We start from the raw sequence: 226892 nt of genomic DNA, 5'->3' as shown, positions 1-226892 counted from the left end.
GGCCATGGCCTCGCGGTAGAAACGGTTCATGTTCGGAAGGGAGTTGTTGAGCGGCCCCCACTCCCCCACCACCACGGGGACCTTGTACTCCTTGGGGTACTGGGTGACCGCCGCCTCGTAGTTCTCGATCCAGCCGGCCGACGGGTCGTAGTCGCCGCCCGCCTCCATCGCGCCGTTGTAGAAGTGCGGGGCATAGACCACCTTCGGGTCGTCGATCCTTCCCAGGCCGGTGGGCACGCCCTCGCCCACGATGGGGGTCGGCTCGACGAAGAGCCACCCGCGCTTGTCGACCGAACGGATCGCGTCCGCGATCCGGTTGTACATCGGGGTGATCTGGTCCCGTTCGATGCGCCGGGCGGCGGTCGCCAGGTCCTCGCCCTCGCGCAGCTCGCCCATCGGCTCGTTGATCGGGTCGTAGCCGAGCACGGCCGGGTGGTCCCCGAAGCGGTCGGCGAGCACCCGCCACATGCGGGCCTGGGCGCGCTGCAGGTCCTCGTCCTCGTACAGGTGGGTGAAGGCGCGCTGGACGGCGGGCTCGAAGTACTCGGAGAACCAGTCGTCGGGGTGCGGGGTGAAGGGCAGCCCGTCGGTCCTGGTGGCCCAGGCGGGCACGCCCCGCGAGCCGAACGCGGGCCCGAAGACGTCCTGGTGGGCGTCGAGGACAACCTTGACGTCGTACTTCGCCGCCCAGTCCAGGACCCGTTCGATCTTGCGGAGGTACGACTGGCTGTACTGGCCGGGGCGGGGCTCCAGGTCGTCCCAGAAGACGAGGAGCCGGGCCGTGTTGTAGCCCTTGGCCCGCATGTCCCGGAAGTGCCTCTCGGTGATCCCGGAGAGGGCGGCGTCGCCGCTGTGCGACTTGTCCGCGAGGTTCCAGCCGCGCAGGGTGAGGACCCGGCCGCGGGAGTCGGTGAGGGCGGGTATCGCGTCACCGCCGGTCTCCGCCCGGGCAGCGGCCTCCGCCCCGGCGGCGGCATCCGCCCCGGCGGCGGGCTCCGCGCTCGCGGCGGTCGGGGCGAGCAGCGAGGCGACGACGACGGTCGCCGCGAGGGTGGTTCGCAACAAGGAGGCCTCCGGCACGGCAAGGTGACACGACAAGGTGAGTGATGTTCACGTTTCGCGTGCCGGAGATCCCATCAGGACAACCGTCCCGTATCAAGAGGTCAGTCAGGAGGTCTTCAGGACGATCTTCCCGAAGAGCTCGCCGGAGGCCATCTTCTCGAAGCCCTCGCGCGCCCGGTCCAGCGGCAGGACCTCGTCGATCACCGGCCGCAGGCCCGTCGCCGCGCAGAACGACAGCAGGTCCTCCAGTTCGTCCTTGGAGCCCATCGTCGAGCCGACGACCTTCAGTTCCAGGAAGAAGATCCGGGTCAGCTCGGCGTGCGAGGGCCGGTCGCCGCTCGTGGCGCCCGAGATGACGAGCGTGCCGCCGGGCCGCAGCGACTTGACCGAGTGCGACCAGGTGGCCGCGCCGACGGTCTCGATGACGGCGTCCACCCGCTGCGGGAGCCGCGCCCCCGGCTCGTACGCCTCGACGGCGCCGAGCTCGACGGCCCGCTTGCGCTTGGCCTCGTCGCGGCTGGTGGCGAAGACCCGCAGGCCGGCCGCCTTGCCGAGGGCGATCGCGGCGGTGGCGACGCCGCCGCCCGCGCCCTGCACGAGCACGGAGTCCCCGGGCCGCACGCCGGCGTTGGTGAAGAGCATGCGGTACGCGGTCAGCCAGGCGGTGGGGAGGCAGGCGGCCTCCTCGAAGGAAAGCTCCTTCGGCTTGGGCAGCACGTTCCAGGAGGGGACGGTGACGCGCTCGGCGAAGGTGCCCTGGTAGCGCTCGGTGAGGATGGAGCGGGGCTCGTTCGGCCCCACGCCGTGACCCGTCTGGCCGATGACGGAGTGCAGGACGACCTCGTTGCCGTCCTCGTCGATGCCGGCGGCGTCGCAGCCGAGGATCATCGGCAGCTTCTCCTCGGGCAGTCCGACCCCGCGCAGCGACCACAGGTCGTGGTGGTTGAGCGAGGCGGCCTTGACGGTGACGGTGGTCCAGCCGGGACGCGCCTCGGGCTCGGGGCGTTCGCCCAATTCGAGGCCGTTCAGGGGCTGGTCGCGGTCGATTCGGGCAGCGTAGGCAGCGAACATGGCCACGACCCTAGGGGCCCGCGGGTGCGTGACGGAACCGCCCCTCACTGTGACGCGCGCCCCACCCCCGTACCACCGCTCCGGTACGCCGAAGGGCCCCGTCCGGTCCTTTCGGACAGGAGCAGGGCCCTTCGGCGTACCGGAAGCGCGTCAGCGGCGCGCGACGCCCTCGGCGCGGGCGGCGGCGGCGACCGCGGCCGCGACGGCCGGGGCGACCCGCTCGTCGAACGGCGACGGGATCACGCAGTCGGCGGCGAGCTGGTCACCGACCACGTCCGCGATGGCGTTGGCCGCGGCGATCTTCATGCCCTCGGTGATCCGGGAGGCCCGGACCTGGAGCGCGCCGGCGAAGATGCCGGGGAACGCGAGGACGTTGTTGATCTGGTTCGGGTAGTCCGAACGGCCGGTCGCCACGACGGCCGCGTACTTGTGCGCGACGTCGGGGTGGACCTCGGGGTTCGGGTTGGCCATGGCGAACACGAAGGCGTTCGGGGCCATCGCGGCGACGGCCGCCTCGGGGACCGTACCGCCGGAGACGCCGATGAAGACGTCCGCGCCGGCCAGGGCGCTCTCCAGGGAGCCGCTGAGGCCCGCCTTGTTGGTGAGCTCGGCGATCTCGCGCTTGACGTCCGTGAGGTCCTCGCGGTCGCGGCTGACGATGCCCTTGCGGTCGGCGACGGCGACGTCGCCGAGGCCGGCCTCCAGGAGGAACTTGGCGATGGCCACACCGGCCGCGCCGGCGCCGGAGATGACACCGCGCAGGTCGCCGAGGGTCCGGCCGGTCAGCTTGGCCGCGTTGCGCAGGGCCGCCAGGGTGACGATGGCGGTGCCGTGCTGGTCGTCGTGGAAGACGGGGATGTCGAGGCGCTCCTGGAGCTTGCGCTCGATCTCGAAGCACCGCGGGGCCGAGATGTCCTCCAGGTTCACTCCGCCGAAGGACGGGGCGAGGCGGACGACGGTCTCGACGATCTCGTCGGTGTCCGTGGTGGCGAGGGCGATCGGGACCGCGTCCACGCCGCCGAACTGCTTGAAGAGGATCGCCTTCCCCTCCATGACCGGGAGGGAGGCCTCCGGGCCGATGTCGCCGAGGCCGAGCACCGCCGTGCCGTCGGTCACGACGGCGACGACCTGGGACTTCCAGGTGTAGTCGTTGACCAGCTCGGGCTGCTCCGCGATCGCGGTGCACACCTTGGCGACGCCGGGCGTGTACGCGAGGGACAGGTCGTCCTTGTTCCGGACGGGAACGGTGGCCTGCACGGCCATCTTGCCGCCCCGGTGAAGGGCGAAGACGGGATCGAAGGGCTCCTCGGGAGCTTCCGTACCGCTGTCGTTGTGAGGATTGACGATTTCCGCTGCCATTGGGTGACCCCTTGAGTCTGCTGCATTTGAGGGTTGGCCGCTCCTGGTGTGGAGCGGTGGGCGGGTCCCGCGGCCGCCGTGTCTGGCAGCCGCGCGGGCGCGCCGCACAACGCGCCCTGAGCCCCGGATGAGGGGTGTAAGGATCCTTCTTACCGGACGGACGGCACCGCAGACGAGTCCATATCCGCTCGGTGACGCGACTCATACCGAGTGCGTCCGGACGCGGACGGAGAACGACACGTCACCCGATGTCCCGATAGATGCTTCGAGCACCCGATTGGCGGCCTTCCACTCGTCCGAATGGCGAGATGAACCGCAGATTTTTCGGCGAGGGGGAAGAGATTCCGCAGAAGATCCGGCCTTGATGTACCGGCCTGTCGCGATTTCGGGGTCACCCGTTATCCGATTTTGACATCGGAGGCCGTCGGTTTGTGGCAGTCCGAATGGCAAGATGCCGTAATCACACGAGGTCGCGACACTCGAAGAGACGTACGCGACACCTGGCAGCTCCCTCACACGCCGGAGGAACCCGACCATGACCGCACGCTCCACGCGCTGTACGACCGCCAAGACCCGCACCTCCCGTCTTGCCGCGGTCGCCGCCATCGCGGTCGCCGGCTCGATGCTGCTGACCGCCTGTGGCGACCAGACCGAGAGCGCGGGCGGCACCAAGGAGACCGGCTCCGCCGCCGCGAGCAAGGCCCCGCTCTTCTCGAAGCTCCCCGCCGACATCCAGAAGTCGGGCGTCATCAAGGTCGGCACGGACGCCTCGTACGCCCCGATGGAGTTCACCGACGGCGGCAAGATCGTCGGCGTCGACCCGGACCTCGGGCAGGCCCTCAGCAAGCAGCTCGGCGTCAAGCTCGAGTTCGTCTCGGGCACCTTCGACGGCCTGATCACCTCGATCTACACCGGCCGCCAGCAGCTGATCATGTCCTCGATGACGGACAACAAGAAGCGCCAGGAGGGCCTGGACGACAACGGGAAGAAGATCGGCAAGGGCATCGACTTCGTCGACTACTTCAGCTCCGGCGTCTCCCTGCTCGTCAAGAAGGGCAACCCGCAGGGCGTCAACTCCCTCGACGACCTCTGCGGCAAGACCGTGGCCGTCCAGCGCGGCACGATCTACGAGGACACCTTCAAGGCGCAGGCCACCAAGTGCGGCGACAAGAAGCTGACCATCCAGGCCTTCGACACCGACGCCGAGGCCCAGACCCGCGTGAAGGCGGGCGGCGCGGTCGCCGACCTGAACGACTACCCGGTCGCCTCGTACATCGCGAAGACCTCGGGCGGCGGCAACGACTTCGAGGTCGTCGGCAACCAGAGCGACGTCGGCCTCTTCGGCATCGGCGTCTCGAAGGACAACACCCAGCTGCGCGACGCCGTCAAGGAGGCGCTCGACGCGATCATCAAGGACGGCTCCTACGCGGAGGTCCTGAAGAAGTGGGACGTCGAGGGCAGCGCGGTCAAGTCGGCCACGATCAACGCCGGCAAGTGACCTCTCCCCGTACCACTGAAGGGCAGTCGTCATGACTGACAAGATCAGCAAGGACCCGGCCGCCGCTCCGGCCGGGCCCACCCCCTCGGGCGTCCCCTACGAGGCGATCAAGGCCATCCCCGTGCGGCACTACGGCCGCTGGGTCAGCGCCGTCGTGGTCGTCGTCCTCCTCGGGTGGCTCGTCTACGCCTTCTCCCAGGGCGATGTCGTCTGGGCGACGGTGTGGGACAAGGTGTTCGACCCGTCCGTGATCAGCGGCATGTGGAACACCATCATCATCAGCATCTCGTCGATGGCCCTCGGCCTCGTCCTCGGCATCGTCTTCGCCGTGATGCGGCTCTCCAAGAACCCGGTGACCGGCGCGGTCGCCTGGCTCTACATCTGGTTCTTCCGCGGCACCCCGGTCTACGTCCAGCTGCTCGTCTGGTTCAACCTGTCGCTGATCTTCCACTACATCAACCTCGGGCCGATCTACAAGAACGAGACCGTGGACGTCATGACGCCGTTCATGGTGGCCCTGCTCGGCCTCGGCCTGAACGAGGGCGCCTACATGGCGGAGATCGTCCGCGCCGGCATCCAGTCGGTCGACGAGGGCCAGACCGAGGCGGCGCACGCGCTGGGCATGTCCTCGACGAAGACCATGGGCCGCATCGTGCTCCCGCAGGCCATGCGGGTCATCGTGCCGCCGACGGGCAACGAGTTCATCAACATGCTGAAGACCTCGTCCCTGGTCTCGGCCGTGCAGTACACCGAACTCCTGCGCGCCTCGTCGAACATCGGCAACACGGCGGGCGCCGTCATGGAGATGCTCTTCGTCGCCTCCATCTGGTACCTGGCGCTGACCAGCGTGTTCAGCATCGGCCAGTACTACCTGGAGCGCCGTTTCGCCCGGGGTGCGACGCGCAACCTGCCGCCCACCCCGTTCCAGCGCGTCAAGAAGAACATCACCACCTTCAAGCGTTCCCCGGAGGGGATGGCATGACCGGTCAGCCCATGGTCAAGGCCGAAGGCGTCCACAAGTCCTACGGCGCGGCCCACATCCTCCGCGGCATCGACCTGGAGGTGCAGAACGGCGAGGTCTTCTGCCTCGTCGGCCCCTCCGGCTCCGGAAAGTCGACCTTCCTGCGCTGCATCAACCACCTGGAGCGCATCGACGGCGGCCGGCTCTCCGTCGACGGCGAGCTGGTGGGCTACAAGCAGAAGGGCGACAAGCTCTACGAGCTGAAGGACAGCGAGGTCGCGGTCCAGCGCCGTGACATCGGCATGGTCTTCCAGCGCTTCAACCTCTTCCCCCACATGACGGCCCTGGCCAACGTCATGGAGGCGCCCATCCAGGTGAAGGGCGAGTCCAAGGCGGTGGCGCGCGAGCGGGCCGAGCGCCTGCTCGACCGGGTCGGCCTCGGCGACAAGATGGGCAACTACCCGTCGCAGCTCTCCGGCGGCCAGCAGCAGCGCGTGGCCATCGCCCGCGCGCTGGCGATGGAGCCGAAGCTGATGCTCTTCGACGAGCCGACCTCGGCGCTCGACCCGGAGCTCGTGGGTGACGTCCTCGACGTCATGCGCGACCTGGCCGAGTCGGGCATGACGATGATCGTCGTCACGCACGAGATGGGCTTCGCCCGGGAGGTCGGCGACTCGCTGGTCTTCATGGACGGCGGCGTGGTGGTCGAGTCGGGCAACCCGCGGGACGTCCTGACGAACCCGCAGCAGGACCGGACGAAGGCGTTCCTTTCGAAGGTGCTGTAAGACGCGAGAAAGGGGCGGTACGGGTCTCCCGTACCGCCCCTTTCCGCTCCCCCGGCTACTTCACCGCGAGGAGGAGCGTGTCGGAGGGGGACGCCCACACGGGCCGGGCCTCGGCGAAGCCGGCGGCGCGGAGGGTGTCGGCGTGCCAGCGGGCGGAGGGCGTGTCGCCGTCGGCGTGCTCGCCGTAGATCTCGAAGCGGCGGGCGGTGGGCCCGGCGAGGACCGGGTCCTTGGCGGCGAGCGCCCACCAGTCGGCCCAGTCGAGGACTCCGGCGGCCTTCTCGCGGTCCATGCGGGCGTGCCGCTGGGCCCGCTCGGCGGCGTTGATGCGGGGCGTGGCCTCGTCGATCATGTGGTCGGCGTTCATGAGGACGCCGCCGTCCCGGACGAGGCCGGCGAGCTGCCCGTAGAGGGCCGTCAGGGGCCCGCTGTGGAGCCAGTGAAGGGCGGTGGCGGTGAGAACGGCGTCGTACGAGCCGTACGGCAGGCTCGCGGCCCACGAGGGGTCCTTGAGGTCGGCGGTCACGAAGGTGACGCGCTCGTCGCCCGCGAAGGAGCCCTCGGCGATGGCGAGGAGGGCCGGATCGAGGTCGACACCGACACTGGTGGCGTCGGGGAACCTCCGAAGCAGCCGGCTCGTGATACTTCCCGTACCGCACGCGAGGTCGAGGACGCGGGGCTTCGGCCCCACCAGCGCCTCGACCATGTCGAGCATCACGCGGAACCGCTCCTCACGGTCCGGCATGTACCACTCCTGCTGACGGTCCCAGCTCTGCTGCCAGCCCGCCCAGTCGGTTCCGGTCATGGTCGTTCCTCCCCGCGTCGGCCCTACCATTCGTAATACCCTCGAAGGGGAAACAGCCGTTACCCCCTCCGACCGAGACACTAGCCCGCCGAAGTAAGGACTACAAGTGGAACTGGCCCATTACTCGGACTTTGCCGTACGTCTGGTCAACACCGAGGAGCCGGCCCGCGGCAAGGACACCCTGACCTCCGTCGAGGTGCTCCGGGACCTCTTCGGCCCCGCCACCCAGATGGCCCGCCGCGTCACGGAGGCGGACCTGCCGCGCTTCCGCACGGTGCGCGCCCGGCTGCGGGCGGTCTTCGCCGCGGCCGACGAGGGCGACCACACGGGCGCGGTCGACCTCCTCAACTCCCTCCTCCTGGAGTTCCCGGTCAGCCCGCAGATCTCCGGCCACGACACCCTCGACGAGGAGGGCCGGCCCCGCTGGCACATGCACCTCGCGGACCACTCCTCGAACGCGACCACGGGCTACGCCGCCATCTCGGCGATGGGCCTCGCCTTCCACCTGACGGAGTTCGGCGCGGACCGGCTCGGCCTCTGCCAGGCGCCGCCCTGCCGCAACGCCTACCTGGACACCTCCACCAACCGCTCCCGCCGCTACTGCTCGGACCGCTGCGCGACCCGCGCCAACGTGGCCGCCTACCGGGCCCGCAAGCGCCTGGAGGCCGAGCGGTCGGACCACACCGGCCTCACGGCGGACACCAGCCAGGAGAGCACCACCCCGGCCGAACGCTGACGCCCCGGCGTCACCGGCCGGTACCGCGCCCGCACCCGCCCGAGAACCAGCTCGGGCGGCACGGCCCCGAAGACCCGGCTGTCCCCCTCGGCGTCCGGATTGTCACCCAGCACCCACCAGCCGCCGTCGCGTCGCTCGATCAGCCGCTTCACGATGAGCAGATCCTGCTGGAGCGGATGCCGCAGCACGGCCACACACCCGGCCCGCAACCGCGCCCCGTACTGCACGAGCAACTGATCGCCGTGCAACAGCGTGGGCACCATCGAGATCCCCGTCACCTCGGCGATCCCGAACGGAGCACCGGCCTCAGCCACCCGCTCCCGCCCCTCTCCCGCCATCCGGCACCTCCCGATCCACTGCCGTGTCGACTCGTCCACTCGTACACGAGTCCCATGGTGACCCTGGACTTTTGACCTAAGCCCCAGGGGGCGCCCGCGAAAACGCCCTTCTCACCGAGTAATGTCCCACCTGAGAAGACGATCACGAGGAAGGACGGCTCAATGCTCTCCCGCCTGTTTGCCCCCAAGGTGAAGGTCAGCGCCCACTGCGACCTCCCGTGCGGCGTGTACGACCCCGCCCAGGCCCGCATCGAGGCCGAGTCCGTCAAGGCTGTCCAGGAGAAGTACCTGGCCAACGAGGACCCGCACTTCCGTGCGCGCGCCACGGTCATCAAGGAGCAGCGCGCGGAGCTCGCCAAGCACCACGTCTCGGTGCTCTGGAGCGACTACTTCAAGGCCCCGCACTTCGAGAAGTACCCCGAGCTCAACCAGCTGGTCAACGACACCCTGAAGGCCCTCTCGGCCGCCAAGGCGTCGACCGACCCGAAGACGGGCGAGAAGGCGCTGGAGCTCATCGCCGAGATCGACCGCATCTTCTGGGAGACCAAGAAGGCCTGACCTTCCCCCGCTCCCTGACCGCACCCGGTCCGCAGGCCGCCGAGCACGGCGTCCATGGCGGGCCGGGTGCGGTCTTTTCCCCGGCCACAGGTGCGCGTAGATCCGCAGCGTGATGACGGCGGACGCGTGCCCGAGGACCGACTGCACCTGCTTGACACTCGCGCCGCCGGCGATGAACGCAGCTCTACTCGTAGACGGTGGCCGCACGGAGGGCTTGGGCCATGAAGGTCCAGTCCCCGTCGGGCGGGATGTGTTCTCCTGCGTGGCGGTACGCGCCTGGAGAGTCGTGCACCCATGCGACGAGCGCCTCAAGGAAGCCGTCCAGCGTGTTGTTCTCCCACTCGTCGCCGCGAGCACGGAACTCCTGGTGCAGGTCCTGGAGGAAGGAGACCAGCTCTTCACGGCTGCGCGGTTCAAGAGACATCACGTCAACGTACCCGGAGTGATTTCATGGGATCCAGGACGGTCACGAGATCAGCGCTGGAGCCTGAGGTTGCCGCCGACTGCCGTCAGCATCTGTCCGAGCAAGTGGAGTGCTCGTGCGCGTGCGGGTGCTCTGCGTGCGGTGCCTGTCCAATAGGCGTCTGTGAGCGTCTCGACTGCGGTGAGGGTGTGCTGGTCGTCGCCGGCGGCCAGGATCAGAACGAATCGCACGTAGTCACCGATGTCGGTGCCTTGAGGGTGCTGCTCGGCAAAGCCTTGAAGCCGTGAGGTCAGCGCGGGCAGTGTGCGGACCGTTGGGAAGACAACGGCGATGCCGGCCAGCGCCAGACGGACTGCGGGGCATTCGATCGCCCATCGGGCAAGCAGGTCCGGGATGCAGAACCGGACGGCGTCACGGGCCCTGCCCTCGCTTTCGGGATCGGCATGTGGCGGGATGTCCGGCCAGCACTGGGCGAGGTGGCGGTCCGCAGCAGTGGCGATCTCGAACAGCAGAACCACAGTCTGGAAGCGGATCTGGGGAGGTACTCGGCCGTCGACGGACAGGGCTGCGAGCAAGGCGACACCCTCTGCGGTGTACGGATGGCAGGTGTCCTGATGAAGGATCTCGTTGTAGAAGTCGCCGAGGAAGAACCCGTCGCTGTCCCAGTGCGGATCCGCCAGGGGCTCGAACAACATCGCTGCCTGCGGTGGCAGCGGATCTGAGAGACGGTCGGCGATGACGTCGCGAAAGGTCCGCCGGATCGGCGGGCCGAAGACTCGACCGGTCCGCCAAGCCTCGCGAAGATCGGTCCCGGATACCCCATCCGGCAAACCCTCGGGGGTGGCTTGCATGCTCATGATCGACGGAGCCTACTGCTCCTGGTCAGGGCCCGGTCCACGCACTGGCAAGGACTCGAACCGAGGCGGCGGGTGTCCGTTAACCTCAGGCCGACGGGCCGGGGCAGGATCGGCCAGAGTGCTGAGGGGGATCGCGTGCGGTTTTGGAAGAAGGCCAAGCAGGGCGGGAGCCGGCCTGAGTCCAAGAATGCGATTGCCGCCGTGCCTACTACTCCCCCGCACGGGGCAGCAGGCACCTCCTCCGAGGCACTGGTTCGCGCTCTGGTGACATCGCTCGCCGACGGCACGACGGCCACGGAAGACGGGCTGCGCGGGCTGTCAGCCAACGAGCTCGACGAAATCGAACGGGACCAGCCCGCTCCGCTGGCTGCGGCCTATGCCTGCTTCCTCCGCCTCGTCGGTGGCGGTGCCGGCCACTTCTTTCAAGGCAGCGACGTCTTCCACCCCCACGTCATCGGCCTCCGGGAAGCAGCGGACGAACTGCTGAGAGAGAACCAAGAGCCCTTTCACCTGCGCAGCTCCGATCGCGTGATCTTCATGCACCAGGGCTACCAATTCGAGTTCCTGCGCGGCGAAGGGCCGGATCCAGAGGTGTGGTCCTACTCCGAGGGTGACACCGAACCCTCTCGGATCTACATCCGCTTCACGGACTGGTTGGAAGCGAACGTCCGTCAGCAAAGGGAAGCGTGGGCCCACCTGGTTCCCTGGTACGAAGCCGAACAGCAAAAGCCCTCGGACGAGCGCCGCGTGTACTTCTACCGCCACCACCCCGACGGCAGTGTGACCGACGAGCTGTAGCGACTCGCCCCGTCACCGGCTGCAGACGAGGATGCCTCCCAGGCATGTGATCTCGTACGCGCCATGGCGGACGATGTGGTCGGCGACGAGGGTGCGGGCCCGGTCGACGGTCGCGTCGAAGGGCACGTCGTGCTGGTCCGACCAGGCGCGATAAGAGGCCATGTGAGCGATGACCGGCTCGGGGTCGCGGACCGTGATGGTCCCCGGCAATTCGGTGATCTCCACCTGTCCGAACTCCTCGCCGAGGAAGGCCGGGGCCTTCTCCAGGGAGAAGCGGGCACTGAGTGAGATGCGGGCAGGGCCTCGTTCGATTCCGAGGACGTCACCGGCGGCCCGCTGCCAGAGGTCGTCGAGTTCGGCCTTGTCCCGGTCGCTGTTGGTGGACACGACTACCAGCCCGTCACGGGCGACGACCCGGGCCAGCTCCCTGACCGCCTGGGGAATGTCGGGCACGTGGTACAGCATGTGGAGCGCAAGAGCGGCGTCGATGCTTCCCGCCGCCAGCGGAAGCCGCGTGGCGTCCGCCACGGCGACCGGGCCGGGGACGCCGGCGAGGATGCCGGGCGCGATGTCGAGGCCGAGCAGGGACAGGTCCGGGCGGTCCTGGCGGAGCCGCTGGATGAACTTGCCGTTGCCGCAGCCGATGTCGACGACGCGCCCCCGTACGCCGCCCAGCCGCTCGGCGACGAGGCCGGGCAAGTCGTACCGAGGTGTCTGCCACTGGTAGAGCGACTGCCGGGCAGCCAGGTCCCGGTCTCCGTTGTAGGCGCTGCCCGCCAGGCGGGCCCGGTCGGTGACGGCGGCGTCGTGGGCGGCGGACAGGTCGGTCACGTCGGCAACTCCGGAGGGTGGGCGGCGGGCAGGGACGCACGGACGGCCGTGTGCTGGAGTCGTTCGCGCAGGTGCACCGCCTGCGCGGCACCACCGTACTGCGGCCCTTCCAACTCCCGTCCGAGAACAGTGAGCCGGCGCACGATACTGGCCGACATGCGCTCCGGCGAGGACTGGAGAACGAAGCCGAGCATCTCCTCAGTGCCGTCCAGATCGCCCAGGAGCAGGTGCCCGCTGGCGAGGTCGAGGTGCGCGGCGAAGAGGTCACCGACCGACTGGTCATCTCCGTCCGCGCTGCGATAGAGGCGGATCGCCGTCTTCGCGCTGACGATGGCCTGGTGGACGTGCTCCTGCCCGCCCACGGCCAAGAGAGTCGTTCCGGCGTAAGCAAACTGCTTGGCCGCAGGGAAGTCGAAGACTCCCAGCGCCTCGTCCCCACCCGAGATCGCCTCGCGCGATCGTTCGGCATCCGACAGGGCAGCGAGCGCACCTGCCGAATCGCCCACTATCGCCAACGCCCGCGCCTCCAGACTCGCCAGCCGTGCGCCGATGCTGCCGCTCGCCCTGTGCCGCCGACCGGCCTGCGCCAACCGGGCCGCCTGCTCGTACCGCCCGGTCCAGTACGCGATCAACGACTCCACGGCCCGTACCCAGGCCAGCATCCCCTCGTGCCCGGCCGCCTCGGCACAGGCGCGTGCGGTACGGGCATGGGTGGCAGCCGACTCGTAGGCGCCAAGGTCAAGGCAGACGTGCGCGGATAGACCGCAGAGGCGAGAGGCAGAGAGGTAGAGGCCGGTGGTCTGCCGGGGGTGCTGGCGCCCGCGCAGCAGCTCGAACACCCCGTCCCGTAACCGCTTGATCTCGACGTACTGTTCCATCAGCGGGTGGCTGACGTACGTACGGGCCAGTCGGCCAACGTCGGCCTCCAGCTGCTCCACGACGAACTCGTCGGCGTTGCGCTGCGCGATGAAGCGGGCGAAGTCCGCCGAACGCGCCGCGTCCTCCGAGAGCGGGTCTCCACGGACGCGAGTGTCTTCGGGCGGCAGCACCGACGGCACGGTCTCGACCTCGGCGGCGTCAGCCCCGTCCCGCTGCCCCTTGCTGATGGCAACGGCTTGGTCGAGCACGGCGACATCGACACCGAAGACCTGCGCCAGGTACTTCCGGGCGTAGGGAACGGGGACTCGCGCTTCGCGCTCGTACCTCCCGATCTCCTTGCCGGTCTTCGCGGAACGCCCCTCCAGGTCGTTGTACTCGTCGGCAACCCTCTGCTGGCTCCAGCCGCGCGCTGTACGCAGCCGAACGAGCAAGGCACCGATCCCGGTGTCGCCCATTCCGTCCCCCAGGAACACGTGACCTCTGGCCCCCATAGTGGCCCCCGTCTTGGCCCCCATGCTGGCTCCCGCCCCAAATGAGTTAAGTCGCTTTGCTGTTGACCATGGCAAGCAGACTCACCAACGAGGCGACCGATACCGCCCCGCATCTCCTTCCGAGCACGGGTCGGCACCGCACCACACTGTTCCCCCGCCGCCGGACCACGCCGCGTACCGCTCGCGACTTCGTCGCCGCCACGCTGACCGAATGGGGTGAGACGAGCCGCCTCGACGACATGCGGCTGTGCACCTCGGAACTCGTCACCAACGCCGTGCTTCACGGAACGCCCGTGGGCCGACTGATCCTGGTACGGGTCGAGTCCCTCGACGAGGAGCTGCGGATCGAGGTCCACGACAGCGGCGAGAACAGGCCGACGCAGCGCGTTCCCGAGGAATCCGCCGTCGACGGCCGCGGTCTGCTGATCGTCGCCGCGACCGCCGACAAGTGGGGCGTGAAGGAGCGGACGGGCCCCGGAAAGCGCGTCTGGGCCGCCTTCAACCGCATCACCGAACCCCAGGGGGCCACCTCGTGACCACGCACCCCGTCTCGCCGAACACCGTTCTCGCCAACGCCCTGCACCACGCCGAGGACGTCCTGACCCCGCGCATCCTGGCTGCCCCGCCCGAGCGGATCGTGTTGGTCGTCGGCACCCAGATCAACGGCGCCCCGCACATCGGCACCTCGCTCGTGCAGTCCCTGGCCTTCGCCATAGCCGCCCGACTACGCGACCGCTTCGGCCTCCCCACCGAGGTGCTCTTCAGCGCCCTCGACAACGCCCCGTACGAGCTCGCCACCGACCCCGCCAGCGGCAACCGCTACCAGCGCGCCTACGCCCAGGCCCTCGGCGAACAGGCCCTGATCGACCTCGTCACCGCCCTTTACCAGCCCCTCTTCACCGCCCTGTCCAGGCGCCTGGGCATCCCGCACCGCATCGAGACGTACACCCAGCAGCAGGCCGGCGAGCACTACCGCCACACCTGGCTCCGGCTCCTCCCCCGCATCGACGCCGCCCGCTGGTGGCTAGCCCCCTCCACCGGCACCCCTCACCTCCGCGTCCCCTGCCCGCACCCCGATTGCGGCTGGGCCGAGAAACACGCCGAACGCACCCGCGCCCACCTCGCCAGCCCCGAATCCGCGCGAGTCTCCGCCGTCTGCCTCCACCACGGCCCGTACGAGACCCCCATCACGTCCACCGCCGGCGGCTACCTCGACCTGGCCACCCTCTACCGCAACCTGGTCAAGGAACTCGCCCTGACCAGCCCCCAGGGCACCCTGCACGTCATGGTCAAGGGCGGCGACTGGGTCTTCGGCTCCCATCTCGTCGACGAGGCCCTCCAGGCCGTGGGCCTCACCCGCGCCCAGCTCCCGGCCCGTCTGTTCTGCCCCCAGGTCGTCACCGACACCGGCGCCAAGCTGTCGAAATCCCTCATCCGAGAAGGCCGTGCCCCCTTGCCCGAGGGAGCCGCCCCCTGGATGCTCGACACCCGGCAGTGGCCCGGCACCGTCATCGAGTACGCCGACCAGCTGCTCGCCATGACCGAGACCCTGCTCTCCGACCCCCGCCACTTCTTCCGCTCGTACTCGGCCGCCGAGATCGACCGCCTGATCACCGCACCGTCCCCCAGGAGCGTTCCCTCCCGATGACCGACCGCACCGCCCGCGTCCGCGAGCTCAACCTCTACCGCCAGTACTTCGAACTCGTCGCCGCGGGCACCAAGACCATCGAGGTGCGGGTCAAATACCCGCACCTCGCGGACCTCGCCGCCGGCGACACCATCCGCTTCCGCATCAAGGACACCGACGAGACCTGCGACGTCGAAGTCCTCCGCGTCACCGAGTACCCCGACTTCGAAGCCCTCCTCGACGGCGAAGGCCCGTCCAACGTCAACCCGACCGCCACCCGCGACCAGCAACTCGCCAACATCCGCACGATCTACGGCCCCGAGAAGGAAGCCCTCGGAGCCCTCGCCATCGCAATCAGGAAGCAAGGCACCTGACGTATGCCCCGGTGCGGTTCCACAAGCTGGGCAGCCCAGACGATGGCAGAGAGCAATCGTCAATACCTGTGGATCGGTGGCTTCTCAGTTTCGGGATGACCGGAGCCGGGTGAGTCCGTCGACGGCTGCAAGTTCCGTGCTCAGGGGCTGAGCCTCGGCCGGTGCGGTGACGATGAGGAGGACGGACACGTCGGGGTGGTCGTCCTCAAGAAGGTCGTCTTCGCCGTCGTCTCCGGGAACGGTGTTGGGCTGGACCTTGATGCGGGTCGTGTCGGCGAGTGTGGCGAGGAAATAGAGGCCGAAGTAGTCGCTGTCGCGCTCGGCGAAGGTCGCTGGCAGTCGTTCGGTGAGGAGGTCGGCCAGCTGCTGGGCCGTGTGGGTGTTCGTGCCGTAGGTGTCGGTGACGGTCATCGTGAGATTCTCCTCAGGCTGCGTGGTTCTCGGTGCGTTCGACCAGGTGGCCGTTTTCGAAGCGGGCGCCGGCGCGGACGAGCGGGACCAGGTGGGCGCCGGTGATCGCCCGCCAGCGGGACTGGGCGGACTCGACGAGCTTGAACACCATCGCGAGGGCCGCGGCCGGGCTGCCCGCGCCTCGGGTGACCTTCGTGCGGAGCTTGACCGTGGAGAACGTCGACTCGATCGGATTCGTGGTCCGCAGGTGGATCCAGTGCTCGGCCGGGAAGTCGTAGAACGCCAGCAGCTCGTCCCGGTCGTCGGTGATCTTTGCGGCCGCCTTCGGCCACTTCGTGCCGTAGGCGCGGGCGAATGCCTCGATCGCCTTCTCGGCGTGGGTCCGGTCCTCGGCGTTGTAGATCTCCTGCATGGCCTTCGTGGCCCCGGGCTGTGCGGACTTGGGCAGGCAGTTCGCTACGTTGCGGGCCTTGTGGACCCAGCAGCGCTGGTGGCGGGCGGCAGGGAAGACCTCGGCGAGGGCCTTCCAGAGGCCCATTGCGCCGTCACCTACGACCAGCTCGGGGTCGCGCATGCCGCGTCGGCGGCAATCACGCAGCAGCTCGGCCCACGACTCGGTCGACTCGCGCAGCCCCTCGGCCAGGGCGATGAGCTCTTTGGTGCCGTCCAGGCGCACGCCGAGCAGGACCAGGACGCACGAGTGCGCCTGCCCGAGCCGCACCTTCGGGTGCACGCCATCTGCCCAGACGTAGACGAAGTCGCGGTCGGACAGGTCCCGGGACTGGAAGGCGGCGTGGTCGTCGGCCCACTGCTTGGTCAGCCGGGTGACCGTGGCCGGCGACAGGCCGGCCGCGCCGCCGAGGAAATGCTCCAGCGCGGGCACGAAGTCCCCGGAGGACAGGCCGTGCAGGTAGAGCAGCGGCAGGACCTCGGAGACCTTCGGTGACTTGCGGCACCACGGGGGAAGGATCTTGGAGGAGAACCGCTTCCGCTCGCCGGTCTCATCGTCGATGCGGCGGTCGTTCACCCGTGGCGCGGTGACCTCGACCGGCCCGGCCGCGGTGACGACGGTGCGGGGTCGGTGGTGGCCGTTGCGGACCACCAGGCGCCGTCCCTGCTCGTCGGTCTCGGCTGCCAACTCGGCTATGTACTGGTTGACTTCCGCTTCCAAAGCGGCGGCGAGCATTCGGCGGGCGCCTTCCCGGACGATCTCGTCGATCAGGGAGCCGGACTGTGTGGAGCCGTCGTCGGTGACTACGCTGAGCACGGGCGTGCCTTCCCGACCCGCGCTGCAACGCGGGCCTACTCGGAGACCTTGCGGATCATTCGGGAAGGTACGCCCTCCGCGTCCCCGCCCGAGGCCGATCCACAAGTCCTGAGCATTGCTCGATGGCAGAGCACGAATTCGCCAACGTGCCTCGCTCAGCGCCGTGTAGCGTGACGCGATCGTGTCACGACGATGGGATAGCTTCCACATGACCAACCGCCAAGGCTTCCGCTCGCGCAGCGCGTCCGGTGCCTTAGCCCTTCTGGCAACCGCTTTCCTTCTCTCCGGTTGCAGCTCGGATGTGTCGAGCACAAATCCTGACGCCGCTCCGCCACAAGCATCTGCGCCAAGCGTCCCCCAGGGCACGACGATGGACGCAGCGTTGCTGAAGTCGGCACTGCCCAGGCAGCGGAATGTTCCAAGCACGTTTTCCAGCGAACGCAACATCAAAGCTTGGGACGGTTCCAAGAGCGAATTCTGCTTGAGTGAACGCTGGCCGGAATCCTGGTGCGCCAAGGCCATCTCACTCGGCGTGGCCGCATTCACCGACATGGAAGACGAAGAGCTTGAGATCTACATGATCTCGCTACCGGGAGCCACTGCAGAAGAGCTCTTCACAGGCAAGGGAACCGAAGATGAGGTCGGAAGCAATCCGCCCGGCGATCAGATCGACCGGTTCGAGATCAGCTCCTCTCCCAGTACTGGTATGGATGGTGAAGGAGTAATCGTCCGCCAAGACGGCGTCATCGCGCGCATCGAGTACACGCGGCCCCCGGGCACCCAGACCTCTGATCAGCAGCTGATGGCGATCACGAAGATGGTGGTGACGCGGATCCAGCAGGCCCAGCGCGGTGAGAATCCCACTGCATCAGTCGAGTAGCGGTGGCACCCAGGACGCTTCTGCCAGTCCGCACACAGTCCGCAGGACACCCGGTCAGGACCGTCGCCCCCCATCGCCAGCCATCAGCAAAAGGCCAGGTCAGCGCCCCGCAGGGAAGATCCCCGCAGGTCACCGACCTGGCCGATTACTAGGAGACCAAGAAGGCCTGACCTTCCCCCGCTCCCCGACCGCACCCGGTCCGCAGGCCGCCGAGCACGGCGTCCATGGCGGGCCGGGTGCGGTCTTTCTCCTGCTCTTTTCCGGCTTTTCCGGCTGCAAGGCGGTCAGCGTGCCGGTGGGAGGGTTTCCGGGAGGGCGAAGGCGGTGAGGACGGTGGGGTCCTGGAAGACCGTGTTCCGGGTGATGCGGCCGTCGGCGACGTCGAACACCTGCAGGGTGTGCAGCCGGTACGCGTCCTCGTCCCTGTCGGCGCGGCGCACGTAGGCCGCCAGCGCGGGCCCGCCGTTCGCCGCGGTGGGCAGGACGCGCCAGTCGGTGCCGTTCGCCGCGAACACCCAGGCCATGAAACCGGCGTACCGGTCGCGGCCGGTGAACCAGGTGCGGACCGGCGGCATCTCCAGGATGGCGTCGTGGGCGAGCAGCGCGGTCAGCCCTTCGATGTCCGCCTTCTCGAACGCGGCCGCGTACCGGTCCACCACCAGCCGGTCGGCGGCCTCCTCCGTCACCCGTGTCTCGGCGATGCCGGCGTCGGCGAGCCGCGCCCGGGCGCGCTGGAGCGCGCTGTTGACCGCCGCCGGGGTGGTGTCGAGGAGCGCGGCGGTCTCGGCCGCGGAGCAGTCGAGGACGTCGCGCAGGATCAGCACGGCCCGCTGCCGCGCGGGCAGGTACTGCACGGCGGCCACCCAGGCCAGCCGCAGGGTGTCGCGGGCGGCGACCACCTGGCCCGGGTCCGCGAGCCACGCGTCCGGGACCGGCTGGAGCCACGGCACCTCCGGCGCGTACTCCAGCGGCGTCAGCGGGTCCTCGTCGGGCGCGCCGAGGCCGCTGGGCAGGGGACGGCGCGTGCGGGTGTCCAGTGCCGTGAGGCACGCGTTGGTGGCGATCCGGTACAGCCACGTGCGTACGCTCGCACGCCGGGCGTCGTACCGGTCGAACGCGCGCCAGGCGCGCAGCAGGGTGTCCTGCACGAGGTCTTCGGCGTCGTGCAGGGAGCCGAGCATCCGGTAGCAGTGGGCCAGGAGCTCCCGGCGGTGCGGGGCGGTGCATCGGGCGAACTCGGCGGCCTGGTCGGCAGCCGGGTCGTCGGGGTGTGGGCTCGTGGTGGCCATGCCTGCCTCTCTCGGTGCGGCGACGTACGTACCGGCGCCCGTCCCGAAAGTCATCGGTGATCCGAGCGGCGATGAATTCCGGGCGCGTCGGCGGTAGGTACCGGCGACATCCCGTCGACCTTCCAGGAGGACACCATGGCCACGACGACCGCGCAGGACACCGCAGAGCAGCAGGTGCGGTCCGTGATCGACGCCGTGTACGCCGCATGGGCGGCCAACGACGCCGACGCCTTCGTCGCCGTCTACACCCCGGACGCGACCTCCGCGCTGCCCGGCTCCTTCCGCGACGGCCGCGAGCGGATCCGCGCCGCGATGGCCGCCGGGTTCGAGGGCCCGCTGAAGGGCTCGACCGTCCGCGACGAGATCCACAGCGTGCGGTTCCTCGGCGAGTGCCGCGACTCGGCCGTCGTCGTCGCCCGCAGCGCCGTCGTCCTCGCCGGTGAGACCGACGAGACCGTCGTGCCGGACGGCCGCTGGGTCCGCGCGACCTGGGTGCTGGAGCGCACGGGAGACGACGGTTGGCAGGTGGCCGCCTATCACAACTGCGCCGACTGACCGTCGCCCCGGGCGTTCCTACGCCTCCGTCGGGAGCGTGTAGCGGCGTTTCTCCTTGGAGGTGGCGCCCAGGCGGTCGTAGAAGCGGATCGCGCCCTCGTTCCAGACGGGGGTCTGCCACTGGAGTTCCGGAAGGCCGAGGGTGCGGGCCTCGGCGCGGAGGGCCGCCATCAGAAGGGGGCCGAGGCCGTGGCCGCGGGAGGCCTCCGTGAGGTAGAGGCAGTCCATGTGGAGGTACTCGGTGCCGTCCCAGGTGGAGAGTTCCGGGGCGCAGGTCGCGTAGCCCGCGAGGGTGCCGTCGGGGAGGGCGGCGACGAAGCAGCGGAGGCGGGGCGGTTCGGGGCCGAAGAGGAGGCCGGCGAGACGGTCCGCGAGGCCGGGGGCCGGGGGTGCGGACTTCTCGTACGCGGCGTGCTCGACGATGAGTTCCACGACCCGGGGCAGGTCCTCGGGTCGCGCGTGGCGTACCTCTGCCCGGCCGGGATCTTCCTCGCGTTCGCTCATACGGTCATCATGCACGCTCCCACCGACAGCGTGGCCGGTACGGGGCCGCCCGCGGGGCCCACCTCCCGGCAGGCCGCCGTGAGTTCGGCCTACAGTGCGACCGTCGGCGTCGTCGTCCGCAGTGCCGGCGGCGCCCCGGGTCTCCGTATCCGGATCGACCGGGGCGTCGCGCCGTACCCGGCCTCAGGCCGACTGGAGGAGCCTGCGGCCGAAGTCCGCGCCGGCCGGCAGCTGTTGCCGCACCCGCTCCAGGGCCCCCTCGAAGTCGCCCCCGGCGACGCACGCCTCGAAGGCGGCGCCGCCGTAGTGCAGCGTCAGGCTGAGGTCTGCGCGCTCACCGAGCGTCAGCAGGCAGGCCAGCGTGGCCTGTTGGGCGGCGCCGTCCACGACGACGGGGAGCGGCAGGTCCCACTCCAGGACGCAGCCCGTGAGGGCCCGTCCGTCCTCTTCGGCGGCGGCGAGCGCGGCGAAGCTCTCGCCCGTGTACTCGACCCCCCTGATCCGGGTGGCGACGCGCCGCCCGTCGGCCGTGATGACGATCGCTTCCGCGCCGCTGCGGTCCCGGTACCAGCCGGTCCAGACTTCTGTCGACTCCGATGACATGCGCGGACTGTAGCGGTATGACCGGCTCCGCCGCGCGTCCGGTCACCCCGGGGCCGGACTTCTCCCGATCTCGCCGTTCTTGCCGGTCACGTGCGGGGGAGCGGTTTCCGCCCCCTCCTCGTGGAGCGGGCAATCCGGGTTGCGGCAGGGTTGCACCTCCCACTCCGGCACCCAGGCCCCCAGGACCTTGTGCCGGGTGGCCAGTACGGCGAGCGGTTCGCCGCAGGCCGGGCAGTGGCGCTCGGCCAGGGGGTCCCGCGTCGTGCGAGGCGCCTCGTCACCCATGCGTCCAGGGTAGGCCGCCCCGCGCGAGGCTGCCTGCCGCTGCTATCGCTTCCTGGTGTACGTACGGACCAGTACGCCGTTGTCGAAGGCGCGGACGTCCCCCAGTTCGAAGTCCCGGGGCTCGAAGCCGGCGCCGAACATCGGCATGCCGGTGCCGTAGACCTGCGGGTAGGTCTTGATGATCAGTTCGTCGATCTCCTCGATGAGCTCGCCGGCGATGGTGGAGCCGCCGCAGAGGTAGATGCCCAGCGGGCTGTCCTCGGCCTTGAGCTCGCGGACCCGGCCGACGAGGCCGTCGGCGATCAGCTCGACGTTGGGGTGGGGCGACTCGGTGAGCGAGCGGGTGGCGACGAACTCGCGCAGGTGGTTGTACGGGCTGGTGACGCCGATGTCGAGGGCGAGCTGGTACGACTGCCTGCCCTGGACGAGGGTGTCGAAGTGCCTGTTCTCGGCGTCGACCCCGAACATCTCCCGCGCGTGCGTCGGGACGGTCTCGGGGTACTCGGCGTTCATGGCCGCCATGTACTCGCCGTTCGTGAACTTGAACATCGAGGTGGCGTCGCCCTCGGGGTCGCCGATGAAGCCGTCGATGGTGCAGGCGATGTAGTACGTGAGCTTGCGCAAACCGGTCCTCTTCGTCCTGGGGATGCGGCCGCAATCGCAACCACGACAGTTATAGTGCTTCACCTGTAGTGGTTACGCAAGACCTTTCTTCGAGGGAGTCCGACGTGGTGAGAAACCCGGAACGCCGTACGAGCCTGCTCGACGCCGCGATCGAGGTCCTGGCGGACGAAGGTGCCCGCGGGCTGACCTTCCGAGCGGTCGACGCCCGGGCGGGGGTCCCCACGGGCACCTCGTCCAACTACTTCAGCGACCGGGACCAGTTGCTCTCCCAGGTCGGCGACCGGATCTTCGTCCGGCTGACCCCGGACCCGGACGACGTGGCGGCCGCCCTGCGGCCCGCTCCCAGCCGGGAGCTGGTGCTCGACCTGATGCGCTGGATCGCCCGGCGGCTCGCCGCCGAGCGCACCTGCTACCTCGGGCTCTTCGAACTCCGCCTCGAAGCCGTCCGCCGGCCCGAGCTGAGGACCCAGCTCACCAAGGTGCTCCGCTCCGACCTGGACGCGAACGTCCGGGGGCACCTCGACGCCGGGATGCCCGGGGACGCGGACACTGTCCGGGTGCTCTACTTCGCCCTCACCGGACTGCTCCTCGACCACTTCACCGTCCCCGGGCTCCTCGGCGACCGGGATCTGGACGACATGATCGAGACCGTGGTCACCCGGATCGTCCCGGAGTCGTGATCAGCGCGTACGCCGCGTGACGAACTCCGCGAGGGCCAGCAGGTCCTCCGCGGCCGCCAGGTCCGGCACCGCCTGGGCCAGGTGCTCGACGGCACGGCCCATGCGCTCGGCCGCCTGGGCCTGCGCCCAGTCGCGGCCGCCGGCCCGTTCGACGGCGTCCGCCGCCGCCCGTACCGCCTCCGCGTCGAGGGTCGGACGGGAGTACAGCTCGGCCAGCTCCTCCCCCGCGGGGGTGCCGGAGGTGAGTGCCGCCACCACGGGAAGCGACTTCTTGTGGGCGACGAGGTCGGCTCCGGCCGGCTTGCCGGTGCGCTCCGGGTCGCCCCAGATGCCGATGAGGTCGTCGATCAGCTGGAAGGCGAGGCCCGCCTCCCGGCCGAAGGCGTCCATCGCCGCGACCTCCTCCTCGCCCGCGCCCGCGTAGAGCGCGCCGACGGCGCAGGAGCAGCCGAGCAGGGCGCCGGTCTTGGCGGTGGCCATGGCCAGGCACTCGTCGAGGGAGACCTCGCGCGGGTCGCGCTGCTCGAAGGCGCAGTCGGCCTGCTGGCCGGCGCAGAGCTCGATGATGCAGGCGGCGAGGCGCGCGGCGGCCGCCGCGGAGGCGGGGTGGGGGTCCTCGGCGAGCAGTCGCAGGGCCAGCGCGCTCATCGCGTCACCGGCCATGAGGGCGTCCGGGATGCCGAAGACGGTCCAGGCGGTGGGCCGGTGCCGCCGGGTCGGGTCCTCGTCGACGATGTCGTCGTGGAGCAGGGTGAAGTTGTGCGCGAGCTCCACCGCCGCCGCGGCCTTCACGGCCCGGGTCTCGTCGGCGCCGAGGGCGCGGGCCGCCGCGAGGACCAGGGCGGGCCGGATCGCCTTGCCCGGCTGCCCCGCGTCCGGGGTGCCGTCGGCGCGCTCCCAGCCGAAGTGGTACATCGCCACCCGCCGTATGGAGTCCGGCAGGGACTCGACGGTCGAGCGCAGTTGGGGATTGACGGCGGTACGCGTCCGGTCCAGGAGCGTCACGGCCCCCTGGCCGTCGACGACGGCATCCGTGCTGGTCATGGTCACGGTCGTTTCCTTCGCATCTTTCGCGGTGGTCCGTCGCGGCGGTCCGTCACCGGGGTCCGTCGCGGCGGGCTTGCGCCGGGACGGGCCGGGGAGCGCCCGGGGGCGGGCGGGTTCGGTCCCCGCCCCCGGGTGCCGACGGCTCAGCGCCAGCGACTGACCTCGACGTTCTCCAGGACGCCGAGGGCGTCCGGGACGAGGATCGCCGCCGAGTAGTAGGCCGTGACCAGGTAGGAGATGATCGCCTGCTCGTCGATGCCCATGAAGCGGACGGAGAGGCTGGGCTCGATCTCGTCGGGGAGGCCGGTCTGGTGCAGACCGATCACGCCCTGGTCGGCCTCGCCCGTACGCATGCAGATGATCGAGGTGGTCCGGGCGTCCGAGACCGGGATCTTGTTGCACGGGTAGATCGGGACGCCGCGCCAGGTCGGGATGCGGTTGCCGGCGATCTCGATGGTCTCGGGCACCAGGCCGCGCTTGTTGAGCTCGCGGCCGAAGGCGGCGATGGCGCGCGGGTGGGCCAAGAACATCTTGGAGCCCCGGCGGCGGGAGAGCAGTTCGTCCATGTCGTCCGGGCTGGGGACGCCGTCGTGCGGCTGGAGCCGCTGCCCGTAGTCGCAGTTGGAGAGGAGGCCGAACTCCTTGTTGTTGATGAGCTCGTGCTCCTGGCGCTCGCGGAGCGCCTCGACCGTGAGCCGCAACTGCTGCTCGGTCTGGTTCATCGGCTGGTTGTAGAGGTCGGCGACGCGGCTGTGGACCTTCAGCACGGTCTGGGCGACGCTCAGCTCGTACTCGCGGGGCTTGGCGTCGTAGTCGACGTAGGTGTGCGGGACGACCGCTTCGCCGACGTGGCCGGCGGAGAGGTCGATGGCGGCCTCGCCGTAGGTGTTGGTGCTCCGGTCGGGGGCCGACGCCACGCCCGCGAGGTGGGCGGCGAGCGAGCCGGCCCGGTCCGCGAGGTTCCGTACGTCGTCCCGGGTGAGCTCCAGGACCGTGCAGGCGGTGGCGGCCCGGGCGGTCCAGTCCCAGGTGGCGTCAGCGCTGACCAGGGCGGCCTCGCCGAGATAGGCGCCGTCGGCGAGGACGCCGAGCACGGCCTCGTCGCCGTAGGGGCCCTCGCCGATCTGCTCGATGCGGCCGTGCGCGAGGAGGTACACCCGGTCGGCGGGAGCGCCGGACACGGCGATGATCTCGCCCGCCGCGAACTCCCGCTGGGTGCAGCGGGCCGCGAGCTCGGTCAGTGCGCTCTCGTCCTCGTAACCGCGGAGTGCCGGGAGTTCGCCGAGTTCGGCGGGGATCACCGCGACGCGCTCTCCGGTCTGCACGAAGGTGACGCGGCCGTCACCCACGGAGTAGCTGAGCCTCCGGTTCACCCGGTACGTGCCACCCTGCACCTGGACCCACGGCAGTGTCCGCAGCAGCCACCGAGAGGTGATCTCCTGCATCTGCGGGGCCGACTTGGTGGTCGTGGCGAGGTTCCGCGCGGCGGCGGTCCCGAGACTCTGCTGCGGGGCCTGCTGCTCCGCGCGGACCTCGCCGTCAACCGAACCAACGGACATGGAACTCCCTCTCGTATGACTGAGTTGCGAGAGAAAGCCTTTCAGCACGGAACGTGTCGGCGCCATTACACATTCGGGTGGGACTGTTCGACGATCTTCGGGGCATGTCACGCGATTTCCATCCGAACAGCGCAGCCCCACCCGTCTCCTGACGATCTGTCCGGATCGCATCGCACACCGCCCGAACGGATGGCAGCGGAGCGGCGGACTCCGGTACTCCGGAAGCTCACCCCGTCCTCCGGAAGGAGTCGGTCATGGCCACACCCATGTCCGCGAACAGGTTCCTCGGCGCGCTGCGCGGCGAGGGCCTCGCGGTCGTCGAGGTCGGCGACTGGTCCACCCACAACCGCAACCACAAGGGCCCCTGGGGCCCGGTGAACGGCGTGATGATCCACCACACCGTGACCCGCGGCACCGCCAACACCGTCCGGATCTGCAGGGACGGTTACGAGTCCCTGCCGGGGCCGCTCTGCCACGGCGTGATCGCCAAGGACGGCACGGTCCACCTCGTCGGCTACGGACGCGCCAACCACGCGGGGCTCGGCGACGACGAGGTCCTCCGGGCGGTCATCGCCGAGCGGCGGCTGCCGCCGGACGACGAGGCCACCACGGACGGCAACCGGCACTTCTACGGCTTCGAGTGCGAGAACCTCGGCAACGGCGAGGACCCGTGGCCGAAGGTCCAGCTGGAGGCCATCGCGAAGGCGGCGGCCGCCGTCTGCCGGGCGCACGGCTGGACCCACCGCTCGGTCATCGGGCACCTGGAGTGGCAGCCGGGCAAGGTGGACCCGCGCGGGTTCACGATGGCATCGATGCGGGAGCGGATCGCCGAGCTCCTGCGGTAGCGGGGCGGGGGCCCAAAACGCGGGGGCCAAGGCACGGCAGGCCCCAGGCACGGCAGGCCGCCCGCCCCTCGGGCCCAAGGGCAGCGGGCCCGCGTTCGGCCCGCCGTGGCCGGCGGCCGCGGGCGCCGGTGCGGGCCGTCGCGGGGCCGTGGATCCGGTGGGGCTCACAATGGCCGGGTGAACGCGTTCGACCTCTCCCGCCTGCAGCCCCGGCTCCCCTCCCCCCTGGAGCCGGTGGAGGACGAGCGCTTCGCCCGGCGCGGTCTCACGCTGCTGCTGAAGCGCGAGGACCTCATCCACCCCGACCTGCCGGGCAACAAGTGGCGCAAGCTCTCGCTGAACCTGCGCGAGGCGGCCGGCCGGCCCGTGCTCACCTTCGGCGGCGCGTACTCCAACCACCTGCGGGCGACGGCCGCCGCCGGCCGGCTGCTCGGCTTCCCGACGGTCGGGGTGGTCCGGGGCGACGAGCTGGCCGGGCGCCCGCTGAACCCCTCGCTCGCGCGGTGCACGGCGGACGGGATGCGTCTCGAGTTCGTGGACCGGGCCACGTACCGCGCGAAGAACGACCCGGCCACGCGCGCGTGGCTCCTGGAACGAGCCCCCGCGGGCGCGTACGTGGTCCCGGAGGGCGGCAGCAACGCGCTCGCCGTCCACGGCTGCGTGGAGCTGGGCCGCGAGCTCGCCGGCCTCGCCGACGTCGCCGCGGTCGCCTGCGGCACGGGCGGCACCCTGGCGGGGCTCGCGGCCGGATTCGAAGGCCGGACCCTCGGCGTCCCGGTCCTCAAGGGCGGCTTCCTCGGCGGGGAGGTCCGCGCCCTCCAGGAGGCGGCCTTCGGCGGCCCTCGCGGCGACTGGGCCCTGGACGAGCGCTTCCACGGCGGCGGCTACGCGCGCGTGTCCCCCGCCCTCGATGCGTTCGCACAGGACTTCGAGGCGCGGCACGGACTCGCCATCGAGCGGCTGTATGTCGCCAAAATGCTGTACGGCCTGACGACCCTCGCGGAGGAGGGCGCCTTCCCGGCGGGCACCCGGCTCGCGGCGGTGGTCACGGGCGCGCCGGAGACCGTCTAGCACGAGAAGACGAACCGGGTCCTAGTCGTCGGTCTCGCGGTACGCCGCGGCCTCCTCCAGATCGAGGCGGCGGAGCAGGGTGCGCATCATCTCGTCGTCGATCCGGCGGGCGTCGCGCAGCTGGACGAAGACCGCGCGCTCGGCGTCGATCATCTCGCGCGAGAGGCGGCGGTAGGTGTCGTCGACGGTCTCCCCGGTGATCTCGTTGACCGCGCCGAGGCGTTCCCACACGGAGTTGCGGCGCCGCTCCATGACCGTGCGCAGCCGGTCGGCGAGGGGTTTCGGCAGGGCGTTGCGCTCGTCGGCGAGGAGCACGTCGAGGCGTTCCTCGGCGGCCCGCGAGGCCTCGCTCTGGGCCTGGGCCTCGGCGAGGGTCTCGGCGTACCGGTCGCGTCCGGGGAGCTTCAGGAGCCGGATGAGGGGCGGCAGGGTGAGGCCCTGCACCACGAGGGTGCCGATCACGGTGGTGAAGGTGAGGAAGAGGACGAGGTTGCGGGCCGGGAACTCGACCCCGTCGGTGACGACGGGGATGGAGAAGGCGATGGCCAGGGAGACCACGCCGCGCATGCCGGCCCAGCCGACGACGAGCGGCGCCCGCCAGTCCACCTCGGGTTCCCGCTCGCGGATGCCCGAGGACATCCAGCGGGGCAGGAAGGTCGCCGGGTAGACCCAGACGAACCGGACGACGACCACGGCGACGAAGACCCCGGCCGCGTACCAGGCCGCCTCCCCCATGCCGTACCGGCCGAGTCCCTTGACGACGTACGGCAGCTGGAGGCCGATCAGGGCGAAGACGGAGGACTCCAGGACGAAGGCGACCATCTTCCAGACGGCCTCCTCCTGGAGCCGCGTCGCGAAGTCGACCTTCCAGGCCTTGTGGCCGAGGAAGAGGCCGACCACGACGACCGCGAGGACTCCGGAGGCGCCGACCTCCTCGGCGGCGGCGTACGCGATGAACGGGATGAGCAGGGAGAGGGTGTTCTGGAGCAGGGCCTCGCGCAGATGGGTGCGGAGCCAGTGGATCGGGACCATCAGGACCAGGCCGACGCCGATGCCGCCGACCGCGGCGAGGGCGAACTCCCACAGGCCGCCGGCCCAGCTGACGCCCTCGCCGACGGCGGCCGCGAGGGCGACCTTGTACGCGGTGATCGCGGTGGCGTCGTTCACGAGGGACTCGCCCTGGAGGATCGTGGTGATCCGGTGCGGCAGGCCGAGCCTGCGGGCGATGGCGGTGGCGGCGACCGCGTCCGGCGGGGCGACCACGGCGCCGAGCACGAGCGCGGCGGTGAGCGGCAGGTCAGGCACGAGGACGTACGCGAGCCAGCCCACGGCCACGGTGGCGAAGAGGACGTACCCGACGGAGAGCAGCGCGACGGGCCTGATGTTGGCCCGCAGGTCGAGGTACGAGGAGTCGACGGCGGCCGTGTAGAGGAGCGGGGGCAGGATCAGCGGCAGCACGATGTGCGGATCGAGGGTGTAGTCGGGGACCCCCGGGAGGTACGCGGCGGTGAGGCCGACGGCGACGAGGAGCAGCGGCGCCGGCACCGGGGTCCTGCGGGCGAACCCCGCCACGGCGGCGCTCGCCGCCACCAGTGCCACCAGTTGCAGTGCGTCCATGCTCCCGACCCCGTCCCGTGCCGCAACGTAACCTGGCCATCATGAGTGAGTGCCCGCACGTAGCCGAAATGCCGCGCCCCGAACCGGCGCCGCTCGCCGACACCTGCCCCGAGTGCCTGGCGGACGGCACGCACCCCGTCCAGCTGCGGCTCTGTCTGAGCTGCGGGCACGTGGGCTGCTGCGACTCCTCGGCGGGGCGGCACGCGACGGGGCACTTCTCCTCGACCGGGCATCCGGTCATGCGGACCTTCGAGCCGGGCGAGTCCTGGCGCTGGTGCTTCGTCGACGGTTCGATCGTCTGATGGCTGATATGCCGCTCCGCGGTCGGCTCGGTCACGGACGGTTCGACGGCCCGGACGCTGGGTACGTCACCCCTCCGCGGGTTCTCCGCGGCTGCCGAGGACGGGAGCGAGGGATCACCTGGTCTCCAGGGCTCCCGGCGACACGGCAGGATGGATCGCGATAGCGTCACGGCGGACCGCGCAGGCTCCCTGCGTACCCGCCCGGTTCGGGGGCTCTCCCCCCGAGCCCCGAATGAGCTTGTGCCACCTTGGAGGTGAGGGTGTCCCAGATCGCAGGCGAGCCCGGGACCCAGGACTTCGTGGAAGTCCGGCTGCCCGCTGCGGGTGCCTATCTGTCCGTGCTGCGTACGGCCACGGCCGGCCTCGCGGCGCGCTTGGACTTCACCCTCGACGAGATCGAGGACTTGCGGATCGCGGTCGACGAGGCCTGCGCCATCCTGCTCCAGCAGGCCGTGCCGGGATCCGTCCTCAGCTGTGTCTTCCGGCTGATCGACGACTCCCTCGACGTGACGGTCTCCGCCCCGACGACCGACGGGAGGGCGCCCGAGCGGGACACCTTCGCGTGGACCGTGCTGTCGGCGCTGGCCGGGAAGGTGGAGTCGTCGGTGGCCGATGACCGTACGGTCTCCATCAGCCTGTACAAACAGCGCGGCGCGGGGCCAGGCCCGGCGTGAGGAGCGGGGACGCGACGGCCGGCATCCCTGAGCAGCAGGCGCGGCCGAACAGGGTCGCTACGGAGCAGGCGGACCAGATGAGCGAGCACGAGCAGCACCACGAGGTTCCCGAGACAGCAGGGGTCTCCGAGGCCCCCGCGAGTTCCGAGGGCTCCCCCGAGGCTCCCGAGGCGCGGACCTCCGACGAGGCCGGGACGGCCGACGTGGCCGAGGCAGCCGACGTGGCCGAGGCCGTGGAGAAGGCCGACGACGGTGACGAGGACGACGAGGGCCCGGACGCCCCCGCCGTCCCGGACCCGCACGACCGGAGCGGCGCCCGCGCCCTCTTCGTCCAGCTGCGCGAGCTGCCCGAGGGCTCCCCGGAGAAGGCCGAGCTGCGCAACCGTCTGGTGCGCATGCACCTGCCGCTGGTGGAGCACCTGGCCCGGCGCTTCCGCAACCGCGGCGAGCCGCTGGACGACCTGACGCAGGTGGCGACGATCGGCCTGATCAAGTCGGTCGACCGGTTCGACCCGGAGCGCGGGGTGGAGTTCTCCACGTACGCGACGCCGACGGTCGTCGGCGAGATCAAGCGTCACTTCCGTGACAAGGGGTGGGCGGTCCGGGTGCCGCGCCGGCTCCAGGAGCTGCGGCTCTCGCTGACCACGGCGACGGCGGAGCTCTCGCAGCAGCACGGCCGCTCGCCGACGGTGCACGAGCTGGCGGAGCGGCTCGGGATCTCCGAGGAGGAGGTCCTGGAGGGTCTGGAATCGGCCAACGCCTACTCGACTCTCTCCCTGGACGTCCCGGACACCGACGACGAGTCGCCGGCGGTGGCGGACACGCTGGGCGCGGAGGACGAGGCCCTGGAGGGGGTCGAGTACCGGGAGTCGCTCAAGCCGCTCCTGGAGGACCTGCCGCCCCGGGAGAAGCGGATCCTGCTGCTTCGCTTCTTCGGGAACATGACCCAGTCGCAGATCGCGCAGGAGGTGGGCATCTCTCAGATGCACGTCTCCCGGCTGCTGGCCCGCACCCTGGCGCAGCTGAGGGAGAAGCTCCTCGTGGAGGAGTGATCCGTCAGGCTTCCTGACCGGGGCGCCGGATGCCGAGCGCCTCGGTCGTGGCCGGGTTCACGAGGAGGACGAGGCCGGTCACGGCGAGGGCGGCCAGGACGATGCCGGCCGGGATCACACCGTTCGACTGGAGCATCTGCCAGGCGATGGGCAGGGCCAGGATCTGGGTGATGACGGCCGGGCCCCGGCTCCAGGAGCGGCGCAGCCACAGCCCGCGGGCGGCCGCGAGCGGGATGAGACCGAGGGCGACGAGCGTCACGGCGAGGGTCAGACCGCTCGTGAGGTCACCGCCGTCGGCGAGGCTGCGCACCAGCATGTACACACCGCCGGCGACGAGCCCGAGGCCCTCGATGCCGGCGACGGCCGCCGCCCCGGTGAGGCGCGTGGGCCGGGGCCCCTGCTCCGTACCGCCGCCCTGTTCCGTACTCGTCTGCTCCGTACCGCTCATAGGGGCAGGGTAACGGGGGCGTCCGCCGGTCCACCCGGCAGACCGGACTGCGCCCGGTACCGCCGGGTAGGTACGCTGGCGCTCATGCGCGCACTTCTCGTGGTCAACCCGGCAGCCACCACCACGAGTGCCCGCACCCGGGACGTGCTCATCCACGCGCTGGCCAGCGAGATGAAGCTGGAGGCGGTCACCACCGAGTACCGGGGGCACGCGCGCGACCTGGGCCGGCGGGCCGCCGAGTCGGGCAATGTCGATCTGGTCGTCGCTCTCGGTGGCGACGGCACGGTGAACGAGGTCGTCAACGGGCTGCTGCACGACGGGCCCGATCCGGAGCGGCTGCCGGGCCTCGCGGTCGTCCCCGGCGGCTCGACCAACGTCTTCGCCCGCGCCCTCGGGCTGCCGAACGACGCGGTGGAGGCGACCGGCGCCCTGCTCGACGCGCTGCGTGAGCGGCGGACACGGACGGTGAGCCTCGGGCTCGCGTCCGGGACGCCGGGCACGGAGGACGAGTCGGTGCCCGAACGCTGGTTCACCTTCTGTGCCGGGCTCGGTTTCGACGCGAGCGTCATCGGCCGGGTCGAACAGCAGCGCGAGCGCGGCAAGAGATCGACGCACGCCCTCTATCTGCGCCAGGTGGTGCGCCAGTTCCTGGAGGAGCCGAACCGCCGGCACGGCACGATCACCCTGGAGCGTCCCGGCGCGGAGCCGGTCGAGGACCTGGTCCTCTCCATAATCTGCAACACCTCCCCCTGGACCTACCTGGGCAATCGTCCGGTGTACGCGTCCCCGGAGGCGTCCTTCGAGACCGCGCTCGACGTCCTCGGACTGCGCCGGCTCTCCACCCCGGCGGTGGCCCGTTACGCCACCCAGCTGCTCACCTCGACCCCGGAGCGGGGCCCGCGGGGCAAGCATGCGGTGTCTCTGCACGATCTGACCGACTTCACCTTGCATTCGAAGGTTCCCCTCCCCCTGCAGATGGACGGAGACCACCTCGGACTACGTACGAGCGTGACGTTCACAGGCGTACGCCGTGCACTGCGTGTGATTGTGTGAGTGGAAGGGCCCAAAGTCCTTTCACTCGAACGTTTAGGCGCGCATCCACCCCTAAGAAGTACGGCTGTGACCTAGCCGACACCGAGGAATCAAAAAAAACTTTCCGGAAGGGGTTGTATCCGCCCCTGGGGTTTGGGAGTCTCTTCTTGGCGATCGGGACGGCCCGCAAGACCGGCCTCCACTGAGAGCCAGAACCCCACCCCAAGCAACAGGACCACACCAGTTCAACTGGCAGTCGGCCCTTCCCTTGCGGAGGGATTCGTGAAAGCGTTCACATTCACAAGCAACTCGCACGAAACACTGAGAGAGGTAGCAGCCATGGACTGGCGTCACAACGCCGTTTGTCGTGAGGAAGACCCCGAGCTGTTCTTCCCCATCGGCAACACCGGTCCTGCGCTGCTGCAGATCGAGGAAGCCAAGGCCGTCTGCCGCCGCTGCCCCGTCATGGAGCAGTGCCTGCAGTGGGCGCTCGAGTCCGGCCAGGACTCCGGCGTCTGGGGTGGCCTCAGCGAGGACGAGCGCCGCGCGATGAAGCGCCGTGCCGCTCGCAACCGGGCGCGTAACGCCAGCGCCTGAGCCACCTGCACAGCCTGAGGCAAGCGGCGCGTACACCGCGTACGCAATCACCGCCCCGAGCCGCAGCGCGCAGCAGTAACCCACAGCATTCGAGCCCCGGACCGATTCCCTTCGGTCCGGGGCTCGCTGCTGTGAACTCGCTTCGCTCCGCTGAGAGCTCACTTCCGGGGCGAGCTCACTTCTGCCGTGAGCTCGCTTCCGCCGTGAACTCGCTTCTGTTGCGAACGCTCTTCTGTTGCGAACTCGCTTTATTTCTGCGGCCGTACGGGAATGTCGAGGACCACCTTCGTGCCGCGCTCGGCGCCCGGCAGCATGTCGAAGGAACCGCCCAACTCCCCTTCCACCAGGGTCCGTACGATCTGCAGGCCGAGGTTGCCGGCCCGCTGCGGGTCGAAGCCCTCGGGCAGACCGCGGCCGTCGTCCTGGACCGTGATCAGGAGCCGGGCGTCCGCCCGGGTCTCGCCGCGGACGGCGCTGACCTCGACCGTGCCCTGCTCCCCCTGTGTGAAGGCGTGCTCGAGAGCGTTCTGCAGGATCTCGGTGAGGACCATGGAGAGCGGGGTGGCGACCTCGGCGTCCAGGATGCCGAAGCGGCCGTTGCGCCGGCAGGTGACCTTGCCCGGGGAGATCTCGGCGACCATCGCGATGACCCGGTCGGCGATCTCGTCGAACTGCACCCGCTCGTCCAGGTTCTGGGACAGCGTCTCATGGACGATGGCGATCGAACCGACGCGCCGCACGGCCTCGTTGAGGGCCTCGCGGCCGCGGTCGGAGTCCATCCGGCGGGCCTGGAGGCGGAGCAGGGCGGCCACCGTCTGGAGGTTGTTCTTCACCCGGTGATGGATCTCCCGGATGGTGGCGTCCTTGGTGATCAACTCGCGCTCGCGGCGACGCAGTTCGGTGACGTCCCGGAGCAGGACGAGCGAACCGATCCGGGTGCCCTTGGGCTTGAGCGGGATCGCCCGCAGCTGGATCACCCCGCCGTTGCCCTCGACCTCGAACTCGCGGGGCGCGTAGCCGGAGGCCAGCTTGACCAGGGCCTCGTCCACCGGGCCCCGGGAGGGGGCGAGTTCGGCGGTGATCTGGCCGAGGTCCTGACCGACCAGGTCGGCGGCGAGACCGAGCCGGTGGTACGCGGAGAGGGCGTTCGGCGAGGCGTACTGGACGACGCCCTCGGCGTCGAGCCGGACGAGGCCGTCGCCGGCGCGCGGCGAGGAGTCCATGTCGACCTGCTCGCCGGGGAAGGGGAACGTTCCGGCGGCGATCATCTGGGCGAGGTCGGAGGCCGACTGGAGGTAGGTGAGCTCCAGGCGGGAGGGGGTGCGGACGGTCAGCAGGTTGGTGTTGCGGGCGATGACGCCGAGGACCCGGCCCTCGCGGCGCACGGGGATGGACTCGACCCGCACCGGGACCTCCTCGCGCCACTCCGGGTCGCCCTCGCGGACGATCCGGCCCTCGTCGAGGGCGGCGTCGAGCAGCGGGCGGCGACCGCGCGGCACCAGATGGCCGACCATGTCGTCCTGGTAGGAGGTGGGTCCGGTGTTGGGCCGCATCTGGGCGACGGAGACGTACCGCGTGCCGTCGAGGGTCGGGACCCAGAGCACGAGGTCGGCGAAGGAGAGGTCGGAGAGCAGCTGCCACTCCGACACCAGCAGGTGGAGCCACTCGAGGTCGGAGTCGCTCAGGGCGGTGTGCTGGCGGACGAGGTCGTTCATGGAGGGCACGGTGCGAGCGTACCCGCGGAATTACAGGGGCGGTGAACCTGGATCTCCCGGGCTCCGTGTTGGAGGATGGGCCGGGAAAGACCGCGTTCCTGTGGATGGACAGACAAGAATGGTCTAGTCCACAATGAACGCAACAGAGCCTCCATCCTCCCCGCACAGGAGGATGGAACGAGGAACCGGCGCTCTCTGCCCTGACTGCGCCGAGACCTCCCACACGGCCGAGGGACCGCACACCCCCGGCCGGGCAACTCCGGGCTGCGGTGCCAGGCGGGCTGAGGGTCCCGCCGGGCGCCGTAGCCCGCGGGTGTTTCCGGGGGGCTTTTCCGCCACACGGCGAGGGCCTTCCGCGACCGAGCAAGAGCTTTCCACGACCGGGCGAGGGCTTTCCACGGCCCGGTGGGGGCTTTCCACGACCCGGCGGGTGCGTCACTCCCCCGCCGGCCAGGCCCGCATCGCCGCCTCGGCCACCGCCGTCAGCTCCTCCGCCGTCGCCCCGTCGCGGGCCTGCTGGGACATGCCCTGGAGGACGGCGCCGCTGAAGCGGGCGAGCGCGCGGGGGTCGGTGCCGGCCGGCAGCCCGCCCGACTCCACGTCGCGGCGGATGCGGTCCTCGACGGTCGCCAGGTTCGCGTTCCTGTGGTCCCGCAGGGCCCCCTCGACCTCGGGGGTCGAGCAGTTGATCGCGGCGGAGATCATCAGGCAGCCGCGCGGATGCCCCGGTTCGGTGAAGACGTGGGCGGCCTCGCGCAGCATGCGCCCGACGGCGTCGCGGGCCGTCGCCTCCTCGGCGAGGGCCTGGTCCCCATAGGCGCCGTACGACCGCGCGTACGCCTCGACGACCTCCTCGAACAGCGTCTTCTTGTCGCCGAAGGCCGCGTAGAGACTGGGGGCGCTGATGCCCATGACCCGGGTGAGGTCGGAGACGGAGGTCGTCTCGTAGCCGTGCTCCCAGAAGGCCATCGTCGCCTGCTCCAGGGCCGTGAGTCGGTCGAAGGAGCGGGGGCGGCCGCGCGGTCTCGTCACCATGGAGTGAATTCTATAGCGCTCGCTACGAATCGTGGGGTACGGTCTTTACGTAACGACCGCTACAGAAACGAGGGGGGCGTCTCCATGGGCGTGCTCGAAGGAAAGCTGGCCGGGAAGACGGCGCTGGTCACGGGTGGTAGCCGGGGCATCGGGCGGGGGATCGCCGAGCGGCTCGGCCGCGAGGGCGCGCGGGTCGCGGTGCACTACGGGACGAACGAGGAGGCGGCGAAGGACACGGTCGCCGCGATCGAGGCGGCCGGCGGGTCCGCCTTCGCACTGGGCCAGGAGCTGGGGGTGCCGGGGGACGCGGCGGCGCTGTGGCGGGCCTTCGACGCCCATGCGGACGGCCTGGACATCCTGGTGAACAACGCGGGGATCGGGGCGTCGCGGCCGTTCGCGGCGATCGACGACGAGGAGTACGACCGGATCTTCGCGGTCAACACGAAGGCGCCCTTCTTCCTGGCACAGCTGGGCGCGGAGCGACTGCGGGACGGCGGCCGGATCATCAACGTCTCCAGCGGTCTGAGCAGGGCGGCGGCCATGCCGGACCTGATGGCGTACGCGATGACGAAGGGCGCGCTCGACGTCTTCACCCGCTATCTGTCGAAGGTGCTCGGCCCGCGCCGGATCACGGTCAACTCGGTGGCGCCGGGGATCGTGGACACCGACGTCAACGCCGAGTGGCTGCGGGGGGACGAGGAGGCCTGGGCGGGGGCCGCGGCGCTGTCGGCGTTGGGCGCGGTCGGGACACCGCCGGAGATAGCGGACGTGGTGGCCTTCCTGGCCTCCGACGACGCGCGCTGGGTGACGGGCGACTGGATCGACGCGACGGGAGGCTCACTGGCCTGACGCGGGGTGCCGGGACGGGGACCGGGGCGTTCGGGAGCGGGGATCGGAGGCGTCCGGGGACGGGGTCCGGGGCGCCCGGGAGCGGGGATCGGGGGGCGTTCGGGGACGGGGTCCGGGGCGCCCGGGAGCGGGGATCGGGTGGCGCCCGGGGGCGGGTTCAAGTGGCTGGTGCGACAGGGGCGGCCGACGATGGAGGAGGTGCCGTCCGCGGGGCGGAACGGCATGAGGAGAAGGCCTTCCCTCTGCTAGATTTGGGCCTAGATTGGTCTATACCACACGGTCCTTCACCAGCCCCTCCCCAGATCGGCAGGCACAGCGTGGAAGTTGTCATCGTCAAGGACGCCAAGGCCGGCGGCGAGCTCATCGCGGACGGCATCGCCGACCTCCTGCGCCGCAAGCCCGACGCGCTGCTCGGCGTGGCCACGGGCTCGACTCCGATCCCGATCTACGACGCCCTCGTCGCCCAGGTATCCGCCGGCGCCGTGGACGCCTCCCGGGCGCGGATCGCCCAGCTGGACGAGTACGTCGGCCTGCCCGCGGGGCACCCGGAGTCGTACCGCTCCACCGTCCTGCGCCAGGTCGTCGAGCCGCTCGGGCTCTCCCCGGAGGCCTTCATGGGCCCCGACGGCTCCGCCGAGGACGTCCAGGCGGCCTGCGAGGCGTACGACAGGGCGCTGGCCGAGGCCGGCGGCGTCGACCTGCAGATCCTCGGCATCGGCACCGACGGGCACATCGGCTTCAACGAGCCGTGCTCCTCGCTCGCCTCCCGCACCCGGATCAAGACGCTCACCGAGCAGACCCGCGTGGACAACGCCCGGTTCTTTGACAACGACATAGAGCAGGTGCCGCACCACGTCATCACCCAGGGCATCGGCACCATCCTGGAGGCCCGTCACCTGGTGCTCCTCGCCACCGGCGAGGGCAAGGCCGAGGCCGTGGCACAGACCGTCGAGGGCCCGGTGGCGGCGCTCGTGCCGGCCTCCGCGCTCCAGCTGCACCCGCACGCCACGGTCGTCGTGGACGAGGCGGCCGCCTCCAAGCTGAAGCTCGCGGACTACTTCCGCCACACCTACGCGAACAAGCCCTCCTGGCAGGGCATCTAAGACGTACGGGAAAGGGCCCCGCACCTGGTCGGGTGCGGGGCCCTTGCTCGTAGCTCGGGGTCCGGAGCCCGGCGCTCGTAACTCGTGGCTCGGGCTCGTGGCTCGGGGGCCCGGGGCCGGGAGCCGGGGGCCTGGGGCCCGGGGCCGGGAGCCGGGAACCCGTGGCCCGGGAGCCCGGGGCCCGGGGGCCCGGGGCCCGTGTGGAAGGCCCTCAGGTGCCGGTGCCGACCACGGCCTCCGCCGCCGCGCGGCCGCAGACCCGGGCCGCGCCGTGCGTGGCGATGTGCAGGGCCCCGCGGGGCTCCGCCTCGTCGAGGCCCATCTCGACCACGACGGTGTCGGGGCGGGCGGCGAGGAGGCCGTCCAGGGCCTCGGTCATCCACGGGTGCCGGTGGGCGTCCCGTACGACCGCGACGATCCGCCGCTCCCCCGCGGCGGCCAGGACGGCGTCCACGGACGGCTCGTCGTAGGAGCCGGTCTCCGTGCCGGGCAGCAGGCGCTCCAGCTCGGCCGCGATGCCCCAGGGCGTCTCGTCGCCGACCGCGAAGTTCACGACCGGGGTGAAGGAGGCCACGTAGGGAGCGCTGGTCATCGGCGTGTGAGGCCGCTCCCCCCGGGTCACCTTCAGGGCCCTGCGGGCCGCCACGAGTCCGATGTCGGCGCCGGGCGCGGTCCCCTCCTGCACTGCCGCGCCCGGCACCGATCCAGCCCCCCTGGCCCGGTGCGCCTGGGTCCAGGCCGCCAGGGCGCGCACGCGCGCCGCGGCGTCGGCCAGCCGCTCCTCGGGCAGTTCACCGGTCCGTACCGCGTGGACGAGCGCGTCGCGCAACCGCAGCACGGTGTCCTCGTCGCACAGCCCGCCGCCGACACAGATGGCGTCGGCGCCCGCCGCGATCGCGAGGACGGATCCGCGCTCGATGCCGTACGTCGCCGCGACGGCCTGCATCTCCATGCCGTCGGTGACGATCAGCCCCTCGAAGCCCAGCTCCTGGCGCAGCAGACCGGTGAGGATCTGCGGGCTCAGGGTGGCCGGACGGTGAGGGTCGAGCGCGGAGAGCAGAATATGCGCGCTCATGACCGCTTTGGTACCCGCGGCGACGGCCGCGCGGAAAGGTACCAGCTCACGGGCGTGCAGTGTGGCGAGGTCCACATCGATCCGGGGCAGCGCGTCGTGGGAATCCACGTTGGTGTCGCCGTGTCCGGGGAAGTGCTTCGTGCAGGCCGCGACCCCGACGCCCTGGAGGCCGTCGACGTACGCCACGGTGTGCCGGGCGACCAGGTCGGGGTCCGGTCCGAAGGAGCGGACCCCGATGACCGGGTTCTCGGCGTTGGAGTTGACGTCCGCCGAGGGCGCCCAGTTCAGGTCGACGCCGCACTGCACGAGCCGGCGGCCGAGCTCGCGGGCGACGGCCCGGGTGAGCTCGACGTCGTCGACGTGGCCGAGGGCGTAGTTGCCGGGGAAGGACGAGCCCTGGTTGACCTCCAGGCGGGTGACGTCCCCGCCCTCCTCGTCGATGGCGACGAGGACGTCGTCCCGCTCGGCGCGCAGCTGCGCGGTGAGCGCGGCGAGCTGCTCGGGGCCGGCGATGTTCCGGCCGAAGAGGCCGACCGAGGACAGTCCCTCTCCGATGCGGCGGAGCAGCCAGTCGGGGGCGGTGGTGCCTTCGAAGCCGGGCTGGAGGACCGTGAGCGCGTCACGGGTCAGGGTGTCCGAGCCGTGGAGCAGTGTGGTCATGGGAGCCGTTATCCCTTCACCGCGCCGGCGGTCATGCCGCCGACGGCCTTGCGCTGGAGGAAGAGGAAGACGATGAGCACGGGGAGGGCGAAGAGCGTGGAGGCGGCCATGGTGGCGCCCCAGTCGCTGCCGAACGCGGTCTGGAACTGGGTCAGCCAGAGCGTCAGGGTCTGCGACTCCTTTTCCTTGTTCAGCATGAGGATCATGGCGAACTCGTTCCAGGCGGTGATGAAGCCGAAGAGCGAGGTCGACATCAGGCCGGGGGCGAGCAGCGGGAAGATCACCTTGCGGAAGGCCTGGCCGCGGGTGCAGCCGTCGATCTGCGCGGCCTCCTCCAGCTCGACCGGGACGGCGGCGATGAAGCCGCGGAGGGTCCAGATCGTGAAGGGGAGGACCATCACGAAGTAGATCAGCGTGAGCATCGGGATGCTGTTCAGCAGGTCGTTCTCGCGGGAGATCATGTACATCGCGATGACCATGACCTCCCAGGGGGCCATCTGCGCCATCATCACGATGAGGACGATCCCCTTGCGGCCCTTGAACTTGAGGCGGGCGATCGCGAAGCTCGCGGCCAGGGCGACGACGAGGGCGAGCGCCACGGCGCCGATGGTGACCGTGAGGCTGTTGGTGACGTACGTCCAGAACAGGTCGACGCCGGTGGCGGTCCCGTAGTTCTCGAACGTCGGCTTGAAGACGAAGACCGGGTCCTTCGTCATGATCTCGTGCTGCGGCTTCAGCGAGGACGAGAACATCCAGTAGACCGGGAAGATGAACACGACCGCGAGGACGAGGGCGCCGAGGTTCTTGGCGACCGCCGCGACCGTGAGCGGCTTCCGGGTGCGCAGCTTCTGCGGAGTCTGGGTGGTGGCGGCGCTCACAGCTCCTCCTCCTCCTTCAGGATCAGGCGGAAGTAGAAGGACATGACCGCGATGAGCATCACGATCGTCAGGATGGAGATGGCGGCGGCGACGCCGTAGTGGAACTGGCCGACGCCCTCGATGTAGGCGAAGACCGGGAGCGTCTCGGAGCCTCGGTCGGGGCCGCCGAGGTTCATGGCGTAGACCTGGGCGAACGCCTTGAAGATCCAGATGATCTCCAGGAACGTCGTGATCATGAAGAAGGACCGGAGGTTCGGGAAGACCACGGCCCAGAAGGTGCGCCAGCCGCTGGCGCCGTCCATCTTGGCGGCCTCGTACAGCTCGGTGCCGATGGTGGTCAGGCCGGCGTACATGTTGAGGGCGACGAAGGGGACGGAGCCCCAGACGAGCAGGATCAGGACGATGACCAGGGTGGAGAAGCCGGTCTCGAACCAGTTGTGCTGGTCGTAGCCGGAGAAGCCCAGCGTGCGCATCAGCCAGTTGGCGACGCCGAACTGCTCGTCGAAGAGCCAGCGGAAGACCGTGACGGAGGCGACGATCGGCATGGCCCAGGCGAACATCAGGGCCAGCGAGAGGACCAGTCGCATCTTCTTGCCGAGGCGGTTGAGCAGCAGGCCGATGCCCGTGCCGATCGCCATGATCAGCGCGACGTTGACGGCGGTGAAGACGACGCTTCGGACGGCGACGGTCCAGAAGTCCCCGTCACCGAGGAGGTCCGTGTAGTTGTCGAAGCCGGTCCAGACCGTCTCGCGGGTGATGAACTCCTTCCGGTTGAGCTGCTGGAAGGAGAGGATCACATTGCGGATCAGCGGATAGAGCAGCAGCACCGCCATCGACAGCAGGGCCGGCGCGACGAGCAGGTAGGGCAGCACCCCGCTGGGCAGGGAGCGCCTGCCGCGTGGAGGCTGAAGGACTTCCTTCGGGCCCGAAGAGGGTGGCGGAGTCTGAGACTTCCCTGCCGCCCTCCCGGGCGCGTCCTGGGGACCGGCGGTCGCCGTCCCCTGGGAGTCCACGGTCATGGTCTTATTCCTCGCGGTTCTGGGGCTCCCGCGCCCACCGGGGCGCGGCCCGGGAGAGCGGGCCGCTGACTCACTGCATCGCTGCGACGCGCCGGTGGTGCGGCCGGTGCGACACCGGCCGCACCACCGGGGCTACGGATTACTGCTGGTTGATGCGCTCGTTGATGACCTTGTCGGCCGCCTCGCCGGCCTTCTTGACGTCCTCGCCCTTCAGGACCTTGGTCATGTAGTCCTTGATCGGGTTCGGGGCGGTCTCGACGTTCGCCCAGCCCGGGGTGACCGGGGTGACCTTGCCGGAGGCGGAGGAGGCCGCCATGGCCTCGGCGAAGGAGCCGGCGGCCGGCTTGAACTGCGCGGAGTCGGTGTTCGGAAGCAGCGCGCCCTCGGTGGCGGCGGCGTACTTCGTCATGAACTCCTTGCCGGCGGCGAGGGCCAGCCACTCCTTCGCGAGGTCCTTGTTCTGGGAGCGCTCGGCGATGGCGAGGTTGGAGCCGCCGAGGAAGACGGAGCCCGGCTTGTCGGCGGTCTTGCCCGGGATCGGGAAGTAACCGAAGTCCGCCGTCTTGCCGGCCTTCTTCATGGCGTCGATGGCGCCGCCGGCCTCCCAGCCGAGACCGATCCAGGACGCCACGCCGCCCTTGGGGATGATGTCGGTGGACTGCTGCGGGGTCGCCTCGTCCTTGTCCTTCGGAGCGGTGGAGTAGGACGCCAGCTCCTTGTAGAAGTTCATGGCGCTGGCGGCCTCGGGGGAGGACAGGTTGCCCTTCCACTTGTCGCCGTCCTTGACCGCGAGGTCGCTGCCCTCGTCCCAGATGAGACCGGCGAGGACGTACCAGGACTGGCCCGGCAGGTAGATCGCCTGCGACTTCGGGTCGGAGGCCTTGAGCTTCTTCAGGCCCTCGATCCACTCGGCGCGGGTCTTCGGCGGGGTGACGCCGGCCTTCTTGAAGGCGGCCTTGTCGTAGACGACGACGCGGTTGGCGGCGTACCACGGGGCGGAGTAGAGCTTGCCGTCCAGCTCGTTGGAGGCGACCATGCCCTTGTTCCAGGCGTCGTAGCCGAGCTTGGCCTTGTCGCCCGACAGGTCGGCGAGACCGCCGGTGACCGCGTAGCCGGCGGTCTGCGTGTTGCCGAGCTCCAGGACGTCCGGCGGGGTGTCCTCGGAGAGGGCGGTGGTGACCTTCTCCTGGATGCCGTTCCAGATCTGCTTCTCGACCTTGACCTTGACGCCCGGGTGCTTGGCCTCGAAGGTCTTGTTCACCTCGGCCATCCACGCGTCCGGCGCGGAGCCGTCCATGACCCAGACGGTCAGGGTCTTGTCGCCCCCGGCGGCCTTGCCGCCGTCCTTGCCCTTGTCACTGCCGCTGTCGGAACCACACGCAGCGATGGAGACCATCATGCCCGCGACACCGATCGCCGCGATGAGCTTGCGCTTCACGCCACCCTCCTCAGGGATGCCTGCAACCCCCTGCCCACCGCGCGAAGACATACGTCGGGTAATGCTCGTGGGGCTGGGACCTGGTCTTTAATGGTTTAGACCAGTAACCGGGAGCTTGGCCTAGACCTTTTGGGGTGTCAAGGGTGCGCAAGAGGGGTGACGGCGTCCGTTATCGGACCGACACCTCGCCCCGCCGGCCCCCGCGGACGGCCCCCACGGACGGGCGGCCGCACCCCGAGCGATCCACACCTCCCCATCGGAATGGCCTAGACCAACGAGGGATCTCTCGGTGTATAAGAAGGCAGCAGGACGACTCCTCCTCGCCGAACCGGCACATATCGGCAGGAGAAGACGTGATGGCACACGAAGCGTGCCACCATGTGAGCCGCGACATTCGGAGGAGCCGGTGACGGCAGCAGCACAGGAGTCGGGAAGGCAGGCCATGGCCACGGACGCGGGCAGCACGGACACGGAGGGCGGGGTCGCCACCCGCACCGCGCGCGTGCCCAAGTACTACCGACTGAAGCGACACCTGCTCGACATGACGGAGACCCTGCCGCCCGGCACGCCGGTCCCGCCGGAGCGGACGCTCGCCGCCGAGTTCGACACCTCACGCACCACCGTGCGCCAGGCGCTCCAGGAACTGGTCGTCGAGGGCCGCCTCGAACGCATCCAGGGCAAGGGCACCTTCGTGGCCAAGCCCAAGGTCTCGCAGGCCCTGCAGCTCACCTCGTACACCGAGGACATGCGGGCCCAGGGCCTGGAGCCCACCTCGCAGCTCCTCGACATCGGGTACGTCACGGCCGACGACACCCTCGCCGGACTGCTCGACATCTCGACCGGCGGCCGGGTGCTCCGCATCGAGCGCCTGCGCCTCGCGAGCGGCGAGCCGATGGCGATCGAGACCACCCACCTGTCGGCGAAGCGCTTCCCCGCCCTACGCCGCTCGCTCGTGAAGTACACCTCGCTGTACACGGCCCTCGCCGAGGTCTACGACGTGCACCTCGCCGAGGCCGAGGAGACCATCGAGACCTCCCTCGCCACCCCGCGCGAGGCCGGGCTGCTCGGCACGGACGTCGGCCTGCCGATGCTGATGCTCTCCCGCCACTCCCTCGACGCCCAGGGCGAGCCGGTCGAGTGGGTCCGGTCCGTCTACCGCGGCGACCGGTACAAGTTCGTGGCGCGCCTCCAGCGCCCCAACGACTGAGCTTCCCGTACGGAACTTCCGTACGGAACGAACGGCCGCACCCCACCGGTGCGGCCGTTCGGCGTTTCCCTTACGGGACGCCAACTCCGAAGAATCGCTTCCGTTATGCGGACAGGGGTTCCCAGCGACGGAGCAGTCCCCTAGATTTCCCCAGCATTACCGAGGTGATCAGCGAGGGGACGGAATCGCCATGCCAGAAGCGTCAGATGTGACACAAGGGAAACAACCGACCATCACCCCCCTGCGGGTGGTGATCGCGCTCTGCCTGTTCGCTCCGTTCGTGGCGATGCTCTGGGTGAGCTCGTACGCGAAGGTCGAACCGCTCTTCGCCGGCATCCCGTTCTTCTACTGGTACCAGATGCTCTGGGTGCTGATCTCCACGGCCCTCACCATGATCGCGTACAAGCTGTGGCAGCGGGACCAGCGCGCCCGCAAGGGAGGTGACGCGCGATGAAGGACGGCGTGAACGGCGTGAACGGCGTGGCGCTCGGCGTCTTCGTCTTCTTCTTCCTGGCCGTCACGGTCATGGGCTTCCTCGCCGCGCGCTGGCGCAAGGCCGAGAACGAACACAGCCTCGACGAATGGGGCCTGGGCGGCAGATCGTTCGGCACCTGGGTGACCTGGTTCCTGCTCGGCGGCGACCTCTACACGGCGTACACCTTCGTCGCCGTCCCCGCGGCCATCTACGCGGCGGGCGCGGCCGGCTTCTTCGCCGTCCCGTACACGATCCTCGTGTACCCGCTGATCTTCACCTTCCTGCCGCGCCTCTGGTCGGTCTCGCACAAGCACGGGTACGTCACCACCTCGGACTTCGTGCGCGGCCGCTTCGGTTCCAAGGGCCTGTCGCTCGCGGTGGCCGTCACCGGCATCCTCGCCACCATGCCGTACATCGCGCTCCAGCTCGTCGGCATCCAGGCCGTCCTGGACGTGATGGGCGTCGGCGGCGGCGAGAACACCAACTGGTTCGTGAAGGACCTGCCGCTGCTCATCGCCTTCGGCGTCCTGGCCGCGTACACCTACTCGTCCGGCCTGCGCGCCCCCGCGCTCATCGCCTTCGTCAAGGACACCCTGATCTACATCGTCATCGCGGTGGCGATCATCTACATCCCGATCAAGCTGGGCGGCTTCGACGAGATCTTCGGCAAGGCGGCCGAGGCGTACAAGACGATCAACCCGGCCACCGGCAAGCCGAAGGGCGCGCTCGTGCCCGGCGAGGCCGGCCAGTGGACGTACGCGACGCTCGCGCTCGGCTCGGCGCTCGCGCTCTTCATGTACCCGCACTCCATCACGGCGACGCTCTCCTCCAGGAGCCGCAACGTGATCCGCCGCAACACCACGATCCTGCCGCTGTACTCGCTGATGCTGGGCCTGCTCGCGCTGCTCGGCTTCATGGCGATCGCCGCCGGCGTGAAGGTGACCAACGGCCAGCTCGCCATCCCGCAGCTCTTCGAGAACATGTTCCCGGACTGGTTCGCGGGCGTCGCGTTCGCCGCGATCGGCATCGGCGCGCTCGTCCCCGCCGCGATCATGTCGATCGCCGCGGCCAACCTCTTCACCCGCAACATCTACAAGGACTTCATCAAGAAGGACGCCACCCCGGCCCAGGAGACCAAGGTCTCCAAGCTGGTCTCCCTCCTGGTGAAGGTCGGCGCCCTCGTCTTCGTCCTCACCATGGACAAGACGGTCGCGATCAACTTCCAGCTGCTCGGCGGCATCTGGATCCTGCAGACCTTCCCGGCGCTCGTCGGCGGCCTCTTCACCCGCTGGTTCCACCGCTGGGCGCTGCTCGCCGGCTGGGCCGTCGGCATGGTCTACGGCACGGCCGCCGCGTACGGCGTCGCCAGCCCGACCCAGAAGCACTTCGGCGGCTCGGCCGCCGAGATCCCGGGCATCGGCGAGATCGGCTACATCGGTCTCACCTCCTTCGTGCTCAACGTCCTCGTCACGGTCGTCCTGACCTTCGTCCTCAAGGCCGTCAAGGCCCCCGAGGGCGTCGACGAGACCTCCCCCGAGGACTACACGGCGGACGCGGGCGACGCCGGTGTCCGCGACCTCCCGACGGTCGGCGCCGGAGCGCACTGACCCACGGACGCTCGAAAGAGGGGCCCGGGAAATCCCGGGCCCCTTCGCGTGCGCCGGAGGCAGACTGGGGCCCATGGATTTCACGATCAGGGCGGTACGGCCCGAGGAGTACGAGGAGCTCGGCGACCTCACCGGTTTCACCTATCTGAACGACGGGCTGCTGCTGCACGGCGAGGACGACTTCTACCTGGCCGTGCTCCGCGACACGGCCCGGCGGGCGCGCGAGAGCGAGGTGCTCGTCGCCGTCGACGCCGACGGCGGGATCATCGGCGGGGTGACCTTCGCGGAGGGCGGCACCACCTGGGCGGACATCGCCGTCCCCGGCGAGGCCGAGTTCCGGATGCTCGTCGTCGCGCCGAAGGCTCGCGGCAGGGGCGTCGGAGAGGCCCTCGTACGCGCCTGCGTGGACCGGGCGCGAGCCCTCCCCGGCTGTGCGCGCCTGGTGCTCTCCACGGCCGATCTGATGGTCTCCGCGCACCGGATCTACGAGCGGCTCGGCTTCGTCCGCACCCCCGAGCGGGACTGGGAGCCGATCCCCGATCACTCGCTGCGCACGTACGCCCTGGAGTTGTAACTCCCGGGACCGACACAACATGTGGGGGGTGCCATGAGCGGCGCCCCCCACATGTATGCTCGTCCTCGCTGTCGACGCAGGGGAATCCGGCGCGAATCCGGAACTGTCCCGCAACGGTGTGCTTCGTGCGGTTTCGTGCTTCACACGGAGTGAGTCCGAGGACCTGCCGGCAGCGCGCCCGGTCCGTCCGTTCCGGGTGCCACAGACGTCCGGGCCTCGCGGAGTTGGGTCGGTGGATGCGGCGCGCCCGCGCGTACGGGGTGCCCGCCTGCCCGCCTTCCCGCCCGAGGCCCCGAGCCGAGCGAGGGAGAGCCCCCACGTGACCATCGCGCCCGCCGATCCGGCCGCAGCGATCGAGACCGACGGCCCCGGGACCGTACTCCTGCGGACCCTGACCGATCTCACCGCCGACCTCCCGGACACCGACCCCGGCAAGGTCGCCGCCGCCGCCCTCCGCGGCCGCAGCGCCACGTCGGACGAGGCGGAGCTGCGCGAGCTGGCCACCGAGGCGGCCGCCGGCCTGATCGCCGAGGACCCCGCGTACTCCCGGCTCGCCGCCCGGCTCCTCACCATCACCATCGCCGACGAGGCCGCGGGACAGGGCGCCGTCTCCTTCTCGGCCTCCGTCGCCGTCGGTCACCGCGAGGAGCTCATCGCCGACCGCACCGCCGAGTTCGTCGCCCAGCACGCCGAGCGGCTCGACGCGACGATCGACCCGGCCGGCGACGACCGCTTCGGCTACTTCGGTCTGCGCACCCTCTACTCGCGCTACCTGCTTCGCCACCCGATCACCCGCAAGGTGATCGAGACCCCGCAGCACTTCATGCTGCGCGTCGCCTGCGGCCTCGCCGAGGACGACTCGGTCCGCGCGCTCGACGAAGTGGCGGCCCTGTACGGCCTGATGAGCCGCCTGGACTATCTCCCGTCCTCCCCCACGCTCTTCAACTCCGGCACCCGCCACCCGCAGATGTCCTCCTGCTACCTCCTGGACTCCCCGCAGGACGAGCTGGACTCCATCTACGACCGCTACCACCAGGTCGCGCGCCTCTCGAAGCACGCGGGCGGCATCGGCCTCTCGTACTCCCGCATCCGCGCCCGCGGTTCGCTGATCCGCGGCACCAACGGCCACTCCAACGGCATCGTGCCGTTCCTGAAGACCCTCGACGCCTCCGTCGCCGCCGTGAACCAGGGCGGCCGCCGCAAGGGCGCCGCCGCGGTCTACCTGGAGACCTGGCACGCGGACATCGAGGAGTTCCTGGAGCTCCGCGACAACACCGGCGAGGACGCCCGCCGTACGCACAACCTGAACCTGGCGCACTGGATCCCGGACGAGTTCATGCGCCGCGTCAACGCCGACGCCGAATGGTCGCTCTTCTCCCCGTCGGACGTGCCCGAGCTCGTCGACCTGTACGGCGAGGAGTTCGACGCCGCCTACCGCAAGGCCGAGGCGGCGGGCCTGGCCCGCAAGACCATGCCGGCCCGCGACCTGTACGGCCGGATGATGCGGACCCTCGCGCAGACCGGCAACGGCTGGATGACCTTCAAGGACGCCTCCAACCGGACCGCCAACCAGACGGCCGAGCCGGGCACGGTCGTCCACTCCTCCAACCTCTGCACCGAGATCATCGAGGTCACCAACGACGGCGAGACGGCCGTCTGCAACCTCGGCTCGGTCAACCTCGGCGCGTTCGTCGTCGGTTCGGACATCGACTGGGAGCGCCTGGACGAGACCGTCCGCACGGCCGTCACCTTCCTCGACCGGGTCGTCGACATCAACTTCTACCCGACCGAGCAGGCGGGCCGCTCCAACGCCAAGTGGCGCCCGGTCGGCCTGGGCGCCATGGGCCTCCAGGACGTCTTCTTCCAGCTGAAGCTGCCGTTCGACTCGGCCGAGGCGCGCGCCCTGTCGACGAGGATCGCCGAGCGGATCATGCTGGCGGCGTACGAGGCCTCCGCCGACCTCGCCGAGCGCAGCGGCCCGCTCCCCGCCTGGGACAAGACCCGCACCGCGCAGGGCGTCCTGCACCCCGACCACTACGACGTCGAACTGAACTGGCCGGAGCGCTGGGCCGCGCTGCGCGAGCGCATCGCGACGACCGGCATGCGCAACAGCCTCCTCCTCGCCATCGCGCCGACGGCGACCATCGCCTCGATCGCGGGCGTCTACGAGTGCATCGAGCCGCAGGTCTCCAACCTGTTCAAGCGCGAGACGCTCTCCGGCGAGTTCCTCCAGGTCAACTCGTACCTCGTCGACGAGCTGAAGAAGCTCGGCGTGTGGGACGCGCAGACCCGCGAGGCGCTGCGCGACTCCAACGGCTCGGTGGCCGGCTTCACCTGGGTCCCGGCCGAGGTCCGCGAGCTGTACCGCACGGCCTGGGAGATCCCGCAGCGCGGCCTCATCGACATGGCGGCGGCGCGCACCCCGTTCCTGGACCAGTCGCAGTCCCTGAACCTGTTCATGGAGACGCCGACCATCGGCAAGCTGTCGTCGATGTACGCGTACGCCTGGAAGCAGGGCCTGAAGACGACGTACTACCTGCGCTCCCGCCCGGCGACCCGGATCGCCCGCGCCGCCCAGGCCGCCGCCCCGATCCCCGTCCAGCAGGCGACCCCCGACGCGGACGCCATCGCCTGCTCCCTTGAGAACCCCGAGTCCTGCGAGGCCTGCCAGTAATGAGCTCCACCGAGAAGAAGAACCTCCTGGACCCGGGCTTCGAGCTCACGCTCCGCCCCATGCGCTACCCGGACTTCTACGAGCGCTACCGGGACGCCATCAAGAACACCTGGACCGTCGAGGAGGTCGACCTCCACTCGGACGTCGCCGACCTCGCCAAGCTCACCCCCGGCGAGCAGCACATGATCGGCCGTCTGGTCGCGTTCTTCGCGACGGGCGACTCGATCGTGGCGAACAACCTGGTCCTGACGCTCTACAAGCACATCAACTCCCCGGAGGCGCGGCTGTACCTGAGCCGTCAGCTCTTCGAGGAGGCGGTGCACGTCCAGTTCTACCTGACCCTCCTGGACACGTACCTCCCCGACCCGGACGACCGCGCCGCCGCGTTCGCCGCCGTCGAGAACATCCCCTCCATCCGCGAGAAGGCGCAGTTCTGCTTCAAGTGGATGGACTCGGTCGAGAAGATCGAGAAGCTGGAGACGGCCGCCGACCGCCGCCGCTTCCTGCTGAACCTGATCTGCTTCGCGGCCTGCATCGAGGGCCTGTTCTTCTACGGCGCCTTCGCGTACGTGTACTGGTTCCGGTCGCGCGGTCTGCTGCACGGCCTGGCGACGGGCACCAACTGGGTGTTCCGCGACGAGACCATGCACATGAACTTCGCGTTCGAGGTCGTGGACACCGTCCGCAAGGAGGAGCCCGAGCTCTTCGACGACGCGCTGCAGCAGCAGGTCACGGACATGCTGAAGGAGGCCGTCGAGGCGGAGCTGCAGTTCGGCCGTGACCTGTGCGGCGACGGCCTGCCGGGCATGAACACCGAGTCGATGCGCGAGTACCTCCAGTGCGTCGCCGACCAGCGGCTCGTGCGCCTCGGCTTCCCGCCGGTCTTCGGCTCGGAGAACCCGTTCGCGTTCATGGAGCTCCAGGGCGTCCAGGAGCTGACCAACTTCTTCGAGCGCCGCCCGTCCGCCTACCAGGTGGCGGTCGAGGGCTCGGTGGACCTCGACGAGGACTTCTAGCCGGTACGTGGAAGGGCCCCGCACTCCGAGGAGTGCGGGGCCCTTTCGCGTCTCTACGGGAACGTCACTCGTTCGGGACGACCGGGTAGCGCGGCGTGCCCTCTTCCATCTGGCGGAGGGCGTCCTTGCGGTCGCGCTTCGACAGCTTGTCGATGTAGAGGAAGCCGTACAGGTGGTCCGTCTCGTGCTGGAGGCAGCGGGCGAAGTAGCCGGTGCCGCGGACCTTGATCGGGTTGCCCTTCATGTCCTGGCCGGTGACCTCGGCGTAGTCCGGGCGGGCCAGCTCGGCGTACGCGGTCGGGACCGACAGGCAGCCCTCGTTGGACTCGTCGAGGACGCGGAGCTCGGCCGGCAGGTCGACGAGGACCGGGTTGATCACGTGGCCGACGTGGCGCTTGCCCTCGTCGTCCATGCAGTCGTAGACGAAGACCTTGAGGTCGACGCCGATCTGGTTGGCGGCGAGGCCGACGCCCTCGGCGGTGCGCTGGCTGGCGAACATGTCGTCGATCAGCTGCGCGAGCTCGTCGTCGAACTCGGTGACGTCCTTGCACTCCCGGTGCAGGACGGGGTTGCCCACGACCGTGATGGGGCGCGAGGTGCCGCGCTCGCGGTGGGCGGTCTCGCGCTCCTCGGTGTCCTCGGTGTCGACGATGAAGCCCTCGTCGTCCACGGCGTACACGCCCGTCTGCTCCTGATCAGTGCCCTGCTGCGACATGTCCGCCGTACGCCTTCTTCCTCGAACCGGTACACCCCGTGGTAGGTGCGATGTACAGCCTACGGGCAGCGGTCAGCAGACTTCCTCAAGATCCCGCCATTCCCGGCTGTCCGGGCTGTCCGCCACCCAGCCGTCCAGAAGGCCCCGCACCAGGCCCGCCGGGGCCGCGATGCCGCACTCCCGCTCGGGGACCCACAGCTCGCCGGGCGAGCGGTGGCCGAGGGGGCCGGGGTGTCCCGGTTCGCTGTGGTCGTGCGGGTCGGAGTGCTCGCCCTCGCCCTCGGCGCTGGGCATGGTCGACTCGGAGCAGGCGCGGCAGAGCAGCCGTACGGAGGAGGACCAGTCCTCGGCGGCGAATCCGGCCTCTGCGGCGAGCTGCTCCAGGGCGTCCCGGTCGGCCTCGGTGGCGGCCTCCAGGAGGACTACCCAGGTGGGGACGGGGGACGGGGCCCAGAGCTCGATCTCGTCGAAGACCGGGTAGGAGGGGCCTGCGGTGGTGGTCCGCTCGCCGTTCGGGACGCCGTCGTGGAGGACGACCTCGCCCCAGCGGCGGCCGGAGGACGGCAGCGGGATGGAGAGGACCTCGATCCGGGCGGGGTCCAGGCGCCGGCCCCATACGACCTCGGCCTCGCCCTCGGGCGAGAGGCGGACGGCGGCGCTGCCGAGCTCCATGCCGGCGGGCTCGCCGGTGCCCGCGGCGGCGCCGGGGACCTTCAGTCCGTAGGCCTGCCAGGCGCGGCGGGCCAGCGGCCAGTCCTGGAGGGCGGTGGCGGCGATGCCCACGTTCCACCAGTCGGGGGCGCCGGTCTCCTTGTCGAGGAGCGCGACGGCGCGCAGCCCGGCGGCCCGGGCCTGCTCCCAGTCGTGCCGGAACTTGTGCAGCAGCGCCAGGTTGAACCAGGACTCGGAGAGCCAGGGCTCCAGATCCGCCGCGCGCGTCAGGAGTGCGCCCGCGTCCTCGTACCGGCCGTCGCCGATCAGCGTGAACGCGCGGTCGGTGGCCTGCCGCCACGAGGCGGAGGGCCGATGCCGTACCTTCCCGAAGATCTTCACGATTCCCGCCTGCCGGTCGCTTCACCCTCTTGTTCGCATCCAACCATGCCCGGTCGGACGCGCGCTCATTACCCATGGGTTACCCAGGGACGCCCGAGGTCACCCCAGTGGGTCCGCCTCGCGCCAGGACCCTGGCCAGGCTCTCGACGACGTCCGGGTGGTAGTCGCGGGCGGTGCCGAGCCTGAGCCGTTCCAGGGCGTCGAGGGCGGCGCCCGCGCTCTCGCCGGCGAGGTCGTCGTAGGCGTTCACGGCGCGGACGATCCGGGCGGCCGGCGGTTGCTCGCGGTACGGGTCGGCCTGCCGTTCCACGACGACGGCGACGGCCTCGGGGACGCCGGTCCTGCGGACGACCTCGCCGCCCAGGAGGGCGATCCGGCGCTGTTCCTCGGCGGGCAGGAGGGCGGTGGCACCGCCGGCGACCGGGTCGACGAGGGAGAGCTGTCCGATGTCGTGCATGAGCGCCGCGTGCTCCAGGACGGTCAGCTCGGTCCCGGAGAGGCCGAGCTCGCGTCCGACGGCGGCGCTGAGGGCGGCGACGCGGCGGGCGTGCCCGGGCGGGGTGCAGCCGGCGATCTCGGTGGCGCGGGCGAGGGAGGCGATGGTCTGCCGGTTGACGGTGCGGACGGCCGCGTACCGCCGGAAGGAGACCTGGGTGAGCAGGAGGGGTACGGCGAGGACGGGCAGGGCCCAGAGGCCGGCGGCGGCGACGCCGAGGGCCATGACGGTGCCGGTGGCGCAGACGGCGGAGCCGATGCCGAGGAGGGCGCGGAGTTCGTCGCGGAGGAGGGGGCCGTACGGGAATCCGGTGCGGGCGCGGAGCACGAGGGCGGCGAGGACGGCGTCGCACAGGGCGGTCAGGGCGAGCAGGAGGACCAGGAAGAGGGCGTAGGCGGGGCCCTGGCCGAGGTGCTCGGTGACGGTGCCCGAGTTGTAGAGGGGCTGGAAGCAGAGCGCGGCGAAGCCGACGGTGAGGACGCGGCGGGCGAGGTGGTCGGGGTCGGGGCCGTGTCCGCGGGCGGTGTGGGGGACGATCCCGGCGAGGCCCGCGGCGACGACGACGGCGACGGTCTGGAGGACGCCGTGGGTGGTGGCGGTGCCGGCGCTGGTGCCGAGCAGGGCGTACGCGAGGGCTCCGGCGGCGGCGAGCGGTGCGGGTTCGCGTTCGCCGGGTGTGGCGCCCCAGCGGGCGAGTTCGCCGAGGGCGATGAGGGTGCCGAAGGCGAGGGCGTTGCCGGGTTCGTCGATGCCGTGCCAGAGGGTGTGGGCGAAGGCGGCGAGGCCGAGGAGGAGGGCGGCGCCGTGCACGGTGCCGACGGTGAGGGCGCCGGGTCTCACGCGGGCTCCTTGGCGGCCGGTGCGGGGAGGGGTTCGCGCGGTGGTGGGACGGGCTCGGGCCGCGGGGACGCGCCCGTGGTCCCGTCGGCGGTGACGGCGGGCTGCGGGAACGCGCCCGTGGTCCCGTCGGCGGTGACGGCGGGCTGCGGGGACGCGCCCGTGGTCCCGTCGGCGGTGACGGCGGGCTGCGGGGCCGGTTCGTCGGCGGTGACGGCGGGCTGCCAGCCGTGCCGGTCCAGGGCCCGGGTGAGGGCGGTGACCATCCGGGGGTCGAACTGGGTGCCGGCGCAGCGTTCCAGTTCGGCGAGGGCGGTGGGGACGGGGCGGGCACGGCTGTAGGAGCGGGTGGAGGTCATGGCGTCGAAGGCGTCGGCGACGGCCACGACCCGGGCGAACTCGGGGATCTGTTCCCCGTGGAGCCCGTACGGGTAGCCGCTGCCGTCCATGCGTTCGTGGTGGTGGAGGATCGCGGCGCGCGCCTCGCCGAGGAAGCCGATGCCGCGGACCATCTCGTGGCCGTACTCGGGGTGGAGTTCGATGACCTGGCGTTCCTCGGGGGTGAGGGGGCCGTCCTTGGTGAGGACCCGGGTGGGGACGCCGAGTTTGCCGACGTCGTGGAGGATGCCGGCGAAGCGGACGACGTCGAGGCGGTCCTCGGTCATGCCGAGCTCACGGGCGATCAGGACGGAGGCGTGGCCGACGCGTTCGCTGTGGCCGCGGGTGTAGCGGTCCTTGATGTCGACGGCCTGGACGAGGGCGCGGATGGTGGCCTGGTGGGCGGCGCGCTCGCGGTGGTACTGGGCGAAGACCCAGCAGGAGATGTACATGGGGAGGAGGACGAAGAGCGCCGCGACGGGGCCGTACGTGCTGCGCCAGAGGACGGCCATCATGAGTCCGGCGAGGCCGTGGACGGTGTGCGGGGCGAGGGCCCGGCCGAGGAGGCCGCGCCAGGCGGTCCGTAAGGGCAGTCCGCCGGCGGTGGCGCGGATGCCGCCGTCGAGGGCGGTGAGGGCGAGGCAGAAGGCGAGGGCGGCGGCGCCGGCGGGCAGCAGGGCGTACGGCAGGTCGGGGGCGTCCGGGCCGTGGCCGAGGGCGGTGGGGCCGCCGAGGGTGCCGGCGGTCAGGGCGGCGGTCCAGACGGCGAGGGCCGTGGCGGCGGCCCGCCAGGCGCGGCGGGGTGCGGCGGGGGGTTCCTCGACGCGGGCGAGGAGGCTGCCGGGGATCGCGGTGAGCGCGGCGGCGGCGGGCGGCAGGAGCAGTGCGGAGGCGAGGAGTACGGGGAAGAAGGAGCCGGTGCCCATGGGGACGGCGGCGCCGAGGGTGCGGCCGAGGAGCCGGCAGCGGGCGGGCAGCTCGCAGAGCGCGTACAGGGCGGCGAGGAGCGCGGCCGTGCCCCAGGGGACGGGCGCGCCGGGGCGCAGCGCGGGCAGGGCGCAGGCCCCGGCGCCGAGCAGGGCGCAGCCGATGTACACGCGGGCCGCGCGCGGAATGACCTTCACGCCCATCACGCCCGTCACGCTAGCGAGTTGGGCGGGCGGGGGCGGCGCGCTCCCGGTGATTCGCACCATCGGGTGATACAAGCTGATATATGCGCGAGGCCGCCGCGAACGCGTCGCGGCGGCCTGTCGCTCCCCTGATACGGCTGTACGGGAAGGAGTGTTGCTCCTGCGGCTGCCCCTGCCCTCGCTCCTGCGGTTACTCCTGCGGGGCGGGCGTCTGCGGGGCGGCCACCGTGATGTCCTGCTCGGGCACCAGGTGTCCGGCGCGGATCAGGTCGATCCGGCCCATGACCTTGGCGCGCAGGTCGGTGGGGACGTCGTCACTGCCGCAGCAGCGCTTGACGAGCTTCTTCACCGCCTGCTCCAGGCCGTACTTCTCCAGGCACGGGGAGCACTCCTCGAAGTGCACCTCGAACTTGGTGCAGTCACTGTCGGGCATCTCATGGTCGAGGAACTCGTAGAGATGGTCCAGGACCTCTGAGCAATCCGTCTCGTGCGGCTCTCCGCAGCTCATGAGCCCGAGCCTTTCAGATCGTTCGACGACTCTCCGGCGCCCGCGGGAACCAGCCCGCGGTCGCGAGCGTAGTCCTCGAGCATGCCGCGCAGCTGGCGGCGGCCCCGGTGCAGTCGGGACATCACCGTACCGATGGGTGTCCCCATGATGTCCGCGATCTCCTTGTACGCAAAGCCCTCGACATCGGCGAGATAGACGGCGATGCGGAACTCCTCGGGAATCGCCTGGAGCGCTTCCTTCACGTCGGAGTCGGGAAGGTGGTCGAGCGCCTGCGACTCGGCGGAGCGCAGACCGGTCGACATGTGCGACTCGGCGCGGGCGAGCTGCCAGTCCTCGATCTCCTCGGCGGCGCTGCGCTGGGGCTCACGCTGCTTCTTGCGGTAGGAGTTGATGAAGGTGTTGGTGAGGATGCGGTAGAGCCAGGCCTTGAGGTTCGTGCCCTCGCGGAACTGGTGGAAGGATCCGTACGCCTTGGCGTAGGTCTCCTGCACCAGGTCCTCCGCGTCCGCGGGGTTGCGCGTCATGCGGAGCGCGGCCGAGTACATCTGGTCGAGGTAGCCGAGGGCGTCCCGCTCGAAGCGCGCGTTGCGCTCCTCGGTCGTCTCCTCGGGGCCGTCGTCGGTCCCTGTGTCGGTCCCAGTGACCGGACCCACCTCCTCCAGCGCGGCGGCGAGCCCGAGGGCGGACCCGCTCGTTTCGGAGGATAGACGAGGAAGCACTCCGCCCGCCGCCCGAATCGGGGCGCTCCTGGGCGCGGGCAGCACTGTCCAGTCGAGGTCAGCGGCCTGCGCGCGCTCCGGGCAGATGGTCATACCCATACGACGGACTCCCTCTTCCTTGCTCTCACACCGACGTTCTCCACAACAGTGGTCCCTCGCTCAACATTCCCGGGGGCGGGGGGCGTACGTCAGCGGAGGGCGGAGATCCACTCGGTGACGCCGTCGACGAGACCGGCGAGGGCCTCGTCCTGGGTCAGCGGCGCGCGCTTGGCTACGGCGAAGCCGTGGTCCCCGTACGGGACCTCGACGAGGCCGTACGGGCCTTCCGGGAACTCCTCGGGCCGCCCGAAGGGGTCGTTGCCGCCCTGGACGACGAGCGTGGGGAGCCCGGTGCCGAGGAGCTCCTCGGCACGGGTCTTCTCGGGCTTGCCCGGCGGGTGGAGCGGGAAGCTCAGCGCGAGGACGGCGAGCGCGCCGAGCTCCCGGCCGGTGCGGCAGGCGACCCGGGCGCCGGCGCTGCGGCCGCCCGCGATCACCGGGAGGCCGGGCTTCGCGAGGTTCGGCCAGAGGCCGCGCCAGCCGGCGTCGAGGGTCTTCGGCGCGGGCGCGACCTTCTTGCCGGCGACCCGCCAGGGCTGCTCGACGAGGGCGACGGTCACGCCGTGCGCGGGCAGTGCCGCGGCGAGGGCCTGGAGGTCGCGGGCCTCGACGCCGCCGCCGGCGCCGTGCCCGAGGGCGAGGACGGCCCACGGCTTCGTGCCCGCGTACCAGGTGATGCGTGCCTCACCGGCGTCGGTGGAAACGGTTTCGTACTGTGTCACGTCCCCATCCTGCCGCCCCGCGGGCCCGGAGGTCGGAATCCTGCCGCCCGCGGGCCCGAGGGTCGGAATCCTGCCGCCCGCGGGCCCGGGGAGTCAGAAGAGCGTGCCGACTTCCGGGCCGTCGAGCTCGGCCAGGAGCTCGGGGCCGTTGTTGCGGACGTTGCTGACGGCGGTGGCGACCGGGTAGGCCCGCATCAGGCCGCCCGGCGGCGGGGCGAGCAGCCCGCGCAGCTCCTCGGGGTCGGTGCGCGCCGGGTCGAGCCAGGCGTCCCAGCGGTCCTCGGTCAGCATCAGCGGCATCCGGGGGTGGATCTCGGCGAGCGAGCGCGGGCCCTCTGCGGGGGCGACGCCGAGCGGGCCGGTCTCGGCCTCGGTGGTGACCACCGAGCAGGTCACCCACCACGCGGCGGGGTGCTCGGGCGGCAGGGTGCCGTCCCGCCAGAACTCGTAGAGCCCGGCCATCGCGAAGACGGAGCCGTCCGCCGGGGTCACGAAGTACGGCTGCTTGCGGGCCCGCTTCTTCTTCCCCTCGACCTCCAGGTCGCGTTCGGCGGTCCCGGTCACCCACTCGTAGTAGCCGTCGGCGGGCAGGATGCACCGGCGGGACTGGAAGGCGCGCTTGAAGGAGGGCTTCTCGTCGACGGTCTCCGCGCGCGCGTTGATCATCCGGGCGGCGCCCTCGGGCGACTTCGCCCAGGACGGGACGAGCCCCCATCTCAGCGCGCGCAGCTGGCGAACCGGCCGCCGGGATCCGGCGTCTTTCAGAGGACGCTCCAGAACGGCCCAGACCTCCTTGGTCGGGGCCACGTTCCAGTCGGGGGCCAGGGCCTCCTCCGGCTCCCACTTCTCGATCCCGAAGGCCTCGACGAGGTCCTCGGGCCGCCGACTCGATGCAAACCGTCCGCACATGCGTGCCACACTGCCACGTTCCCACCCGTCTCCCGCCCCCACCCCTCAACGATGGTGCGATGCACCAACCCCTTCTGATCACGACCGAGGAGCCGTCCGCGAAATGACCGAGATCCTCGGCACCCAGCCCGCTCCCACCGAGTGGATCGTCTACGCCACGGCCGTCTGCGCGCTGAGCCTGGTCGTGTTCCGGCGGCTCTGGCTCCCGGCCCGCAACGCGATCACCATCGCCCACGAGGGCGGCCACGGGCTCGTCGCCCTCGCCTGCAACCGTCGCCTGGAGGCGATCCGGCTGCACTCGGACACCAGCGGGCTGACCGTGACCCGGGGCCGCCCGACCGGCCTCGGCGTGGTCCTCACCCTCGCCGCCGGCTATCCGGCGGCCCCGCTGCTCGGGCTCGGCGGCGCCGCCCTGCTCGGCACCGGGCACGTCACCCTGCTGCTGTGGATCGCGACCGCCCTGCTGCTCGCGCTGCTCGTGATGGTCCGCAACGCGTACGGGGTCCTCACCGTCGTCCTGACGGGCGCCGCCTTCGTCCTCGTCTCCTGGCTGACCGGCCCCGACGTCCAGTCCGTGTTCGCGTACGCGGTGGTCTGGTTCCTGCTGTTCGGCGGTGTCCGCCCGGCCTTCGAGCTCCAGGCGAAGCGGCGCCACGGCGGCGCGCCCGACTCGGACGCGGACCAGCTCTCGCGGCTCACCCACGTGCCCGCCGGGGTGTGGCTCCTGTTCTTCCACACGGTCGCGATATCCGCCCTGATCGGCGGCGGGCGCTGGCTCCTGGGCATCTGACTCCCCCGTACAGTGAGTCCATGACCGCAGCAGCTTCCGCGCACACCGACCCGCCCACCGACCTCTGGCCCGCCCCGTATGCGAGCGGCGCCGTCGACGCGACCGTCACCGTGCCCGGATCGAAGTCGGTCACCAACCGCGCCCTGGTCCTCGCCGCGATCGCCGCCGAGCCCGGCTGGCTGCGCCGGCCGCTGCGCTCCCGCGACACCCTCCTGATGGCCGAGGGGCTCCGTACCCTCGGCGTGAAGATCGAGGAGGGCGTCGGCCCGGACGGCACCGGCGAGGCCTGGCGGATCATCCCCTCGCCGCTGCGCGGCCCCGCGACCGTCGACGTCGGCAACGCGGGCACGGTCATGCGCTTCCTGCCCCCGGTCGCGGCGCTCGCCGACGGCCCGGTGCGCTTCGACGGCGACCCCCGCTCCCACGAGCGCCCGCTGCACGGCGTGATCGACGCGCTGCGCGCGCTCGGCGCCCGGATCGACGACGAGCGCCGGGGCGCGCTGCCGATGACCGTGCACGGCGCGGGCGGTCTGGACGGCGGCACGGTCGAGATCGACGCCTCCTCGTCCTCCCAGTTCGTCAGCGCCCTGCTGCTCTCCGCGCCCCGCTTCAACCAGGGCGTCGAGGTACGGCACGTGGGCAGCCGGCTCCCCTCGCTCCCGCACATCCGGATGACGGTCGACATGCTGCGCGCGGTCGGCGCCCGGGTCGACGAGCCGGAGCACGGCGGCGAGCCGAACGTGTGGCGGGTGGCGCCCTCCGCGCTGCGCGGCCGGGACCTGGTCGTCGAGCCCGACCTGTCGAACGCGCAGCCGTTCCTGGCGGCGGCCCTGGTGACCGGCGGCCGGGTGACGATCCCGGACTGGCCGGAGCGGACCACCCAGCCGGGCGACGAGCTGCGCCGGATCTTCACCGAGATGGGTGGTTCCTGCGAGCTCACCGACGCGGGCCTGACCTTCACCGGTACGGGCCGGATCCACGGCATCGACGTCGACCTGGGCGAGGTCGGCGAGCTGACCCCCGGCATCGCGGCGGTCGCGGCCCTCGCCGACTCCCCCTCGACCCTGCGCGGGGTCGCCCATCTGCGGCTGCACGAGACGGACCGGCTCGCGGCGCTCACCAAGGAGATCAACGAGCTGGGCGGCGACGTGACCGAGACCGAGGACGGTCTCCACATCCGCCCGCGCCCGCTGCACGGCGGCGTCTTCCACACGTACCACGACCACCGCATGGCGACGGCGGGCGCGATCATCGGTCTCGCCGTCGAGGGCGTGGAGATCGAGGACGTGGCGACGACGGCGAAGACCTTGCCGGACTTCCCGACGATGTGGACCGAAATGCTCGGGGTCTGATCATGCGGCGCTACGGCAAGCACACCGACGAGGACGACATCCGCCAGCGGCCCAACCGCAAGGGCACCCGTCCCCGCACCAGCATCCGTCCCAAGCACGAGGACGCCGTCGAGGGCATGGTCCTCACCGTCGACCGGGGCCGGCTGACCTGCCTGGTCGACGACCGGACCGTGACCGCGATGAAGGCGCGCGAGCTCGGCCGCAAGGCCGCCGTCGTCGGCGACCGGGTCTCCCTCGTCGGCGACCTCTCCGGCGAGAAGGACACGCTGGCCCGGATCGTGCGGATCGGCGAGCGCAGCTCGGTGCTCCGGCGCACGGCCGACGACGACGACCCGTACGAGCGGGTGGTCGTCGCCAATGCCGACCAGCTGGCGATCGTCACCGCGCTCGCCGACCCCGAGCCGCGTCCCCGGCTGATCGACCGCTGTCTGGTGGCGGCGTACGACGGCGGGCTCTCCCCGCTGCTCGTCCTGACCAAGTCGGACCTGGCCTCGCCGGAGCCGCTTCTGGAGATGTACGGCGCGCTCGGCGTGCCGTACGTGGTCACCACGCGCGAGGAGTTCGTCGACGGGGTCGCCGCCGAGCGGGTCCACGAGCACCTCAAGGGCCGGACCACCGCCTTCGTCGGCCACTCCGGCGTCGGCAAGACGACCCTGGTGAACGCCCTGGTCCCGCCGGAGCGGCGACGCACCACGGGTGTGGTCAACGCGGTCACGGGCCGCGGCCGGCACACCACCACCTCGGCGCTCGCGCTGCCGCTGAACGCCAAGGAGGGCGGCTGGGTCATCGACACCCCGGGCGTGCGCTCCTTCGGTCTGCACCACGTCGACCCGTCCCGCGTCATCCACGCCTTCCCCGACCTGGAACCGGGTACGGAGCACTGCCCGCGCGCCTGCAGCCACGACGAGCCGGACTGCGCGCTCGACGCGTGGGTGGCGGAGGGGCACGCCGATCCGGCGCGGCTGATCTCGCTGCGGCGACTGCTCGCCACCCGGGAGCGACGCGAGGGCGACTGAGAGGCGAGGGCTACTGAGGCGCGAGGGCTACTGAGGCGCGAGGGCGCCTGAGCCCTGAGCGACTGCGCCCTTGGCGTTTACGCCCGACTGAGCCCCCTGCGTTTACGCCCGCTCGCTGCCGGTAAGTGCATAATCGCACCAAGTGCGACGAAGCAGTCACCGACGGCGTGGGAGGCACTGACGATGGCGTGGCTGCTGGTGGTGATCGCGGGGATCCTGGAGACGGGGTTCGCGGTCTGCCTGAAGCTCTCGCACGGTTTCACCCGGCTGTGGCCGACGATCGCCTTCGCGGCCTTCGCCCTGGGCAGCTTCGGTCTGCTCACCCTCGCGCTGCGGAAGCTGGACGTGGGTCCGGCGTACGCGGTGTGGACGGGGATCGGCGCGGCCGGGACGGCGATCTACGGCATGGTCTTCCTCGGCGACCTGGTCTCCACGCTCAAGATCGTCTCCATCAGCCTGGTGATCGTGGGGGTCATCGGACTCCAGCTGTCCGGCTCGGCGCACTGAGGGGTCACCGGCAGGGCCGGTGCGACGACGTGGCTGAGGGCGATCCGTACGGCGAGTTCGCAGCCGGCCGCCCACTGCTCCCCCGCGCAGGCCGCGGTCTCCGCCACGAGCTCGCCGGGCGCGGGCGGCCCGGCGTCGGCGCGCCGCTGGGCGGGGACGGGGGCGAGCCGGGCGCCGGGGCGGACCGGCCGGGGCTGGGGCAGCCACTCGTTCCAGGCGCCGGTGAGCAGGGCCCGCAGCATCGGGCGGACGGCGGCGCGGGCGACGATCCACTCGGCGACGGCGACGAGGTTCCGTTCGGGCGGGGCGGGGGCGGCGAGCAGGGTCCGGACGCCCTGGAGGTAGGCGTCGGCCTCCCTCCGTACGAGGGCGCGGGCCAGGCCCTCCTTGGAGCCGAACTCGTTGTAGAGGGTCTGCCGGGAGACCCGGGCGGAGGCGGCGAGGTCGGCCATCCGCACGGCGGACCAGGGGCGGTGCGCGAGCGCGGCGAGCGCGGCGTCGAGCAGGGCCTCGCGGGCGTTCGCCATCCTCACCTCCGGGAGGGAACGGTTCTCCGCTCAGCCTCGGCAGGCGCCCACCCCCTGTCAAGGGGCTCGTACGGACCGTCGCGGGCGGCAGCGGTGGACGGTTCCGCGCGCGCTCTCGGCTCGGGGATAGAGTGCCGACCATGGCCGACTACCACGATGATCTGCGTCTCGCCCACGTCCTCGCGGATGCCGCCGACGCGGCCACCATGGACCGATTCCAGGCGCTCGACCTCAAGGTCGAGACGAAGCCGGACATGACTCCGGTGAGCGAGGCCGACAAGGCGGCGGAGGAGCTGATCCGCGGGCAGCTCCAGCGCGCCAGGCCGCGCGACGCGATCCTCGGCGAGGAGTTCGGCGTGGAGGGCTCGGGCCCGCGCCGCTGGGTGATCGACCCGATCGACGGCACGAAGAACTATGTGCGCGGAGTGCCGGTCTGGGCGACCCTGATCGCACTGATGGAGGCCGGGGAGACCGGGTTCCAGCCGGTGGTGGGCGTGGTGTCCGCCCCGGCGCTCGGCCGGCGCTGGTGGGCGGCGAAGGGCCTCGGCGCGTACACGGGCCGCAGCCTGGCCTCGGCGAGCCGGATCGGCGTGTCGAAGGTCGGCCGCCTGGAGGACGCCTCGTTCGCGTACTCCTCGCTGAGCGGCTGGGAGGAGCGGGGCCGCCTCGACGGTTTCCTCGACCTCACGCGCGCGTGCTGGCGGACCCGGGCGTACGGCGACTTCTGGCCGTACATGATGGTCGCGGAGGGTTCCGTGGACATCTGCGCGGAGCCGGAGCTGTCGCTGTGGGACATGGCCGCGGTCGCGATCGTGGTCCAGGAGGCCGGCGGCACGTACACGGGTCTGGACGGGCGGCACGGCCCGCACAGCGGGAACGCGGCGGCGTCGAACGGTCTGCTCCACGGCGAGCTGCTGAGCTACCTGAACCAGGAGAGCGCACAGGGCTGAGCGCTCTCGTCACTCCCCGGGGGCGCCTCGCGCGCCCCCTTGTCGACCCACCTCCCCGGTGCAACTCTGAGAGTCCCCCCGCTTGTGAACTTGTGAATTGGTTCTCGTTGAAGGCGGGAACGGTTCACCAAGGAGGTGGCTCCGTCCATGCTCGTCCGTGACGCCATGAGCACCGTGATCCTCACCATCGGCCCCGCCCACACCCTCCGGCAGGCGGCCCGGCTGATGGCGGCGCGCCGCGTCGGCGCGGCCGTCGTCCTCGACACCGACGCCGGCGGACTCGGCATCCTCACCGAGCGCGACATCCTCAACTCCCTCGCCCGGGACCAGGACCCCGACCGGGAGACCGCCGGCTCCCACACCACCCGTGACGTCGTCTTCGCCGCACCGTCCTGGACCCTGGCGGAGGCGGCCGAGGCGATGACCCGCGGCGGCTTCCGTCACCTCGTCGTCCTCGACGACCGGGGCCCCGTCGGCATCGTCTCCGTACGCGACATCATCCGCTGCTGGATCCCGGTGCACAGCGTCGCGAGCTGACGCGAGGGCGGGCCGGTCTCCCCCCACGGAAGTCCGGCCCGCCCTCTTCCTACGGCAAGCGCCCTCAGCCGCGAAGGGCCTGGACCGCGGCCTCCAGCCGCTTGCCGAAGTCACCGTCCGCCTTGCGGAAGTTCTCGATCGCCCGCTCGGCGATGTCGTCGCGCGAGACCTTGGCGATGAAGCCGGCCAGGTTCTCGACGAGGCGGCCCTTCTCGGCCTCGGACATCAGGCGGTAGAGGTTGCCCGCCTGCACGAAGTCGTCGTCCTCGGCGTGCGAGGGGGCGGCGTGGTCGCCGGTCGTGCCGGTGACCGCGGAGCCGACCCAGAGCGGCCGGTCCGTCTGGTGCGGGCCGCCGAAGCTGTTCGGCTCGTAGTTCTTCGCGCCCTTGTGCCGGCCGTCGTAGAGGAAGCCGTCCCGCGCGTGGGTGCGTGCCTCGGTGGCGTGCGGGCGGTTCACCGGCAGGTGGTCGGCGTTGATGCCGACGCGGTAGCGGTGGGCGTCGCCGTACGCGAAGAGACGGCCCTGGAGCATCTTGTCCGGGGAGGGGCCGATGCCCGGCACGAAGTGCGCGGGGCTGAAGATCGACTGCTCGACCTCGGCGAAGATGTTCTCCGGGTTGCGGTTGAGCTCCAGCTTGCCGATCTCGATCGGCGGGTAGTCCTCGTGCGGCCACACCTTGGTGAGGTCGAAGGGGTTGAAGCGGTAGTTCGCCGCGTCGGCCGCGGGCATGATCTGGACCTGCACGGTCCAGCTCGGGAAGTCGCCGCGCTCGATGGCCTCGCGCAGGTCGCGCTGGTGGGAGTCGGGGTCCTCGCCGGCGAGGCGGTTGGCCTCGTCCTGGGTGAGGTTCTTGATGCCCTGGTCGGTCTTGAAGTGGTACTTGACCCAGAAGACCTCGCCGGCCTCGTTGTTCCACTGGAACGTGTGCGAGCCGTAGCCGTTCATGTGGCGGTACGAGGCGGGGATGCCGCGGTCGCCGAAGAGCCAGGTGACCTGGTGGGTCGACTCCGGGGAGAGGCCCCAGAAGTCCCAGACGTTGTCCGGCTCCTGCGAGCCCGTGTACGGGTCACGCTTCTGGGTGTGGATGAAGTCGGGGAACTTGATGGCGTCCCTGATGAAGAACACCGGGGTGTTGTTGCCGACGAGGTCGTAGTTGCCCTCCTCGGTGTAGAACTTCAGCGCCCAGCCGCGGGGGTCGCGCACCGCGTCCGCCGCGCCGAGGTTGCCCGCGACGGTGGAGAAGCGCAGGAAGGTCTCGGTCTCCTTGCCGACCTCGGAGAGGAACTTCGCGCGCGTCCACTGCGAGACGTCACGGGTCAGGGTGAAGGTGCCGTAGGCGCCCGCACCGCGCGCGTGGACCACGCGCTCCGGGATGCGCTCGCGGTTGAAGTGGGCGAGCTTCTCCAGGAGGAGCTGGTCCTGGACGAGGACCGGACCGCCGATGCCCGCGGTCTCGCTGTTCTGGTTGTCGGCGACGGGAGCCCCGGCCTCCGTGGTGAGCGGTCCCTGCGTCACGTGCGCCTCCCGGGTCATGTCCAGCGTGTCCTGTCCCCCGGCCGAGCCCCCGCATGGGATCTTGGCCATGGTCGAACTCGATCCTACAATGGACATTGTCTAAGTCAAGCAAGAATCCAAAGTCACACCCGTTCGGGAGCCGACTCCCCGGCTGTTAGGCTGGCCCTCATGAGTGACCTGTTGGAACGACTGCGCGGACGCGGCTGGCGCATGACCGCGCAGCGGCGCGTCGTGGCCGAGGTCCTCGACGGGGACCACGTGCACCTGACCGCAGACGAGGTCCACGCGCGCGCGGTGGCGAAGCTGCCCGAGATCTCGCGCGCGACCGTGTACAACACGCTGGGCGAGATGGTCACCCTCGGCGAGGTCATCGAGGTCGCCACCGACGGACGCGCCAAGCGGTACGACCCCAACGCCCACCGGCCCCACCAACACCTGGTCTGCGGCCGCTGCGGCGCGATCCGCGACGTGCACCCGGCCGGCGACCCGCTGGCGGACCTCCCGGACACCGAGCGCTTCGGCTTCACGATCTCGAACGTCGAGGTCACGTACCGGGGCATCTGCCCGAGCTGCGCCGCGACGGCCTGACGACCCACGGAAGAAGCCCCCGCTCCGGCGGGGGCTTCTTCGTGTCCTGATCACGCCGGTCGTGCATCGCCGCGTATCGTCGTGCATCAACGACGAAGGCCCGGATCCAGAGGATCCGGGCCTTCGTTTGCTACTGAGTAGCGGGGACAGGATTTGAACCTGCGACCTCTGGGTTATGAGCCCAGCGAGCTACCGAGCTGCTCCACCCCGCGTCGGTGAACCTAACCTTACGGGACCCCCGTCACCAGCGCAAATCCGTTAACCCCCGGTGCCCCCGCTACGCCGTCAGCTCCTGGTGCAGCGCCTCGCTCAGCCGGGCCGCCCGCTCGGCGACCTCCGCCGGGCCCAGCTCCACCGCGCGGTCGCACCAGCGACGCCCCTCGGTGAGCTCGCCCCGGCGCGCCGCGAGCAGCGCGAGCCGGAGCGCGGCGCGCCCGTGGCCGGCCCGGGCCGCCCGGGTCCACCAGAGGGCGGCCTCCCGCTCGCTGCCCTCACGGGCGAGGAGCAGCCCGAGGTTGAAGGCGCCGTTGCGGCTGCCCGCCTCGGCGGCCTCGCGGTACCAGCGGTCGGCCTCGGCGAGGTCGCCGCGCCCGGCGGCGAGCATCCCGACCCGCACCTGGGCGCGCCGGTGGCCCTGCTGGGCGGCCCGCTCGTACCACTCCTCGCACTCGGACTTCTCCTCGCGGGGCGCGCCGAGCACGGCGGGGCCGGGCTCGGGGCGGCGGGCGTCGAGCACCGAGGCGAGCCGGAAGGCGGCCTCGGCGCTGCCGCCGCCGGCCGCGCACCGCAGGTGCCGCTCGGCGGTCTGCTCGTCGCCGTCGCGGAGGGCGGCGATGCCGACCTGGAGGGCGGCCTCGGTGTGTCCGGCGGCCGCGGCCCGCTCGTACCAGACGAGGGCCGTGCGGTCGTCGCCGCGGCCCGCGTGGAGGATGCCCAGGTTGAAGGCGGCGTCCACGCTGCCGGCCTCGGCGGCCTTGGAGAACCAGGGCTCGGCACCGTTGGCGTCGCCGGCCTGGAGGAGCAGCACGGCGAGCGCGTTGGCGGCCTCGCGGTGGCCCGCGTAGGCGGCGCGCCGGTACCACTGCTCGGCCTGCGGGATGCGGTCCTGGGCGGCGCAGAGCAGCCCGAGGTTGTAGGCGCCGTTCACGTCGCCGGCGTCCATGGCGGCCCGGTACCAGCGCTCGGCGGTCTGCTGCTCGCCCCGGGCGGCGTGCAGGGCGCCCAGCGCGTTGGCGGCGTTGCCGTCGCCGTCCTGGGCGGCCCGGAGCCACCACACGGCGGCGCTCTCCTCGTCGCCCGCGTCGCGGAGCAGGAAGGCGAGCGCGCAGGCGGCCTTCGCCTCGCCCTCCTTGGCGGAGCTGAGGTACCAGCGGCCGGCCTCCTTGAGCTCGCCGCGGTGCTCCAGGATCGCGCCGAGGTGGAACGCGGCCCGCCGGTGGCCGCGCGCGGCGGCCTGCCGGAACCACTGCTCGGCCTCGGCGGCCGCTCCCGCGGGCTCGCCGCCCGGCTGCGGGGGGACGGCGGTTCCGGTCGCGGCCGCGCCGGAGGGCACGATCGCCCCGGCGCCGGGGACCCGGAGCCGGGTGCCGGTCTCGTGCGGTCCGCGGGTGGTCTCGGTGGCGCGGCGCTCCAGGGCGAGGGCGAGGCGGTAGGCGGCCTCGCGGTGGCCCTGTTCGGCGGCGGCGCGCAGCCAGCGCTCGGCGCCGACGTCGCTGCGGTGCTCCAGGAGGTCGGCGAGGGCGTACGCGCCGAGGGCGTGGCCCTGCTCGGCGGCCTGGCGCAGCCAGTACTCGGCGGCCGGCTCGTCGCCGCGCTCTCGGTGGTGGCGGCCGAGTGCGTGGGCGGCGGGGGCGGAGCCGGCGACGGCGGCGACCCGCCACCAGCCGGCCGCCTCGTCGGCGTACCCCCGCTGGTGGAGCAGGACGCCCAGGTTGTTGGCGGCGGCCCGGTCCCCCTCGGCGGTGGCGCCCCGCAGGTACGGCTCGGCGCCGTCGAGGTCTCCGCGGCGCAGCAGTAGCGCGCCGAGGGCGCTCATCGAGGCGACGTCGCCCCGCTCGGCGGCCCGCCGGTGCCGGGCCTCGGTCTCGGTCTCGTTCTCGGCGTCGGTCTCGGCGGTGGTGTCGACGGCCACATCGACGGCCCCTACCGCTACGGCCTCGATGATCTCGTCTGCGGCGTTTCTGGCGTGCCGCTGCACAAACCGCCCTGTCTCCAACAGAGTTGCCCTGTCCCCCATAAATACCATCGTCGCACCACCCGCAACCCGAGCACACCTGGTATACCGCAGCCAGTGAGGTCACTCAGCGTTTTGTCGACATGCCCACAGAGAGACAAGTCAAACACGACTCACGCCAACTCGCCCCTTCCCTACCGCTCTTCGGCACCCCCCGGCACGTCGACACACGACAAGGGCCCGGATCCTTATGGATCCGGGCCCTTGTCCTGAGTAGCGGGGACAGGATTTGAACCTGCGACCTCTGGGTTATGAGCCCAGCGAGCTACCGAGCTGCTCCACCCCGCGTCGGTGAAACCACAGTATCACGACGCGGAGCGGGGAAATCGGAAAAGCTCAGGTCAGCCGCCTGATCCCGGGGTCTTGAGCTTCGCCTCGGCGTCCGCGGCCCGCTGGAGCGCCGCCTGGAGGTCCTCCTGGGCCTTGCCGTACGCGGTCCAGTCGCCCTTCTGCAGAGCGGCCTGGCCCGCGTCGTACGCCTTCTGGGCGTCGGCGATGGCCTGCTTCAGGGCGGCGTCGTTCGAAGCCGGCGGCTGGGTCGTGCCCGGCGGCTGCGTGGTGCCCGGCGGGGTCGTCGGCGCGGTGGGCGCCTCCACCCCGAAGACCGCGTTGAGCGCCTGGGTGAGGGTGTCCTCGAACACCGTGGTGTCCTTGGTCGTGTCACCGTCCGGCTGGTCCGCGTCCACGTACGACACCGCGACCTTCTTCAGGAGCGGGTAGAGCGCGTTGCGTCCCTGGGCGTAGACCGGCTCCACGTACAGGAACCCGCCGTCGAGCGGCACGGTCAGCAGGTTGCCGTACTGGATGTCCGAGTCGGCGCCCTTCATGTCCCGGACGAAGGTGGCCACGGAGGGCAGGCCGTTGAGCTTGCTCTGCACCTGGGCCGGGCCCGGCACGTCCGAGGTGACCCGCAGCAGTCTCAGCCGGCCGTACTCCTTGCTGGTGGCGTCGGCGTCGACCGCCATGAAGGCGCCCAGGTTGGGCCGCCCGTTCGGCGTGAACGTCGTCGTCAGCGAGAAGCGCTGCGCCGTGTCCCCGGGCATCTTCATGCTCAGGTAGTACGGCGGGACCGCGTTGCCGTCCTTGTTGGTCGGGTCGTCCGGCACCTGCCAGGCGTCCGAGCCGCTGTAGAACTGCGCGGGGTCGGTGACGTGATAGCGGGTCAGCAGCTCGCGCTGGACCTTGAACATGTCCTGCGGGTAGCGCAGGTGCGCGAGCAGGTCGCCCTTGATCTCTGACTTCGGCCTGACCGTGTCGGGGAAGGCCTTCATCCAGGTCTTGAGGACCGGGTCCTGGGTGTCCCACTCGTAGAGCTTCACCGTGCCGTCGTAGGCGTCGACGGTGGCCTTCACCGAGTTGCGGATGTAGTTGACCTGGTTCTGCTGGGCGACGACCGTGCGCTGCTGGTTGCCGACGGTCAGCGAGTCGGCCGTGGTGTCGCCGAGCGTGGTGCGCGAGGCGTACGGGTAGCCGTTGGTCGTCGTGTAGGCGTCGACGATCCACTGGATCCGGCCGTCGACGACCGCCGGATAGGCGTCGCCGTCGATGGTCAGCCAGGGCGCGACCGCCTCGACGCGCTCCTTGGGCGTGCGGTTGTAGAGGATCCGCGAGCCGTCGCCGATGGCTCCCGAGTAGAGGATCTGCGGCTCGCTGAAGGCCACCGCGTACGCGGCCCGGTTGAAGGTGTTGGAGAGGCTGACGCCGCTCTTCTCCTTGTAGCTGGTGGTCTTCTCGCCGTTCTCCTCGTAGTCCAGCTCCTTCTGCGGGCCGCCCACGATCGAGTACTGGTCGGTCTTCTCGCCGTAGTAGATCCGCTGCTGGTACGTGCCGAGGGAGCCGGTCGTCGGCAGTCCGGACTCGGTGAAGACCGGGGAGCCGTTGGCGTCCGTCTGGGTGCCCGAGGCCAGGATCGCGCCGTAGCCGTGGGTGTAGGTGAAGTGGTCGTTGATCCAGTTCCGCTTCGGGATGCCCTTGATGTTGAGCTCGCGCAGACCGACGACGGTGTCCTTGCCCTTGTAGCGGTCCACGTCCAGGGTCGTCGGGAACTGGTAGTACTTCCGCTTCTGCTCCAGCTGCTGGAACGTCGGCGACACGATGTTCGGGTCGAGGAGGCGGTAGCTCGCGGCCGTGTCGGAGTCCGCCCGCAGCTTGTCCTTGGCCTTGACCGTCGACTTGCCCGAGTAGTTCTCGGCCTTCGTCCCGTCGATCGCGTACGCCTTGCGGGTCGCGTCGATGTTCTTCTGGATGTACGGCGCTTCCTTGGCCTGCTCGTTCGGCTGGACCTGGAACTTCTGCACGATGGCCGGGTACAGGCCGCCGATCAGGATCGCGGAGAGGACCATCAGGCCGAAGCCGATCACCGGCAGCTGCCAGGTGCGGCGCCAGATCGTCGCGAAGAACAGCAGCGCGCAGATGACGGCGATGCAGAACAGGATGGTCTTCGCCGGCAGGAACGCGTTGGCGTCGACGTACCGCAGGCCCGTCCAGTTGCCGGTGGCCTTGAAGTCGCTGGACTTCACCGCCAGGCCGTACCGGTCGAGCCAGTACGCGACGGCCTTGAGCGCGACGAAGAGGCCGAGCAGCACCGAGAGGTGGCCGGTGGCCGCGGCGGTGGCACGCGCGCCCGGGCTGGTGATCCGCAGCCCGCCGTACAGGTAGTGCGTGAGCGCGGCGGCGATCAGCGACAGGACGGCGGCGGCGAAGCCGAACGCGAGGAGGAAGCGGTACCAGGGCAGGTCGAAGGCGTAGAACGACACGTCGAGGTCGAACTGCGGGTCCTTCTGACCGAACTTCACCCCGTTGACCCACATGAGCCAGGTGCGCCACTGGCCGGACGCGGAGGCGCCGGCGATCAGGGCCACCAGGGCCGTGACCGCGAGCAGCACCCACTTCTTGAACGGGGCCAGGCCCATCCGGTACCGGTCGAGGCTCTGCTGCTCGAGGGACATCGCGCTGAGCGGCGGCCGCAGCCGGTACGCCAGCCAGATGTTGAAGCCGACGGCGAGCCCCATCAGCAGGCCGAAGACCAGGAAGAGCCCGATCTTGGTCCACAGGGTGGTGGTGAACACGGACGAGTACTCGACCGAGCGGTACCAGAGCCAGTCCGTCCAGAACCCGGCGAACATCACGAACGCCATGGCGAGGACGGCCAGCACCCCGAGTGTCATGAGCAGGGTGCGGGCCCGCCGGGACGGCCGGCCGACTCTCACCCTCGGCCCGGACGGGCCTTGGCCACGGTCCGGCATCTGGAAAGCCAACGTGCGCCCCTCGATGTTGATGCGTCTGAAAGCAGGCCCCGCGATCGTAGAGCCCACTGATGCAACTTACTGAGGCTTTACCTAGTTCCCGACTTCCGGGGAAGAGGAGGCAGGATATTGGTCATGTCCAACCTTTCCCCCTCCGGCCCGGCCATGGCCGCGAGCCCCCTCACCCGCGCGGTGCTCGAGATCGACGAGTACGCCTCGGGCCTCGGCTGGGACCAGCCCGCCCGCCTGTTCGCCCTGGTCGACACCGCGAAGCTGCGCGCCCAGGAGCCCAAGCTCGCCTCCCAGCTCGGCCTGGGCGACGACGCCACCGCCTACACCCCGATCGAGCAGGACAAGCTGCCGCGCGGCAAGGCCCTCGACGAGTTCCTCGGCACGATCGCCTGGCCCGACGCCGTCGCCGGCTGCGCCCTGACCGTGGAGCGGCTCATGCTGCCCCCCTCGGCCGAGGCCCAGGTCCCCCAGGGCCTGAACGAGAAGCAGCTCGCCAAGTGGGTCGCCGGGCACCCGGACCGCCAGGAGGTCCGGATGACCGTGGCGGTGCTGCGGGACGGCAAGCGCGAGGCGGCGATCCGGCTGCGCGAGAAGGACTCCCCGACCGAGGTGCTGACCGGCCCCGACCTGGTGCCGGGCCTCGCCGAGGCACTGGCGGCGACCTTCGAGAGCTGAGAGCCCGTACGTACGGAAATGAGAGCCCGTACGTACGGAAAGGGGCGCCCGGTCGACACGACCCGGCGCCCCTTCGGCGTCTTTCCGTACCCTCAGCTCTTCGAGCAGCTCGGCAGCGCCTTCGTGTCGCCCTTGCGGAGCTTCTCCAGCGACTTCGTGGCGTCGTCGATGGTGTTCACCTTGATCAGGGTGAGCCCGGCGGGCGTGTCCGCGGCGGCCGCCTCGCAGTTGTCGGCCGGGGTGAGGAAGTACTCGGCACCGGCGTTGCGCGCGCCGACCAGCTTCATCTCGATGCCGCCGATCGGGCCGACCTCGCCCTTGTCGTCGATGGTGCCGGTGCCGGCGATGAACCGGCCCTCGGTGAGGCTCTCCGGGGTGAGCTTGTCGACGATGCCGAGGGCGAACATCAGACCGGCGCTGGGGCCGCCGACGTCGGCCAGGTTGATGTCGATCGTGAACGGGAAGACGTGGTCGGTGCCTGCCTGGATGCCGACGACGGCCCGGTCGCCCTCTTCTGAAGTCGTGGTCCTGATGACCACCTTCCGGGTGACGGTGGGCTCCTTGTGGGCCTTCTCGGCGGCGGCCGCCTCCTTGGCGGGGACGATCGTGAACTCGACGTCCTGGCCGGGCTTCCGCTTCGTCACCTGCTTGGCGACGTCGGCCTGCTCCTTGATCGGGACGCCGTCGACGGCCTTGATGACGTCCCCGGCGTGCAGCTTGCCCTCGGCCGGGGCGCCCTTGACGACGGTGCCGACGACGACCCGGGCGACCACCGGGATGCCCAGCTCCCCGAGGGCCGCCACCTTGGCGCTCTCCTGGGACTGGCTGAACTCCTCGGCGTTCTCCTGGCTCGACTCCTCCTCGGTCTTCCCGTCCGGGTAGAGGGTGTCGTGCGGCACCACCACGTTGTCGTGGGCGAGCCATCCGTAGACGGCCTCGACGGCGTTCATCTTGTAGTCCGCGCTGGTGACGCGGACCGTCGTCATGTTGAGGTGACCGTCGGTCGGGTAGGTCTTGTGTCCCGAGATCTGGAGGACGGGTTCTCCCCTGGCCTCGCCGAGGGTGTTGACCGTGGGACCGGGGCTCATCTCCGCGTACGGCACCGGGATCAGGACGCCCGCGATGAGCAGACAGATCAGGACCAGGGTGGAGGCGAGCATCGTCGCGGTGCGGCGTGGCATGGAACGACAGTACGGGACTCGCCTGTGGGTGCACCCCTGGGGCGGTCCGTACGAGGCGGTCCGTACGAGGCGGCCCGCGTCAGCCGGACGGCGAGGTGGTGGCGGTGGCCGTCGCGGCCGGTTCGCGCTCCGGACGAACGGAATCGGCGGTGGTGACGTGGGCCCGCTCCATGGCGTCCCGGAAACGTGCGTAGCCGGCGAGTTCGGCCACGTCACCTATGGTCTTGTTCCTCGAAGCCCAGCTTCCCCATATCGCCGCGCCGACGACTGCGAAAAGCGGAATCAGCAACCAGGCCAGCGCTGCCATCCCGACCTCCCATCCCCAGTGAGTTGATCAGCAGACTGTCATCTGTGATCCCAACGCTCCCGCCTGGGGCCCGGTTACGCAAATCGGGCGTTCGACTACGCCCTGTCGGCGCGTCGCCTTGCCCGCCTCAGCAAGCGCCAACCCATTCCTCGGTGCCGTCCGAGAAGGTCTGGTGCTTCCAGATGGGGACCTCGTGCTTGAGGTCGTCGATGAGCTTGCGGCAGGCCTCGAAGGCCTCGCCGCGGTGGGGGCAGGAGACGGCGACGACGACCGCGAGGTCGCCGACGCGCAGGTCACCGACGCGGTGGACGGCGGCCAGGGCGCGGACCGGGTAGTTCGCGACGACCTTCTCGGCGACCCTGCGCAGCTCCGCCTCGGCGGTCGGGTGGCAGGAGTAGCCCAGCGCGTCGACGTCCGCGCCGCCGTCGTGGTTGCGGACGGTGCCGACGAAGAGGGTGGTGCCGCCGGCGGCGTCGTCTCCGACGGCCCGGAAGACCTCGTCGACCGAGAGCGGGGTGTCACGGATCGCGAGCAGCTTGATCGGGTCGTCCGCGGCCTGCTCGCCGGGGTGGTCGTGCGTCTGCGCCATGCGCCCATGGTGCCGTACGGCTCCGACATCCGGTAAGGGACCTTTCGACCTGTGGACGGGACCCTCCGTAGGAGGGTCCTACAAGCCGTCCCCCACCGCCCCTCCTACAGGCCGCGCCGCTTCCGCATCTGCCGGACCAGGGCCGCCGTGCCGAGCAGCGCCACCGTCGCGCCGGCCGCGCCGGCCGCCGTCGCGTCCTTGCGGCCCAGGCGGCGGCCTGCGACCGTGTGGCGGCCCTCGACCTCCTCCAGGAGCGCGGCGAGGACCTCCTCGTTCGTCCACTTCGGGCGCCAGCCGGCGTCGTGCAGCCGTCCGACGCTCACCACCCAGGGGTGCATGGTGTAGGCGAGGTCGCCCGCCGGGGACGGGGTGAGCCCGATCCGGTGGAGGCGGGCCGCCGTGCCGAGGGCGACCGCGGAGGGCAGCTCCATGCGCCGGATCCCGGAGAGCTCCTCGACCTCCTCCTGCTCCAGCCAGCCCTCGCAGCCGACGGCGAACTCCCCGTCGACCTTCTCCAGGGCCGCGTACTCCAGGGCGCTCACCAGGTCCTCGACGTGGCAGAACTGCCAGGTGGGCCGGGAACCGGCGACGACGAGCAGCCGGGGCGACTCGAAGTATCGGGTCAGCGCCGTGTCCGTACCGCCCACGAGGACGGCGGGGCGGACGACCGTGACGTGGAGGCCGGGGTGGGCGCGGGGGGCGCGGCGGCCGAGGCGCTCGATCTCCAGCATGTCGCCGACGCCAGTGGCCTCCGCCGTCGCCCTGAGCTCGGCGTCCTCGGAGAGCGGGATGTCGTTGTCGGGCAGGGCGCCGTAGACCATCGCGGAGGTGCAGAGCACCACCCGGTGGACCCCGGCCGCCGCGGCGGCGGTCAGGACGGTCTGGGTGCCGCGCACGTTGTAGGCCGTCCGGGCGGCGGGGTCGGTCTCCAGGTCGAGGTCGACGGCGAGGTGCACGACGACGTCCGCGCCGCGCAGCTTCTCGGCGATCGCCGGGTCGCGCACGTCGAGGATGTGCCACTGCGCCTCGGCGACCTCGCCCCGGCGCTCGTCGATGGCGACGACCCGCTTGATCTCCTCGGAGGCGGCGAGGCGCCTGGTCAGCAGGTCACCGACGCCGGAGGCGGCACCGGTGACCGCGACGACGGGGCCGCGCACGGCGGACCGGCTTGAGGGGTTTCGCGCTCCGCGAACCTGTGGATCTGGGGAACTCACCGGGCGTCTCCAGCGGTTGTCTTCAGTACGCACGCGCATGACGCGTACGGACCAGGTGGCGTCCATCCTGCCGCAGGGCACGGCCCGGCGGAGCACCGAGCCCATTTCCGGCCCGGATGTCTACGCTGGTGGTGTGCGGGGCCTGTCTGGACAGGCCCTGGTCGGGCAGTCGCCGTCGGCAGGAGGCCGGCGGCCCTACGAGCCGAGGAAACCTGTGAGTGACACCCCATTCGGATTCGGCCTTCCGCCGGAGGAGCCGGAGAACGGCGACGAGGGCAAGAAGAAGGACCCCGCCGGAGGTGGCCAGGGGTCCGGCGGCAACCCGTTCGGCGCGAACCCGTTCGGCTTCGGCGGGCTGCCCGGCATGGGCGGTCCCGGTGGCGCGGACAATCCGTTCGCCGCGATGTTCGGCTCCCTGAACCCCAACGATCTGGGCGCGGCCTTCCAGCAGCTCGGGCAGATGCTGAGCTACGAGGGCGGTCCCGTGAACTGGGACATGGCCAAGCAGATCGCCCGCCAGGTGGTGGCCCAGGGCACCGCCGACGGCGTCAAGGACGCCAGCGTGGGCCCGGCCGAGAAGTCGGCGGTCGAGGAGGCCGTGCGCCTCGCCGACCTGTGGCTGGACCAGGTCACCTCGCTGCCCTCGGGTGCGGGCACGGCCGTGGCGTGGAGCCGCGCGGAGTGGGTCGAGGCGACGCTGCCGGCGTGGCAGCAGCTGGTGGACCCGGTCGCCGAGCGGGTCGGTTCGGCGATGGGCGACGTCCTGCCGGAGGAGATGCAGGCCATGGCCGGCCCGCTGATCGGCATGATGCGCTCGATGGGCGGCGCCATGTTCGGCCAGCAGATCGGGCAGGCCGTGGGCGCGCTGGCCGGTGAGGTCGTCGGTTCGACGGACGTCGGTCTGCCGCTGGGCCCGGCCGGGCGTGCCGCGCTGCTGCCGCTGAACATCGAGGCCTTCGGCAAGGACCTGGGCGTGCCCTCGGACGAGGTGCGGCTCTACCTGGCCCTGCGCGAGGCCGCGCACCAGCGTCTCTTCGCGCACGTGCCGTGGCTGCGGGCGCACCTGTTCGGTGCGGTCGAGGGGTACGCGCGCGGGATCAAGGTCGACACCTCGAAGCTGGAGGAGGCGGTGGGTCAGCTCGACCCGACGCATCCGGAGCAGCTGCAGGAGGCGCTCCAGCAGGGCATGTTCCAGCCGGAGGACACCCCGGAGCAGAAGGCGGCCCTGGCCCGTCTGGAGACGGCGCTCGCGCTGGTCGAGGGCTGGGTGGACGCGGTGGTCCACGAGGCCGCCAAGTCTCGTCTGACCTCGGCGGACGCGCTGCGCGAGACGCTGCGCCGGCGCCGGGCCTCGGGCGGTCCGGCCGAGCAGACCTTCGCGACGCTGATCGGTCTGGAGCTGCGTCCGCGGCGGCTGCGGGACGCGGCGCGCCTGTGGGCCTCGCTCACCGACGCGCGCGGGGTCGACGGCCGGGACGGTCTGTGGGAGCACCCGGACATGCTGCCGACGGCGACCGACCTGGACGACCCCGACGGCTTCGTGCACCGCGAGCACCTGGACTTCTCCGAGCTGGACAAGATGCTCGGCGAGGCGGCCAAGGGCGAGAGCGGCGAGAGCCCGGAGGACGGGGACACCCAGAAGTGAGCCTGCACGACGACGCGGTCCTCGTCCTGAAGGGGTACGAGGACCAGCCGGAGCTCCGCGATGTCTACCTGGACCATCTCGCCGAGCACCCGGACGGCATGTACAAGCCCTGCGGGGCCGGGCATCTGACCTCCAGCGCGCTGGTGATCGACCCTTCACGCGGGCGCGTGCTGCTGACCCTGCACAAGAAGCTGGGCATGTGGCTGCAGATGGGCGGCCACTGCGAGCCGGGGGACGCGACGGTGGAGGAGGCGGCGCTGCGCGAGGCGACCGAGGAGTCCGGCATCGCGGGTCTGACGCTGCTGCCGGGCGGCCCGGTGCGCCTCGACCGGCATCCGATCCCGGCGCCGTGCCACTGGCACCTGGACGTGCAGTACGCGGCGCTCGCCCCGGCGGACGCGGTGGCGGAGATCAGCGAGGAGTCGCTGGACCTGCGCTGGTTCGCGTACGAGGACGTGGCGGGTGTGGCCGACACGTCGGTGGTGGAGCTGCTCAAGGGCACGCTGGCGCGGCTGGCCTAGGGCATGGCGGAGGGGGCGGTCGCCGTGGCGGCCGCCCCCTCTCCCGTACTCAGTTCCAGGCGTTGTTCTGGTTCTGGGCGTGGGCGCCGTGCTGGCCGGCGCCGAACTGGGCGGCGATGCCCTGTCCGATGGCGGCGTTCTGCGGGGGCATGACCTCGCTGGGCTGGACGAGGGCGAAGCCCTGTCCGAGGAAGCTGAGCTCCCAGCCCTCGCCCGTGTTGCCGCGGCGGCGCATGACGCTGGAGTTGGTCGTCTGCGCCTGCATCTGGACGCGCAGCCCGGTGGACCAGGCGACGATGGCGTCCGCGTCGACGCTCACGTACTTCTCGGGCGTGACCTGCATCATCAGCGGCTGCCCGGAGGTCATCAGGGCGACCTTGCCGCGGCCGGAGATGTTGAGCTGGTACTTGCCGGTGCCGGAGACGCCGTACTGGCTGTCGACGGCGATGACCTCGGTGTGGAGGGTCGAGTCGAGCGCCAGGACGTAGGCGCTGTCGACGGTCAGGCCGTCCTGCTCGACCTCCACGATGTGGACGTGCTGGGCGAGGTTGGCGAAGTAGACCGTGCCCTGGCCGGAGCAGCGCATCAGGTCCAGGCCCTCACCGGTGCGGGCGCGGGCCCGCCGCTGGTTCGGGGTCTGGTACTCGCCGTCGAAGTCGATGAGTCCCTGGTACGCGACCATGGCGCCCTTGCGGGCGAGGACGTCGTCCTGCCCGGTGAGGCTGACCCGCAGGAGCTGCGGGTTCTGGATGACGTACCGCTCCTGGCTCTGCTGTTCGGCGTGGTTGAAAAGCGGGCTCTGCATGGTGTGTTCTCGCTCCCCCTCAGCCCCGGACCCGCAGGCGGTCGGTGCTGTCCTCGCTCGGCTGTACGACGACGATGCCCTGGCCCGAGAAGGCCATCTGGTAGGCCTCGCCGCTGCCCCGCCCGATGAGGGAGGAGGCCTTGAAGCTGCGCTTGCCCTTGACCTTGAGCGCGGGCGACCAGGCGACGAGCGCGTCGGGGTCGACGTACGTCTCGTCCTCGCCGCGGCCGCAGTCGACGACGATCGGCGTGCCACGCGAGGTGAGCGCGACCCAGCCGGTGCCGGCGATCTCCACGTTGAACAGTCCCTGGCCGGCGAACTTGGCGAGGCCCTTGACCCGCTCGACGCCCCACTGGAGGTGGGCGTCGAAGGCGAGCACGTTGGTGCCGTTGACCGAGATCGAGTCGTTCTGGAGGTTGATGACGACGACGTCGGCGCCGTAGTCGGCGAGGTAGAGCAGTCCGTCGCCGGAGCACTTCATGATGGGCGCGCCCTCGCCGGTGGCCCACTGCTGGGCGACCTGGCGGACGGCGGGCGGGTTGGGCTCGTAGCTGATGAAGCCCTCGTAGGCGACCATCGAGCCGGTCCGGGCGTACAGGTCCTGGCCGGAGGCCATGGCGACCTTGAGCATGGTGCGGCCGTGGTTCTCCATCCGGGCCGCGACGGGGGTCGGGGCGTAGCCCGCGAGTTGCTGGTTCATGACGGGCTCCCTCAGACCTCGTAGGGCTGGACGACGATGAAGTTGCCGGGGGCTCCCCGGAACTGGAGGTTCACGGTCTCCCCGCTGTGGCCCGGGTAGGCGTTGCGGCGCAGCCTGACCTGGCTGGAGAGGATGACCTGGGACGCGGACGACCAGGCGACGACGGCGTTGCAGTCGGCGAAGGTCGTCGGCGTGACGGGCAGGACGACGGGGACGCCGTGGGTCTTCACGACGACGGTGCCGGTGCCCTGGAACTGCATGGTGAACAGGGCGCCGCCGGGGATGCCGTGGCCCTCGATGCGCCGGACCTCGTACTGCAGGGACTCGTCGAACGCGAGGACGTTCTCGGCGGAGACGCAGATGCCGTCGCCCTGGAGCTCGATCGGGTGCAGGTGCGCGCCGTTCTCGGCGAGGAAGACCTGGCCGCGGCCGGTGCAGCGCATGAGCTGCATCTCCTGGCCGGTGGCGTTGCCGACGATCCGGCCGGCGAAGCCCGCGCCCTTGTAGCCGAAGTCGACCTTGCCCTGGTACATGACCATGGAACCCTGCCGGGCGAGGACGGGGACGCCGCCCATGGCGAGGTCGACCCGCATGAGCTGCTGGTTCTGCGGGGTCCAACGGGCGCCGGTGGCGGTCTCCTTGTACGGCGCGAGCGCGGCGGCGAGGCCCGCGCCGGTGGCCGGCACGCCCTGCGGGACGCCGGGCTGCTGCCCGTACGCCGGGGGCTGCTGCCCGTAGGGGGCGGGGGCGGGCTGGCCGTAGGGGGGCGTCTGCTGCGGCTGCCCGTACGGGGCCTGCGGCGGCTGGCCCTGACCGGGGTACTGGCCCGGGACCTGTCCGGGGTACTGGCCGGGCGGCTGTCCCGGGACCTGGCCGTACGAGGGCTGCTGCGGCGGCTGCCCGTAAGGGGCGGGGGCCGGCGCGGGCGGCGGCACGGGGGCCGGGGCCAGGGGCGCGACCATCGTCGGCTGCGTGTGGACCGGCTGCATGGGCGCCGGCGGGACGGGCACGGGCGGGACGGGCGCCTGCGGGGCCGGCGGCGCGCCGAACGCGGGCGCGGGGGCCGGCGCGGGCGCGGGGGCCGGCGCGGGCGCGGCGGGGACGCCGAACGCCGGGGGCGCCGAGGCCTGCGGCGGCGGGGCGAAGCCGGGGGCCGCGGCCTGCTGCGGCGGGGCGGCCGGCTCGTCCTCGGCGACCTCGCCGCCGAAGTTCCGCAGGAGCGCCTCCAGGCCTCCGTCGAAGCCCTGGCCGACGGCGGCGAACCGCCACACGTCCTTGAGGTAGAAGTCGCCGAGCATCACCGCGCGTTCGGTGGAGAACTCGGCGCCCGTGAACGCGTACCGCGCGACCTCCTCGCCGCCCGCCACGATCCGCAGGTGACCGGGGCCGATCTGCGACATCTGGCCGGCGCCGTCGATCGTCGCGGTGAACGACAACTTGTGGATGTTCGCGGGGATGCGGTCGAGGGTGACGCGGAAGGACTCGGTGTCACCGGACTGCGCGCCGAGCAGCTGGATGGACTCCTCGGGCGACTTCGGCTGGTTGAAGAAGACGAAGTAGCGGTCGTCGGAGAGCCGCTCGTCCGCGTCGAGCCCGAAGCAGCTGATGTCGAAAGTCAGTCCGGGCGCCGCGATCTGCACGCCCACGTACAGATCGGTCCCCGCGGTCAGATCACTGATCTTGGCCTTGTGGCCGCGTTGGAATTCCCTGGCCATGCGTAACGACCGTCCCCCATCCCGAATGGCGAATGCTCGCGCCAGGCTAACCGCTGGGCACGACATTGAGACAGGTGAGGTCGTATCCGGTGTCGTATTCGGTACGGAATCAGGAAACCCGAGCACGCGCGCGTGGCGGTGCCGTCAGTCCTCGCGGGCCTCCGGAAGGTGCGGCAGGCGTCCGGCGGCGACCACGCCCTCCAGGTAGCCGCGGGCCCGCTCGGTGCGGGGGTACGCCTCCAGGAGCCGCCAGAACCGCGGACCGTGACCGGGGACCAGGAGGTGGGCCAGTTCGTGCAGGAGGACGTAGTCGACGACGTACTCGGGCATGCCCTGGAGCCGGTGGGAGAGGCGGATGCTGCCCTCGGAGGGGGTGCAGGAGCCCCAGCGGGTGTTCTGGTTGGTCACCCAGCGGACCGAGCCGGGGCGGGCCCGGCCGCCGAAGTACTGCTCCGAGAGGTGCAGCGCCCGCTCGGTGAGCTCACGGTCGCCGAGGACGCTCCGGCTCTCCTGGGCGGCGAGCTTGTCGAGCATGACGCCCACCCAACGGCGCTCCTCCGCCTCCGACATGCGGGCCGGGATGAGCACGATGGTCCGGTCGCCCTCGCGGTAGGCCGAGACGGATTTCCTCCGCCGTGGGCTTCTGCGGACCTCGACCGCACTCGTCCCCGCCCCGCGGGGCGGTTCGCTGGTCACGCTGCGCTGTGGGTCGGCGGGCACGGCCCCGACGTTACCCGCTGCCGGCGGCGGAAGTCCCGCCTCGGGAGTGGTTTCGGGAACGATCCGACCCGACCGCGCACCATTTGAATGACTAATCCCCTGGCCTGTGGACAACTTTCGGCACCGGTCACGGCGACGGGGCATTCTCACTTCGGGCGGCGGAATGTCGCTGTCGATCATGAATGCGGTCACGGGCGAGGACGGACGTCGAGGACGGACATGGGGACGAACGGGGGCGGGGAAATGCATCCGATGGTGAAACCGGCGCTGCGGAGGGCGTGGCGGAATCTGCGGTACGTCCAGTTCGGCGTCGCCCCCGCGCACGCGGTGGTGCTCGGCCCGGTCGGCCAGGAGACGGGGGCGGTGCTCGGGCTGCTCGACGGCACCCGCGGGACCGCGCTGCTGAGGGCCGAGGCACGGGCGCTCGGCCTCCCGGACGGACGGCTGGAGGCGCTCCTCGGCCGGCTCGAGTCGGCCGGGCTCCTCACGGACGCCGCGACCGGGCGGCCCGGGAAGGCGGGCCCGGCCGCCGGCGCGGTGGACGTGGCCCTCGATCCGCTCCGCGCGGACCTGGCCTCCCTCTCCGTGGTCCACCCCGAGCCGGAGCGGGCGTCCCGGACCCTGGCGGCCCGACGGGCCCTGCGCGTCCAGGTCCGCGGCGCGGGGCGGGTGGGGGCGACGGTGGCGGCGCTGCTCGCGGCGGCGGGGGTGGGCTCGGTCGAGGTCCTCGACTCGGGCCGGGTCGAACCCTGGGAGACGGCCCCGGGAGGGCTCCCGACGGAGACGGTCGGCGAACGCCGGGCTACGGCGGCGCGGCGCCTGGTGGGGCGCTGGACCCGGGAGCCCGGCCGCGCGGCTCTCGGTGGTACCGGAGTGCGGGGCGGCCACGGAGCGCCCGGGCGGACCGGCGGATCGCACGGCCCGAGCGGCGGCCCTGGCGGATCGCACGGCCCGGGCGGATCAGGCGGCCCAAGCGGCAGCCCGGGTGGCGGCCCGGGCGGATCGGGTGAAGGTCGGGGTGGGCCCGGGTTGTCACTCGTCGTGGTGACGCCGCGGGACGGGCTCGGCGCGTACGTCCCCGATCCGGTCCCCGCCGAGCCGTGGATCACCACCGGCACCCCTCACCTCTACGCGGGCGTCCTGGAGGCGACGGGGACGGTCGGGCCGCTCGTCCTGCCCGGCGGCACGGCCTGCGCGCGGTGCCTCCAGGAGGAGCGGACGGACCGGGACCCGGTGACGCCCCGTCTCCTCGCCCAGTGGCGCTCCGGCGCCCCGCACCCGCTGCCCGCCTGCGACCTCGGCCTCGCCACGGCGGTGGCGGGACTGGCCGCCGCGCACGCGCTGGCCTTCCTGGACGGGGACCTCCCGGCGAGCACGGGCACCCGTTGGGAGACGTCACTGCCGCTGCTCGAGTGGCGGTCGGAACGGCTGAGACCGCACCCGGCCTGCCCCTGCGGGGCGGCGCGCGGAGCAGAAGGGGAGCGGACCTCGGCGGCCGGCAACGCGCACGACACAATGGCGGGGTAACGGCCCTGCGCGGCACGACACTCTGGGTTTTGGAGGGGCGTATGTCTGATCTTCCCCGGAAGGCGGTCACCCGGACCGCCAAGTTGGCCGCGTTGCCCCTGGGCTTCGCGGGCCGGGCCACCTGGGGTCTGGGCAAGCGGATCGGCGGCAGATCGGCGGAGCTCGTCGCCCGCGAGCTCCAGCAGCGCACGGCGGAGCAGCTGTTCAAGGTGCTCGGCGAGCTCAAGGGCGGGGCCATGAAAATGGGTCAGGCCCTGTCCGTCTTCGAGTCGGCCCTGCCGGAGGAGGTCGCCGGGCCGTACCGGGCGGCGCTGACGAAGCTTCAGGACGCGGCCCCGCCGATGCCGACGCGCACGGTGCACGCGGTCCTGGAGGAGCGCCTCGGCCCCGAGTGGCGGGAGCTGTTCCTGGAGTTCGAGGACAAGCCGGCCGCGGCGGCCTCGATCGGACAGGTGCACCGGGCCGTGTGGCACGACGGGCGCGAGGTCGCGGTGAAGGTGCAGTACCCGGGCGCGGGGGAGGCACTGCTCTCGGACCTGACGCAGCTGAGCCGCTTCGCCCGGCTGCTCGGTCCGCTCATCCCGGGCATGGACATCAAGCCGCTGATCGCCGAGATGCGGGACCGGGTCTCCGAGGAGCTGGACTACGCCCTGGAGGCGGAGGCCCAGCGGATCCACGCGGAGGAGTTCGCGGACGATCCCGACGTGGTGGTGCCCGCGGTGGTGCACCAGTCGGACCAGATCCTCGTGACCGAGTGGATGGACGGGATCCCGCTGGCGGAGGTGATCGCGGACGGCACGCAGGAGCAGCGGGACCGGGCGGGCCAGCTCCTGGCCCGCTTCCTCTTCTCCGGTCCGGCGCGCACGGGTCTGCTGCACGCCGATCCGCACCCGGGGAACTTCCGGCTGCTGCCCGGTGCCGACGAGGACGAGGGGCCGGAGGGCTGGCGTCTTGGCGTCCTCGACTTCGGCACCGTGGACCGGCTGCCGGGCGGCCTGCCGGAGACGATCGGCACCTGTCTGCGGATGGCCGTGACCGGGGAGGCCGAGACGGTCTACGAACTGCTGTGCGCGGAGGGCTTCGTGAAGGAGTCCGTCGCGCTCGACCCGGACGCGGTCCTGGAGTACCTGCTGCCGATCATCGAGCCGGCCGAGGCGGAGGCGTTCGTCTTCACCCGCGGCTGGATGCGCACCCAGGCGGCCCGGATCGCCGACCCCCGCTCCCCCGCCCACCAGTTGGGCAAGCAGCTGAACCTGCCGCCCTCGTACCTGCTGATACACCGTGTGACCTTGAGCACCATCGGGGTGCTGTGCCAGCTGAACGCGACGGTACGCCTGCGGGGCGAACTCGCCGAGTGGCTCCCGGGCTTCGAGGAACCGGATCCCGTCTAGGAGCCGGGGTCGGGCTTGCGCCAGACGAGGGTGTAGCGCCAGAAGAGCCGGCGGCGGATCCGGGCACCGGGGAGGATCCTCCCCGCCACGAGGGCGATCTCGGCCAGGGTCTCCTCGGCGTCGCGGGTCGCCGCGGTCATCGCCACGGGCCGGGGCGCCGGGCGGCCCCGGTTCCGGAGCCAACCGGTGGCGGCGTTGAGGGGGATCGAGAGCAGGCCGAGGAGGTGGTCGCCGGCGGTGTCGGGGCGGGCCAGGCCGAGGACGACCAGGGTTCCGCCGGGGGCCAGCCGGTCCCGGAACCGCGCGAGGGCCGGGGCGAGCGGCAGATGGTGGAGGGTCGCGAGGCAGGTGACGGCGGTGTGGGAGCCGTCGTCCCCGGTGTCGGCGAGGGCGTCCTCGACGGCGAAGGTCACCCGGGTGCCCGGGGCGGTCAGCTCGCGGGCGCGGGCGACGATCGCCGGGTCGGCGTCGACGGCACGGACGGCCGTGGCGCGGGTGGCGAGGAGCCGGGCGAGGTCGCCGCTGCCGCAGCCGACGTCCAGGGCGCGGTCGAGACGGCGCGGCAGCTGCCGCAGGATCCACCGGTGGTAGTGGGCGTTGTGGTCCCAGGGGTGGGCGGCGTTGAACCGTTCGAGTGCGCGCAGGACGCGATCCGTGAGGGCTGCCATGGCGGCAGTCCATCACAGGCGGTGCGGCTCACCACCAGGAGGAGTCGAGGCGGCCCTCGATGGAGCGGATGTTCTCGCGGGCGCACTCCTCGCAGAAGTACTCCCGGCGGCCGTTCTCGACGGAGCAGGTCCAGGTCAGCGGGAGGGTGTCGGCGGTCCTGCCGCAGCGGGCGCAGGTGACGGGCTCCTGGGGGACGCGGGCTTCGTTCACCCTGACGACGATAACTCGGCGTGGGGGCGTGAGGGGGCAACGCGCCGCGGGGGCCGGTCCGTTCGGACCGGCCCCCGCGGAGGGCATCACGGCGATGCTCAGTGCATGACGGCCATGGCGAGCGCGCGGCGGGCGCGCAGCGAGACGCGCTCGGCGCGGCGCTGCATGCGCCGGGCGGCGACCAGGCGCACGGCCTGGCGTTCCGCCTCGGCCTCACGCTGTCGCTCATGCATATGGGCACGGGCCAGGGCTTCTGGGGCGAGTTGCATTTCACGGGTCCTGTTCTGACGCGCGGTGTGCGCGGCGGCGGGGGAGAAGACTGGGGTCGCGGAGCCGGCGGGCTCGCTGGTGGAAGAGGTCATCGGGGCCTGCTTCTGGGGATCGTGCGTGAGGGGGCGGTCGATGGTTCCGGTGGCGCTCATGCCGCGACCGGGTTCTTGCGCGGACGGCCACGGGGCCGCTTGCGGGCGACGACCACGCCCTGGACGAAGAGCTCGCCACCCCAGACGCCCCAGGGCTCGCGGCGCTCCTTGGCGCCCGCCAGGCAGGCCGCCACGAGCGGGCAGGTCTGGCAGAGGGACTTCGCGTACTCGACGTCGGCCGGGGACTCCGCGAAGAAGACCTCGGGGTCGTAGGCGCGACAGGGTACGGGTACGCCGAGGTTCTCGATGGCGTCGTCGAGCGCGGTGAGCGCGGTGAGGGGGGTCAAAGCGGGGTCCTCCGTGAGGCCGGGCAGGGAGTTCGATTCGGAAGGCGGTACGGACGGGGCGTGCGCTTCGAGTTGCACGGTGGTCATTCCTCGTCTGGTCGTTCCGGCCTGTTGGCCGGGGTTTCGGCTGGTACCGGGTTGTTGCTTCCCGAGGCTCCTTCGTGCCGTCGTCCCCGTTCGGGGACAAACAGAAGGGCCGCGGATCCCGGGTGGGGTTCCGCGGCCCTGAAGGCGCCGGTCTGATCATGGATCAGACTGGATCACTCCAGGGTTCGAGCCCACGGAAGGCCCACATCGTGTGGTGGTGCGTCGTCGTCTGCTGCTGGGTTCCGGCACCGGTCGCCGCAAAGCCATAGGCCGTGGCCTTGCCTGCTGCTCCTGCTTCCAGTGCCTTGGTCGGTCGCTCATTGCGCGGAGCCACGGCGGCCGCACCGAGACCGGAAAGACCGGTGACGGGCAGGCCGGCGACGGGCAGACCGGTGCCAATGAGAGCCGAGGCGGAGAGGCCGAGCGAGCAGGCGGAGACGACCGAGCGATCGGTCATTTTGGCCATGCCGACGAAGCGGACGGTGCTGGCGGAGCTGGTCTGAATGATGGTGCTGATCACTGGAATCGCCTCCTCTCGGCGTCTCGGAGGGCTCGGGTGCGAGCCGGACCCTCATGTGTAATTGGACAAGTACAGCACGAAGACAGGGCTTCGAAGAAGCGCTGTTTCCGTGGTTAAGAACCTATGGGGCTTGACGGGGCGGGCGCAAACTATTTTTCCGACGAGTTTTCCTCAGACCTCGTCCTCGCCCGTCCCGCCCTCCTCACCTGCGCAGATGGCCAGGACCTCGGCTCCGAAGCGGTCGAGCTTGCGGACGCCGACGCCGGCGATCGAGGAGAGCTCCCCGTCGGTGGTGGGGACGCGCTCGGCGATCGCCATGAGCGTCTTGTCGGTGAACACGCAATAGGCCGGCTGGCCGAGCTCCCTGGCCTGTTCCGATCGCCAGTCCCTGAGCCGCTCGTACAGGCCCTCGTCCATGTCCGAGGGGCAGTCCTCGCAGCGCATCAGCTTCATCGCGCCCGCCTCGGTGAGGGTGGCGCCGCAGACCCGGCACAGGACGGGGCCCCGCGGCTTGCGCCGGACGGGGCCGCTCCCCCGCTCGACGAAGCCGGCACCGCCGCCGGAGCCGACGGTGCCGAGGGAGCCGGAGCCGGGCCGCAGCCCCTTGAGGAAGCGGCTGGGGCGCCGGTTGGCGCGGCCGCCCGGGGAGCGGGAGAGCGCCCAGGAGAGCGTGAGGTGGACGCGGGCCCGGGTGACGCCCACGTACAGCAGGCGCCGCTCCTCCTCGACCTGCTCGTCGGTCTTGGCGTAGGTGATGGGCATCATGCCCTCGGTGAGGCCGACCAGGAAGACGGCGTCCCATTCGAGGCCCTTGGCCGCGTGCAGGGAGGCGAGGGTGACGCCCTGGACGGTCGGGGCGTGCTGGGCGGCGGCCCGCTCGTCGAGCTCGGCGACCAGGTCGGAGAGGGTGGCGCCGGGCTTGGCGCGGGCGAAGTCCTCGGCGAGCCGGACGAGGGCGGCGAGGGACTCCCAGCGGTCGCGGACGGCGCCGGAGCCGGCGGGCGGCGTGCTGGTCCAGCCCTTGGTGGAGAGGACGGCCCTGACCTGCGCGGGGAGGTCCTCGGCGTCGTCGAGGAGGGAGTCGTTGCCCCCGGCGCGGGCGGCGCCGCGCAGGGCGATGCCCGCCTCCCGCACCTCCTGGCGCTCGAAGAAGCGCTCGGCGCCGCGGAGCTGGTAGGGCACTCCGGCGTCGGCGAGGGCCTGCTCGTAGACCTCGGACTGGGCGTTGATCCGGTAGAGGACGGCGATCTCGCCGGCCGGGACGCCGGCGGCGATGAGGTCGCGGATGCGGCGGGCGGTGCCCTCGGCCTCGGCGGGCTCGTCGGCGTACTCCGTGTAGACCGGCTCGGGGCCCGGGTCGCGCTGGGAGATCAGCTCCAGGCGGTGCTCGGCGGCCCGGCCGCGGGCCTGGCTGAGCAGCCCGTTCGCCAGGTGGACGACCTGCGGGGTGGAGCGGTAGTCGCGGACCAGCTTGACGACCGTGGCGGCCGGGTGGCGGGTGCGGAAGTTCAGCAGGTGGTCGGGGGTGGCGCCGGTGAAGGAGTAGATGGTCTGGCTGGCGTCGCCGACCACGCAGAGGTTGTCGCGGTCGCCGAGCCACAGGTCGAGCAGCCGCTGCTGGAGCGGCGAGACGTCCTGGTACTCGTCCACGACGAAGTGCTGGTACTGGCGGCGGATCTGGTCGGCGATGTCGTACCGGTCTTGGAGGATGCCGACGGTGAGCAGCAGCACGTCCTCGAAGTCGATCACCGAGCGGTCGCGCTTCAGCTGCTCGTACATGGCATAGATCTGGCCGATCTCCGCCGGGTCGCGGGGGGCCTCCCTGACAGACTTGGCGACGGCGGCCGGGTAGTCGGCGGGGACGGTCTGGGTGACCTTGGCCCACTCGATCTCGCTGGTCACGTCCCTGAGCTCGTTCCGGTCGAGCCGGATGCGACAGCGGGCCGCGGCGTCGGCGACCAGCTGGATCTTCCGCTCCAGGAGCCGGGGCAGATCGCCACCGACTGCTTTCGGCCAGAAGAACTGGAGCTGGCGGAGGGCCGCGGAGTGGAACGTACGGGCCTGGACACCGCCCGCGCCGAGCTGCCGCAGCCGGCCGCGCATCTCGCCCGCGGCGCGGTTGGTGAACGTGACGGCCAGCACACTGGAGGGCTGCAGGATGCCCGCCCGCACCCCGTACGCGATGCGGTGGGTGATGGCCCGCGTCTTGCCCGTACCGGCTCCGGCGAGGACGCACACCGGTCCGTTCAGGGCAAGGGCGACCTCGCGCTGCTCGGGGTCGAGCCCGTCGAGCACCGCGTCGGCCGTCTCCGGGACCTGCGGGAAGAGAGTGGAGTGCGTTGCTGCTGTCACCCCGCCATGCTGCCAGGTCGGGCGGGGTCGGTGCGGAGGACTGTCCACAGGCACGTGCCGCCGGTCATACGAATTCCGGGAATGGCCGGGCCGGGGCGTACGTTCTTCCTCTCGGCACCGACACGGACGCCGATACCGACCAGAGGAGCGCCAGGCCATGCAGGGCACTGTGACGATGTACAGCACGACGTGGTGCGGCTACTGCCGCCGGCTGAAGAGCCAGCTGGACCGCGAGGGCATCGCGTACACGGAGATCAACATCGAGCAGGACCCGGACTCGGCCGCGTTCGTCGAGAAGGCCAACGGCGGCAACCAGACCGTCCCGACCGTCCGCGTCGTCCCGACGGCCGGCGGCGACGAGGTCGTCATGACCAACCCGAGCCTGGCCCAGGTCAAGCAGGCCCTCGCCGCCTGACCCGATGACATGGAGAAGCCCCCGCCGCGGCGGGGGCTTCTCCATGTCGGACCACTTCGTCAGACGACGTCGCCCGGCTTCGGGAGGGGCTTGCCGTACCAGCGTTCGATCAGGCGGGAGGCGATCGAGATGCCGTACGGGGGGAGGACCTCGCCGGACTCGAAGGCGGCGGCCAGGTCCTCGCGGGAGAACCAGCGGGCCTCGTGGATCTCCTCGCCGTCCACGTTGATCTCGGAGGACGTGGCCCGGGCGAAGAAGCCCAGCATCAGGCTGGACGGGAACGGCCAGGGCTGGCTGGCGATGTACTCGACCTCGCCGACCGTGACACCGGCCTCCTCGAAGACCTCGCGGGCCACCGACGCCTCGATGGACTCGCCCGGCTCCACGAAGCCGGCGAGGGTCGAGAAGCGGCCCTCCGGCCAGTGCACCTGGCGGCCGAGCAGCGCCCGGTCCTGGTCGTCGGTGACCAGCATGATCACCGCGGGGTCGGTGCGCGGGTAGTGCTCGGCGCCGCAGGCCTGGCAGCGGCGGACGTGACCGGCGGCCGCGACGACCGTCCGCTCGCCGCAGCGCGAGCAGAAGCGGTGGAGGCGCTGCCAGTTCTCCAGGGCGACGGCATGGACCATGAGGCCCGCGTCCCGGTCGGAGAGGAGCAGGCCCGCTTCCCGCAGCCCGGCCGGGCGTGCCGACTGGTCCATGCGGCCGGGCAGGGAGTCCTTCTGGAGCGCGAAGTACGAGACGCCGTCGGCGTCCGTGCCCAGGAAGTAGCGGTGGGTCTCGGTGACCGGGGCCTCGAACGCCGGGGTCATGACCAGTTCGGTCGTGCCGTCGGGGCCGTCGTCGATCAGCACCTGCCCGCCCGAGACCACGAAGACCCGGGTCGTGGGGTGGCTCCAGGCCGCCGCCAGCCACGCCTCGTCGAGGCGGTGGTGGGCGGCGCGGTCGATGCCGCTCGGGGCGGTGAGCGAGATCGGGCGGTCCGCCGGCGCGTGCGTCGGGCTGCTCGACGCGTTCTTCAAGGTGCTCACAGGTGCTTCCAACTCCCCCGGATCGGTGTGTGGGTTCAGCGCGCGGTCTGGAGTGCGGCGGGCAGGTCGCTCCACAGGTGCGCGGTCGTCTCGACGCCCTTCATGAGGAGATCGAGTTCGATCTTCTCGTTGGGGGCGTGCCAGCCGTCGGACGGGACGGAGATGCCGAGGAACAGGACGGGTGCTCCCAGCACGTCCTGGAGGTCGGCGGCCGGTCCGGAGCCGCCCTCGCGGGTGTAGCGGACCTTGGCGCCGTCGAAGGCCCTGCTCATGGCCCCGGCCACCGCCTTGAGGGCGGGGTGGTCGAGGGGGGTGAGGCAGGGGCGGGTCGGGGCGCCGAAGACGATCTCGTACCGGATGCCGGCGGGGACGAGTCCGGCGAGCCAGTCCCGTACCGCGAGCTCGATCTTGGCCGGGTCCTGGCCCGCGACCAGCCGGAACGACAGCTTCAGCTGGGCGGAGGCGGGGACGATCGTCTTGCCGCCGGGGCCCTGGTAGCCGCCGCCGATGCCGTTGACCTCGGCGGTGGGCCGGGCCCACACCCGCTCGAGGGTCGTGAAGCCGGCCTCGCCGAGGGTGCCGTGCGACTTGGCCGTCCGCAGCCAGGCCGCCTCGTCGAAGGGCAGCTCGGCGACGAGGGCCCGCTCGGCCTCGGTGAGTTCCGTCACCCCGTCGTAGAACCCGGGGATCGCCACGTGCTCGTGCTCGTCGTGCAGGGCCGCGACGATCCGGCCGGCGACGGTCGCCGGGTTCGGCACGGCGCCCCCGAAGGAACCGGAGTGGATGTCCTGGTCGGGGCCGTACAGCTCGATCTCGCAGTCGGCGACCCCGCGCATGCCGGTGCACACGGTCGGGGTCGTCTCGGACCACATGCCGGTGTCGGAGACGATCACGGCGTCGGCGGCGAGGCGGTCCGCGTGCGCCTCGACCAGCTCCCGGAAGTGCGGCGAGCCGGACTCCTCCTCGCCCTCGATCAGCAGCTTGAGGTTCACGGCGGGCGCGGTGCGGCCGGTGGCGGCGAGGTGCGCGCGGACGCCGAGCGTGTGGAAGAACACCTGCCCCTTGTCGTCGGCCGCCCCGCGCGCGTACATCCGGCCGTCGACCACCGTCGGCTCGAACGGGTCCGTGTGCCAGCCGTCCTCACGGGCCGCCGGCTGCACGTCGTGGTGGCCGTAGACGAGCACCGTCGGGGCGTCCGGGTCCCCGGCCGGCCACTCGGCGAAGACGGCGGGGGCGCCGTCCGTCTCCCACACCTCGACCGCGGTGAAGCCGGTCTCCGTGAGCTTGGCGGCGAGCCACTCGGCGCTGCGCCGTACGTCCCCGGCCCGGTCCGGCTGGGCCGACACGGAGGGGATGCGCAGCCACTCCGCGAGGTCGCCGAGGAAGGCGTCGCGGTGCTGCTCGATGTACGTGCGTACGGCGTGGACGGCGTTGTCCGGGGTCTCGCTCATGGCTCCGAGCCTATCCGGCGTCCGGGGGTGCCCCACCCAGCAGGATCGCCTCGAGCTCGGCACGGCCGGGCAGGCGGGTCGGCCGGGCGACCTCACCCGTTCGGACGTACACGAAGGCGGCGGCCACCTCCTCGGGCGCGAGGCCGTGCTGCTCGGCCCAGGCGAGCCGGTAGATCGCGAGCTGGAGCGGATCCGCGGAGCGGTCCCGGCTGGTCTTCCAGTCCACGATCTCGTACGCGCCCGAGTCCGGGTCCCGGTAGACGGCGTCGATCCTGCCCCGCACGACCCGGCCCGCGAGGGAGAGGTGCACGGGGACCTCGACGCGGTACGGGGTGCGGTGGGCGTACGGGGTGCGGGCGAAGGCCTCCTTGAGCTCGTCGAGGTCCCGCTCGTCGAGGATCTCCGGTTCCCCCGCGAAGTCCTCGCCGCCGGGCAGCTCCTCCGGGCCGAGGAACGGCAGCGGGAGCTCCTCGAAGCGGGACTCCACCCACGCGTGGAAACGGGTGCCCCGCCGGGCCGCCGGCTGCGGCGCCTTGGGCATCGGCCGGGCCAGCTCCTGGGCGAAGCCGTCGGGGTCGGCGGCGAGGCGCAGGACCTGGGAGGCGGAGAGGTAGGCGGGGAGGAGGACGTCGCGGGTGGTCGCGCGGGCGCGCTTGAGCTCCGTCGTGAGGGCGGTGAGGTCTCGGTCCCAGGACGCGATGGTCTTCGTGTCCTCGGGGGTGAGTTCCCTGTACGGCTCCGAGGGCCGGGGCTCTTCCCGGGGCGCCGGGATCGCGTCCTTGTGGAGGTCCTCCGGGAGTTCCTCCTCGTCCCAGATGGGTTCCTCTTCGTCCGGCCAGAGGTCCTCGGGGTGCGGGTCCTGGGAGTCGGGCGCCGTGCTGGTGGGGTTGTGCCCACCCTCCCCCAAGCTCTCGGCTTCGCTCGAGCAGGGGGCACCCCCCTCGCCCTGCGGAACGTATGCCCACAACCGGTTCGACACGGCCTCCGCCGCCTGCCTGCGGCGCTTGAACGACTCCTCGTCCAGCGGCAGTGGCCAGGCCTGGTCCTTGGCCGCCTCCGTCAGGGACGGGTTCTGTGCGTCCTCCTCCGGTTCCTCCGCCCAGGCCTCGATCTCGCCGTGGCCCGCCTCGCAGTGGGCGTACAGCGCCTGGAGGAAGTCCGAGGGGCCCCGGGGCTTCTTCTGGGCCGGACCCCACCAGTGGGCGGAGCCGAGGAGGAGGGAGCGGGGGCGGGTGAAGGTGACGTAGCCGAGGCGGAGTTCCTCGGTGTGCTGGTGGTCCCGCATCGCGTTCTTGAAGGACGTGAGGGACTTGGCGTCCCAGGTGTCGATGTCCGGCAGGGTGGCCGCGTCGCCGCGCAGGGCGTGCGGGAGGACCTGGGGCTGCGAGGTCCACGACTCGCGGGCGCGTGCACTCGGGAACTGGCCGGTGACCAGGCCGGGGACGGCGACGACGTCCCATTCCAGGCCCTTGGACTTGTGGGCGGTGAGGACCTTCACGGTGTTCTCGCCGCCCGGCAGGGCGTTGTCGAGGCCCTTCTCGAACTGGACGGCCGTGCGCAGGTAGCCGAGGAAGGCGAGGAGGCTGGCCTCGCCGTCGAGGGAGGCGAAGCCGGCGGCGATGTCGAGGAAGTGGCCGAGGGTCTCGCGGCGGCGGGCCGCGAGCGCGTGCGGGGAGGCGGAGAGCTCGACCTCCAGGCCGGTCGCGGCGAGGACCCGGTGCAGCACGTCCATGAGGGGGTCGGCGAGCGAGGTGCGCAGGGCGCGCAGTTCGGTGGCGAGGCGCGCGAAGCGGACCCGGGCCTCGGCGGAGAAGGCCAGGCCGTCGTCGGTGCCGCCGGAGTCGAGGAAGGTGTCGAGCGCGTCGGCGAGGGAGACGACCTCGGCCGGGTCGACGCCCTCGACGGCGGCGGCGAGCCGCTGCTCGGGGTCCGTCTCCTCGCCGCCGCGGTGGACGAGGAGGCGGGCGCGGCGGCCGAGGAGGGCGAGGTCGCGGGGGCCGATGCGCCAGCGGGGGCCGGTGAGGAGGCGGACCAGGGCGGCGTTGGCCCCGGGGTCCTGGAGGACCTCGCAGACGGCGACGAGGTCGGCGATCTCGGGCAGGTGGAGGAGGCCGGAGAGGCCGACGACCTCGACGGGCACGTCACGGGCGACGAGGGCCGCGTGGATGGCGGGGAAGTCGGTGGCGGTGCGGCACAGGACGGCGATCTCGCCGGGCTCGCGGCCGGTGCGTACGAGGTGGGCGAGGGAGTCGGCGAGCCAGTCGATCTCCTCGGCGTGGGTGGGGAGGAGGGCGATGCGGACGGTGCCGTCCTGTTCGGCGCCGGGCGCGGGGCGCAGCGCCTCCACGCCCGCGTGCATGGCGCGCAGGGGGGCGGCGAGGCCGTTGGCGAGGTCGAGGAGGCGGCCGCCGCTGCGCCGGTTCTCGGAGAGGGAGTAGCGGCTCGCGGGGCTGCCGTCGGCGTGCGGGAAGTGCTCGGGGAAGTCGTCGAGGTTGGCGACGGAGGCGCCGCGCCAGCCGTAGATGGCCTGGCAGGGGTCGCCGACGGCGGTCACGGCGTGTCCGGTGCTCCGGCCGGCGGGGCCCTGGCCGAAGAGGCCGGAGAGCAGCAGCCGCTGGGCGACGGAGGTGTCCTGGTACTCGTCGAGGAGGACGACCTTGAACTCCTCGCGGAGGATCGCGCCGACCTCGGGGCGGGTGGTGGCGAGCTCGGCGGAGCGGGCGATCTGGTCGCCGAAGTCGAGCAGGTCGCGGGAGCGCTTGGCGGCGCGGTAGCGGCCGACGAGGTCGAGGAGTTCGCGGCGGGCGGCGGAGGCCTCGGGGACCTTGCGCAGCTCGGCGTTGCTGAGCTTGGCGCCGGCGAGGGCGTCGAGGAGCTCGGAGTCGTACGCGAGGAGCCGCTCGGGCGGTACGAGGTGCTCGGCGAGCTCCGCGTCGAGGGCGAGCAGGTCGGTGATGAGGGTCGGGAAGGAGCGGGTGAGCGCGGGATACGGGCCGGGGGCCTCGCGGAGCACGCGCGCGGCGAGCTGGTAGCGGGTGGCGTCGGCGAGGAGCCGGGAGGTGGGCTCCAGGCCGATGCGGAGGCCGTGGTCGGTCAGGAGCTGCCCGGCGAAGGCGTGGTACGTGGAGATGCGGGGCTCGCCCGGAGGGTTGTCCGGGTCGATGACGTCGGGGTCGGTGACGCCGGCGCGGACGAGGGCGGTGCGGACGCGCTCGGCGAGTTCGCCGGCCGCCTTGTTGGTGAAGGTGAGGCCGAGGACCTGCTCGGGGGCGACCTGGCCCGTGCCGACCAGCCAGACCACCCGGGCGGCCATCACCGTCGTCTTGCCGGAGCCGGCTCCGGCCACGACGACCTGCGGGGCGAGCGGCGCGGTGATGCAGGCCGTCTGCTCCGGGGTGAACGGGATGCCGAGCAGCTCCTTGAGCTGCTCGGGGTCGGTGATGCGCGCGGTCACCGGAAGAGGCTAACGGGGCCCACCGACACTCCGGCCCCGTACGCCTCCGACCTGGGGCGTTACGCGGGCGCGCCGCCGTCCAGCTTGGAGAGGTCCACCGTCTCGTCGGCCGGCGGGGCCTTCACGTGGACCGGCTTGTCGTAGTCGGAGAGCACGATCGCGCCGGGCTCCTTGCCGCCCTTCTTGACCATCTTCAGGATGTACGTCTTGCCCCGCTCGGAGACGGACACGGTGGTCGTCTCGCCTCCCGGCTTCTTCTTCACCAGGGTCGCGACGGGGGTCCCGCCGACCTTGGCGTCCGGGCCCCGGGTCAGTCCCCTGCGCTGTTCCTTGTCCTTGTCCAGGTCGGCGAGGAGCGACTTCAGGTCGCAGACGCCGCCGAGGTCCTCGCTGCCCGCCTGTCCCGGGGCGATCTTCAGCCAGCGGTCCTTGATCAGTTCGAGGGTGGCCGTGATCTGCGGTTCGGGCATGCCCTGGGAGGCCATGGAGGCCCGCCAGAAGTCCTCGTCGCCCTTCATGTAGGTGATGTGGTCGAGCCGGCGCAGTTCGGCGGTGCCGTCCTTGATCTTGATCAGGCCGGTGCACTCGTCCTTGTCGTTGACGGAGAAGTCGATGCCGAGCGGCTGTCCTTCGCTGACGACCTTGCCGGTCATCCGCAGGGAGGTCGCGGACTGTGTGGCGGTCACGGCCCGCTCGCCGATCTCGTCGGGGGTGAGGCCCGCGAACGGGTCCGGGGAGGGGGAGGGTGCGAGGACCGCCGCGCCGGGTGCGAGGGCCGCCGCGCCGGGTGCGAGGGCCGCCGCGCCGGGTGGGACGGCTGCCGCCTGGCCTGCGGTCGCCGCCCGGGCCGCGAGCGGCGCGGGCCCCGTGACGACGACGGCGGCACAGACGACCGCCGCGGCGCGGAGCTTTCGGTGGGACGCCATGCGAGCCTCCTCGCGTTCCCGGACACCCCTGTCCACCAGGGTCGCCCCGCGCGCGCGTGCCCGCTACTCCGCACCCGGCACCGGGAGGGTGTCAGTCGACGACCTGGCGGCCCTCCGGCTGGGCGCTGCACGAGGCCCGGAAGGCGCAGGTCGTGCAGTGCTGGCCGGTGCTCGGGGTGAACCGCTCGTCGAGGACCCGGCCCGCCGCGTTGGCGAGCAGCTCGCCGACCCACTCCCCGGTCAGCGGCTCCTGCGCCTGGACCTTCGGCAGGGCGTCGCCGCCCTCCTTCTTCGGGGCGGCCTGCCTCAGCTGTACGAGCTCGGCGCCGCCGGGCTCCGGGCGGTCGCCGCCGAAGACCTCGTCGAGGGCGCCCTCCCGCACCGCGAGCTGGTAGACGGCGAGCTGCGGGTGGTGGGCGACCTCGTCCTTGGTGGGGGCGGACTTGCCGGTCTTGAAGTCGACGACGTACGCGCGCCCGTGCTCGTCGGTCTCGACCCGGTCCATGGAGCCCCGGATGCGGACCTCGTACTCCCCCGCCTCCAGGGTCACGTCGAAGCCGTGCTCGGAGGCGGCGGGGGTGCGGCCGCCGCGGTCCATGACGTGCCAGCTCAGGAAGCGTTCGAGGGCCACGCGCGCGTGCTGCTTCTCCTGCGCCGACTTCCAGGGCGCGTCGAAGGCGAGGGCGTCCCAGACGGAGTCGAGCCGGGCCATGAGGACGTCGAGGTCGGCCGGGGTGCGCCCGGAGGCGACCTCGTCGGCGAGGACGTGGACGACGTTCCCGAAGCCCTGGGCGGCGGTGGCGGGGGCCGCCGCCTTGACCTCGCGGCCCAGGAACCACTGGAGGGAGCAGGTGGAGACCAGGTTCTCCAGCGCGCTCGGCGACAGCGCCACCGGCCGGTCGCGCTCGCGCAGCGGCGCCGGGCTGCGCGTCGGCTCGAACAGGCCCCACCAGCGGTCCGGGTGCGCGGCCGGGACCAGCGGCTGGCCCTCGTCGTCGGTGAGCGCGGCCAGCCGGGCGAGCCGGTCGGCGGCCGCCTCCCGGAGCTCGGGCGAGGCCTCCGGGTCGACGGTGGTGGCGCGGAGCTCGGCGACGAGCGCGGAGACCGCGAGCGGGCGGCGGGGGCGGCCGGGAACGTCCTTCGGCTCGACGCCGAGCTCGGTGAGGAACCGGGACGGCTGGTCCCCGTCCTCGGCGGCGGCCTTCACGGCGGTGACGACGAGCCGGTCACGCGCGCGCGTGGCGGCGACGTAGAAGAGCCTCCGCTCCTCGGCGAGGAGGGCGCCGGGGGTGAGGGGTTCGGCGAGGCCGTCGCGGCCGATGCGGTCGGCTTCGAGGAGGGAGCCCCGCCTGCGCAGGTCCGGCCAGAGGCCCTCCTGCATGCCGGCGACGACGACGAAGCTCCACTCCAGGCCCTTGGAGCGGTGGGCGGTCATCAGGCGGACGGCGTCCGGGCGGGTGTGCCGGCGGGTGAGGGTGTCGGCGGCGATGTCCTGGGCGTCGAGCTCCTCCAGGAAGTTGAGGACGCCCCGGCCGCCGACGCGCTCCTCGGCGCGGGCGGCGGTCTCGAACAGGGCGCAGACGGCGTCGAGGTCACGGTCGGCGTTGCGCCCGGCGGGACCGCCGCGCAGGGCGGCGCGCTCCAGGCGGCCGGGCCAGGGGGTGCCGCTCCAGAGGACCCAGAGGGCCTCTTCGGCGGTGCCGCCGTTCTTCAGGAGGGTGCGGGTCTCCTGGAGGAGCAGGCCCAGGCGCTGGGCGCCGCGGGCGTAGGCGGGGTCGTGGGCGGCGAGGCGCTCCGGCTGCGCCAGTGCTTGGGCGAGCAGGACGTCCGAAGGTGGCGGGACCTTGTTCCCGCCGGCCCTCTCCTCGTCCCGTAGGGCGCGGCCCAGGCGCCGGAGGTCGGCGGGGTCCACGCCGGCGAGAGGCGATGCGAGCAGTTCGAGGGCCGTCTCGACGGGCAGCCAGACCGCTTCGGTGCCGTCCTGCGCGGGCGCGTCGTCCTGGTGCTCGGGGTCCAGGGCGGGTGCGGCGCCGTCGTCGGTTGTGCCCACCCGTTCCGCCCCTGCGGAACGCCTGCCCACAACCGGGTCCGACTCAGCGGAACGCCTGCCCACAACCGGGTCCGTCCCGGCGGAAGCCGTGCCCACGGCGCCCGCCACTGCCCTCAGCGCGAGCAGCAGTGGTGTCACCGCCGGTTCGTGGCGGAGTGGGGTGTCCGCCGCGTCCGTTTCCACCGGGACTCCCGCCGAGGTGAGGGCGCGGCGGAGGGACGGGAGGGAGGCGGCGGCGCGGGTGAGGACGGCCATGTCCTGCCAGGGCACGCCGTCCTCCAGGTGCGCGCGGCGCAGCAGGTCGGCGATGTTCTCGGCCTCCGCCGAGGCCGTGGGGTACGTGTACGCCTCCGCCCGGCCCCCCTCCCGGGTGGGGGCGAGCTCGCGGTGGGCGCGGACCTTGTCGGCGGGGAGCCGGGGCATCGGCATCCGCTGGGCGAGCAGCCGGGTCGCCCCGAGGAGCTCCGCGCCCGAGCGGCGGGAGGTGCGCAGGACCCGGACGGTCGCGCCGCCGAAGGTGGACGGGAAGTCGAGGATGCCGTTCACGTCGGCGCCGCGGAAGGCGTAGATGGACTGGTCCGGGTCGCCGAAGGCGACGACCGTGCTGCGGCCGCCGCCCGCGAGCGCGTGCAGCAGCCGGACCTGTGCCGGGTCGGTGTCCTGGTACTCGTCGACGTAGATCGCGTCGTACGCGGGCACGCGCGCGTCCCGGGCGAGCGGTACGGCCCGGTGGACGAGCTCCGCGTAGTCGAGGACGCCCTGGAGGTCGAGGACGTCGAGGTACTCGGCGAGGAACCCGGCCGCCGCCTTCCAGTCCGGGCGGCCGACCCGGTCCGCGAAGCGGGCCAGCGCGTCCGGCCCGAGGCCCAGTTCGCGGGAGCGCGCGAGGACGGCCCGTACCTCGTCGGCGAAGCCCCGGGTGGTGAGGCAGGCGCGGAGTTCGTCGGGCCAGCGGACCCCTCCGAGGCCCGCCTTCTCCAGGTCGATCTGGCCGGCGAGCAGTTCGCGGACGGCGAGGTCCTGCTCGGGTCCGGAGAGCAGCCGCAGCGGTTCGGCGAAGAGTTCGGCGTCCTGGTGGGCGCGGATCAGGGCGTAGCAGTACGAGTGGAAGGTCGTCGCCTGTGGCGGGCGGCGGCCGCCGAGCCGGCCGGCCATGCGGTCGCGGAGTTCGACGGCGGCCTTGCGGCTGAAGGTGAGGACGAGGAGGCGTTCGGGGTCGGCGCCGTTCTCCATGCGGGTGGCGACGGCCTCGACGAGGGTGGTCGTCTTGCCGGTGCCGGGTCCGGCGAGGACGAGGAGAGGTCCGTCGGTGTGCTCAACCACTTCCCGCTGGACTGCGTCCAGCTGAGGGGGATCCAGCGGGGCCGGCGTGGTGCGCACCAGTCGGTACGCGCCCGGGGTCCGCTGCCGGCCCGGACCCGGGTACGGCTGTCCCTGGTGCGGCGGCGTACGCCGGGTGGTGGAGGAGGAGCTCACGTGGTTCGCCGGTCCTGGTGGGTGTGGTGGTGCGGGTGAGGCGACCGTGTGCCGTGGCCGCCGCCTCGGGGGAAGCGAACGACGACGTTACGCGAAGCGGCCCGCCGGCGAGCCCCACTCCGTACCGCTTCCACCCCCTCGGGCCCGTCCTTGCCGGGCCGACCGGGGCGGCTCCCTCAGATGTGAGTTCCGGCACCCCCGCCGGCGCCGCCGGCACCCCCGTCGGCACCGTCGGCACCGCCGTCCCAGCGGGCCCGCCGCATGTCGATCCTCGGCACGTGCCCCTCGGCCGCCGGGCCCGCCGCGCGCAGCGGGGTGCCCTCCTCGCGGTAGTGGGCGAGGGCCCGCAGCTCGTGGCCCGGCAGCAGCGTGCCGTCGGCGCGGACCACCCGCCACCAGGGCGCCGAACCGCCGTACAGGGACATGACGCGGCCGACTTGGCGGGGTCCGCCCTCGCCCAGCCACTCGGCCACGTCGCCGTAGGTCATCACGCGGCCGGGAGGGATCGCGTCGGCGACGTCGAGCACCCTCTCCGCGTACTCGGGCAGTTCTCCGGTCGTCCCGAAGGTCCCCCCGCCCGTCCCCCCGTCGGTCTCCCCCATGGGCTCCTCCATGCTCATCCGCCCCATCCTGCCTCACCGCACCGACATGGCCCTGATGCCTCCGCGCGGCAGCTCTTCGTGCCACCATCGTCCGGGCGGTGACTGGTGATACGAGATCAAGAGCGACACGTACAAGAACAAGAACGAGCACAAGAACGACAAGACGCGCATGCAGAGACGGACATGGTGATGGGGCAGGACACGCAGCCTCCCGAGGGGGCGCAGCCCGACGTGCCCGAGCGGGTCTCCGGCGACGAGCCGCTGCTCGCCGCCCGCGTCCACCGGCCCTCCGACCTGATGCGGCTGCTCGTCGGCGTGCTCGCCATCGGGCTCGTCATCGCCGTCGCCGCGTTCGCCCACGCCACGACCTCGGGTCTCGAACAGGACATCAACAAGGGCGCGACCGGCACCCCGGACGTCTTCGTCAAGATCGCCGGTCTCGTCTCGTCCATCGCCGTCCTGCTCGTACCGGTCGCCTTCGCCATCGAGCGGCTGATCAAACGCGACGGGCTGCGGATCGCGGACGGCGTCCTCGCCGCCGTCCTGGCGCACGGCGTCACCCTCGCCACCGACCTCTGGGTCGCCCAGGCCGCGCCCGGCACGATCCAGGACGCGCTGACCCAGCCGCAGTCCGGGGGCGGGCTCACGGACCCGGTGCACAACTACCTCGCGCCGGTGATCGCGTACATGACCGCCGTCGGCATGGCCCGCAGACCCCGCTGGCGGGTGTCGCTCTGGGTGGTGCTGCTGCTCGACGCGTTCACGATGCTGGTGGCCGGCTACACCACCGCCCTCTCGATCATCCTGACCGTACTGATCGGCTGGACCGTCGCGTACGGCACGTTGTACGCCGTCGGCTCGCCGAACGTCCGGCCCACCGGACAGACCCTCCTCGCCGGCCTGCGCCGGGTCGGCTTCCGGCCGGTGACCGCGCTGCGCGCCGAGGGCGTGCCCGACTCGGCGGACAGCGCCGACCGGGGCCGCCGGTACATCGTGACCCTGGAGGACGGGCCGCCGCTCGACGTCACCGTCGTCGACCGCGAGCAGCAGGCGCACGGCTTCTTCTACCGCGCGTGGCGGCGGATCACCCTGCGGACGATCACCACCCGCCGCTCCATCGTCTCGCTGCGCCAGGCCCTGGAGCAGGAGGCGCTCCTCGCGTACGCGGCGATCGCCGCCGGGGCGAACGCGCCGAAGCTGATCGCCACCTCGGAGCTCGGTCCCGACGCCGTGATGCTCGTGTACGAGCACATCGGCGGCCGGAGCCTGGACTCGCTCGACGACTCCGAGATCACCGACGAGCTGGTCCACAGCGCCTGGCGGCAGGTCCGGGCGCTGCAGTCGCGCCGGATCGCCCACCGCCGGCTCACGGGGGACGCGATCCTGGTGGATCGTTCCGGCAGGGTGATCCTCACCGATCTGCGGGGCGGCGAGATCGCGGCCGGCGACCTGGTCCTGCGGATGGACATCGCCCAGCTGCTCACCACCCTCGGTCTGCGGGTCGGGGCGGAGCGGGCGGTCGCCGCGGCCGTCGAGGTGCTCGGCCCGGACAGCGTCGCCGACTGTCTGCCGCTGCTCCAGCCGATCGCGCTGAGCCGCTCCACGCGCGCGACGCTGCGGAAACTGGCACGGGAACGGTCCGCGCGGGAGCGCGAGGCCGTGCTCGCGGCCTCGGAGGCGGCCAAGCACGAGCGGGAGCTCGCCAAGGCCGAGGCGGCGGCCGACAAGAAGGCCGTACGGGTGGAGACGAAGGCCGAGAAGAAGGCGGACAAGAAGGCCGAGAAGCGGGCCCTGGACACCGCCCTCGACGAGGCCCGCGAGGAGGACCTGCTCGCGCAGATCCGGCAGCAGGTGCTGCTGATCCGCCCGCAGGCCCCGGTGGAACCGGTTCGCCTGGAGCGGATCAAGCCGCGGACCCTGGTCAGCCTGATCGCGGGCGCGGTCGCCGCGTACTTCCTGCTCTCGCAGATCGCCCGTACGCCGCTGTCGACGATCAGCGAGGCGGACTGGCGGTGGGTGGCGGCCGCGGTGCTGTTCTCGGCGCTCAGCTATGTGGCGGCGGCGATGAGCCTGCTCGGCTTCGTGCCCGAGCGGGTCGGGTTCTGGCGGACGGTGGTGGCGCAGGTCGCCGGCTCGTTCGTGAAGATCGTCGCCCCGGCGGCGGTCGGCGGTGTCGCCCTGAACACCCGCTTCCTCCAGCGCGCGGGCGTGCGCCCGGGGCTCGCGGTCGCGAGCGTCGGCGCCTCGCAGCTCTTCGGCCTCGGGGCGCACATCCTGCTCCTGCTGTCCTTCGGCTATCTGACGGGCACGGAGAAGTCGCAGTCCTTCACCCCGTCCAGGACGGTCATCGCCGGACTCCTGACGGTCGCGGTGCTCGTCCTGGTGGTGACGGCGATCCCGTTCATGCGCAAGTTCGTGTCGACGCGGCTGCGCTCGCTGTTCGCCGGTGTGGTGCCGCGCATGCTGGACGTGCTCCAGCGGCCCATGAAGCTGGCGACGGGCATCGGCGGGATGCTGCTCCTCACCGGCGTGTTCGTGCTCTGCCTCGACGCCTCCATCCGGGCCTTCGGGCACGGCGGCCAGACGCTCAGCTACGCGAGCGTGGCCGTCGTCTTCCTCGCGGGCAACGCGCTCGGTTCGGCGGCGCCGACGCCGGGCGGTGTCGGCGCGGTCGAGGGCGCGCTCACCTTCGGTCTGGTGGCGGTGGGCCTGCCGCTGGAGGTCGCGACCCCGGCGGTGCTCCTGTACCGCCTGCTCACGCTGTGGATCCCGGTGCTGCCGGGGTGGCTCTGCTTCAACTGGCTGACCAAGCGGGAAGCCCTGTAGGACGCCACCGGTACGCCACCCGCTTGGCCCCCCGTCCCGCGCGGGGCCGGGGGCGGCGGCCCACGATGGGCCTATGCCGATCTCCGCCGCCGCCCAGCGCGCCGCTCTGCTGACCGCCACCGCCGTGCTGCTCGCCGCCGGATGCTCGGACGGGGGAGACAGTACGGCGGCCCCGGTGAAGCCGACCGGCACGGGCGGGCTCTCGGCGCTGACGGCGCAGAAGCTGTCCTGGGCACCGTGCCCGGCGCCGTCCGCCGCCGAGGGTGGCGGGGCCCCGCCCTCCCCGCTGCCCGGGGGCACCGCCTGGGAGTGCTCCTTCCTCCAGGCGCCGCTGGACTGGTCGGTGCCGGAGGGCGAGACCATCGAGCTGGCCCTCATCCGTGCCAAGGCCCGTGACAGCGCGAAGCGGATCGGTTCGCTCGTCTTCAACTTCGGCGGGCCCGGCGGCTCCGGCATCACCGGCCTGCCCGGCTTCGCCTCCGACTACGAGAGCCTGCGCACCCGCTACGACCTGGTCTCCTTCGACCCGCGCGGGGTCGGCCGCAGCGACCCCGTCGAGTGCGCCACCGACAAGGAGCTCGACGCCTACTACGCCCTGGACTTCATGCCCGACGACCCCGCCGAGGAGCGGACGCTGTCCGATGCTCAGAAGCGGTACGCGCAGGGCTGCGAGCGCGACGCGGGCGCGGCCCTGCCGCACGTCGGCACCGAGAACGCGGCCCGGGACCTGGACCTGATGCGCCAGGTCCTCGGCGACGAGAAGCTGCACTACTTCGGCATCTCGTACGGCACGGAACTCGGCGGCGTCTACGCCCACATGTTCCCGAAGAACGTGGGCCGGGCCGTCTTCGACGCGGTCGTCGACCCGGACGCGGGCGTCGAGGACGGCGCCCTCGGCCAGGCGAGGGGCTTCCAGCTCGCGCTGGACAACTTCGCCCGGGACTGTGTGGACCGCGGCGACGAGTGCACCCTGCCCGGCAGCACCGTCGCCGAGATCGAGGCGGGGATCACCAACCTCCTCGCGGCCCTCGACAAGGAGCCTATCGCCGGCGTCGGCGACCGGAAACTCACCCAGACGCAGGCCACCAACGGCATCGCGCAGGCCCTGTACTCGAAGAAGTTCTGGCCGTATCTGGAGCAGGGGCTCGACGCGGCCGACGGCGGCGACGGGGCGCTGCTCCTCACCCTGTCCGACTCGATGAACGGGCGCGGCGAGAACGGCTCGTACAGCAACATCCAGGCGGCGAACGCGGCGATCAACTGCGTGGACTTCAAGGAGCGCTACACCCTGGGGCAGGCGAAGGAGCGGCTCGGCCGGTTCCGCGAGGCCTCCCCCGTCTTCGGCGACTACATGGGCTGGGCGCTCGCGAGCTGCTCGCAGTGGCCGGTGCCCGGGCTCTGGGAGCACCCGGACGTCTCGGCGCCCGGCTCGGCGCCGATCCTCGTCGTCGGCAACACCGGCGACCCGGCGACGCCGTACGAGGGCGCCCGGTCGATGGTGGACGCGCTCGGCAAGGGCGTCGGCGTGGAGGTCACGTACGAGGGCGAGGGCCACGGCGCCTACAACAGCGGCAGCGCGTGCGTGAAGAAGACGGTGGACGAGTACCTCCTGGCGGGCAAGGTCCCTGCCTCGGCCACGGTCTGCAAGTAGCCCGCCGTACGCAAAGGGGAAGGCCGCCGTACGCAAAGGGAAAGGCCCCGGACCTGAGGTCCGGGGCCTTCCGCACACCGTATGAGCGGACCGGCCTCAGTAGATCGGCTTCTCGGGCTCGATCTGGTTAACCCAGCCGATCACGCCGCCGCCGACGTGGACCGCGTCCGCGAAGCCCGCGGACTTGAGCACCGCGAGGACTTCCGCACTGCGGACACCCGTCTTGCAGTGCAGGACGATCCGCTTGTCCTGCGGGAGGTCCTGGAGGGCGTTGCCCATCAGGAACTCGTTCTTCGGGATCAGACGCGCGCCCGGGATCGAGACGATCTCGTACTCGTTGACCTCGCGGACGTCGATGATGTCGATGTTCTCGCCGTCGTCGATCCACTCCTTGAGCTGCTTGGGAGTGATCGTCGAGCCGAGCGCCGCCTCCTGGGCCTCCTCGGACACGACGCCGCAGAAGGCCTCGTAGTCGATGAGCTCGGTGACGGTCGGGTTCTCGCCGCAGACGGCGCAGTTGGGGTCCTTGCGGACCTTGACCTGGCGGTACTGCATCTCCAGGGCGTCGTAGATCATCAGGCGGCCGACCAACGGGTCGCCCACGCCGGCCAGGACCTTGATGGCCTCGGTGACCTGGATGGAGCCGATGGACGCGCAGAGCACGCCCAGGACGCCGCCCTCGGCGCAGGAGGGGACCATGCCCGGCGGCGGGGGCTCCGGGTAGAGGCAGCGGTAGCAGGGGCCGTACTCGGACCAGAACACCGAGGCCTGACCGTCGAAGCGGTAGATCGAACCCCAGACGTACGGCTTGTTGAGCAGCACGCAGGCGTCGTTCACCAGGTAACGGGTGGCGAAGTTGTCGGTGCCGTCGACGATCAGGTCGTACTGGCTGAAGATGTCCATCACGTTGTCGGCCTCGAGCCGCTCCTCGTGAAGGATCACGTTCACGTACGGGTTGATGCCGAGGACCGAGTCCTTCGCGGACTCCGCCTTGGAGCGGCCGATGTCGGCCTGGCTGTGGATGATCTGGCGCTGGAGGTTCGACTCGTCGACCTCGTCGAACTCCACGATGCCGAGCGTGCCCACGCCGGCGGCGGCCAGGTACATCAGGGCCGGGGAACCGAGGCCGCCGGCGCCCACACACAGCACCTTGGCGTTCTTCAGCCGCTTCTGCCCGTCCATCCCGACGTCCGGGATGATCAGGTGGCGGGAGTACCTGCGGACCTCGTCTACGGTGAGCTCGGCAGCCGGCTCGACCAGGGGTGGCAGCGACACGGGGACTCCGGTGGTCGGTATGTCAGTACGGTTGTTCTCCCCGTAACACTGCCACGCCCCTTCTCATTCCGAGACACCCGGTCCAATCCGCGAGACGATTTCGTCCCAGTAGCCGGGCAGGGTATGGAATTGGTCGCTTTGTCCCGGACGGCCGACGCGGTCGGTGAAGAAGATCGTCCCCGCCCCCTGCCAGCGCGCGATCCGCAGGGCCTCGTCGAGGTGGGTGCGCGGGACGCCGTGGACGAGGTGGACGAACTTGGCCTCCGTGTACTCGGCGGTCCACTCCGCCACCTGCGACCAGCGGTAGTCCACCCAGGAGCCGGCGAAGGTCACCAGCTGGTCGGCGGTCTCGGCGTACCCCGGGTGGGGGTGGGTGCCGTGGCCGAGGACGAGGTGGGCCTCGCCGCCGAGCACGGCCTCCAGGGTGGCGGTGAGCCGCCGCGTCCCGGCCAGGTCCGCCCGGTCGGCGGGGGCCCGGTCCAGGTAGAAACCGCCGACCTTGTACCAGTCGAGGAAGCGGTGGGCGTCCGAGACGAGCTCCCCGAAGGGCCGGGAACCGTACGCCAGGTCCAGGTGCCCGAGCACCTTGACCCCGGCGTTGCGTAGCCTCCCCGCCGCCTCCAGACAGTGCGGGTCCGGACGGGTCCCCGGGCCCTCCGCCACATTGAGCACCGCCCAGTGCAGCGGGGTGCCGGGGCGGGTGAGCTCGCCCCACTCGACGGGGGCGAGCAGCGGATGGGCGTAGCCGGGGACGCCGAAGCCGAGCGCCTGGACGGCCCCGGTGGCCGTGGTCGTCGTCAGATGCGACACGCCGCCTCCATCCAGATGTCGGCGAGGGACTCCTCCAGGTTGATCCGGGGCCGCCAGCCGAGCCGGTCGCGGGCGGTGCGGACGTCGGCCTGCTGCCAGGGTCCGCAGCCGTCGGGGTACGGGTACGGGGCGGAGGCCAGCTGCTCGGCGATGGTCCCCTCGGTGCGGGGGGCGCCGATCATCGGGCGCTGCGGGATGCCGTGCGGGGCGTCCAGCTCGTGCAGGTTGCCGGCGTAGCCCGCGACCCGGGCGAGGACGGCGGCGGCGTCCCGGAGCCGGACGGCCCGGCCGGTGCCGATGTTGACGACGCCCTGGGCGGCGGAGAGGGAGGCGGCGTGGACGGCCCGCGCCACGTCCCGTACGTCGACGAAGTCCCGCTGCACGCCGAGGCCGCTGAGCTTGAGCTCGCCGTCCCCGGCCTGCATCGCGCGGCGCATCGCCTCGGCGAGGCGGCCGAGCGGGGAGCCGGCGGGCGTGCCGGGCCCGACCGGGGAGAAGACCCGCAGGACGACGGCGTCGAGCCCGGAGCCGAGGACGAGTTCGGTCGCGGCGAGCTTGGACACGCCGTACGGGCCGCCGGGGCGCGGGATCGCGTCCTCGGCCGTGGAGGAGCCGGGCTGGCTCGGCCCGTACTCGGAGGCGCAGCCGACCTGGACGAGCCGGGCCCCGCAGCCGCTGCGGCGCAGGGCCTCGCAGACGGTGGCGACGGCGACGGTGTTGTGCCGGGTCAGGTCGCGGGCGCCGCCGCGGGTGGCTCCGGCGCAGTTGACGACGACCCCGGGGTGGACGGCGTCCAGGAAGCGGGTGAGCGCGCCGGGGCTGCCGGAGGCGAGGTCGAAGCGCACGTCGGCGTCGTCGCCCCGGCCGAGCGCGGTGAGGTGGACGGCCGGGTCGGCGAGCAGCCGGTCGGCGACGAAGCGTCCGATGAAGCCGTTGGCTCCGAGCAGTAGCACCCTCATCGTGCGGCCCCTGTGTGCCGACCGGCCGGTCCTTGGGTTCGAGGGGTCATGGTCTTCGGTCTCCTTGCGGGTGATGAGAGAGGTGACGGGGCACGCCCGCGGCGTCGGCTCCGCGGGTGAGCAGGGGGTTCACGGGGCGGCGTGGGCCGATGCCCGGGTGAGGGCGGCGGTCGCGTGGGCCAGCAGGCCGAGCGCGGCGGCGCCGCAGACGAGGGTGGGTACGGCCCCGGGGCCCCAGGCCTCGACGAGGGCGCGCACCGGGGTGGCGAGCGCGTCGAAGCCGGGGACGGGGACGCGGGCGGCGAGGACGCTCGCGGGGGCGAGGGCCTCGGCGGCGCAGGCGGCGGCGAGGGCGGCGGCGGCCGTCTCGGGGTGGCCGTGGACGGTGAGGAGCCGGGCGAGCAGCAGGAGCGCGCCGAGGGCGAGGGCGCCGGGGCTGAACCCGGTGAGGGCGAGCAGGGCGGTGAGGGCGAGGAGTTGGAGGGTCACGGTGCCGAGGAGCAGCGGCCGGGTGGCGGCGGCGAAGTCGGCGAGGCCGCGGCTGTCGGCGATCCGGCGGCGGGCCCGGCGGGCGAAGAGGTGGGCGCCCCAGGCGGCGGGGGCGACGGCGAGGGCGAGGCCCAGGAGGGGGGCGGGGGTGAGCTCCCAGGGCCCGTCGGGGCCGCCGCCGAGGACCTCCTCCAGGAGTCCGTCGCCGCCGACCGCGTACGCCAGGAGCCAGAGGGTCCAGAGCCGGGCGGCGGGGACGGTCCCCCCGTCGGGGGCGCGGAAGGGTCCCCGGCGGACGGCGAGGAACAGTGCCCCGCCGAGGGCGAGGGCCCCGGCGGCCCCGACGGCGAGCCGTACGGGCCCGTAGCTGAAGGTGAGCCCGAGGCCCGCGAGCCCGGCGACCCCGCCGGGGGCGAGCGCGGCGAGCGCCCAGGGCGCGCGGGCCGGCTCGGGTTCCGCGACGGGCGCGGGCTTCTCCTGGCCGCGCGGCACGCGCGCGTACAGCTCCTCGGCGAGCGAGAACACGTCCCGGTGGCGGAACCGCGCGGCGGTCCGGTCGGTGAATCCCTGCGCTTCGAGGCCCGCGGCGATCTCCAACGGGTCGACGGCCCGCTCGCAGAGCTCGCGGTGCCGGTGCAGGAGCACCTTCACGGGGTCGGCGTTCCCGCGGCGGGGGCGCGCGGCCGCAGGCGCGGGGCCGGGCGCCGGGGCCGCGGGGGCTCGTCCCTCCGGGCGCGCGGCGGCCTCCGGCACCCCCGCCGGGACTGCGGGGCGGTCGGCGGGCAGGCCCACGGGCCGCCGGTCGGGGCCGGGCTCCGGGAGCACTGCCGCAGTCGCTTCCGACGCGCCGTACGCGCCTGGCCCTGCCGGTGCCGGCGTGTGCGGGGTGCCGCCCGTGGCGGGCCGACTGTGGACTCCGTCCGCCGGGTCCGGGTCCGGCACCGGGCCGGGGGCGGCCTTCCCGGCCGGGCCCGCCGCCGGGTGCGGCTCTGCCGGGCCCGGGCCCGCTTCCCCGGCCGGAATCGACCGGGGCGCAACGCGGTCCGCGTCCGGTGCCGGGCTCGGGACCGCCGGGCCCGCCGGGTCCGGTGCTTGGCGCGGGTCCGACGCGTCCGCGTGCTCCGGCGTCGAGTGCGGGGCCGTCGGGTCCGGGGTCGGATGCGGGGGCCAGGCCGTGCCCGGGCAGGGGAGCGTGGCCTCCCCCGGGGCCGGGGCTATCCCGGAGGGCGCGGCGTCGACGGTGTCCTCGGTGGCGGGCGCGCGCAGGTCGAGCGTGCCGGCCGCCGTCAGGGCGGGGGTGCCGAGGAGGGCTTCGGAGCGGGCGTCCCAGGCTCCGGGGCTCGTCGGGGCGGCGGAGCCGCGCATGGGGGTGCCTCCTTCAGGCATCGGGGGCTCCTGTCCCCGCGGTCACGGCCTTGTGCGCCCAGCTGCCCGGCACATGGGCCTCGGCGGGGTGGGCGAAGGGGACGCCGTCCCCGGGGCGGTGGCGCACCGGCGCGTGGGAGAGGAGTTCGAGGTAGATGCCGCGGAACGCGGCGAGGTTCTGGTCGACCGTGAAGAGTTCCAGCGCGCGGGCGCGGGCCGCGGCGCCGAGCCGGTGGCGGCGGTCGGGGTCGCGGAGCAGCGCGAGGCACGCGTCGGCGAGCGCCCGGGGGTTGCGCGGGGGGACGACGAGGCCGGTGCCGCCGATGATCTCGACGACGGCGCCGACGTCGGTGGAGACGGTGGCCCGTGCGCAGAACATCGCCTCGACGAGGCTGGCGGGGAAGCCCTCGACGAGGCTGGACATGACGACGAGCGCACCGGAGGCGTACGTGTCCTCCAGGGTGGGCGCCTCGGGGCCGCCGAGCTCCTCGAAGGTGACGGGGTTCTCGCCGACGGCGTGCGCCCCGGCGGCCTCGTCGGGGAAGAGCTGGGCGGCGACCCCCTTGCAGTACGTGAGGTAGGTGCAGGCGCCGGGTTCGCGGTCGGGCACGGCGACGATCCGCAGCCGGGCGTCGGGCTGCCGGGCCCGGATCTCGGCGAAGGCGTGGAGGAGGCCGATGAGGTCCTTGGCGGGTTCGACGCGGCCGACCCAGACGAGGGTGGCGGGGTCGCCGCTCTCCTCGTCCTCGCCGACCTCGGCGAAGCGCTCGGCGGCCATGCCGGGGTGGACGGTGCGGATGCGGGCCCGGTCGGCGCCGCACTTCTCCTGCCAGCGGCGGGCGTGGGCGTTGCCGGGGGTGAGGAGGGCGGCCTGCCGGTAGATCTCGCCGACGAGCCGGCCGTGGAGGGCGGCGAGCAGGGCGCGGAGGGGGGCGGAGCGGTCGGCGCCGGCCGCCGAGAGGTAGTGGGCGCGCAGCGGTACGCCGTACTCGGTGACGAGCAGCGGGGTGCCGAAGAAGCGTTTGGCCAACAGCCCGGGGAGGGCGGTGACGCCTCCGGCGGCGGCGTGGCAGAGGTCGGCGGCGCCGAGCGCGTCCTCCTCGTACCAGTCGAGGGAGAGGGGGCGCAGGGCCCGCTCCAGGTGCTCGGCGAAGGCGAGGTGGTCGGGGAGTCCGGCGGCGGCCGCGCCCCGGCGTGCGCCGGGCGCGCGGCAGGCGGACTCCAGGGCGCGGACGGCGTCGTCGGAGCGGAGTGCGCCGGGCAGTCCGCCGCGTTCGCGGGCGAGTTCGGCGAGGGCGTAGAGCCCTTCGGCGAAGGAGGTCGAGCCCTCCTCGGCACGGAGTCCGCCGGCGGAGGAGGTCGCGTCGTCCTCGGCGCAGAGTCCGGTGGCGAGCCGGTGGTAGGCCTCGGTGAAGCGGCGCCGCTCGTGGCGTCCGTAGGCCCGGCGGGAGGCGCGGTGCTCGGCGAGGCCCTTCGCGGCCGGGGCCGGGGCCGTGTCCGGGCCGCCGAGGTCGCCGCCGCGAGCGCCGCGAGTGGCGCGCGCGACGCGGGCGTTCGGCGGCAGGGGCAGCGGGGTGCCGGTCCCGCCGAGGGCGTAGAGGTCGAACTGGTGCTGTCCGAGCCCGCGTACGAGCCGCTCGCACCAGCGTCCGGACTCACCGGTGGCGTACGGGTAGCCACCCTCCGTGAGCAGTCCGATCCGCACGCGCGCACCCCCGATCTCCCTTGACGCCGGTCACCGTCGGCCCGGTGACTCACAGCGGGAAGAACGTAAGCGGAGACACCGGTGGTGCGACGGACGGTTGTCCGTCGCACCACCGGAAGGGGTGAATGCACGTAACTTTCCCACCCCGGTCGCGTTCTGTCGCGGTACGCGGCGGAACGGTCACGGAGGGTCAGGCGACGGCCAGCTCCTGGCGTCGTTCCCGGCGCTCCGCCGCGAGCACCGGGTCGAGCGAGGGGACGGCGGCGAGCAGCTGCCGGGTGTACGGGTCCTGGGGCGCCCCGTACACCTCGCCGACCGAGCCCTGCTCGACGATCCGGCCCCCGCGCATGACGGCGACCCGGTCGCTGACCTGGCGGACGACCGCGAGGTCGTGGGCGATGAAGACGAGCCCGAGGCCGAGTTCGGCCTGGAGCTCGGCGAGCAGCGCGGTCACCTGGGCCTGGGTGGTGACGTCGAGCGCGGAGACGGGTTCGTCGCAGACGATCAGCCGGGGTTCGGCGGCGAGGGCGCGGGCGATGCCGACGCGCTGGCGCTGGCCGCCGCTGAACTCGTGCGGATAGGCCTCGTACCGGTCGGGGTCGAGCCCCACCCGGTCGAGCAGTTCCCGCACCCGGTCCCGGATCCAGGTCTCGTCCCGCTCCCCCGCCACGCGCAGCGGGTCGGCGATCGACTCGCCGACGGAGCGGCGCGGGTTGAGGGAGGAGACCGGGTCCTGGAAGACCATCTGGAGCTCGCGGCGGTACGGGCGCAGCTCCCGCTCCGGCAGGGTGCCGATCTCCTCGCCCCCGTACCGGAGTTCGCCGCCGGTCGGGTCGAGGAGCCGTACGAGCATCCGGCCGAGGGTGGTCTTGCCGCTGCCGGACTCCCCGACGACGCCGAGGGTCTCGCCGGCGCGGACGGTGAGGGAGACCCCGTCGACGGCGGTCACGGCGGCCTTGCCCCGGCCGAACTCCCGCCGCAGGTCGACGGCTTCGAGGAGCACCTCGCCCGGCCGGGCGGCGGGGGTCCGGGCCGGCCCGTCGAGCCGGGGCACGGCGGAGAGCAGCGTGCGGGTGTACGGCGCCGAGGGCGCGCCGAGCACCCCGGCGACGGGGCCGCGCTCGACCTCGCGCCCGTCGCGCATGACGAGCACCTCGTCGACGCTCTCGGCGGCCACGCCGACGTCGTGGGTGACGAGGAGCAGCGCGGTGCCGGTCTCGCGCCGCAGTTCGTGCAGCAGGTCGAGGATCTGGGCCTGCACGGTGACGTCGAGGGCGGTGGTGGGTTCGTCGGCGACGATGAGCTTCGGCTCGCAGGCGAGGGCCATCGCGAGGAGGGCCCGCTGCCGCATGCCGCCGCTGAACTCGTGCGGGCGGGACCGGGAGCGGCGGGCGGCGTCGGGGATGCCGACCCGGTCGAGGACCTCGATCGCGCGGGCGCGGGCGGCCTTCTTGGATCCAGGACGATGGATCCAGGATCCAGGCTTATGGATCTTGGATCCAGGCTGCTGGATATCGGATCCAGGACGATGGATCCGATACACCTCCGCGATCTGGTCGCCGACGGAGTAGTACGGATCCAGGGCCGACAGCGGGTCCTGGAAGACCATCGCGGCGACCCCGCCGCGCAGCCGCCGCAGTTCGGCGGGGCCGGCGGTGCCGACGTCGATGCCGTCGACCCGCACGGTGCCGCCGACCCGCGCGCCGGTGCCCCGGTGGAGGCCGAGGAGGGCGCCGGCGACGGTGGACTTGCCGCTGCCGGACTCGCCGACGAGGGCGAGCGCCCGGCCCTCGCCGAGGGTGAAGGAGAGCCCGTCGACGGCCCGCACGGCCCCGGCCTCCCGCTCGAACTCGACGCTGAGGTCCCGGACTTCGACAAGCGGGGTCACGTCAGGACCACCCTTCGGTCGGCGGCCGCGTACAGCAGGTCCGCGAGGACGTTGGCGAGGACGACGGCCGCACCCATCACCATGACGACGCCCACCACCACGGGCAGGTCGATCGTGCGGACCCCGTCGAGGAGGGTCTTGCCGAGCCCGGGGATGCCGAAGAGGGACTCGGTGAGCACGGCCCCGCCGAACATCGAGCCGAGGTCGACGGCGCTGATCGCGATGACCGGCGGCACGGCGCCGCGCAGCGCGTGGCGGGTGACGACGGACCGCTCCCCCACCCCGTACGCGCGGAAGGTGCGGATGTGGTCCTCGGCGAGCGTCTCCAGGGTGGAACTGCGGGTCAGCCGCGCGTACTTGGCGGATTCGAAGAAGCCGAGGGTGAGCCAGGGCAGCAGCATGTTCCAGGCCCACTGCTCGGGGTCGTCGCCGAACGGCACGTACGAGGGGAAGGGCAGCCACTGCAGGTAGGCGCAGACGGCCATGAGGAGCAGCAGCCCGAGGATGAAGACGGGCGTGCCGGTCCCGGCGAGGGTGAGCACGGTCAGGACGCGCTCGGTGATGCCGCCGCGGCGGAGCGCCGAGAGGAGTCCGGTGCCGACGCCGACGAGGAGCCAGACGACCATGGCGCCGAGGGCGAGGGACGCGGTGGCGGGGAGCCGTTCCAGGACGAGCTGGGTGACCTGCTGGTCGTTCTGGTACGAGAGGCCGAGGCAGGGCGCGTCGCAGTGGGTGACGGAGGTGCCGGTGGAGTAGTCGCGGCCGGCGAACACGCCCTGGAGGAAGTGCAGGTACTGTCCGAACACGCTCTCGTTCAGGCCGAGTTGTTCGCGCACCTGGGCGATCTGCTGGGGGTTGCAGCGCTCGCCGCAGGCCAGCCGGGCGGGGTCGCCGGGCGCCAGGTAGAAGAGGGCGTACACGAGGACCGAGAGCGCGAGCAGGACGAGCACGGCACCCGCGAGCCGCTTGAGGACGAAGCGGATCATCAGGAGGCCTCCTTGCGGGTGCCCTTGCGGGACTCCCTACGGGTGCCGACCCGCAGCCGGCTCGCCTCGCGCGGGTCGAGGGCCGTGCGGACGGCGTCGCCGAGGACGGTGAAGGCGAGCACGGTGGCGAAGAGCAGTCCGGCGGGCAGCAGGACGTACGCGGGGTCGGCCCGGAACCAGGTCTGTGCGGTCGACAGCATCTGTCCCCAGGACGGGGTGGGCGGGGTGACGCCCACGCCGAGGAAGGAGAGGGAGGCCTCGACGACGATGTTGGTGGGGAAGGAGATCGCCGCGTAGGTGATGACGGGGGCGGCGAGGGAGGGCAGCAGCTCCCGGCGGGCGGTCCGCCACCGGCCGGAGCCGGTGAGGCGGGAGGCGGCGACGAAGTCGAGGCTCCTGAGGGTGAGCGTCTGGGCGCGCACGATCCGGGAGGTGTAGGCCCAGCCGAGCAGTCCGATGACGAGGATCAGGAGCAGCGGCCGGGGGAAGTCGCGCGGGACGACGGCGGTCAGCGCGAGGGCGAGGACCAGCATCGGGAGCGCGACGAGCACGTCGGTGACGCGGCTGAGGAACCCGTCGAGCCACCGGCTGCCGAGTCCGGCGGCGAGGCCGACGAGGACGCCGATGAGGATCTGGACGGTGGTGGCGCCGACGGCGACGAGGAGGGAGATCCGGGCGCCGTAGAGGAGGCGGACGAACAGGTCGCGGCCGGTGCCGGGTTCGACGCCGAGCCAGTGCTCGGCGCTCGCCCCGCCGAAGGCGCCGTACGGGACGCCGCCGCGGGCCGAGTCGACGAGGTCGTCGTGGTACGTGTGCGGGTCCTGGCCCTCCAGGGCGGCGAGCAGCGGAGCGGCGAGGGCGAGGAGGACGAGCAGGAGGAGGACGGCGGCGGAGACGAGGGCGGCCGGGCGGGTGCGGAGCCGTCGCCACACCTGCCGGGCGGCGCCCGTGGCGGGGAGGCCCGCCACGGGCGCCGGGGCGTCGGTCAGGGTCGTCACTTGACCGCGATCTGCGAGATGTCGAGGACACCGGTCCAGTCGCTGATGACGACGTTCTTGATGTCCTTGCCGACGAGCTGCTTGTAGACCGGGTGGAAGAGGGGCACGTCGAGGGCCTGCTCGCCGATCTTCTTGTCGAGGGCGCCCCAGCGGGCGGCGGCGGCCTCGTGGTCGGTCAGCTTGTTGATCTCGTCGATCTCCTTGTTGACCGCCGGGTCGTTCAGCTGCGCGTGGTTGTAGTTGGAGCCGTTGGTGACGATCTGGCGTCCGTCGAAGATCGGCGCGAGGAACGGGCCGCCGGCCGGCCAGTCGGCACCCCAGCGGGAGAGGAAGAAGCCGGGGGCGTCCTTGACGCTCCAGCGCTTCTCGTTGAAGGAGTTGGGTTCCTGCCCGTCGAGCTTGACGGTGATGCCGGCCTTGCCGAGGGCCTCCTGGACGGCGGTGGCGATCTCGGGGCTCGTCGTGCGGTTCTGGGCGGTGGAGTGCAGCAGGGTGACGGTGAGCCCGTTCGGGTAGCCGGCCTCCTTGAGCAGCGCCTTGGCCTTCTCCGGGTCGCCGGTCTTCCCGGCCGGGAAGTGGTCGTACGGCGTGAAGCCGAAGGCCTTCTGCTCGGGCAGGAAGGTGGTGGCGGCCTCGGCGAGCGCGGAGCCGCCGGCGGCGTTGACGACGCTGGTGCGGTTGACCGCGTACGAGATGGCCTGGCGGACCTTCGGGTTGTCGAAGGGCTTCACCTTCGGGTTGAAGGCGATGTAGTTGGTGAAGCCGAAGTGGCCGGTGCCGACGCGGGCGGCGAGCTCCTTGTCGGAGCCGATCTGGGCGAGCTCGGCGGGGCCGAGGTTGGTGTCGGTGGTGAGGGCGGCGGCGTCGGCGCCGGAGGAGGTGGCGAGGCGCTGGTTGATGACGGCCGCGTCGAGGCCGGACTTGACGTCGATCTTGTCCGGGTAGGCCTTGCGCTCCTCGTCGGTCTTGGGGTCCCAGTGCTCGTTGCGCTCCAGGACGAGGTGCTCGCCGTCGTTGTCGTTCTCGACGACCTTGTACGGGCCGGAGGAGACCGGGTGCTCCTCGTACTTGGCGCCGGTGTCCTTGGCCTTGGGGACGGGGGCGAACTGGGTCTGGGTGGCGAGGAACGGGAACTCGCCCTCGGGCTTCTTCAGCTTGAAGACGATCGTCCGGGCGTCGGGGGTGACGATGGACGCGAGGCCCTTCTTGTCCTTGTACGGACCCTGGTAGGTGTCGCCGCCGACGAGCCAGTCGCGCAGGTAGGGCGCGCCGCCGGAGAGCTCGGCCGCGAAGGAGCGCTCGATGCCGTACTTGATGTCGGCGCTGGTGATGGGCGTGCCGTCCTCGAACTTCAGGCCCTCCTTCAGCGTGTACGTCCACTCGGTGGCGTCCTTGTTGGGGCGGCCGGTGTCGGTGGCGAGGTCGGGGACGACCTGGGTGCCGGCGGCGCCCGCCTCGCGGTTGCGGGTGGTGAGCGTGCGGAAGACGAGGGAGGGGACGTTGCCGCCGCCGGAGGTGTAGAGGCGGGCGGGGTCGAAGTCGGTCTGGGCCTCGCTGTTGAGGACGGTGAGCGTGCCGCCCTTCTGCGGGGCGTCCGCGGCCTTGCCGGAGGTACCGCCCTTGGCGCCGGCGTCCTCGGGACCGCAGGCGGCGGCGCCCGAGGCCAGGACGACACTGACGGCGGCCGCTGCCACGCGGCGCGAGATGACGGACGATGAACGCATCGGAAGGAAACCTCTCGGGGTGAACTGCGGGAAAAGGAAAGGAAATTCCGCAGGCACGGGGAAAAGGCCCGAAAGGGGGGACGGCGCCTGCGGGAATGAAGAACCCGGGCGCGGCGAGAAAAACGAAAGGCCGACGAGCGCTCGGGCTGCGTCAGCTACAGAGAATGTCGGCGACCGTGTGTCCGGTCACGCCGAAGAGCGCCAGCTCAAGGGCGGCGCTATCGGTAACGGCGTGACGGTGCGACATGCCGAGAAATATGGACGAACGCGTGAGCGATGTCAACGCGCAGCCATGCATTCCCGAGACACCCGTCTCGACATACGGACGACGACGGTCCGGACGGCCCGTCAACTCGTGGGGTACACCCAGGGGTTGGGGCGGCACTTGATTCCGTCGATGTCCAGGGACTTCGTCTGCTGCTGCATCACGGGGGCGAGCGCACCCGGTGTGCGGCAGCTCACGTGCCCGTGGCCGAGCCGGTGTCCGACCTCGTGGTTGATGAGCATCTGGCGATAGGCGTACATCGCCTTCGGACCGAAGGTCACCGACCCCTGCGCCCAGCGGAAGGCATTGATCATCACGCGCTCGGTGGAGGCGGAATCGCAGGAGACGTTGTCGACGGTGGTGTCGAGCCCGGACTTCTTGCACCATTCGCCAGTGGTCCCCGGGCTGGCGAGCGTGATCACGAACTCCGGCTCGCCGCTGGAAACGCGCTCGAAGGCCATCTCGCCCCGGCCGGCCCAGCTGCGCTTGTCGTTGAGGGTCTTCTGCACGGCGTCGGCGAAGAGCTTCCCGTCGAGACCGATCCCCTTCTCGACGTCGACCCGGTAGCGGATCAGCCGTCCCTTGCCGGGCGCCTTCGCCAGGCCCGGCACGGCCTCGAACTCCCCGGAGCCCTTCAGCTTCGGGTCGATCGGGAACTGCCGGGTCATCAGCTGCTCGTACGTCGGCGGGGTGACGGCGGGCGCCGGCTTCTCCGGTACGGCCCGGTCGTCGGAACGGGAGGCCGAGGTGTCGTCCGTCGGCCGCTCGGCCGGCCCCTCGGCAGCACGGGCGGGCGGGGTCTCCTCCCGGCCGGTGACCTGCCCGGCGACGACGACGGCGAGGACGGTCGCGACGGCGGCGGCCGCGACGCCGGTGAGGGTGCGGCCGAGACCGCCCCGGCCGGCCGGGGCCTCCGCCTCCGGCTCGTCGCCGACGCTCTCGCGGCGGGGCGCGGGGATGAACGGCGCCTGGGGATCGGCCTGTTCGGGGGCAGCGGTCCGGGGAGCACCACGCCGGGGCCCGACCGGCGCGGGACGCGGGCCGGAGCCCTCGTCGTCCTGCGGGTGACCACCCCGCACGGGCACACCGTGCGCGGGGGTGTCGGAGGCTCCGCCCGGGTAGGCGGGGGTGCCGTGCGCGGGAGTCGCGTGGCGCGGCGTGCCGTACCGGGGAACGCCACGGACCGGAGTGCCGGCCGCCGGGGTCCCGTACTGGGGGGTGCCGTGCGCGGGAGTGCCGTACTGCGGCGTGCCGTGTGCCGGAGTGCCGTGCCGCGGACCGGCCTGCGCCGGGTTTCCCTGCCGCGGAGTGCCCTGCGCCGGGTTTCCCTGCCGTGGAGCGCCCTGCGCCTGAGCCCCGTACTGCGGCGTGCCGTGCGCGGGAGTCCCGTGTCGCGGAGTGCCCTGCGCCGGGTTTCCCTGCCGCGGAGCCCCCTGCGCCTGAGCCCCGTACTGCGGCGTCCCCTGCGCCGGAGTGCCGTACACCGGCGTCCCCTGCGCCGGAGTCCCGTGTCGCGGAGCGGCCTGTGTCGGGTTTCCGTACTGCGGCGTGCCGTGCGCCGGCGTGCCGTACATCGGCGTGCCCTGCGCCGGAGTCCCGTACCCCTGGGTCCAGGTGGTCTCCTGGTCGGCACCTCCCGTGGTCCTGCGGCGGCGTCCCGTCCCGGGCGGTGGTCCCGCCGGGACCGTCCCCGTCCCCGCCCCGGCCGCCGCCTGCTGCCCGGTGTCGGCCACCGAGGGCGCGGCGCCCTTGCGACTATGTCGTCCCACGCCCCGGATCAGCTCCCGCCGTCATCGGCGATCAGGTCCCGGACGGCCTGGGCGACCGTCTCCGGGTACTCCATCATCGCCACGTGCCCCGCCTCGGGGAGGGTCAGCAGGCGCGAGCCGCGGAAGGCGGCGGCCGCCCTGCGGGCCATCCGGTACGAGACGAGCCGGTCGCGCCCGCCGTAGACGAGGAGCGTCGGGGCGAGGACCCGTTCGGCCTGCCGCCAGAGACCGTGCTGCCCGCCGAGGGTGTACGCGTCGACGATGCCGCGCGAGGAGCGGGCCATGGCGTCCCAGAAGTACGGGAGCTCCAGGCGCCGCTCCATCTCCTCGACGGCGTGCCGGAAGCCCTCCTCGGTGACCTGGCCGGGGTCCCCGTAACAGAGCGAGAGGACGCCCTTGACGCGCTGCTCGGCCGTCCAGTCCTTGGTGAGCTTCGCGAAGAACGAGGCGACGCCCGGCACCGCGAGCAGCGCGGTAGGCCAGGCGGTGCGCTGGGCGCGCAGCTCGGGGAGGGCCGGGGAGACGAGGGTGAGGGTGCGGACCAGGTCGGGCCGGACGGCGGCGACGCGGGTGGCGACGGCGCCGCCCATCGAGTTGCCGAGGAGGTGGACCGGTCCACGTCCGCCGGCGTCCAGGAGCCGGATGACGGCGCGGGCGTGTCCGGTGACCGAGTAGTTGCCGTCGTCGGGCGGCGGGGAGTCGCCGAAGCCGGGCAGGTCGACCGCCTCGCCGTCGACGACGTCCGCGAGCAGCGGCATCAGGGCGGACCAGTTCTGCGAGGAGCCGCCGAGGCCGTGGACGTACAGCGCGGGCGGCAGTCCGGGCCGGTTCCCCGGCCGGGCGCGCACCGTGAGGGTGAGTCCGGGCAGCGCGACGGAGCGGAGCTCCTCGCCGTCTGCGACCCGTACGGCGCGGGTCCGCGCCGCGGAGGGCGCGGCGGCGGTCCGTGTTTCCGGCAGCTCGGTCGAAGACATGGCCGCAATATTACGAGACGATCACGCGCCGACGTGTGTGGGTGCCGTCACAGGTGCGTATGCGGCATGGCGCGTTCGCTCCTAGGCTCGTAGAGAGGGCCATCGGGAGCACCGCGACCCGCGTCCCGGGAGGAGCCGCATGACTGCCGATCCGAGCGAGCCGGACACATTCACCGAGGAAGAGGTCGACGTGCTGGACCAGGAAATCCCGGAGGCCGACGCTGCCGAGCAGCACACCGAACTCCAGCAGCGCGAGGACGAGCAGCCCACCCATCTCGAGCGCGACTCGGCGAACGAGGCCGACGCGTCCGAACAGGCGCGGGTGGTCACCCTCGACGAGGACGACTACCGCTGAGCACACGACTCCCGCTGATTTGTTCGGTTTAATTTTGAATCGACTGTCGACCAGGGCGTCCGGTCCGTGAAATTCTGCGTTCGCACCGCGCACAGCCGGGTTACCCAAAAGTACGATGGCGGCGCGGCGCGACAGCGCGCATGGATCGATTTTTGGGAGGCCGCGTGAGCGCCATCGAGCAGACAGAGGCAGCACGCCCTCGGGGCACGCGCCTGCCGCGACGTGCCCGACGGAACCAGCTGCTCGGCGCGGCCCAGGAGGTCTTCGTCGCCCAGGGGTACCACTCCGCCGCCATGGACGACATCGCCGAGCGGGCCGGCGTCAGCAAGCCGGTGCTGTACCAGCACTTCCCGGGGAAGCTGGAGCTCTACCTCGCCCTGCTCGACCAGCACTGCGAGTCCCTCCTGCTCGCCGTGCGCACGGCGCTGGCCTCCACCACGGACAACAAGCTCCGGGTCGCGGCGACGATGGACGCGTACTTCGCGTACGTCGAGGACGAGGGCGGCGCGTTCCGCCTCGTCTTCGAGTCCGATCTGACGAACGAGCCTGCCGTACGCGAGCGCGTGGACCGGGTCAGCCTGCAGTGCGCCGAGGCCATCTCCGACGTCATCGCCGAGGACACCGGCCTGTCGAAGGACGAGTCGATGCTGCTCGCCGTCGGCCTCGGCGGGGTCTCCCAGGTCGTCGCCCGCTACTGGCTGTCGAGCGGATCCGGCATCCCCCGCGACAAGGCGGTCGGACTGCTCACCTCGCTCGCCTGGCGCGGCATCGCGGGCTTCCCGCTGCACCCGGTGGACGGCCAGCTCAGCGCCGAGGGCCACTGAACATTCCCGGAGGCTGTTCGCTCCTGGCGTGCGGCGGCTGACCCGTGCGGGTCCCCTCTCCGGGCTAATGTGTGCAGCGTACGGCGCGGGTGTCCGCGCGAAGGCGACCGTTCGGAGGGACATAGCCGTGGAGGTCAAGATCGGCGTGCAGCACGCACCCCGGGAGATCGTTCTGGAGAGCGGGCAGTCCGCCGAGGAGGTCGAGCGCCTGGTGGCCGACGCGCTGGCCGGCAAGGCGCAGCTGCTCAGCCTCTCTGACGAGAAGGGCCGCAAGGTCCTCGTTCCGGCCGAGAAGATCGCGTACGTGGAGCTCGGCGAGCCCGCCGTGCGCCGCGTGGGTTTCGGCGCGCTCTGAGCCCGGGATCGGACGGGAAAGGCCCGGTGGACCGCTTCGGTCCACCGGGCCTTTCGTATGAGTTGAGTCCGTACAAGCCCGCCGGTGGTCCGCCGGGCCTTCGTATGAGTCCGTACAAGCCCGCCGGCGGCCCCGCCGGGCCTTTCGTATGCCCGTATGACCCGTATGGCCACGTCAGGGGGTGCGGGAGGATTGCGTTCCGGACACCGGGGGTAGGACGCCCTTGACCGCACCACCTGCCCCGCACCCCTCGCGAGGTGATCCGCCGTGTTCCTGGAAGCCCTCGGTTCCGCGCTGCTCGGTTTCGCCCTGGCCTGGGCCGCCGTCCAGCGGCTGGCCGACCGCCTCCCCGCCCGGGGAAGAGTCCTCGCCACCGGAGCGCTCGGCGGGGTGTTCGGTGCGCTCGTCACCCACGGGGCGCTCGGCCCCGGCCACTTCCTCGCCACCCTGATCGGCGCCGTGGCTGTGGCGGCGGTGCTGCTCTCGCTGCTGATCCGCCCGGCCTCGCGCCGACTGCGCCGATCAGCCGTGGTCTGACCGGCGCACCCGTCCGAAGGACCTCAGGCCGCGAGCCCCAGCGCGGCCATGCGCTTGGTGTGCGCCTCGGTGATCCGGGAGAACATCCGGCCGACCTCCGCGAGGTCGAAGCCGTCCGCCACGCCGCCGACGAGCATCGTCGACAGCGCGTCGCGCTCGGCGACCACGCGCTGGGCCTGGGAGAGCGCCTCGCCCATCAGGCGGCGCGCCCAGAGCGCGAGCCGGCCGCCGACGCGCGGGTCGGCCTCGATCGCCGCGCGGACCTTCTCCACCGCGAAGTTGCCGTGGCCGGTGTCGTCGAGCACCGCGAGGACGAGTGCGCGCGTGTCGGAGTCGAGCCGGGCCGCGACCTCCCGGTAGAAGTCGCTGGCGATCGAGTCGCCCACGTACGCCTTGACGAGGCCCTCCAGCCAGTCCGACGGGGCGGTCTGGCGGTGGAAGTCGTCGAGCGCCTTCGCGAAGGGCTCCATGGCCGAGGTCGGCTCGGCGTCGACGGCCGCGAGGCGGTCCCGCAGCCGCTCGAAGTGGGCGAACTCGGCCGAGGCCATCTTCGCCAGCTCCGCCTTGTCCGCGAGGGTCGGCGCCAGCTTGGCGTCCTCGGCGAGCCGCTCGAAGGCCGCGAGCTCGCCGTAGGCGAGGGCGCCGAGGAGGTCGATCACGGCGGCGCGGTACTGCGGCTCGGCGGAAGCCTCCGCCCAGTCCTTGGCGGCGATCCCGGTGGGTGTGGCGTTGTCAGGCGTCTCCATGCAGCGCACAATAGCCCGCTCGCGGGGCCCGGGAAGGCCCTGGTCAGTCAGTGTGACCGTGCCCTCATCACGATTTCTCCCAACACACATGCGCGAATCCGGGGTACAGTGGTAAGGCGCCTGCTGAGTATGCGGACATGCTTTCGCACGTTCGGACGTATTCGGTGGGCCGACTCATGAATGAGGATGCCCGGTCGGTGGCCCGATCGGCTCCGGCCCGACAGCCCTTCCGGCGGACCCGCGGAAGGGTCACCCTCAGCGGTACGACGCTCGAGCGACGGCAGTGGTCCCGTGCCACCCGGCGGCGATCTCCCCTGATCCCCCGGAAGATCCCGGCACGGTGAGACCCCCTTCGTTCGCCTCGCGCCGCGTCTCACAGAAGAGGCAGCACCCTGACTACGACTTTCCGAGAACTCGGAATCCTCCCTGAGACGGCCGAGGCACTTGAGGCCGTCGGCATCGTCACCCCCTTCCCCATCCAGGAGATGACCCTTCCGGTCGCCCTCACCGGCACCGACGTCATCGGCCAGGCCAAGACCGGTACGGGCAAGACCCTCGGTTTCGGCCTCCCCATCCTGGAGCGCGTCACCGTCCCGACGGACGTCGAGGCCGGCCGGGCCAAGCCCGAGGAGCTGACCGACGCCCCGCAGGCGCTCGTCGTCGTCCCCACCCGCGAGCTGTGCCAGCAGGTCACCAACGACCTCCTGACCGCCGGCAAGGTGCGCAACGTCCGCGTGCTCGCGATCTACGGCGGCCGGGCGTACGAGCCGCAGGTCGAGGCGCTCCAGAAGGGCGTCGACGTCGTCGTCGGCACCCCCGGCCGTCTCCTCGACCTGGCCGGCCAGCGCAAGCTCGACCTCTCGCACGTGAAGGTCCTCGTCCTCGACGAGGCCGACGAGATGCTCGACCTGGGCTTCCTGCCCGACGTCGAGAAGATCATGAACATGCTTCCGGCGAAGCGCCAGACCATGCTGTTCTCGGCCACCATGCCGGGCGCGGTCATCGGCCTGGCCCGCCGCTACATGTCGCAGCCCACCCACATCCGGGCCACCTCGCCCGACGGTGAGGGCGCGACCGTCGCCAACATCAAGCAGCACGTCTACCGCGCGCACAACATGGACAAGCCGGAGATGGTCTCCCGCATCCTGCAGGCCAGGGGCCGCGGGCTCGCGATGATCTTCTGCCGCACCAAGCGCACGGCGGCCGACATCGCCGAGCAGCTGGAGCGCCGCGGCTTCGCCTCCGGCGCCGTCCACGGCGACCTCGGCCAGGGCGCCCGCGAGCAGGCGCTGCGCGCCTTCCGCAACGGCAAGGTCGACGTGCTGGTCTGCACCGACGTCGCCGCGCGCGGCATCGACGTCGAGGGCGTCACGCACGTCATCAACTACCAGTCGCCGGAGGACGAGAAGACCTTCCTCCACCGCGTGGGCCGCACCGGCCGCGCGGGTGCGAAGGGTACGGCGGTGACGCTGGTCGACTGGGACGACATCCCGCGCTGGCAGCTCATCAACAAGGCGCTCGGCCTCGACTTCCACGAGCCGGTCGAGACGTACTCCTCGTCCCCGCACCTCTACGAGGAGCTGGACATCCCGGCGGGCACCAAGGGCATCCTGCCCCGCGCCGAGCGGACCCGCGCGGGTCTGGGCGCGGAGGAGCTGGAGGACCTGGGCGAGCCCGGCGGCCGCCGTGGCCGTGGCCCGAAGGCCGCGGAGAAGACCGAGGAGCGCCCGGCCCGTACGCGGACCCCGCGCCAGCGTCGCCGCACCCGCAGCGGCAGCGAGCTCGGTGACGCCCCGGCGTCGGCGGCCCCGGCCGTCGAGACCCCGGCGGACGAGACCCCCGTCGAGTCCGGCCCGCGCACCCCGCGCCGTCGCCGCCGCACCCGCGTGAGCGCACCGATCGCGGCCCAGGCGACCACGACGGCTCCGGTCGCCGAGGCCCCGGCCCGCGCGAAGGCGCCGGTCGCCGAGGCTCCGGCCACCGTCACGGCGCAGGCCGTGAAGACGCCTGCCTTCGAGGCCCCGGCCGCCACCACGGCGCCGGTCGTCGAGGCCGCGGCCGCCACCAGGGCGCGCACCGTGAAGGCGCCCGTCTTCGAGGAGCCGGTCGTCGAGGCGCCCGCCGCCACGGCGCCGGTCGTCGAGGAGCCGAAGGCCCCCCGTCGCCGTACCCGTGCCGCCGCACGGCCCGAGGCCGTGCCGGCCGCCGCTCCGGTCGACCGGGCCCCCGCGGCCCCGGCTCCGGCCCCGCGCCGCCGCCGTGCCCGGGTGGTGCGTCCGGTCGAGGAGACCGTGTCGTTCCAGACGCCCGAGAGCGCCGCGGTGGCCCTGATGGCCCAGCGGGCCGTCGAGGCGCCGGTCGTCGAGGCGGCTCCGGTCGTCGTCGAGGAGCCGAAGGCGGAGGAGCCGAAGAAGGCCCCGCGCCGCCGCACGGTCAAGAAGGCCGTGGCCGAGCCGGTCGCCGAGCCCGTCGTCGAGGCCGTGGCCGCCGCCCCGGTGGCCGAGCCGGTCGTCGAGCCCGTCGCCGCCCCGGTGGTCGAGCCCGTCGCCGAGGCCCCGGTCGCCGAGGTCCCCGCGCCGCGTCGTCGCCGTACCGCCCGTCGGCCCGCCGGTTCGCCGGTGACCGCCGAGGCGCCGGTGGTCGAGGCCCCGGTCGCCGAGCCGGTCGTCGAGCCGGTCGCGGAGGAGCCCGCGCCGCGCCGCCGCCGTACGGCCCGTCGGCCCGCCGGTTCGCCGGTGACCGCCGAGTCCACCGGCGAGGTCATCATCGTGGCCGCTCCGGCCGCCGCCCCGGTCGCCGAGCCGGTCGTGGAGGAGGCGCCGAAGAAGGCCGCGCCTCGCCGCCGTACGACCAAGAAGGCCGTGGCCGAGCCGGTCGCCGAGACCGTCGAGGCACCGGCTGCCGTCGAGGCACCGGCTGCCGAGGAGGCCCCCAAGGCTCCCCGTCGCCGCGCGGCCAAGAAGACGGTCGCCAAGAAGGCGGTCGCGGCGGAGGCGCCCGACGCCTCCGAGCCGAAGACCGAGCCGAAGGCCCCGGCCCGCCGCCGTACGACCAAGAAGGCCGCGGCCGCCGAGGTCGAGGCACCGGCGACGGAGGAGGCCCCGAAGAAGGCCGCGCCGCGCCGCCGCACCACCAAGAAGGCGGCGGCGCAGCCCGAGAGCTGACCGCCACCCGCAGCGCCCGAGCGGCCCGGTCCCTCCCCAGGGACCGGGCCGCTCGGCCGTCTCCCCCGCGCGCCGTTACAGTCCAGATATGAGCAAGCCGCGTTCCCTCGTCCTGCCGCCCCGCGCCCGTGCCCACCGGCTGGAGACCGCGCGCGGGCGGTTCGCCGTGCTCGACGCGGAGCCCGCGGGCGAGTGGCGGGGCACGGTGCTGCTGCTGCCGGGGTACACCGGCAGCAAGGAGGACTTCATCGAACTGCTCGGGCCGCTGAGCGAGGCCGGATACCGGGCGGTGGCCGTGGACGGGCGCGGCCAGAACGAGACGCCGGGCCCCCGGGGCCGGGCCGCCTACCGCCGCAAGGCGCTCGCGCTCGACGCGGTGGCGCAGGCCGCGGCCCTCGGGGACGGCCCCGTGCATCTGGTCGGCCACTCGTTCGGGGGCCTGGTGGCGCGCGCGGCGGCCGTCCTCGCGCCGGACGCCTTCCGCTCGCTCACCCTGCTCTCCTCGGGCCCCGGCCGGGTCGCCCGGCCGCAGCGGATCCGGGTGCGGGTGCTGCGCGCCGCGAACGCGGTGCTGCCGAAGGAGCGGGTGTGGCAGGCGATGTGCTGGCTGGACAGCCGGGGCGAGGAGCCGGCGACGGGTGACACGCCGGAGCTCACGGGCTTCCTGCAGCGGCGCTGGATGCGTACCCGGATCGCCCAACTCGCGGGCGCCGGACGGCTGCTGCTCGACCGTCAGGACGGTACGGAGGAGCTGGCCGCGCTGCGGACGCCGCTGCACTTCGCGTACGGCTCGGACGAGATGGTCTGGGCGCCGGCGGCCCTGGCGGCGGCCGCCGCCCGTACCGGCGCGCACCACACGGTGGTGGCGGGCGCCGGGCACTCCCCGAACGTGTCGCACGCCCAGGAGCTGGCGGACCACCTCACCGGCTTCTGGGAGCGGACGAACACGAAGGTCAGTACTGCGCCTTGAGGTGCTGCCAGAACCCGTCGCGCAGCGCGCGCCGCAGCGCGGCGTGGCCGCGCAGTGAGCGGCTGAGCAGGCGCTCCGCCTCGACGAGCAGGTCCTGGTCGACCGGCCCCGGCAGATAGGGCGCGCCCGGCAGGAGTTCGGCGAGCCGGTCCCGGCCGCGCTCGGCGAGCCAGGTCGCGGCGATCTGGGCGCCGACGAAGCGCACCTCCTCGCGGGAGGGCGGCGGCTCGCCCTCGTTCTCGTACGTGGTGACGGGGCGGCGCGTGACGTACGGGCGGCAGAAGTCGAGCTCGAAGGTGCGCTGGCTGTCGACCTCCCAGAGCAGCGCCTCGGCCTGGTTGCGTCCCTCGGCGGCCTCGATGCCCCAGAGGTGGACGCGGGCCCCGTAGCCCTGGGCGGCCTCGACGGCCGAGACGAGGTCCTCGTCGCCGCCGACGAGGGCGGCGTCGCTGATGGCGCGGTGGCGGGCGAGGGACTCCAGGTCCGTGCGGATGAGGGAGTCGACGCCCTTCTGCTGGTTGTTGGCGTTGAGATTGCCGAGGCGGACCTTGACGTCGGGGAGTTCGGCGATGGCCTGCTGCTCGGGGGTGTGGATCCGGCGGCGGGCCCCGTCGTACCAGTAGACGCGAAGGAGTCTGCTGTCGGCGAAGATCGTGCGGGCCTTGTCGATGAAGGCCTCGATCAGGCCCTCGGCGTCGAGGTCGAAGGAGCGCCGGTCCTCGGTGCCCGCCACCAGCAACCCGGCCGCAGCATGAACGTAACCTGCGTCGACGAAGATGGCATGGGTGGAGGGGGTCTTGGCCACCTCGGCCAGCATCCGCTGCAGGAGCTCATTGGTGCGCTCCAGGCGGGCGCCCAGGGCGTCCAAGGCGTGCAGGCGGGCGTCGGTCTCGGTCTCGTTCACCTGGGCGGTGGTGTGCGTGTCGGTGCTGTCTGCGTCGGTGCTGTCTGCGTCGTTCATACGGGGCTCATTGTCCGCCGCTCGGGACCCGGCCGCCACACCCTCTACCCGCTGGTAGTTAGCCATCCAAAAATTTTCCTTAGCGTAAGGAATGTTTGCGGGATGCACGTCGTTGGACCCGTACGTAACCCAGTTCTCCGCACGGAGGATCAACTCAGACGAAGGGAGAAGCCTGTGCGCTTCGAAATCCTGCGACTCGACGACATCGACGGCACGCCCGTCGACCGGACCGTCGTGGACGCCGCCTCCGTCAATCGGATCGTGCAGCAGGCCGCCGCGATCGGCCAGCGCATCTGGATCCGCCCCGCCGAGACCTCGGCCTCGTAACAGGCCGGGTCCACACCACGCACCGCGCCCCCGCACGGACTTCGCAGCAGCGGAATCCGTACGGGGGCGCAGTGGGTTCTGAAGGGCCTCAGGCGTTGTGGATGACCTGGGTGACGCCGTTGATGATCTGCTGCACCGCGATGGCGGAGAGCATCATGCCGGCGAGCCGGGTCACCAGGACGACGCCGCCGTCCTTGATGACGCGGATGATCAGCAGCGAGTACCGCATGGCCAGCCAGAGCACGACGTGCATGGCGGCGATGGCGGTCCAGACGGAGACCTGCGAGGCCACGCCGTCGGCGTTCTGCACGGCGAGGATGACGGAGACGATCGCACCGGGACCGGCGAGCAGCGGCATGCCGAGCGGGACGAGGGCGACGTTGACGTCCTTGGTCTGCTTGGGCTCGTCGGTCTTGCCGGTGAGCAGGTCGAGCGCGATGAGCAGCAGCAGGAGACCGCCCGCGATCATCAGCGCGGGGACGGAGACGTGCAGGTAGTCCAGGATCTGCTGGCCCAGGATGCCGAAGACGGTGATGACGCCGAAGGCGACGGCGACGGCCTGCCAGGCCATCCGGCGCTGCACCTTGGCCGGGCGGCCGGCGGTGAGGGCGAGGAAGATCGGGGTGATCCCGGGGGGATCCATGATCACGAAGAGGGTGAGGAACAGCGAGCCGAAGACGGCGACGTCGAACACGGTGGGGTGCCTTGCGGGAGAGGTGGAACGGTGGGGTGTGTCCCTACGGGGGCGGAATGCAGGATTCCGGTGGCAGGGCAGGGAGGACGCCGGCCGCGCACGGCACGGAGCCGTACGGGCGGCGCGAGACGGAGTCGGGGGTGGGCGCACACCACTCCGGAGGCGGCGGGCACGACGACCGGCCGCCGTCACGAGGGAGCGGCGGAAAGGGGCCCTGACGGGGCTAGCGCGCTCCGCCGGCGCCCGGCACCGGGAAGGCGCCCGAGGCGCGGCGGGTGATCTCGCCGTAGATCTCGGGATCGGTGGTGTACTCGCCGAGGCGGCAGGTCTTGCGGCTGCCGTGGTAGTCGCTGGAGCCCGTGGTCAGCAGACCGAGCTCCTTCGCGAGTCCGCGCAGCCGGGCCCGCGTCGCCTCGTCGTGGTCCATGTGGTCGACCTCGATGCCGTCGAGTCCGGCCTCGGCGAGCCGGGCCACCGAGGCCTCCGGCAGCACCTGGCCGCGCTTGACGGCGAGCGGGTGCGCGAAGACGGTGACGCCGCCGGCCGCCTTGACGAGGCGGATCGCGTCGACCGGGTCCAGCTCGTGCTTCTCGACGTACGCCCGGCCGCCGTCGGCGAGCCACTCGGGCGTGAACGCTCCGGACACGTCCGGTACGACCCCGAGCTCGACGAGCGCCTCGGCGACGTGCGGGCGGCCGACGGAGCCGTCGCCGGCGATCCGGGCGACCTGCTCCCACGTGACGGGGACGCCGAGCTCCTGCAGCTTGCCGACCATGCCGCGGGCGCGCGGCACCCGGTCGTCGCGGACGAGTTCGCGCTCGGCGAGGAGCGCGGGCTCCGCCGGGTCGAAGAGGTAGGCGAGCATGTGCAGCCCGATGCCGTCCATCCGGCAGGACAGTTCGGCGCCGGTGACGAGGGTCAGCCCCTCGGGGAGGGCCGCGATCGCCTCGGCGTGCCCGCGGGTGGTGTCGTGGTCCGTGAGCGCGACGACGTCGAGACCGGCCGCGGCCGCGTTCCTGACGAGCTCGGCCGGGGAGTCCGTACCGTCGGAGGCCGTGGAGTGGGTGTGCAGATCGATGCGCACGACGCGGTACTCCAGGGGCTCGGGGCGGACGAAGGGACGCTCCAGCATAACGGGCGAATCGAACACGTCCGTACGGAACGTCACCGACCGCACGCCCCGACGAGACCCTCGGGCGCACCCGAAGAACCCCACCCGGCCCACCCGACCCCCCCGGAAGCCCCGCGCGGCGGCACGACCGCCCGACGAGACCCTCGGCCGACCCGAAAAGCCCGCCCTGCCCGCAGCCGCCCGACACACCCCGCCCGACCCGGAAGCCCCGCCCGGCCCGCAGCCGCCCGGCCCACCCCGCCCGACCCGGGAAGCCCCACCCGGCGCGTCGCTAGCCGAGCAGTCTCGGGGTGAGCGCGCCGCAGGGCAGCAGGTCGACCTCGGCGCCCGCGTCGCGCAGGTCCGTGAGGACCAGCTCGTCGTACATCAGGAGGCCGGACTGCTCGGGCCAGACGATGGCCCACAGCCACAGGCCGCGCGCCTCGCCCGCGAAGACCGCGCGGTCCTGCGGGGCGCCGGTGACGTGCCAGAGCGGCGTGGGCCGCCCGGCGGCGAGCACCTTCGCCTGGGGTGGCTTGTCGATGGCCATGCCGGAGCCGGGGTCGAGCCCGTCGATGCCGGCGTACCGCGCACCGAGGCCGACGCCGAGTTCCTCGGCGACCAGGAGCAGCTCGCCGATCCCGCCGAGCGGGCCGGGGCCCGAACAGGCGACGGCCGTCGCGCGTCCGCCGCTGCGGTCGTCCCCGGCGTACGCGACGCCGGTGAAGAGCCAGCCGACGGGCAGGGGCCACGGCATCCACACCGGGACGTGGGACCTGTGCACCACGACCCCGAGGCCCTCGACGCTGGGTGGGATCACGGGCTGGAGCGGGTGCACCGAGCCGTGCACATCACACTGCCAGGAGTCGGCGAAGAGACCGGGCGCCCTGACCCGGCCACCGCACTTCGGACAACTGGGTTCGCCCCTCATAGGGCTCAACGGTCCTAGCTCTTCCGCCCCGCGTCAAGGACGACCGCACACGATCACCCGTCCGGCCCGGACCGTTCACCCGGGGCACCCCTCACATATTAGATGTATCTTGCATTCATTAGTCCGCCTAACTTATTCTGTGTATATCGCAACCATCTCGACGCGAAGGAGTAGTACATGGAGGACGAACCCGGCGGCGGCATCCTGCGCCAACCCCCGGCCGTCTGGGCCACCGCGGGCGCCTCGGTCGTGGCCTTCATGGGCATCGGCCTCGTCGACCCGATCCTGCCGTCGATCGCCCAGGGCCTGCACGCGACCCCCAGCCAGGTGTCCCTGCTCTTCACCTCGTACTTCCTGATCACCGCCGTCGCGATGCTGGTGACCGGCTTCGTCTCCAGCCGCATCGGGGGCCGCAGGACCCTGCTCGCCGGGCTCGCGCTCGTCGTCGTCTTCGCCGCGCTCGCCGGCACCTCCGACACGGTCGGACAGCTCGTCGGCTTCCGGGCCGGCTGGGGCCTGGGCAACGCGCTCTTCGTCTCGACCTCGCTCGCCGTCATCGTCGGCGCGGCGGCCGGCGGCAGCGCGGCGGCGATCCTGCTGTACGAGTCGGCGCTCGGCCTCGGCATGGCCTGCGGGCCGCTGCTCGGCGCCGCCCTCGGCAACGCCAGCTGGCGCTACCCCTTCTTCGGCACGGCCGCGCTGATGGCGATCGGCTTCCTCTGCATCACGGTCTTCCTCAAGGAGCAGCCGAAGCCGGCCCGCAAGGTCTCGCTGCTCGACCCAATCCGGGCGCTGGGCCACGGCGGCCTCGCCTCGGCCGCGGCGGCCGCGTTCTTCTACAACTACGCCTTCTTCACCGTGCTCGCCTTCACCCCGTTCGTGCTGAACATGACGCCGTACAAGTCCGGCGCGGTGTTCTTCGCCTGGGGCGTGCTGCTCGCCGTCTTCTCGGTGCTCGTCGCACCCCGCCTGCAGCGGCGGTTCGGCTCGCTCACGGTGCTCGGCGGCTCGCTGGTGCTGCTCGCGGCGGACGTGGTGGTGCTCGGCTACGGGAGCCACACCACGGCGATCGTCTGCACGGTCCTGTCGGGCGCGTTCATCGGCGTCAACAACACCGTCTTCACCGAGCTGGCCCTCGGCGTCTCGGACGCCCCGCGCCCGGTCGCGAGCGCGGGCTACAACTTCGTCCGCTGGTTCGCCGCGGCGGCCGCCCCGTACCTCGCCCCGAAGATCGAGGAGTGGAGCGACGTCCACGTGCCCTTCGTGGTGGCCGGCGTGGCCGCCGTCATCGGCGCCGTGATCGTCCGGACCCGCCGCACCGCCCTCACGCACGAAGCCGAGGAGCTCGCCCCGCGGCACGCCACGGAGGACGGCGTCGGCGTCTTCGCGAACTGAGGGCCGAAGGGCCTCAGTCCAGGTTCACGGACCTGCGCAGGGGATCGCGCAGGTCCGTCCCCCCTGCCAGCCAGCGCTCCTCCAGGGCCTTCGCCCCGTGCACCCGCTTCCACGCGGCCTCGTTCGAGGTCATCGGGAGGAGCGGCAGGAAGCGGACCGGGTCCATCGGCTCGTCCAGTTCCAGGTCCTCCACCAGGCCGCCCGACTCGGCGACGAGCACCGAGCTGAAGGGGGCGCCGGGCCAGAGCGGGTCGCCGACGTCGAGCGAGGCGCCCGGGGCCACGACCACGCCCTCGACCTGCGGGGTGGCGGCGAGGACCGCGAGCGGGCGCAGCACCTTGTCGGTGTCGGCGAGTCCGCCCCGTACCGTCAGGACGAGCTCCGCGCGCGGGCCCTTCACCGGGTCGGCGAGCGCGGAGGTCGGATCGGCCATCGGCTGCGCGGACATCCCGAGGGTCGCGTACCGCACGAGGTCGCCGTCGACGAAGCGCAGCACCTCGATCCGGTCCGTGCCGAGGAAGGTCACCGCGGCCCGCGCGTCCGGTTCGCCGAGCGCCGACCGCAGCCGGGCCTCGACCAGTGCAAGAACTTCTCCCATGCGGGGAGCATAGATCGCGTATGGAACGGGCAAAGGAAGGGATTGACCCTCTGTCGGCTGATAGTGTTGGCCACTGGTCGGGATTCCCGACTGCTCGTCACACGTCATCCCCCACAGGGGACCGGCCGGAGGAGGTGGGACTGCGATGGACCGAAGTCGATCGGGCAGTACCAGCCGCTCTTCCGCCGCTCCGCACCCCAGCCTGGTGCGCTCCCACCGGTGACGTCCGGGTCCGGCACGGACCCGCCTCCTCCGGCATCTCGCACGACGGAAGAGCATTTTTCGCCTTTCCCTGTCTGTAGCGACCGCCGTCACCGCGACCCCTCGGTGCCGCCCGCTTTGTGGACGACGCACGTCTCCGTCCCCATTCCGGGCTGCGCCACGCTCGCCGACGGCCGATCCGTGAAGGAGCACGCCCATGTCGATGATCCGTGACCTCACCGCCGCCGTCCGCCCGAGCCTGCGGCACAGCCTGCGCAAGACCCCCACCACGTACACCTCGTACGACCCCACCCGCGACCACTCGGCGTCCAGCGCCGTGGTCGACTGCGCCGTCTACCGCGACGGGCGCCGGATCGACGACCGCGAGTGCCTCACGCCGCGCGGCGCGATGCGCCAGGTGCGGGAGAGCGGCGGCTTCGCCTGGATCGGCCTGCACGAGCCGACCGAGGCCGAATTCGCCGGTATCGCCGCCGAGTTCGGGCTGCACCCGCTCGCCGTCGAGGACGCCGTCCACGCCCACCAGCGGCCCAAGCTGGAGCGGTACGACGACACCCTCTTCACCGTCTTCAAGACGATCCACTACGTCGAGCACGCCGAACTCACCGCGACCAGCGAGGTCGTCGAGACCGGCGAGGTCATGTGCTTCACCGGCCCCGACTTCGTCATCACCGTCCGGCACGGCGGCCAGGGCTCCCTGCGCAACCTCCGCCACCGCCTCCAGGGCGAGCCGGAGCTCCTCGCCAAGGGCCCCTCGGCCGTCCTGCACGCCATCGCCGACCACGTCGTCGACGGCTACATCGCGGTCGCCGACGCCGTCGAGCTGGACATCGACCAGCTGGAGATCGACGTCTTCTCGCCGGCCGCGAAGGGCTCCACGCGCGGCACGGACACCGGACGGATCTACCAGCTCAAGCGCGAGGTACTGGAGTTCAAGCGGGCCGTCACGCCGCTGCTCCGCCCGATGCAGCTGCTGTCCGAGCGGCCGATGCGGCTCGTCGACCCCGACATCCAGAAGTACTTCCGGGACGTCGCCGACCACCTCGCCCGCGTCCAGGAGCAGGTCGTCGGCTTCGACGAGCTCCTCAACTCGATCCTCCAGGCCAACCTGGCGCAGGCGACCGTCGCGCAGAACGAGGACATGCGCAAGATCACCTCGTGGGCGGCGATCGTCGCCGTCCCGACGGCGGTCTGCGGCGTGTACGGCATGAACTTCAAGTACATGCCCGAGCTGGAGTGGAAGTACGGCTACCCGATGGTGCTCGGCGCCATCGCCGTCATCTGCTTCACCATCCACCGCACCCTCAAGCGCAACGGCTGGCTGTAGATAGGCTTCGGCCATGACCGATCAGTCGCTCGGGCCCGCCCTCGTCGAGGAGGCCACCAAGAAGTCCGGCCTCGTATGGGTGCGCGGCACCGGGCCCGCCCGTGCGCTCTGGCACGTCTGGCACGACGGCGCCGCGCACCTCGTCGGCGACGGCCCCGGCGAGCAGCCGCTGCCGGGCCTGGTCGACGGCGGTACGGCCGAGGTGACCGTCCGCAGCAAGGACAAGGGCGGCCGGCTCGTCGCCTGGACCGCCGCCGTCCGCGAGCTCTCCCCCGGTACGGAGGAGTGGGACGCGGCGGTCGCCGAGCTGAAGGGCAAGCGGCTCAACGCCCCCGACGGCGAGGCCGTGCCGGAGCGCTGGGCGCGCGAGTGCCGGGTCGTACGGCTCGACCCGAGGTCCTCGACCACGGATCTCCCGGACGGCTCCCTGGCCGCCGTACCGCTGCCGACGGCGGCGAACACCCGCCGGCCGATCCCGGCGGGCCTGCCGAAGCTGCTGTTCCGCAAGAAGAAGCGCTGAGGCCTCACGTACGGGGCAGCTGCTTGCCGTAGTCGAGGGTCTCCTCCTTCGACGGCGCGGCGAGCGGGAAGTCCTTGTTCCACTCGGAGAGCACCACGACGCCCGCTCCCCCGCCCCGCGCGAACTGCACGGGGTAGGGCTCGCCGTCCAGGGACACGTCGAGCGTGCCGCCCTCGCCGTCGGCGCCGCCCTTGACCTTGACCGTGCGGACCCCGCCGATCCGGTCCCGGTCTCCCTTGACCTTCTCGCCGTGCAGGCCGATGAGGCCGTCGAGGAGCGGCCCCATGTCGGTGAAGCCGCGCAGCTGCTTGTACGAGGGGTCGCCCTGCGGGACCTTCACGTACTTGTCGTCGAGCGTGTCGGCGGCCTCGGAGCCCGCCTCCGACGGCGTGTGGCCCTCTTTCTCGTCGTGGGCCCAGAAGCCCGCGTCGGCCTTCAGATAGAGCGCGTCGCCGACCCGCAGCAGCTCGAAGGTGCTGTTCTTCGTCGTCACCGAGCCGCTGGCGCCGTCCTGCTTGAGGCGCATGTTCAGCTTGAAGGTGCCGCCCTTGCTGACGAGGGTGCCGGAGAGGCGCACCGCCTTCGCCGCGTCCGCCGCCGTCTGCGCCTTCTGCTCGATCTCGGGTGCGGAGAGTCTCCCCACCCCGTTCGTCCCCTCGTCCGGGTCGGCGGCGCAGGCCGTGAGTGCCACCGTCAGTCCGGCGCAGAGCGCCAGGGGCGTGACGGCCCTGCGGATACGCGATGACGGGGTACGAACGGTCATCTGCGCTGCCTCTCGTGTCGTGGGGGGAAGCGTCGGGCCTCGGCCCGTACGGGAATGCGGGTGCGGGATCGCCGGTGCGGCCGCGTTCCGGCCGGGCGGAAGGGCCGGGTCCGGTGCCGGGGCCGAATGGGGGGAACGGCAGACCGCAGCGTACCCGGGACAGGTGACTGGCCCCGCAGGCAGCCGTACGGAGGCGCTGCCGGGGCGGGGCGGAACGGCACGGGCTAGCCTGAATCCGGCAAAGCTCTGCAATCCCCGGCAAAGCTCTGCAACCGGATCGACGACCCACACCGACGACTCGCATCGACAGCTCGCATCGACCCATCGACCCATCGACCACTCGCATCGACGACTCGAATCGTGCGGCACAGAGGAGGCGCGTGGCATGGCGGCAGGCGCCCCCCGGATCTTCGTCTCCCATCTCGCCGGAGTCCCCGTCTTCGACCCCGTCGGCGACCAGGTCGGCCGCGTCAGCGACCTCGTGGCCATGCTCCGCGTCGGCCGCAGGCCGCCCCGGCTGCTCGGCATGGTCGTGGAGGTGCTGAGCCGCCGCCGGGTCTTCGTCCCCATGACCCGGATCACCGGCGTCGCCTCCGGCCAGGTCATCACCACCGGCGTCGTCAACATGCGGCGCTTCGAGCAGCGCCCCACCGAGCGGCTCGTCCTCGGCGAGCTCCTCGACCGGCGCGTCACGCTGGTCGAGTCGGGCGAGGAGGTCACCGTCCTCGACATCGCCATCCAGCAGCTGCCCGCCCGCCGCGACTGGGAGATCGACAAGGTCTTCGTCCGCAAGGGGAAGGGCGGGGTGCTGAGCCGCAAGGGCGAGACGCTGACCGTCGAGTGGTCCGCCGTCACCGGCTTCTCCCTGGAGGAGCACGGGCAGGGCGCCGAGAACCTCCTCGCCACCTTCGAGAAGCTGCGTCCCGCCGACCTCGCCAACGCCCTGCACCACCTCTCCCCCAAGCGGCGCGCCGAGGTCGCCGCCGCCCTCGACGACGACCGGCTCGCCGACGTCCTGGAGGAGCTGCCGGAGGACGATCAGGTCGAGATCCTCGGCAAGCTGAAGGAGGAGCGCGCCGCCGACGTCCTGGAGGCGATGGACCCGGACGACGCCGCCGACCTGCTGTCCGAGCTGCCCGAGGAGGACCAGGAGCGGCTGCTGACGCTGATGCAGCCGGACGACGCGGCCGATGTGCGCCGGCTCCTGGCGTACGAGGAGCGCACGGCGGGCGGTCTGATGACGACCGAGCCGATCGTGCTGCGCCCGGACGCCACCGTCGCGGACGCGCTGGCCCGGGTCCGTCAGCAGGACCTGTCGCCGGCGCTCGCCGCGCAGGTGTACGTGTGCCGGCCGCCGGACGAGACGCCGACCGGCAAGTACCTGGGGACGGTGCACTTCCAGCGGCTGCTTCGTGACCCGCCGTTCACGCTCGTCAGCGCGCTCCTGGACAGCGACCTGGCGCCGCTCGCCCCGGACACCCCGCTGCCTGCCGTGACCAGCTACCTGGCCGCGTACAACATGGTCGCCGCGCCCGTGGTCGACGAGAGCGGCTCGCTGCTCGGCGCGGTCACCGTCGACGACGTGCTCGACCACCTGCTGCCGGACGACTGGCGGGAGACCGAGTTCCACGAGGAGGGGGCCGGGCATGGCCGCTGAGCGCACACAGGACCGGGAGCGCGAGCGGGAGCGGTCCGTGCCCCGCATCCGGCTCGACCTGCCGCGCGAGCGGCGGGCCCGGCTCCTTCCGGAGTACGACCCCGAGGCCTTCGGGCGGCTCTCGGAACGGATCGCCCGCTTCCTGGGGACGGGCCGCTTCCTGGTCTGGATGACCCTGACGGTCGTCGTCTGGATCGGGTGGAACGTCTTCGCGCCGGCGTCGCTGAGGTTCGACGAGTACCCCTTCATCTTCCTGACGCTCGCACTGTCCCTGCAGGCCTCGTACGCGGCTCCGCTGATCCTGCTCGCCCAGAACCGGCAGGACGACCGGGACCGGGTCAACCTCGAACAGGACCGGAAGCAGAACGAGCGGTCGATCGCGGACACCGAGTACCTCACCCGGGAGATCGCGGCGCTGCGGATGGGCCTCGGCGAGGTCGCGACCCGCGACTGGATCCGCTCGGAGCTCCAGGACCTGATCAAGGAGCTGGAGGAGCGCCGGGATCTATTCCCGTCGGGCGAGGACCGGGGAAGTGACGTACCCGACCGTTGACAGCCCTTTCATGGGCCCATGGTCCGCGCCGTACCATCGTCGGTATGGCTACGGAAGACGCGGTGCTCGAAGCACTGGCGACGGTGAACGACCCTGAGATCAACAAGCCGATCACTGAGCTCGGCATGGTCAAGTCGGTGGAGATCGGACCGGACGGGAAGGTCGCCGTCACGGTCTATCTGACGGTCTCCGGCTGCCCGATGCGCGAGACCATCACGCAGCGCGTGACCGAGGCCGTCTCCCGGGTCGAGGGCGTCACCGGCGTCGACGTCTCGCTGGACGTGATGAGCGACGAGCAGCGCAAGGAGCTGGCGGCGGCGCTGCGCGGCACGAGCGCCGAGCGCGAGGTCCCCTTCGCGAAGCCGGGCTCGCTGACCCGGGTGTACGCGGTGGCGTCCGGCAAGGGCGGCGTCGGCAAGTCCTCCGTGACCGTGAACCTGGCCGCGGCGATGGCCGCCGACGGTCTGAAGGTCGGTGTCGTCGACGCCGACATCTACGGCCACAGCGTGCCGCGGATGCTGGGCGCGGACGGCCGTCCGACCCAGGTCGAGAACATGATCATGCCGCCGTCGGCGAACGGCGTGAAGGTCATCTCCATCGGCATGTTCACCCCGGGCAACGCCCCGGTGGTGTGGCGCGGCCCGATGCTGCACCGCGCACTCCAGCAGTTCCTCGCGGACGTGTACTGGGGCGACCTGGACGTCCTCCTGCTCGACCTGCCCCCGGGCACCGGCGACATCGCGATCTCGGTCGCGCAGCTCGTGCCGAACGCGGAGATCCTCGTCGTCACCACGCCGCAGCAGGCGGCGGCCGAGGTCGCCGAGCGGGCCGGCTCGATCGCCGTCCAAACCCACCAGAAGATCGTCGGCGTCGTCGAGAACATGGCGGGCCTGCCGTGTCCGCACTGCGACGAGATGGTCGACGTGTTCGGCACGGGCGGCGGCCAGAAGGTCGCGGACGGCCTGACGCAGACCACGGGCGCGACGGTCCCGGTCCTCGGCTCGATCCCGATCGACGTACGGCTCCGCGAGGGCGGCGACGACGGCAAGCCGGTCGTCCTGTCCGACCCGGACTCCCCGGCGGGCGCGGCCCTCCGCGCGATCGCCGGCAAGCTGGGCGGCCGCCAGCGCGGCCTGTCGGGCATGAGCCTGGGCATCACGCCGCGCAACAAGTTCTGATACTGCATGACGAAGGGCGCCTCCGTCGGGGGCGCCCTTCGTCATGTCGTCAGGCGTACGCGATGTCGTCAGGCGTACGCGCCGAGGTCCTTCACCCGCGAGAACCCGAGCCCGTACGCGCTCATCCCCCGCCCGTACGCCCCGATGTGCACGTCCCCGGCGGACCCGGCGAGGACCCACCCGAACTCGGACTCCCGGTAGTGGAACGGCACCGGCACCCCGTCCACCGGCAGCGACAGCGTGGACCACTCAGGACCGTCGAGGTCGTCGGCGAGTTCGAAGGCCGTCTCGGTCTGCTGGTCCAGCCAGTTGTCGCGCAGCGCGTGGTCGAGCGAGGCGGGCCAGGTGTGGGCGAGCAGGCCCGAGCCTGCCAGCCAGGCGGCCGAGGAGACCGTGGTGGCGTCCAGGACGCCGGTGCCGTCTCCGGTGCGGCGCACGGGGTTCGCCGCGACCGTCACGACGACCGCGAAGCGCTCCTTCTCCGCGCCGCCCGCCTCGGACTTTATCGACGGCTCGTCACCGTGGCCCACCGAGCCGTGCTGGACGGTACCGTCCGCCGCCGTGCCGATCTGCATCAGCCGGCGCGGGCCGGTGAACGCCTCGTCGAGCCCGTACCAGGCGAAGGGTGCGCGCAGAAAGCCATCGGCTTCCACCCGACTCGTCGTCTTCATTCCGGCCGCCTCCTCGTTCCGTCAACAGAGGGAGGATAGCCACCGGGGAGGAGCGGGTCGGTGACAGGCCGTCGTCAGGTGGCGTCGGAGTCGTACGGAGGACGCTCGTCGGTGTCCGACTTGTCCTGCTTCTTGAGGAGGTCAGGGGAGCCGTTGACGGCCGCCGGGGCGGCCGTGGGCGCGGGCGTGGTCTCCCGGCCGTGGACGGCGTCGGCGACCTCGTTCATCTCCTTCTTGAGGTCGAACGTGCCGCGCAGCTCCTTGAGCTCCTTGAGGTCCTCGTTGCTCTCCAGCTGCTTGCGGAGGAACGTCTTGGGGTTGAGGTCCTCGAACTCGAAGTCCTTGAACTCCGGGCCCAGCTCGCTGCGGATGTCCTGCTTCGCGCTGTCGGAGAACTCGCGGACCTTGCGGATGAAGCGCGAGACGTCCTGGATCACCTTCGGGAGCTTGTCCGGCCCGAAGACGAGCACGGCGAGGACCACGAGCGTCACCAGCTCGAGTGCGCCTATGTCGCTGAACACCTAGTAGCTCCTTCACGCCGGTCCAGGGCCCGGTCCACGGTACCCGCCGAAACTGTCGGACGGGTACCTCCGGGGGTCCGCCACATGGCGCTCAGGTGCCCTGCGAGGATCCGAGCGTCAACGTCTTTGTCAGCTCTTTGCCGTTCCGGGTCAGGGTGAGCTCCAGCTTGTCGCCGGGGCGGTGGGCGCGGATCTTCACGATGAGCTCCTCGCCGTTGTGCACGCGCTGGCCGTCGACCCTGGTGATGACGTCCCCGGGCCGGAGTCCCGCCTTGGCGGCCGGGCCGCCGGCGGTGACGGAGGCCGTGCCGTCCTTGCCCTTCTCGCCGACGCGGGCGCCGTCGCCCTGGTACTGCATGTCGAGGCTCACACCGATGACGGGGTGGGTGGCCTTGCCGGTGTTGATGAGCTCCTCGGCGACGCGCTTGCCCTGGTTGATCGGTATGGCGAAGCCGAGGCCGATGGAGCCGGGCTGGCTCGCGCCGCCGCCCTCGCCCTCGCCGGAGCCGCCGCCCGCGGCGCGGATCGCGCTGTTGATGCCGATGACCGCGGCCTTGGAGTCGAGCAGCGGGCCGCCGGAGTTGCCGGGGTTGATGGGGGCGTCGGTCTGGAGGGCGTCGACGTAGCTGATGTCGCTGCCGTCGCCCTTCTCGCCGCCGGCGGTGATCGGGCGCTCCTTGGCGCTGATGATGCCGGAGGTGACCGTGTTGGAGAGGTCGAAGGGGGCGCCGATGGCGACGACGGGGTCGCCGACGCGGACGTTGTCGGAGTTGCCGAGCGGGAGCGGCTTGAGGCCGGAGACGCCGGTGACCTGGACGACGGCCAGGTCGTAGCCGGTGTCCTTGCCGATGAGCTTGGCGCGGGCCGTCTCGCCGCTGGAGAAGGTCACCGAGATGTCCTCGGAGGACGCGGCCCCGTCGACGACGTGGTTGTTGGTGAGGATGTGGCCCTTGGTGTCCAGGACGAATCCGGTGCCGGTGCCGGAGGAGCCGTTGCCCCGGACGTGGAGGGTGACCACGCCGGGCAGGGCGCTGGCGGCGATCCCGGCGACGCTGTCGGGGGCGCGGCCGGTGTCCCCGGCCTCGGCCTGCGGCAGCTCGACGGTGGTGAGCCCGCCGTTCCGCTCGACGTACGCGCCGATCCCGCCGCCGATGACGCCGGTGACCAGGGCGAAGACGAGCGCGCCCGCGATCGCGAGCCCCTTCCGGGACTTCTTGGCGGGCTGCGGCGCGCCGCCGGTCCCGGGGGCGCCCCAGGGGTCGTACTGCACCCAGGGCGCGGCCCCGCCCTGCGGCTGCGACTGCGGCTGCGGGTGGGCGTGCGCCTGCGGCTGCGGCTGGGGCTGGTGGTGTGCCTGCGGCGGTACGGGGGCGGGCGGGCGCTGCACGGGCGGCGCGGGCGCCCACGGGCCCGGCTCGCCGTAGGGCGGCGTGCGGTACTCGTCGGGGGCGTGCAGCGGCTGCCGGGCCGGCTCCGCCGGAGGTGCAGGGACGGGCTCGGTGGCGGTCTCCGGCGCGGGGGCCACCGGGGCCTCGGCGGCTGCTTGGGCGGGGACCGTCTGCGGGTCGGCCGCGGCAGCGGGAGCCGTCCGGGCCGGCTCGGCCACGGGCTCCGGCGCGGTCGCCGGATCAGCCACCGGTGCGGGCGCGGACTTCGTCAGCTCGACGGCCACCGGGGGCTCGGCCGCCTGCCCGGGCACCGCCGCCTGCGGCGCGGCCGCCGCCTCCGCGGGAGCCGGCTCGGGAGTCGGCTTCGTCAGTCCTACGGCCGGCGCGGGCGCCTCGGGCTCCGCGGCCCCGGCGGCTGCCGTCGGTGCCGGCTCCTGCCCCGGGGTCGGCCGGGGTGCGGGCAGGGGGAAGTCACCGCCCTCGTCGGCCGGAGGCGGCGTGGGTATGCGCGCCGCCTCCGGTGTGCTCGAAGGCCGGCTCCACCAGTTCGGCTTCCCGTTGTTCATGCTCTCCCCGCAACCGCTGACCCGTCCGCGCCCCCTGGGTCGGGCGCCCCTGTCCCCCTGGATTCAACCAGGTCGCGGGTCAGCGGTGGGAGCCGAGCGGTCCGGTCGTCGGGCTCGCCATCGGGCTGGGCCCGGGGGCGAAGGCCAGCTGGAGGGCCGGACCCGTCGGCCGGATGAACGGCGAGAGCGCGAGCAGCGACTGCGGGGCCTGGTTCCGGAGGCGTACGGCCACGAACGGAGCGGCGGCGGAGCGCACCGCGTCCGGCGGGACGGCGCCCGACGGGACCGTGCCCTGGCCCGTGGCCGCGACGGGCCCCTGCGGGACGGTGGCCGGGGTCACCGCGGCGAGCGGCTCGGCGGCGTCGACGGACTGGGCGCCCGAGCGCTCGCCGGAGCGCGTGCCGCGACCGGTCCCCGTACTCGCGGCCGTGCCGCCGCCGGCCGTGGTGGCCCGCAGCGGGGTGACGGCGCTGCCGGCGCCCTGGCCGCCGCGGGCGCTCGCGCTCACCGAGGTTTCGAGGGGCAGGGTGCCGCCGAGGGCGATCGCCGCGAACGAGACGGCGCCGGCCGCCGCGAAGGCGAAGCGCCGGCCCCGCCCGTGGGTTCCGGAGCGGCGGTAGCCGACCTCGTGGATGCGGAAGCCGGCCCCGGGGGTGTCGGGGTGCGGGGTGACGACGGCGGCGGTGGCGAAGCCGTCGGACTTCACTCCGCCCGCGCCGAGGAGTTCTTCCAGGGGGCCGCGCGGCCCTCCCGGCTCGCCGGGTCCCCCGGGCAGGCCCTGGAGCCGGGCGAGGAAGCCCTCGGAGGGCGGTGGCGGAGCCGCCGAGGCGAAGACGCTCTTCAGCGTGCGCTGGGCGTCGGCCTCGGCCTTGCAGCGGGCGCAGGTCGCGAGGTGGGCGAGGACCCGCTCGCGGGCGTCGTGGCCGAGTTCGCCGTCGACGAGCGCGGCCAGCCGGTCCCCGAGGTGGTGCTCCGCGGGGGTCGGCGACGTGGGACGTGTGCCGCTCACGCTGTTCCTGCCTCCCATCCGACGGAGGCGAGGGCACGCTCCGCCCGGGCCTCGGGCGAGCGGTGCTTGAGCGCCTTGCGCAGGTGGGAGCGGCCGCGGTGGATGCGGCTGCGGACGGTGCCGAGCTTCACGCCGAGGGTCGCGGCGATCTCCTCGTACGAGAGCCCCTCGATGTCGCAGAGGACGACCGCCGCGCGGAACTCGGGCGCGAGGGTGTCGAGGGCCTGCTGCACGTCGGCGTCGAAGTGCGTGTCGTTGAACGCCTGCTGCGGGGAGGGCTCGCGGCTCGGGAGCCGCTCGGCCGCGTCGTCGGCGAGCGCGTCGAAACGGATGCGCTGCTTGCGGCGGACCATGTCGAGGAAGAGGTTGGTGGTGATGCGGTGCAGCCAGCCCTCGAAGGTGCCCGGGGTGTACGTCGACAGCGAGCGGAAGACGCGGACGAAGACCTCCTGGGTCAGGTCCTCGGCGTCGTGCTGGTTGCCCGTCAGGCGGTAGGCGAGGCGGTAGACCCGGCCACTGTGCGTGCTGACGATCTCCTCCCAGGTGGGAGGGGTCCACGCCTGCGATTCCGCATCCGATGCGAAGGTCGCGGTGGTGGGAGCGGAGTCGGTGGTGCGGAAACGGTCAGCGGTGTCGGTCACGGATTTCGGCTCACCCGCCGACCTGAGAAGACGCCGAAGCACTCCTCCCCGATCCACAGGCGCAGCCGCACCTCCCCTGTCGGCTCTGGTGGTGTCCAGTGGAGCCCCTACCATAGCCACCTCGCCCGTTAGCTCCGGATAAGAATCTTTACGCGAATTTGGAACCGGCTCGCCCGGCTGCCTCCTGTCGCGTCCTTCCCCTGGTGAACGCCCGGTCCCATCTGCGGGTTCCCACTGACAGCGGATACAGTCACCGTTGCGTCAACTACGGGGACAGGAGAGGGCCATTACCGCCAACCGGCAGACGAGCTGGTCGTTCGCCGACGCCTTCGTCGCCGAGGACGAAGCCCTGCGCTGGGCCCGGGAGCGGGCCCGGGAGGCAGGGCTGCCCTCGGTGTCCCCGGGCACCGGTGGGGCGCTGCGCCTGCTCGCCGCGACGGCGGACGCCAAGGCGGTGGCGGAGATCGGCACCGGCACGGGCGTGTCGGGCATCTATCTGCTGCTCGGGATGCGGCCGGACGGCGTCCTGACGACGGTGGACCTCCAGCCGGAGCGGCAGCAGCTCGCGAAGACGGCGTTCCGGGCGGCGGGCTTCGCGGGCAACCGGGCCCGTTTCATCCCGGGCCGTGCCCTGGACGTGCTGCCCCGGCTCGCGGACGGCGGGTACGACCTCGTGTTCTGCGACGGCGACCGGCTCGAGTACCTGGACTACCTCGCTGAATCGTTGCGCCTGCTGCGACCGGGGGGTCTCGTCTGCTTCGAGGGGGTCTTCGCCGAGGGCCGCACGGTCGATTCGGGGGCCCAGCCGGCGGAGGTCCAGCGGGTCCGCGAGCTGCTGCGCACGGTGCGGGAGAGCCAGGAGCTCGTCCCCTCGCTGCTGCCGGTGGGCGACGGGCTGCTCTGCGCCGTACGCCGCGGCTGACCGCGCCGGAAGGGCCGCCCGGCCCCGGGCGCACCCGGCCCGGCGGAAGGGCCGCCCGGCCCCGGGCGCACGGCCGTACCGCCGTACCGGCCCCGGAGACACCGCTGCCCCGGGACGGCGGACCGTACCGGGGCAGCGTGGGGAATCGTGGAGAGAGGGTCAGCCGACGACCTTCTTGAGGGCCTCGCCCAGCTCCTCGGCCTCCTGCGGGGTCAGCTCGACGACAAGCCGACCGCCGCCTTCGAGCGGAACGCGCATGACGATGCCCCGCCCCTCCTTGGTCACCTCGAGCGGGCCGTCACCCGTCCGCGGCTTCATGGCCGCCATGCTTGTTCCCCTTCCTGAAACCAGCTCATCGTCAGCCGGGCAGCTCCATGGTGTGGAGCACGCGTCACCGGCTTCGAACACATTGCTTCCAGGTCATTATCCCGCATGGCAGGACCCGATGACCAACATCGATCGGCATCGCTTGCGCAACGCGCTCCCGCAAAACCCCACATTTCGGCGGTCGACCTGCGATACTCCGCCGCTCGACGTCGGACGGACTCCCTCCATGTCCCTCGAATGTCCCTCGAATCTTTGACGCAGCTCACATGGGCGGCACGGGTGATCTCCGCCATGCTGGGCTGGTCAACCACGCAATGAGGCGAAGGGATCCCGATGGCCGACACGGTGCTGTACGAGGTGAGCGACGGGCTCGCCACCATCACGCTCAACCGGCCCGAGGCCATGAACGCGATGAACGTGGCGGCGAAAGTCGCCCTCCGGGACGCCGCGGAGACCGCCGCGGCCGATCCCGCCGTACGGGCGGTGCTGCTCACGGCGGCCGGCGACCGGGCGTTCTGCGTGGGCCAGGACCTGAAGGAGCACGTGGGGCTGCTCATGGCGGACCAGGAGTCCGGCACGAGCGAGACCATGAACACGGTCCGTGACCACTACAACCCGATCGTGCGGGCGCTCACCGGCATGCGGAAGCCGGTCGTCGCGGCGGTGAACGGCGTCGCCGCCGGGGCCGGCTTCGGCTTCGCGCTCGCGGCGGACTACCGGGTGGTCGCGGACACGGCCTCCTTCAACACCTCCTTCGCGGGCGTGGCGCTCACCGCCGACTCGGGCGTGTCGTGGACGCTGCCGCGCCTTGTCGGCGCGAGCCGGGCCTCCGACCTGCTGCTCTTCCCGCGCTCGATCTCCGCGCAGGAGGCGTACGAGCTCGGCATCGTGAACCGCCTGGTCCCGGCCGCCGACCTGGCCGCCGAGGCGGAGAAGGTGGCCCGGAAGCTCGCGGAGGGCCCGACCGTGGCGTACGCGGCCCTGAAGGAGTCCCTCGCCTACGGCGCCGACCACTCCCTCACCGAGGCCCTCGGCAAGGAGGAGGAACTCCAGAACCTGGCGGGCGCATCGGAGGACCACACGATCGCGGTCCGCGCCTTCATCGCCAAGGAGAAGCCGAAGTACCTGGGCAGGTGACGTAGAAGCGGAACCTGTTCGCCGGCCCGGGGGCTACCGGACGCCCCGGGCCACGCACTCCGCCAGATGGTCGTCGACCAGGCCGCACGCCTGCATCAGGGCGTAGGCCGTGGTGGGGCCGATGAAGCGGAGGCCGCGCTTCTTGAGGGCCTTGGAGAGGGCCGTCGACTCGTCGGTGACCGCCGGGACCTCGGCGAGCGTACGGGGAGCGGGGCGGGTAGCCGGGTCGGGGGCGTGGGACCAGATCAGGGCGTCGAGTTCGCCCGGGGACCAGTCGGCGAGCAGCTTCGCGTTGGCCAGGGTCGCGTCGACCTTGGCGCGGTTGCGGATGATGCCCTCGTCGGCGAGGAGCCGCTCGCGGTCGGCGTCGGTGAAGCCGGCCACGTCGGCGATCCGGAAGCCGGAGAACGCCTTCCGGAAGCCCTCGCGGCGGCGCAGGATCGTGATCCACGACAGGCCCGACTGGAAGGCCTCCAGGCAGAGCCGCTCGAAGAGGGCGTCGTCGCCGTGGACCGGGCGGCCCCACTCCTCGTCGTGGTACGCGACGTAGTCCTCGGTCGACAGGCCCCAGGGGCAGCGCAGCCGCCCGTCGGGCCCGGGGATCGCCTCGCCCGTCACTGCTCGCCGCCCTCCGTGCCGGTGCCGCCGGCGGGGCCGGCGCCCGCGAGCGCCTCCTCCAGCTCGGCGATCCGGGCGTCGCGCTCCGCGAGCTCGGCGCCGAGGCGGACGAGGACGTCGTCCACGTCGGCCATCCGGTAGCCGCGGGCGGCGACCGGGAGGCGGAGCGCCTCGACGTCGGCGCGGTCCACCGGTCGGGCGGCCGGAAGCGGGTCGACGAGCTGCTCGGGCGCCACCTCGGGCAGCACCTCGCTGTCGCCGCCGCCGACCACGGCGAGGGTCACCGCGGCCACGACCACGACCATCGTGATGAGCAGAAACCAGAACACCTGCGCGCCTCTCCCCGGAGTGGAAAACGTCCCGTGCCGATCGTGCCATGCGCCACCGACGGTTAGGGTCGCAGGCGAACGGACGCGAGGGAGGACAAAAGGGATGCTGCGCTTGGGACGGCGTGAATTCGGGCCGCACGAACCGGTGATCATGGCGATCGTGAACCGGACCCCGGACTCCTTCTACGACCAGGGCGCGACCTTCCGGGACGAACCCGCGCTCGCCCGGGTCGAGCAGGCCGTGGCGGAGGGGGCGGCGATCATCGACATCGGCGGGGTGAAGGCGGGCCCCGGCGAGGAGGTGACGGCCGAGGAGGAGGCGCGGCGCACGGTCGGTTTCGTCGCCGAGGTCCGCAGGCGTCACCCCGACGTGGTGATCAGCGTCGACACCTGGCGGGCGGACGTCGGCGAGGCGGTCTGCGAGGCCGGGGCGGACGTGCTGAACGACGCGTGGGGCGGGGTCGACCCGCGGCTCGCGGAGGTCGCCGCGAAGTACGGCGCGGGGCTCGTCTGTACGCACGCGGGCGGCGCGGAGCCGCGGACGCGGCCGCACCGGGTGGAGTACGAGGACGTGATGGCCGACATCCTGCGGGTCACCGTGGGGCTCGCGGAGCGGGCGGTCTCGCTCGGTGTGCGGCGGGACGGGATCATGATCGACCCCGGGCACGACTTCGGGAAGAACACGCGGCACAGCCTGGAGGCGACGCGGCGGCTCGGGGAGATGGCGGCGACGGGGTGGCCGGTGTTGGTGTCCCTGTCCAACAAGGACTTCGTGGGCGAGACGCTGGACCGGCCGGTCAAGGAGCGGGTGCTCGGGACCTTGGCCACGACGGCGGTCTCGGCTTGGCTGGGCGCGCAGGTGTACCGGGTGCACGAGGTCGCCGAGACGCGGCAGGTGTTGGACATGGTGGCGTCCATTGCCGGTCACCGGCCTCCGGCGGTCGCCCGGCGCGGGCTGGCGTAGTCGGGCCGCTGCGGGCCGGTGGTCGGTTGTGCCCACCCGTTCCGCCCCGCGGAACGATTGCCCACAACCGACCGGCGCGGTCGGTCTTAGCGCCCGACCTCCTTCGTCACCAGCGCGACCGCCTCCTCCACGTCGTCCGTGACGTGGAAGAGGAGGAGGTCGCGTTCGCTCGCCTTGCCGCCGGCGACGACCGAGTCGCGGAGCCAGTCGACGAGGCCCTTCCAGTACTCCGTGCCGAAGAGCACGATCGGGAAGCGGGTGACCTTGCGGGTCTGGACCAGGGTCAGCGCCTCGAAGAGCTCGTCGAGGGTGCCGAGGCCGCCGGGGAGGACCACGAAGCCCTGCGCGTACTTCACGAACATCGTCTTGCGGACGAAGAAGTAGCGGAAGTTCACGCCGATGTCGACGTGCGGGTTGAGCCCCTGCTCGAAGGGGAGCTCGATGCCGAGGCCCACCGAGACGCCCTTGGCCTCCCTGGCCCCCTTGTTGGCCGCCTCCATGGCGCCCGGGCCGCCGCCCGTGATGACCGCGAACCCGGCCTCGACGAGCGCCCGGCCGATCCGTACGCCCGCCTCGTACTCCGGCGAGTCCGGCTTCGTGCGGGCCGAGCCGAAGACGCTGATCGCGCTCGGCAGTTCGGCGAGGGCGCCGAAGCCCTCGACGAACTCGGACTGGATGCGCATGACCCGCCAGGGGTCGGTGTGCACCCACTCCGAGTCGCCCTCGGTGTCGAGCAGCCGCTGGTCCGTGGTTCCCGGCTGGACCTGGTCCCTGCGCCTGAGCACCGGTCCCAGCCGCTGCTCCTCCGGCTTCGTCTCCCCTTCGGGGATACCCATGGCCTGCTCCCTCCGTCGAACCGACGATCTTCTGGTGGGGTCAGCGTAGGACCACAGAGGTGACGAAATCCGAAATTACGGGAGACGGGCGGTCAGCCAGTCGCGGAGCCGCGCCTCGCAGTGGTGGATCCGGTCGACGTGGACGTGCTCGTCGCGCTTGTGCGCGTACAGAGGGTCACCGGGGCCGTAGTTCACCGCGGGCACGCCGAGGGCGCTGAAGCGGGCGACGTCGGTCCAGCCGAACTTGGGCTGGGCGCTGCCGCCGACGGCCTTCATGAAGGCCTCGGCCGCGGGGTGGGACAGGCCGGGCAGGGCGCCGGGGCTCTCGTCGTCGACGACGAACTCGGCGATGTCGATGCCCTCGAAGAACTCGCGGACGTACGCCAGGGCCTCGGCCGGGGAGCGGTCGGGGGCGTAGCGGTAGTTGACGGTGACGGCGCAGGCGTCGGGGATGACGTTGGTGGCGACCCCGCCCTCGATCCGTACGGCGTTGAGGCCCTCGTGGTACTGGAGGCCGTCGATGACCGGCTTGCGCGGCTCGTAGGCGGCGAGGCGGTCGAGGATCGGGGCGGCGGTGTGGATGGCGTTGGAGCCCATCCACGCGCGCGCGGAGTGGGCGCGCTCACCGGCGGTGTGCAGGATGACGCGCAGGGTGCCCTGGCAGCCGCCCTCGACCTGGCCGTCGGAGGGTTCGAGGAGGACGGCGAAGTCGCCCGCGAGCCACTCCGGGCGGGCGTCGGCGATCTTGCCGAGGCCGTTGAGGTGGGCGGCGACCTCCTCGTTGTCGTAGAAGACGAAGGTGAGGTCGCGGTTGGGCTCGGGGACGGTGGCGGCGATCCGCAGCTGGACGGCGACGCCGGACTTCATGTCGGAGGTGCCGCAGCCCCACAGGATGCCGTCCTCGTCGAGCCGCGAGGGCACGTTGTCGGCGATCGGCACGGTGTCGATGTGGCCGGCGAGGACGACGCGCTCGTCGCGGCCGAGGTTCGTGCGGGCGACGATGTTGTTGCCGAGGCGGTCGACGGTGAGGTGCGGCAGGGCGCGCAGGGCCGCCTCGATGGCGTCGGCGAGCGGCTGCTCGGTCCCGCTGACGGACCGGAAGTCGACGAGGGCGGCGGTGAGCGCGGCCCCGTCCAGGGAGAGGTCGATGGGGCCGTCGAGCGGGGTGATGTCTGCCATGTGCCGACCCTAACTCGGCCTCCAGTACGGTGGGCCCCGTGTCCGAGCCCACCCGCCCCCGCCGTCGCGGCCGCCTCGCCCGTTCCGCGGCCGCCTTCGCCGTGCTCCTCGGCCTCGCCGCGTACGTGGCCGTCCACCAGATGACGGGGAGCACGGGCGCGCCCAGATGCAGCGTGGGCAGCGGGGACAACCGCTACGAGTTCACTCCGGAGCAGGCGTCCAACGCGGCGACGATCGCGGCGGTGGGCACCACCCGGGGGCTTCCGGAGCGGGCCGTGACGATCGCGCTCGCGACCTCGCTGCAGGAGTCGGCGCTGCGGAACATCCAGCACGGCGACCGGGACTCGCTGGGTCTCTTCCAGCAGCGGCCCTCGCAGGGCTGGGGGACGGAGGCGCAGATCATGGACCCGGTGTACTCGGCGGGGAAGTTCTACGAGGGCCTGGAGAAGGTCCCGGGGTACTCGCGGCTGCCGCTGACGGTGGCGGCGCAGAAGGTGCAGCGGAGCGGTTTCCCGCAGGCGTACGCGAAGCACGAGCCGGACGCGGCGCTGCTCTCGGCCGCGCTGACGGGCCGGTCGCCGGCGGCGCTGACCTGTACGACGATCATGGCGAAGGGCCGGCCGGGCGATCCGGAGCAGGTGCGCGAGGAGCTCGTGCGGGCCTTCGGCGAGAAGGCGACGCCGAAGGCGGTGACGGGCGGTCCGAGCGCGGGCCGCTCGGCCGCGGAACCGCCGGTGCTCGTGGTGCCGGTGCGGGCGGCGACGGGCGCGGGGAGCGCGCCGGGGGCCGGTTCGGACGAGCGGCGCGGCTGGGAGCTGGCGCAGTGGGCGGTGGCGCGGGCGGACACGCTGCGCATCGCGGAGGTCGCGTTCGGGGACCGGGTGTGGCGCGCGGGCGAGGCGGACGGCGGCTGGTCGACGTCCTCGGGCGCGGCGGCCGCGGGCGGCGAATCGGTCCGGGTACGACTGGCCCAGTAACCGGGCCCCGGAACCCGTCCGCGCACGACTCACCCGTGACCGGGACCGCGGAGTCCGTCCGCGCGCGGCCCACCCCGTGACCGGGACCGCGAAATCCGTCCGCGCGCGGCCGCCCCGTGCCCGGGAGCGCAGAACCCGTCCGCACGCGCTCGCCCCGTAGCCGGGCCCCGGACCCCGTCCACGCACGACTCACCCCGTGACCGGGACCCCGCAACCCGCCCGCGTACAGCCCGCCCCGCCGCCGTCGGGAGTCGTGCACCCGTGCGGTCCCTCACTCGAGCGTGGCACGGCGTCGGTCGTCGTCGGAAGAAATTCGAGCGGCATTCGGGCGCTTTTTCCGGGCGTCACTCCTCCCCCTCGATCCCCTTGCGCCACAAGGGAAGTGACGGTTCGGCAGGGTCTCGCGCAATGACGCGTTCGTCCGTTTTCCTCCCCACCCGACAATACGACGCATTACCAACTCTTTACCTTCGGCCGCCGCAACCTCCCCCGCCCCAGGGCCGGTTGTCACCGCGTAATCGTCCTCTCCGTCGAAGGAGCACCATGTCCCTCTCCCTGACCCGCCGGATCGCCCGTGCCGCCCTCATCGTCGCGGCCGGAGCAGCCCCCGTGGTCGGTGCGGCCGGCTCCGCGAGCGCCCTGGACCAGGGCCTCGCGCCGACCGGAGCCCTCAACGGCGTGACCGCCCTGGACGCCGCCGGCGCGGGGAGCGCCCTCGACGGCGCCTCGCAGACCGCGACCGGCGTGGTCGGCGAGACCGGCAGCAAGGCCGTCGGCACGGCCGTCCCGGCCGCCGGCAAGACCGTCGGCACGGCCGGCAAGACCGCCACCCCCGCCGCGCAGGAGGTCGTCGGCAAGACGGCCGGCAGCACGGGCGAGGTCGTCGGCCAGACCGCCGGCGCCGCCGCCGAGAGCGCCGAGGGCCCGACCGGCGGCGCCCTGGGCGGTGGCCTGGGCGGCCTGCCGACCGGCCAGACCCTGGGCGGCCTGCCCCTCGGCGGCTGATCCGCACCACGACGCACGGAGGGCCCGGGGAGCACACGCTCCCCGGGCCCTCCGGCGTCCCACGGGCTCAGCCCAGGCGCTTGACCGCGGCCTCGACCCGCTCGTCCGTCGCCGTGAACGCCACCCGCACGAACCGCTCCCCGGCCTCGCCGTAGAAGTCGCCGGGCGCCACCAGGATGCCCTTCTCCGCCAGGTACGCCACGGTCTCCCAGCACGGCTCGTCCCGGGTCGCCCACAGGTACAGGCTCGCCTCGCTGTGCTCGATCCGGAAGCCGTGCGCCTCCAGGGCCGCCCGCAGCGCCGCCCGGCGGGTCGCGTACCGCTCGCGCTGCTCGGCCACGTGCGCGTCGTCGCCGAGCGCCGCGACCGTCGCCGCCTGCACCGGGGCCGCCGTCATCATGCCGCCGTGCTTACGGATCTGGAGCAGCTCGCCCAGGACGGCCGCGTCGCCCGCGATGAACGCGGCCCGGTAGCCGGCCAGGTTGGAGCGCTTGGAGAGGGAGTGGACGGCGACGATGCCCTCGTACGAGCCGCCGGAGACGTCCGGGTGCAGGACCGAGACCGGGTCGGCCTCCCAGCCCAGCTCCAGGTAGCACTCGTCGGAGAAGACGAGGATGCCGTGCTCGCGCGCCCAGGCCACGATCCGGGTCAGCTCGTCCTTGGCGAGGACCTTGCCGGTCGGGTTGGACGGGGAGTTGAGCCAGAGCAGCTTGACGGCGGCCGGGTCCAGGTCCGCCACCGGGTCGTCGTAGACGACCGGGGTCGCGCCGCAGAGCCGCGCGCCGACCTCGTACGTCGGGTAGGCGAGGCGCGGGTAGGCGACCGCGTCACCGGCGCCGAGCCCGAGCTGCGTCGGCAGCCAGGCCACCAGCTCCTTGGAGCCGACCACCGGCAGCACGTTCTCGTGGGCGAAGTCCACCGCGCCCAGACGCCGCTCGCACCAGCCGGTGAGCGCGTCCCGCAGCTCCTTCGTCCCCCACACCGTGGGATAGCCCGGCGAGTCCGCCGCCGCGACCAGGGCCTCCTGGATCAGCGCGGGGACCGGGTCGACGGGCGTGCCGACGGAGAGGTCCACGATTCCGTCCGGGTGCGCCACGGCCGTCTTCTTGTACGGCTCCAGCTTGTCCCAGGGGAAGACGGGCAGGCGCGAAGAGACTGCGCTCACGGGTTGGCTCACTTCCTCGTACGTACGGAAAACGCTTCGGTCCCGTACAGCGGCGAGGCCGTACGGGACCGAGGGCGAATGAATCAGCCGTTCTGCGGCGGCAGGGCGGCGATGAAGGGGTGGTCGCGCTCGATCTCGCCGAGCTTGGAGGCACCACCGGGCGAACCGAGCTCGTCGAAGAACTCGACGTTCGCCTTGTAGTAGTCCTTCCACTCCTCCGGGGTGTCGTCCTCGTAGAAGATCGCCTCGACCGGGCAGACCGGCTCACAGGCCCCGCAGTCGACGCATTCGTCCGGGTGGATGTACAAGGACCGCTTGCCCTCGTAGATGCAGTCGACGGGGCACTCCTCGATGCACGCCTTGTCCTTGACGTCGACACAAGGCTGCGCGATGACGTAGGTCACGCTGTCGTTCCTCCTCGATAGGGCTGGTCTGCGCGGGAGCGCGGCGTCGTCGATGCCCGCACCTAGTATCTCCGTTCTTGAGGGCGATCCGAACAGGAGGGGCGGAGAAGCTGTGGAAATCACCGGCGGAGGGCGCCTTGAAGTGCGAATTACCAGCGCTGACGTGGGAAAACGTGTCTCCGTTCGGTACGTGACGGACTCGGCGGAACCGGGCGAGAAGTTCACCGACGCGGTCGGCGTTCTCACATCATGGGACGCCGGTGTGCTGCTGATCACACGAAAGAGCGGCGAGAGCGTCCGGATCGCGGAATCCGCGCTGGCCGCGGGGAAGGTCGTCCCGGCCGCCCCGGCCCGCCGGCGGGGCCCCTCGGCCACCTTCCCGGAGCTCGCCCGCGCCACCGCGCGCGCGTGGCAGCCGGTCGAGAGCGAGGCCCTGGGCGAGTGGACCCTGCGGGCCGCCGACGGATTTACCCGGCGCGCCAATTCCGTCCTGCCGCTCGGTGATCCCGGGATGCCGGTCGCCGAGGCCCTCACGCACGTGCGCGCGTGGTACGCGGCCCGGAAGCTGCCCCCGTACGTCCAGGCCGCCACCGGCGCCGAGGGCACCCAGGAGCTGCTGTGCGCCGCCCTCGACCGGCACGGCTGGCGGCGCGAGGTCTCCGCCGAGGTGCGGATCGCGGCACTCGCCCCGATCGGCGACCTGGACGCCGACGTCTCCGCCGTACGCCTGTCCCGGACGGTCGACGAGGCCTGGCTGCGCCGCTACCAGCGCTTCGAGGAGGCGAGCCCGGCGGTCAGGTCCGTCCTCTCCTCCGGTCCGAGTGTGTGGTTCGCGTCCGTCGCGGGCACGGGAGGGATACCGGCGGCGATCGGACGCTGTGTGGTCGACGGCCGCTGGGCCGGCTTCATGGCGGTCGAGGTCGACCCCGACCAGCGGCGCCGGGGCCTGGCGACGTCCGTCATGACGGCGCTCGCCCGGCAGGCGCTCGACGAGGGCGCGTCGGCGGCCTGGCTCCAGGTGGAGACGGACAACGACGGCGCCCGGGCGCTGTACGACGGGATGGGCTTCGCGCCCCACCACCACTACCACCACTACCGATGGGCCGAGGCGTGACGGAGGACGTACCACCACCGGACGGACCGGACGGACCGGACGGGCCGGGAGGCGCATCGGGCGAGGCGGATCGGGGCGACTGGCGGCGGGAGTTCGCCGAGGAGGCGCGCGCCGAGCGGCCCGACCTCGCCCGGCTCTGCCTGCTGATCGGCGCGGTGGCCGACCCGTCCGTCACCCGGCGCGACCTCGACGAGGCCGAGATCGAACTCGACCGGCTCGCCGGGCTCGTCCCGTACGCGACCCGGATCACCGGCGACTGGGCCGCCGAGCTCGCCGCGCTCCTCGGCCGCCACGAGGGCTTCGAGGGCGTGCCCGCCGACTACCAGCGCCTGGAGTCCTCGCTGCTGCACGAGGTGCTCCGGCGCCGCCGGGGCCTGCCCATCCTGCTCTCCGTCGTGTGGATGGAGGTCGCCCGCCGGGCCGGCGCCCCCGTGTACGGGCTCGGGCTGCCCGGCCACTTCGTCGTGGGCTTCGGCGACCCGGCCGACCTGGACCTCGCCGACCCGTTCGCGGGCGGGCGGGCCATGACGGGCGAGGACGCCGAGCTGCTGGTGGCGAGCGCGACGGGCGAGGCGCTCGACCGCTCGATGCTCCGCCCCGCCGAGCCGGGCGCGATCGCCCTCCGGATCCTCAACAACATCCGCGCCTGGGCGGCCCCCCGCCCCGAGCGCGCCGACGTGGCCCTGTGGGCGGTGGAGCTCGCCCTGCTGCTCCCCTCCCACCCGGCGAGACTCCGCTACGAGCGGGCCGAACTGCTCGTCCAGCGCGGGGAGTTCCTCACGGGCGCGATCGAGATGGAGGCGTACGCGCAGGTCATGGACGCGGTGGACCCGGACTCGGCGACGACGATCCGCCGGCGGGCGCAGGCGGCGAGGGCCATGCTCAACTGACCGCGGCGGCCACGTTCACGGGGGAAGGGGACGAGACGCAGCCACGCGGGCCGGACGACCCCGGGCAGGTGGGGCCGTTCCAGGTGATCGGCGTGCTCGGGCAGGGCGGCATGGGCCGGGTCCTGCTCGGCACGGGGGCGAACGGCCAGTCCGTCGCCATCAAGCAGATCCACGCCGATCTGGCCGCCGACGAGGGCTTCCGGGCCCGGTTCCGGCGCGAGGTCGAGGCCTCGCGCAAGGTGTCCGGGGCCTGCACGGCGGCCGTGCTCGCCGCCGACGCCGACGCGCCGATGCCCTGGCTCGCCTCTGTCTTCGTCGCGGGACCCTCCCTCGGGGCGGCCGTCGAACGGTCCGGCACCCTGCCCACCGAGACCGTGCGGCGGCTCGCCGTGCAGCTGGCGACGGCCCTCGACGAGATCCACCGGACGGGACTGATCCACCGCGACCTGAAGCCCGAGAACGCGCTGCCCAGGCGCTGTACAACGTCGTCCACACCGAGCCCGTCCTCGGCGCCGTACCGGAGGAGCTGCGCGGCCTGGTCGCGTGGTGCCTGGCGAAGGACCCGGCGGGCCGCCCGACGCCCGCGCAGCTCCTCGGCGCGCTCGGCCCGAAGGCGCCGTGGCCCGGTCGCCGTCGCCGCCGCCGTCGCGCTCTGCGTGCTCGGCGCGGGCGCCTGGTGGACGCTGCGGGACGAGGGCCCGGCGGACCGGCCGCCGGACCTGTACGTGACGATGCCGGTCTGCGCGGACGTCGCGGGCCGGCTGCCGCTGCCGGCGGCGGAGCGCAGGACCGACCGGGACAGCTACACCGAGTACTCGGAGCGCGCCGACTCCGGTTGCGCCTGGTTCCCCCGGGACGAGACCTCGGGAGACGGCTGGGGCTCCTACGCCCACGCCGCGGTCAGCTGGAACCTGCGCCGCAGCGCGGGCACCGACGAGAACGCGACGGAGGCCCAGAAGGCGGCGGTCGCGGTGATGTCGCGGGCCTGAGGAGAGGAAGAAGGGGGCGGGGCGACCGGATTCGAACCGGCGTCCTCCGAGATGCCATCGCGGCGCATTACCTCTGTGCTACGACCCCGCCCTTGCGAGGGACCCTAGACGACGGCCCGTCAGGACGGCGAGTCCTTTTCCGCGTCGCTGTCGAAGAGCAGCCCCACCGCCACGTCGCGGTAGTGGCGGATGTGGCGGAGCGAGATGTCGGCCGCCGCGTCGGCGTCGCCCGCGGCGATCGCCTCGTACAGCGTGCGGTGCTCCGCCCAGAGGGAGCCCGGGTCGTCGATCTGCTGGAAGAGCCAGCGGAGCCGGCCTTCCAGGGACCCCAGGGCCGAGGCGAGCATGTCGTTGCCCGCGAGTTCCACGATGTGGTGGTGGAAGGCGGCGTTGGCGCGCGAGACGCGCTCCGGCCGGCCGGCCAGGGTCACCTTGCGCGCCTCTTCCAACAGGGCGCGTAGTTCGCCGAGTTGGGCCTCGGTGCGGCGTTCGGCGGCCCGGCGCGCGGCCAGTACCTCCAGGGCCTCGCGCAGGTCGAAGAGGTTCTCCACGTCCTGCCCGGAGAGCTCCCGGACCACGATCCGGCGCGGCGAGAGGGCGTGCAGGAAGCCCTCGCCGAGCAGGATGCGAATGGCCTCCCGGACGGGGACGCGGGAGACGCCGAACTCCTCGGCCACGTCTCGCTCGACGAGCCGGTCCCCCGGTCGCAGCCTGCCGTCGATGATGCGGTCCCGCAAGGCCTCGCACACCTGGTCACGGAGCCATCCCCCGCCGTTCGTGGGTGTGACGGCGGATTCGGTCTCGGTCATGCGCCCTCCCCGTATCGATGCGATCACGGTATACCAAACGCTTGACGCCCTCCCAGTGCACTGCTTTGGTATACCGAAACGCGGCTCGGGGCCCCGCCGCGCTTCGACGTCTCACCCTGTGCGATCTGTGAATCGAGGGTTTGTCCGTGAGTACCCCACCGGTCCCCGAGACCGTCCCCCAGGCGAAGGCCGCCACCCCCTTCGGCGGCCGTCCCAGCCGGGTCCGCTGGAAGATGTTCGTCCTGCTGCTCGGTGTCGTCGCGCTCAACTACATCGACCGCGGCTCCGTCTCCGTCGCCCTGCCCCTGATCACCGAGGACCTGGGGCTCTCCAAGGAGACCACCGGCTTCGTCCTCAGCGCGTTCTTCTGGACGTACGCGCTGATGCAGATCCCCGGCGGCTGGCTCGCCGACCGCTTCGGCCCCCGCAGGATGGTCTCCGGCGCCTGTGTCGGCTGGGGCGTGGCCCAGGCCCTCACCGCCGCCGCCACCGGCGCGGGATCCCTGCTCGGCTACCGCCTGCTCCTCGGCGCCGTCGAGGCCCCCGTCATGCCCGCGGGCGGCAAGCTCAACGCCCAGTGGCTGCCCGCGAAGGAGCGCGGCCGCGGCGCCGTGCTCCTCGACGGCGGCGCCCCGCTCGGCGCCGCGCTCGGCGGCATCCTCATCTCCGCGCTCATCGCCTGGACCGGCAGCTGGCGGACCAGCTTCGTCATCGCGGGCGTGCTGACCGTCCTCATCGGCCTGTTCGCCGCCTGGTACGTCCGCGACACCCCGCGCGAACACCCGGGCGTGAACGACGCCGAGGCCACGTACATCGAGAGCGCGCACGCCGAGGAGGACGCGGCCGGCCCGGCCGACGGGCGCACGGGCCTGCGCCCGTACCTCAGGCACCGCTCGTTCTGGGCGATGTGCCTGGGCTGGATGGGCTTCAACGGCGTCTTCTACGGACTGCTCACCTGGGGCCCGCTCTACCTGTCCGAGACCAAGGGCTTCGACATCAAGACCATCGGCTGGTCGACCCTGGTCATCTTCGGCGCGGGCTTCGTCGGCGAGCTCACCGGCGGCTGGATCTCCGACCGGCGCAAGGCCGCCGGCGCGGGCGCCAACGCCGTGATGCGCACGATGATGGGGGTCGCCGGCGTGGCCGTCGTCGCCGGACTGCTCGGCGTGGTCCTCGTACCGGACCCGATCACCGCCGTCACCCTGCTCTCCGTCGTCATGTTCTTCCTGCGCTGGGCCGGCCTCTACTGGTCCCTCCCGTCGATCCTGGCCGGCCGGGCCAACGCCGGCGTCGTCGGCGGCGCCATGAACCTCGCCGGCAACATCGCCGGCATCGTCACCCCGATCGCGGTCGGCTACATCGTCGGCGGCACCGGCTCGTACACCTGGGCGCTGCTCTACTTCGTCGGCGCGGGTGTCCTCTTCACCGTCTCGTCCCTCGTCATCGACTACAGCAGGAGGCTCGCCGTCCGATGATCCGTATCGGCATGCTCACCCCGTCCTCCAACACCTGTCTGGAGCCGGTCACCTACCGCCTCCTCGACGGTGCCCGGGACCTCGCGAGCGCCCACTTCGCGCGCGTACCCGTCACCCGGATCGCCCTCGACGGCGGCTCCGACGCCCAGTTCGCCTTCGAGCCGATGCTCGCCGCCGCGCGGCAGCTCGCCGACGCGCGGGTCGACGTCATCGCCTGGAACGGCACCTCCGGCTCCTGGCTCGGCGTCGACCACGACCGGCGGCTCGCCGCCGCGATCACCGCGGAGACCGGCATCCCGGCGACCACCTCCACGCTCGCGCTGCTCGACGCCTGCGCCGCGTACGGCGTGACCCGGCTCGGCCTGGCCGTCCCCTACACCCGGGACGTCGCCGAGCGGATCGTCACCACGTACGCCGCCGAGGGCCTGGACTGCTCGCTCGCCGAGCCGTTCGGGATCCACGACAACGAGGCCTTCGCCCGGATCCCCGAGCCCGAGGTGGCCCGGCAGATCGAGCAGGCCGGCGCCGATGACGCGCACGCGGTCGCCGTCGTCTGCACCAATGTGTACGGGGCGGGCGCCGCCCCCGGGCTCGAAGCCGCGCTCGGCATACCGGTCTTCGACAGCGTCTCCGCGACGCTCTGGAAGGCGCTCGACCTGGCCGGCGCGCACCCCGCCCTCGAAGGCCACGGCGACCTGCTGCGCTCCGGCGGTCTGCGGGCCGGCTTCCAGCGGGCGCTCGCCGACCTGCGCGAGGCGATCGGCGCCGACCGCACCACGCTGCGGCTCGACCTGCCGGCGTACGGACTGCACGTGGACCTCACGGCGGGCGAGGCGCTCGGCCCGGGCGTCCGCTCCATCCGCCGCGACGCCGGTCTCGACCAGCGCCGGCTCAACACGGTCGAGTGGCTGGAGCGGCACCGCGTCCCGCTCGTCCAGCCGCACTTCCAGGACGACCCGAAGCCGCCACAGGCCCTGATCGACGTCTACGGCGTGCGCGCGCAGCTGCTCTCCCCCGTCGTCCGGGGCGCGGACATGACGGGCTGGATCTCCGCCCACAGCCTCACCGGGCGGGAGTGGGACGCGGCCGACCAGGCCGTGACGGCCGCCGCCGTCGACCGCGTGCACCACCTGCTCGACACGTACGGAAAGGCTCACTCCGCATGACCGCGAAGGACATCAGGATCGCCCTGGGCGTCGACGTCGACGCCGTGGCCGGCTGGCTCGGCAGCTACGGCGGCGAGGACTCCCCCAACGACATCCAGCGCGGTGTCTTCGCGGGAGAGGTCGGCACCCCGCGCATGCTCAAGCTGTTCGAGCGGTACGGGATCCGCACCAGCTGGTTCATCCCGGGCCACTCCATCGAGACGTTCCCCGAGCAGACCCGGATGGTCGTGGAGGCGGGCCACGAGGTCGGCGCGCACGGCTACTCGCACGAGAACCCGATCGCGATGAGCCCGCAGCAGGAGGAGGACGTCCTCGCCCGCTCGGTCGAGCTGATCGAGGAGTACACCGGCCGCAAGCCGCGCGGCTACGTGGCGCCCTGGTGGGAGATGTCGGCGCACACGGCCGCCCTGCTCCACAAGTACGGCTTCTCGTACGACCACAGCCAGAACTACCGCGACTTCACGCCGTTCTACGCGCGCGTGGGCGACAGCTGGACGAAGATCGACTACTCGAAGGAGGCCAAGGACTGGATGAAGCCGCTGGTCCACGGCCACGAGGTCGACCTGGTGGAGTTCTGCGGCAACTGGTACGTCGACGACCTGCCGCCCATGATGTTCAACAAGCACGCCCACAACAGCCACGGCTACGTCAGCCCCCGGGCCCTGGAGCAGGACTGGCGCGACCAGTTCGACTGGGTGTACCGGGAGCTGGACTACGCGGTCATCCCCGTGACCCTGCACCCCGACGTCAGCGGCCGGCCGCAGGTGCTGCTGATGCTGGAACGGTTCATCGAGTACGTGTCGGGGCACGCCGGCGTCAGCTTCTGCACCCTGGAGGACGCCGCCGACGACTTCCGCCGCCGCTTCCCCTTCGAGGGCACGGCCCGCCCGGCCGACATGCGCTGACGGTCCCGTAGTACGCGCGAGCCCCCGTCCCCGGTGAGGGACGGGGGCTCGGCCGTGCGGTGGGGACCGTCAGCCCTCGCCGCTGAGGTCGATCGTCTTCGTGCGCTCCGCGAGGGTCTTGCCCATCAGGGCGTCGCGCATCGCGAAGGCCACGTCGTCGGCGGAGACCTCGTGCTTCGTGCCGTCGCCCTTGGTGATCATGACGCCCTTGAAGGCGCCGTCGAGGAGCCGCTCGATCGCCTTCTTGTCGTAGACCTCGACCAGCCGGCCGTCGACGGCCTTCATGGAGAGGATCTGCGGCAGCGACCGCGCCGGACCGAAGTCGATGTGCTTGCCGCCCGCCTGGATCCTGATCAGACCGGACATGGCGGGCGTCGCGAACTCCTTCATCGCCCGGTCCAGCTCGGCCTTGGTGACCTTCGGCCGCATGGTGGTGACCGGCAGCTCGACCAGCTTGCCCTGGCCCGTCTCGACCTGGGCGCGGAAGGCGTCCTGCACGGAGATCATCGAGCGCTGGACGTCCAGGCCCTGTCCGGCCTTGCCCTCGACCGGGGTCACCTTGTTCGGGGCGAACAGGATCGTGCCCTCGGTCGCCGAGGCGGACGAGCCGGCCAGGTCGGTCAGGGCGACGGCGAGCTTCTCCCGGTCGACCGGGAAGACCGGCTTGGCGACCCGCTCGCCGCCGAAGAGGGAGCCGATGACCGAGACCGGGTTGTAGTCGCTGCCCGCCGCGGCGCGGACGGTCTCCTGGCTGTCGAGCGCCAGGCCCGCCTTGTCCGGGGCCAGCTCGACCTTCTTGCCGCCGACACTGAGCCGGAGCGGGGCGGTGGCCCGCTTGCCGAGCGCCGTGTCCAGCTTCTCGACGGCCTCCTCCTTCGTACCGCCGCCGATGTCCACGCCGAGCACCGTGGTGCCCTTGGGGACGTCGGAGTGGTTGAGGAGCAGTCCGGCGCCGTAGGCGACTCCGGCGAGGCCGACGACTCCGACGGCGGCGAGGACCAGCTTGGAGCGGCCCTTCTTCGCCGGGGCGCGGTCGGCCGGCGGCGCCTGGCGCGGCGCGGGCGCGGGGGCCGGGCTCGCGTGGTCCTCGATGCGCGGGGTCAGGTTCGGGCGGGCCGCCGTCGGCGGGACCACGGGGATGCCGCTGGTGAGGGTGTCCCCGGAGACGTGGGCGCCGTTGTCGGCCGCCGCGCCCGGTCCGGACCTCGGCGCCGGGGCGGGCTGCTGCGGCGTCAGGATCGCGGTGTCGTCGGACATGCGGGGCGCGCCGCCGCCGGCGAACGGGGAGCCCGCGCCCGGGCCGCCGCCGAAGGGGCGGGGGGCGGTGGCGGTGCCGCCGAGGGAGGCGGTGCCGGTGACCGGGCCCGTGGTGGGGCCGGTGGGCGCCGCCGGGCCGCCCTGCGTACGGGGGCCACCCGGGCCGCCCTGTGTGCGGGGGCCGCCCGGGCCGCGGTACGCGGGCGTGCCGGCGGCCGGGGTGCCGTCGTACATGGGGGTGCCGCCCGACGGGGTGCCGTCGTACATGGGGGTGCCGCCCGACGGGGTCCCGTCGTACATCGGGGTGCCGCCCGACGGAGTCCCGTCGTACATCGGGGTACCGCCCGCCGGCGTTCCGCTCTCGTACAGCGGGTTGCCCGGCGGGGTCTGGGCGGCCGCGGTGACCGGGCGGCTCGACGGAGTGGTGCCGACCGTCGGGACGCCGGAGGTCGCCGAGCCCGCGAAGCCCGTGCCCGGGGCGTCCGGGCCGGTGGGCGCGGGCTTGGCGGGGGCCGGGGTCGGGGCCGGGGCGGGGGACGGTGCGGGCGCGGGGGCCGGGCTGGGGGCCGCCGCCTTGCGGGGGGCGAACCAGTCGCTCGTCTCCTTCGCCTTCGGCGGCTCCGGAACGGCGGCCACCGGCTCCGGGGCCACGGCCACCGGCTCGGGCTCCGGTTCCGGCTCCACGGCGGGCTCGGGGTCCGGGGCGGACGCCTCGTTGACCGTCTTGCGGACCACGACCGGCGGAATCGGACGCGAACCCGGGATGTTGATCCGGATCCGGGTCGTCAGGGTCGTCTCGGTCTTGGGCTCCTCCGGCAGCGCGGGCGCGGCGGCGGTCTCCTCCGGCGCGTCCTGCGTGGGGTGGAGCGACGGATACTGGCGGGATCCGTACGGCGGGGTACCCGAGGGGTAGGCGGCTCCACCGCGCCCCTGGGCGCCGGAGGACGAACTGTCAGTCTCTCGACCAGTTTCACGACTCAAAGCAGGATCTCCCGGTTGGCTCCACCGCCCGCTCTTGCTGATGCTCGTGTTGACCCGGGCGGTTCGGCGGCGCGCACCACCATACTGAACGCCGCCGACTCATACCCGACCCCCGGGCCACTGACGACGGGCAATCCGGCCGAAGTCGGGGCGTCCCCGGTCTCAAGTCGTCCTGTTCACGGGGCCGGTCGCGACAACCGGGGCAGAGTGACGCACATCACAGCGAGCGCCATGCCTCCGAAGAGGAAGAGCAGCTCGCCGACGCCTCCGCCGAACAACCCGTCGCCCTCGGGGCGTCCGAGGCTGAGCAGCATGACGGCGACGAGCCAGCCGCCGCCGCCGGCGGCGACGCCGACCTGGGTGCCGGTGGCGCGCAGCCCTCCGTAGAAGAGGCCCCCGGCGGCGAGGAGCGCGAGGAGCAGGCCGGCGGGGAGCCAGGCGGCCTGGACGAGGGACCCGGCGGTGCCGACGAGGAGGCCGAGGACGAACAGGGCGCCGTACCAGGCGTACCGGACGCCCGGGGAGACCGCGGGGTCGCTCATGCCGTCACCCCCGCGAAGAGGTCCGTCTCGCGCTCGCCCGCCGGGGCGCCGGAGACGCCCTGGACCAGCTCGTAGTACTCGGTGGTGAAGATCGGCTGGCCGAGGTCGTTGGAGAGGGCGAAGAAGGGACCGTCGACGGCGACTTGGGTGGCGTGCGCGGCCATCGCGGCGCTCTTGCGGGCCGCGTACGCGGGGTCGGCGGCGATCTCGGTGGTGATCCGGTCCTCGTCGACGACGCCGGGGACGTCGTCGATCTCGGCGATCGCCGGGAAGACGGAGCCCTCGGCGCGGAGCCGGGCGAATCCGGCCTCGGCGACGGGGCGCGGGACGCGGTTCCAGTAGATCTTGGCGATCGTGTGGGCCGGTCCGAGGTCGGGGCGGTAGTCCGGGTCGGCGGCGAGTTCGGCGGCGCGGGTGGCGACCCGGTGGGCCTGGATGTGGTCGGGGTGGCCGTAGCCGCCGTCGGGGTCGTAGGTGATCAGGACCTGCGGGCGGGTCTCGCGGATCACCTCGACGAGGTGCGGCGCGGCGGTGTCGACGTCGGTGTTCCAGAAGGCGTTGGCGCGCTTGTTCTGCTCGGCGCCCATCATTCCGGAGTCGCGGAAGCGCCCGGGGCCGCCGAGGAAGCGGTGGTCGGTGACGCCCAGCTCGGCCATCGCGGCGGCGAGTTCGCCGACGCGGTGCGGGCCGAGCCGGTCCTCCCGGTCGGGGGCCAGGCGGGCGAGGTCGGGCGGGATGACCTCGCCCTCCTCGCCGAGCGTGCAGGTGACGAGGGTGACGAGGGCGCCCTCGGCCGCGTACCTGGCCATGGTGGCGCCGTTGTTGATCGACTCGTCGTCCGGGTGCGCGTGCACGAGCAGCAGACGGCGGGCGGGGAGATCGGACATGCCCCCCACCCTACGAGGTCAGGCCGGGTGCGAGGTCAGAACTTGAGGCCGCCGATCATGCCCGCCACGTTCGTGGTGAGGGTGCTGATGGACGGGGCGATGGACGAGCTCGCCAGGTAGAAGCCCAGGAGCGCGCAGACCGCCGCATGTCCAGCCTTCAGCCCGGATTTCCGGATCAGCAGGAAGACGACGATCGCCAGCAGCACCACCACGGAGATCGAGAGTGCCACGGCGGTTCACCTCCACCTTCGGTCGGATATTCGAGCGGTTCGGTCGATCAGCATGTGCCAGAGGGCATGCCAGTCCGATGCATACCCACCTAGTGCTACGGATCATAACTATCCGTGCGGCCGCATCGATCGGCGGACGGAGGCACGAGGGGGGCGCACGGCGCTAGTTTCAGCCGCATGACCTTGTCTTCGCAGCAGTCGGCCACACCCTCGGCCGAGCTCTCCTTCCCCCGTCAGCACGCCCGGACCCAGCGGTTCACCCTGGGGGTCCCGCGTGGTTTCTCGGTCTCCCCGGACGGGGAGCGCGTGGTGTTCGTCAGATCCGGTTCGGGGACGGACCGTTCGCACCGGCTCTGGGTGCTCGACCTGCCCCGGGACGGCGAGCCCGCCGAGCGGACGGTCGCCGACCCGGTGGCGCTGCTCGCGGGCGCGGAGGAGGAGTTGTCGCCGCAGGAGCGGGCGCGCCGGGAGCGGAGCCGGGAGGGCTCGGCGGGGATCGTGGCGTACGCGGTGGACGGGGCCGTGGAGTCGGCGGCGTTCGCGCTGTCGGGGCGGCTGTTCACGGCGGACCTGCGGGCGGGGACGGCGCGGGAGCTTCCGGTGCCGGGGCCGGTGCTCGACCCGCGTCCCTCTCCGGACGGGCGGTTCGTCGCGTACGTGGCGGAGGGCGCCCTGCGGGTGGTGGGCGCGGACGGTACGGGCGACCGCGCGCTGGCCGTCCCGGAGGGCGAGCACGTCTCCTACGGATTGGCCGAATTCATCGCCTCGGAGGAGATGGGCCGGGAGCGCGGCCACTGGTGGTCGCCCGCCTCGGACCGGCTGCTCGTGGCGCGGGCGGACGACCGGGAGGTGCGGCGCTGGTGGATCGCGGACCCGGCGCACCCGGAGCGGGAGCCGCAGCGGGTGGGGTACCCGGCGGCGGGCACGGCCAACGCGGAGGTGCGGCTGTTCCTTGTGGCCCTCGACGGGTCCCGTACGGAGGTGGTGTGGGACCGGGAGCGGTATCCGTACCTGGCGCGGGTGCACTGGTCGGCGGCCGGGGCGCCGCTGCTGCTCGTGCAGGCGCGGGACCAGCGGGAGCAGCTGTTCCTGGCGGTGGACCCGGAGTCGGGGAAGACCTCGACCGTACGGGCGGAGGCGGACCCGGCGTGGCTGGAGCTGCACCAGGGGGTGCCGGCGTGGGGGCCGGGCGGCGGGCTCGTACGGGTCACGGACGAGGGCGGGGCGCGGGTGCTGGCCGTCGGGGACGAGGCGTGGACGGGTCCGGAGCTGCACGTCCGTTCGGTGCTCGACATCGGGGCGGACGACGTCCTCGTGTCGGCCTCGGCGGGTGAGGCGGCGGCGGAGCCGGAGACCGGCGAGATCCATGTGTACCGGGTGACCGGGCGGGGCGCGGAGCGTCTTTCCGAGGGCGCGGGCGTGCACGGCTCGGTGCGCTCGGGCGCGGTGACGGTCCTGGTGTCGGCGCGGCCCGAGGCGCCGGGGAGCGTGGCGCGGGTGCTGCGGGACGGCGAGCAGGCCGCGGTGGTGGCCTCGTACGCCCAGCGGCCGGTGATCTCCGCGCGCGTGCGGCTCACGGAGGCGGGGACGCGGCGGATCCCGTGCGCGGTGCTGCTGCCCCAGGGGTACGCGGAGGGGGACGGGCCGCTGCCGGTCCTGATGGATCCGTACGGCGGTCCGCACGGGCAGCGGGTGCTCGCCGCGCACAATCCGCACCTGACCTCGCAGTGGTTCGCCGACCAGGGCTTCGCGGTGGTCGTGGCGGACGGGCGGGGCATGCCGGGCCGCTCCCCCGCCTGGGAGAAGTCGGTCCTGCGGGACCTCTCGGTGACGCTCGACGACCAGGTGGCGGCGCTCCGGGGGCTCGCCGACCGGTTCCCGCTCGATCTGGGCCGGGTGGCGATCCGCGGCTGGTCGTACGGCGGCTATCTGGCGGCCCGGGCGGTGCTCCAGCGGCCCGACGTCTTCCACGCGGCCGTGGTCGGGGCGCCGGTGACGGACTGGCGGCTGTACGACACGCACTACACGGAGCGGTACCTCGGCACCCCGCAGGACGACCCCGAGGTGTACGCGGCGCAGTCGCTGCTGACCGACGACGGCCTGTCGGCGCCGGAGGAGCCGGCCCGGCCGATGATGGTCGTGCACGGCCTCGCGGACGACAACGTGGTGGTGGGGCACGCGCTGCGGCTCTCGTCGGCGCTGCTCGCGGCGGGCCGGCCGCACGAGGTGCTGCCGCTGTCCGGGGTGACGCACATGACGCCCCAGGAGCAGGTGGCGGAGAACCTGCTGCTGCTCCAGGTGGAGTTCCTGAAGCGGTCGCTCGGCCTCACGCGCTGAGTCACCAGCCGGGCGGTGTCGGGTGGGGCGGGGCCGGGGGCCGCACCCCGGCCGGCGGGTACGGTCCGGGCGCGGCGGCGGGGGCGCCGCGCCCGGCGAGCAGCACGAGCACCACGACCCCGGCGAGCAGTTCGAAGACGGAGGTGAGGACGTCCGCCGCGTCGAGGGTGATGAGGTCGCCGAGGTGGACGAGGGTCTCGTAGCGGACGGCGCGGGCGACCCCGCCGAGGCCGCCCGCCGTCAGCAACACGGCGGCGAGCAGCCCGAAGGCCCGGCTGTGACGGGCCCGTACGAGACAGGAGACGGCGGCCGTGCCGTACAGCCCGGCGGCGATCGCCGAGAGCCAGCCGGGCGGGGGCGCGAGGGCGGGTTTGACGACGGAGCGGCCGCCGGTGAACCGGTCGACGGTGACCTCCAGGGGCAGTTCGCCGGCCCAGTACAGCTCCCACAGGGTCGTGAAGAGCGCGGCGAGCGCGAGGAGGATCCCGGCGGTGACGGCGGGGCCGGTACGGGGGCGGGTGGGCCGCTCCTCGTACGGGACCTCGACGGGGCGGCGGAGCGGGGCGGCGGGCTCGTACGGGCCGTCCGCCGGGCGGCGGCCGACGGCGGCGGTGAGGACGAGCCCGGCGCCGAGGGCCAGTTCGAGGAGGGCGGTGACGAGGGCGCCGCTCCCGGGCGCCCAGAGCCCGGGGAGGCGCAGGGCGAGGGTGACCGTGCCGGCGGCGGCGAGCGCGGAAGCCGCGTGCCGTGAGCGGAGGGCCGCGACGACGGTGGCGGCGTAGGCGGCGAGGAGGACGGGGTCGATCAGGGAGGTGGTGGACCGTCCCCGGATCAGGAAGTGGTGGTCCCCGGCCCAGTACCACGCGAGGTCGGCGGGCGAGCCGAGCGCGGCGAGGTCCTGGAGGATCCACACGGCGGCGATGAGGGCGAGCGCGGCGCAGAGCGCGGCGCCGGTGAGACGTGCGGGCCGTGTCACAGTCACGGCCCCGATACTCACGGTCGCGGGGCGGCGAAACAAGCCGTTCCGCATGAACGGCGTGTGGCAGCCGGCCGGGAGCGACATGGCACGCTCCCGGCCGGCTCACGGCACCCGCACGGCCGCACGGTGTCCAATATCCAATGTCCGTATATCGGATCCAATTCCGCCGAGTTGCCCGCGCGTTACGGCCCTTCAGGTCCCTGGGGCTCTTGTGGCTCCTGAGGCTCCTGGGGCTTCTGAAGCTCCTGCGGCTCCTGCGGTTCCTGGGGCTTCTGGAGCTCCTGCGGCTCCTCCGGCGGCACCACCTGCTTCTCCTCCGCGAAGTGACAGGCCGAGTCGTGCTTCGCGGGGCTGTCCGTGAGACGGAAGACGGCCGGGACGGCGAGCAGCGGGACTTCGAGGGCGCAGCGCTCCTGGGCCTTCCAGCAGCGGGTGCGGAAGCGGCAGCCGGAGGGGATGTTCGCCGGGGACGGCACGTCGCCGGCGAGGAGGATCCGCTCGCGGTGCTCGCGCGCCTCCGGGTCGGGGACGGGGACGGCGGAGAGCAGCGCCTGCGTGTAGGGGTGGGTGGGGTGGTCGTAGATCTCGGCGTCGGTGCCGATCTCGACGATCCGGCCGAGGTACATGACGCCGACGCGGTCGGAGATGTGCCGGACGATCGAGAGGTCGTGGGCGATGAAGACGTACGACAGGGAGAACTCGGACTGGAGGCTGTCGAGGAGGTTGATCACCTGCGCCTGGACGGAGACGTCGAGCGCGGAGACCGGCTCGTCCGCGACGATGATCTCGGGCTGGAGGGCGAGGCCGCGGGCGATGCCGATGCGCTGGCGCTGGCCGCCGGAGAACTGGTGCGGATAGCGGTTGATGTACTCGGGGTTGAGGCCGACGACGTCCAGGAGGTCCTGGACCTTGCGGCGCCGGTCGCCCTTGGGGGCGACCTCGGGGTGGATCTCGTACGGCTCGCCGATGATGTCGCCGACCGTCATGCGGGGGTTGAGCGAGGTGTACGGGTCCTGGAAGACCATCTGGATGTTGCGGCGGACGGCCTTCAGCGCCCGGGGGGACAGCTTGGTGAGGTCGTCGCCCTTGTAGCGGATGGTCCCGGAGGTCGGCCGTTCCAGGTTGACCAGCATCTTCGCGACCGTCGACTTGCCGCAGCCGGACTCGCCGACGATGCCGAGGGTCTCGCCGGCGGCGAGGTCGAAGTCGACGCCGTCGACGGCCTTGACGGCGCCGACCTGCTTCTTGAAGAGGATGCCCTGGGTCAGCGGGTAGTGCTTGTGGAGGTCCCGGACTTCGAGAATCGCCTCAGCCATGGAGGCACTCCTTCCAGAAGTGGCAGGCGCTGGCGCGCGGCACCGGGGACTCGGTCACGTCGTACAGCGGGGGTTCGTCGACGCGGCAGCGTTCCCGGGCGAGCGGGCAGCGCGGGTTGAAGGAGCAGCCGGACGGGATGGCGAGCAGGTTGGGCGGGAGGCCCTTGATCGCGTAGAGCTCCTGGCCCTTCTGGTCGAGGCGCGGGATCGAGTCGAGCAGGCCCCGGGTGTAGGGGTGGGCGGGGGCCTTGTAGATCTCGTGGACGGGCGCCTGTTCGACGATCTTCCCCGCGTACATGACGGCGATCTTGTCGGCGACGTCGGCGACGACGCCGAGGTCGTGGGTGATGAGGATGAGGCCCATGTTGAGCTCGCGCTGGAGCTCGGCGAGGAGGTCCATGACCTGGGCCTGGACGGTGACGTCGAGGGCGGTGGTCGGCTCGTCGGCGATGATCAGCTCGGGTTCGAGGGCGAGCGCCATCGCGATCATGATGCGCTGGCGCATGCCGCCGGAGAACTGGTGGGGGTACTGGCCGACGCGTTCCTTGGCTGCGGGGATGCGGACCCGGTCCATGAGTTCGACGGCCTTGGCCCGGGAGTCCTTGCGGGACATCCCCTTGTGGACCTGGAACATCTCGCCGAGCTGGTCGCCGACGCTGATGACGGGGTTGAGGGAGGACAGCGCGTCCTGGAAGATCATCGCCATCTTGGCGCCGCGGACCTTGCGCCGCTCGTCCTCCTTGAGCTTCAGGAGGTCCTGGCCCTGGAAGATGATCTCGCCGCCGCTGATCTTCCCCGGCGGGATGTCGAGGATGCCCATGACGGCCTGGGCGGTGACGGACTTGCCGGAGCCGGACTCGCCGAGCACGGCGAGGGTCTCTCCCGCGTCGACGGAGTAGTTGACCCCGTTGACCGCCTTGGCCACCCCGTCCCGGGTGTGGAACTCGACGTGCAGGTCCTTCACTTCGAGCAGCATGGGCGACTACCTCAGCTTCGGGTCGAGGGCGTCGCGCACCGCGTCGCCGAGCATGATGAAGGCGAGCACGGTGATCGCGAGCGCGCCGGCCGGCCAGAGCAGCATGTGGGGCGCGTTGCGGATGTACTGCGACGCCGAGGAGATGTCGATGCCCCAGGAGACGGTCGGCGGCTTCAGTCCGACGCCGAGGTACGACAGGGTCGCTTCGAGCGCGATGTACGTGCCGAGGGCGATGGTGGCGACGACGATCACGGGGGCGACGGCGTTCGGCGTGATGTGCCGGAGCAGCATCCGGGAGTTGGAGGCGCCGAGCGCGCGGGCGGCCTGGACGTAGTCGTTCTGTTTGGCGGTGATGACGGAGCCGCGGGCGATGCGGGAGACCTGCGGCCAGCCGAGGAGCACCATGAAGCCGATGACGGGCCAGACGGTGGCGCTGGTGACCACGGACAGCAGGACCAGGCCGCCGAGGACGACGGGGATGGCGAAGAAGACGTCGGTGATGCGGGAGAGGAGGCCGTCCCAGGCTCCGCCGAAGAAGCCGGCCAGGCCGCCGAGGACGCTGCCGAGGATCGCGACGCCGAGGGTGGCGAGGACGCCGACGGTCACGGACGTCCGGGCGCCGTAGACGACCCGGGTGTAGACGTCGCAGCCCTGGCCGTTGAAGCCGAAGGGGTGGCCGGGCTGGGAGCCCTCCTGGGCCTTGGCCAGGTCGCAGTCGAGGGGGTCTCCGGAGGCGATCAGCGAGGGCCAGATGGAGATGATCACCAGGAAGAGGATGACGAGCGCGGAGATGATGAAGATCGGGTTGCGGCGCAGGTCGTGCCAGGCGTCGGACCAGAGGGAGCGGGGCTTCTTGTCGGCGCCGGTTCCTTCGGGTCCGCCCGGGGCCCGTCCGCCGGAGGCGGCTGATGGATGCTGCTCCAGGGTCTCGGCCTCTTGGGTGCCGAGGTCGGAAGCGCCCCCCGCGCCGGTGGAGGCGATGGCGCGCCCTTCCTCTCCGTACGACTCAAGCGGCTCAAACGGCTCAGGCATAGCGAATCCTCGGGTCAAGGACGGCGTACAGGAGGTCGACCAGAAGGTTGGCCAGCAGGAACACCAGGACGAGGATGGTCACGAAGCCGACGACCGTCTGGGTGTTCTGGCGGACGATGCCCTGGTAGAGCTGGAAGCCGACGCCGTGGATGTTGAAGATCCGTTCGGTGACGATGGCGCCGCCCATGAGCGCGCCGACGTCGGCGCCGATGAAGGTCACCACCGGGATAAGGCTGTTGCGCAGCAGATGGCGGCTGATGACCCGGCGGCGGGGCAGGCCCTTGGCGACGGCGGTGCGGACGTAGTCGGCGCGCTTGTTCTCGGCGATCGAGGTCCGGGTGAGCCGGGTGACGTACGCGAGTGAGACGGACGCGAGGACGAGGCCGGGGACGATCAGTTCGTTGAAGGGCGCCTCGGGCGAGACGGCCGGATTGATCCAGCCCCATTCGACACCCAGGAGGTACTGGATGAGCAGGCCGGTGACGAAGGTGGGGACGGACAGGACGACCAGGGTCAGCAGCAGGACGCTGGTGTCGACGGGGTGGCCGCGCTTGAGGCCGGTGAGGACGCCCAGGGTGATGCCGATGACGATCTCGAAGAGGATCGCCACGATGGTGAGACGGATGGTGACCGGGAAGGCGTCGGCCATCAGCTCGGTGACGGGCTGGCCGTTGAAGGCGGTGCCGAAGTCGCCGGTGAAGACGTTGCCCATGTAGGTCAGGTATTGCTGCCAGACCGGCTTGTCGAGGCCGTACTCCTTCTGCAGCTGGGCGGCGGTCGCCGGGTCGCAGGCGCGGTCGCCGCAGAGGCCGGCGATGGGGTCGCCCATCACGTTCACCATCAGGAAGATCAACAGCGTGGCGCCGAAGAAGACCGGGATCATCTGCAGCAGCCGCCGGATCACGTATCGACCCACGGGAGGCCTCCAGGGTGGGGTGCGGGACGGCGTACGGCCCGGCGCGGGGATCCGCGGCCCGGGCCGTACGCCGCCGGACTGCTACGGCGTCACTTGAGCTTGATCTGGTCGTAGACCGGGACGCTGAAGGGGTTCAGGGTCACGTTGGTGACCCGGTCCGAGTAGCCGGCGCTGCCGTTCTGGTACCAGAGCGGGATGGCACCCATGTCGTCGCGGAGGACGCCCTCGGCCTGCTGGAAGAGCCCGACGGCCTTGCCGATGTCGGACTCGGCGTTGGCCTGGTTGACCAGCTTGTCGAACTCGGGGTTGGAGTACTTGCCGTCGTTGGACGAGGCGTCGGTGTAGTACAGCGGCTGGAGGAAGTTCTGGATGAGCGGGTAGTCCATCTGCCAGCCGGCCCGGAACGGGCCCTTCAGCTTCTGGGTGCTGGCCTGGCTGCGGAAGTCGGCGAAGGTGCCGATCGGGTTGCCGACGCAGGCCTTGTTGTTGCCGAGTGCGTTGTTGATGGAGTTGCAGACGGCGTCCACCCACTCCTTGTGGGAGCCGGTGTCGGCGTTGTACGAGATCGTCATCGTGCCGCCGGGGATGCCGCCGCCCTCGGCGACCAGCTTCTTCGCCTGGGCCGCGTCGTACTTGCAGAAGTCGCCGCAGACGTCCTTGAAGCCGCCCTCCTTGCCTAGCACCGGGGAGGTCCAGTCGACGGCGGGGGTGCGGGTCTTCTGGAAGATCGTCTCGGTGATCTGCTGGCGGTTGATCGCCATGGAGAGGCCCTGCCGGAGCTTCTCCTGGCCCGGCTTGTTCCACGCGGGGTCGTAGAACGGGAAGGAGAGGGTCTGGATGATGCCGGCGGGAACGTTGAGGTACCGGCCGCCGAGGTCGGCCTGGACGTTCTTGAGCTGGGAGGCGGGCACGTCGTCGACGAGGTCGAGGTTGCCGGCCGTCAGGTCCGTGTAGGCGGTGTTGTTGTCGGTGTAGACCTTGAGGTCGATGCCGCCGTTCTGGGCCTTGTCGGGGCCGGGGTAGGCGTCCCACTTCCTCAGGGACATCTGGGAGCCCTTGGAGTAGGAGTCGATGGTGTACGGGCCGTTGCCGACGGGCTTCGAGAGCCAGCCGGCGTGGTCGCTGTAGAAGACCTGGGGAAGCGGCGAGAAGGCCGCGTAGCCGAGGGTGACGGGCCAGGTGGAGAACTTCTGGGTGAGCTTCACCGTGAAGGTCTGGGGGCCGGTCACCTTGAGGCCGGACATGGTCTCGGCGGTGGGCTCGCCCTTGTCGGGGTGGACCTTGTCGTAGCCCTCGATCTGGCCGAAGAAGAACGCGTTCTTCTGGTTGTTCTTCAGACTGGCGCCGTAGTTCCAGGCGTCGACGAAGGACTTCGCGGTGACCTTCTCGCCGTTGGAGAAGGTCCAGCCGGACTTGACCGTGATGGTGAAGTTCTGCGAGTCCGTGGTCTCGATCTTCTCGGCGAGCATGTCCTTGGCCGCGCCGGTCTTCGGGTCGTACTGCTTGAGCCCGCGGAAGATCATGGAGAGGACCTTGCCGCCCTGGACCTCGTTGGTGTTGGCGGGCTCCAGCGGGTTCTGCGGGTCGCCCCACGAGGAACTCACGATGCCGTCGGCCCCTCCACCACCGCCGCCGCTGTCGCCGCCACCACAGGCCGTCGCCGCGAGGGCGACGGCGGTGGCCAGTGCGGCCCACTTGGCGTGCGTGGCTCCGCGCATGGAGTGCCTCCCGTATGTCCTGGGTCTTACTTAGGCCCCAATATCACCCGATATTGACGTAGGTGCACTTTTACGGCGCCCGGACGGACGCCCACCGGCCGGCGGCACGCAGAAGGGCGCCCCCGTTCCGTACGTACGGAACGGGGGCGCCCTTCTGCGTTCGGTGCGCGCTCGGTGCGTCAGTGCACCGGGACGACCTGCTTCTCCTCGGCGAAGTGGCACGCCGAGGAGTGCGCGGCCGGGGTGTCCTCACCCTGGAAGCGCTGCGGGATCGCGAGGACCGGCACCTCCTGGGAGCACTTCTCCTGCGCCTTCCAGCAGCGGGTGCGGAAGCTGCAGCCCGACGGCGGGTTGGCCGGCGAGGGGACGTCACCGGTGAGGATGATCCGCTCGCGGTGCGCGCGGGCCTCCGGGTCCGGCACCGGCACCGCGGAGAGCAGCGCCTGGGTGTACGGGTGCGTCGGGTGCTCGTAGATCTGCTCGTCCGTACCGATCTCGGCCATCTTGCCGAGGTACATGACGCCGACGCGGTCCGAGATGTGCCGGACGATCGACAGGTCGTGCGCGATGAAGATGTAGGAGAGGTTGAACTCGTCCTGCAGCTTCCCCATCAGGTTGATGACCTGCGCCTGGACGGAGACGTCCAGGGCCGAGACCGGCTCGTCGCAGATGATGATCTCCGGGTTGAGCGCGAGGCCGCGGGCGATGCCGATGCGCTGGCGCTGACCGCCGGAGAACTGGTGCGGGTACCGGTTGATGTACTCCGGGTTCAGACCGACGACGTCGAGCAGCTCCTGCACCTTGCGGCGCCGGTCGCCCTTCGGGGCCACCTCGGGGTGGATGTCGAAGGGCTCGCCGATGATGTCGCCGACCGTCATGCGCGGGTTCAGCGAGGTGTACGGGTCCTGGAAGACCATCTGGATGTTGCGGCGGACGGCCTTCAGCGCGCGCCCGGACAGCTTGGTGATGTCCTGGCCCTTGTAGAAGACCTCGCCGGCGGTGGCCCGCTCCAGGTTCATCAGGAGCTTGGCGACCGTGGACTTGCCACAGCCGGACTCGCCCACGATGCCGAGGGTCTCGCCCTGGAAGAGGTCGAAGGAGACCCCGTCCACGGCCTTGACCGCGCCGACCTGCTTCTTGAAGAGGATGCCCTGCGTCAGCGGGAAGTGCTTCTGCAGGTTGCGCACCTGGAGGATCGGCTCGCCGCGGCCCACGGGGGCCTCGATGGCGGCGGCCACGGCCTCGTCGTTGTTGCTGAGGTCAGCCATGGATCGTCTCCTTCCAGAAGTGGCAGGCGCTCTTGCGGCCCGGGAGGTCCGCGCCGTTCTGCTCGGTGACCGGCACCAGGGCCGGGATCTCCGTACGGCAGATGTCGTCGGCCTTGGGGCAGCGCGGGTTGAAGGCGCAGCCGGTGGGCACCTTGAGCAGGTTGGGCGGCAGGCCCTTGATCGCGAAGAGCTCCTGGCCCTTCTGGTCCAGGCGCGGGATCGAGTCCAGGAGGCCGCGGGTGTACGGGTGGGCCGGGCGCTTGTACAGCTCGTGCACCGGCGCCTGCTCGACGATCCGGCCGGCGTACATCACGGCGATCTTGTCCGCGACGTCGGCGACGACGCCGAGGTCGTGGGTGATCAGGATCAGGCCCATGTTGTATTCCTGCTGGAGCTCCGCGAGGAGGTCCATGACCTGGGCCTGGACGGTCACGTCGAGAGCCGTGGTGGGCTCGTCGGCGATGATCAGGTCCGGCTCCAGGGCGAGCGCCATGGCGATCATGATGCGCTGGCGCATGCCGCCGGAGAACTGGTGGGGGTAGTCGTCGACCCGGGCCTTGGCGGCGGGGATCTTGACCTTGTCCATCAGCTCGATGGCCTTGACCTTGGCGTCCTTCTTGGACATGCCGTGGTGCACCCGGAACATCTCGCCGAGCTGGTAGCCGACGTTGAGGACCGGGTTGAGGGAGGACAGCGCGTCCTGGAAGATCATGGCGATCTTCCGGCCGCGGATCTTCCGGCGCTCCTCCTCGGACATCTTCAGCATGTCCTCGCCGCGGAACAGGATCTCGCCCTGCGGGATCTTGCCGGGCGGCATGTCGAGGATGCCCATGATGGCCTGGGCGGTGACGGACTTGCCGGAGCCGGACTCGCCGAGGACGGCGAGGGTCTCGCCGGCGTTCACCGAGTAGTTGACGCCGTTGACCGCCTTGGCCACACCGTCACGGGTGTGGAACTCGACGTGCAGGTCCTTGACTTCGAGCAGCGGACCGGTGTGGTCGCCGCCGCGCGGCGCGGGGACGGCCGCGGTCTTGTCGATGATGCTCATCTGTTACGCCCTCCTCAGCGCAGCTTGGGGTCGAGGGCGTTGCGGACGGCTTCGCCGAGCATGATGAACGCCAGAACGGTGAGGCTCAGCATGATCGAGGGCCAGAGCAGGATGTGCGGGGCCACTCGGATCTGGGCGACACCGGCGGAGATGTCGACGCCCCAGGAGACGGTCGGGGCGGCGAGGCCCAGTCCCAGGAAGGACAGGGTGGCCTCGGCCGAGATGTAGCCGCCGAGCGCGATGGTCGCGACGACGATCACGGGGGCCATGGCGTTCGGCAGGATGTGCTTGAACAGGATCCGGGTGGTGCCGGCGCCCAGGGCCTTGGCCGCGTGGACGTAGTCGGCCTGCTTGATGGTGATCACGGCACCGCGCATGACGCGGGTGATCTGGGTCCAGCCGAGGAACGCGAGGGCGAAGACGACGACCCAGACGGTCCGCTCGACGAACGACTGCAGGACGACCATGGCGCCGAGCAGGAACGGGATGCCGAAGAAGATGTCCGTGATCCGGGAGAGGATCGTGTCGACGATGCCGCCGAAGTAGCCGGCGATCATGCCCATGAAGCCGCCGACGATGGTGACGATCGCGGTGACCGCGATGCCGACGGTGACGGAGGCGCGGGTGCCGTGGATCAGGCGGGCGTAGACGGAGCGGCCCTGGCCGTCGTAGCCCAGCCACTCCGGCGAACCGACCTTGCTCAGCTCGGGCTTGCTCAGGAAGTGGTGGACCAGGTCACCGGCGGTCGGGGACGCGCTGGTGAAGAGGCCCGGCCACGCCGAGACGAGGAGCAGCAGCGCGATCAGGATCGACGAGACGATGAAGTACGGGTTGCGGCGCAGGTCGGCCCAGGCGTCGCCCCAGAGGCTGCGGGCCTTCTCCTGCTTCGCGGCCGGTGCGGGCGCGTCCACCGAGGGGGTGGCGACGGCGTCCTCGACGGCGGTAGCGGTCTTGGTCACGTCAGGCATACCGGATCCTCGGGTCCAGGACCGCGTACAGCAGGTCGATGAGCAGGCTGGTGACGAGGTAGACGATCACCAGGATGGTGACGAGGCCCACCAGGGTCGAACCTTCGCGCCGGGAGATCGACTCGGCGATGACGCCGCCGATGCCGTGGATGTTGAAGATGAACTCGGTGACGACCGCACCGCCCATGATGGCGCCGATGTCGGTGCCGAGGAAGGTGACCACGGGGATCATCGAGTTGCGCATGAGGTGGACGCCGATGACGCGGCGGCGCGGCAGGCCCTTGGCGACGGCCGTGCGCATGTAGTCGGCGCGCAGGTTCTCCGCCATGGAGGTACGGGTCAGTCGGGCCACATACGCGAGGGAGAGACCGCCGAGCACGACGGCGGGAGCGATCAGCTGGCTCCACTCGGGCTCCGTGGCGACGTTCGGCTCGATCCAGCCCAGGTTGAAGGCGAAGACCATCTTGATGATGTAGCCGAGGACGAAGACCGGGATCGAGATGATCAGCAGGGTGAAGATCAGGATCAGGTTGTCGGCCAGGCGGCCGGCACGCAGACCACCGACGATGCCCAGGCCGATGCCGAAGACGAGCTCGATGGCGAAGGCCAGGACGCCAAGCTGGAGGGTGATGGGGAACGCGTCGCCCAGCACCTCGGTGACCGGCCGTCCGTTACGGATCTGGCTACCGAAGTCCAGGTGCAGGATCATGTCCCGCATGTAGAAGAAGTACTGCTGCCATGTGGGCTTGTCGAGCCCCAGCTCGTGGCGCTTCGCGGCGAGCGTCGCCGGGTCGGCGCCCTTGTCGCCGAACATCGCCAGCACGGGGTCACCGGGCAGCGCGTGCACCATGGCAAAGATCAGCAGGGTCGTCCCGAGGAAAACCGGGATCATCTGGAGCAGTCGTCGTGCGACATAACGCCCCATCATGCCTCCGTTGAGATGTGACAGCGCAACCGACGGGCCCTCCCCCGACAGCATGCCCGGATCCGGGCACGCTGATGTCGTGGAAGGGCCCCCCAGCCGCTGCGTAAGGCACCGAGACGGGACTGACGATCCGTCAGTCCCGTGACGGCGTGCGGACTACGCTCGGGTGATTACTTCTTGACCTCGACGCCGGTCAGGATCGGGTCGCCGTCCTGGCCGTAGGCGACACCCGAGACCTTCTCGGAGAAGCCCGCGTTGACCTTGTAGTACCAGAGCGGGATGGACGGCATGTAGTTCTTGAGGTCCTTCTCGATCGCCTGGTAGGCCTTGACGGACTCGTCAAGGGTCTTGGCGGAGTCGGCCTTCGCGATCTTGGCGTCCAGCTCCTTGTTGGAGAAGTCGCCCTGGTTGCCGCCGGCACCCGTACGGAACAGGTCCGAGATGAAGTTGGCGTTCACCGGGTAGTCGAGCACCCAGCCGGAACGGTAGAGCGACTTGACCTGCTTGGTCTTACGAGCGGTCAGGTCGGCCTGGAAGTCCGGCTTGCCGTCGCCGACGCACTGGACGCTGGTGGCCTGCTGGATGGAGTTGCAGACAGCGTCCACCCACTCCTTGTGGCCGCCGTCGGCGTTGTACTGGATGGAGATCTTGTTGCCGGGGACGCCGCCGCCGGCCTTGATGAGCTCCTTGGCCTTGGCCGGGTCGTACTTGGTGACGCCGTTGCCGCCGTCCTCCTGGAAGCCCAGGACGCCCTTGGCGACCCAGCCGGTCGCGGGCTCACGCGTGCCGTTCAGCACCGTCTTGGTGATGGTGGCGCGGTCGATCGCCATGGACAGACCCTGGATGACGCGCGGGTCGACCTGCTTCGGCTTCTTCCACTGGTCGGCGTAGAAGGCGACGGCGATGGTCTGGATCGCGGAGTACGCCTGGTCCACGGCGCGGTCGCCGAGGTCCTGACGGTAGACCGGGAGGTCCTTCGGCGCGATCTGACGCAGGACGTCGACGTTGCCGGACTTCAGGTCCTCGTACGCGGCCTCGAGGGTGGTGTAGTTCTTGAAGACCACACCGCCGTTCTTCGCCTTGTTCGGGCCCTTGTAGCCGTCGTACCGGGTGATCTCGATCTTCTTCTTGTGGTCCCAGCTCTTGAACTTGTAGGGACCGTTGCCGACCGGGGCCTGGCCGCGGGTCTTGGCGTCCAGCTTGTAGAACGAGTCCGGGAGCGGCGCGAAGACGATGTACGCGAGCTTGTGGCCGAAGTACGGGACGGACTTCGTGAGCTCGATCGTGAAGGTGTTCTCGTCGACGACCTTCAGACCCTCGAGCTTGTCGGCGGTCTGCTTGGCACCCTCGGCGTCGGGGTGGACCTTGTCGTAGCCCTTGATGTCCGCGAACCAGGACGCGAGGCCCTGGGCGTTCTTCAGGCTGGCGTTCCAGTTCCACGCGTCCACGTAGGACTTGGAGGTGACGGGGGTGCCGTCGTGGAAGGTCCAGCCCGGCTTGAGCTTGACGGTCCAGGTCTTCGAGTCCGTCGTGGTGACCGACTCGGCGTTGACCATCGTCAGCGAACCGTCGGCCTTGTAGTCGACCAGGGTCGAGAACAGGCCGGCCATGACGGCGGAGCCGTTGGACTCCATCGTGTCGCCGGTGAGCAGGGGCTTCTCGGGCTCACCCAGCTCGATGGAGAAGATTCCGTTCGGGTCAACAGCCTTGGCGTCGCTGCCGCTGTCGCCGCTCTTACCCCCGCCACAGGCGGTCGCAGCAAGGGCGACGATGATCGCGCCCGTTACCCACTTGGCGCTCTTGGCACCGCGCATGGGTTCCTCCTCATGAGTCCACTTTGTCACTACAAGAGGGGCACTTCGAGTTTCGCCGACACCCCTGACGGCTTTGGACTCAAGTGCCCCGAGTGTGCTCGTGAGTCGGCACTCCCCACAGTGCGTGACCCATTGACCCGAGCTCAATGGAGCCAACTATTAAGTACGTCCGGGCTGTAAACCACACTTAAGCGGTCTCGTTTTGACAACATCACCGGGGCCTCAGCGACCGAAATCCGGACAAACTGAGCACAGACAGACACGCCCGAAACGGACTGTTAACACACGTACCGGAGAGCGATCGCCGATATGCGGACACTCGCCCTCCGAAATGGAGTTGACGAAACGTTGACCCGACTTGACGAAAAGCCCGGCCCCCCACAGTGCCTGTGGGGGTCCGGGCTCCGGTGCTGACGTCGTGTCAACCGCGAGCGGCGAAGATCACAGAAGCATGATCTACCCCGCCGTCAGCGGCCGTATGCGACCTTACTCAGCCGTTCTTGGCGCGGGAAGCGGAACGACCGCGCTCCTTCTGGTCCAGGACGACCTTGCGGATGCGCACGGCCTCCGGGGTGACCTCGACGCACTCGTCGTCGCGGCAGAACTCCAGGGACTGCTCCAGGGAGAGCTTCCGCGGCGGGACGATCGCCTCGAAGGAGTCGGCGGAGGAGGAGCGCATGTTGGTGAGCTTCTTCTCCTTGGTGATGTTCACGTCCATGTCGTCGGAGCGGGAGTTCTCGCCGACGATCATGCCCTCGTACACCTCGGTGCCGGGGTCGGTGAACAGGACGCCGCGCTCCTGCAGGTTGGTCATCGCGAAGGCGGTGACGGCACCCGCGCGGTCGGCGACCAGCGAGCCGTTGTTACGGGTGACCAGCGGGCCGAACCACGGCTCGTGGCCCTCGTGGATCGAGTGGGCGATGCCCGTACCGCGGGTCTGGGTCAGGAACTCCGTACGGAAGCCGATGAGGCCACGGGACGGAACGACGAACTCCATGCGGACCCAGCCGGAGCCGTGGTTCGACATGTTGTCCATGCGGCCCTTGCGGACGCCCATGAGCTGCGTGACCGCGCCCATGTGCTCCTCGGGGACGTCGACCGTGAGGCGCTCGACGGGCTCGTGGATCTTGCCGTCGACCTCCTTGGTGACGACCTGCGGCTTGCCGATGGTGAGCTCGAAGCCCTCGCGGCGCATCTGCTCGACCAGGATGGCGAGCGCGAGCTCACCACGGCCCTGGACCTCCCAGGCGTCCGGGCGCTCGGTCTCGAGGACGCGGAGCGAGACGTTGCCGATGAGCTCGCGGTCCAGGCGGTCCTTGACCTGGCGGGCGGTGACCTTGCGGTCCTTCACGGCGGTCTTGGCGTCCGCGCCCTTGCCGGTGCCACCGCGGCCGACGAGCGGCGAGGTGTTGGTGCCGATGGTCATGGAGATGGCCGGCTGGTCGACCGTGATCAGCGGGAGCGCGATCGGGTTCTCCGGGTCGGCCAGGGTCTCGCCGATCATGATGTCGGGGATGCCGGCGACGGCGCAGATGTCACCGGGGCCGGCGACCTCGGCCGGCTTGCGGGTGAGCGCCTCGGTCATCATCAGCTCGGTGATGCGGACGTTGGAGATCGTGCCGTCCCGCTTGATCCACGCGACCGTCTGGCCCTTGCGCAGCTCGCCCTGCTCGACGCGGAGCAGCGCGATGCGGCCGAGGAAGTTGTCGGCGTCCAGGTTGGTGACGTGGGCCTGGAGGGGGGCCTCCTCGTCGTACGACGGGGCCGGGACGTGCTCCAGGATGGTGGAGAAGAACGGCTCCAGGTTCTCGGAGTCCTGCGGGACCGTGCCGTCCTCCGGCTTGGTCAGCGAGGCGATGCCGTCGCGGCCGCAGGCGTAGACGATCGGGAACTCGATCTGGTCCTCGTCGGCGTCCAGGTCGAGGAACAGGTCGTAGGTCTCGTTGACGACCTCGTCGATCCGGGAGTCCGGGCGGTCCGTCTTGTTGATGCAGAGGATGACGGGCTTGCGCTGCTGGAGCGCCTTGCGCAGCACGAAGCGGGTCTGCGGGAGCGGACCCTCGGAGGCGTCCACCAGGAGGACGACCGCGTCGACCATCGACAGACCGCGCTCGACCTCGCCACCGAAGTCGGCGTGGCCGGGGGTGTCGATGATGTTGATCGTGATCGGGGCCCCGCCGTCCTTGGGGTGATACTTCACCGCCGTGTTCTTGGCGAGGATCGTGATGCCCTTCTCACGCTCCAGGTCGTTCGAGTCCATCATGCGGTCGTCGAGCTGCTGGTGGGCGGCGAAGGCACCGGCCTGCTTGAGCATGGCGTCGACGATGGTCGTCTTGCCATGGTCGACGTGGGCGACGATGGCGACGTTACGGATGTCGTGGCGCGTGGGCATGGGTGCTTGCGCTTCTCTCGGATCGTGGGATGCGGCGTCAGTTCCTCGTACGCCCGCCGGGCGGACGCGCCACGGCTATGTCCTATGGTACGGGGCTGCCGTGCAAGGGGCTTCCCCGGAGGGATCCGAGAGGGTCTACTGGGAGGTTTCAGGGTGTGGGGAAAGTCATGCGGGCCGGGTCAAGGGGCCGACGTGATCCTGCCCGCCGGGGTCTCCGGCGGGCAAGGAAATTGAGCTGCTTCTGAGGTTGTGACCTGCGGTTTCAGTGGTTCCGCTCGGTACCCTTGGTCGTTTCGGGCTTCTTGAACCCGATGTCCTGGTAGCGGGGGGCGGCGAGGCCCCAGGCCCCGGCGTTCACAAGATCGGCCTTGGCGGCGACGAGCTGCGGGCGCTGGTAGAGGGGGATGGAGCCGGCCGCGGCCCAGATCCGGGCGTCGGCCTGGCGGACCAGCTCGCGGGCCTCCTCCTCGTCGAGCGTCCCCGCCGCCTGGTCGAACAGCTGGTCGATGCGGTCGGTGCCGACCCGGGAGTAGTTCTGCTCGACCAGGAGCGAGCCGTCCGAGGCCGGCTCGGGCTTGGCGAAGATCGGCCGGGCGTCGGTCGCCGGGAAGGCGGAGGCCGGCCAGGAGTAGAGGGCCAGGTCGTAGTCGCCGGAGGCGATGTGGTCCTTGAAGAAGCTGTCGTCGGAGACCTTGGTGACCTCGGTGCGGATCCCGACCGCGTCGAGCATCCGGACGATCCGGTCCCCGACCGCCCGCAGCGACTCGGAGCCCGGCCCGGACGGCAGGACGAAGCGGAGGCTGAGCGCCTTGCCGTCCTTGCCGAGGGCCTTGGCGTCCCTGGCGGCCTGGGCGGCGTCGGGGGCCGTCACGGGGGCGGCGGTGCCGCGCGGGGCGTAGGCCCCGGCCATCCCGTGGTCCGGCTTGGCGACCGACTGGGCGGCGCGGGCGGCGCCGGAGCCGGTGTCGAGGGCCTCGGCGCGGGCGAGGAGCGCGGCGCTCTGGCGGGCCGCGGCGGCGCCCGGGGCGAGGGCGTCGGTGCCGTTGCCGGTGCCGTTCTCGGGGCCGTTCGCGCCGATGACGGGGGCGGGGGCGGCGCGGCGGTCGCCGGGCTTGTCGTCGCCGACGATGTAGAGGCCCTCGTCGGACGCGGTGTCGCTCCGCTTCTTGGCGTCGGTGGAGCCCGTGGACTTCTTCGCCTTCTCCGCGGCCTTCTTCTCCGCCTCCTTCTTCTCCGCCTCGCTGCCCGCCTTGGTGCCGGCGGGCTTGTGGAGCGCGCCGCCGGGGACCCAGCCCGCGTCGGCGAGGAGCGCCTGCGCCTCCTTGGTGTCCTGGCCGCCGAGCGCGTCGCTGCTGTCCGCGTAGGCCGCCTGGCCGGCGAGGGCGAGGTGGCTGCCGGGGGGCTTCGCGGGGAGGCCGAGCGGCTTGAGGACGGATTCGGCGAGCTCCTGGCGGTTGATGGCGCGGGCCACCGCGCGGCGTACCCGCTCGTCGGCCAGCGGGCCGGACTCGCCGTTCAGCGAGAGCTGGGTGTAGGCGGGCTCCAGGGACTTGCGGACGACGTACTTCGCCAGGGTGTCCTGGGCGCTCGCGTACCGGGCCATGGCCTCCTGGTTCTTCTTGCGGGCGGCCGTGGCCTCCGCCGCCTTGTCGTCGTCGGAGCCGTGGGCGAGGGCCCAGGACTTCAGGGCCTTGGCGGGGGTGATCGCGGAGCCGGGGCCGTGGGCGAGGGCGGCCTGCGCGCCGCTCCGGCCGGCGTGGGCGTCGCGGAGGGCGAGGGAGATCCGCTCGGCCGTGGACCGGTCGATCTCGGCCAGGTCGAGGTCGCCGGCGGCGAGCGCGGCCGCCCGGTCGGCCCGGGGGACGGCCTTGAGGACGATGCTGTCGAGCTTGGCGACCTGCCCCCACCAGCGGGGGTTGCGGGCGAGGGTGACGTCGCCGCCCTTCCGGTCGACCGCCTTCAGCAGGAACGGTCCTGCGGTGGCCTTGAGGGCGGTGCGCGCCCCGTCGTTGAAGGCGCTCGGGGAGCCCATCACCTGCTTCGGGTAGAGGGGCGTGAAGAGGGACCGCCAGTCGGCGTAGGGCTTGGCGAAGGTGACCCGGACCTCCAGGTCGTCCTTGCCCCGCTCGATCTTCTCGATCCGCTCGTAGCCGGAGTTGCGGGCGGTCCAGTACGCGGTGTCGCGGCCGCTCAGCGCGCGCCACTGGGCCACGAAGTCGGCGGCCCCGATCTCGCGCCCGTCGCTCCACACCGCCTGCTGGTTGAGCTTGTAGAGGACGACCTGCCGGGGCTCGGTCTCGACGACCTGCGCGGACTCCAGGTAGTCGGGGTTCAGCTGGGGCCGGCCCCGCGCGTCGAGCGTGTAGAGGGAGGGGAGCACGGCTCCGGCGATGCGCGAGGTGGCGCCGTCGGCGTCGGCCTGGAAGCTGTTGAGCGTGGTGGGCAGCGCGTCGACGGCCCAGCGGACGGTGCCCCCGTCGGCGACCCGGTCGCGTGCCGCGGGCGCGTTGTCCTGCGCCGCGGCCGGGGTCTCGTCGGCCTCGTCGCCGGAGCTGCAGCCGGCGAGGACGGTGACGGCGAGGACCGCGCTGGTGAGGGTGGCGACGGAGCGGAGCGTGCGGGAGCGGGGGCTCCTGGAGCATGTCCTCCCGCGAGGGGCGCCCATCTGGGACATGACTTGTACCCCTTCGTCCAGATTTATTCCATTTGGAGATGATCAGACCTATTGCTCATACACTGAAAAGGACGGTGCGGATCCGGCCACGGCGACACGGCGACATGGCCGGAAAACCCCACTCGTGCGGCCCAACCGCCCGTGCACACGACTTCCCAAGTGGGATGTGACGCGCGACACTCACGAAGGTGAGGGCAACCATGTCCGTTCAGGACGATCTGGCGGCCGTCAAGCGCCGCTTGCAGGACCTGGAGCACACGGTCGAAGAACTGGAACGCCGCGTCGGGACGGAGCGGGGCGCGCCTCCCCGGCCCACCACCGGCCGTGCGGAAAGCATGGTGACCATCCCCGACGCCCCGTACGACGCCGGGAAGTGGACCGACGTCGACGACGAGGGCCTGGGAGCACGCGACCACCACGCGCCATAGAGAGCCGGTAGAGCCGTAGAGCCGTAGAGCCGTAGAGCCGTAGAGCCGAGGAGGCCCTGTTGGCCACAGGTACGGAACCCCCCGAGGCGGCGACGGGGGTGCGCTCCCCGGGGCGCGCCTCCATCGCCGCCCGCCATCTGCGCACCGACCGCTGGTGGCTCTCCCCCGCCGCCACCGCGGCCGGACTGCTCGCCTTCGTCGCGTACTCGACGTGGCGGGCCTTCGCGAACGCCGACTACTACGCCGCCCCCTACGTCTCCCCGTTCTACTCGCCCTGCCTCGCGGACAACTGCGTCCCCATGCGGGGCGGGCCGAACTGGGCGCTCTTCGGCAGCTGGTGGGGGCTCTCCCCCGCCCTGCTGATTCTGGTCTTCCCGCTGGGCTTCCGGCTGACCTGCTACTACTACCGCAAGGCGTACTACCGGGGCTTCTGGGCCGCTCCCCCGGCCTGCGCGGTCGCCGAGCCCCACCGCACGTACACCGGCGAGACCCGCTTCCCGCTGCTCCTGCAGAACCTCCACCGGTACTTCTTCTACGCGGCGGTGCCGGTCGCCGGGATCCTCACGTACGACACCGCGCTGACCTTCCGGAACCACGACTACGCCTGGGGCCACGCCGGGCTCGGGACGCTGATCTTCCTCGTCAACATCGTCCTCATCTGGGCGTACACCCTCTCCTGCCACTCCTGTCGGCACATCGTCGGCGGCCGTCTGAAGCACTTCTCGAAGCACCCCGTCCGCTACCGGCTGTGGACCTGGGTGGGGCGCCTGAACCGGCGTCACATGCAACTCGCCTGGGCGTCGCTGATCAGCGTCGCCGTCTGCGACCTGTACGTGTACCTGCTCGCCACCGGCGCCTTCGACGACCCGAGGTTCTTCTGACATGAGTCCTGTGGAACGGCAGCAGTGGGACGTGATCGTGGTCGGTGCCGGGGGCGCCGGGCTGCGGGCGGCGATCGAGGCACGGCAGCAGGGCGCCCGTACGGCCGTGATCTGCAAGTCCCTGTTCGGCAAGGCCCACACCGTGATGGCGGAGGGTGGCATCGCCGCCTCGATGGCCAACGCCAATCCGCACGACGACTGGAAGACGCACTTCCGGGACACCATGCGCGGCGGGAAGTTCCTCAACCAGTGGCGGATGGCCGAGCTGCACGCCCAGGAGGCGCCCGAGCGGGTCTGGGAGCTGGAGACCTGGGGCGCGCTCTTCGACCGGACGGCGGACGGCCGGATCTCCCAGCGCAACTTCGGCGGCCACGAGTACCCGCGGCTCGCGCACGTCGGCGACCGCACCGGTCTCGAACTGCTGCGGACCCTCCAGCAGAAGGTGGTCGGACTCCAGCAGGAGGACCACCGCGAGACCGGCGACCACGAGGCGCGCCTGAAGGTCTTCCAGGAGTTCACCGTCACCCGGATCCTCAAGGACGGTGAGGGCCGGGTCGCGGGGGTCTTCTGTTACGAGCGGGAGAGCGGGCGCTTCCTCGTCCTGGAGGCGCCCGCGGTCGTCCTCGCGACCGGCGGCATCGGCAAGTCCTTCAAGGTGACCTCGAACTCCTGGGAGTACACGGGCGACGGCCACGCCCTCGCCCTGCTCGCCGGGGCGCCGCTGGTGAACATGGAGTTCGTGCAGTTCCACCCGACCGGCATGGTCTGGCCGCCGTCGGTGAAGGGGATCCTCGTCACCGAGTCCGTACGCGGCGACGGCGGGGTGCTGCGGAACTCCGAGGGCAAGCGGTTCATGTTCGACTACGTCCCCGACGTCTTCAAGGAGAAGTACGCGGAGTCGGAGGAGGAGGGCGACCGCTGGTACGAGGACCCGGAGAACAACCGGCGTCCGCCCGAGCTGCTGCCGCGCGACGAGGTGGCGCGGGCCATCAACGCGGAGGTGAAGGAGGGGCGGGGCTCCCCGCACGGCGGGGTGTTCCTGGACGTGTCGACCCGGATGCCGGCGGAGACGATCCGGCGCCGGCTGCCCTCGATGTACCACCAGTTCAAGGAGCTGGCGGACGTCGACATCACGGCCGAGGCGATGGAGGTCGGGCCGACCTGCCACTACGTGATGGGCGGTGTCGCCGTCGACTCGGAGACGGCCGCCACGGTCGGGGTGCCCGGGCTCTTCGCGGCCGGCGAGGTCGCGGGCGGCATGCACGGCTCCAACCGGCTCGGCGGGAACTCCCTCTCCGACCTGCTGGTCTTCGGGCGGCGGGCCGGGCTGCACGCGGCGGAGTACGCGATGTCGGGGGCCGGCGGCGGGGTCGCCGAGGACGACGTGGCCGCGGCGCGGGCGGAGGCACTGGCCCCGTTCCGGGACGGCGCCGCGGAGAATCCGTACACCCTCCACCAGGAGCTCCAGCAGACGATGAACGACCTCGTCGGGATCATCCGGCGGGAGGGCGAGATGGCCGAGGCCCTGGAGCGGATCGCCGCCCTGCGGGAGCGGGCCGGGCGGATCTCGGTCGAGGGGCACCGGCAGTTCAACCCCGGCTGGCACCTCGCCCTCGACCTGCGGAACATGCTCCTGGTCAGCGAGTGCGTGGCCCGGGCCGCCCTGGAGCGCACCGAGTCCCGGGGCGGGCACACCCGCGAGGACCGTCCGTCGATGGAGCGGTCGTGGCGGCCGGTGAACCTGCTGTGCCGGCTCACGGACGGCGAGGGCGGGATGGGGGCCGGGATCGGGGCCGGGATCGGGGCCGGGATCGGGGGCGGGATCGCCCTGGAGCGGGTGCGGACCGAACCGATCCGGCCCGATCTGCTGGCCCTCTTCGACAAGGAGGAGCTGGCGAAGTACCTGGCGGAGGAGGAGCTGGACGCATGAGCACGTATCAGGCCCACTTCCGGATCTGGCGGGGCGACGCCGACGGCGGGGAGCTGACCGACTACACCGTCGAGGTGCACGACGGCGAGGTGGTCCTCGACATCGTGCACCGGCTCCAGGCCACCCAGACCCCCGACCTGGCCGTGCGCTGGAACTGCAAGGCCGGCAAGTGCGGGTCGTGCTCGGCCGAGATCAACGGCCGGCCCCGGCTGATGTGCATGACCCGGATGTCGGTCTTCGCGCGGGACGAGGTCGTCACGGTGACGCCCATGCGGGCCTTCCCCGTCGTCCGGGACCTGGTCACGGACGTCTCCTTCAACTACACGAAGGCCCGGGAGATCCCGGCCTTCGTCCCGCCCGCCGGGCTCGGCCCCGGCGAGTACCGGATGAAGCAGGAGGACGTGGACCGCTCGCAGGAGTTCCGGAAGTGCATCGAGTGCTTCCTGTGCCAGGACACCTGCCACGTGGTGCGCGACCACGAGGAGAACAAGGAGGCCTTCGCCGGGCCCCGCTTCCTCATGCGGGTCGCGGAGCTCGACATGCACCCCCTGGACGCGGCGGAAGAGGTCGGACTCGACCGGCGGCGGACCGCGCAGGAGGAGCACGGCCTCGGCTACTGCAACATCACCAAGTGCTGCACCGAGGTCTGCCCGGAGTCCATCCGGATCACCGACAACGCCCTGATCCCGCTGAAGGAGCGGGTCGTGGACCGGAAGTACGACCCGCTGGTCTGGCTCGGGAAGACGATCGGGCGACGGAAGGCGTGAACCCCGCCGGCGGCCCGCTCCGGGCCGTCGGCACCACCCTCTCCCCGTCAGAGCCAGCCCTCGCGGTAGGCCGCCCAGTCCCCCTCCTCCGCCGCGAAGTCGACGTACAGCGCGAGGCCGAACCGCTTGCGGCCCGGGTCCGTGCGGCCCAGCCCGAGTCTCGCGCCCTTGACGGCCGCGGCGACCGTCTCCGCGTCCTCGTGGTGACCGAGGTCGTCCTCGTGGAAGAAGGGGAGGCCGATGAGCAGGTCGGTGGTCTCGGGGGTCGCTTCGAGGGCGAGGGCCGTCTGCTGGGCGACGTACCCGCCGTACAGGCTCTCCAGCGGCATCCAGGTGTCGTACGACATGACGGCGATCTGGTCGACGCGCCGGGCGACCTCGCCGAAGAACTCCTGCGACCACCACTTCTCGCTGCCGTTCGAACTGACCGCGCCCAGCACCGAGTGCGCGCCCGGCAGCGGGTCGATCTGGTGGGCGGCCACCGAGAGCGGGACCTTGCGGGCCCGGGTCAGCTTCCCAAAATCATCGAGGAGGGAGAGGTAGTCCCGGTCGTCGGAGTGCAGCGGCTCCAGGTCGAAGTGGACCCCGTCGAAGCCGGCGTCGAGGATCCGGCGGGCCGAACCCACCACGGCCCGGCGGGATCCGGCGTCCTCCAGGCGCAGCCCCACGGGCCCCTCCGTGGCCAGGACGTCGCCCAGCCAGGCCTGGACCCGTATCCCCGGCATCGTGCGGTGCACCCCGTCGATCAGCCACCGGGCGCGGGGGTACTTCGCCGCCGACAGGGTGCCGTCGTGCTCCAGGGGCCCCGCGTGCACGTACAGATCGCGTATCCCGCTGCCCTTGAGGCGCCCGGCGAGGGCCTTGAGGTCGGCGTCCTTCTTCCGTCCGTCGACCCAGGCGTGCCCGATCCAGAAGGCGTCCTTGCCGCGGGTCCTCGCGTCGTCCGTCAGGTCGCCCGTGTAACTGACGCGCAGGGCCAGGGCGCCGAAGAGCGGGGGCACGACGAGGAGGAGGACGAGGCCGAGGACCCACCAGCGTCCCCGCCTCCACACACGCCTCAGCCGTCCGTCCACCCGAGCCCCCCAAGAGCCGTCGCGTCACTGGAGACCACCGTAGCGGCGGCTACTGACAGTGACGCTCGGGCGAGGGGAACGGTTTCAGGCTGCACAGGCCCGGTCGCGAGCGGGCATACGCGGACATAACCTCCCCCTTGTGACGCGAATAGCCACCCGAGCCCTTCTCGCGGTGCTGGTGGCGGCGTGGTGGCTCCTCGTGCCCGCCGTACACGGTGCCCACGCCGACGGCCCCGTCGTCCTGTCCCGGGACGGGCAGATCACCGACCGGGTGGGCGCCCTCGGCGACCGCCGCGCCTCCGTGGTCCAGGCCCTCGACCGGCTCTACGACGACCGGCGCGTCCAGCTCTTCGTCGTCTACGTACGGGACTTCTCCGGGCGCTCGGGCCAGGACTGGGCCGACGCCACCGCGGAACGCAACGCGCTCGGCCTCGACGACGTCCTGCTCGCCGTCGCCACCCACGACCGGCGGTACGGCTACTCGGCCGACCCCGGCTCCCGCTTCACCCAGGCCCAGCTCGACGAGGTCGCCCGGACCGCGATCGAACCGGCCCTGCGGCAGAACGACTGGGCCGGCGCCGCCATCGGCGCGGCGAACGGCTACGACGCCGTCCTCGCCGGCCGGCCCGTCCCCACCCCGACGCTCACCCCCGGGCCCGCCGACCCCGGCGCCCCGCCCGACGGCACCTCGGCGTCCGACCTGATCCTGCCCCTGGTGCTCGTCGGCGGCGCGGGGGCCGTGGCGGCCTACGCGTACACCAAACGGCGGCGCCGGACCGAGACCCGCACCACGCCCCGGGGCGGGCAGGGCTGGGGCCCGCCGAAGGAGACCGCCCCGCCGTCCCTCGACGAGCTCGACGGGGAGGCCCGCCGGACGCTGGTCGCCACCGACGACGCCGTCCGCACCAGCCAGGAGGAACTCGGCTTCGCGTCCGCCCAGTTCGGCGAGGAGGCGGTGCGCCCCTTCACCGAGGCGGTCGACTTCGCGAAGGAGCAGCTGACGGCCTCGTTCCGGCTGCGGCAGAAGCTCGACGACTCCTTCCCCGAGGACGACCCGACCCGCCGGAGCATGCTGGACGAGATCCTCCGCCGCTGCGCCGAGGCGAACGCGCGTCTCGACGCCGAGACGGAGGACTTCGACCGGCTCCGGGCCCTGGAGCGCACGGCCCCGGAGGCGCTCGCCGCGGTGGAGGCGGCCTTCCGGGAGCAGACCGGTCGGATCGGGACGGCCGAGGCGGCGCTGACCGCGATGCGCGAGCGGTACGCCGAGTCGGCGGCCGCGCCCGTCGCCGGCGACGTCGAGCAGGCGAAGGACCGGCTCGTCTTCGCGACGACCCACGTCAACCAGGCCCGCCAGCAGATCGACTCGGGTGACAGCGGCGGGGCCGCCGTCCACATCCGCGCCGCCGAGGGCGCCGTGGACCAGGCGGCCCGGCTGATCGAGGCGGTGGACCGGCGGGCGCAGGAGCTGGACGAGGCCGTGGGGAAGCTGACGGGCGCCCTCGCGGAGACGGACGCGGACCTGGCGGAGGCCCGCGGTCTTCTGAAGGGGACCGCCGAGGGGGTGTCCACGGCCGACCTCCAGGGCCGGATCGCCCGCGCCGAGTCGGTGATCGCCGAGGTCCGGCGCGGGGTGGACGCCGGGCGGTACGACCCGATCGACGCCCTGCGCCGGGTCGAGGAGGCCGACGCGGTGCTCGACGAGACGCTGGAGGGCGCGCGGGAGCGCGAGTCGGGTGTGCGGCGCGCCCGCGCGCTCCTCGACCAGGTGATGCTGACGGCCCGTTCGGCGATCGGGGCGGCCTCCGACTACGTCACCACGCACCGGGGCGCGGTGGGCAGCGAGGCCCGTACGCGCCTGGCCGAGGCCCAGCGCCGCTGGGAGAAGGCCCGGTCGCTGGCCGCCGACGGCGACCCGCAGACGGCCCTGGTGGAGGCGCAGCAGGCGGACGCGCTGGCCCGGCGCGCCCAGGACCTCGCCGAGCAGGACGTCCGCACGTACGGGAACCCCAACGGCCTGGGCGGTGTGACGGGGGTGGGCGGAAGCGGTGGCGGCGGGCTCGGCGGTGCGGTGCTCGGCGGCATCATCCTCGGCGGACTGTTCGGCGGGGGCTCCGGCGGAGGAGGGGGCGGACGCGGGGGCGGTTTCGGGGGCGGAGGCTTCGGCGGCGGGCCCGGCAGCTTCGGCGGCAGCGGCACGCGCGGCCGGCTGGGCGGCGGAGGCCGTTTCTGAGTTCCACCGGATCCCCAAGGAGCAGTGCGATGAGCAGCAAGCAGACGATTCTCGGCCGGGTCACCCAGCTGGCGAAGGCGAACATCAACGCCCTCCTCGACCAGGCGGAGGATCCGCAGAAGATGCTGGACCAGCTGATCCGCGACTACGCGAACAACATCGCGGAGGCGGAGGAGGCGGTGGCGGCGACCATCGGGAACCTGCGGCTGATGGAGCAGGACCACCAGGAGGACGTGGACGCGGCGAAGGAGTGGGGCGGCAAGGCGCTCGCCGCGAGCCGGAAGGCGGACGAGCTGCGGGCCGGCGGGCAGACGGTGGAGGCGGACCGCTTCGACAACCTGGCGAAGGTGGCGCTCGGCCGCCAGCTGCAGTCGGAGAAGGAGGCGAAGACCGCCGAACCGACGATCGCCGCCCAGACCGAGGTCGTACAGAAGCTCAAGACCGGCCTCGACCAGATGAAGGCCAAGCTCGGCGAGCTGCGGGCCAAGCGCGACGAGCTGGTCGCCCGGGTCAAGTCCGCGCAGGCGCAGAACACCATGATGGACGCGGTGAAGAACATCGACGTGCTCGATCCGACGAGCGAGCTGAGCCGCTTCGAGGACAAGGTGCGCCGGGAGGAGGCGAAGGCCCTGGGCAAGCAGGAGCTCGCCGCCTCCTCGCTCGACGCCCAGTTCGAGCAGTTGGACGCGCTCGGCGACAGCGCCGAGATCGAGGCCCGGCTGGCCGCGCTCAAGGCCTGATCTCGTACGCGAACGCCTCGGAACACGCCTCGGAACACGCCTCGGAACACGCCTCGGAACACGCCTCGGAACATGCCTCAGAACATGCTGAGGAGCTGCTCCACCGTGGGCTCCGCCGTCCCCTCCCCGTCCGGCAGGGCCAGTTCGAACCAGACGGTCTTGCCGCGCGGGGTGCGGCGCGAGCCCCAGGAGGAGGAGAGCAGCCCGACGAGCTGGAGGCCGCGGCCGCCCTCGTCGGTGTCCCGGGCCCTGCGGCGCCGTGGCTGGACCAGGCCGGCGTCCCAGACCTCGCAGACGAGGGTGCGGTCGCGGAGCAGGCGCAGCCGGATCTCCCCCTCGCCGTAGCGCAGGGCGTTGGTGACGAGTTCGCTGACGAGGAGTTCGACGGTGTCGACGAGCGGTTCGAGGTCCCAGGCCGCGAGCTGGGCGCGGGCGAGTTCGCGGGCCCGGCCGACGGAGCGGGGTTCCCTGGGCAGCCGCCAGTCGCCGACGGCCTCGCTGGGCAGCCCCTGGATCCTGGCCATGAGGAGGGCGATGTCGTCCTCGCCGTGCCCGGTGTTCAGGCTGTTCAGGACCCGGTCGCAGACGTCCTCCAGGGGGCGGGCCGGGTCGGTGAGGGCGCGCCGGAAGGCCTGGAGGCCCTCGTCGAGCGGGTGGTCGCGGGATTCGACGAGCCCGTCGGTGTAGAGGGCGAGGAGGGCGCCCTCGGGCAGTTCGACCTCGACCTCCTCGAAGGGTTCCCCGCCGACGCCGAGCGGCATTCCGGGGGGTACGTCGAGGAGCAGGGCCTCTTCGCCGGGTTCGACGAGCACCGGCGGGAGGTGCCCGGCGTTGGCGAAGGTGCAGCGGCGGGTGACCGGGTCGTAGACGGCGTAGACGCAGGTGGCGAGGTAGACCTCGGAGAGTTCGGGGCCCCGGTTCTTGTGGTTGCGGGACTGCTGGGCGCCGATGGGGGCGCCCAGGCCGCGGGCGATCTCGTCGAGGTGGGAGAGGACTTCGGCGGGCTCCAGGTCGAGCTGGGCGAGGGTGCGGACGGCGGTGCGGAGTTCGCCCATGGCGACGGCGGCGCGCAGGCCGCGGCCCATGACGTCGCCGATGACGAGGGCGGTGCGGTGGCCGGGGAGTTCGATGACGTCGAACCAGTCGCCGCCGACCTCGGTGGCGGCGGTGCCGGGGAGGTAGCGGCAGGCGATGTCGAGTCCGGCGGCCTCGGGGTCGCCGGGCGGGAGCAGGCTGCGCTGGAGGATCAGGGCCCGCTCGTGCTCGCGGCGGTAGAGGCGCGCGTTGTCGATGCAGACGGCGGCGCGGGCGGCGAGCTCGACGGCGAGGGCCCGGTCGCGCTCCCCGAAGGGCTCGCTGCCCTTCGTACGGGAGAACTGGACGAGGCCGACGACGGTGTCGTGGGCGACCATCGGGACGACCAGGGTGGACTGGACGAGGTCTCCGTCGGAGCCGGGGACCGTCCGGATGCGTCCGGTGCGCAGGGCTCCGGCGCAGGGCGAGTTGAAGGGGTAGCGGTGGACGGCGCCGACCTCGATGGGCACGGGTCCGCAACAGCCGCTGCCCGGGCCGTGGCCCTCGTCGGTTCTGAGGGGGGTGTCGGAGACCGCGCTGGCGAAGGCGACCCTGCGGAGTTCGGCGCTGCCCGCCCCGTAGCCGACGTCGTGGGAGTTCCCCCAGCGGCCCGGCGGTGCCTCGTCGCCGGTGAGGAGCCCCTGGTAGAGGTCGACGGAGGCGAGGTCGCAGAAGCCGGGGACGGCGACGTCGAGGAGCTCGCGGGCGGTGGCCTCCAGGTCGAGGGAGTTGCCGATGCGGGCGCCGGCCTCGTTGAGGAGGGCGAGGTTGCGGCGGGCGCTGGCGGCTTCCCTGGCGGCGTTGTGGCGGCGGGTGACGTCGATGCCGAGTCCGGCGACGCCGATCGGGCGGCCGGAGCCGCTGTGCACGCGGTAGAGGTTGATGGACCAGTGGCGGCGGTCCCTGGCGCCGGGTGCGGCGCCGACGATCTCGAAGTCGGTGACGGCCTCGCCGGTCTCCAGGACCCGCCGGAGGGCGGTGGTCATCCGGTCGGCCTCGGCGTGATTGAGGTAGTCGTGGACGGTACGGCCCCGGTGGTCGTCGGCCGAGCCGCCGAAGACGGTGGCGAAGCGCCGGTTGGCCCGCTTCACGGTGAGGTCGGTCCCGAAGAGGAGGAACCCGAAGGGGGATTGGCCGAATATCGCCTGGGAGGCGGCGAGGTCGGTCTCGATGCGGCGCAGGGCGCGCACGTCGACGACGATGCACAGCGCGGCCCGTTCCCCGGTCTGGGTCTCGCTCGGCATGACGTACATCTCGGCGATGCCCCGGGGCCGGTCCTCGCCGGGCATGCGGAACGGGACGAGGCCCGTCCACTCCTTGCCGTCGAGGATCTCCTTGACCCGTCGGTGGCCGCGCTCGCGCAGGTCGGCGGGCATGAAGGCCTCGACGGGGTCCTTGCCCCTGGCCTCCTCGGCGGTGACCCCGAAGAGGTCCACGGCCCGTCGGCTCCACTGCTCGACGAGGCCGTCGGGCCCGATCGAGAAGGACGCCACCCGGATGTAGTCATAGATGGAGCCGGGCGGGCTGCTCTGCCACACGACGCCGCCGCTCGCCGTCTCAGGTATCTCGCTCACGCGACCGTCCCCTCCAGCTCACCGCACCGGACCGGCCATGCCCGCAGTATTCAATACGGCAGGCCCCGACGGCACGACGTTCACGATCACAGGGTGGTCTCGTTCGTCCCTGACCGAGTACCGGTGATCGTTGTCCCACCCTGTTTACTCACCAGGGAGAGCCAGCTCGAACCATACGGTTTTGCCGGTCCTTCCTCTACGGGTTCCCCAGCGGCGAGCAGTACAGGCCACCAGACCGAGGCCGCGGCCCCCTTCGTCCTCGGGTCCCGGGGCCCGCTCGGTGGGTGGATCCGGAAGCGGATCGGAAACCTCCACCAGGAGCGCCGGCGGATGCGCCGGGTCGGCGCCGACGGGGCGGGGACGGACGAGCCGGACCCCGATGGGGCCGGAGGCGTACCGCAGGGAGTTGGTCACCAGCTCGCTGACCAGCAGGACGGTCACGTCCCCGACGGCTCGGTCGAGCTCCCAGGCGCGCAGGGTCTCGCGCACCGCGTGGCGGGCCGTGCGCACGGCGTTCGCCTCTGCCGGGAAGTTCCACTCCGCGCGGTCGCCGTCGGCGTCGCTCACACCCGATCACTTCCCCAGCCGTGCGTCAGCAGGAAGGTCCAAGCCCTCTCCCGAGGGGACATTCTGGACATACCCCATATTGAGGACGGGGTATCCCGCCGGGAGCGTCAGCAGGCGCACGGTGGCACGAACGGCGTAGGAAGTCAGCCGCGCGCTCCGTCGACCGGGGCGACCGGCAGTTTGCGCGCGGCCTCGGCGACGACGGGGGCGGTCGAGAGCCTCAGTGCGGCGACGGCGGGGCGACCGGCAGTCTCAGCGCGGCCTCGGCGACGGCGGGGCGGTCCTGGTCGAGCCAGTCGACCGAGTCCAGCTCGTGCCGGGCGAGCCAGCGGAGCTCGTCGTGGTCCTCCAGGGGGCGCGGTTCGCCGGAGAGCAACCGGGCGGTCCACACCCGCAGGACGTACCCGGGCTTCAGCGGCCACTCGCCGGGGATGCGCTCGCCCGGCTCGACCTCCACGCCGAGCTCCTCCCGGAGCTCACGGACCAGGGTCTCTTCCGGGCCCTCGCCCGGTTCGAGCTTGCCGCCGGGCAGCTCCCAGCGGCCGGCGAGCTCGACGGGGGCGCTGCGGCGCGCGGCGAGCAGTCGCCCCCGGTCGTACAGGGCGCCCGCGACGACGACCACGACGCCGGGTCCCTGATCGGGACCGGCGTCACGGTGGGACTCGTGGGGCGCGGCGGGATCGGTGGTGCGTTCCGTCATGGGCGCGAGCGTAGCCCGGCCCGGTCCGCACCCGCCGGGGTCAGGGGGCGGGACCGCCCCGCCAGGGCCGGGGGCGGGCCGCCCCGCCGGGGTCAGAGGGCGGGGCTGCCGACGCGCTCGACCCAGTAGAGCTGCTTGTGGCCGCGGTCGTCGAGGCTGTCCGCGATCTTCTGGGCTTCGTCCTTGGTCGCGTACCGCCCCACCCGGTAGCGGTTGCCGTTGTCGTCCTGCCGTATGACGAGCCAGGAAAGGACGGGGCTGCTGTCGGCCATCAGACTTCTCCCTCCGCCGGTCCGGGCGCCTTTGAGGACCTCCGGGAAACCGCAATCCGCATATGCCGGAGCTTACGCCTGACCTTCACACAGCGGATACGGGTTTTCACAAAGAGGCACGGATCGGCCGGGAACCGACGGAGGGAGGCCGAAGGTCACGCCCCGGGCACCGCCGCGGGGACGGTCGGCACCGGCATCAGGACGGGGCCGCCCGCGGCCCCGGGGTCCTTGCGGCAGACGTCCCCGCACGTGGCGTCGAGCGAGCAGCAGAGGGAGCAGACGGGGCCGGACCGCACCGGGCAGTCGGCGATGTCCGGCAGCTCGTAGGCCGTCTCGCACTCCGCGCAGAGGTGGGTCGCCCGCTCGTCGGCGACCTCGGCGCCGGGGCCGTTCACCGTGTTGGGGCGGGCGAGGTAGTAGCGGCCCTTGGTCGCCCAGGCGATGAGCGGGCAGAGGACGACGGCGAGACCGGCGGCGATGAAGGTGGAGAACGCCTCGGCGTAGCTGCCGAAGAGACCGAAGAAGGCGAGGATCGAGACGACGGAGGCGATGACCATGGCCCCGAAGCCGGCCGGGTTCACGGCGTACAGGTAGGCGCGCTTGAACTCGATGTACGGGGGGCTCCAGCCGGCCCGCTTGTTGATGACGAGGTCGGCGGCGACGGCCGCGATCCAGGCGATGCCGACGTTGGAGTAGAACCCGAGCAGCTTGTTCAGGGCGGCGAACATGTTCATCTCCATCAGCGTCAGCGCGATGGCGAGGTTGAGGAAGATGTACCAGACGCGCCCGGGGTGGCGGTGAGTGACGCGGGAGAAGAAGTTCGACCAGGACAGCGAGCCGCTGTAGGCGTTGGTGACGTTGATCTTGATCTGGGAGACGATCACGAACAGCGCGGCGGCGGGCAGCGCGAACGAGCCGAGCCAGGGCCTGAGCGCCTCGATCTGCGGGGCAATCGGCTCCAGGGCGTGGGTCTTGCCGACGGCCTCCAGGGCGACGAAGGCGAGGAAGGCGCCGCCGAGCTGCTTGGCCGCGCCGATGACCACCCAGCCGGGGCCCGCGGCGAGCACGGCGAGGTTCCACCGGCGCTTGTTCGCCTCGGTCTTCGCCGGCATGAAGCGCAGGTAGTCGGCCTGCTCGCCGATCTGGGCGATCAGGGAGAGCGCGACGCCCGTGCCGAGACCGAAGCCGATCCACGAGAAGCCCGCGCCGGCGCCCTCCGTACCGCCGAAGTCCGCGAAGGCACCCCAGGCGTCGGGGGCTTCGAAGGCGAGCACCACGAAGGGCAGCACCAGGCCGACGAGCCAGATCGGCTGGGTCCAGGCCTGCACCTTGGCGAGGGCGCCCATGCCGCGGAAGACGATCGGGATGACGATCAGGGTCGTGACGAGGTAGCCGACCTCCACCGGCAGACCGACGGCCTGGTGCATGGCCTGGGCCATGATCGAGCCTTCGAGGGCGAAGAAGATGAAGGTGAAGGAGGCGTAGATGAGCGAGGTCAGCGTGGAGCCGAAGTAGCCGAAGCCGGCGCCGCGGGTGATGAGGTCCATGTCCAGGCCGTACTTCGCGCAGGCCCGGGCGATGGGGATGCCGGTGAGGAAGATGAGCACGGCGGCGGTGAGGATCGAGGCGAGGCCGCTGCCGAAGCCGTAGGTGAAGACGATCGAGGCGCCGATCGCGAAGTCGGCGAGGTAGGCGATGCCGCCGAGCGCGGTGCCGGCGACGGTCCCGGGCGACCAGCGCCGGAAGGAGTGCGGGGCGTACCGCAGGGAGTAGTCCTCGCGGCTCTCGTCCGCGGCCAACTTGGCGTAGCTGCGGCGGGGTCCGGCGGGCGGCGGCGGGGCCGCGCCCTGGTCCGGGGTGGGTGGGGTGACCGTGTCCGTCATGGGGGTTCCTGTCGTCCGACCGGGTCGCGGGTACGGACGGAAGGTAGGAGCCGCGCGTGACGGCGACGAACGGCGCGCGGTTGCCGGGCCGTTACGCGGATTGACGACCCGTTAACTTCTGGTCACACCTCCCGGACGCCCGATCCCGCTGAACGGTCACCGGACGCCGCGCGCCACCCGGCACCCCGGCACCCCGGCACCCCGGCACCCCGGCACCAGCGTCCCGCTCGGGCCTCCTCGGCGACGCCCCGGCCGCCCCTCGCCCTCGCCGCCGGAGGTTCCCCTCACCGCCGGAGGCCTCATCACTGCCGGAGGCTCACCGCACCGGCAGGTGGTACGCAATGCGGTAACGGTCCGCCGGGACGACGACGTCGGCCGTCTCCACGGCGCGGCCCGAGGCGTAGTACGTCCGCTCCACGACCATGACCACGTGCCCCGGCACCCCGCCGAGGGCCAGGAGTTCCTCGGCGAGGCCGGGCCGGGCCCCCACCTCCTCCACCACGTTGTCCACGACCACGTCGATGGCCGCCATGCGCTCGACGACGCCGCAACCGCCCAGCGGGCCCTCCTCGGGCAGCATGACCGGCGTCCTGCCGGTGACGGCGAGGGGCTCCCAGGAGGTGGAGACCATCATGGGCTCGCCCCCGTCCCGGTACACGTACCGCGTGCGCATCACCCGCTCCCCCGGCTCGATGCCGAGCCGCTCGGCCACTTCGGCGCTCGCCGGCTCCTGCTCGCTGCGCGACTCCCAGGTGCCGCGGGCCCCTTCGGCGGCCTGCTCCTGCCGGAAGGGGCTGGCGCCGGACGCGGGACGGTAGCCGGAGCGGGCGATCCGCCGCGGCACGGGGCGCTCGCGCACATAGGTCCCCGAACCCGAGCGCCCCTCCACGAGCCCCTCGGCCATGAGCACCTTGCGGGCCTCCAGCGCGACGGTGTCCGACACCCCGTACTCCTCGCGGATGCGTGCCTGCGAGGGGAGGCGGGTATGCGGCGGAAGCGAGCCGTTGGCGATCTTCTCCCGCAGATCGCTCGCCACGCGCAGGTAGGCGGGCTGCTCACCGAACGTCACTGGACACTCCCCTCAGGTTGACTTACAGCTACAGCCTGACAACCGACGGTCGCGATCCGCAAGCATGGGCCAAAGTTTCACTCGAAGTGATGAACGCGCCGGTTACCCACGGTCACCTCGCGAGGTGACCGGCTCGGACCGGCTCAGCCCCTCAGACCCCCCTCAGACCGAGGTGCCCTCCCCCTCCGGCAGCGTGTCCGTCAGGCCGAGCGCGGTCCGCGCGTCCGCGCCCAGGTCCTCGGGGAGGGCGTCCCAGGCGGCGTCGTACGCCTCCCAGTACGCGTCCGCGTCGGGCGCCTCGGCCAGCTCGCCCCAGCGCTTCGAGGCGGTGGCGAGCTCCTTGCGGAGCGCCTCGACCGGGGCCGTGGACTCGCCCGGCCAGTAGTGCCGCCCCAGGCCCTCGCGGGCCGCGTCGATCGCCGCCAGGAGCTCCCCGGCCCAGACCTTGTTGGCGGTGAAGTCCTCGTCCGGGTCGTCCTCCGGCTCCTGGTAGGTGATCCTCTCGATCGGGTTCACGGTGGTCAGGAAGTGGCTCTGGTCCCCGTTCAGGGTGGTGCTGTCGGAGCGCACCGAGCCCGAGAACCTCGTCGTCTTCTTCTGACCGGAGAACGCGCAGGTCACGGCCCGGTCGCCGAGCCGCCAGCTCTGGCTGCTGGGCGGGTAGTAGGCGATCCAGACGTCCCGCGGGATCGCCCAGGTGTCCATCGCGTACGCCGCGTTGATCGTCTCGCAGCGCTCCTCCGCGAGTTCGTCGATCGCGTCCTCGCCGGGCCACTTGTCGAAGCCGGTGAGCTGGAAGCCGCCGCTGACCTCGCCGCTGTGCGGGCGGGCGCAGTCGACGACCCTGATGTCCGTCGCGTACTCCGTCCCCTTGCTGCTGTCGGTGAAGCACTGTCCCTTGCGCAGCGAGAACGCCGACTGCGAGCGGGCGGCCTCGTCCATGCCCTTCTTGAAGTCGTGCCACGCCGAGCCGATGCCGCCGGTCGCGAGCCCGATGACGAGCAGAAGGGAGCTGAGGGCGGAGAGCACGATGCCTGCGATCGCGAGTCCCTTGCCGTTCTGGTCCTTCTTCTTGATCTGCGGGAGGGCGACGAGGCCGAGGACCAGTCCGAGGGGCGGGAGGCAGCAGACGATGCCGGAGACCAGGGAGCCGATGGCGAGGCCGTTGGTGGTGCGCCGCGGCGGCTGCCCGTACGGGGCGGCGCCGGGCACGCCGGGCTGACCGTACGGGGTGTACGGCATCCCCGGGGAGGTGTACGGGCCCGGGGCGGGCCATCCTCCGGGCTGCGGGCCGCTTGCGGGCGGCGGGGTCGGCTGGCTCGGCTGGATCGGATCCACGGGTGCGGGGCTCCTGTTGCGGCGGTCGACGCGAACAAACGATCGGTCGCGCATCGTACGTAAGGGGCGGCCGCCCGCAGGCGACCGCCCCCCGCTTTCAGGCGCAGACGTGGATCAGACGTGGATCAAGGAGCGGATCAGGAGCGGATCAGACACGGATCAGACGTGGATCAGGCGCGGATCAGAACTGCAGGGCCCAGGAGTCGATCTTCCCGGTGTCCAAGGCCGCGTTGTCGGTGACCCGCAGCTTCCACGTGCCGTTGGCGACCTCCGAGGAGGCGTTCACGGTGTACGTGGTGTTGATGTTGTCCGCGCTGCCGCCGGTACCGAAGGCCTTCAGCGTGTACGCCGAGCCGTCGGGGGCGATCAGCTGGACCTGGAGGTCACCGATGTAGGTGTGAACGATGTTCACGGGCACCTGGAGCGCGGCCGGGGCGTTGCCCGTGACGCCGCTGACGGTGACCGGGGACTCGACGGTCGCGTTGTCGTTGATCGCGTAGTCCGTGGTGTTCTCGAACTTCGGGCCGGTGGGCGGCGGGGTGGTGCCGCCGCCGACGTACAGCAGCTTGTTCGGGGAGCCGGTGCCGGGGCTGGTGACGACGTTCGGGGTCGCGGCGTTCACGAGGGCCGTGGAGACCTGCGCCGGGGTCGCCGTCGGGTTGTCCGCCAGGTAGAGGGCGGCGGCGCCGGCGACGTGCGGGGTCGCCATCGACGTACCGGAGATGGTGTTGGTGGCGGTGTCGCCGGTGCCCCAGGACGAGGTGATGGAGGAGCCCGGGGCGAAGAGGTCGAGGCCGCTGCCGTAGTTGGAGTAGCTCGCCTTGGCGTCGCTCGACGTGGTGGCGCCGACGGTGATGGCCTCGGCCACGCGCGCGGGTGAGTGGTTGGCGGCGTTGTCGGTCTCGTTGCCGGCGGCGACCGCGTAGGTGACGCCGGAGGCGATCGAGTTGCGGACGGCGTCGTCGAGGACGGAGTCGACGCCGCCGCCGAGGCTCATGTTGGCGACGGCCGGCTTGACGGCGTTGCGCGTCACCCAGTCGATGCCCGCCACGACCTGCTCGGTCGTGCCGGAGCCGGAGTTGTCGAGCACGCGGACGCCGACGATCTTCGCCTTCTTGGCGACGCCGTACGTGGAGCCCGCGACGGTGCCGGCGACGTGGGTGCCGTGGCCGTGGCCGTCCTGGGCGGTGTTGTCGTTGTCGATGGCGTCGTAGCCGTAGGAGGCGCGGCCGCCGAAGTCGGTGTGGGTGATGCGTACGCCGGTGTCGATGATGTACGCGGTGACGCCCTGGCCCGCGGAGTCCGGGTAGGTGTAGCTCTGGTTCAGCGGAAGGGCCTTCTGGTCGATCCGGTCCAGGCCCCAGGAGGGCGGGGAGGGCTGGGTGCCGTCGATGTGGAAGACGCGGTTCTGGACGACGGACTTCACGGCCGGGTCGGCCGCGAGCTTCCGCGCCTGCGCCTCGGAGAGCTCGACGGAGTAGCCGTTGATCGCCGAGGTGTACGTCCGCTTGATCTTCGCGCCGAACTTGGCGGCGACGGCCCGGCCCTTGGCGGTCTCCGCCTGCGCGGACTCGTCGAGGGTGACGATGTAGCTGCCCGGGACGGTGCCCTCGGCCCCGGCGTTCTCGATGACGCCCGTGGGGGCGGCCTGCGCGGCGGCCGCCGGGAGGGCGGAGAGGGAGCCGAGAGCGAGCGCGGCGACGGCGATGGCCGCGGCGGTGGCTGTCCGGCGACGCGGTGCACGCATCACTGACATGTGGGGGGTCCTCCTCGTGGGGTAAGGCAGGAGCACGATTGTTATGGCGTGAACATGTCAACACGACACGGGAGGCCCGCGCCGTCTCGAACGTCCGGCTGCCGAGCGAAAGGTTGGCTGATCCATAGGAATCCCACAAGGGCCCGCGCAACTCCGCAACACCCGTGCCACACCGCTGACATGCTGGCGTTCATGACCGCCTACGAGTGCCCCCGCTGCCGGATCCAGTCCCCCGTCTCCGCCCTCACCTGGTGTTGTCCGGAGTGCCGCGGCCCCTGGGACCTCGTCTTCGCGAGCGCGCCGGTCTCCCTCCCGTCACTCGCGTCACGTGTGAATTCATTGTGGCGTTACGAGGAGGCGCTCCCTCCGCTCCCGTACGGGCCCGAGGTGAGCCTCGGCGAGGGCCGCACGCCGCTGGTCCGCCTCACCGAAACGGGAGCCGAATCGGCCACCGACTCGGCCACCGGCTCGGCCACCGGCTCCGTTTCGGCCAAACTCGACTTCCTCATGCCGACCCTGTCCTTCAAGGACCGCGGCGCCGTGATGCTCGCCGCGCACGCCCGCCGCCTCCGGCCCCGTACGGTCCTCGCCGACAGCAGCGGCAACGCGGGCACGGCGATCGCCGCGTACGGCGCGCGGGCCGGGCTCGACTGCGTCGTGTACGTGCCCGAGGGCACGTCCCCCAAGAAGCTGGAGCAGATCCGGGCGCACGGGGCCCGGATCGTCGAGGTGCCCGGCGACCGCGAGGCGACCGCCCGGGCGGCGCGCGAGGCCGCCGACGAGCCGGGCGTCTTCTACGCCTCGCACGTCTACAACCCGTACTTCCTGCACGGCACCAAGACCTACGTGTACGAGCTGTGGGAGGAGCTCGGCGGGCGCCTCCCGGACACGATCGTCGTCCCCGTCGGCAACGGCACCCTGCTCCTGGGCGCCGCCCTCGCCGTCGAGGAGCTGTACGGCCACGGGCTCGTCGAGCACCGGCCCGCGCTCGTCGCCGTCCAGGCGGAGGCCGTGTCCCCGCTGGCCGCCGCCTTCCACGCGGGCGCGGAGGACCTGACGGAACCGGCCGTCGCGCGCCCCACCCTCGCCGAGGGCATCGCCATCCCGGCCCCGCCCCGCGCCCGCCAGATCCTGCGGGCGGTCCGCGCGACGGGCGGCACGTTCCTGACGGTGACGGAGGACCAGATCCGCACCGCCCAGCGGGACCTGGCCCGCCGGGGCCTCTTCGTGGAGGCGACCGGCGTGGCCTGCTGGGCGGCGGTGAACGCGGCCCCGCCCCGCCCCGGCCTCACGGTGGTGCCGCTGTGCGGCGCGGGCGCGAAGACGGGGCTGGTGACCTGAACCGCGTACGGCTCGGAGCTCCGGCCGCCTGAGCCCCGCACGGGTCGGAGCTCGTACGGACCGGAGCCCGTACGGACTAGAACTCGTCGGCGCCGTTGCGGAGCTCGTACGTCCAGTAGCCCGTCTTCGCGGCGGCCTCGTCGACGGCGAGGCCGCCGGCGGGGGCCTTGACGACGATGCTGCCCTCGGCCGGGCCCTCGGGGGCGAAGAGGTTCACGTTGAACTCCTTCACGACCTTGTTGTCCTCGTGGACGCCGCCGAGCGCGATCCGCACGTTGGCGTAGGCGGGCTGGCCGGCCTTCAGGACGATCGGTGCGGCCGGCTTGCTCTTCGCGACGGCCGGGATGTCCTTGGCGGTCTGGATCGGGCCGAAGGCGATGAGCGGGTACTCGAGCAGGGTGCACGAGCGGCCGGAGGTGTTGGTGGCGGTGAGGGTGATGTGCTCGGTCGGGACCTCGTCCGCCTTCGCCGCCGTGACCTTGATGTCGCCGTAGGCGCAGGCGGGGGCCTTGGCGGAGCTCTTGCCGCCGGTGGAGCCGGTGGAGCCGGTCGAGCCGGTCGAGCCGGTCGAGCCCGTGGAACCGGCCTTGGAGCCGCCCGTGGTCGTCGAGCCACCGGTGGTCGAGCCGCTCTTCGTGGCGGTCTGGTCCGCCGTGCCGCCGCCGGTCGTGCCGTTGTCGCCCGCACCGGTGGCGGACTGGGTGGCGGCGCTCGCGCTGCCCGCGTCCTTGGCGCCCGCGGCGTCCCCGCCGCCGCAGGCGGTCAGGCCCAGCGAGAGGGCGGCGATGGCGGCGGCGGCCAGGACGGTGTGCTTGCGGTGGTTGCGCATGGTGGTTCTCCCCCGTTGACGCGGTCGGTCGGCGCGCGTGGTCCACGTGCGCCGCTGCACCTCACTCGGTGCTGTATCCAGCTTCCCGGCCCGCGCTGCCGTCCCGCTTGCGTACCGCTAACGATCCGCTGACAGCCGCGAAAGGTGCGCCGCCGCCCGCGCCGAACCCTCCGTGAAACCGGCCGCGTCGGCCGCGACGATCGCCCGTTCCAGCTGGTCAGCGGCCTCTTCGAGACGGCCGATACCGGCCAGTGCCTCGCCCCGGGTGATCTGCAGCGAGGCCCGGACGACCACCGCGTCGGGCGCGACCAGTTCCCCGGCGCGAAGGGTGTGCGCGAGCGCCGCCTCGTACTCCTCCGCCTTCAGGCAGTGGCCGGCCAGGTGCTGGAGGGTCAGCACCTGGGTGGAGGGGTGGCCGGTGCGGTCGGCGAGGTCGACGGCGTGCAGCATGAGCAGACCGGCCCGCTCGTGCTCGCCGGTCGCGTCGAGGACGGCGGCGTAGTTGACGTACGCGATGGCCTCGCTGATCGGGTCGCCGACCCGGGCGGCCAGGCCGGGCGCCTTCTCCAGGTGGACCAGGGCCTCGGTGCTCCGGCCCTCCTCGTGCAGGATCCAGCCGAGCAGGGCACGCGCGCGTGACTGTGCGTCGAGGTCGCCGATCGCCTCGGCCGAGGCGAGCCCGGTCTCCAGGAGCGGGGTCCAGCCGTCCCCGATCCGCCGGAGCATCAGCGGCCACGGCATGAGCGCGAGCCGCCAGGCCCGGTCGTGCATCCCGAGGGCGGCCGCGGCGGCGACCGCGCCCTCCAGGGCGGGGCGCTCGGCCGCGTACCAGTCGAGCGCCGCCGTACGGTCCTCGAACTCCCTCGTGGCGGCGGGCCGTCGGGCGTCGGCGGGCAGCGTGTAGCAGGGCTGCGAGCCCGGCTCGGCGGCGGCGTCGGCGGCGAGGCCCGTGTACAGGTAGTGGTCGAGGAGCCGGGGCAGGCCCTCGGGGTCGGCCTGCGGGGCGAGATGGCGGGCGTAGAGGCGCACCAGGTCGTGCGGCGTCCAGCGGCCGGGGACGGCCTCGGTGAGCAGGTGCGCGGCGGTGAGCCGGTCCAGGTCGGCGGAGGCCTGCCCGGGGGTCGTCCCGGCGAGCGCGCCCGCCGCGAACCGGTCCAGATCGGATCCCGTGTGCAGGCCGATCGCGCGGAACATCCGGGCGGCGGACTCGGGCAGCTGCTGCACGGTCAGCCGGAGGGCGGCGGAGACGCCCCGGTCCTCCACGTCGAGGAGCGCCAACCGCCCCTGTTCGTCGGCGAGTTCGCCGACCATCGCGTCGAGGGTCCACTGCGGCCGCTCGGCCAGGCGGGCCGCCGTCACGCGGAGGGCGAGCGGCAGGCCGTCGCAGAGCCGGGCGAGCCGGGTGGCGGCGGCGGGTTCGGCGGCGACCCGTTCCTCGCCGAGCACGGTGGTGAGCAGGGCGGTCGAGGCGGCGGGCTGCAGGTGTCCGAGCGGTACGGGGCGGGCGGCGTCGGAGGCGACGAGGCCGCCGAGCCGGTCGCGACTGGTGACGAGGGTGGCGCAGTGGTCGCCGCCGGGCAGCAGGGGCCGGACCTGTTCGGAGGAGCGGGCGTTGTCGAGGACGACGAGCAGCCGGCGTCCGCCGGTGAGGGAGCGGAACAGCGCCCCGCGCGCGTCGACGGTCTCGGGGACCTTCAGCGGCGGGACGCCGAGGGCGAGCAGGAACTCCCGCAGGACGGCGGCCGTCTCGGGCGCGGGGGTGTCGCTGAAGCCGCGCAGGTCGGCGAAGAGCCGCCCGTCGGGGAAGTCGGCGCGGCGCTCGTAGGCCCAGTGCACGGCGAAGGCGGTCTTGCCGACGCCGGCGGGCCCGGTGACGAGGCAGACGGGGCCGTCCCCGGCGCGGACCGCCCGATCGAGCGCGGCGAGTTCGGCGCCGCGCCCGGTGAAGCCGCGCGGGGCGCGCGGCAGGCCCTCGGGCGCGGGGGCCTTGACCTCGGCGGCGGGGCGGGGCACGGAGACGGGCTCGGCGGAACGGAGCAGCGTCGCGTACGCCTCGCTCAGCGTCTCGCCGGGGTCGACGCCCAGCTCCTCGGCGAGCAGCCGCCGGGTCCGGTGGTACCAGTCGATGGCGTCGGACTGGCGGCCGGAGCGGGCGAGGGCCAGCATCAGCGCGGCGGCCAGGGACTCGCGCAGCGGATGCGCGACGGCCTCGGTACGCAGCACGGCGGCGGCCCTGCCGTGCTCGCCGAGCTGCCCGTACGCCTCCGCAAGGGCTTCCACCGACGCGAGGCGCATCTCCTCCAGGCCCCCGGCGGCGGCCTCCAGCGGCCGACTGTGCACGGTCCCGGTGAGCGCGGGCCCCTGCCAGTACGACAGCGCCTCCCGCAGCATCCGTACCGCGTCGGCGGGCCGGCGCTGCACCCCGGCGAGCCCGACGAGCTCCTCGAACCGATGGGCGTCCACCAACGACTCGGGCATCCGCAGCACATAGGCGGACCCCTGCGTGGCGAGCTCGACCCCGTACGCCTCGGCGCCGTGCTCGGCGAGCAGCGCCCGCAGCCGCGAGACGTGCCCCTGGAGGACGGTCTTGGCGTGGGTGGGCGGCTCCTCCTCCCACAGGGCGTCGATCAACTGCCCCACGTTCACCGCACTGTTGGGGCGCAGCAGAAGCATGGCGAGCAGACTGGACCGCTTGGCGGGCCCCAGGGCTACGTCTCCGTCCTCCGTCACCAGCGCGACGGAGCCGAGCAGCCGGAACTCCACCTGTATACCTCCGCGATCCCTCTCCCCCGTTTCCCCAGCAGTCGAGGATACGTGGAACGGGGGGCCCACCTGCGCGGAGGCGGTCCGTCCGCCCCCGGGAGCGGACGCGATCGAGCCAACTCCGGCGGACGCCTCCGCCCCCTCCGTGTCACCTGACTGCCCCGCCCACGTTGCCGGTCGTCCGCCCCGGCCATCGGATGGAGCGGGGGAACACAAGCCCGCACGAGGCCACCGGAAGGCAGGAATGGGCGCTATGTACGTTCGCAGCATCTACGCAACGGGTGATCCGGCCGCGCTCGACGGGGTCGCCGAGGCGCTCCGGACCGAGGGGCGCGAGCTGCTGTCGGCGCAGCCGGGCTACCGCGGGATGGGGCTGTTCGTCGACCGCGAGCTCGGCAAGCTCCTGGTGGGTTCGTGGTGGGAGGACGAGGCCTCCCGGGAGGCCAGCTTCGAGAAGCTGAGCAAGCGGCGGGACGAGCTGCTGTCGCCGTTCGCGCAGACGGCGGCGATCGACAACTGGGAGGCGGCGGTCGCCCGGCGCGCGGAGGACCTCGGGCCCGGCGCGGCGTTCCGCCTGCTCCGGATGGACGTCGAGCCGTCCGACGTCGACCTGCTGGTGAACACGTTCCGCGACAGCGCACTGCCCAGGATCCAGCAGATCCCCGGGCTGTCCGGCATCTCCCTCCTCGTCGACCGCGACCACGGCAGAGCCGCCGTCGGCGCCCTCTACACCGACCGCGCCGCCCTCGCGGCCTCCCGCGGCCCCATCGCGGCGGTCCGCGGAGAATCCACGACGAAGGCCCGCGCGACCACCCGCAGCCTCGAGGAATTCGACGTGGTCCTCGCCACGGCGGTCCCCCACGCCTGACCCCGCGGCTCCGCACCGACACGGGAACGCGGAAGGGGCCGGACTCTTCCGAGTCCGGCCCCTTCCGACCTGTTACGACTAGACGTTGAAGCGGAACCTGTAGTGCAGAGCTCCCACCTGCGAAAACACGGTTCTAGCAGTGGGCATCCCAGCACCATCCCAGCACGGGCGTTCTACCCCAGCACCACGCAGACCAGCCAGCCCTGGTGCGCCTACACAGCTTGGTTGCCGAGGCTCGAGCTCGCCTCCTCTCACGGCAGGGACGTCACATCCGGGGGCAGTGGCCGCATGGAGCGCTGCAAGATCTCCCGGCAGCGCTCCCACGCACTGGGCAGCAGATGACCGTAGATATCGACCGTCGTCTTGACCGAACGGTGGCCGAGCCAGCGTGACACCTCGTGGATCGGCACACCGTTGGCCAGGGCGGTGGAGGCGAAGAAGTGCCGCAGGCTGCGAGGCGTGTACTTGACCTTGCCGTCCAGATCGACCAGGCCGGCCAGAAGGCACGCCTTCTTGAATTGGTAACCGTAGGACGCGATGGACGGCATAACCCCGGCGCCAGGCTGACGCGGCGCAAAGAAGGTCTCGAGTCGAACCCGCTTGCCCTTTTGCCCGGCAAAACCACGGGCACCGGCTTCCACCTGCGGAGATGAGCAGCGATCTCCTGCTCGACGAACAGGGCGGTGGGGATGTCTCGGTACTCCTTCTCCAGCCGATGTTTCAGGGGGACAAAGAGTGCCGGGCAGTCCTCGTGATGCGCCTTGGCACTCACCTGCCATCGGACTCTTACGAAGCCAGACCGCCCGCACTCGGTGGAGAAAGCCAGGGCCTCGCTTGGCCGCTGACCTGTACCGGACTGAAGGTAGACGGCAAGGCGAAACTGTGGCGCGATGTGCGCAGCGATCAGATCCACCTCGGCTGGTGTCGGCACTGCGTCCTCGTCCACCGCCACAGCATCCCTACGGGATATCCGGATGCCTCGGGCAAGGTTCTCCGTGATTCGCTTGTCGACGACGGCCGCCTCCATGAGGGCGGCCACCATGACCATCCGGCCATTGACCGTGGAGACCGCCAACCCCTCACCGGAGGCATGCAGGTCCTTGGCGAACTCCTCGAAGTCGCGTCGCGCCAGCCCGGCCAGCGTCTTCCGTCCCAGGCGCGGCCCGAGATGGTTACGGATGAACCCTTCGTAGTTGCGGCGCGTGGACTCGCCTACGACCTGTCGCTCCAGCCACTGCTGAGCCCAGGCTCGCAACGCCACAAGCCCTTGCCCGGGATCAAAGCGAATGCCGGCCTTCTTGTCGTTCTCACCTTGTCGGCGAAAGCGTCCGCTCCATCCGCGCCCACACGACGGGGAAACGACCTCTCCCGCTGACGCCCGCACCTACCGCCCGGCTCCCGGTACCGCACCGTCCACCCATGCCGACACCGCGGACGATCACAGGGAAAGTTCCGGTCCTGGACGTCCTTCTTGCACTTCTGAAAGACGCTCGCCACCTCAAGCCCCCGCGTTCCTCCGCCCGACCCGTGTTCGAAACCGTGCACCGACACCTCCCGGAGACGGGCAAGGGCTTCACCGGCAAACCCCTCTTTCCGCCGAATGCGGCCCAAGCTCCTCACGGTCCCGCGAGCCATCGGGTCGGCGAGACCCTCCTCGCTGGATGCGCTCACGCCCTCCACGCTTGTCGGCACGTGATCTGTGCACCAGCACCGAAGGCCATACCGCGCTATGGTTGATGTATGGCTACCAAGAAGGTGACTATCACTCTCGACGAAGCCCTGGTCGAAGCCCTGGCCGGAGCAGCCAAGGAAGAAGGCATCCCACTTTCCCGCCTCGTCGCCGGAGCAGCCGAACGCGAGCTGCGCCTGCGGGCCGGCCGGGCCGTCATCCAGGAGTGGCAGGCAGAACACGGTGCCTTCACCCCGGAAGAACTCGCCGCCGCCCGCGCGGACCTCGCCGCCGCCGACGCCGAATACGTCAGCGGCCCGGGAGCCTCGGCCGCGTGAACATCCCCTACCTGTACGACGCCGGGGCGCTCATCGCCATCGACAACGACGACCGACGCATGTGGGCCCGCCACAGCCTGGCCCTCGACGACGGCCGGGACATCCACGTCCCGTCCGTCGTCGTCAGCCAGGCATGGCGGGACTCCCGCCGCCAGGTCAGACTCGGCAAGTTCCTCGCCGGGTGCCACGTCGTACCCGTCGGCATCGAAACCGCCAAAGCCGCAGGCATCCTCTGCGGCAAGGCCGGCACCTCCGACATCGTCGACGCCACCGTCGCGACCATGGCAGCCAGCCTCGGCGCCATCATCTGGACCTCGGACCCAAACGACATCCGCACCCTCATCGACGCCCAAGACATCAAACCCGCCCCTGTCATCCGCACCGTCTAGCAACTGATGTGCCCCGGGTCCGATGGAGTCGGGGCACATCAAACTCCACGAAACCGGGGTCAGCTCAGGAATCCGGCATTAGTCGGTGCCAACCAGCCCCTACACCTCAAGGTTTGTCAGGAGGCGTTCGGCGAGTTCGGCAAGGGTTTCGCCATCCTGGGTCATCCAGCGGGCGGTGCCCTGGTTGGAAACCGGTCGTCCCTCCCAGCCGGCTAGTTCCCACATGCGGGAAACCAGGCCGCTGGGCGAGTAGCGCTGGCGGTCGTACTCCCAGATGAGGGCCTTGCCGGTCTCCCCTGTCCACGAGGCACGCGAGCGGCTCTCATCTGCTGCGAGCCAAGTGTCCAGTGCTTCTTGCTCGGCTGGTACGTAGAGGTTTAGGCGAAGGGGTGCGCCTTCCGGGAGTGCCCCTTGGTTCACGATGACGTGGACCGAGTTGGGGCGGCGCGGCTTGCGGGGCCGCTCTTCCTTGCGGAGGTACGGGGACACGTCCTGTGTCTGGCCTCCTGCGGACAGCACGTCCAGGACATCGCTCACGAGCGCTGCGCACTCCGCGTCGTCGATGCACACTCGCTTGAGGTCCGAGCGGGTTCCGTGCCGGGAGTCCAGTACGCCGAGCATCACGGGTACGGTGCGCTCCAACAGTTCGGGGATCCGGTCGCTTGCCTTGACGAACCAGGTGGCGGTGGGGTCTGCGGGGTCAGGCTCGCCCATGCCCGCGTCTTCTGCGAGCAGTTGGCGGAAGACGAGGTGGGTGAGGAGGAAAGCTCCGTCGTCGATGATGGCGGCTCCCCTCTTCTCGTACTCGTCGCGCACGATACGTAGGGCTTTGCGGGTCTCGCGGAGGACGCGTACGGCGTTCCAGACCTCGAAGACTCCAGGTACGGAACGGAACAGCGGGTCGTAGATGGATCCGCTGCCTCGCTGCCATATCACGTCGGTGGAGTCGGCCGCCACCAGCCGGGCCGTGAAGCGGCTGGCGAAGTGTGCGCAGGCCAGAGCACACGCGGCCTCGACGACGGAGCAACCCTCGTCCCCCTGGGGCTCCAGTTCGCCTCGACGGACGCTGTACACCAGGTCCAGTTCGGCCCGGAACTCCTCGATCAGGACGGCCTGCACGGGGTCCAGGGCGATGCGGTCGCGGTCGGTGATGTGGTTCTGCCGGTTGGTGGCCTGGGTGGTGCGCTGGGCGAAGTCGGTGTCCCCGCCCGTGACGATGATGCGGACCCCGACCTCGGCCGACTCCGCCTGCTCCTCCTCTTTCGCCGCGTCTATGACGGCCCGTACGGTCTGCGCCCCGTTCACCACGCTCGCACCGTGCGCGGTGAGGCGGAGCGGGAGACGTTCCGGCTGCTTCTTGGATCCCTTCTCGATCTCCAAGGAGTCGCACAGAATGGTGATGCCGTTATTGAAGTACCAGAAGTTGGCGGGCTCTTCGATGAGCGTCTCCACCAGCTCGCTGTTGATGGGTGTCAGTCCGAGCGGGTTGCGGATGTTGTGGTCGAAGAGTCGGTTGCCGTACTCCGCCCATTCCACGATCTGCTCGGCCTGCACCACGCCTTGGTAGGCCTGTTGGTCGGAGGGCGAGCATGCGAACCATGGAGACATCGTCACTTCGAGGGTGATCGGCTCAGGCCTCTGATCGTCACGGGCTCGCGCGTAGATCTCCGGCGAGTGGATCACACGGTGGAAGATGTGAGTTCCGTCATGGTTGAAGTCCTTCTCCCCGTTCTCGATGGCCTGGCGTACCCCTGGGGCGAGTTCCTTCGTGCCCATGAGGACGATCACCTGGGTCACCTTGGTCAGGTCCGAGCCCAGCAGCGACTTGGCCTGCTCGGCCAGGACGCGGCCGCGCGGATTGAACTGGCGGGATTCCCCCGCGTCAATCAGGGTCAGTCCCGAGAACAGTTTGAGGACTGCGGTTTCATCGGCTTTGGCAGTGCCGGTCTCGCTCCACTTGGACTGGACTAGGTAGATGTGCGCGGCGTCCTGGTCAACGGCGATCGCGTCGATTCCTTGGTCGTTGCCGCCGTCGATGACGCAGGCCGCCGCCTCGGCGGGCGTCCAGTCGGTCACCATGCGCACGGCATGCGCGGCGAGGGCACGGGATCGCCGCGCGATGACGAGGTCGTCCGGCCTGCGGTTGCCGAAGTCGCTCATGTCGAGGAGGCCGCCGTACGTCGCGTCGAGGAAGTTAGCGACTTGGCGGACCTGGGTGGGAACCTCGGGGCGGCGCGGAGGGGTGCTCATGGTTCTCCCGTGCGGGGCTGTCAAGAGTATGGGGCGTGGGGAACTCGGAGGGTGCGTGTCACTGGCCGGGGGCGAGTGAGTCCACGACGGCCTGGAAGCTGCTGCTCGCGTTGTTCAGTTCGGCGACGATGGAGGCCGCGATGTCGCGTGGGGAACCAAGGTCCTGCTGGTCTTCGGTGAGGTTGGCCCAGAGCTCCAGGCTGGTGCTGGGGCGGGCCAGAAGATCGGCTACGGGGTACTGCTTGAACTGGCGTGACGGGATACGGCTGCTGTGGTCGGGGTCGTCCGGGCGGTAGGCGGCGAGGAAGTCGGACAGGTCGTCCTCGGTGAGCGGGTTGCCGGTGTCCGTGCGGTGGTTGCCGGTGCGGGCGTCGTAGACCCACAGGGCGCGCGTGGCGGGCTCGCCGCTGGGGCGAGGGGCGGACTTGGTGAAAAAGAGGATGTTCGCCTTGGAGTTGGTGCCCCGGAAGATGCCGGTGGGCAGACGCAGCAGAGTGTGCACGTCGCAGTTGAGGAGCAGATTGCGGCGTACGGTGGCCGCGGCGCCCTTACCGAATAGCACGCTGTCGGGGGCGAAGACGGCGGCTCGCGCACCTTGCGGCAAGGTGATGGCGATGTGCTGGAGGAAGTTGGTGGGAAGGTCCGCCTTGGGCGCCCAGAAGTCGTCGCGGTGGGTGGTGTCAACAGCCGCGTCGGTGCTCTTGAAGGGTGGGTTGCACAGAGCCACGGTCGCGGCGACATCCCGATCCTGCCGCTGAATGGCCCTTGCCCTGCGGGAGAGGGAGTCCGAACGCTGTATCGGGGGAATCCCCGCGAACAGCCGGCGGGTGTTGAGGAGCACATTCATGGTGGCGAGACGGCACATCTGGGGATCGATGTCGGCTCCCGCGATGGCGGAGTCGTCCACCTTGGTGCCGTGGCCCTCCATTTCCCGATGGGCGGCGATCAGCGTGCTGCCAATGCCGCAGGCCGGGTCGATGATCCGGTCGTCCGGGGTGAGGGCGAGGGCCTTGGCGACCACGGCGAGGAGCGGCGGTGGGGTCAGGAACTGCCCAGTCTCGCGCTTCTTGAGCATGTCGTCGTAGCAGTCGGAGAGAAGTTGGGCGAAGGCCCGTCCGAGCTCGCCGTCGGGGACCTGGGCCCAACGGTACGGGTTGATCTCCTCGGTGATGAGCTGCCGCAGCTCGCTCATCCGGTCGATGTTCCACGGCTGTGCGTCATGGAAGAGGACACTGGCGGTGGTGCGACGCTGGTTGTCCGGGGTTGGCGTGCCGAGCGTGCGCATGGTGCGGGCCAGGTAGCTGTGGAGGTCTTCGCCGCCGCGTTCGACCAGGTGCGGCCAGGTGTCGATCGATGGCGCGACCGGACGGGAGGCGAACTTGCCGGGCCGGTTTGCGCGTTCGTGGTCGAGCTTGAGGAAGAGCAGGTAGGCGATGTGCTCAGCGAACTCGATCTTTGTCAGGGCCCGGGTGCTGGTCTTGTCGTTGTAGAACGCCCACCAGCGGCGGACGATCGATTCGGCGGTCCAGTGCCTCTCAAGCTGCCCACTCTGCGGCGGAATCCCCGACATCCCACTCATGCTTCCGGACCCAGTACTGCCCCGCCCCGTACCCATACCGTTCTGCTTCCCTCCGCTGTCACCCGAGTTCGGGCCACGGCCGGTTGCCTCCCGGCCCGAACTCGGGTGGCGGAAGGACGGGCCTACCCCGCGCGGGCTTCCCCTGCTTCATCGCTGTCGTCGTCGGTGGTGCTGGTCGCTCCCGTTCCCGTGCCCCTCTCCGGGGCTGCCTCCTTCTTCAGGGCCTGGGCAACGAGGGTGAACTCGGCCAAAGCGGCCTCCAGTTCACCCACGATCTCCTGGGCGATCACGTCAGGCGACGCGAGGGCCGTATGTGTGGAGTCCGTTCCCGCTCGGAGGACGGTCAGGTCGAGATTCACCTTGTCACGAGTGATCAGTTCTTCGTAATCGTAAGCCTGGAAGCGATCAGTGGGCTTGCGAGCGGAGAAATCGGTGCCGCCCGAGTGGAAGGCGGCGACGAAGTCGTCCAGGTGCTCGCGGCGCAGCTGCCGCTGCTTGAGGGTGAACCGCTGGTCGGTGCGGAAGTCGTAGACCCACAGCTGCCTGGTGCCGGGGCGGCCTCCGGTGCGCTGGCCGGTCTTGTCGAAGAACAGGACATTGGCCTTGACACCGTTGGCGTAGAAGATGCCGGTGGGCAGGCGCAGCAGCGTGTGCACATCGCACAGGTTCAGCAGGTTGCGGCGGATCGTCTCGCCGGCACCTGACTCGAAGAGCACGTTGTCGGGGAGGACGACGGCTGCCCGGCCGTTGGTCTTCAGCAAGTTGTAGATGTGCTGGACGAAGTTGAGCTGTTTGTTGGTGGTCTGGGTCCAGAAGTCCTTGCGGGCGGTGTACGCCTCCCCCGTCACTGAGCCAACGCCGAAGGGCGGGTTGGCGAAGACGATGTCGTAGAACCGCGAGGGAGACTTCGCCAGGGAGTCCTGCACGGTGATCAGTGGCTTGGCCTCGGATGTGCCGATGTTGTGCAGCAGCATGTTCATCAGCGCCAGACGGGCGGTCTCCCGGACCAGCTCGTAGCCAGTGATCGCGCCGGTTTGCAGCTTGCGGCCCTCATCACCGTAGAGCTGTTCCTGGTAGTGCTGATTGAGGTGGGCATGGGCGGCGATGAGAAAGCCGCCCGTTCCGCAGGCTGGGTCGGTGATGGTCTCGCCGACCTGGGGCCGGACACAGTCGACCATGGCGTCGATGACAGGGCGGGGAGTGAAGTACTGGCCGGCGCCGGTCTTGCGGTCCTCGGCGCCGCGCTGCAGCAGGCCCTCGTACGCGTCGCCCTTCAGGTCCTGGTCCTCGGTGGTCCAGCGGTACGGGTTGATCAGATCCTTGATCAGCCGCTCCAGGACGGCCGGTTCGTGGATCTTGTTGCTTGACTTCGCGAAGACTTCGCCGAGCATGGTGCCGCCGCGCGAACCGAGGTCCTTGAGGACGAACTCGTAGTGATCGAGCAACGCGTCACCTGAGCGCGTGGTCAGGCTTGCCCAGTCCCAGCCCGGAGGAACGAGAGGCTCCTCCGGCAAGTTGCGGCAGAACTTGGCCGGGCGGTTGGCCCGCTCGTCCGCCATCTTCAGGAAGAGGAGGTACGTGAGCTGCTCGACGTAATCGAGAGTGGAGACCCCGGAGTGGCGCAGGAGCTCGCAGTACGACCAGAGTCGGTTGACAAGAGTGCTGGTCGACTCGACCGCGGTCGCCCTGGACGTGGTCTGAGGCCCCAGGGGAACGGTTCCCTGGGGCGACTCCTGTGCCGAGGTGGTGACGGGCTTGTCGGTGCTCATGGTGCTCACAGGGGTAGTTCTCCCTGACCGGGATTGCCGGTCGACTTGCTGGTGCGCGGGGCGCGGCGGCGCGTGCTCCTCGTGCTGGCGGCGGAGCGCTGAGCGCGGATGCGGTCGAGCAGTACGGAAGCGGGCTCGTCGGTGGGGTCCTGGGGGACAAGGGTGCCAGTGAAGGCGGCGTGCAGGAGAGCGGCTCTTAGGTCGGCAACCTGTGCAAGGGACGCCTTCGCTGTCTGCCGAAAGACTTCGGCTTGTTCCACGTAGTTCTCGATGAGCTGGACCAGATCGTCTTGCTCATCACGTGGAGGAACAGGGACAGGGAGCAGCTTTATCTTGCGAAGGCTGATCGACGCGAGGTTCACTGTCTGCTTGCCATTGCGGTCGCACCAGGACTTCCCGAAACTGTTCGCATGCCATGCGAGGAGTAGAGGTGAAAGAACATCACCAATTACACGGGCTCGGAAGACATGATTCTGGTGAATGCAGTCATCGATTTGCGCCTCCCAGATCCATCCCCGGCCGAGCTTGTCACGGTCTCCTCCCTCGTTGAGGAGTACGTCTCCCGGGACCAGCCGGAGAGATTCGGCCTTAGCAGGGGGTACCCGGATAGTTTCTACTCTGTCCAGTATGAGCCGACCGCGTTGCACATTAGCTACGCGAAGATAGGGGACTTCGACGTAGTCCGGATCGCCCTGTTTCTTGCTGTCCTTGGTGATTCCACCGACGACGGCTGCGATCTCACCAAGTCGCCTCCAAGTCCATCCGACAGGAAGATCAGGGAGTTCGCCGTCGTCTGAGTCTGCAGGTGAAATATCGGTAGGGAATCGATCAGTGTGACTCAGGCCACCGCTGGTTCCCAGGGCGAGGATCTGTTCCATGAAGAGGTCGCACTTACTTAGGGCTGCCTGAACGGAGCGCTCACCGGCCTTGACGCGAGTCAGCTGCTCGTCCAGTTTTGCGACGATGCGGCGCTGCTCGGCGAGCGGCGGAACAAGGATTTCGAACGCTTGCAGCCACGGAACTTCGAGGGAAGCGACGGTTGTTCCCTGCTTTCGGCACTGGGTGAGAATTCGATGCTCGCTCGCCTTGATCGCTGCCGCCAGCCAACGTGCGTCGATTCCATCGTGTGGCGCGATCGCCTTCATGTCCTGGTTGAGGGTCACTTCGAAGGGGACGTAAGCGACTGGGACTTTGCGTTCGAGAATTCCAGAACGGACGACGAAGGTAACCGAACCGGCCGGGATTAGCTTGAGGTTGGTTTCTTTGATGGCTGATTCGTGAATAAAATCTTGCGTGCCGGAGAGGACTGCCTCCCCCATGTCCTTGGGGGATAGCCAGGGGATCGTCCCATCTGACCAGTAGTGCGGGTTCCGCTTCGACGGAGTGCTTCCGCCGAACCATTCGCCAAGTTCACCGAGCGTCGCGCGAGCCCAACCATTAGGAAGGTCCGACTCGCCTCCGCCGCCCACCATTCCGGAATTCCCGCCGCCGGAGGCCACGCCCCCGATTTCCCTAATTTCCGCGACGTCCACGGCGGTCCCCGTCACGCGCTCAGCTCCCTGTCGAGTTCGTCGATGATGTGTTCTGCCTGCCGTTCGCCGAATTCGGCGAGGAAGCCGTCCGTACCGTTACGGGCGGCAAACGGGGCATAGTCGAGGTCGGCGGTGTCGAAGCGTACACGTTCGATCGTGGCGGCTGCGATGTGGTCGAGCCACCAGCGCTGACGGTCGCTGAAACGGACGCCTGCCTGATGTTGGCGGGTGAGCCAGGCCGCGTAGCGTTCGCGGACGCGTTCCTCGTGCGGAATCGGTTGGGGGGCGCCGCGTTCGGCTCCGCCGGCGAGTTCGTAGCGGAGCAGAGCGAGGAGGTCGGCCGCGGTCCGGCGCGTCTGAGCACCACGTAGTGCGGCCTCGCCGACCTGCTCGTAGGCGGTCCACAGGCGGTCCGGGGTCCAGGCGCGTGGGGGACGGGCGATGGCACGGGCCACGTTCTGCAAGTGTCGCAGGGCGTCAGCCGGTGGGGTGTCGGAGCCGGCGTTGAAGGCGATGGCGAGGGCGGCGATTTCGTCGCGGTTGGCATCGATGTACTGCCGCCAGCTGGTGACGACATCCCGGGAGGCCGCCTCGTTCTCCACCACCGCACCTGCGGTGACCAGCTCGTCTCGGCTGGTCTCGTCGTAGAGGATGTCCTTTGCGCGACGCATCTCGAGTAGCCGGGCACGCAGCTTCGGGGCAGCAGCGAGGGGCTGGACGGCGTGGTCGATGAGCGCCCGCACCTCCCGCTCGGGGTCGCGGCCGGTCAGGTGGGCGGCGTCCCGTACCTTCTGCTGGTCGTCGGCCGAGACCGCGCGGACCATGCCGTGAATGATCCCCTTGAGGGGGCGGCCGCCGGTAAGCTGCTCGATCTCGCCGCGCTCCTCAGGGGTCATCTGGATGTCGAGCTTGGCAAGGCGGGCGGCGAGGGTGGAGACCTCTTCCTCCTCGATGGTGCCGGCCCCGGCCTTCCGCAGCAGCTTCTCCAAACTGACCTGCTTCTCGGTGTGGCGCTCCAGAGGGGCCGCGTCGACCTTCTTCTTCTGCGTGACGCCCACCGCGTCGACGATGACGAAGCGGGTCTTTGGGCCGACGCCGGGCGTCACCTTCTCGAACTCGGTGAGGGAGAGGGTGCGGGCGCCGCGGCCCTTCATCTGCTCGAAGTATGCCCAGCTCTTCACGTCACGCAGGAAGAGCAGGCATTCCAAGGGCTTGACGTCGGTACCGGTGGCGATCATGTCGACGGTGACGGCGATCCGCAGCTGAGGCAGGTTACGGAAGTCCGCCAGGCGCTCATCAGCCTTCTTCGCCGCGTGGGTGATCTTGGCGCAGAAGTCGTTGCCCTTGCCGAAGACGTCACGGACGACTTCGACGATCTCTTCGGCATGGTTGTCGTTCTTCGCGAAGATCAGGGTCTTGGGGACGTACATCTCGTCCCACAGCAGCTCACCATTGGAACCGTCGCGCTTGCCGCGCTCGGGGAAGATCTCGGTGAAGAGCCGCTCTCGGAAGGTGCGGATCACGGTGCGCAGCTGGTCCTTGCTGATGACGCCCACACCGACTTGGTTCGCGCCGTACTCGACGTCCTCGTCGAGGTCCTCGTAGCGCTGGCGTCGGGTGCGCCGGTCTCGGACCGGGATGGTGCCCTGGGCGATGACACCGCCCTCGGCCGTTATACGGGTGCCGATCTCGTACACGGAGAAGTCGACGTTGACACCGTCGGCGACGGCCTCCTGGTAGGTGTACTCGCTGACCAGGTTGCCGTTGAAATAGCCGAAGGTCTGCGCGACCGGAGTGGCGGTGAGGCCCACGATAGGCGCGTCGAAGTACTCCAGGACCGAGCGCCACTTGCCGTAGATGGAGCGGTGGCACTCGTCGACCACGATCAGGTCGAAGGACTCCGGCGGGATGTCCGGGTTGTAGCCAACCTCGACCGGGCCGGGAATATCGTAGGCCCGTTCTCCCTCGGCGTCTTCCACGAGGGCGCCCGTCGGGCGTTCGCCGGTCAGTTCCATGTACAGGCGTTGGACGGTGGACACGACCACCTTGGACGACGGCTTCATGCCTTCGGCGCCGAGCCGCTGGACGTGGTAGAGGTCGGCGAACTTGCGGGCACCGTCGGGGGTGATGAAGTTCTCGAACTCGGCGACTGCCTGGTCGCCCAGGTTGTTGCGGTCGACGAGGAAGAGGACTCGCTCGGCGCGCGCATGCTTCAGCATCCGGTACGAGAAGGTCACCGCAGTGAAGGTCTTGCCAGCGCCGGTGGCCATCTGCACCAGAGAACGGGATTGACCCATGCCCTGCTGGCCCCGGCCGAGGGCTACCGAGTCCTCGACCCCGCGGACAGCGGAGATCTGCGCAGGGCGCAGCGGGCGCTCGTCCAGTTCGGGCATGCGCCAGCGGAGACGGGCGCGGTAGCTCGGGGCCTGTGGGTCTTCGTCGGCCTGGCGGATCCAGCGGGCCAGGGTGCGTGGCTGGTGGAAGGAGAAGAGCCGGCGGGTACGGGAGTCGGGGTCGAGGGTGCTGCGGAAGCGGGTCTCACCGCCGTCGCTCACGTAACGGAACGGCAGGGGTTCCTCTCGCCTCCAAGCGAGCATGCGCTGCTGGGCGTCGGTGGGGTGGTCGGCGTACCGGTCGGCCTGAGCCTCGGCAGCGGACAGGTCGGCTCCTTCGCGCTTGGCCTCGATGACACCGACCAGCTTGCGGTCCACGTACAGCGCGTAGTCGGCCCGGCCGCGTGCTGTCGTGGTCTCGCGGACGGCGACGCCGTTGCCCCGGTGGTCGCCCTGATGCCAAAGGTTCTGCTCCGCGATGTCCTGGACCTGCCAGCCCGCCTCGGTGAGCATCTGGTCGAGGCGGGCGCGAACCTGTACCTCGGTGAGGGGCTCGCGGGCGGCCGCTTCGGCGTTGTCGAGGAGGCGGGCGCGCTCCGCGACGGCGGCGGAGGCCGCCGAGCTGTCGGTGGCTTCGGCCCGGCGCTGCCGTGCGTAGTCGGCCTCCTGGGCCGCTTCGACGTGCTTCAGCTGCTCCTGGAGCGCAGCGATCGAACGGGCGAGACCCTCTTGTTCGGCGCGAGCCGCGGAGAGCTCACGTTCGGCGGCGGCCCGAGCCGCCTGTTCGGCCTCCGCCTTGGACGCCTGGTCCTGGTAAGTGAGTCGGGCCTCTTCGAGGGCCTTGCGGGCCTGGGCCACCTCATCGCGCAGACGTTGGTTGCGTGCGGCCGGCGTACGGGCCGGGTCCGGGGGTACGAATGCGATCTGCTCGCGCGAGCCAGTCAGCAGGCGGTGGTACCAGACTCCGAGCCTGAAGCAGGATCGCAGGGCCCGGAATGCGTCGTCGGAGTTGTCGTGGTCACCATGGTTGGCGTCGTTGCCGAAGGCGCGGACCTCGTGGAAGGCGGCCCCGACGTTTCCGTGCAGGTACCCCTCCGTGTCGAGGGCCTTCAGCCGCTCGAACTGTGTGGTGCCCGCGTTCCTGATCCGCGCCCTGCGGACCAGGTCCGCCGCGAGCGTCTCACCGAACTGCCTCGACTTGATCAAGGAAGTATTGGGGTCGCTGAAGACGTAACTCTCGGCTGCTGCCCCGTAGGCCACGAGCAGGGGAGTATGCGGCAGCAGAAAACCGAAGTTCCGCGACTGCTGGGCCAGCCTGGCCAGTTTGGCGTCCTGGGTGCCGGGCGAGCCGACCGCACTCATACTGTGTCACCACTTTCTGGGGCGGGTGAGCCGCGTCGCGCGACTTGATCGCCGTACGACCCTACTTTGGGATGTTCGAAGTCGGATCGGTTTTTGCGTGTACCGAAGCGCGGACTTTCCGGGGTCTGGAGACGGACGTGGGTACGTTGAGGACTGACACCTACGTATGCTCGTAGTGACGCCAGGCGGTCAAGCCGCACATGTCCGTCACTGCCCCCCTTCGGCTCGCACCGTCGAACAAATCCGCAGTTCAGAGCCGCACATGTGGCCAGCTGCGGTATGTCGCCGCTGTCCAGAAGTCGAATCTATGGCCAACTGCGTGACCACTTCACAGGCGGTGCCCACGACGCCACGGCCGACGACAGTGCTGCGGATGCCCCCGCCGTTCCTGCGGACCTACAACGCCTTGTCCTCGGTGAGCGACGCTGTCGGTCAGGTCCCCAACGTGATGAGTCTGGTCCACTCCATAAGCTACTCAGGCCCCGAGCTGCTGCCAGGCACCTCTGAGGGCGGGTTGAAAGACTGACGGGGCTAAGGAACATTCGTCCCAGCCCCGTCAGCCACTTGTACCTTTGAACTGAACTCCACCACATAACCGACGTGGTGGAGTTCAGACGTTGAAGCGGAACTCCACGACGTCGCCGTCCTGCATGACGTACTCCTTGCCCTCCATGCGGGCCTTGCCGGCGGCGCGGGCGTCGGCGACCGAGCCCGTTTCGACGAGGTCGGCGAAGGAGATGACCTCGGCCTTGATGAAGCCCTTCTGGAAGTCGGTGTGGATGACACCGGCCGCCTCGGGGGCCGTCGCGCCCTGCTTGATCGTCCAGGCGCGGGATTCCTTCGGGCCGGCCGTCAGGTAGGTCTGGAGGCCGAGGGTGGCGAAGCCGACGCGGGCGAGGGTGGCGAGGCCGGGCTCCTCGGCGCCGACGGACTGGAGGAGCTCCATGGCGTCCTCCTCGTCGAGCTCGGCGAGGTCCGCCTCCAGCTTGGCGTTGAGGAAGATCGCCTCGGCCGGGGCGACCAGGGCGCTCTGCTCGGCCTTGAAGGCCTCGTCCGTCAGCTCGTCCTCGTCCACGTTGAAGACGTACAGGAACGGCTTCGTGGTGAGGAGGTGGAGGTCGTGCAGGAGCTCCGCCTTCTCCGAGCCCTGGACGATGCCCTGCGAGAAGAGGGTGTCGCCCTTCTCCAGGATCGCCTGGGCGGCCTCGACGGCGGCGACCTTGGGCGCCGTGTCCTTCTTGATCCGCATCTCCTTCTGGAGGCGCGGCAGGACCTTCTCGATCGTCTGGAGGTCCGCGAGGATCAGCTCCGTGTTGATCGTCTCGATGTCGTCCTTCGGCGAGACCTTGCCGTCGACGTGGACGACGTTCTCGTCCTTGAAGGCACGGATGACCTGGCAGATCGCGTCCGACTCGCGGATGTTCGCGAGGAACTTGTTGCCCAGGCCCTCGCCCTCGCTCGCGCCGCGCACGATGCCCGCGATGTCGACGAAGTCGACCGTCGCCGGGAGGATGCGCTGGGAGCCGAAGATCTCCGCGAGCTTGGTCAGGCGGGGGTCGGGGACACCGACGACGCCGACGTTGGGCTCGATCGTGGCGAACGGGTAGTTGGCCGCCAGCACGTCGTTCTTGGTCAGGGCGTTGAACAGGGTCGACTTGCCGACATTCGGCAGACCGACGATTCCGATCGTGAGCGACACGGTGGCGACTTCCTGAAGGTGTGGATGGTGGGCCGATCCCCCAGTTTACGGGCGGGCCGAACCGGCCAGCGACGCCGACCTTCGGTCGATCTCGGGGGCAAGGTCACCCAAAGGGCGTGTCCCGGACCCGGTTCCCGCCCTCTTCCGACCTACGTTGGTCGGGTGGAGCAGCACAGGACAAGTCAGCCGCAAGGCCGCCGAAGGCCGCAGACCCCCGCCACGCCGCCGGTCGCACCGCCCGGCGCGCTCGTGGAGGGCGCGGCCGTCTACCGCGTGACCGGCCGGTCCGGGCGCGCCCCCGGTCGCGCCCGCGTGGAGCGGGCCGGGGCGGCGGCCGCCCCCGGAGCCCCGGCCGGTCGCCCGTCCGGGCGGCCCGCCGGGCGCCGGCCCGTGCCGCCCGTCGTCCTCGCCCTGCGCCGGCTCCCCTCGCCCCGCCTCACCGGGCTCGGCGCCGGGCTCTTCGCCTCCGCCGTCATGCTCGCCCTCGGCCTGCTCGACCAGCTGCTCCTCGACGGCTCCCCCGTCGTCTACGGTCTGCTGTTCCTGCCGGTCAGCGCCCTGACCGCGCTCTGGGTCCGCACCGCCGACCTCGTCACCGCCCCGATCGGCGTCCCCATCGCCTTCGCCGTCGGCGTCGTCCCCGTCGCGGGCGGCACGGGCGGCTTCGGCGGCCAGGCCATGGCCGTCGTGACCGCCCTCGCCGTGCACGCCGGGTGGCTGTACGGCGGAACCCTCGTCGCCGGCCTCATCGCGAGCGTCCGCAAGGTGCGGGACATGGGGCGCCGGCATCAGCGCACCGCGCCCCGTCCGGGGGCGGGCGAGGGCTCGGGCGGGCGGGCGCCCGCCGCAGGACGCCGGCCCGTCGTGTAAGCCGGATCCTCAGGCCGTCGCCGCCGCCATCCCCGCCCCCACGATCCCCGCGTTGTTCTGGAGTTCCGCCGGGACGATCTCCGCGCGGATGCCCTCGATCAGCGGCAGGAACTTGTCCGCCTTGCGGCTCACGCCGCCGCCGATGATGAACAGCTGCGGCGAGAAGAGCATCTCCACGTGCGCGAGGTACTTGCGCAGCCGCCGGGTCGCCCAGTGCTCCCAGGTGAGGTCCTCGTCCTCCTTGGCCTTCGTCGAGGCGCGGGTCTCCGCGTCGTGGCCCTTGAGCTCCAGGTGGCCCAGCTCGGTGTTGGGGACGAGCCGGCCGTCGACGAAGAGGGCCGAGCCGATGCCCGTGCCGAGGGTCAGCAGGATCACCGTGCCCTTGCGGCCCCGGCCCGCGCCGAAGGTCACCTCCGCTACCCCGGCCGCGTCCGCGTCGTTCAGGACGGTCACCGGGAGCCCGCCGAGGCGGTCGCTCAGCAGGGTGCCGGCGTCGACGCCGATCCAGGACTTGTCGACGTTGGCGGCCGTACGAATGGTGGAGCCGGTCACGACGCCCGGGAAGGTGACCCCCACCGGTCCCGTCCAGCCGAAGTGCTCCACGACCTCCGCGACGCGGCCCGCCACACCGTCGGGTGTGGCGGGCTGCGGGGTCAGTACCTTGTGGCGCTCCTCGGCGAGCGTGCCGCGCTCCAGGTCCACGGGGGCGCCCTTGATGCCCGAGCCGCCGATGTCCACTCCGAAGACGTTCATGGACCCAACGTTACGGGCCGGGGCGCTGCGTCACTCGTTTTCGAGCAGGGCCGCCGCCTCGGCCCGCAGGTCCTTGTTGCGGAGCTCCTTGGGCAGCGAGAAGGTCAGGGACTCGTCCGCCGTCTTGACGATCTCCACGTCCGCGTAGCCGCGCTCGGCGAGCCACTCCAGGACCTCCTGCACCAGGACGTCCGGGACGGAGGCGCCGGAGGAGAGGCCGACGCTGGTGACGCCCTCCAGCCAGGCCTCGTCGATCTCGCTGGCGAAGTCGACCAGGTACGCGGCGGGGACGCCGGCCTGCTTGGCGACCTCGACCATGCGGATCGAGTTGGAGGAGTTCTTCGAGCCGACGACGATCACCAGCTCGGCCTGGCCGGCGAGCTCCTTGATGGCGGTCTGGCGGTTCTGCGTGGCGTAGCAGATGTCGTCGGACGGCGGGGAGATCAGCTGCGGGAACTTCTCCTTGAGCGCGTCGACCGTCTCCATCGTCTCGTCGACCGAGAGCGTGGTCTGGGAGAGCCAGACGACCCGGGAGGGGTCGCGGACCTCGACCTTGGCCACGTCCTCCGGGCCGTCGACCAGCTGGATGTGGTCGGGGGCCTCGCCGGAGGTGCCGATGACCTCCTCGTGGCCCTCGTGGCCGATGAGGAGGATGTCGAAGTCGTCCTTGGCGAAGCGGACGGCTTCCTTGTGGACCTTGGTGACCAGCGGGCAGGTGGCGTCGATGGTCGCGAGCCGGCCCACGCGGGCCTCCTCGTGGACGGTCGGGGCGACGCCGTGCGCGGAGAACATCACGATGTTGCCCGGCGGCACCTCGGTCGCCTGGTCGACGAAGATCGCGCCCTTCCGCTCCAGCGTCTGGACCACGTACTTGTTGTGGACGATCTCGTGCCGGACGTAGATCGGGGCCCCGTACTGCTCCAGGGCCTTCTCCACGGCGATCACGGCACGGTCCACGCCCGCGCAGTATCCGCGGGGGGCGGCGAGCAGGACACGCTTCGGGCGGTTCGTCGCGGAGGCGGAATCGGGCGTCGGCGCGGGCGTTGCAGTCATGCGTCCCATCGTAAGGCCGCGTCGGTGAGCGGTTGGAGCGGCGCCGTGGCCGAAACTGGCGCCATGGCTGAGCAGACGCAGGTGGCGGAGCACGAGGGACTGCGTCGGAATCTCGGATTCCGCGACCTTGTCGTGTACGGACTGCTGTTCATCGCCCCCATGGCGCCGGTCGGCG

At 71.6% G+C, this 226892-nt stretch carries 204 protein-coding genes, 3 tRNA genes, 3 pseudogenes and 1 riboswitch (2 of these 211 running past the window's edge); of the genes and pseudogenes, 79 read left to right on the top strand and 131 right to left on the bottom strand.

Translation table 11 applies throughout. The features are described 5' to 3' along the window. From SVTN_RS25570 to SVTN_RS25560, 3 genes are all read right to left on the bottom strand, one after another. Positions 1-1062, bottom strand: the 5' portion of a protein-coding gene (locus SVTN_RS25570; protein WP_041131208.1) for a cellulase family glycosylhydrolase. 360 nt of this gene lie to the left of the window's left edge; 1062 of the gene's 1422 nt are visible here — the first part of the coding sequence; its start codon is at positions 1060-1062; the stop codon falls past the left edge of the window. Positions 1063-1167: 105 nt separating this feature from the next. Continuing rightward, positions 1168-2133, bottom strand: coding sequence for a zinc-binding dehydrogenase (locus tag SVTN_RS25565; RefSeq protein ID WP_041131207.1), 966 nt, complete (start codon positions 2131-2133; stop codon positions 1168-1170). Positions 2134-2283: 150 nt separating this feature from the next. Next, positions 2284-3492: an NAD(P)-dependent malic enzyme gene (locus tag SVTN_RS25560; protein ID WP_041131206.1), complete on the bottom strand. Its 1209-nt coding sequence runs from the start codon at positions 3490-3492 to the stop codon at positions 2284-2286. A 535-nt stretch (positions 3493-4027) separates the two neighbouring features. On the opposite strand from SVTN_RS25560, the gene SVTN_RS25555 reads away from it, so the two are divergent. Genes SVTN_RS25555 through SVTN_RS25545 form a run of 3 tightly spaced genes read left to right on the top strand, consistent with a single transcriptional unit; the run spans position 4028 to position 6736 of the window. Continuing rightward, the gene (locus SVTN_RS25555; protein WP_041131205.1) at positions 4028-4990 is read left to right on the top strand and encodes an ABC transporter substrate-binding protein; all 963 of its coding nucleotides are present in this window, start codon (positions 4028-4030) and stop codon (positions 4988-4990) included. A gap of 31 nt (positions 4991-5021) precedes the next feature. Then, positions 5022-5972: an amino acid ABC transporter permease gene (locus SVTN_RS25550; RefSeq protein ID WP_041131204.1), complete on the top strand. Its 951-nt coding sequence runs from the start codon at positions 5022-5024 to the stop codon at positions 5970-5972. Further along, positions 5969-6736 carry an amino acid ABC transporter ATP-binding protein gene (locus tag SVTN_RS25545; RefSeq protein WP_041131203.1) on the top strand — a complete coding sequence of 256 codons (768 nt, stop codon included), beginning with the start codon at positions 5969-5971 and terminating at the stop codon, positions 6734-6736. Before SVTN_RS25550 ends, SVTN_RS25545 begins: the two co-directional genes overlap by 4 nt. Positions 6737-6791: 55 nt before the next feature. On the opposite strand, the gene SVTN_RS25540 is transcribed toward SVTN_RS25545, so the two are convergent. Next, entirely contained in the window at positions 6792-7541 is a 750-nt protein-coding gene (locus SVTN_RS25540; protein ID WP_174518286.1) for a class I SAM-dependent methyltransferase, read from the bottom strand. Positions 7542-7647: 106 nt separating this feature from the next. On the opposite strand from SVTN_RS25540, the gene SVTN_RS25535 reads away from it, so the two are divergent. Beyond that, positions 7648-8277: a CGNR zinc finger domain-containing protein gene (locus SVTN_RS25535; RefSeq protein WP_041131201.1), complete on the top strand. Its 630-nt coding sequence runs from the start codon at positions 7648-7650 to the stop codon at positions 8275-8277. Here the strand turns inward: SVTN_RS25535 and sodX are convergent. Continuing rightward, positions 8181-8615, bottom strand: coding sequence for a nickel-type superoxide dismutase maturation protease (sodX, locus tag SVTN_RS25530; protein WP_041131200.1), 435 nt, complete (start codon positions 8613-8615; stop codon positions 8181-8183). The two genes, SVTN_RS25535 and sodX, sit on opposite strands and share 97 nt — an antisense overlap. A gap of 162 nt (positions 8616-8777) precedes the next feature. Here sodX and sodN point away from each other — a divergent pair, with 162 nt between their 5' ends. Then, entirely contained in the window at positions 8778-9173 is a 396-nt protein-coding gene (gene sodN / locus SVTN_RS25525; protein ID WP_041131199.1) for a superoxide dismutase, Ni, read from the top strand. Between the two features lie 17 nt (positions 9174-9190). On the opposite strand, the pseudogene SVTN_RS46410 reads toward sodN, so the two are convergent. The 3 genes and pseudogenes from SVTN_RS46410 to SVTN_RS25515 all read right to left on the bottom strand — a co-directional run. Continuing rightward, positions 9191-9356, bottom strand: a pseudogene (locus SVTN_RS46410) (tyrosine-type recombinase/integrase); the annotation flags it as partial. Between the two features lies 1 nt (position 9357). Further along, positions 9358-9597: a DUF7660 family protein gene (locus SVTN_RS25520; protein ID WP_041134243.1), complete on the bottom strand. Its 240-nt coding sequence runs from the start codon at positions 9595-9597 to the stop codon at positions 9358-9360. Between the two features lie 50 nt (positions 9598-9647). After that, positions 9648-10454: a hypothetical protein gene (locus SVTN_RS25515; RefSeq protein ID WP_041131198.1), complete on the bottom strand. Its 807-nt coding sequence runs from the start codon at positions 10452-10454 to the stop codon at positions 9648-9650. Between the two features lie 135 nt (positions 10455-10589). Between SVTN_RS25515 and SVTN_RS41125 the strand changes: the two genes are divergently transcribed. Continuing rightward, positions 10590-11252 (top strand): SMI1/KNR4 family protein, encoded by a 663-nt coding sequence (locus tag SVTN_RS41125; RefSeq protein WP_159026500.1) that lies wholly within the window; start codon positions 10590-10592, stop codon positions 11250-11252. Positions 11253-11264: 12 nt separating this feature from the next. Here SVTN_RS41125 and SVTN_RS25505 read toward each other — a convergent pair whose 3' ends face one another. Next, complete coding sequence (locus SVTN_RS25505; protein WP_041131197.1) at positions 11265-12083, bottom strand: class I SAM-dependent methyltransferase; 819 nt, start codon at positions 12081-12083, stop codon at positions 11265-11267. Next, complete coding sequence (locus tag SVTN_RS25500) at positions 12080-13417, bottom strand: helix-turn-helix domain-containing protein (protein WP_041134241.1); 1338 nt, start codon at positions 13415-13417, stop codon at positions 12080-12082. Before SVTN_RS25500 ends, SVTN_RS25505 begins: the two co-directional genes overlap by 4 nt. 104 nt (positions 13418-13521) lie before the next feature. Between SVTN_RS25500 and SVTN_RS25495 the strand changes: the two genes are divergently transcribed. The 3 genes from SVTN_RS25495 to SVTN_RS25485 are packed head-to-tail and all read left to right on the top strand — an operon-like array spanning position 13522 to position 15454. After that, the gene (locus tag SVTN_RS25495) at positions 13522-13989 is read left to right on the top strand and encodes an ATP-binding protein (RefSeq protein WP_041131196.1); all 468 of its coding nucleotides are present in this window, start codon (positions 13522-13524) and stop codon (positions 13987-13989) included. Then, positions 13986-15101: a hypothetical protein gene (locus tag SVTN_RS25490; protein WP_041131195.1), complete on the top strand. Its 1116-nt coding sequence runs from the start codon at positions 13986-13988 to the stop codon at positions 15099-15101. The genes SVTN_RS25495 and SVTN_RS25490 overlap by 4 nt, the downstream gene beginning before the upstream one ends. Next, positions 15098-15454, top strand: a complete 357-nt coding sequence (locus tag SVTN_RS25485; protein WP_041131194.1) for an ASCH domain-containing protein — start codon at positions 15098-15100, stop codon at positions 15452-15454. The genes SVTN_RS25490 and SVTN_RS25485 overlap by 4 nt, the downstream gene beginning before the upstream one ends. 84 nt (positions 15455-15538) lie before the next feature. Here SVTN_RS25485 and SVTN_RS25480 read toward each other — a convergent pair whose 3' ends face one another. Together SVTN_RS25480 and SVTN_RS25475 are read right to left on the bottom strand one after the other, a co-directional pair. Then, the gene (locus tag SVTN_RS25480) at positions 15539-15865 is read right to left on the bottom strand and encodes a hypothetical protein (RefSeq protein WP_041131193.1); all 327 of its coding nucleotides are present in this window, start codon (positions 15863-15865) and stop codon (positions 15539-15541) included. A gap of 34 nt (positions 15866-15899) precedes the next feature. Then, positions 15900-17132 (bottom strand): annotated as a pseudogene (locus SVTN_RS25475) (IS256 family transposase); the annotation flags it as partial. A gap of 208 nt (positions 17133-17340) precedes the next feature. Between SVTN_RS25475 and SVTN_RS44390 the strand changes: the two are divergent. Further along, positions 17341-18012, top strand: coding sequence for a hypothetical protein (locus SVTN_RS44390; RefSeq protein WP_159026499.1), 672 nt, complete (start codon positions 17341-17343; stop codon positions 18010-18012). 284 nt (positions 18013-18296) lie between these two features. Here the strand turns inward: SVTN_RS44390 and SVTN_RS25465 are convergent, their stop codons facing one another. After that, the gene (locus tag SVTN_RS25465) at positions 18297-19301 is read right to left on the bottom strand and encodes a sigma-70 family RNA polymerase sigma factor (protein WP_052499296.1); all 1005 of its coding nucleotides are present in this window, start codon (positions 19299-19301) and stop codon (positions 18297-18299) included. A gap of 135 nt (positions 19302-19436) precedes the next feature. Between SVTN_RS25465 and SVTN_RS25460 the strand changes: the two genes are divergently transcribed. Continuing rightward, on the top strand, positions 19437-19856 hold the full coding sequence (locus tag SVTN_RS25460) for an SgcJ/EcaC family oxidoreductase (protein WP_041131191.1): 420 nt from the start codon (positions 19437-19439) through the stop codon (positions 19854-19856). An 18-nt stretch (positions 19857-19874) separates the two neighbouring features. On the opposite strand, the gene SVTN_RS25455 is transcribed toward SVTN_RS25460, so the two are convergent. The 4 genes from SVTN_RS25455 to SVTN_RS25440 form a co-directional block, all read right to left on the bottom strand. After that, positions 19875-20360 (bottom strand): GNAT family N-acetyltransferase, encoded by a 486-nt coding sequence (locus SVTN_RS25455; RefSeq protein ID WP_041131190.1) that lies wholly within the window; start codon positions 20358-20360, stop codon positions 19875-19877. Between the two features lie 183 nt (positions 20361-20543). Then, positions 20544-20963, bottom strand: a complete 420-nt coding sequence (locus SVTN_RS25450) for a DUF6304 family protein (RefSeq protein ID WP_041131189.1) — start codon at positions 20961-20963, stop codon at positions 20544-20546. 42 nt (positions 20964-21005) lie between these two features. After that, complete coding sequence (locus SVTN_RS25445; protein ID WP_041131188.1) at positions 21006-21248, bottom strand: hypothetical protein; 243 nt, start codon at positions 21246-21248, stop codon at positions 21006-21008. Positions 21249-21290: 42 nt separating this feature from the next. Continuing rightward, complete coding sequence (locus SVTN_RS25440; RefSeq protein WP_041131187.1) at positions 21291-21872, bottom strand: dihydrofolate reductase family protein; 582 nt, start codon at positions 21870-21872, stop codon at positions 21291-21293. Between the two features lie 104 nt (positions 21873-21976). On the opposite strand from SVTN_RS25440, the gene SVTN_RS25435 reads away from it, so the two are divergent. After that, positions 21977-22552 (top strand): TetR/AcrR family transcriptional regulator, encoded by a 576-nt coding sequence (locus SVTN_RS25435; RefSeq protein ID WP_041131186.1) that lies wholly within the window; start codon positions 21977-21979, stop codon positions 22550-22552. Here the strand turns inward: SVTN_RS25435 and SVTN_RS25430 are convergent, their stop codons facing one another. Both SVTN_RS25430 and SVTN_RS25425 read right to left on the bottom strand, forming a co-directional pair. Then, positions 22553-23596 (bottom strand): family 2 encapsulin nanocompartment cargo protein polyprenyl transferase, encoded by a 1044-nt coding sequence (locus SVTN_RS25430; RefSeq protein ID WP_174518338.1) that lies wholly within the window; start codon positions 23594-23596, stop codon positions 22553-22555. 146 nt (positions 23597-23742) lie between these two features. Then, the gene (locus tag SVTN_RS25425) at positions 23743-25158 is read right to left on the bottom strand and encodes a family 2B encapsulin nanocompartment shell protein (protein WP_041131184.1); all 1416 of its coding nucleotides are present in this window, start codon (positions 25156-25158) and stop codon (positions 23743-23745) included. Between the two features lie 254 nt (positions 25159-25412). Here SVTN_RS25425 and SVTN_RS25420 point away from each other — a divergent pair, with 254 nt between their 5' ends. Together SVTN_RS25420 and SVTN_RS25415 are read left to right on the top strand one after the other, a co-directional pair. Continuing rightward, entirely contained in the window at positions 25413-26003 is a 591-nt protein-coding gene (locus SVTN_RS25420; protein ID WP_041131183.1) for an N-acetylmuramoyl-L-alanine amidase, read from the top strand. A 177-nt stretch (positions 26004-26180) separates the two neighbouring features. Then, entirely contained in the window at positions 26181-27074 is an 894-nt protein-coding gene (locus SVTN_RS25415) for a 1-aminocyclopropane-1-carboxylate deaminase/D-cysteine desulfhydrase (protein WP_041131182.1), read from the top strand. Positions 27075-27095: 21 nt separating this feature from the next. On the opposite strand, the gene SVTN_RS25410 is transcribed toward SVTN_RS25415, so the two are convergent. Continuing rightward, positions 27096-28691, bottom strand: a complete 1596-nt coding sequence (locus SVTN_RS25410; RefSeq protein WP_041131181.1) for a Na+/H+ antiporter — start codon at positions 28689-28691, stop codon at positions 27096-27098. A gap of 41 nt (positions 28692-28732) precedes the next feature. On the opposite strand from SVTN_RS25410, the gene SVTN_RS25405 reads away from it, so the two are divergent. The 3 genes from SVTN_RS25405 to SVTN_RS25395 all read left to right on the top strand — a co-directional run bounded on the left by SVTN_RS25405 (position 28733) and on the right by SVTN_RS25395 (position 30719). Next, positions 28733-28993: a UBP-type zinc finger domain-containing protein gene (locus SVTN_RS25405; protein ID WP_041131180.1), complete on the top strand. Its 261-nt coding sequence runs from the start codon at positions 28733-28735 to the stop codon at positions 28991-28993. Positions 28994-29253: 260 nt separating this feature from the next. Then, positions 29254-29667, top strand: a complete 414-nt coding sequence (locus SVTN_RS25400; protein WP_030688746.1) for an ATP-binding protein — start codon at positions 29254-29256, stop codon at positions 29665-29667. Continuing rightward, positions 29664-30719: an RNA polymerase sigma factor SigF gene (locus tag SVTN_RS25395; protein ID WP_041131179.1), complete on the top strand. Its 1056-nt coding sequence runs from the start codon at positions 29664-29666 to the stop codon at positions 30717-30719. The genes SVTN_RS25400 and SVTN_RS25395 overlap by 4 nt, the downstream gene beginning before the upstream one ends. Before the next feature lie 4 nt (positions 30720-30723). On the opposite strand, the gene SVTN_RS25390 is transcribed toward SVTN_RS25395, so the two are convergent. Further along, positions 30724-31167, bottom strand: coding sequence for a membrane protein (locus SVTN_RS25390; RefSeq protein ID WP_041131178.1), 444 nt, complete (start codon positions 31165-31167; stop codon positions 30724-30726). Positions 31168-31251: 84 nt separating this feature from the next. Here SVTN_RS25390 and SVTN_RS25385 point away from each other — a divergent pair, with 84 nt between their 5' ends. Both SVTN_RS25385 and SVTN_RS25380 read left to right on the top strand, forming a co-directional pair. Then, positions 31252-32220, top strand: coding sequence for a diacylglycerol/lipid kinase family protein (locus tag SVTN_RS25385; RefSeq protein ID WP_041131177.1), 969 nt, complete (start codon positions 31252-31254; stop codon positions 32218-32220). 318 nt (positions 32221-32538) lie between these two features. After that, positions 32539-32796: a WhiB family transcriptional regulator gene (locus SVTN_RS25380; RefSeq protein WP_003953983.1), complete on the top strand. Its 258-nt coding sequence runs from the start codon at positions 32539-32541 to the stop codon at positions 32794-32796. Positions 32797-33044: 248 nt separating this feature from the next. On the opposite strand, the gene SVTN_RS25375 is transcribed toward SVTN_RS25380, so the two are convergent. Together SVTN_RS25375 and SVTN_RS25370 are read right to left on the bottom strand one after the other, a co-directional pair. Beyond that, on the bottom strand, positions 33045-34511 hold the full coding sequence (locus tag SVTN_RS25375) for a sensor histidine kinase (protein WP_041131176.1): 1467 nt from the start codon (positions 34509-34511) through the stop codon (positions 33045-33047). Positions 34512-34946: 435 nt separating this feature from the next. Then, positions 34947-35546 carry a TetR/AcrR family transcriptional regulator gene (locus tag SVTN_RS25370; protein WP_041131175.1) on the bottom strand — a complete coding sequence of 200 codons (600 nt, stop codon included), beginning with the start codon at positions 35544-35546 and terminating at the stop codon, positions 34947-34949. An 84-nt stretch (positions 35547-35630) separates the two neighbouring features. On the opposite strand from SVTN_RS25370, the gene SVTN_RS25365 reads away from it, so the two are divergent. Together SVTN_RS25365 and nagB are read left to right on the top strand one after the other, a co-directional pair. Further along, positions 35631-36395 (top strand): SDR family oxidoreductase, encoded by a 765-nt coding sequence (locus tag SVTN_RS25365; protein ID WP_041131174.1) that lies wholly within the window; start codon positions 35631-35633, stop codon positions 36393-36395. Between the two features lie 317 nt (positions 36396-36712). Further along, positions 36713-37498: a glucosamine-6-phosphate deaminase gene (gene nagB / locus SVTN_RS25360; protein WP_041131173.1), complete on the top strand. Its 786-nt coding sequence runs from the start codon at positions 36713-36715 to the stop codon at positions 37496-37498. Positions 37499-37709: 211 nt separating this feature from the next. On the opposite strand, the gene SVTN_RS25355 is transcribed toward nagB, so the two are convergent. The 4 genes from SVTN_RS25355 to SVTN_RS25340 all read right to left on the bottom strand — a co-directional run bounded on the left by SVTN_RS25355 (position 37710) and on the right by SVTN_RS25340 (position 42568). Beyond that, a complete protein-coding gene (locus SVTN_RS25355) occupies positions 37710-39233 on the bottom strand; it encodes a glycoside hydrolase family 3 protein (RefSeq protein WP_041131172.1) in 1524 nt (507 codons plus the stop codon). 8 nt (positions 39234-39241) lie between these two features. Beyond that, positions 39242-40078, bottom strand: a complete 837-nt coding sequence (locus tag SVTN_RS25350; RefSeq protein ID WP_041134238.1) for a carbohydrate ABC transporter permease — start codon at positions 40076-40078, stop codon at positions 39242-39244. Between the two features lie 29 nt (positions 40079-40107). Further along, the gene (locus SVTN_RS25345) at positions 40108-41130 is read right to left on the bottom strand and encodes a carbohydrate ABC transporter permease (RefSeq protein WP_052499295.1); all 1023 of its coding nucleotides are present in this window, start codon (positions 41128-41130) and stop codon (positions 40108-40110) included. 139 nt (positions 41131-41269) lie between these two features. Further along, a complete protein-coding gene (locus SVTN_RS25340; RefSeq protein WP_041131171.1) occupies positions 41270-42568 on the bottom strand; it encodes an extracellular solute-binding protein in 1299 nt (432 codons plus the stop codon). 442 nt (positions 42569-43010) lie between these two features. Here SVTN_RS25340 and SVTN_RS25335 point away from each other — a divergent pair, with 442 nt between their 5' ends. The 6 genes from SVTN_RS25335 (at position 43011) to SVTN_RS25310 (ending at position 50121) form a co-directional block, all read left to right on the top strand. Further along, on the top strand, positions 43011-43775 hold the full coding sequence (locus SVTN_RS25335) for a GntR family transcriptional regulator (RefSeq protein ID WP_041131170.1): 765 nt from the start codon (positions 43011-43013) through the stop codon (positions 43773-43775). 190 nt (positions 43776-43965) lie between these two features. Beyond that, positions 43966-44229 (top strand): DUF3311 domain-containing protein, encoded by a 264-nt coding sequence (locus SVTN_RS25330; RefSeq protein WP_052499294.1) that lies wholly within the window; start codon positions 43966-43968, stop codon positions 44227-44229. Next, positions 44226-45857 (top strand): monocarboxylate uptake permease MctP, encoded by a 1632-nt coding sequence (gene mctP, locus SVTN_RS25325; protein WP_041131168.1) that lies wholly within the window; start codon positions 44226-44228, stop codon positions 45855-45857. Before SVTN_RS25330 ends, mctP begins: the two co-directional genes overlap by 4 nt. A gap of 73 nt (positions 45858-45930) precedes the next feature. Next, positions 45931-46431 carry a GNAT family N-acetyltransferase gene (locus tag SVTN_RS25320; protein ID WP_041131167.1) on the top strand — a complete coding sequence of 167 codons (501 nt, stop codon included), beginning with the start codon at positions 45931-45933 and terminating at the stop codon, positions 46429-46431. A gap of 55 nt (positions 46432-46486) precedes the next feature. Beyond that, positions 46487-46616: riboswitch (cobalamin riboswitch) on the top strand. A gap of 134 nt (positions 46617-46750) precedes the next feature. Next, positions 46751-49105, top strand: a complete 2355-nt coding sequence (locus SVTN_RS25315) for a ribonucleoside-diphosphate reductase subunit alpha (RefSeq protein ID WP_041131166.1) — start codon at positions 46751-46753, stop codon at positions 49103-49105. Then, positions 49105-50121 carry a ribonucleotide-diphosphate reductase subunit beta gene (locus SVTN_RS25310; protein ID WP_041131165.1) on the top strand — a complete coding sequence of 339 codons (1017 nt, stop codon included), beginning with the start codon at positions 49105-49107 and terminating at the stop codon, positions 50119-50121. Before SVTN_RS25315 ends, SVTN_RS25310 begins: the two co-directional genes overlap by 1 nt. A 64-nt stretch (positions 50122-50185) precedes the next feature. Here the strand turns inward: SVTN_RS25310 and def are convergent, their stop codons facing one another. The 8 genes from def to SVTN_RS25270 form a co-directional block, all read right to left on the bottom strand. After that, on the bottom strand, positions 50186-50836 hold the full coding sequence (gene def, locus SVTN_RS25305) for a peptide deformylase (RefSeq protein WP_041131164.1): 651 nt from the start codon (positions 50834-50836) through the stop codon (positions 50186-50188). 72 nt (positions 50837-50908) lie between these two features. Continuing rightward, positions 50909-51889 (bottom strand): tetratricopeptide repeat protein, encoded by a 981-nt coding sequence (locus SVTN_RS25300; protein WP_017236276.1) that lies wholly within the window; start codon positions 51887-51889, stop codon positions 50909-50911. A gap of 79 nt (positions 51890-51968) precedes the next feature. Next, a complete protein-coding gene (locus tag SVTN_RS25295) occupies positions 51969-53225 on the bottom strand; it encodes an HD-GYP domain-containing protein (protein ID WP_041131163.1) in 1257 nt (418 codons plus the stop codon). Continuing rightward, positions 53222-54730 carry an HD-GYP domain-containing protein gene (locus tag SVTN_RS25290; RefSeq protein ID WP_245727951.1) on the bottom strand — a complete coding sequence of 503 codons (1509 nt, stop codon included), beginning with the start codon at positions 54728-54730 and terminating at the stop codon, positions 53222-53224. The genes SVTN_RS25295 and SVTN_RS25290 overlap by 4 nt, the downstream gene beginning before the upstream one ends. A 190-nt stretch (positions 54731-54920) precedes the next feature. Continuing rightward, positions 54921-55238: a mycothiol system anti-sigma-R factor gene (gene rsrA / locus SVTN_RS25285; RefSeq protein WP_041131162.1), complete on the bottom strand. Its 318-nt coding sequence runs from the start codon at positions 55236-55238 to the stop codon at positions 54921-54923. After that, positions 55235-55891: a sigma-70 family RNA polymerase sigma factor gene (locus SVTN_RS25280; RefSeq protein WP_030207302.1), complete on the bottom strand. Its 657-nt coding sequence runs from the start codon at positions 55889-55891 to the stop codon at positions 55235-55237. The genes rsrA and SVTN_RS25280 overlap by 4 nt, the downstream gene beginning before the upstream one ends. Positions 55892-56145: 254 nt before the next feature. Continuing rightward, entirely contained in the window at positions 56146-56778 is a 633-nt protein-coding gene (locus SVTN_RS25275) for an alpha/beta hydrolase family protein (protein ID WP_041131161.1), read from the bottom strand. A gap of 93 nt (positions 56779-56871) precedes the next feature. After that, a complete protein-coding gene (locus SVTN_RS25270) occupies positions 56872-57687 on the bottom strand; it encodes an SOS response-associated peptidase (protein ID WP_041131160.1) in 816 nt (271 codons plus the stop codon). A gap of 103 nt (positions 57688-57790) precedes the next feature. Here SVTN_RS25270 and SVTN_RS25265 point away from each other — a divergent pair, with 103 nt between their 5' ends. From SVTN_RS25265 to SVTN_RS42380, 4 genes are all read left to right on the top strand, one after another. Next, positions 57791-58477: a M50 family metallopeptidase gene (locus SVTN_RS25265; protein WP_041131159.1), complete on the top strand. Its 687-nt coding sequence runs from the start codon at positions 57791-57793 to the stop codon at positions 58475-58477. A gap of 20 nt (positions 58478-58497) precedes the next feature. Beyond that, the gene (gene aroA / locus SVTN_RS25260; protein ID WP_041131158.1) at positions 58498-59829 is read left to right on the top strand and encodes a 3-phosphoshikimate 1-carboxyvinyltransferase; all 1332 of its coding nucleotides are present in this window, start codon (positions 58498-58500) and stop codon (positions 59827-59829) included. A gap of 2 nt (positions 59830-59831) precedes the next feature. Continuing rightward, positions 59832-60845 (top strand): ribosome small subunit-dependent GTPase A, encoded by a 1014-nt coding sequence (gene rsgA / locus SVTN_RS25255; protein WP_041131157.1) that lies wholly within the window; start codon positions 59832-59834, stop codon positions 60843-60845. A gap of 183 nt (positions 60846-61028) precedes the next feature. Beyond that, positions 61029-61352 (top strand): DMT family transporter, encoded by a 324-nt coding sequence (locus tag SVTN_RS42380; RefSeq protein WP_078908492.1) that lies wholly within the window; start codon positions 61029-61031, stop codon positions 61350-61352. Here the strand turns inward: SVTN_RS42380 and SVTN_RS25250 are convergent. Next, positions 61244-61879: a TetR/AcrR family transcriptional regulator gene (locus SVTN_RS25250; protein WP_041131156.1), complete on the bottom strand. Its 636-nt coding sequence runs from the start codon at positions 61877-61879 to the stop codon at positions 61244-61246. The two genes, SVTN_RS42380 and SVTN_RS25250, sit on opposite strands and share 109 nt — an antisense overlap. 140 nt (positions 61880-62019) lie before the next feature. On the opposite strand from SVTN_RS25250, the gene hisN reads away from it, so the two are divergent. Next, complete coding sequence (hisN, locus tag SVTN_RS25245; RefSeq protein WP_041134235.1) at positions 62020-62829, top strand: histidinol-phosphatase; 810 nt, start codon at positions 62020-62022, stop codon at positions 62827-62829. 147 nt (positions 62830-62976) lie between these two features. Further along, positions 62977-63366: a CBS domain-containing protein gene (locus tag SVTN_RS25240; RefSeq protein ID WP_041131155.1), complete on the top strand. Its 390-nt coding sequence runs from the start codon at positions 62977-62979 to the stop codon at positions 63364-63366. 64 nt (positions 63367-63430) lie between these two features. Here the strand turns inward: SVTN_RS25240 and SVTN_RS25235 are convergent, their stop codons facing one another. Further along, on the bottom strand, positions 63431-64900 hold the full coding sequence (locus SVTN_RS25235; protein ID WP_041131154.1) for a catalase: 1470 nt from the start codon (positions 64898-64900) through the stop codon (positions 63431-63433). 150 nt (positions 64901-65050) lie between these two features. On the opposite strand from SVTN_RS25235, the gene SVTN_RS25230 reads away from it, so the two are divergent. Continuing rightward, complete coding sequence (locus SVTN_RS25230; RefSeq protein WP_041131153.1) at positions 65051-65470, top strand: Fur family transcriptional regulator; 420 nt, start codon at positions 65051-65053, stop codon at positions 65468-65470. 138 nt (positions 65471-65608) lie between these two features. On the opposite strand, the gene SVTN_RS25225 is transcribed toward SVTN_RS25230, so the two are convergent. The 4 genes from SVTN_RS25225 to SVTN_RS25210 form a co-directional block, all read right to left on the bottom strand. Next, positions 65609-65682 (bottom strand) — tRNA-Met (locus SVTN_RS25225). Between the two features lie 65 nt (positions 65683-65747). Beyond that, on the bottom strand, positions 65748-67715 hold the full coding sequence (locus SVTN_RS25220; protein WP_041131152.1) for a tetratricopeptide repeat protein: 1968 nt from the start codon (positions 67713-67715) through the stop codon (positions 65748-65750). A 202-nt stretch (positions 67716-67917) separates the two neighbouring features. After that, a tRNA-Met gene (locus SVTN_RS25215) sits at positions 67918-67991 on the bottom strand. A gap of 53 nt (positions 67992-68044) precedes the next feature. Further along, positions 68045-70948: a UPF0182 family membrane protein gene (locus SVTN_RS25210; RefSeq protein WP_078908491.1), complete on the bottom strand. Its 2904-nt coding sequence runs from the start codon at positions 70946-70948 to the stop codon at positions 68045-68047. Positions 70949-71083: 135 nt separating this feature from the next. On the opposite strand from SVTN_RS25210, the gene SVTN_RS25205 reads away from it, so the two are divergent. Further along, a complete protein-coding gene (locus tag SVTN_RS25205; RefSeq protein ID WP_041131150.1) occupies positions 71084-71635 on the top strand; it encodes a PPA1309 family protein in 552 nt (183 codons plus the stop codon). A gap of 92 nt (positions 71636-71727) precedes the next feature. Here the strand turns inward: SVTN_RS25205 and SVTN_RS25200 are convergent, their stop codons facing one another. The 4 genes from SVTN_RS25200 to SVTN_RS25190 form a co-directional block, all read right to left on the bottom strand. Continuing rightward, the gene (locus SVTN_RS25200; protein ID WP_041131149.1) at positions 71728-72816 is read right to left on the bottom strand and encodes a YlbL family protein; all 1089 of its coding nucleotides are present in this window, start codon (positions 72814-72816) and stop codon (positions 71728-71730) included. Between the two features lie 79 nt (positions 72817-72895). Then, the gene (locus SVTN_RS42375) at positions 72896-73123 is read right to left on the bottom strand and encodes a hypothetical protein (protein ID WP_078908490.1); all 228 of its coding nucleotides are present in this window, start codon (positions 73121-73123) and stop codon (positions 72896-72898) included. Between the two features lie 127 nt (positions 73124-73250). After that, positions 73251-73712: a molybdenum cofactor biosynthesis protein MoaE gene (locus tag SVTN_RS25195; protein WP_041131148.1), complete on the bottom strand. Its 462-nt coding sequence runs from the start codon at positions 73710-73712 to the stop codon at positions 73251-73253. A gap of 104 nt (positions 73713-73816) precedes the next feature. After that, a complete protein-coding gene (locus SVTN_RS25190) occupies positions 73817-74926 on the bottom strand; it encodes an SDR family oxidoreductase (protein ID WP_041134234.1) in 1110 nt (369 codons plus the stop codon). 214 nt (positions 74927-75140) lie between these two features. Here SVTN_RS25190 and SVTN_RS25185 point away from each other — a divergent pair, with 214 nt between their 5' ends. Together SVTN_RS25185 and SVTN_RS25180 are read left to right on the top strand one after the other, a co-directional pair. Further along, the gene (locus SVTN_RS25185; protein WP_041131147.1) at positions 75141-76571 is read left to right on the top strand and encodes a zinc-dependent metalloprotease; all 1431 of its coding nucleotides are present in this window, start codon (positions 75141-75143) and stop codon (positions 76569-76571) included. Further along, positions 76568-77092 carry an NUDIX hydrolase gene (locus tag SVTN_RS25180; RefSeq protein WP_041131146.1) on the top strand — a complete coding sequence of 175 codons (525 nt, stop codon included), beginning with the start codon at positions 76568-76570 and terminating at the stop codon, positions 77090-77092. Before SVTN_RS25185 ends, SVTN_RS25180 begins: the two co-directional genes overlap by 4 nt. Positions 77093-77141: 49 nt before the next feature. Here the strand turns inward: SVTN_RS25180 and SVTN_RS25175 are convergent, their stop codons facing one another. From SVTN_RS25175 to SVTN_RS25160, 4 genes are all read right to left on the bottom strand, one after another. Then, positions 77142-77897 carry an AIM24 family protein gene (locus SVTN_RS25175; RefSeq protein ID WP_041131145.1) on the bottom strand — a complete coding sequence of 252 codons (756 nt, stop codon included), beginning with the start codon at positions 77895-77897 and terminating at the stop codon, positions 77142-77144. A 19-nt stretch (positions 77898-77916) separates the two neighbouring features. After that, positions 77917-78597, bottom strand: a complete 681-nt coding sequence (locus SVTN_RS25170; protein WP_041131144.1) for an AIM24 family protein — start codon at positions 78595-78597, stop codon at positions 77917-77919. Positions 78598-78608: 11 nt separating this feature from the next. Beyond that, complete coding sequence (locus SVTN_RS25165) at positions 78609-80312, bottom strand: TerD family protein (protein ID WP_041131143.1); 1704 nt, start codon at positions 80310-80312, stop codon at positions 78609-78611. Positions 80313-80456: 144 nt separating this feature from the next. Further along, on the bottom strand, positions 80457-81032 hold the full coding sequence (locus tag SVTN_RS25160) for a M48 metallopeptidase family protein (protein WP_041131142.1): 576 nt from the start codon (positions 81030-81032) through the stop codon (positions 80457-80459). A gap of 243 nt (positions 81033-81275) precedes the next feature. Between SVTN_RS25160 and SVTN_RS25155 the strand changes: the two genes are divergently transcribed. Next, positions 81276-82559 carry a TOMM precursor leader peptide-binding protein gene (locus SVTN_RS25155; RefSeq protein WP_041131141.1) on the top strand — a complete coding sequence of 428 codons (1284 nt, stop codon included), beginning with the start codon at positions 81276-81278 and terminating at the stop codon, positions 82557-82559. Between the two features lie 41 nt (positions 82560-82600). Beyond that, complete coding sequence (locus SVTN_RS25150; RefSeq protein WP_041131140.1) at positions 82601-83950, top strand: ABC1 kinase family protein; 1350 nt, start codon at positions 82601-82603, stop codon at positions 83948-83950. Here SVTN_RS25150 and SVTN_RS25145 read toward each other — a convergent pair. The 6 genes from SVTN_RS25145 to SVTN_RS25125 all read right to left on the bottom strand — a co-directional run bounded on the left by SVTN_RS25145 (position 83947) and on the right by SVTN_RS25125 (position 88497). Continuing rightward, positions 83947-84618 carry a class I SAM-dependent methyltransferase gene (locus tag SVTN_RS25145; RefSeq protein WP_041131139.1) on the bottom strand — a complete coding sequence of 224 codons (672 nt, stop codon included), beginning with the start codon at positions 84616-84618 and terminating at the stop codon, positions 83947-83949. The two genes, SVTN_RS25150 and SVTN_RS25145, sit on opposite strands and share 4 nt — an antisense overlap. Before the next feature lie 28 nt (positions 84619-84646). Further along, positions 84647-84829 carry a hypothetical protein gene (locus SVTN_RS25140; RefSeq protein WP_041131138.1) on the bottom strand — a complete coding sequence of 61 codons (183 nt, stop codon included), beginning with the start codon at positions 84827-84829 and terminating at the stop codon, positions 84647-84649. 98 nt (positions 84830-84927) lie between these two features. Next, positions 84928-85251, bottom strand: a complete 324-nt coding sequence (locus SVTN_RS25135; RefSeq protein ID WP_041131137.1) for a hypothetical protein — start codon at positions 85249-85251, stop codon at positions 84928-84930. Further along, positions 85248-85616, bottom strand: a complete 369-nt coding sequence (locus tag SVTN_RS25130) for a WhiB family transcriptional regulator (RefSeq protein ID WP_041134233.1) — start codon at positions 85614-85616, stop codon at positions 85248-85250. Before SVTN_RS25130 ends, SVTN_RS25135 begins: the two co-directional genes overlap by 4 nt. Before the next feature lie 172 nt (positions 85617-85788). After that, complete coding sequence (locus SVTN_RS42370; RefSeq protein ID WP_099055227.1) at positions 85789-86145, bottom strand: hypothetical protein; 357 nt, start codon at positions 86143-86145, stop codon at positions 85789-85791. 171 nt (positions 86146-86316) lie between these two features. Continuing rightward, positions 86317-88497 (bottom strand): ATP-dependent DNA helicase UvrD2, encoded by a 2181-nt coding sequence (locus tag SVTN_RS25125; RefSeq protein WP_167352212.1) that lies wholly within the window; start codon positions 88495-88497, stop codon positions 86317-86319. Positions 88498-88654: 157 nt separating this feature from the next. Here SVTN_RS25125 and SVTN_RS25120 point away from each other — a divergent pair, with 157 nt between their 5' ends. Further along, positions 88655-88912 carry a mycoredoxin gene (locus SVTN_RS25120; RefSeq protein WP_041131135.1) on the top strand — a complete coding sequence of 86 codons (258 nt, stop codon included), beginning with the start codon at positions 88655-88657 and terminating at the stop codon, positions 88910-88912. 59 nt (positions 88913-88971) lie between these two features. Here SVTN_RS25120 and nudC read toward each other — a convergent pair whose 3' ends face one another. The 6 genes from nudC to SVTN_RS25090 form a co-directional block, all read right to left on the bottom strand. Next, entirely contained in the window at positions 88972-89940 is a 969-nt protein-coding gene (gene nudC, locus SVTN_RS25115; protein ID WP_041131134.1) for an NAD(+) diphosphatase, read from the bottom strand. Positions 89941-89975: 35 nt separating this feature from the next. Next, positions 89976-91391 carry a dipeptidase gene (locus SVTN_RS25110; RefSeq protein ID WP_041131133.1) on the bottom strand — a complete coding sequence of 472 codons (1416 nt, stop codon included), beginning with the start codon at positions 91389-91391 and terminating at the stop codon, positions 89976-89978. A gap of 10 nt (positions 91392-91401) precedes the next feature. Next, positions 91402-94845, bottom strand: coding sequence for an ATP-dependent helicase (locus SVTN_RS25105; RefSeq protein WP_041131132.1), 3444 nt, complete (start codon positions 94843-94845; stop codon positions 91402-91404). 59 nt (positions 94846-94904) lie between these two features. Continuing rightward, positions 94905-95771: a hypothetical protein gene (locus tag SVTN_RS25100; RefSeq protein ID WP_041131131.1), complete on the bottom strand. Its 867-nt coding sequence runs from the start codon at positions 95769-95771 to the stop codon at positions 94905-94907. Positions 95772-95862: 91 nt separating this feature from the next. After that, positions 95863-99297: an ATP-dependent helicase gene (locus SVTN_RS25095; protein WP_041131130.1), complete on the bottom strand. Its 3435-nt coding sequence runs from the start codon at positions 99295-99297 to the stop codon at positions 95863-95865. 176 nt (positions 99298-99473) lie between these two features. After that, positions 99474-99926: an MGMT family protein gene (locus SVTN_RS25090; protein ID WP_078908489.1), complete on the bottom strand. Its 453-nt coding sequence runs from the start codon at positions 99924-99926 to the stop codon at positions 99474-99476. Between the two features lie 156 nt (positions 99927-100082). On the opposite strand from SVTN_RS25090, the gene SVTN_RS25085 reads away from it, so the two are divergent. Then, entirely contained in the window at positions 100083-102725 is a 2643-nt protein-coding gene (locus tag SVTN_RS25085) for a lysylphosphatidylglycerol synthase transmembrane domain-containing protein (RefSeq protein ID WP_041131128.1), read from the top strand. A 73-nt stretch (positions 102726-102798) separates the two neighbouring features. Next, positions 102799-104376, top strand: coding sequence for an alpha/beta hydrolase (locus SVTN_RS25080; RefSeq protein WP_041131127.1), 1578 nt, complete (start codon positions 102799-102801; stop codon positions 104374-104376). 96 nt (positions 104377-104472) lie between these two features. On the opposite strand, the gene moeZ is transcribed toward SVTN_RS25080, so the two are convergent. The 11 genes from moeZ to SVTN_RS25025 form a co-directional block, all read right to left on the bottom strand. Next, positions 104473-105651, bottom strand: coding sequence for an adenylyltransferase/sulfurtransferase MoeZ (gene moeZ / locus SVTN_RS25075; RefSeq protein ID WP_041131126.1), 1179 nt, complete (start codon positions 105649-105651; stop codon positions 104473-104475). A 63-nt stretch (positions 105652-105714) separates the two neighbouring features. Then, positions 105715-106461, bottom strand: a complete 747-nt coding sequence (locus SVTN_RS25070) for a spherulation-specific family 4 protein (protein WP_041131125.1) — start codon at positions 106459-106461, stop codon at positions 105715-105717. After that, the gene (locus SVTN_RS25065) at positions 106449-107420 is read right to left on the bottom strand and encodes an NAD-dependent epimerase/dehydratase family protein (RefSeq protein WP_041131124.1); all 972 of its coding nucleotides are present in this window, start codon (positions 107418-107420) and stop codon (positions 106449-106451) included. The genes SVTN_RS25070 and SVTN_RS25065 overlap by 13 nt, the downstream gene beginning before the upstream one ends. Before the next feature lie 129 nt (positions 107421-107549). Then, entirely contained in the window at positions 107550-108662 is a 1113-nt protein-coding gene (locus SVTN_RS25060) for a hypothetical protein (protein WP_425429054.1), read from the bottom strand. A 625-nt stretch (positions 108663-109287) separates the two neighbouring features. Continuing rightward, positions 109288-110979, bottom strand: a complete 1692-nt coding sequence (locus SVTN_RS25055) for a glycosyltransferase (protein ID WP_041131123.1) — start codon at positions 110977-110979, stop codon at positions 109288-109290. A gap of 190 nt (positions 110980-111169) precedes the next feature. After that, positions 111170-112867: an ABC transporter ATP-binding protein gene (locus tag SVTN_RS25050; RefSeq protein WP_041131122.1), complete on the bottom strand. Its 1698-nt coding sequence runs from the start codon at positions 112865-112867 to the stop codon at positions 111170-111172. Next, positions 112864-113853: an ABC transporter permease gene (locus SVTN_RS25045; protein ID WP_041131121.1), complete on the bottom strand. Its 990-nt coding sequence runs from the start codon at positions 113851-113853 to the stop codon at positions 112864-112866. Before SVTN_RS25045 ends, SVTN_RS25050 begins: the two co-directional genes overlap by 4 nt. Further along, positions 113853-114851, bottom strand: a complete 999-nt coding sequence (locus SVTN_RS25040; protein WP_174518285.1) for an ABC transporter permease — start codon at positions 114849-114851, stop codon at positions 113853-113855. Before SVTN_RS25040 ends, SVTN_RS25045 begins: the two co-directional genes overlap by 1 nt. Beyond that, positions 114848-116575 (bottom strand): ABC transporter substrate-binding protein, encoded by a 1728-nt coding sequence (locus SVTN_RS25035; RefSeq protein WP_041131120.1) that lies wholly within the window; start codon positions 116573-116575, stop codon positions 114848-114850. The genes SVTN_RS25040 and SVTN_RS25035 overlap by 4 nt, the downstream gene beginning before the upstream one ends. Before the next feature lie 348 nt (positions 116576-116923). Further along, positions 116924-118609, bottom strand: a complete 1686-nt coding sequence (locus SVTN_RS25030; RefSeq protein WP_425429016.1) for a DUF3152 domain-containing protein — start codon at positions 118607-118609, stop codon at positions 116924-116926. A gap of 8 nt (positions 118610-118617) precedes the next feature. Then, entirely contained in the window at positions 118618-119583 is a 966-nt protein-coding gene (locus tag SVTN_RS25025; protein WP_041131119.1) for an alpha/beta fold hydrolase, read from the bottom strand. 139 nt (positions 119584-119722) lie between these two features. Here SVTN_RS25025 and SVTN_RS25020 point away from each other — a divergent pair, with 139 nt between their 5' ends. The 4 genes from SVTN_RS25020 to SVTN_RS25005 all read left to right on the top strand — a co-directional run bounded on the left by SVTN_RS25020 (position 119723) and on the right by SVTN_RS25005 (position 121654). Beyond that, a complete protein-coding gene (locus SVTN_RS25020) occupies positions 119723-119938 on the top strand; it encodes a hypothetical protein (protein WP_041131118.1) in 216 nt (71 codons plus the stop codon). A 164-nt stretch (positions 119939-120102) separates the two neighbouring features. After that, the gene (locus SVTN_RS25015; RefSeq protein ID WP_041131117.1) at positions 120103-120762 is read left to right on the top strand and encodes a TetR/AcrR family transcriptional regulator; all 660 of its coding nucleotides are present in this window, start codon (positions 120103-120105) and stop codon (positions 120760-120762) included. Positions 120763-120889: 127 nt separating this feature from the next. After that, positions 120890-121117, top strand: coding sequence for a DUF3107 domain-containing protein (locus tag SVTN_RS25010; RefSeq protein WP_041131116.1), 228 nt, complete (start codon positions 120890-120892; stop codon positions 121115-121117). 267 nt (positions 121118-121384) lie between these two features. Next, positions 121385-121654, top strand: a complete 270-nt coding sequence (locus SVTN_RS25005) for a hypothetical protein (RefSeq protein ID WP_041131115.1) — start codon at positions 121385-121387, stop codon at positions 121652-121654. A 23-nt stretch (positions 121655-121677) separates the two neighbouring features. Here the strand turns inward: SVTN_RS25005 and SVTN_RS25000 are convergent, their stop codons facing one another. Continuing rightward, positions 121678-122400: a ferritin-like fold-containing protein gene (locus SVTN_RS25000; protein ID WP_041131114.1), complete on the bottom strand. Its 723-nt coding sequence runs from the start codon at positions 122398-122400 to the stop codon at positions 121678-121680. Positions 122401-122885: 485 nt separating this feature from the next. Between SVTN_RS25000 and SVTN_RS24995 the strand changes: the two genes are divergently transcribed. Continuing rightward, complete coding sequence (locus SVTN_RS24995; RefSeq protein ID WP_041131113.1) at positions 122886-125564, top strand: DEAD/DEAH box helicase; 2679 nt, start codon at positions 122886-122888, stop codon at positions 125562-125564. 88 nt (positions 125565-125652) lie between these two features. Continuing rightward, entirely contained in the window at positions 125653-126534 is an 882-nt protein-coding gene (locus SVTN_RS24990) for an alpha/beta fold hydrolase (RefSeq protein WP_041131112.1), read from the top strand. On the opposite strand, the gene SVTN_RS24985 is transcribed toward SVTN_RS24990, so the two are convergent. After that, complete coding sequence (locus tag SVTN_RS24985) at positions 126518-127351, bottom strand: NYN domain-containing protein (protein WP_245727945.1); 834 nt, start codon at positions 127349-127351, stop codon at positions 126518-126520. The genes SVTN_RS24990 and SVTN_RS24985 overlap by 17 nt on opposite strands. Positions 127352-127669: 318 nt before the next feature. Here SVTN_RS24985 and SVTN_RS44850 point away from each other — a divergent pair, with 318 nt between their 5' ends. Continuing rightward, entirely contained in the window at positions 127670-127822 is a 153-nt protein-coding gene (locus SVTN_RS44850) for a hypothetical protein (RefSeq protein ID WP_086823662.1), read from the top strand. An 88-nt stretch (positions 127823-127910) separates the two neighbouring features. On the opposite strand, the gene SVTN_RS24980 is transcribed toward SVTN_RS44850, so the two are convergent. The 3 genes from SVTN_RS24980 to SVTN_RS24970 form a co-directional block, all read right to left on the bottom strand. After that, a complete protein-coding gene (locus tag SVTN_RS24980) occupies positions 127911-128516 on the bottom strand; it encodes a MarC family protein (RefSeq protein WP_041131111.1) in 606 nt (201 codons plus the stop codon). A gap of 223 nt (positions 128517-128739) precedes the next feature. Further along, the gene (locus tag SVTN_RS24975) at positions 128740-129600 is read right to left on the bottom strand and encodes a PHP domain-containing protein (protein ID WP_041134228.1); all 861 of its coding nucleotides are present in this window, start codon (positions 129598-129600) and stop codon (positions 128740-128742) included. Positions 129601-129919: 319 nt separating this feature from the next. Next, positions 129920-130558 (bottom strand): DUF6758 family protein, encoded by a 639-nt coding sequence (locus tag SVTN_RS24970; protein ID WP_041131110.1) that lies wholly within the window; start codon positions 130556-130558, stop codon positions 129920-129922. 177 nt (positions 130559-130735) lie between these two features. On the opposite strand from SVTN_RS24970, the gene SVTN_RS24965 reads away from it, so the two are divergent. Next, positions 130736-131953: an MFS transporter gene (locus SVTN_RS24965; protein ID WP_041131109.1), complete on the top strand. Its 1218-nt coding sequence runs from the start codon at positions 130736-130738 to the stop codon at positions 131951-131953. A gap of 13 nt (positions 131954-131966) precedes the next feature. Here SVTN_RS24965 and SVTN_RS24960 read toward each other — a convergent pair whose 3' ends face one another. Then, positions 131967-132551: a suppressor of fused domain protein gene (locus tag SVTN_RS24960; protein WP_041131108.1), complete on the bottom strand. Its 585-nt coding sequence runs from the start codon at positions 132549-132551 to the stop codon at positions 131967-131969. A gap of 418 nt (positions 132552-132969) precedes the next feature. Between SVTN_RS24960 and SVTN_RS24955 the strand changes: the two genes are divergently transcribed. Both SVTN_RS24955 and SVTN_RS24950 read left to right on the top strand, forming a co-directional pair. After that, the gene (locus SVTN_RS24955; protein ID WP_041131107.1) at positions 132970-134097 is read left to right on the top strand and encodes a magnesium and cobalt transport protein CorA; all 1128 of its coding nucleotides are present in this window, start codon (positions 132970-132972) and stop codon (positions 134095-134097) included. A 13-nt stretch (positions 134098-134110) separates the two neighbouring features. Then, positions 134111-134617 (top strand): hypothetical protein, encoded by a 507-nt coding sequence (locus SVTN_RS24950; protein ID WP_041131106.1) that lies wholly within the window; start codon positions 134111-134113, stop codon positions 134615-134617. A gap of 4 nt (positions 134618-134621) precedes the next feature. On the opposite strand, the gene SVTN_RS24945 is transcribed toward SVTN_RS24950, so the two are convergent. Beyond that, the gene (locus SVTN_RS24945; RefSeq protein WP_041131105.1) at positions 134622-135380 is read right to left on the bottom strand and encodes a hypothetical protein; all 759 of its coding nucleotides are present in this window, start codon (positions 135378-135380) and stop codon (positions 134622-134624) included. 385 nt (positions 135381-135765) lie between these two features. Here SVTN_RS24945 and SVTN_RS24940 point away from each other — a divergent pair, with 385 nt between their 5' ends. From SVTN_RS24940 to SVTN_RS24930, 3 genes are read left to right on the top strand one after another with little or no spacing between them, the layout of a single operon-like run. Next, complete coding sequence (locus tag SVTN_RS24940; RefSeq protein WP_041131104.1) at positions 135766-137037, top strand: magnesium transporter MgtE N-terminal domain-containing protein; 1272 nt, start codon at positions 135766-135768, stop codon at positions 137035-137037. Next, entirely contained in the window at positions 137027-137590 is a 564-nt protein-coding gene (locus tag SVTN_RS24935) for a DUF1003 domain-containing protein (protein ID WP_041131103.1), read from the top strand. Before SVTN_RS24940 ends, SVTN_RS24935 begins: the two co-directional genes overlap by 11 nt. A 44-nt stretch (positions 137591-137634) precedes the next feature. Then, positions 137635-138768 (top strand): Mrp/NBP35 family ATP-binding protein, encoded by a 1134-nt coding sequence (locus tag SVTN_RS24930; protein ID WP_041131102.1) that lies wholly within the window; start codon positions 137635-137637, stop codon positions 138766-138768. 68 nt (positions 138769-138836) lie between these two features. Here SVTN_RS24930 and SVTN_RS24925 read toward each other — a convergent pair whose 3' ends face one another. From SVTN_RS24925 to sigE, 5 genes are all read right to left on the bottom strand, one after another. Then, positions 138837-139439, bottom strand: coding sequence for a hypothetical protein (locus SVTN_RS24925; RefSeq protein WP_041131101.1), 603 nt, complete (start codon positions 139437-139439; stop codon positions 138837-138839). A 74-nt stretch (positions 139440-139513) separates the two neighbouring features. Continuing rightward, entirely contained in the window at positions 139514-139960 is a 447-nt protein-coding gene (locus SVTN_RS24920; RefSeq protein WP_041131100.1) for a sec-independent translocase, read from the bottom strand. A 91-nt stretch (positions 139961-140051) separates the two neighbouring features. After that, complete coding sequence (locus SVTN_RS24915) at positions 140052-141914, bottom strand: S1C family serine protease (RefSeq protein WP_041131099.1); 1863 nt, start codon at positions 141912-141914, stop codon at positions 140052-140054. Between the two features lie 79 nt (positions 141915-141993). Further along, a complete protein-coding gene (locus SVTN_RS24910; protein ID WP_041131098.1) occupies positions 141994-142923 on the bottom strand; it encodes an anti-sigma factor family protein in 930 nt (309 codons plus the stop codon). Then, positions 142920-143678: an RNA polymerase sigma factor SigE gene (sigE, locus tag SVTN_RS24905; RefSeq protein ID WP_078908486.1), complete on the bottom strand. Its 759-nt coding sequence runs from the start codon at positions 143676-143678 to the stop codon at positions 142920-142922. Before sigE ends, SVTN_RS24910 begins: the two co-directional genes overlap by 4 nt. Before the next feature lie 142 nt (positions 143679-143820). Here sigE and SVTN_RS24900 point away from each other — a divergent pair, with 142 nt between their 5' ends. Beyond that, positions 143821-144486, top strand: a complete 666-nt coding sequence (locus SVTN_RS24900) for an O-methyltransferase (protein ID WP_078908485.1) — start codon at positions 143821-143823, stop codon at positions 144484-144486. Positions 144487-144645: 159 nt separating this feature from the next. Here SVTN_RS24900 and SVTN_RS42360 read toward each other — a convergent pair whose 3' ends face one another. After that, positions 144646-144813 (bottom strand): DUF3117 domain-containing protein, encoded by a 168-nt coding sequence (locus tag SVTN_RS42360; protein WP_086831452.1) that lies wholly within the window; start codon positions 144811-144813, stop codon positions 144646-144648. 333 nt (positions 144814-145146) lie between these two features. Between SVTN_RS42360 and chcB the strand changes: the two genes are divergently transcribed. After that, complete coding sequence (chcB, locus tag SVTN_RS24895) at positions 145147-145950, top strand: 2-cyclohexenylcarbonyl CoA isomerase (protein WP_041131095.1); 804 nt, start codon at positions 145147-145149, stop codon at positions 145948-145950. A 33-nt stretch (positions 145951-145983) separates the two neighbouring features. Here the strand turns inward: chcB and SVTN_RS24890 are convergent, their stop codons facing one another. Both SVTN_RS24890 and SVTN_RS24885 read right to left on the bottom strand, forming a co-directional pair. After that, positions 145984-146568 (bottom strand): DNA-3-methyladenine glycosylase I, encoded by a 585-nt coding sequence (locus SVTN_RS24890; RefSeq protein ID WP_041131094.1) that lies wholly within the window; start codon positions 146566-146568, stop codon positions 145984-145986. Beyond that, positions 146565-146897, bottom strand: a complete 333-nt coding sequence (locus SVTN_RS24885) for a hypothetical protein (RefSeq protein WP_041131093.1) — start codon at positions 146895-146897, stop codon at positions 146565-146567. The genes SVTN_RS24890 and SVTN_RS24885 overlap by 4 nt, the downstream gene beginning before the upstream one ends. A 103-nt stretch (positions 146898-147000) precedes the next feature. Between SVTN_RS24885 and folP the strand changes: the two genes are divergently transcribed. Continuing rightward, a complete protein-coding gene (gene folP / locus SVTN_RS24880) occupies positions 147001-147861 on the top strand; it encodes a dihydropteroate synthase (RefSeq protein WP_041131092.1) in 861 nt (286 codons plus the stop codon). Positions 147862-147947: 86 nt separating this feature from the next. Here folP and SVTN_RS24875 read toward each other — a convergent pair whose 3' ends face one another. Beyond that, entirely contained in the window at positions 147948-148697 is a 750-nt protein-coding gene (locus SVTN_RS24875; protein ID WP_041131091.1) for an LOG family protein, read from the bottom strand. A 75-nt stretch (positions 148698-148772) separates the two neighbouring features. Then, positions 148773-149876 carry a succinyl-diaminopimelate desuccinylase gene (dapE, locus tag SVTN_RS24870; RefSeq protein WP_041131090.1) on the bottom strand — a complete coding sequence of 368 codons (1104 nt, stop codon included), beginning with the start codon at positions 149874-149876 and terminating at the stop codon, positions 148773-148775. A 29-nt stretch (positions 149877-149905) separates the two neighbouring features. Here dapE and SVTN_RS24865 point away from each other — a divergent pair, with 29 nt between their 5' ends. Both SVTN_RS24865 and SVTN_RS24860 read left to right on the top strand, forming a co-directional pair. Further along, complete coding sequence (locus SVTN_RS24865) at positions 149906-150853, top strand: VldE C-terminal domain-containing protein (RefSeq protein ID WP_041131089.1); 948 nt, start codon at positions 149906-149908, stop codon at positions 150851-150853. 543 nt (positions 150854-151396) lie between these two features. After that, positions 151397-151858: a hypothetical protein gene (locus SVTN_RS24860; RefSeq protein ID WP_041131088.1), complete on the top strand. Its 462-nt coding sequence runs from the start codon at positions 151397-151399 to the stop codon at positions 151856-151858. Positions 151859-151925: 67 nt separating this feature from the next. Here SVTN_RS24860 and dapC read toward each other — a convergent pair whose 3' ends face one another. Together dapC and fdxA are read right to left on the bottom strand one after the other, a co-directional pair. Next, positions 151926-153023, bottom strand: a complete 1098-nt coding sequence (dapC, locus tag SVTN_RS24855; protein WP_041131087.1) for a succinyldiaminopimelate transaminase — start codon at positions 153021-153023, stop codon at positions 151926-151928. A gap of 83 nt (positions 153024-153106) precedes the next feature. Continuing rightward, on the bottom strand, positions 153107-153427 hold the full coding sequence (fdxA, locus tag SVTN_RS24850; protein ID WP_015035968.1) for a ferredoxin: 321 nt from the start codon (positions 153425-153427) through the stop codon (positions 153107-153109). Between the two features lie 112 nt (positions 153428-153539). Between fdxA and SVTN_RS24845 the strand changes: the two genes are divergently transcribed. The 3 genes from SVTN_RS24845 to SVTN_RS45690 all read left to right on the top strand — a co-directional run bounded on the left by SVTN_RS24845 (position 153540) and on the right by SVTN_RS45690 (position 156420). Beyond that, a complete protein-coding gene (locus SVTN_RS24845; RefSeq protein WP_041131086.1) occupies positions 153540-154541 on the top strand; it encodes a GNAT family N-acetyltransferase in 1002 nt (333 codons plus the stop codon). After that, positions 154538-155431: a transglutaminase family protein gene (locus SVTN_RS24840; protein WP_041134227.1), complete on the top strand. Its 894-nt coding sequence runs from the start codon at positions 154538-154540 to the stop codon at positions 155429-155431. The genes SVTN_RS24845 and SVTN_RS24840 overlap by 4 nt, the downstream gene beginning before the upstream one ends. Positions 155432-155499: 68 nt before the next feature. Further along, positions 155500-156420 carry a protein kinase domain-containing protein gene (locus SVTN_RS45690; RefSeq protein WP_041131085.1) on the top strand — a complete coding sequence of 307 codons (921 nt, stop codon included), beginning with the start codon at positions 155500-155502 and terminating at the stop codon, positions 156418-156420. Between the two features lie 15 nt (positions 156421-156435). Here SVTN_RS45690 and SVTN_RS24830 read toward each other — a convergent pair. Continuing rightward, positions 156436-156510, bottom strand: a tRNA-Ala gene (locus SVTN_RS24830). Positions 156511-156539: 29 nt separating this feature from the next. Continuing rightward, positions 156540-157229 (bottom strand): GntR family transcriptional regulator, encoded by a 690-nt coding sequence (locus SVTN_RS24825; protein ID WP_041131084.1) that lies wholly within the window; start codon positions 157227-157229, stop codon positions 156540-156542. A 146-nt stretch (positions 157230-157375) separates the two neighbouring features. Here SVTN_RS24825 and SVTN_RS24820 point away from each other — a divergent pair, with 146 nt between their 5' ends. The 3 genes from SVTN_RS24820 to SVTN_RS24810 are packed head-to-tail and all read left to right on the top strand — an operon-like array spanning position 157376 to position 160775. Next, positions 157376-158704 (top strand): MFS transporter, encoded by a 1329-nt coding sequence (locus tag SVTN_RS24820; protein ID WP_041131083.1) that lies wholly within the window; start codon positions 157376-157378, stop codon positions 158702-158704. After that, positions 158701-159870: a maleate cis-trans isomerase family protein gene (locus SVTN_RS45140; RefSeq protein ID WP_041131082.1), complete on the top strand. Its 1170-nt coding sequence runs from the start codon at positions 158701-158703 to the stop codon at positions 159868-159870. Before SVTN_RS24820 ends, SVTN_RS45140 begins: the two co-directional genes overlap by 4 nt. Continuing rightward, entirely contained in the window at positions 159867-160775 is a 909-nt protein-coding gene (locus tag SVTN_RS24810) for a polysaccharide deacetylase family protein (RefSeq protein ID WP_041131081.1), read from the top strand. Before SVTN_RS45140 ends, SVTN_RS24810 begins: the two co-directional genes overlap by 4 nt. Positions 160776-160844: 69 nt before the next feature. Here the strand turns inward: SVTN_RS24810 and SVTN_RS24805 are convergent, their stop codons facing one another. From SVTN_RS24805 to SVTN_RS24790, 4 genes are all read right to left on the bottom strand, one after another. Beyond that, on the bottom strand, positions 160845-163013 hold the full coding sequence (locus SVTN_RS24805; RefSeq protein ID WP_167352211.1) for a hypothetical protein: 2169 nt from the start codon (positions 163011-163013) through the stop codon (positions 160845-160847). Between the two features lie 176 nt (positions 163014-163189). Then, the gene (locus SVTN_RS24800) at positions 163190-163555 is read right to left on the bottom strand and encodes a DUF6113 family protein (RefSeq protein ID WP_041131080.1); all 366 of its coding nucleotides are present in this window, start codon (positions 163553-163555) and stop codon (positions 163190-163192) included. Next, positions 163552-164442, bottom strand: coding sequence for an N-acetyl-1-D-myo-inositol-2-amino-2-deoxy-alpha-D-glucopyranoside deacetylase (gene mshB, locus SVTN_RS24795; RefSeq protein WP_041131079.1), 891 nt, complete (start codon positions 164440-164442; stop codon positions 163552-163554). Before mshB ends, SVTN_RS24800 begins: the two co-directional genes overlap by 4 nt. 35 nt (positions 164443-164477) lie before the next feature. Then, complete coding sequence (locus SVTN_RS24790; protein ID WP_015035959.1) at positions 164478-164672, bottom strand: hypothetical protein; 195 nt, start codon at positions 164670-164672, stop codon at positions 164478-164480. Between the two features lie 177 nt (positions 164673-164849). Here SVTN_RS24790 and SVTN_RS24785 point away from each other — a divergent pair, with 177 nt between their 5' ends. Next, positions 164850-167009 carry a S9 family peptidase gene (locus SVTN_RS24785; protein ID WP_052499291.1) on the top strand — a complete coding sequence of 720 codons (2160 nt, stop codon included), beginning with the start codon at positions 164850-164852 and terminating at the stop codon, positions 167007-167009. Between the two features lies 1 nt (position 167010). Here SVTN_RS24785 and SVTN_RS24780 read toward each other — a convergent pair whose 3' ends face one another. The 13 genes from SVTN_RS24780 to SVTN_RS24720 form a co-directional block, all read right to left on the bottom strand. After that, positions 167011-167991, bottom strand: coding sequence for a hypothetical protein (locus SVTN_RS24780; RefSeq protein ID WP_041134224.1), 981 nt, complete (start codon positions 167989-167991; stop codon positions 167011-167013). A 179-nt stretch (positions 167992-168170) separates the two neighbouring features. Beyond that, positions 168171-169304 (bottom strand): ABC transporter ATP-binding protein, encoded by a 1134-nt coding sequence (locus SVTN_RS24775; protein ID WP_052499290.1) that lies wholly within the window; start codon positions 169302-169304, stop codon positions 168171-168173. Continuing rightward, positions 169297-170280 (bottom strand): ABC transporter ATP-binding protein, encoded by a 984-nt coding sequence (locus SVTN_RS24770; protein WP_041131078.1) that lies wholly within the window; start codon positions 170278-170280, stop codon positions 169297-169299. The genes SVTN_RS24775 and SVTN_RS24770 overlap by 8 nt, the downstream gene beginning before the upstream one ends. A gap of 6 nt (positions 170281-170286) precedes the next feature. Further along, positions 170287-171312, bottom strand: a complete 1026-nt coding sequence (locus tag SVTN_RS24765; protein WP_041131077.1) for an ABC transporter permease — start codon at positions 171310-171312, stop codon at positions 170287-170289. Next, on the bottom strand, positions 171305-172228 hold the full coding sequence (locus SVTN_RS24760; RefSeq protein ID WP_041131076.1) for an ABC transporter permease: 924 nt from the start codon (positions 172226-172228) through the stop codon (positions 171305-171307). The genes SVTN_RS24765 and SVTN_RS24760 overlap by 8 nt, the downstream gene beginning before the upstream one ends. Before the next feature lie 89 nt (positions 172229-172317). Next, entirely contained in the window at positions 172318-173946 is a 1629-nt protein-coding gene (locus SVTN_RS24755; RefSeq protein WP_041131075.1) for a peptide ABC transporter substrate-binding protein, read from the bottom strand. Between the two features lie 179 nt (positions 173947-174125). Continuing rightward, the gene (locus tag SVTN_RS24750) at positions 174126-175214 is read right to left on the bottom strand and encodes an ABC transporter ATP-binding protein (RefSeq protein ID WP_041131074.1); all 1089 of its coding nucleotides are present in this window, start codon (positions 175212-175214) and stop codon (positions 174126-174128) included. Further along, positions 175207-176262: an ABC transporter ATP-binding protein gene (locus SVTN_RS24745; RefSeq protein ID WP_041131073.1), complete on the bottom strand. Its 1056-nt coding sequence runs from the start codon at positions 176260-176262 to the stop codon at positions 175207-175209. The genes SVTN_RS24750 and SVTN_RS24745 overlap by 8 nt, the downstream gene beginning before the upstream one ends. A 14-nt stretch (positions 176263-176276) precedes the next feature. Further along, positions 176277-177230 (bottom strand): ABC transporter permease, encoded by a 954-nt coding sequence (locus SVTN_RS24740; RefSeq protein WP_041131072.1) that lies wholly within the window; start codon positions 177228-177230, stop codon positions 176277-176279. Continuing rightward, on the bottom strand, positions 177223-178155 hold the full coding sequence (locus tag SVTN_RS24735; protein WP_041134222.1) for an ABC transporter permease: 933 nt from the start codon (positions 178153-178155) through the stop codon (positions 177223-177225). The genes SVTN_RS24740 and SVTN_RS24735 overlap by 8 nt, the downstream gene beginning before the upstream one ends. A 170-nt stretch (positions 178156-178325) precedes the next feature. Next, positions 178326-179969 carry a peptide ABC transporter substrate-binding protein gene (locus SVTN_RS24730; protein WP_041131071.1) on the bottom strand — a complete coding sequence of 548 codons (1644 nt, stop codon included), beginning with the start codon at positions 179967-179969 and terminating at the stop codon, positions 178326-178328. Positions 179970-180459: 490 nt separating this feature from the next. Further along, the gene (gene typA / locus SVTN_RS24725; protein WP_041131070.1) at positions 180460-182361 is read right to left on the bottom strand and encodes a translational GTPase TypA; all 1902 of its coding nucleotides are present in this window, start codon (positions 182359-182361) and stop codon (positions 180460-180462) included. A 262-nt stretch (positions 182362-182623) separates the two neighbouring features. Next, the gene (locus tag SVTN_RS24720; protein ID WP_041131069.1) at positions 182624-185035 is read right to left on the bottom strand and encodes an ABC transporter family substrate-binding protein; all 2412 of its coding nucleotides are present in this window, start codon (positions 185033-185035) and stop codon (positions 182624-182626) included. 200 nt (positions 185036-185235) lie between these two features. Here SVTN_RS24720 and SVTN_RS24715 point away from each other — a divergent pair, with 200 nt between their 5' ends. Genes SVTN_RS24715 through SVTN_RS24700 form a run of 4 tightly spaced genes read left to right on the top strand, consistent with a single transcriptional unit; the run spans position 185236 to position 189041 of the window. Then, positions 185236-185463, top strand: a complete 228-nt coding sequence (locus tag SVTN_RS24715; RefSeq protein ID WP_041131068.1) for a hypothetical protein — start codon at positions 185236-185238, stop codon at positions 185461-185463. Positions 185464-185522: 59 nt separating this feature from the next. Further along, positions 185523-186344 (top strand): hypothetical protein, encoded by an 822-nt coding sequence (locus SVTN_RS24710; RefSeq protein ID WP_041131067.1) that lies wholly within the window; start codon positions 185523-185525, stop codon positions 186342-186344. 1 nt (position 186345) lies between these two features. Beyond that, on the top strand, positions 186346-188274 hold the full coding sequence (locus tag SVTN_RS24705) for a fumarate reductase/succinate dehydrogenase flavoprotein subunit (RefSeq protein WP_041131066.1): 1929 nt from the start codon (positions 186346-186348) through the stop codon (positions 188272-188274). Further along, on the top strand, positions 188271-189041 hold the full coding sequence (locus SVTN_RS24700; RefSeq protein ID WP_041131065.1) for a succinate dehydrogenase/fumarate reductase iron-sulfur subunit: 771 nt from the start codon (positions 188271-188273) through the stop codon (positions 189039-189041). The genes SVTN_RS24705 and SVTN_RS24700 overlap by 4 nt, the downstream gene beginning before the upstream one ends. A gap of 47 nt (positions 189042-189088) precedes the next feature. Here SVTN_RS24700 and SVTN_RS24695 read toward each other — a convergent pair whose 3' ends face one another. Then, positions 189089-190114: a glycoside hydrolase family 18 protein gene (locus tag SVTN_RS24695; RefSeq protein ID WP_425429013.1), complete on the bottom strand. Its 1026-nt coding sequence runs from the start codon at positions 190112-190114 to the stop codon at positions 189089-189091. A 139-nt stretch (positions 190115-190253) separates the two neighbouring features. Between SVTN_RS24695 and SVTN_RS24690 the strand changes: the two genes are divergently transcribed. Continuing rightward, positions 190254-192347: a TPM domain-containing protein gene (locus SVTN_RS24690; protein ID WP_041131064.1), complete on the top strand. Its 2094-nt coding sequence runs from the start codon at positions 190254-190256 to the stop codon at positions 192345-192347. Positions 192348-192376: 29 nt separating this feature from the next. Beyond that, positions 192377-193087: a PspA/IM30 family protein gene (locus tag SVTN_RS24685; protein WP_041131063.1), complete on the top strand. Its 711-nt coding sequence runs from the start codon at positions 192377-192379 to the stop codon at positions 193085-193087. 77 nt (positions 193088-193164) lie between these two features. On the opposite strand, the gene SVTN_RS24680 is transcribed toward SVTN_RS24685, so the two are convergent. The 8 genes from SVTN_RS24680 to SVTN_RS24645 form a co-directional block, all read right to left on the bottom strand. Further along, a complete protein-coding gene (locus SVTN_RS24680) occupies positions 193165-195735 on the bottom strand; it encodes a SpoIIE family protein phosphatase (RefSeq protein WP_041131062.1) in 2571 nt (856 codons plus the stop codon). A 144-nt stretch (positions 195736-195879) separates the two neighbouring features. Further along, positions 195880-196302, bottom strand: coding sequence for an ATP-binding protein (locus tag SVTN_RS24675; RefSeq protein WP_041131061.1), 423 nt, complete (start codon positions 196300-196302; stop codon positions 195880-195882). Positions 196303-196522: 220 nt separating this feature from the next. Next, positions 196523-197002, bottom strand: coding sequence for a (deoxy)nucleoside triphosphate pyrophosphohydrolase (locus SVTN_RS24670; protein ID WP_245727625.1), 480 nt, complete (start codon positions 197000-197002; stop codon positions 196523-196525). A gap of 92 nt (positions 197003-197094) precedes the next feature. Next, complete coding sequence (locus tag SVTN_RS24665) at positions 197095-197274, bottom strand: SPOR domain-containing protein (RefSeq protein WP_041131060.1); 180 nt, start codon at positions 197272-197274, stop codon at positions 197095-197097. A 155-nt stretch (positions 197275-197429) separates the two neighbouring features. Continuing rightward, positions 197430-199157: a purine-cytosine permease family protein gene (locus tag SVTN_RS24660; RefSeq protein WP_041131059.1), complete on the bottom strand. Its 1728-nt coding sequence runs from the start codon at positions 199155-199157 to the stop codon at positions 197430-197432. 316 nt (positions 199158-199473) lie between these two features. Continuing rightward, entirely contained in the window at positions 199474-200226 is a 753-nt protein-coding gene (locus SVTN_RS24655; RefSeq protein WP_041131058.1) for a GntR family transcriptional regulator, read from the bottom strand. A 162-nt stretch (positions 200227-200388) separates the two neighbouring features. Beyond that, positions 200389-201564 (bottom strand): DUF4190 domain-containing protein, encoded by a 1176-nt coding sequence (locus SVTN_RS24650; RefSeq protein WP_159026498.1) that lies wholly within the window; start codon positions 201562-201564, stop codon positions 200389-200391. Between the two features lie 181 nt (positions 201565-201745). Continuing rightward, positions 201746-203320 (bottom strand): S8 family peptidase, encoded by a 1575-nt coding sequence (locus SVTN_RS24645; protein WP_041131057.1) that lies wholly within the window; start codon positions 203318-203320, stop codon positions 201746-201748. A gap of 180 nt (positions 203321-203500) precedes the next feature. Between SVTN_RS24645 and SVTN_RS24640 the strand changes: the two genes are divergently transcribed. Beyond that, positions 203501-204661 (top strand): threonine synthase, encoded by a 1161-nt coding sequence (locus SVTN_RS24640; protein WP_041131056.1) that lies wholly within the window; start codon positions 203501-203503, stop codon positions 204659-204661. 76 nt (positions 204662-204737) lie between these two features. Here SVTN_RS24640 and SVTN_RS24635 read toward each other — a convergent pair whose 3' ends face one another. Continuing rightward, complete coding sequence (locus SVTN_RS24635; protein ID WP_041131055.1) at positions 204738-205490, bottom strand: DUF4232 domain-containing protein; 753 nt, start codon at positions 205488-205490, stop codon at positions 204738-204740. Positions 205491-205607: 117 nt separating this feature from the next. Further along, entirely contained in the window at positions 205608-208253 is a 2646-nt protein-coding gene (locus tag SVTN_RS24630; protein ID WP_041131054.1) for an AfsR/SARP family transcriptional regulator, read from the bottom strand. Positions 208254-208506: 253 nt separating this feature from the next. Here SVTN_RS24630 and SVTN_RS24625 point away from each other — a divergent pair, with 253 nt between their 5' ends. Continuing rightward, entirely contained in the window at positions 208507-209121 is a 615-nt protein-coding gene (locus tag SVTN_RS24625; RefSeq protein WP_041131053.1) for an antibiotic biosynthesis monooxygenase, read from the top strand. Positions 209122-209372: 251 nt separating this feature from the next. Here SVTN_RS24625 and SVTN_RS45685 read toward each other — a convergent pair whose 3' ends face one another. Continuing rightward, positions 209373-209762, bottom strand: coding sequence for a tyrosine-type recombinase/integrase (locus SVTN_RS45685; RefSeq protein WP_245727623.1), 390 nt, complete (start codon positions 209760-209762; stop codon positions 209373-209375). A 512-nt stretch (positions 209763-210274) separates the two neighbouring features. Further along, positions 210275-210382 (bottom strand): annotated as a pseudogene (locus SVTN_RS46615) (hypothetical protein); the annotation flags it as partial. Positions 210383-210861: 479 nt separating this feature from the next. On the opposite strand from SVTN_RS46615, the gene SVTN_RS24615 reads away from it, so the two are divergent. Both SVTN_RS24615 and SVTN_RS24610 read left to right on the top strand, forming a co-directional pair. Then, the gene (locus SVTN_RS24615) at positions 210862-211128 is read left to right on the top strand and encodes a hypothetical protein (RefSeq protein WP_041131052.1); all 267 of its coding nucleotides are present in this window, start codon (positions 210862-210864) and stop codon (positions 211126-211128) included. Further along, positions 211125-211517 (top strand): PIN domain-containing protein, encoded by a 393-nt coding sequence (locus tag SVTN_RS24610; protein ID WP_041131051.1) that lies wholly within the window; start codon positions 211125-211127, stop codon positions 211515-211517. The genes SVTN_RS24615 and SVTN_RS24610 overlap by 4 nt, the downstream gene beginning before the upstream one ends. A gap of 99 nt (positions 211518-211616) precedes the next feature. On the opposite strand, the gene SVTN_RS24605 is transcribed toward SVTN_RS24610, so the two are convergent. From SVTN_RS24605 to ychF, 6 genes are all read right to left on the bottom strand, one after another. Continuing rightward, a complete protein-coding gene (locus tag SVTN_RS24605; protein WP_041131050.1) occupies positions 211617-213767 on the bottom strand; it encodes an AIPR family protein in 2151 nt (716 codons plus the stop codon). 58 nt (positions 213768-213825) lie between these two features. After that, positions 213826-215337, bottom strand: coding sequence for an HsdM family class I SAM-dependent methyltransferase (locus SVTN_RS24600; protein WP_041131049.1), 1512 nt, complete (start codon positions 215335-215337; stop codon positions 213826-213828). 131 nt (positions 215338-215468) lie between these two features. Beyond that, on the bottom strand, positions 215469-217115 hold the full coding sequence (locus tag SVTN_RS24595; RefSeq protein ID WP_078908790.1) for a type I restriction-modification system subunit M: 1647 nt from the start codon (positions 217113-217115) through the stop codon (positions 215469-215471). Positions 217116-217120: 5 nt separating this feature from the next. Then, positions 217121-218662: a restriction endonuclease subunit S gene (locus tag SVTN_RS42345; protein ID WP_078908479.1), complete on the bottom strand. Its 1542-nt coding sequence runs from the start codon at positions 218660-218662 to the stop codon at positions 217121-217123. Next, complete coding sequence (locus SVTN_RS24580; RefSeq protein WP_041131046.1) at positions 218659-222342, bottom strand: DEAD/DEAH box helicase family protein; 3684 nt, start codon at positions 222340-222342, stop codon at positions 218659-218661. Before SVTN_RS24580 ends, SVTN_RS42345 begins: the two co-directional genes overlap by 4 nt. Positions 222343-222952: 610 nt before the next feature. Further along, the gene (gene ychF / locus SVTN_RS24575; protein ID WP_041131045.1) at positions 222953-224041 is read right to left on the bottom strand and encodes a redox-regulated ATPase YchF; all 1089 of its coding nucleotides are present in this window, start codon (positions 224039-224041) and stop codon (positions 222953-222955) included. Positions 224042-224203: 162 nt separating this feature from the next. Here ychF and SVTN_RS24570 point away from each other — a divergent pair, with 162 nt between their 5' ends. After that, positions 224204-224911: a DUF6542 domain-containing protein gene (locus tag SVTN_RS24570; protein ID WP_078908478.1), complete on the top strand. Its 708-nt coding sequence runs from the start codon at positions 224204-224206 to the stop codon at positions 224909-224911. Between the two features lie 9 nt (positions 224912-224920). Here the strand turns inward: SVTN_RS24570 and ppgK are convergent, their stop codons facing one another. Together ppgK and SVTN_RS24560 are read right to left on the bottom strand one after the other, a co-directional pair. Further along, positions 224921-225664 (bottom strand): polyphosphate--glucose phosphotransferase, encoded by a 744-nt coding sequence (ppgK, locus tag SVTN_RS24565; RefSeq protein ID WP_041131044.1) that lies wholly within the window; start codon positions 225662-225664, stop codon positions 224921-224923. Between the two features lie 30 nt (positions 225665-225694). Then, on the bottom strand, positions 225695-226726 hold the full coding sequence (locus tag SVTN_RS24560; protein WP_078908477.1) for a 4-hydroxy-3-methylbut-2-enyl diphosphate reductase: 1032 nt from the start codon (positions 226724-226726) through the stop codon (positions 225695-225697). Positions 226727-226780: 54 nt separating this feature from the next. Here SVTN_RS24560 and SVTN_RS24555 point away from each other — a divergent pair, with 54 nt between their 5' ends. Continuing rightward, positions 226781-226892: the beginning of an APC family permease gene (locus tag SVTN_RS24555; RefSeq protein WP_041131043.1), read on the top strand. It continues 1250 nt past the right edge of the window; 112 of the gene's 1362 nt are visible here — the first part of the coding sequence; the start codon lies at positions 226781-226783; the stop codon falls past the right edge of the window.

It is taken from the genome of Streptomyces vietnamensis (genome assembly GCF_000830005.1).
GTDB classification, from domain to species: Bacteria; Actinomycetota; Actinomycetes; order Streptomycetales; family Streptomycetaceae; genus Streptomyces; species Streptomyces vietnamensis.
This window is presented reverse-complemented; position numbering and strand designations above follow the sequence as displayed.

Excerpts from the sequence above, each read along its gene's own strand:
- SVTN_RS25565 (WP_041131207.1), bottom strand. The coding sequence starts at position 2,133 with ATGTTCGCTGCCTACGCTGCCCGAATCGACCGCGACCAGCCCCTGAAC.
- SVTN_RS25560 (WP_041131206.1), bottom strand. The coding sequence starts at position 3,492 with ATGGCAGCGGAAATCGTCAATCCTCACAACGACAGCGGTACGGAAGCT.
- SVTN_RS25555 (WP_041131205.1), top strand. The coding sequence starts at position 4,028 with ATGACCGCACGCTCCACGCGCTGTACGACCGCCAAGACCCGCACCTCC.
- SVTN_RS25550 (WP_041131204.1), top strand. The coding sequence starts at position 5,022 with ATGACTGACAAGATCAGCAAGGACCCGGCCGCCGCTCCGGCCGGGCCC.
- SVTN_RS25545 (WP_041131203.1), top strand. The coding sequence starts at position 5,969 with ATGACCGGTCAGCCCATGGTCAAGGCCGAAGGCGTCCACAAGTCCTAC.
- SVTN_RS25540 (WP_174518286.1), bottom strand. The coding sequence starts at position 7,541 with ATGACCGGAACCGACTGGGCGGGCTGGCAGCAGAGCTGGGACCGTCAG.
- sodX (WP_041131200.1), bottom strand. The coding sequence starts at position 8,615 with ATGGCGGGAGAGGGGCGGGAGCGGGTGGCTGAGGCCGGTGCTCCGTTC.
- sodN (WP_041131199.1), top strand. The coding sequence starts at position 8,778 with ATGCTCTCCCGCCTGTTTGCCCCCAAGGTGAAGGTCAGCGCCCACTGC.
- SVTN_RS25520 (WP_041134243.1), bottom strand. The coding sequence starts at position 9,597 with ATGTCTCTTGAACCGCGCAGCCGTGAAGAGCTGGTCTCCTTCCTCCAG.
- SVTN_RS25515 (WP_041131198.1), bottom strand. The coding sequence starts at position 10,454 with ATGAGCATGCAAGCCACCCCCGAGGGTTTGCCGGATGGGGTATCCGGG.
- SVTN_RS25500 (WP_041134241.1), bottom strand. The coding sequence starts at position 13,417 with ATGGGCGACACCGGGATCGGTGCCTTGCTCGTTCGGCTGCGTACAGCG.
- SVTN_RS25495 (WP_041131196.1), top strand. The coding sequence starts at position 13,522 with ATGGCAAGCAGACTCACCAACGAGGCGACCGATACCGCCCCGCATCTC.
- SVTN_RS25485 (WP_041131194.1), top strand. The coding sequence starts at position 15,098 with ATGACCGACCGCACCGCCCGCGTCCGCGAGCTCAACCTCTACCGCCAG.
- SVTN_RS25480 (WP_041131193.1), bottom strand. The coding sequence starts at position 15,865 with ATGACCGTCACCGACACCTACGGCACGAACACCCACACGGCCCAGCAG.
- SVTN_RS44390 (WP_159026499.1), top strand. The coding sequence starts at position 17,341 with ATGACCAACCGCCAAGGCTTCCGCTCGCGCAGCGCGTCCGGTGCCTTA.
- SVTN_RS25465 (WP_052499296.1), bottom strand. The coding sequence starts at position 19,301 with ATGGCCACCACGAGCCCACACCCCGACGACCCGGCTGCCGACCAGGCC.
- SVTN_RS25460 (WP_041131191.1), top strand. The coding sequence starts at position 19,437 with ATGGCCACGACGACCGCGCAGGACACCGCAGAGCAGCAGGTGCGGTCC.
- SVTN_RS25455 (WP_041131190.1), bottom strand. The coding sequence starts at position 20,360 with ATGAGCGAACGCGAGGAAGATCCCGGCCGGGCAGAGGTACGCCACGCG.
- SVTN_RS25450 (WP_041131189.1), bottom strand. The coding sequence starts at position 20,963 with ATGTCATCGGAGTCGACAGAAGTCTGGACCGGCTGGTACCGGGACCGC.
- SVTN_RS25445 (WP_041131188.1), bottom strand. The coding sequence starts at position 21,248 with ATGGGTGACGAGGCGCCTCGCACGACGCGGGACCCCCTGGCCGAGCGC.
- SVTN_RS25430 (WP_174518338.1), bottom strand. The coding sequence starts at position 23,596 with ATGACCAGCACGGATGCCGTCGTCGACGGCCAGGGGGCCGTGACGCTC.
- SVTN_RS25425 (WP_041131184.1), bottom strand. The coding sequence starts at position 25,158 with ATGTCCGTTGGTTCGGTTGACGGCGAGGTCCGCGCGGAGCAGCAGGCC.
- SVTN_RS25420 (WP_041131183.1), top strand. The coding sequence starts at position 25,413 with ATGGCCACACCCATGTCCGCGAACAGGTTCCTCGGCGCGCTGCGCGGC.
- SVTN_RS25410 (WP_041131181.1), bottom strand. The coding sequence starts at position 28,691 with ATGGACGCACTGCAACTGGTGGCACTGGTGGCGGCGAGCGCCGCCGTG.
- SVTN_RS25405 (WP_041131180.1), top strand. The coding sequence starts at position 28,733 with ATGAGTGAGTGCCCGCACGTAGCCGAAATGCCGCGCCCCGAACCGGCG.
- SVTN_RS25390 (WP_041131178.1), bottom strand. The coding sequence starts at position 31,167 with ATGAGCGGTACGGAGCAGACGAGTACGGAACAGGGCGGCGGTACGGAG.
- SVTN_RS25385 (WP_041131177.1), top strand. The coding sequence starts at position 31,252 with ATGCGCGCACTTCTCGTGGTCAACCCGGCAGCCACCACCACGAGTGCC.
- SVTN_RS25380 (WP_003953983.1), top strand. The coding sequence starts at position 32,539 with ATGGACTGGCGTCACAACGCCGTTTGTCGTGAGGAAGACCCCGAGCTG.
- SVTN_RS25375 (WP_041131176.1), bottom strand. The coding sequence starts at position 34,511 with ATGAACGACCTCGTCCGCCAGCACACCGCCCTGAGCGACTCCGACCTC.
- SVTN_RS25370 (WP_041131175.1), bottom strand. The coding sequence starts at position 35,546 with ATGGTGACGAGACCGCGCGGCCGCCCCCGCTCCTTCGACCGACTCACG.
- SVTN_RS25365 (WP_041131174.1), top strand. The coding sequence starts at position 35,631 with ATGGGCGTGCTCGAAGGAAAGCTGGCCGGGAAGACGGCGCTGGTCACG.
- SVTN_RS25355 (WP_041131172.1), bottom strand. The coding sequence starts at position 39,233 with ATGACCACACTGCTCCACGGCTCGGACACCCTGACCCGTGACGCGCTC.
- SVTN_RS25345 (WP_052499295.1), bottom strand. The coding sequence starts at position 41,130 with ATGACCGTGGACTCCCAGGGGACGGCGACCGCCGGTCCCCAGGACGCG.
- SVTN_RS25335 (WP_041131170.1), top strand. The coding sequence starts at position 43,011 with ATGGCCACGGACGCGGGCAGCACGGACACGGAGGGCGGGGTCGCCACC.
- SVTN_RS25330 (WP_052499294.1), top strand. The coding sequence starts at position 43,966 with ATGCCAGAAGCGTCAGATGTGACACAAGGGAAACAACCGACCATCACC.
- mctP (WP_041131168.1), top strand. The coding sequence starts at position 44,226 with ATGAAGGACGGCGTGAACGGCGTGAACGGCGTGGCGCTCGGCGTCTTC.
- SVTN_RS25320 (WP_041131167.1), top strand. The coding sequence starts at position 45,931 with ATGGATTTCACGATCAGGGCGGTACGGCCCGAGGAGTACGAGGAGCTC.
- SVTN_RS25310 (WP_041131165.1), top strand. The coding sequence starts at position 49,105 with ATGAGCTCCACCGAGAAGAAGAACCTCCTGGACCCGGGCTTCGAGCTC.
- def (WP_041131164.1), bottom strand. The coding sequence starts at position 50,836 with ATGTCGCAGCAGGGCACTGATCAGGAGCAGACGGGCGTGTACGCCGTG.
- SVTN_RS25290 (WP_245727951.1), bottom strand. The coding sequence starts at position 54,730 with ATGGGCGTGAAGGTCATTCCGCGCGCGGCCCGCGTGTACATCGGCTGC.
- rsrA (WP_041131162.1), bottom strand. The coding sequence starts at position 55,238 with ATGAGCTGCGGAGAGCCGCACGAGACGGATTGCTCAGAGGTCCTGGAC.
- SVTN_RS25270 (WP_041131160.1), bottom strand. The coding sequence starts at position 57,687 with ATGTGCGGACGGTTTGCATCGAGTCGGCGGCCCGAGGACCTCGTCGAG.
- SVTN_RS25265 (WP_041131159.1), top strand. The coding sequence starts at position 57,791 with ATGACCGAGATCCTCGGCACCCAGCCCGCTCCCACCGAGTGGATCGTC.
- aroA (WP_041131158.1), top strand. The coding sequence starts at position 58,498 with ATGACCGCAGCAGCTTCCGCGCACACCGACCCGCCCACCGACCTCTGG.
- rsgA (WP_041131157.1), top strand. The coding sequence starts at position 59,832 with ATGCGGCGCTACGGCAAGCACACCGACGAGGACGACATCCGCCAGCGG.
- SVTN_RS42380 (WP_078908492.1), top strand. The coding sequence starts at position 61,029 with ATGGCGTGGCTGCTGGTGGTGATCGCGGGGATCCTGGAGACGGGGTTC.
- SVTN_RS25250 (WP_041131156.1), bottom strand. The coding sequence starts at position 61,879 with ATGGCGAACGCCCGCGAGGCCCTGCTCGACGCCGCGCTCGCCGCGCTC.
- hisN (WP_041134235.1), top strand. The coding sequence starts at position 62,020 with ATGGCCGACTACCACGATGATCTGCGTCTCGCCCACGTCCTCGCGGAT.
- SVTN_RS25240 (WP_041131155.1), top strand. The coding sequence starts at position 62,977 with ATGCTCGTCCGTGACGCCATGAGCACCGTGATCCTCACCATCGGCCCC.
- SVTN_RS25235 (WP_041131154.1), bottom strand. The coding sequence starts at position 64,900 with ATGACCCGGGAGGCGCACGTGACGCAGGGACCGCTCACCACGGAGGCC.
- SVTN_RS25230 (WP_041131153.1), top strand. The coding sequence starts at position 65,051 with ATGAGTGACCTGTTGGAACGACTGCGCGGACGCGGCTGGCGCATGACC.
- SVTN_RS25220 (WP_041131152.1), bottom strand. The coding sequence starts at position 67,715 with ATGGTATTTATGGGGGACAGGGCAACTCTGTTGGAGACAGGGCGGTTT.
- SVTN_RS25210 (WP_078908491.1), bottom strand. The coding sequence starts at position 70,948 with ATGCCGGACCGTGGCCAAGGCCCGTCCGGGCCGAGGGTGAGAGTCGGC.
- SVTN_RS25205 (WP_041131150.1), top strand. The coding sequence starts at position 71,084 with ATGTCCAACCTTTCCCCCTCCGGCCCGGCCATGGCCGCGAGCCCCCTC.
- SVTN_RS25200 (WP_041131149.1), bottom strand. The coding sequence starts at position 72,816 with ATGCCACGCCGCACCGCGACGATGCTCGCCTCCACCCTGGTCCTGATC.
- SVTN_RS42375 (WP_078908490.1), bottom strand. The coding sequence starts at position 73,123 with ATGGCAGCGCTGGCCTGGTTGCTGATTCCGCTTTTCGCAGTCGTCGGC.
- SVTN_RS25195 (WP_041131148.1), bottom strand. The coding sequence starts at position 73,712 with ATGGCGCAGACGCACGACCACCCCGGCGAGCAGGCCGCGGACGACCCG.
- SVTN_RS25175 (WP_041131145.1), bottom strand. The coding sequence starts at position 77,897 with ATGCAGAGCCCGCTTTTCAACCACGCCGAACAGCAGAGCCAGGAGCGG.
- SVTN_RS25170 (WP_041131144.1), bottom strand. The coding sequence starts at position 78,597 with ATGAACCAGCAACTCGCGGGCTACGCCCCGACCCCCGTCGCGGCCCGG.
- SVTN_RS25165 (WP_041131143.1), bottom strand. The coding sequence starts at position 80,312 with ATGGCCAGGGAATTCCAACGCGGCCACAAGGCCAAGATCAGTGATCTG.
- SVTN_RS25155 (WP_041131141.1), top strand. The coding sequence starts at position 81,276 with ATGCATCCGATGGTGAAACCGGCGCTGCGGAGGGCGTGGCGGAATCTG.
- SVTN_RS25150 (WP_041131140.1), top strand. The coding sequence starts at position 82,601 with ATGTCTGATCTTCCCCGGAAGGCGGTCACCCGGACCGCCAAGTTGGCC.
- SVTN_RS25145 (WP_041131139.1), bottom strand. The coding sequence starts at position 84,618 with ATGGCAGCCCTCACGGATCGCGTCCTGCGCGCACTCGAACGGTTCAAC.
- SVTN_RS25135 (WP_041131137.1), bottom strand. The coding sequence starts at position 85,251 with ATGAGCGCCACCGGAACCATCGACCGCCCCCTCACGCACGATCCCCAG.
- SVTN_RS25120 (WP_041131135.1), top strand. The coding sequence starts at position 88,655 with ATGCAGGGCACTGTGACGATGTACAGCACGACGTGGTGCGGCTACTGC.
- SVTN_RS25110 (WP_041131133.1), bottom strand. The coding sequence starts at position 91,391 with ATGAGCGAGACCCCGGACAACGCCGTCCACGCCGTACGCACGTACATC.
- SVTN_RS25100 (WP_041131131.1), bottom strand. The coding sequence starts at position 95,771 with ATGGCGTCCCACCGAAAGCTCCGCGCCGCGGCGGTCGTCTGTGCCGCC.
- SVTN_RS25090 (WP_078908489.1), bottom strand. The coding sequence starts at position 99,926 with ATGGGGCGGATGAGCATGGAGGAGCCCATGGGGGAGACCGACGGGGGG.
- SVTN_RS25085 (WP_041131128.1), top strand. The coding sequence starts at position 100,083 with ATGGTGATGGGGCAGGACACGCAGCCTCCCGAGGGGGCGCAGCCCGAC.
- SVTN_RS25080 (WP_041131127.1), top strand. The coding sequence starts at position 102,799 with ATGCCGATCTCCGCCGCCGCCCAGCGCGCCGCTCTGCTGACCGCCACC.
- SVTN_RS25065 (WP_041131124.1), bottom strand. The coding sequence starts at position 107,420 with ATGAGGGTGCTACTGCTCGGAGCCAACGGCTTCATCGGACGCTTCGTC.
- SVTN_RS25045 (WP_041131121.1), bottom strand. The coding sequence starts at position 113,853 with ATGATCCGCTTCGTCCTCAAGCGGCTCGCGGGTGCCGTGCTCGTCCTG.
- SVTN_RS25035 (WP_041131120.1), bottom strand. The coding sequence starts at position 116,575 with ATGCGTTCATCGTCCGTCATCTCGCGCCGCGTGGCAGCGGCCGCCGTC.
- SVTN_RS25025 (WP_041131119.1), bottom strand. The coding sequence starts at position 119,583 with ATGTCTTCGACCGAGCTGCCGGAAACACGGACCGCCGCCGCGCCCTCC.
- SVTN_RS25020 (WP_041131118.1), top strand. The coding sequence starts at position 119,723 with ATGACTGCCGATCCGAGCGAGCCGGACACATTCACCGAGGAAGAGGTC.
- SVTN_RS25000 (WP_041131114.1), bottom strand. The coding sequence starts at position 122,400 with ATGGAGACGCCTGACAACGCCACACCCACCGGGATCGCCGCCAAGGAC.
- SVTN_RS24995 (WP_041131113.1), top strand. The coding sequence starts at position 122,886 with ATGACCCTTCCGGTCGCCCTCACCGGCACCGACGTCATCGGCCAGGCC.
- SVTN_RS24990 (WP_041131112.1), top strand. The coding sequence starts at position 125,653 with ATGAGCAAGCCGCGTTCCCTCGTCCTGCCGCCCCGCGCCCGTGCCCAC.
- SVTN_RS24985 (WP_245727945.1), bottom strand. The coding sequence starts at position 127,351 with ATGCTGGCCGAGGTGGCCAAGACCCCCTCCACCCATGCCATCTTCGTC.
- SVTN_RS24970 (WP_041131110.1), bottom strand. The coding sequence starts at position 130,558 with ATGAGGGGCGAACCCAGTTGTCCGAAGTGCGGTGGCCGGGTCAGGGCG.
- SVTN_RS24965 (WP_041131109.1), top strand. The coding sequence starts at position 130,736 with ATGGAGGACGAACCCGGCGGCGGCATCCTGCGCCAACCCCCGGCCGTC.
- SVTN_RS24960 (WP_041131108.1), bottom strand. The coding sequence starts at position 132,551 with ATGGGAGAAGTTCTTGCACTGGTCGAGGCCCGGCTGCGGTCGGCGCTC.
- SVTN_RS24955 (WP_041131107.1), top strand. The coding sequence starts at position 132,970 with ATGTCGATGATCCGTGACCTCACCGCCGCCGTCCGCCCGAGCCTGCGG.
- SVTN_RS24950 (WP_041131106.1), top strand. The coding sequence starts at position 134,111 with ATGACCGATCAGTCGCTCGGGCCCGCCCTCGTCGAGGAGGCCACCAAG.
- SVTN_RS24945 (WP_041131105.1), bottom strand. The coding sequence starts at position 135,380 with ATGACCGTTCGTACCCCGTCATCGCGTATCCGCAGGGCCGTCACGCCC.
- SVTN_RS24940 (WP_041131104.1), top strand. The coding sequence starts at position 135,766 with ATGGCGGCAGGCGCCCCCCGGATCTTCGTCTCCCATCTCGCCGGAGTC.
- SVTN_RS24935 (WP_041131103.1), top strand. The coding sequence starts at position 137,027 with ATGGCCGCTGAGCGCACACAGGACCGGGAGCGCGAGCGGGAGCGGTCC.
- SVTN_RS24930 (WP_041131102.1), top strand. The coding sequence starts at position 137,635 with ATGGCTACGGAAGACGCGGTGCTCGAAGCACTGGCGACGGTGAACGAC.
- SVTN_RS24925 (WP_041131101.1), bottom strand. The coding sequence starts at position 139,439 with ATGAAGACGACGAGTCGGGTGGAAGCCGATGGCTTTCTGCGCGCACCC.
- SVTN_RS24915 (WP_041131099.1), bottom strand. The coding sequence starts at position 141,914 with ATGAACAACGGGAAGCCGAACTGGTGGAGCCGGCCTTCGAGCACACCG.
- sigE (WP_078908486.1), bottom strand. The coding sequence starts at position 143,678 with ATGGTAGGGGCTCCACTGGACACCACCAGAGCCGACAGGGGAGGTGCG.
- SVTN_RS42360 (WP_086831452.1), bottom strand. The coding sequence starts at position 144,813 with ATGGCGGCCATGAAGCCGCGGACGGGTGACGGCCCGCTCGAGGTGACC.
- chcB (WP_041131095.1), top strand. The coding sequence starts at position 145,147 with ATGGCCGACACGGTGCTGTACGAGGTGAGCGACGGGCTCGCCACCATC.
- folP (WP_041131092.1), top strand. The coding sequence starts at position 147,001 with ATGCTGCGCTTGGGACGGCGTGAATTCGGGCCGCACGAACCGGTGATC.
- SVTN_RS24875 (WP_041131091.1), bottom strand. The coding sequence starts at position 148,697 with ATGGGTATCCCCGAAGGGGAGACGAAGCCGGAGGAGCAGCGGCTGGGA.
- dapE (WP_041131090.1), bottom strand. The coding sequence starts at position 149,876 with ATGGCAGACATCACCCCGCTCGACGGCCCCATCGACCTCTCCCTGGAC.
- SVTN_RS24860 (WP_041131088.1), top strand. The coding sequence starts at position 151,397 with ATGTCCCTCTCCCTGACCCGCCGGATCGCCCGTGCCGCCCTCATCGTC.
- SVTN_RS24825 (WP_041131084.1), bottom strand. The coding sequence starts at position 157,229 with ATGACCGAGACCGAATCCGCCGTCACACCCACGAACGGCGGGGGATGG.
- SVTN_RS45140 (WP_041131082.1), top strand. The coding sequence starts at position 158,701 with ATGATCCGTATCGGCATGCTCACCCCGTCCTCCAACACCTGTCTGGAG.
- SVTN_RS24810 (WP_041131081.1), top strand. The coding sequence starts at position 159,867 with ATGACCGCGAAGGACATCAGGATCGCCCTGGGCGTCGACGTCGACGCC.
- SVTN_RS24800 (WP_041131080.1), bottom strand. The coding sequence starts at position 163,555 with ATGAGCGACCCCGCGGTCTCCCCGGGCGTCCGGTACGCCTGGTACGGC.
- mshB (WP_041131079.1), bottom strand. The coding sequence starts at position 164,442 with ATGTCCGATCTCCCCGCCCGCCGTCTGCTGCTCGTGCACGCGCACCCG.
- SVTN_RS24785 (WP_052499291.1), top strand. The coding sequence starts at position 164,850 with ATGACCTTGTCTTCGCAGCAGTCGGCCACACCCTCGGCCGAGCTCTCC.
- SVTN_RS24775 (WP_052499290.1), bottom strand. The coding sequence starts at position 169,304 with ATGGCTGAGGCGATTCTCGAAGTCCGGGACCTCCACAAGCACTACCCG.
- SVTN_RS24770 (WP_041131078.1), bottom strand. The coding sequence starts at position 170,280 with ATGCTGCTCGAAGTGAAGGACCTGCACGTCGAGTTCCACACCCGGGAC.
- SVTN_RS24765 (WP_041131077.1), bottom strand. The coding sequence starts at position 171,312 with ATGCCTGAGCCGTTTGAGCCGCTTGAGTCGTACGGAGAGGAAGGGCGC.
- SVTN_RS24755 (WP_041131075.1), bottom strand. The coding sequence starts at position 173,946 with ATGCGCGGAGCCACGCACGCCAAGTGGGCCGCACTGGCCACCGCCGTC.
- SVTN_RS24750 (WP_041131074.1), bottom strand. The coding sequence starts at position 175,214 with ATGGCTGACCTCAGCAACAACGACGAGGCCGTGGCCGCCGCCATCGAG.
- SVTN_RS24745 (WP_041131073.1), bottom strand. The coding sequence starts at position 176,262 with ATGAGCATCATCGACAAGACCGCGGCCGTCCCCGCGCCGCGCGGCGGC.
- SVTN_RS24740 (WP_041131072.1), bottom strand. The coding sequence starts at position 177,230 with ATGCCTGACGTGACCAAGACCGCTACCGCCGTCGAGGACGCCGTCGCC.
- SVTN_RS24735 (WP_041134222.1), bottom strand. The coding sequence starts at position 178,155 with ATGGGGCGTTATGTCGCACGACGACTGCTCCAGATGATCCCGGTTTTC.
- SVTN_RS24730 (WP_041131071.1), bottom strand. The coding sequence starts at position 179,969 with ATGCGCGGTGCCAAGAGCGCCAAGTGGGTAACGGGCGCGATCATCGTC.
- typA (WP_041131070.1), bottom strand. The coding sequence starts at position 182,361 with ATGCCCACGCGCCACGACATCCGTAACGTCGCCATCGTCGCCCACGTC.
- SVTN_RS24720 (WP_041131069.1), bottom strand. The coding sequence starts at position 185,035 with ATGTCCCAGATGGGCGCCCCTCGCGGGAGGACATGCTCCAGGAGCCCC.
- SVTN_RS24715 (WP_041131068.1), top strand. The coding sequence starts at position 185,236 with ATGTCCGTTCAGGACGATCTGGCGGCCGTCAAGCGCCGCTTGCAGGAC.
- SVTN_RS24705 (WP_041131066.1), top strand. The coding sequence starts at position 186,346 with ATGAGTCCTGTGGAACGGCAGCAGTGGGACGTGATCGTGGTCGGTGCC.
- SVTN_RS24700 (WP_041131065.1), top strand. The coding sequence starts at position 188,271 with ATGAGCACGTATCAGGCCCACTTCCGGATCTGGCGGGGCGACGCCGAC.
- SVTN_RS24685 (WP_041131063.1), top strand. The coding sequence starts at position 192,377 with ATGAGCAGCAAGCAGACGATTCTCGGCCGGGTCACCCAGCTGGCGAAG.
- SVTN_RS24670 (WP_245727625.1), bottom strand. The coding sequence starts at position 197,002 with ATGACGGAACGCACCACCGATCCCGCCGCGCCCCACGAGTCCCACCGT.
- SVTN_RS24665 (WP_041131060.1), bottom strand. The coding sequence starts at position 197,274 with ATGGCCGACAGCAGCCCCGTCCTTTCCTGGCTCGTCATACGGCAGGAC.
- SVTN_RS24660 (WP_041131059.1), bottom strand. The coding sequence starts at position 199,157 with ATGACGGACACGGTCACCCCACCCACCCCGGACCAGGGCGCGGCCCCG.
- SVTN_RS24645 (WP_041131057.1), bottom strand. The coding sequence starts at position 203,320 with ATGTCAGTGATGCGTGCACCGCGTCGCCGGACAGCCACCGCCGCGGCC.
- SVTN_RS24640 (WP_041131056.1), top strand. The coding sequence starts at position 203,501 with ATGCTGGCGTTCATGACCGCCTACGAGTGCCCCCGCTGCCGGATCCAG.
- SVTN_RS24635 (WP_041131055.1), bottom strand. The coding sequence starts at position 205,490 with ATGCGCAACCACCGCAAGCACACCGTCCTGGCCGCCGCCGCCATCGCC.
- SVTN_RS24625 (WP_041131053.1), top strand. The coding sequence starts at position 208,507 with ATGTACGTTCGCAGCATCTACGCAACGGGTGATCCGGCCGCGCTCGAC.
- SVTN_RS24615 (WP_041131052.1), top strand. The coding sequence starts at position 210,862 with ATGGCTACCAAGAAGGTGACTATCACTCTCGACGAAGCCCTGGTCGAA.
- SVTN_RS24605 (WP_041131050.1), bottom strand. The coding sequence starts at position 213,767 with ATGAGCACCCCTCCGCGCCGCCCCGAGGTTCCCACCCAGGTCCGCCAA.
- SVTN_RS24600 (WP_041131049.1), bottom strand. The coding sequence starts at position 215,337 with ATGTCGGGGATTCCGCCGCAGAGTGGGCAGCTTGAGAGGCACTGGACC.
- SVTN_RS24595 (WP_078908790.1), bottom strand. The coding sequence starts at position 217,115 with ATGAGCACCGACAAGCCCGTCACCACCTCGGCACAGGAGTCGCCCCAG.
- SVTN_RS24580 (WP_041131046.1), bottom strand. The coding sequence starts at position 222,342 with ATGAGTGCGGTCGGCTCGCCCGGCACCCAGGACGCCAAACTGGCCAGG.
- ppgK (WP_041131044.1), bottom strand. The coding sequence starts at position 225,664 with ATGAACGTCTTCGGAGTGGACATCGGCGGCTCGGGCATCAAGGGCGCC.
- SVTN_RS24560 (WP_078908477.1), bottom strand. The coding sequence starts at position 226,726 with ATGGGACGCATGACTGCAACGCCCGCGCCGACGCCCGATTCCGCCTCC.